This window comes from Enterobacter sp. MG-EB028, from assembly GCF_056673305.1.
Genome location: NZ_CP195079.1, coordinates 1,255,425 through 1,486,110 on the forward strand (window position 1 = coordinate 1,255,425; position 230,686 = coordinate 1,486,110).

Below are 230,686 nucleotides of genomic sequence, written 5' to 3' on the forward strand. Positions count from 1 at the left end.
GCTCGCAGGCAACGTTCCGCCCATCACCGCCAGCGTTAACGCCACGGCATAATCCACCTGCAACGCCGTTTCCTGCCAGCAGTCCGGCACACAGGAGGTAATCTTTTCCCCTGCGATCAACTGTTCAACCAGATACGACGGAAGCTCCGAGTCACAGCACTCACGCAGCCGCTTAAGCGCAGCCAGCAATCGCTTGCAGAGTGTGGCAAACGTCACCGTATCGTCAGTGTCCACCAGCACGCTAACATACGCAGTGCAGGCGTCAGCCAACTCAAAGAGATCAGCAGAATCGGGAAGTTGCAGGTGAAGAAGGTGATGAACAGCACTTTCCTCAGAAAGCGCGTAAGACAGGGAAGGGATAGTTGTCATGTGATTTTCCTTTTTAAACTTACTCCAGACCACCACATAAGTTCCTACGCTCATGGGTGGTAGCGCTGACGGAGGTAGGAATACCGCACATGACAAAGCGGCCAACCTTTCGGTTGCTCCGCCAGCGCGACCGTATTTTAACGGGATGAACGCTGTCGCGACAAAAATAATTGCCGAGTCATGTTAAACGGGTTCCTACGCCCGGTTACGGATGTGCCGCAACGCAGGCACTTTACGACCGCGAAGAAGGGATGAAAAGGGATCCTCCTGGATTACATAAGGTTACTTGCAGGTTTGCGAGGAGTCTTCCAGAAAGCCCTGTCATCAATATCTTTCCAAATGCCACTCCATGCGTTTATGGTGTTACTTCCCCTTCTACTTTATCAGGTTGCACATATGCCGAGCGCCAGCGAGAGCAAAGACTGGGTCAAATTTGCGCAAACGCCAGGGAAAATAGAGCGCATAGAGGCGTATTTCAGCGGACATGGCTATGAGCCACATCGGCATGACACCTACGCGATAGGCAGAACCTTGTCCGGGGTGCAGAGCTTTCACTATCGGGGCAGTCAACAACACAGCCTACCGGGCGGGACGATGGTTCTGCACCCGGACGAAGTGCATGACGGAGAGGCGGGGACGACTGAAGGATTTCAGTATCGGATGCTGTATATCGATCCGGCGTTAGTTCAGAAAATCCTGGGCGGAAAACCGCTGCCGTTTATTCCCGGCGGGATCTCATCCGATCCCCGGCTTTTTGCGGCGACCGAAACCTTGCTAAAAGCACCAGAAGAACCTGTCGATACGCTGGAAGAAGAGGATGCGCTTTACGATCTGGCCAACACGCTGGCCATGGTGGGAGGACAACGCTTTCGTCGATGCGCATTCGATTATCGTCGCGCAGAGCGTGCACGCGAGTATATTCAAACAGAATTCAGCCAGGACATTACGCTCGACACGCTATCCGAGGTCAGCGGCAGGGATCGCTGGAGCCTGAGTCGGGATTTTCGTGCACTTTACGGAACAAGCCCGTATCGCTATGTGACGATGCGGCGTCTTGAATATTGCCGACGTTTGATTGAAAAAGGCCTGTCTCTTGCTGAAGCGGCCGTTGAGGCCGGGTTTTCTGACCAAAGTCATATGACTCGCCAGTTTATCAAAACGCTGGGGATCTCACCGGGACGCTGGCAGAAAATCATCCAAAACAGCCGCACCTGAGCTGCACAATCATTCAAGACCGGCGCAACGGCCTTACTCTATCCTGGACACTTCTCAACCATAGGGAGTGTCACCATGTATCAACCCATTAATCTGGAAAATAAATTTTCCCTCTTCGACGCGCACTGGCAGCCGAAGGTCATCGCTCAGATGAATGACTACCAGTTTAAGGTTGTGAAAATAGAGGGAGATTTTATATGGCACGCGCATCCTGAAACCGACGAAGCATTTATCGTGGTTGAGGGTGTATTACGTATTGATTTTCGTGACGGGCATGTGCTCGTTAATCCGGGGGAATTGTACGTTGTGCCAAAAGGCGTTGAACATAAGACGTCTGCTGAAACGACGGTAAAAATGATGATGATAGAACCTTGCGGGGTTCTGAATACGGGACACGAAGGCGGGGATCGCACCGCAGAGAACGATGTCTGGATTTGAGGACGAAGGATGACTTGCCGGGTGGCGGCTGCGCCTTACCCGGCCAACAAACCCTCAAAACCCCTATAAGCCGCTATGATTCCTCGCTCATCATCGTCAAAAACCGCCTCACCGTCCGCGAGCGTTCAAAACGCCGCCAGCACAGCGCGATATCGGTATAAAGCGCCGGTGAGCTTAACGCATGATAGGTCACATTCGGCGGTGAAATGGCCGCCATGGATTTCGGCACAAGCGCAAACCCGCCGCCGGCGGAGACCATGCTCAGGGACGACGAAAGCTGTGACGATTGCAGCGCGTGCTGCACGTCAATTCCGGCCCGCTCGCAGCAGCCGTGCACCCGGTCATACAGGCCCGGCGCGACCTCCTGCGGGAACAGCACCACCGGCGTACCCCGAAGCTGCTCTAACGCCAGCGAACCGCAAGCCGCCAGCGGATGGTCGCGATGCAGCGCCACCACCATCGGCTCCCGGTCGAGGATTTTAATTTCAAACATCTTACTGCTCTCGCACGGCAGGCGTACGAAGGCAATATCCAGTTCACCCTCCGCCAGCATCGTCGTCAGCGACGACATATTGGCCTCCACCTGGTGAACCTGCACCGCCATGTTCTGCACCTGAAACTGGCGAATCAGCGCGAAAATTTTTGGGTGAAAGGCATCTGAACTGGTGATCCCAATCGACAGATTGCCGTTCAGCCCGCGCGCGATGCCGCGGGCCTTTTCCAGCGCGGCATCGCTCAGCGCCAGGATCTTGCAGGCATCCTCATAGAACGCTTCTCCCGCCTCGGTCAGCTCCACGCCCCGCGTCAGGCGTCTGAACAGCGGCGTGCCGACTTCCTCTTCAAGCCGTTTGATCTGCTGACTCAGAGGAGGCTGTGAAATACCCAGCGCTTCGGCCGCCCGGGTGAAGTGTCGCTCGCGTGCAACCGCGACAAAATACCGCAGATAACGAAGTTCCATATCTAAAACGTCTCAAACCAGCATGGTTTCTATATTGGAACTCTCTGCTGAATCGGGTCAACATTTATTTAACCTTTCTAAATAAAGTTGAAGAGGACGAGCACGATGACGCATTCATCTGCCTGCGACTGTGAGGCCAGCCTGTGCGAGACCCTGCGCGGGTTCTCAGCCCAGCATCCTGACAGCGTGATCTACCAGACATCGCTAATGAGCGCCCTGCTAAGCGGCGTGTACGAAGGGGAGACGACGATCGCCGACCTGCTGGCACACGGTGATTTTGGTCTCGGCACCTTTAACGAGCTGGACGGTGAAATGATTGCCTTCAGCAGCCAGGTCTACCAGCTGCGCGCCGACGGCAGCGCCCGGGCCGCGAAGCCGGAGCAGAAAACGCCGTTTGCGGTAATGACCTGGTTCCAGCCGCAGTACCGCAAAACCTTCGATGCGCCGGTCAGCCGTCAGCAGATCCACGACGTGATTGACCAGCAGATCCCCTCCGACAACCTGTTCTGCGCGCTGCGCATTGACGGCAATTTCCGCCACGCCCACACCCGCACCGTACCGCGCCAGAAGCCGCCGTACCGGGCGATGACCGACGTGCTGGATGACCAGCCGGTGTTCCGCTTTAACCAGCGTGAAGGGGTGCTGGTCGGGTTCCGCACCCCGCAGCATATGCAGGGCATTAACGTGGCGGGGTATCACGAACACTTCATTACCGACGACCGTCAGGGCGGGGGCCATCTGCTGGACTACCAGCTGGAGAGCGGCGTGCTCACCTTCGGCGAAATACACAAGCTGATGATTGATCTGCCCGCCGACAGCGCGTTCTTACAGGCCAACCTTCACCCCAGCAATCTTGATGCAGCGATCCGTTCCGTCGAAAACTAACAGGAGAACTACCGTGAACAGTGAGAAACAGTCACGTCAGTGGGCGCACGGCGCCGATATGGTTGTCGGCCAGCTGGAAGCGCAGGGCGTGAAGCAGGTGTTCGGGATCCCGGGTGCGAAAATCGACAAGGTATTTGATTCCCTGCTGGACTCCTCCATTGAGATCATCCCGGTGCGTCATGAGGCCAACGCGGCGTTTATGGCGGCGGCGGTCGGGCGGCTGACCGGCAAGGCCGGGGTGGCACTGGTCACCTCCGGGCCGGGCTGCTCTAACCTGATCACCGGCATCGCCACCGCCAACAGCGAGGGCGACCCGGTGGTGGCGCTGGGCGGGGCGGTGAAGCGGGCGGATAAAGCCAAGCTGGTGCACCAGAGCATGGACACCGTCGCCATGTTCAGCCCGGTCACCAAATACGCCGTGGAGGTCAGTTCACCGGACGCCATTGCCGAAGTGGTATCGAACGCGTTTCGCGCCGCCGAGCACGGCAGGCCGGGGGGCGCGTTCGTCAGCCTGCCGCAGGATATTGTCGACCAGCCCGCGACGGGCGCGATTTTACCCGCCAGCGGTCCGGCGCTGATGGGCCCGGCACCGGAATCAGCCATTAACGACGTGGCGAAGCTTATCGAAAACGCCAAAAACCCGGTCATCTTACTCGGCCTGATGGCCAGCCAGCCCGCCAACAGCGCCGCACTGCGCAAGCTGCTGGAGAAAAGCCGCATTCCTGTCACCAGCACCTATCAGGCCGCCGGGGCGGTAAACCAGGAGCACTTCACCCGCTTTGCCGGACGCGTCGGTCTGTTCAATAACCAGGCGGGCGACCGGCTGCTCCATCTGGCGGATCTGATTATCTGCGTAGGCTACAGCCCGGTGGAGTACGAGCCGTCCATGTGGAACAGCGGCGACGCGACGCTGGTGCACATCGATGTCCTGCCCGCCTATGAAGAGCGTAACTACGTGCCGGATCTGGAGCTGGTGGGGGATATCGCCGAAACGCTGAACCTGCTCGCAAACCGGATCGACCATAAGCTGGAGCTGAGCCAGCGTGCGTCAGAAATTCTGGTCGATCGCCAGCATCAGCGGGATCTGCTCGATCGCCGCGGCGCCTCGCTCAACCAGTTTGCCCTGCACCCGCTGCGCATCGTGCGTGCCATGCAGGACATCGTGAATAACGACGTGACGCTTACCGTGGATATGGGCAGCTTCCACATCTGGATCGCCCGCTACCTCTACAGCTTCCGGGCGCGTCAGGTGATGATCTCCAACGGTCAGCAGACCATGGGCGTCGCCCTGCCGTGGGCCATTGGCGCATGGCTGGTGAACCCGGGCCGCAAGGTTGTGTCGGTCTCCGGTGACGGCGGTTTTTTACAGTCGAGCATGGAGCTGGAAACCGCAGTGCGCCTCAACGCCAACGTGCTGCACATCATCTGGGTGGATAACGGCTACAACATGGTGGCCATTCAGGAAGAAAAAAAATACCAGCGCCTTTCCGGCGTAGAGTTCGGCCCTGTCGATTTCAAAGCGTATGCCGACGCCTTCGGCGCGAAGGGCTTTGCCGTGGAGAGCGCTGAGGCGCTGGAACCCACGCTGCGTGCGGCAATGGATGTGGACGGCCCTGCCGTGGTGGCCATTCCCGTCGACTACAGCGATAACCCGCTGCTGATGGGCCAGCTCCATCTCAGCCAGATTTTGTGACTCAATATAAGGACAGAGAAATGCAAAAAGTTGCTCTCGTAACAGGCTCAGGCCAGGGGATTGGTAAAGCGATCGCGCTTCGCCTGGTGAAGGATGGCTTTGCCGTCGCCATCGCCGACTATAACGTTGAGACGGCAAAAGCCGTCGCCGATGAAATCACCCGCAACGGCGGCAAGGCCGTCGCCGTGAAGGTCGATGTCTCTGACCGCGAGCAGGTATTTGCGGCGGTGGAGAAAGCCCGCACCGCACTGGGCGGCTTCCACGTCATCGTCAACAATGCCGGGATTGCGCCATCCACCCCCATCGAATCCATCACGCCGGAGATTGTCGACAAGGTCTACAACATCAACGTGAAAGGGGTGATCTGGGGCATTCAGGCTGCCATCGACGCGTTTCGCAAAGAGGGGCACGGCGGCAAAATCATCAACGCCTGCTCCCAGGCGGGCCACACCGGCAACCCTGAACTGGCGGTGTACAGCTCAAGCAAGTTCGCGGTGCGCGGCCTGACTCAGACCGCAGCGCGAGACCTTGCGCCGCTGGGCATCACCGTTAACGCTTACTGCCCGGGCATCGTTAAAACGCCGATGTGGGCGGAAATCGACCGTCAGGTCTCCGAGGCGGCGGGTAAACCGCTAGGCTACGGGACTGAAACCTTTGCCAAACGCATTACGCTTGGCCGTCTGTCCGAGCCGGAAGACGTCGCCGCCTGCGTCTCATACCTGGCCGGGCCGGATTCCGACTACATGACCGGCCAGTCGCTGTTGATTGATGGTGGGATGGTGTTCAACTAAAAACGTAATACTAATAAGCTCTGACATGAGTTTTCCCCTGCCTCCGTGCAGGGGCTTTTTTTTGTCTCCTCAGCCATTGTGCATTACACTGCGCGCTGCAAAACTTTAGTCTTGAGATCTGACAGGCGGTAACAGCGATGAACGGTACAATCACAACGTGGTTTAAAGATAAAGGCTTCGGATTTATCAAAGATGAAAACGGCGACAACCGCTATTTTCATGTGATTAAGGTCGCCAACCCCGATCTGATTAAGAAAGATGCCGCGGTAACCTTCGAGCCGACCACCAACAACAAAGGCCTCTCCGCCTACGCGGTGAAGGTGATTCCTGAGAGCAAGTACCTCTACATTGCGGGCGAGCGCGTGAAGCTCACCTCGATCAAATCCTTCGTGGTGTTCAGCGAAGAAGAGCCGGTTGAGACTAAAATCGACAAAGAGAATGCGGTGCTGTCGGTGGGGCTGCTGATGAACAGCATCAAGCCGAAATCCGACAAGAAGCCGGGCGAAATGCGCACGGTGAAGAAGCTGGCGATCACCACCTTCCAGAACACAACGATGATCTTTACCGAAGATGAGATCGACATCGACGCTACGGTGAAGCTGCTGAAGTGATTTTATGCCGGGTAGCGGCGACGCGTTACCCGGCCTGCACGTTCTCCCTTTCCGACCGCTTTTTAACCTGCTATAACAAACTCCTTACCTTTCAGGGAGTCACCGCCGTGCCCGAAATCAATCAACATGGTCAAACCGTTAACGATATCGTCCCGGACTGGAAATGCGCCCGCGTCTTAACCCGCACCCCGCTCACCGGTCATTATTGCCGCCTGGAGCCGCTGGACGCCGATCGCCATTCGGCTGATTTATACGAAGCTTACGCGCTGGGTGATGACAGCGACTGGACGTGGCTTGCAAGCACCCAGCCAGAAAGCGTGGAAGCCACCGCGCACTGGGTGCTCGGCAAGGTGATGGATGACGATCTGGTCCCGTTTGCGGTAATCGATTTACGCACTGAAAAAGCGGTAGGGCTGGTGAGCTACATGGCGATTGAGCGGTTTCAGGGCTCGGTGGAAATCGGCCACGTCACCTGGTCGCGCAGGATGAAAGGCACCCGCATCGGAACCGAAGTGGTCTGGCTGCTGCTGAAAAATGCCTTCGAGCACAAGTACCGTCGGCTGGAGTGGAAATGTGATTCGATGAACACCGCCTCACGCCGCGCGGCGGAGCGGCTGGGGTTTGTCTGGGAAGGACGCCTGCGCCAGAAGCTGGTGCGTAAGGGGCGCAACCGCGACAGCGATATGCTTTCGATTATTGACGGCGAATGGCCGCAAAGGGATGCGGAGCTGCGCGCCTGGCTGGCGGCTGAGAATTTTGACGCCCAGGGGCGGCAGATTAAGCGGCTGGAGGCGTTTCGTTTATAAGCTTTTTATGTAGGGTACAGCGCAAAGATGCAGTTAATCCGCGGAAATCGCGATTTCAATCAGGTTGGTTTTTCCTGACTGCAGTCCGCGGGTTACCGCTTCGGCGATGTCTGCGGCATCGGTTATCCGACAACAGCGAATGCCCATGGCGGTGCCCAGCGACTGAAAATCGATGTGCGGGTTAACCAAATCCATCCCGATAAAGCGCCCCAGCTGCGTCGAGCTGTAGCCCGGCTGGCCCTTCATAAAGTTTTTAAGAACGTTGTACTCCCGGTTGTTCATCACGATAAAGGTGACCGGCAGGTTTTCGTGTGCCGCCGTCCAGAGCGCCTGCGGTGAATACAGCGAGGCGCCGTCGCCCATCAGGCACACTACCGGCTCGCGGCCCAGCCCCAGCGAGTGGCCCACCGCCGCAGGCATACCCCAGCCCAGACCGCCGCCGCGCATGAAATAGTAGCGCTGGTGCTGCGGGTCGGAGATAAAACGCCGGACATGTCTGGCTGTGGCAATCGCTTCATCAACAATGGTGACGCCCGGCGGAACGGCTTTGATGACTTCATAGGCCGCCACCATCGGCGAAATAGCCGGGCGCAGCCGCTCGGCAGCCAGACGTTCTTCCTGCAGTTGCCACTCTTTTTCACGTTCAGCGCGTGCCGTTTTGAGCAGCCGCTGATGCGTCAATTTGCCTGCCACCAGGCGCTGCGCAAGCAGAGGTAAGAGCGCCTTCAGGGAGAGTTTGATATCCCCCATCACCGACAGGCGTGTAGCGTAGGTGCGGCCCAGCTCGTTCATGTCGGCGGAGAGCTGGTAGACCGCGCATGAGCCCGGAATCGCGTCTCCTTCGCTGTATAATATGGTGATCAGGCTTCTACCCCCGATGATAAACACCGCGTCGTAGGCGTTAACGATGCTGGCAATTTCACTGGCGGTGGTAGGCATATTGCCGCGCCAGAGGGCATGCTGCGTGGGAAAGGGCAAATTCAACGGCCACGATGAGCCGTAAACGTGTGCACCTAGCGCTTCTGCAAGCTGGACAATCTCCGGCGTTGAGCCGCTGGAGTGAACTTCATCCCCCGCCACAATCATGATCCTGCCGGGCGTAACCTGGCTCAGCTCCGCCGCCAGTTCGTCCAGCGAGCCCGCCACGGTGTGGTAGTTCACTTTGGAGGCCGTTTGTATCCCGGCGTCGCTCAGCTCTTCCATCACGTTCATTGGCAGAGAGAGCAATACGGGACCGGCGGGGGGATAGCTGGCAGCATGGAACGCGCGACGCACAAGAACCGGGAGCTGGTCGGCGCTGGTGACCTCCTGCGCCCATTTCACCACCGGCGATCCAATGGAGACTATGTCATCGTACAGGAGCGGGTCGCGCACGTAGTGCCGCGTGTCCTGCTGCCCGACGGTGACAACCAGCGGCGTTTTCATGATCCGCGAGTTGATTAAATTTCCCATTCCGTGCCCGAGACCGCTGGCGGTGTGCAAATTGATAAAACCGGTCTTGCCGGAGGCTTTCGCGTAGCCGTCAGCAATGGCGACCACGCTGCTCTCCTGGAGCGCCAGAATATAATGAATATTTTCATGCCGGAGCAGGGCGTCAATCAGCGGGAGTTCCGTCGTGCCGGGGTTGCCAAATATATATTCCACGCCTTCACTCTCAAGAACCTCAAGGAGAATATCGGCACCTGTTCGCATATTTAAATCTGATAAGGACGTTAATGACTTAATCATAATGACACCTCATTCAGCGTTATTTAAGTCATGCTAAAATTCTTCCTGCGTTGGCCGGACGACAATTTCATTTACATCAACATCATCAGGCTGCTCGATAGCAAATAATACGGCCCGCGCAATGGCATCTGCCGGAATAGCTTGCTTATAAAATTCATGCAGGAATTTTTTACTCTCTTCGTCAGAACTGCCGAACTGCAGTTCGCTCTCGACCGCACCGGGGGAAATAAGCGTAGTGCGGACCGTTTTACCCACCTCCTGACGCAAGCCTTCGCTCAGCGCGCGGACGGCGAATTTCGTGGCGCTGTAGACCACGCCGCCGGGCGCAAGCACCTTAATACCGGCCACAGACGCAACGTTAATAAAATGCCCGCCACCCTGGCGCTGGAACACCGGTAACGCCGCCGCAATGCCGTATAAAACGCCTTTAAGATTGGTATCGATCATCCGATCCCACTCGTCGGTCTTGCGCTCGCTGATGGGGGCGATAGCCATAAAGCCCGCATTGTTGATCAGCACATCGACGCGTTGGTATGCGGCAACGGCAGCGTCAATCGCGTGCTGGACCTCCTCCTGACGGGTCACGTCCGCCTTCACGGCAATCGCCCGGCCGCCCTGCTGGATGATGCGATCCACCAGGGCGTTAACTCTGTCCAGGCGACGCGCCACCAGTACCAGCGAAAAGGGCTTATTCGCTAAATACAGGGCAATAGCCTGACCGATACCGCTGCTGGCGCCGGTGATAACAACAACTTGGTTTGCACTATTATTCATGATCTTATCTCGCGGTTGAGTGATGCAAAAATAAAGGCAGGGGAGAATTAAAGAATAATGACGTTTTCTTTAATTTCAGGTTTAAATATATTGTATATTTCGAATGGAAAGACATTCGATTAAACTTAGTTGAATTGCGGGAGCAGTGTCAACAGACTTTTAAATAAACAAATTAATTGCAGGGTAATATTTATTTCTTATAGGTATCGAAAAATATTATCGTAATGAAGGGATGTATTGAAAACCCTCTCGTTTTACGGAGAGGGCAGAATATTAAACGTTCTGTAATGCCTGACGAACCGGCGCGCCGTTCGCCACGTAATACGCCGCCGTGCTCTTCGCCAGCGGCTCGCGCCCGCGAATGGCATCCGCAATTTTCTCGCCGATCATAATCGTGGTGGCGTTCAGGTTGCCGGTAATAATCTGCGGCATAATCGACGCATCCACCACGCGTAGCCCTTCCAGCCCGTGAACGCGGCCTTCGCCGTCGACCACCGCCATCTCGTCGTAGCCCATCTTGCAGGTGCCGCACGGGTGGAACGCGGTTTCCGCGTGGTTACGCACGAACTCGTCCAGCTGCTCGTCGGTCTGGCACTCGACGCCCGGGCTGATTTCGCGGCCGCGGTACTTGTCCAGCGCGGGCTGGTGCATGATCTCGCGGGTGATGCGGATCGCGTCGCGGAACTCCTGCCAGTCCTGCTCGTGGGACATATAGTTGAACAGGATCGCAGGATGCTGGTGCGGATCGCGGGATTTAATCCGCACGTGCCCGCGGCTCGGCGAGCGCATCGATCCGACGTGGCACTGGAAGCCGTGCTCTTTTACCGCGTTCGAGCCGTTGTAGTTAATCGCTACCGGCAGGAAGTGGTACTGAATGTTCGGCCATTCGAACTCCTCGCGGCTGCGGATAAACCCGCCCGCTTCGAAGTGGTTGCTCGCCCCTACGCCGGTGCCGCCAAACAGCCATTCGGCGCCAATCTTCGGCTGGTTCCACCACTGCAGGGCAGGGTAGAGGGAGACCGGCTCTTTGCACTCGTACTGAAGGTACATCTCCAGGTGATCCTGGAGATTTTCGCCCACGCCGGGCAGGTCGTGCACCAGCGGAATATCAAACTGCTTCAGCAGGTCCGCGCTGCCCACGCCGGAGCGCTGGAGGATCTGCGGGGAAGCAATGGCCCCTGCGCACAGCAGCACCTCTTTGATCGCCGTCGCGTTGGACGGAATAGTGCTTTCACCCTCCAGCCACTCGACGCCCACGGCGCGCTTGCCGTCGAACAGAATGCGATCGGTCGTGGCGTGGGTGCGGATGGTCAGGTTCGGGCGCTGTTTTGCCTGGTCCAGATAGCCGCGTGCGGTGCTGGCGCGTCGGCCCTGCGGCGTGACCGTGCGGTCCATCGGGCCGAAGCCTTCCTGCTGGTAGCCGTTGAGATCCTCGGTGCGCGGATAGCCCGCCTGCACGCCAGCCTCCACCATCGCCTCAAACAGCGGGTTCACGCCCGGCTTCGAGGTGGTAACGCTCACCGGACCGTCGCCGCCGTGGTAGTCATTCGGGCCCACGTCGCGCGTCTCTGCCTTGCGGTAGTAGGGCAGGCAGTTGAGGTAGCTCCAGTGCTCCAGGCCCGGCTCTTTCGCCCAGTGGTCGAGATCCATCGCGTTACCGCGGATGTAGCACATGCCGTTGATCAGCGACGAGCCGCCCAGCCCTTTACCGCGTCCGCACTCCATGCGGCGGTTGTTCATGTACGGCTCTGGCTCGGTTTCGTACGCCCAGTTGTAGCGCTTGCCCTGCAAAGGGAACGCCAGCGCGGCGGGCATCTGGGTGCGGAAGTCAAAGCGGTAATCCGGCCCGCCCGCCTCAAGCAGCAGGACGGTGGTGTTCGGATCTTCAGTCAGTCGCGTTGCCAGGACGTTGCCGGCAGAGCCGGCCCCGATAATGATGTAGTCAAATTGCAAATAAACCTCCCGGTTAAAATATGGACTGGAATTTACCCATCTCAACCTGGATGGACTTCACCTGGGTGTAGCTCTGCAGCGTCATCACACCGTTCTCGCGGCCAATGCCGGAGTGTTTGTAGCCGCCGACCGGCATCTCTGCGGCGGATTCACCCCAGGTGTTGATCCAGCAGATGCCCGCTTCGAGCTGATGAATAGCGCTGTGGGCGCGGTTCAGGTCGGCAGTGACGATGCCCGCCGCCAGCCCGTAGTCGGTGTCGTTGGCGCGGCGAATGGCTTCTTCATCGGTTTCATAGGTGAGGATGGACATCACCGGGCCGAAGATCTCTTCGCGCACGATGGTCATCTCGTCGGTGCAGTCGGTGAACACGGTCGGGGCGACCCACGCGCCGTTGTCAAAGCCGTCGCCCTTCAGCACGTCGCCGCCGCACAGCACGTGGGCGCCTTCCTCTTTGCCTTTGGCGATGTAGCGCATCACGCTGTCGCGGTGCGGGAAGCTGACCATCGGGCCGAAGTTGGTACGTTCATCGAACAGATCGCCTGCGCGGATGCGGCCCACGCGCTCAACGATTTTCTGCTCAAACGTTGCTTTAAACTTCGCGGGCACGAACACGCGGGTGCCGTTGGTGCACACCTGGCCGGAGCTGAAAAAGTTCGCCATCATGGCGATGTCTGCCGCGAGATCCAGATCCGCATCGTCAAAAATAATCAGCGGGGATTTGCCGCCCAGCTCCATCGTCACCTCTTTCAGGGACGAGGCCGCCGAGTTGGCCATCACCTTTTTGCCGCTGGCGACGCCGCCGGTGAAGGAGACTTTCGCGATGCCAGGATGCTCGGTCAGGTACTGGCCGGTTTCCGCGCCCACGCCCGGCAGGACGTTAAACACGCCGTCCGGCAGGCCCGCTTCGGTGTAGATCTCCGCAAGCTTCAGGGCGGTGAGCGGCGTCACTTCGCTTGGCTTGAAGATCATCGCGTTGCCTGCCGCCAGCGCCGGGGCCGATTTCCACAGGGCGATCTGGATCGGGTAGTTCCACGCGCCGATGCCCGCCACCACGCCCAGCGGCTCGCGGCGGGTGTAGACGAACGAGGTGTCGCGCAGCGGGATCTGGCTGCCTTCCAGCGCCGGGATCAGCCCAGCGTAGTACTCCAGCACATCCGCGCCGGTGACGATATCGACGGTTGAGGTTTCGGAATACGCTTTACCGGTGTCGAGGGTTTCCAGTTTCGCCAGATCGTCGTTGCGTTCGCGCAGGATGTCGACGGCGCGTCGCAGAATGCGCGAGCGCTCCATGGCGGTCATTGCCGCCCAGATTTTTTGCCCGCGTTTTGCGCTTTCCACGGCGCGGTCGACATCTTCTCGCCCGGCGGCCTGTACGCTCGCCAGAACTTCACCGTTGACCGGGTTGATGGTCTCGAAGGTGCGACCGCTGGTGGCGGATGTATAACCACCATTGATATAAAGCTGCTGTTCTGCCATTCGGGACATAAATTCTCCTCGGTTATTCGGTCGGTAAATGCTGGCTGATAAAGTGGCTGGTGAGCGACTGCGCCAGGGTTTTGTCCAGCGGCTTGCCGCTCAGCGCGGCGCGCAGCCACAGCCCGTCGATCAGCGCCGCGAGCCCGTAGCCCGCCTCTTCAGCCTGTTCACGCGGCAGCTCGCGGCGGAACTCGTACACCAGGTTTGAGAGCAGGCGGCGGCTGCTGACCTGCTGCAGGCGATAGAGCATCGGCTGGTGCATGCTGCTTGCCCAGAAGGCCAGCCAGGCCTTCATCGCCGCGCCGCTGACCTGGGTTTCATCGAAGTTGCCGCTGACAATCGCCTGCAGGCGCTGCTCCGCGCTGCCGCCCGGCAGGGCGTGTAAACGGCTCAATACCGCGTCGCGCAGCTGGCCGGTAATGTCGCGCATGGTCGCTTCCAGCAGGCCGTTTTTGTCTTTGAAATAGTGACTGATGATCCCCGTGGACACGCCCGCCCGACGGGCGATTTGCGCGATGGTCGCATCGTGCATGCCCACTTCATTAATTGCTTCCAGCGTGGCGTCGATAAGCTGCCTGCGCCGGATCGGCTGCATCCCCACTTTGGGCATTTTTGCCACTCCATTCATCAGCGTTGGTTATATATTAAAGCGGTTTTTGATTGGACGTTCAATATAAAATGTGTCTTAATTGTTGCGGATTTGGATTTTAATAGTTACAAAAACAGTGAGGATACTGGATGACAGACCTTTCACAGGACAGAGAAAAAGACAAAATCAACCCGGTCGTTTTTTATACTTCCGCCGGGCTGATTTTGTTGTTTTCCCTGACGACGATCTTCTTTCGCGATTTTTCTGCCGAGTGGATTGGGCGCACCCTGAACTGGGTGTCGAAGACCTTCGGCTGGTACTACCTGCTGGCGGCGACGCTCTACATTGTTTTCGTGGTTTGCATTGCCTGTTCGCGCTTTGGGTCAGTGAAGCTCGGGCCAGAGCAGTCCAAGCCCGAGTTCAGCCTGCTGAGCTGGGCCGCGATGCTGTTTGCCGCGGGCATCGGCATCGACCTGATGTTCTTCTCCGTGGCGGAACCGGTCACGCAGTATATGCAACCGCCGGAAGGGGCAGGGCAGACGATGGAGGCCGCGCGCCAGGCCATGGTCTGGACGCTGTTCCACTACGGCCTGACGGGCTGGTCGATGTATGCCCTGATGGGCATGGCGCTCGGATACTTTAGCTATCGTTATAATTTGCCCCTTACCATCCGCTCCGCGCTGTATCCGATTTTCGGTAAAAAAATTAACGGCCCGATTGGCCACAGCGTTGATATCGCGGCGGTGATCGGCACCATCTTTGGTATCGCCACCACGCTCGGGATTGGCGTGGTGCAGCTCAACTACGGGCTGAGCGTGCTGTTTGACATCCCGGACTCGATGGCGGCCAAAGCGGCGCTGATTGCGCTCTCCGTTATTATCGCCACCATTTCGGTGACCTCAGGCGTCGATAAGGGCATCCGCGTGCTCTCCGAGCTGAACGTGGCGCTGGCGCTGGGGCTTATCCTGTTCGTGCTGTTTATGGGCGACACCTCGTTCCTGCTCAATGCCTTAGTGCTTAACGTGGGCGACTACGTAAACCGCTTTATGGGCATGACGCTGAACAGCTTCGCCTTCGACCGTCCGGTGGAGTGGATGAACAACTGGACGCTGTTCTTCTGGGCGTGGTGGGTGGCGTGGTCGCCGTTTGTTGGCCTGTTCCTGGCGCGTATTTCGCGCGGGCGCACCATCCGCCAGTTCGTGATGGGCACGCTGATTATTCCGTTCACCTTTACCCTGCTGTGGCTGTCGATTTTCGGCAACAGCGCGCTGCACGAGATCATCCACGGCAACGCGACCTTCGCACAGGAAGCGATGGCGCACCCGGAGCGCGGCTTCTACAGCCTGCTGGCGCAGTACCCGGCGTTTACCTTTAGCGCCTCCGTGGCGACCATCACCGGCTTGCTGTTCTACGTCACCTCAGCGGATTCCGGCGCGCTGGTGCTGGGCAACTTCACCTCGAAGCTCAAGGACATCAACAGCGATGCGCCGAACTGGCTGCGCATCTTCTGGTCCGTCGCCATCGGCCTGCTGACGCTCGGCATGCTGATGACCAACGGCATTTCGGCGCTGCAGAACACCACGGTGATCATGGGCCTGCCGTTCAGCTTCGTCATCTTCTTCGTGATGGCCGGGCTGTATAAATCGCTCAAGGTGGAAGACTACCGCCGCGTCAGCGCGAGCCGCGACACCGCGCCGCGTCCGATGGGTGCGCAGGACAGGCTGAGCTGGAAGAAACGCCTGTCGCGCCTGATGAACTACCCTGGCACGCGCTACACCAAACAGATGATGGAGACGGTCTGCTTCCCCGCTATGGAAGAGGTGGCACAGGAGCTGAAGCTGCGTGGTGCTTACGTGGAGCTGAAAAACCTGCCGCCGGAGGAGGGCGAGACCCTGGGGCACCTGGATCTGCTGGTGCACATGGGCGACGAGCAGAACTTTGTCTATCAGATCTGGCCGCAGCAGTACTCGGTCCCCGGTTTTACCTACCGGGCGCGCAGCGGGAAATCGACCTACTACCGGCTGGAGACCTTCCTGCTGGAGGGGAGCCAGGGGAATGATTTGATGGATTACAGCAAGGAGCAGGTGATAACGGATATTCTGGACCAGTATGAACGGCACCTGAACTTTATCCATCTGCACAGGGAAGCGCCGGGGAATAGCGTGATGTTCCCGGATGTTTAAACGGATTCTTAAAATACCTTTAAGCTGTATATAAATACAGTTATTTGGCGCAGTATTACTCAAGGAAGAGTAACCATGCAGCAAGAGCCTGGTGCTGAAGCATTCGGGCTTTTGCTGCGTTTAGGGAAGGAACTATGGATGAGTCATGCGATAGAGTTTATCGAAACATCACTCTTTACCCGACAGATTAAAAGCATTGCTACGGATGATGAATTAAAGGATCTGCAAAAGGAACTCATTGCCTGGCCTGATAAAGGCGATCTTATCATGGCCTATCCAAAATGCATAAAGGACAGCCTGACAGAAGCAGAGAAAGTAGAACTTAAAAAGCTGACTTCTGTTCTGAAAAATACGGCTTCCAATGCCGTAAATGAAAGGTGTACTATGTACCCCAATCAGGCAGGTGGAGGCTGATAATGAGTATCTTTGATGAATTAAAATCTTCGCTTGAAGAGGCCGTTGAGATCCATAGCGGAAGGAAAGCCGCTTCCAGAGTAACCCGCTATGAAGTTGCAGATGTGCGCGCAATCAGAGAGCAGCTCAATATCACGCAAAGTGAGATGGCGAAGGCGCTTGGCACTAGCGTCGATACGATAAAAAGCTGGGAGTCCAAACGCCGTAACCCAACCGGACTTGCGGCGAAGGTACTTAATGTGATTCAGGCGAATCCTGCGTTTTATAAGGCACTTGCCGGGCAGTAAGCAACCCTTTATGCCGGGTGGCGCTGCGCTTACCCGGCCTACAAAACCACTTTTCCGCAGGCCTGATAAGCGAAGCGCCATCAGGCTTTGAATGTGGATTGGGACTGTAGGGCAATATTTTCTTCATGTAAAATTTTCATCTTATTTTTCTTTTTGCGCGGGTTTCATCCATGCATCGCCATAAAGAATATTGCCTTTCGCATAATTCCACTGAATACCCCGGAATCTAAGTCCAACCACTTCATGCATATTCGGCGCTGAGCTGCCCGGGTAATAGACATGCGTGAAGTCTAGGGATGAGATCACCACGCTATCAAGCGTAATGGTGTAGATCTCTCTTTCTGCTCCCGCTTCAACAATTTCATAATATTTGATAATGGCTTTTTGCAGGCGTCTGCCCTCGCAGGCGGCAACGGCAAGATAAGGACTCACTTTATCTAATTGCTTATGCAGAGTAACCGGGCCATGCTGCCGTGTTCCGGTCATATTTCCGGTATGACTGTCCACTGCCTGCTTTATGCCGTAACTGCTGTTCATGATTTCAATAGCACCTTCCCGGCCTGGCATCAAACAATCGCCCTGAATGAGCATTCCATTCTCATCATAGAGAAATAAGTAAGCGGGTAATGACATTATAATCCTCCCAGATTAGTTAGTTGCCCGTCGTTATCGATAAAAAACTCATGTTCATAATCTGCGCCATTCAGGCCATAGTTGATTACGTAGGTGTATCCATATTTCCAATTGATATCTATGCAATTATCAGGGTAGTTAAGATTCAATTGTTTCCTTCCGGAACCAGTGACGATGGTTATATCGCTACCTTCACTAGAGTAAATTGTATAATAATTAAGTTTGTCTTTTTTATTTACGCTAAAACAGAGATAATCTCCATTAATATACGTGGCTCTGGGATATGGTGCACGTTTGCCTCCCGGACAGCCCGTCAGTAAAATGCATAAACTAAGTAAGGTAATTATTTTTTTCATCCAGGAAAACCTCTCAAAATTGTTTGGTATTTCTGAAGAAGATAATAAATAGTCTCATTCCGGTTAAAATCACGATATTCAAATAAATGCTCATTGTTTGTTAAACCATGGTATTTCAATAACCAATAGTCACTTACTATTGATGCCTGTTGCTCTAAACCATAATGCAATAGATCTGCTTTATCTAAGCTGTATGAATAATCAGCAATGCCAGAAAATAATCCCCTGGTTCTGACAAACATACCTTTTTGCGTCTGCCAGACGTGCATCATTTCATGCATGAATCGATGCTGTTTTCGGAGGCTTTTCTCTAACGAAAAATCCGGCGAATACGTTTCCTCTCTGTACCACATTTCCCCGTTGGGACTCATCGCCACATCAACCGGTTGCAAATTAAAAGGAAGATAACTTTCCCTGTGCACCCAAACCCGATGATAGCGAATGCTGTAACCGTAAAGCGTCTTCGCCAGAGCGATTTCACCAACAGTGAGCTGTCGGACCCCTCCCGGATTAATCGGGGTTCCCGATGTGGGATGAATTCTTTCATTAACCGGCATGTCAATTCCACTTATTTAATATGGGTATTGACCATAAATCATACTCTTGACCGTGAGAGAAAAAAGAACGCACTTTTCCTAAAACTTCTCCTGCTCGCCCTTCATTGACATAACTTTAATGATAACTATTTTCATTAAAATATAGCCTATGCTATACCTTATAGCACGGGCTAATTTTGCTTTGAATTTAAACACCTCTGGAGACTTCTGCAATGCACCCACTGCAAGGATTGAAGCGTCTGTTGCTCGGCGCGCTGCTCATGACTGCGACCACTACCGGCGCGCTGGCGGTTGAAAAGTTTCAGGTCATCACCACCTTTACCGTTATCGCCGATATGGCGAAAAATGTGGCGGGTGAGGCCGCAGACGTGACGTCCATTACCAAGCCGGGCGCTGAAATCCACGAGTATCAGCCCACCCCGGGCGATATCAAACGCGCGCAGAAGGCGCAGTTGATCCTGGCGAACGGCATGAATCTGGAACTGTGGTTCCAGCGTTTTTATCAGCACCTGAACGGCGTGCCGGAGGTGATTGTCACCAAAGGTATTACCCCGATGGGGATTGGCGAAGGGCCGTATAACGGCAAGCCCAACCCGCACGCGTGGATGTCGCCGGACAACGCCCTGATTTACGTTGATAACATCCGCGACGCGCTGGTGAAGTACGATCCGGCCAACGCGCAGACGTACCAGCGCAACGCCGAAGCCTACAAGCAGAAGATCACCGCCACTCTCGAACCGCTGCGTAAGCAGGTCGCGGAGATCCCGGAAGACAAACGCTGGATGGTAACCAGCGAAGGGGCATTCTCTTATCTGGCGCGGGATCTGGGCATGAAAGAGCTCTACCTGTGGCCGATCAACGCCGATCAGCAGGGCACGCCCCAGCAGGTGCGCAAGGTGATCGACCTGGTGAAAAAACATCACATCCCTGCGGTGTTCAGCGAAAGCACGGTCTCGGATAAGCCCGCCCGTCAGGTGGCGCGTGAAACCGGCGCCCATTACGGCGGCGTGCTGTACGTTGACTCCCTGAGCGCGGAAAACGGCCCGGTGCCGACCTATATCGATCTGCTGAACGTCACCACCCGCACGCTGGTGCAGGGCATCCGTGACGGCATGAAGGAGTAACCATGCACAAGGGGATTGTTGTCACAGACGTGACCGTGACCTACCGCAACGGCCACACGGCGCTGCGCGATGCGTCGTTCAGCGTGCCGGGCGGATCGATTGCCGCGCTGGTGGGGGTGAACGGTTCAGGCAAGTCCACGCTGTTTAAGGCGGTGATGGGCTTTGTGCGGGCGGCGAGCGGCACTATCACCATTCTGGGGCTGCCGCCTCACCGGGCGCTGCGTCAGAATCTGGTCGCCTACGTGCCGCAGTCGGAAGAGGTTGACTGGTCGTTTCCGGTGCTGGTTGAAGACGTGGTGATGATGGGCCGCTACGGCCATATGGGTTTCCTGCGCCGACCTAAGGCGCGTGACAGGCAAATAGTGACCGACGCCCTGAAGCGCGTGGATATGCTCGAGCTGCGCCATCGGCAGATTGGCGAGCTCTCCGGCGGGCAGAAGAAGCGCGTGTTTCTGGCGCGGGCGATTGCCCAGCAGGGCGAGGTGATCCTGCTCGACGAGCCGTTTACCGGCGTGGACGTCAAAACCGAAGCCAGGATCATCACCCTGCTGCGGGAGCTGCGCGACGAGGGCAAAACCATGCTTGTCTCGACCCACAATTTAGGTTCAGTCACAGAGTTTTGCGATTACACGGTGATGGTCAAGGGCACCGTGCTGGCGAGCGGCCCGACGGACACCACCTTCACCGCCGAGAACCTTGAGCGCGCCTTCAGCGGCGTGCTGCGCCACGTGGTGCTCAGCGGCTCGGAAGATCGCATTATTACCGACGACGAACGGCCGTTTGTGACCCACCGACAGGAGGCCAAATGAACGCGCTTCTCGAACCCTTCGGCTACGAGTACATGCTCAACGCGATGTGGGTCTCGGCGATGGTGGGCGGGCTGTGCGCGTTTCTCTCCTGCTATCTGATGCTCAAAGGCTGGTCGCTGATCGGCGATGCGCTCTCGCACTCCATCGTGCCGGGCGTGGCGGGAGCGTACATGCTCGGGCTGCCGTTCTCGCTGGGGGCGTTCCTGTCGGGCGGGCTGGCGGCGGGGAGCATGCTGTTTCTCAACCAGCGTAGCCGCCTGAAAGAGGACGCCATCATCGGGCTGATCTTCTCCTCCTTTTTCGGGCTCGGGCTGTTTATGGTCTCGCTCAACCCGACCTCGGTGAATATTCAGACCATCGTGCTCGGCAATATTCTCGCCATCGCCCCGGAAGATATCGTCCAGCTGGCGATTATCGGCGCGGTGTCGATGGTTATCCTGCTGTTCAAATGGAAAGATCTGATGGTGACCTTTTTTGATGAGAACCACGCCCGCGCCATCGGCCTGCGTCCTGAACGTCTGAAGATCCTCTTCTTTACCCTGCTGGCGGTCTCCACCGTGGCGGCGCTGCAAACCGTCGGGGCGTTTCTGGTGATCTGTCTGGTGGTCACCCCCGGCGCGACCGCGTGGCTGCTCACCGACCGCTTCCCGCGCCTGCTGATGATTGCCGTCGCCATTGGCAGCATCACCAGCTTCCTCGGCGCGTGGGCCAGCTATTATCTGGACGGCGCCACCGGCGGCATTATTGTCGTCGCCCAGACGCTGCTGTTCCTGCTGGCGTTCGTCTTTGCGCCGAAGCACGGTCTGCTCGCCAGCCGCCGTCGCGCGCGGGAGGCACACCCATGATGGCAATCCTCCTTGAACCTTTCCAGTTTGCGTTTATGACTAACGCGCTGCTGATTTCACTCCTGGTGGCCGTGCCCTGCGCGCTGCTGTCCGTTTTCCTGGTGCTGAAAGGCTGGGCGCTGATGGGCGACGCCATGAGCCACGCGGTGTTTCCCGGCGTCGTGCTGGCCTGGATAATGGGCCTGCCGCTGGCGCTGGGTGCGTTCGTGGCCGGTCTGTTCTGCGCGGTTGCCACCGGCTACCTGAAGGACAACAGCCGCATCAAGCAGGATACGGTCATGGGGATCGTCTTTTCCGGCATGTTCGGCGCTGGCCTAATCCTCTATATCGCCGTCAAGCCAGAGGTGCATCTCGACCACATTTTGTTCGGCGATATGCTGGGCATTAACGGGATGGACATTCTGCAAAGCGGGATCGTGGCGGGGCTGATCGCGCTGGTGATTGGCCTGAAGTGGCGGGACTTTCTGCTGTTCTGCTTTGACTATCAGCAGGCTCAGGCGAGCGGCCTGCGCACCCGCTGGCTCCACTATGGTTTACTGTGCATGGTGTCGCTGACCATCGTGGCGACGCTGAAGGCGGTGGGGATTATTCTGTCGATTTCACTGCTGATCGCGCCCGGCGCGGTAGCGGTGCTCATCACCCGGCGCTTCCACATGGCGCTGCTGGTGGCGGTCGCCGTTTCAGCCATCGTGTCGGTTAGCGGCGTGTATGCCTCGTTTTATCTCGACAGCGCGCCTGCACCGACCATTGTGGTGCTGTTCGCGGCGGTGTTTATCGTGACGTTTGGGGTTACCAGCGTGAAGGCCCGTCGGCAGGAGAGCGTGACAGCAGGGCGATAGCTTGCTCGCCCTGCTGCTGCCAGTGCAGGGTGAAGGTGGCGCCTTCGTTAAAGCCTGCCAGTTGACGGGTCAAGGCCAGCGTAAGCGTCTTATCGTCGAGCATGGTGACGCGGGCGCTGTCAAATCCCATCCAGGCCTGAACCCGCGGAAAGAGGGCCTTGAACAGGCTCTCTTTGGCGCTGAACGCCAGCGTCAGGGCGAGGGCAAACGGGTATCCCGAGTGGGAAAGCACGCGCTCTTCCCGGGCATCAATGACGCCGTCTTTAATTTCTCTGGCTTCATTTTCGGGCAGGATGGTTTCGCAGTCGATGCCGATAAGCGCGAGTCTGTCGCGAACCACCACCGCCATGGCCTGCGTGCCGCTGTGGGTGATGCTGCCGGAAACGCCCTCCGGCCAGAGCGGTTCCCCGCTGGGGCCGATCGCGGGAATGGTGCGATCGTTCAATGCGTGCGCGGCAGCGATGCGTCCGGCGAGATGGTCGGCCTTGCGCTTGCGTCCTGCGTCAGCGAGCTGTGCGTGATGGGGGAGCCAGAGGAGATCGGCGTCGGTGAAGGTGGCGGGGTCGAAGGTAATGCGGTGGAGGGTGTGGCCGGCGAGAGAATAAGTGCTGTGGGTGGTGTGCATGGTTTTCCCCTCACCCTGACCCTCTCCCCGGAGGGGAGAGGGAAGGATTGACTTCAGTGCCTTAAAAACGCGTATTCACGCTCATGTACCAGGTGCGACCCGGTTCATTATACGTATACGCACCCGCACCGTACATATACGCACCGGTGGTGGCATTTCCGGTCGTCTGGGCATTACCCGCGCGCCACTGACGCTTGTCGAAGACGTTGTCCACGCCGCCGGTCAGGCTGACGTTTTTGGTCATGTCCCAGGTCGCGCTCAGGCCAACGATGCTGTACGGGCTGATTTCGTCTTTCTCAGACCCGGTAACCGGCTGGCCTTTGTAGTTGTACTTCTTCGGCTGCTGCTTGCCGTACCAGGTAAAGGTCGACTGGAGCGAGACGTCCTGATGCACCTGCCAGCTCAGGGTTGAGTTCAGGGTGTACTCCGGAATGATCGACAAACGGTCGCCGGTCTCCTTGTTCTTGCTCTGCAGCATCCAGGTGATGTTGTTGGTCCAGTTAATCGTGTCGCTGACCGGCACGTTCAGGGAGCCTTCCAGACCTTCCACCACCGCCTTCGGCACGTTTTCCCACTGGTAGATGTCCGTCTGCACTTTACCGGACGAGGTGTGACCGATTGGCGCGTAGCCCGCTTCAATCTTGTCGCGGTAGTCGTTGCGGAACCAGGTCACACCCGCCAGCCAGCCGTCGCGTTTCCACTCCAGGCCAATCTCTTTGTTGATGCTGGTTTCGGCTTTCAGGTCGTCGTTGCCCATCATGTAGCAGCCCACGCCGTCAGAGCTTGCGTAGCAGCCCTGGCCTTTGCTGTAGAGCAGGTAGTTCGGGTTGGTCTGGTACAGGCTCGGCGCTTTGTAGGCGCGCGCGATCCCCATCTTCAGCGTGAAGTCATCCCCCAGAGCCTGCGACAGGTTAAGTGACGGGCTCCAGTTGTTGCCGACGATGGTGTGATGGTCGAAGCGCAGGGCAGGGGTCAGCATGGTGCTGTCGGTCAGCTCCATGTTGTTTTCGGCGAAAAGGGAGAAAATCTCCGCCGAGGTGTACGGGCTGCGGTCGTTGCTCATGCCCGGAATGGTGCCGCCCTGCAGGGTTTGCGAGAAGGAGGTGGAGTCCTTCATGCGCTGCTGGTTCCACTCGGTACCCAGAGTCAGGTTCTGGTTGACGAGGAAATCGATCGGCAGGTTGATTTCGCTGTGCAGCATCACGTCGGCCAGGTCGGTGTCGGTGAATTTATCGCTGTTGAACAGGCCTTCCGTACCGCCCGCCAGCCCTTCGCCCAGGCGGGAGTTGCGGGTGTGTTCGTACTGCGCCCAGTTGCTGGTGGTAATGCCGTTGTCCCAGCCGCCGTTCCAGGTCACCGCGAAGTTCTGGCGATAAATACGGTTAGTCTCTTTGCCGTAGTTTTTCTTCACCAGCGCGCTGTCGTTGTTGGTGTTCTGCGTATCGCCCGCGTAGAGGTTGTTCTGGCGGCTGTAGCCCGCCTCAAACTCCAGAGACTGCATCGGCGCGAAGTCCCAGCGCACCACGCCGTTGATGTCTTTGTTCTCCACGCCTTCACGTCCCGCAGGGAGGGTGTTGGCGTAAGCGCCGGTACGCTCAGACTGGTGGCCCTGGTTGATGTCCCACGCGTCGGCCTGGGTCTTATCCAGGTTACCGAACATGCGGAAGCTGAAGTCACCGCCCAGCGGGCCGCTGAGGCTGAAGTTGGTGCGTTTGGTGGAACCCTCGTCCTTGTGTTCAGGCGCGTTCAGGTAGGTGTTCCAGGAGCCGTGCCACTGGTCGTCGAATTTTTTGGTGATGATGTTCACCACGCCGCCTGCCGCGCCGTTACCGTAGCGTGCGGCGGCCGGGCCTCGAATGACCTCAATGCGCTCGATCATCTCCGGCGGCACCCAGCCGGTATCGCCGCGCGTATCGCGCTCGCCGCGCCAGCCCAGACGGATGGAGTTACGGCTGGTGACCGGCTTGCCGTCGATCATGATAAGGGTGTTTTCCGGGCCCATGCCGCGAATGTCAATCTGGCGGTTGTTCCCACGCTGGCCGCTGGTGGAGTTCCCGGTGAGGTTAACGCCCGGCATGGTGCGGATGATTTCCGCCACGTCGCGCGCGGGCGGGTTTTTGCGGATCTCGTCGGCGGTGATGGTAGAAACCCCGGGCGCCTGCAGGTTCTGCTCGGCGGCGGTGATCACCATGGTGTCTTCGTGCTGCGCGGAGGCGGTGTTGTCGTCTGCCATGGCGGGCAGCGCGACACCATAAATCCCTAAATTGACCAGCAAGGCCAGAGAGTGAATCTTCTTATTCATTGTACGTCCCGCTTTTATGGTTATTTAATGAACGCGCTTCCCACAGCGCGGGCATTACGCTATTGCAAATGCAAATAGTTATCAATAATATTATCAATAAAATTTGTCCTGAAACAAAAAAGTCTGTTAAACATGGGGTTATAAGGGTGACGGCGTTAACAACCGGAAGTGAAGCGTGGTGGCAGTCCAAAAACGGGCCGGAATGGAAGCCTGAACAAGGGAAATATCGCGTCAACTTCTGGTGGCGTGACCCGGCAGGAACGCAGAAAACGTCGACAATCAAACGCGTTTGGCTCTACGTTACCGGCGTAACCGACCATCATCAGAATGCCCGCCCGCAATCTCTTGAACGCGTTCCGGATACCGACGTCTGGCAGTGGCAGGGCGAGTTCAGCCCGGAATGGCGCGGCAGCTACTGTTTTATCCCCTCCGTAAATGAAAACGATTTTGCCGATACCGTGTTTGAAGGCCAGCAGCCGGACCGCATGGCGCTGCGCGAAGGCTGGCGCAGGCTGCTGCCGCACGCGGTTTCCGACCCGCTGAATCCGCAGAGCTGGCGCGGCGGGCGCGGTCATGCCGTCTCGGCGCTGGAGATGCCGGAAGCGCCCGTTCAGCCCGGCTGGAATCAGCCCAAAACGCCCTTCAAGGCGCCGATCTGCATTGAATGGGAAAGCGCGCGCCTGAAAAACCGCCGTCGCGTCTGGATTTTCACCACCGGGGATGACGGCCCGGAACGTCCGCTGGCGGTGCTGCTCGACGGGCAGTTCTGGGCCGAAAGCATGCCCGTCTGGCCCGCGCTGGCGTCACTTACCACCGAGCGCAAACTGCCGCCTGCGGTCTACGTATTAATTGATGCGATCGACATGGAACATCGCAGCCGCGAATTGCCCTGTAATCCCGATTTCTGGCTGGCGGTGCAGGAAGAACTTCTCCCTCATGTAAAACAGCTCGCGCCCTTCAGCGACCGCGCTGACCGTACCGTGGTCGCGGGCCAGAGCTTTGGCGGCCTCTCTTCGCTTTATGCTGGCCTCAACTGGCCGCAGCGCTTTGGCTGCATCCTCAGCCAGTCCGGATCCTACTGGTGGCCGCACCGCGGCGGGCAGCAGGACGGGCTGCTCATCGAACAGCTTAAAGCGGGTGAAAAAAACGCACGCGGGCTGCGCATCGTCCTTGAGGCCGGGCGCAACGAGCCGCTTATCTTCCGCGCGAACCAGGCGATTTACGCCGAACTCCGCGCGCAGCAGGTTTACTGGCGTCAGGTTGACGGCGGACACGACGCGCTTTGCTGGCGCGGTGGGCTGACGCAGGGGCTAATGACCCTCTGGCAGCCGCTTATTCAATAACGGAGTCTGTATGGAATTCAGCAATCCTTTCGATAATCCGCAGGGACAGTTCGCCATTTTGCAAAATGACCAGGGCCAGTACAGCCTGTGGCCGCAGCAGTGCGAACTGCCCGCAGGCTGGCGCGTGGTGTGCGAGGCACAGTCTCAGGAGGCGTGCCAGCAGTGGCTGGCCGAACGCTGGCGCACGCTTGAACCGTCCCATTTTGCGGAGGGGAGCGCATGAACCGTCTACCTCTCGTCGCCGCCCAGCCGGGTATCTGGATGGCGGAACAGCTTTCCTCCCTGCCAAACGCCTGGAGCGTGGCGCACTACACCGAGCTGAAAGGCGATATCGACGCGCCGTTGCTGGCTAAAGCCATCGCTGAAGGCATGATGCAGGCCGATACCCTGCGCATGCGCTTTGCCGAAGATAACGGCGATGTATGGCAGTGGGTGGATGACACCGTCATTTTGCCGGAGCCACCTGTCGTTCGCGTTGATTCTCACGACGCCGCCGTGGCGCTGATGGAGGCCGATCTCAATCAAAACCTGCGCGTCGAGAGCGGCCAGCCGCTGGCGTTTCACCAGCTGATTCAGGTGGGTGAAAGCCACTGGTACTGGTATCAGCGCTATCACCATCTGGTGGTGGATGGCTTCAGCTTCCCGGCCATTACCCGGCAGATCGCCGCGATTTACGCCGCGTGGAAGAAGGGTGACCCGACGCCCGCATCCCCGTTTACGCCGTTTGCCGAAGTGGTGGAGGAGTACCAGCGCTACCGTCAAAGCGAGGCGTATCAGCGCGACGGCGCCTTCTGGGCAGAGCAGCGCAGGCAGCTTCCTTCTCCGGTCTCGCTCTCTTCCGCGCCGCTGCCGGGACGCGCCGCCACCACCGATATCCTGCGCCTGAAAATTGCAACGGACGCTCGCGCCTTTAGCCAGCTTGCGCAGGCGGCAGGTCAGGCGCAGCGCACCGATCTGGCCCTTGCGCTGGTGGCGCTGTGGCTGGGCCGCCTGACCGGGCGGCTGGATTACGCCGCCGGGTTTATCTTTATGCGCCGCATGGGCTCCGCCGCGCTGACCGCGACCGGACCGGTGCTCAACGTCCTGCCGCTGGCGGTGAATATTAACCCGCAGGAGAGCCTGCCCGCGCTGGCGCTGCGCCTGGCGAACCAGCTGAAAAAAATGCGCCGCCATCAGCGCTACGACGCCGAGCAGATCGTGCGCGACGGCGGGCGCGCCGCAGGCGACGAAGCGTTATTTGGCCCGGTGCTGAACGTCAAGGTATTCGATTATCAGCTGGATATCGACGGCGTGGAGGCCATCACCCACACGCTGGCAACCGGCCCGGTGAACGATCTGGAGCTGGCGCTGTTCCCGGACGAGCAGGGTGGCCTGAGTATTGAGATCCTCGCCAATAAACAGCGTTACGATGAAGTGACGCTCACCCGCCACGTCGCGCGTCTGAACGCGATGCTGCTGCAGTTTGCGGCCAACCCGGACCTGCGCTGTGGCGAAGTGGAAACCGTTTCAGAGCAGGAATATCAGCAGCTGGCTCGCATCAACGATACCGGGCTGGCGCTGCCGTCCACCACGCTGGCGGATCTGGTGGCGGAGCAGGCGAGCAAAACGCCGGACGCCCCCGCGCTGGCGGACGCGCATATTGAGCTTAGCTATCGTGAGATGCGCGAGCAGGTGATCGCGCTGGCAAACCTGCTGCGCGCGCGCGGCGTGAAGCCGGGCGACAGCGTGGCGGTGGCACTCCCGCGCTCGGTGTTCCTGACCCTGGCGCTGCACGGCATCGTTGAGGCCGGTGCCGCGTGGCTGCCGCTCGACACCGGCTACCCGGACGACCGCCTGCGGATGATGCTGGAAGATGCCAAACCTTCGTTGCTCATTACTACCGACGAACAGCGTTCGCGCTTTAGCGATCTGCCGATTACGGCATTTAGTTACAACACACTGTTACCGGCTGCGGAGGTGGAACCGCTGCGCCTGGCCAGGCCGGAGCAGACGGCGTACATCATCTTTACCTCCGGCTCGACGGGGCGCCCGAAAGGGGTCATGGTCGGCCATACCGCCATCGTTAACCGCCTGAAGTGGATGCAGGATCACTACCCGCTGGACGCGACGGACGTGGTGGCGCAGAAAACGCCGTGCAGCTTTGACGTATCGGTGTGGGAGTTCTGGTGGCCGTTTATCGCCGGGGCGAAGCTGGTGATGGCAGAGCCGGACGCGCACCGCGATCCGCAGGCGATGCAGGGCTTCTTCGCGCAGTACGGCGTGACCACCACCCACTTCGTGCCGTCGATGCTGGCGGCCTTTGTCGCCTCGCTGACGCCGGAAAACGCTGCGTGCTGCAAAACCCTTAAGCAGGTGTTCTGCAGCGGCGAAGCGCTGCCGACCGAGCTGTGCCGCGAGTGGGAGCAGTTAACCCATGCGCCGCTGCATAACCTCTATGGCCCAACGGAAGCGGCGGTGGACGTCAGCTGGTATCCGGCTTATGGTCCCGAGCTGGCGGCGGTGGAGGGCAACAGCGTGCCGATCGGCTTCCCGGTGTGGAACACGGGGCTGCGCATTCTGGACGCGATGATGCGCCCGGTGCCGTTTGGCGTGGCGGGGGATCTGTATCTCACCGGCATTCAGCTGGCACAGGGGTATCTGGGCCGTCCGGACCTCACCGCCAGCCGCTTTATTGCCGACCCGTTCGCTCCCGGCGAGCGGATGTATCGTACCGGTGACGTCGCCCGCTGGCTGGACAACGGGGCGGTGGAATATCTCGGCCGCAGCGACGATCAGTTAAAAATCCGCGGCCAGCGCATCGAGCTGGGCGAAATCGACCGGGCGATGCTCGCGCTGCCGGACGTGGCCCAGGCCGTCGCCCACGCCTGCGTGTTCAACCAGGCGGCGGCGACGGGAGGCGATGCCCGCCAGCTGGTGGGGTATGTGGTCTCCGAATCCGGTTTACCGCTGGACCGCGACGCGCTGCTGGAATCGCTCAAAGCCCAATTGCCGCCGCATATGGTGCCGGTGGTGCTGCTGCAAATCAGCACGCTGCCGCTCAGCGCCAACGGCAAGCTCGACCGCAAGGCGCTGCCGCTGCCGGAGCTGACCAGCAAAACCTCCGGCCGCGCGCCGGAGACGGAAACCGAAACCGCCGTCGCGCAGGCGTTCTCCGCCCTGCTGGGCTGTGAGGTCAACGATATCGAAGCCGACTTCTTTACCCTCGGCGGACACTCGCTGCTGGCGATGCGCCTGACGGCGCAGCTTAGCCGCGTGTTCGAGCGCAAGGTGACGCCGGGGCAGATTATGGTCGCCTCGACGGTGAGCAAGCTTAGCGCGCTGCTGGATTCACAGATGAGCGACGAGCAGGCGCAGCGTCTGGGCTATGAAACCCTTCTGCCGCTGCGCGAAGGCAGCGGCCCGACGCTGTTCTGCTTCCATCCTGCGTCCGGCTTTGCCTGGCAGTTTAGCGTGCTGGCGCGCTACCTCAGCCCGCGCTGGTCAATTACCGGCATTCAGTCTCCTCGACCAGAGGGGCCGATGCAGCAGTGTGCGGATCTGGATGGGGTGATTGAGCATCACCTGAATACGTTGCGTAAGCAGCAGCCACAGGGGCCATATTATCTGTTCGGCTATTCTCTCGGCGGCACGCTGGCGCAGGGCATTGCCGCCCGTCTGCGCGAGCTGGGTGAAGAGGTGGCCTTCCTCGGCCTGCTGGACACCTGGCCGCCGGAAACCCAGAACTGGGCGGAGAAAGAGGCCAACGGCCTCGACCCGGAGGTGTTGGCGGAAATTGAGCGCGAGCGCCAGGCGTTTATCGCCGCGCAGCAGGGGCAGGGCTCCAGCGAGCTGTTTAACGCTATCGAAGGCAACTACGCCGACGCGGTACGGCTGCTCACCTCGGCGCACAGCGCGCGGTTTGACGGCAAAGCGACGCTTTTTGTCGCCGAGCGGACGCGAACGATGAATCCGCAGGTCGCGTGGGCGCCGTGGGTGAGCGAACTGGAGGTGTACAGCCAGGACTGCACCCACGTGGATATCATTTCACCGAAGGCGTTTGAGAAAATTGGGCCAGTGTTGAAGGATATATTGGGGTAACGTCAAAAGCGCCGGGTGGCGGCTACGCCTTACCCGGCCTACGGGAGCCGAGTGTAGGCCGGGTAAGGCGTAGCCGCCACCCGGCAATTACCGCCGACCTAACGGCACCACCAGCGGCGTGCCCGCTACCGGATCGTCAATAATCATGCAGCGCATGCCGTAGATCCTCTCGATCAGATCCGGCGTCACAATCTCTTTCGGCGCGCCCTGCGCCACAATCTCACCGTCTCGCAGGGCAATCAGATGCGTGGCGTAGCGGCACGCCTGGTTTAAGTCGTGCAGCACCGCCGCCAGGGTATACCCCTGAGTGCGGTTCAGCTCGCTCAGTAGCTCCAGCAGGTCAATCTGATGGCTGATGTCGAGCCAGGTCGTCGGCTCGTCCAGCAACATGATGGAGGTCTCCTGCGCCAGCACCATCGCGATCCACGCGCGCTGACGCTGCCCGCCGGAGAGTGTGTCCACGCTTTGCCGGGCGAGATCGGTAATTCCCGTCGCCTGCATCGCGCGGTTCACCGCCTCGTCGTCCTCTTTGCGCCAGCGGGTAAACAGCGGCTGGTGCGGATAGCGCCCGCGCGAGACCAGCTCCTGCACCGTGATGTCTCCCGGCGTGGTGGCGTTTTGCGCCAGCAGCCCGATGCGCCTGGCCACCTCTTTGCTGGCGAAGCGCTGGATCTGCTCCCCGTCGAGGAACACGCTGCCCTCAGCCGGCGTCATCAGGCGGCTCAGCGTGCGCAGCAGGGTCGATTTACCGCAGCCGTTCGGCCCGATAATCGCGGTAAAGTGGCCGTCCGGAATGGCAACGGATAAGTCACGGGCAATGATTTTTTTGCCGTAGCCGAGGGTGAGGTTTTCGCCGCGCAAGCGGGTGGTTGAATCTGTCATTTCTTGCGTGACTCCTGAACGAGCAAGACGATGAGGTAAATCCCGCCGAGGCTGACGGTCACTACGCCCACCGGCAGTTGATAAGGCATAAACAGCCGCTGGGCGCAGAGATCGGCGGCCAGCAGCAGCAGCGCACCGCACAGCGCCGCCTGGGTTAAGCCCCAGCGCGCCGTCCCGCTAAGGCGGCGGGCGATGTGTGGTGCCACGAGGGCGATAAACGAGATCGGCCCGGCAATCGCGGTGGAGGCGGCGGTCAGCAGTACGGCGACCAGCATCAGCATCAGGCGCGAGCGCTCGACGCCCACGCCCAGCGCGCAGGCGCTGTCGTCGCCCATCTCCAGCAGACGCATACGCCGCACCAGCAGCAGCGCGCCGATAAACATCAGCACAATCAGCGGCGCGGCGGGCCAGGTTTTGCCCCACGTCAGGCCGTTGAGGGAGCCGGCGTACCACAGCCCGGCGGAGAGCGCGGTTTCCAGCGAGGCCTGCAGTAAAAGCCAGGTGTTAAAGGCCATCAGCATGGCGCGGATGCCGATCCCGATGACGATCAGGCGGAAGGTGTCGATGCCGTTGCGCCAGGCCAGCGCCCAGATCAGTAAGGACGTCAGAATGCCGCCCGCCATCGCCGTAAAGGTAATCGCCGTCAGGTGCTGACCAAACAGCACCATCGCCACCAGCACGCCGCTCCAGGCCCCGGTATTGAGGCCCATCACGTCCGGGCTGCCGAGCGGGTTGCGCATCAGCGACTGGAATATCGCACCGCTCACGCCGAGCGCCGCGCCGACCAGAATCGCCATCGCCACGCGCGGCAGTCGCCACTCCGTCACCACCATGGTGATATTGCGCGGCGCGCTGCCGAGCAGGGCGTTAACCACCTGAGTAAAGTCGAGCGACACCGCGCCGCTGCGCAGGCTCCAGACCGCCAGCAGCAGAATGGCGAGAAGCAGCAGCGAGACACTGGTCAGTAAACGGCGGGACGGGGCCATCATGCGCCACCTCCGCGTTTACGACGAACCAGGAAGATCAGCACCGGCGCGCCGATAAAGGCGCTGACCACCGAGACGCGCAGCTCGCCGGGCACCAGCAGGCGGCCCAGCACGTCGGCAAACAGCAGCAGGGCAGGGGTCGCCAGCAGCGTCACCGGCAGCGACCAGCGGTGATCCGCCCCTACCAGCCAGCGCGCCATGTGCGGCATCATCAGACCGATAAAGGCGATCGGGCCGACCACGGCGGTCGCGCTGCCGCAGAGTACGGTGATGGCGAGCAGACCAATCAGCTGCGTGCGCGCCACCCGATTGCCGAGGGCGGTGGCGGTGTCGCTGCCGAGGCTCAGGCTGTTGAGCGATCGGCTCAAAAACAGCGTCACGGCGGCAGCGATAGCGACCGGGATCGCCACCACTTTCAGCGTGTCGAGGGTGCGGATATCCAGCGAGCCAGCCTGCCAGAAGCGCAGCTGGTCGTAGACGTCCGGGTTGAGCAGGGCGATGCCGTTGGACAAGCCTTCCAGCACCGCCGCGAGCGCCACGCCCGCAAGCGTCAGGCGTACCGGACTCAGCTGCCCGCCGCCCTGGCTCCCGGTAAAGGCGACGACCAGCGAGGCGGCCAGCGCGCCGCAGAAGGCCATCACCAGCTGTTCGGTGGGCGACGTCAACCCGAACAGCGCCGCGCCGAGCACGATGGCAAAGCTGGCGCCGGAGTTGACGCCGAGAATGCCGGGGTCCGCCAGCGGGTTGCGGGTAAGGGTTTGCATCAGGGCACCGGCAAGGCCAAGCGCGCCACCCGCCAGCAGCCCGGCAAGCGTGCGTGGCAGTCGGGCGTCGAGCACGATAATGCAGTCTGCGCTCTGGCAGGTGCCGGTAAGCGCATCAACGATAACGGACGCGGGCAGCGGCTTCGCGCCGATCAGCAGGCTGAGTGCAACCGCAAGGCTCAGGAGCAGCAGTAAAACGGGCGCGGCAGCGGCGCGCACCGCAGAAGAGGAAAACGACATAGCAACATCCATGATTTGATAATGATAGTGATTATCGTTATCTATCTTATTTGGCTATGTTAGCATGTGCGCCCATTGAATGGGTAGAAATAGACTCAAGGCTTTGTCATGAATCAAAAATCCTGGCTGCTCAACCTCAGCCTGCTGAAAACGCACCCGGCGTATCGCGCCGTGTTTATCGCTCGCTTTATCTCCATTTTGTCCCTCGGGCTGCTCGGCGTGGCCGTGCCGGTCCAGATCCAGACCATGACGCACTCCAGCTGGCTGGTGGGGTTATCCGTCACCTTAACCGGCGGGGCGATGTTCATCGGCCTGATGGTCGGCGGCGTGCTGGCGGACCGCTACGAGCGTAAAAAGCTGATCCTGCTGGCGCGCGGCACCTGCGGCGTGGGCTTTATCGGGCTGTGTCTGAACGCCATGCTGCCGGAGCCGTCGCTGATCGCCATTTACGCGCTGGGGCTGTGGGACGGTTTCTTCGCCTCGCTGGGCGTGACGGCGCTGCTGGCGGCAACGCCCGCGCTGGTCGGGCGCGAGAATCTGATGCAGGCGGGAGCGATTACCATGCTCACCGTGCGCCTCGGCTCGGTGATTTCACCAATGGTGGGCGGCCTGCTGCTGGCGACTGGCAACGTGGCGTGGAACTACGGGCTGGCGGCGGCGGGGACCTTTATCACCACGCTAACGCTGCTGCGCCTGCCGCTGCTGCCACCTCCGCCGCAGCCGCGCGAGCATCCTCTGAAATCGCTGATGGCCGCGATTCGTTTCCTGTTCAGCAACCCGCTGATTGGCGGCATTGCGCTGCTCGGCGGCCTGCTGACGATGGCGAGCGCCGTGCGCGTGCTCTACCCGGCGCTGGCGGGCGAGTGGCAGATGAGCGCCTCGGAGATTGGCGTGCTGTACGCCGCCATTCCGCTCGGCGCGGCGTGCGGGGCGCTGACCAGCGGCAACCTGGCGCAGAGCGCGCGTCCGGGGCTGATTATGCTGCTTGCCACGCTGGCCTCGTTTATCGCCATCGGCTTCTTTAGCCTGATGCCGGTGTGGGCGCTGGGCGTACTGTGCCTGGTGATTTTCGGCTGGCTGAGCGCCATCAGCTCATTGCTTCAGTACACCCTGATCCAGACCCAGACGCCGGAAGGCATGCTCGGGCGCATTAATGGCCTGTGGACGGCGCAGAACGTCACGGGCGATGCGATTGGCGCGGCGATCCTCGGTGGGCTGGGGGCGATGATGACCCCGGTGGCTTCGGCGAGCAGCAGCGGGTTTGTATTGGCAATTATTGGTGTGATTTTATTAATGACGTTGGCAGAATTGCGCCGATTCAGGCAGGAGAGTGCTCCGGTGTGATTTGCCGGGTGGCGGCTGCGCCTTACCCGGCCTACATTTTGCACCCGTAGGCCCGGTAAGCGAAGCGCCACCGGGCGCAGCCGTTACCCAAAGAGTGCTTCTAAACGCTGTAATACCAACATCGCGCTGTAATAATCCAGGCGGAACGTCTCGGTTCCCAATGCCCAAACCCGTTTGTTTTTCACCGAAGGTAGATGCGCCAGCAGCGGGTTGGCGTAAATCGCATCCACGTCTTTCTGGTCGCCGGCAAACACAAACAGCCCTTCGCCGTTCAGCCCAGTCGCCAGGTTTTCCCCACCCAGCTGAATAATGTCGTGGCGTTTGCCCTGGCTTTTTGACGTGTGCAGCCCGGCGGGCAGAGCGGCCAGCGTAAAGCCCAGCTGGTGCAGCAGCTTGCCCTGCGCCGATTCCGCGGTCCACAGGTTGGCGCTGTGCGCGGCGGCGGTGTAGACGATGGCGTTCACCGGCTGCGGCGGCAGCTTCATCTGCTGTTTCACCTGCGCGAGCTGTTTATCAAACTCGGCAATGCGCCCGGCTGCCTGTTTTTCCTGTCCGGTGATGCTGCCCAGCTGGGTCAGTAGCGCCTGCCAGCTCTTGTCGTCGTAGTTAATGATAAGCGTCGGGGCGATGGCGGAGAGCTGATCGTACAGCGCCAGCGCGGAATCCCCGCCGGTGGCGCCGATCAAAATCAGGTCCGGCATTTGCGCCGCTACCGCTTCGGCGCTCGGCTCGCCGATGTACAGCCGCGCAACCTTACGCTGTTTCGCAATATCGCCCCACTGGCGCAGAAAACCTTGTGCATCCGCCACGCGGTTGTTCGGCGTGGTTGCGCCGCTGGCGATGACCGGCGCGTCAATTGCCAGCAGGGAGCCGGTTAAGGTCACGCTGGTGGAGACAATGCGCGTCGGTTTGCGCTCCAGCGTATGCACGCCGCGGCTGTCGGTCACCTGGCGCGGCCAGTCTGCGGCGGTGGCTGAGGTTAGTCCTAAAACAAAAAGTCCTGTCAAAAAGAGGGCATTGCGGCAAACGGCAGGGAATTTCACTGAGCGGCATCCTGTTTTTGTTGAAGATAATGCTTCTCATTTTCATGGTTGTGAGGGAGGGATGCAAGCGTTTGTCGCACAAGTCTTTACCCGACGGTTGACAGCGGGGCGATGTGGGATTAGGTTAGCCGGCGAAAATATAAATGATAATCATTATTGCTTCTTTTATCATTTTGAGGAGGATGATATGGACACGTCCCTGGCTGAGGAAGTTCAGCACGCCGCGACCACGCTGCAATCAGACAGCTTTTTCTTTATGTCGCCTTATCGCAGTTTTACTACCTCAGGCTGTTTTGCCCGCTTCTCTGAATCTGCCGTCGGCGGCGACGATCCGGCGGGGCACTTCCAGCAGAAATTAGCCCAGGCTTTCCGGAATGCAAAAGCCAGCGGCATCGCCCATCCCGTCATGGTAGGGGCCATCCCGTTCGATACCCGCAAGCCGTCGTCGCTGTTTATTCCGCAACGCTGGGAGACGTTTTCCCGTCCTGCGCGTCAGCAGTCCGCGCGCTATTTCTCCGGCGCGCAGGCGCTGAAGGTGGAACAGCGCACCGAGATCCCCGCTCAGCCCGTTTTTGAAGAGATGGTCGCCCGCGCCGCGACGCTGACCGCCACGCCGCAGGTGAACAAGGTGGTGCTGTCGCGCCTGATTGATATTGCCACCGACAAACATATGGACAGCGGCGCGCTGATGGAGCGTCTGATCGCCCAGAACCCGGCTAGCTTTAACTTCCACGTGCCGCTGGAAGACGGCGGCGTGCTGCTCGGCGCCAGCCCGGAACTGCTGCTGCGCAAAGAGGGCAGGCACTTTAGCTCTCTGCCGCTGGCTGGCTCCGCGCGCCGTCAGCCGGACGACGTGCTGGATCGCGAAGCGGGCAATAAGCTGCTGGCCTCCGAAAAGGACCGTCACGAGCACGATCTGGTCACCCAGGCGATGAAGGCCATTCTGGCTCCGCGCAGCCACCATCTCAGCATGCCTGATTCTCCTCAGTTGATTACCACGCCGACGCTGTGGCATCTGGCGACGCCGGTTGAAGGCGACGCGCGCGAGAACGAGAACGCCCTGACCCTGGCCTGCCTGCTGCACCCGACCCCGGCGCTGAGCGGTTTCCCGCATCAGGCGGCGAAAGAACTGATCGCCGAGCTGGAGCCGTTCGACCGCGAGCTTTTCGGCGGCATCGTCGGCTGGTGCGACAGCGAAGGCAACGGCGAGTGGGTGGTGACCATCCGCTGCGCGCGTCTGCATAAAAACACCGTTCGCCTGTTTGCCGGTGCGGGCATTGTCCCCGCCTCCTCGCCGGTGGGCGAGTGGCGCGAAACCGGCGTGAAGCTCTCCACCATGCTCAACGTGTTTGGCCTGCACTAAGGAACACTCATGACCATTCCCTTTACCCGCTGGCCTGAGGAATTCGCCCGGCGCTACCGCGAAAAAGGCTACTGGCTGGATCTGCCGCTGACCCACATCCTGACGGACCATGCGGACAGCGATGCCGTGGCGATTATCGACGGCGATCGGCGCATCACCTACCGCGCGTTTCATCAGGCGGTGAACAATCTGGCGTCCGCCCTTCAGGCGCAGGGGCTGCACCGCGGCGAGACCGCGCTGGTGCAGCTCGGCAACGTGGCCGAGTTCTACATCACCTTCTTCGCGCTGCTGCAGATCGGCGTCGCGCCGGTGAACGCGCTCTTTAGCCATCAGCGCAGCGAGCTGAACGCCTATGCCGTGCAGATCAAACCCGCCGTGCTGATCGCCGATCGTGACCATGCCCTGTTCGCGGGCGATGATTTTCTTAATACCTTCGTGGATGAACACCGCTCGGTTCGCGCCGTGCTGCTGCGCGGCGATAAGGGCGCACATGCTCTGGAAGCGGCGACTGCGCGTCCGGCGGACAACTTCATTCCGAACCCGACGCCCGCCGACGAAGTAGCGTTTTTCCAGCTCTCCGGCGGCAGCACCGGCACGCCGAAGCTGATCCCGCGCACGCACAACGATTACGACTACAGCATCCGCCGCAGCAACGAGATCTGCGGTATCACCGCCGAAACGCGTTACCTGAACGCGCTGCCCGCGGCGCATAACTATGCCATGAGCTCGCCGGGATCGCTGGGCGTCTTCACTGCAGGCGGCTGCGTGGTGCTGGCGAACGATCCGAGCGCCACGCTCTGCTTCCCGCTGATTGAACAGCATCAGATTAACGTCACCTCGCTGGTGCCGCCTGCTGTCAGCCTCTGGCTTCAGGCGATTGCCGACGGGGCGGGCAACGCGCAGCTTAAATCACTGAAGCTGCTGCAGGTGGGCGGCGCGCGCCTGTCCGCCACGCTTGCGGCGCGTATTCCGGCGGGAATCGGCTGCCAGCTTCAGCAGGTGTTCGGCATGGCCGAAGGGCTGGTGAACTACACCGCGCTCGACGACGCGCCGGAGCGCATCATCAACACTCAGGGCCGCCCGATGTGCCCGGACGATGAAGTGTGGGTGGCGGACGAGGACGGCAACCCGCTGCCGCGCGGTGAGGTCGGGCGTTTGATGACGCGCGGACCGTATACCTTCCGCGGCTATTTCAACAGCCCGGAACACAACGCCAGCGCCTTCGACGCCGACGGCTTTTACTGCTCCGGCGATCTGATCGCCATTGACGAGCAGGGCTACATCACCGTACAGGGGCGTGAGAAGGATCAGATCAACCGCGGCGGCGAGAAGATCGCCGCCGAAGAGATCGAAAACCTGCTGCTGCGCCACAAAGCGGTGATCCACGCCGCGTTGGTGAGCATGGAGGACAGCCTGCTGGGCGAAAAAAGCTGCGCGTATCTGGTGGTGAAACAGCCCCTGCGCGCGGTCGAGGTGCGTCGTTTCCTGCGCGAGCAGGGCGTTGCCGAATTTAAGCTGCCGGACCGCGTGGAGAGCGTGGATGCGCTTCCGTTAACGCCGGTCGGCAAAGTCGATAAGAAACAGCTGCGCCTGTGGCTTGCTGAACGGGCACAGGGCTAAGGAACAGAGTATGGCCATTCCAAAATTAACCGCTTACGCGCTGCCGACTGCCGCAGAGCTGCCGACCAACAAGGTGAACTGGAGCTTTGAGCCGGAACGCGCCGCGCTGCTAATCCACGATATGCAGGAGTATTTCCTGAACTTCTGGGGCGAAAACAGCGCGATGATGCAGCAGGTGGTGGCGAACATCGCCAGACTGCGCGCCTGGTGCAAAGCGCACAACATTCCGGTGTACTACACCGCCCAGCCGAAAGAGCAGAGCGACGAAGATCGCGCCCTGCTGAACGACATGTGGGGGCCGGGCCTGACCCGCTCGCCGGAGCAGCAACGCATCGTCGCTGAGCTGACCCCGGACGAAGCGGACACGGTACTGGTGAAGTGGCGCTACAGCGCGTTCCACCGCTCGCCGCTGGAGCAGATGCTAAAAGAGACGGGCCGCAACCAGCTGCTGATTACCGGCGTTTACGCCCATATCGGCTGTATGACCACCGCCACCGATGCCTTTATGCGCGACATCAAGCCGTTCTTCATTGCCGACGCGCTGGCGGATTTTACCCGCGACGAGCACCTGATGTCGCTCAACTACGTGGCAGGACGCTCGGGCCGCGTGGTGATGACCGACGAGCTGCTGCCGTCCGTTCCGGCCTCGAAAGCCGCGCTGCGCGAGCTGATCCTGCCTTTACTGGACGAGTCCGACGAGCCGATGGATGACGAAAACCTGATCGACTACGGTCTGGACTCGGTGCGCATGATGGCGCTGGCCGCCCGCTGGCGCAAAGTGCACGGCGATATCGATTTCGTGATGCTGGCAAAAAATCCAACAATCGACGCCTGGTGGGCGCTGCTCTCCCGCGAGGTGAAGTAATGCGTTTTGATTTTACCGGCAAAACCGTCTGGGTAACGGGCGCGGGGAAGGGGATTGGCTACGCGACGGCGCTGGCGTTTGCTGAGGCGGGCGCAGAGGTGACCGGGTTCGACCTGGCCTTCCCGCAGGGCGATTACCCCTTCGCCACCGAGACGCTGGACGTGGCGGATTTTGCTCAGGTCAGCGATACGTGTGGCCGTTTGCTTAATACCCTCGAACGTCTGGACGTGCTGGTCAACGCGGCGGGCATTCTGCGTATGGGGGCGACGGACCAGCTCTCGCAGGAGGACTGGCAGCAGACCTTTGCGGTCAACGTTGGCGGCGCGTTCAACCTGTTCCAGCAGACGATGGGCCAGTTCCGTCGTCAGCAGGGCGGGGCGATTGTCACTGTGGCATCCGACGCGGCACACGCGCCGCGCATCGGCATGAGCGCCTACGGTGCCTCGAAAGCGGCGCTGAAAAGCCTGGCCCTGACCGTCGGGCTGGAGCTGGCGGGCAGCGGCGTGCGCTGTAACCTGGTGTCGCCGGGCTCAACGGACACCGACATGCAGCGCACCCTGTGGAAAAGCGACGATGCGGAGCAGCAGCGTATTCGTGGCTTTGGCGAGCAGTTCAAGCTCGGTATTCCGCTGGGCAAGATTGCCCGTCCGCAGGAGATTGCCAGCACGGTGCTGTTCCTGGCATCCGATGCCGCCAGCCATATCACCCTGCAGGATATTGTGGTGGACGGCGGCTCCACGCTGGGGGCCTGATGATCTGGAAACGTCATTTATCGCCTGAAGAACTGAACGCCACCAGCGTGAACACCCTTGTGGCACATCTGGGCATCGTTTATACCCGCCTCGGGGACGACACGCTGGAAGCGGAGATGCCGGTGGATGCGCGCACCCATCAGCCGTTTGGCCTGCTGCACGGCGGGGCGTCGGCGGCGCTGGCGGAAACGCTGGGCTCAATGGCCGGTTTTCTGATGACCCGCGACGGGCAGAGCGTGGTGGGCACGGAGCTGAACGCCACGCACCATCGCGCCGTCTCTCACGGTAAGGTGCGCGGGGTGTGCCAGCCGCTGCATCTGGGGCGTTCGAGTCAGAGCTGGGAGATCGTGGTATTCGACGAACAGGGGCGGCGGTGCTGCACCTGTCGGTTGAGTACGATGGTGCTGGGGTAGGCCATTCGGCTGAAAGTGATCGGCTTAACACTGTGGTGTAAATCTCTGGTTTGACCACGCATTATTGCGTTTCAAAGTTGTTAAATTTTATCCGTTGTTCTAGAAACAAAATGTAACATCTCACTGTTTCACAACAACGGATAACAGCTATGAACAACTCAGGGAAATACCTTACATGGGCGGTGCTCTCCGTTGTGGGAGCCTTTGCCCTGGGCTATATCGCCCTCAACCGGGGGGAACAGATCAATGCGCTCTGGATCGTCGTCGCCTCCGTCTGCATTTATCTGATCGCGTACCGTTTTTATGGCCGCTATATCGCCAATACCGTGCTGGCGGTTGACGGCACGCGCATGACGCCTGCCGTGCGCCACAATGACGGTCTGGACTATGTGCCGACCGACAAAAAAGTGCTGTTCGGTCACCATTTTGCGGCGATTGCCGGGGCGGGTCCGCTGGTGGGGCCGGTGCTGGCGGCGCAGATGGGCTACCTGCCGGGGATGATCTGGATCCTCGCGGGCGTGGTGCTGGCGGGGGCGGTGCAGGACTTTATGGTGCTGTTCGTCTCCACCCGCCGCGACGGCCGTTCGCTGGGCGAGCTGGTGAAAGAGGAGATGGGGGCAACCGCCGGGGTGATTGCCCTCGTGGCGACCTTTATGATCATGGTGATCATCCTCGCGGTGCTGGCGATGATCGTTGTGAAAGCGCTGACCCACAGCCCGTGGGGGACCTACACGGTTGCCTTCACCATTCCGCTGGCGCTGTTTATGGGGATCTACATACGCTACCTGCGCCCGGGCCGCATCGGTGAAGTGTCGGTGATTGGCCTGGTGTTCCTGGTGTTTGCGATTATCTCCGGCGGCTGGGTGGCGGAAAGCCCGACCTGGGCGCCGTTCTTCGACTTTACCGGCGTACAGCTGACCTGGATGCTGGTGGGCTACGGATTTGTAGCGGCGGTGCTGCCGGTGTGGCTGCTGCTGGCCCCGCGTGACTACCTCTCTACCTTCCTGAAAATCGGCACCATCGTCGGGCTGGCGATTGGCATTCTGATTATGCGTCCGACCCTGACCATGCCGGCGCTGACCAAATTTATCGACGGTACCGGTCCGGTCTGGACCGGCAACCTGTTCCCGTTCCTGTTTATCACCATCGCCTGCGGCGCGGTGTCGGGCTTCCACGCGCTGATTGCCTCCGGGACCACGCCGAAGATGCTGGCGAATGAAAATCAGGCCTGCCTGATTGGCTACGGCGGCATGCTGATGGAGTCCTTTGTGGCGATTATGGCGCTGGTTTCCGCCTGCATTATTGACCCGGGCGTGTACTTCGCGATGAACAGCCCGATGGCGGTGCTGGCCCCGGCCGGAACCGCTGACGTGGTGGCCTCTGCCGCGCAGGTGGTGAGTGGCTGGGGCTTTGCGATTACTCCGGAAACGTTGACGCACATTGCTGATGAGGTGGGCGAACAGTCGATCATCTCCCGTGCGGGCGGAGCGCCTACGCTTGCGGTGGGCATGGCCTACATCCTCCACGGCGCGCTGGGCGGGCTGATGGACGTATCGTTCTGGTATCACTTCGCCATACTTTTTGAGGCGCTGTTTATCCTGACGGCGGTGGATGCGGGAACCCGTGCGGCGCGCTTTATGCTGCAGGACCTGCTGGGGGTGATCTCCCCGAACCTGAAGCGTACCGACTCGCTCCCGGCTAACCTGCTGGCGACAGCGCTGTGTGTGCTGGCGTGGGGCTACTTCCTGCACCAGGGCGTGGTGGATCCGCTGGGCGGGATTAACACCCTGTGGCCGCTGTTCGGTATCGCCAACCAGATGCTGGCAGGCATGGCGCTGATGCTCTGCGCGGTGGTGCTGTTCAAGATGAAGCGCCAGCGTTACGCCTGGGTGGCGCTGGTGCCCACCGCGTGGCTGCTGATTTGTACCCTGACGGCGGGCTGGCAGAAAGCCTTCAGCCCGGACAACAAGGTGGGCTTCCTGGCGATCGCCAACAAGTTCCAGGCGATGATCGACAGCGGTAAGATCCCGGCGCAGTACACTGAGTCCCAGTTGTCGCAACTGGTGTTTAACAACCGTCTGGATGCCGGGCTGACCATCTTCTTTATGGTGGTGGTCGTGGTGCTGGCGTTGTATTCTCTCAAGACCGCGCTGGCGGCGTTGAAAAACGATAAGCCAACAGCGAAAGAGACGCCGTACGAGCCAATGCCTGAAAACCTGGAAGAGATTGTCACCCAGGCGAAAGGGGCGCATTAATTTAACCAAATATACCCCTCACCCTAACCCTCTCCCCAAAGGGGAGAGGGGACTTTTAATACCCTCTCCCCTTTGGGGAGAGGGCCGGGGTGAGGGGAACATGCGAGAAACGACCTATGTTCGACACCCTTTCCAAAGCAGGTAAGTACCTGGGCCAGGCCGCCAAAATGATGATTGGTGTGCCGGATTACGACAACTACGTCGAGCATATGCGCGTCAACCATCCGGACCAGACGCCCATGACCTACGAAGAATTTTTCCGCGACCGTCAGGATGCCCGCTACGGCGGCAAGGGCGGGGCGAAGTGCTGTTAACCCTCTTTAGGTAAATAGAGGCTGATTTGCTCCTGTTTACAGCCGTAGATGGCCGCCAGCTTTTCACGGGTGCGCTTTTGCGGTCTGGAGTCCAGCGCTTCCAGCTGTGACACGGCAGACTGGCTGATGCCGAGTTTCTCAGCCACCTCCTGCTGGGACATGCCGCGCAGGATACGCCACGCGGCCTGCAGGCTGACGTTCTGCCAGGTCATGATGCTGCACACTTCTCCGGGCAATTCCACGTCATCATAGCAATCGTGTTCGACTTCAATATCCTCCAAATCGTCGTCGGTTTCGTCGTCAATCTCTGCCATCTGTAAGCACATACGAAAGTATTCGTCATAGGGCATGACCACGAACTGTGTTTTCCCATTATTGTCCTTAATCAGCTGAACAGCCATAGGGAGCTCTTTCCTCATGCAGGTAAGTGGTTGATGTTCTGCGTTTAACGTCCACAACATAACAATCGTTATCCGGATCGTCCCGCAGCGTAATAAGGATGCGGTAATCGCCTACGCGTAACCGGTAATGATTTTCTAAAACCGATATTTTTATGATATCGGGGCGGGGAGCCGAGCGGTCATCCAGTTCAGCCAGTTTTGTTTCAATGCGTTGTCGAAAGCGACTATCAATTCGGGACAACGACTTCTTTGCTACCTTTGACCACACAATCTTCATCCGTACCTCCACTGTACGCCCACACAAAATATAAGGAAATAATAAGACTATTAGATAAATTCTGAATTTCTAATGGGCTACTGTAGAGCGGAGAAAAAACGGGAGAAAGCGGCAAAACGCGAACCGTCGAGAGCGCTCGGGAAGGCCTCTGCCGGGCGACAGAGGCTTGCAGAAAATATGCGATCAGGCGTTCAAACCGCCGTCTACGTCCAGACCGGTACCGGAGATCTGACCAGCAGCCGGGCTGGCAAGGAAGGTGACCGCCGCCGCGACGTCTTCCGGCTGACCGTAATGACCCAACGCAATAAGCTGACGCTGAGCGTCAGCCTGTTCCCCGTCTTCCGGGTTCATATCGCTGTTGGTGGGGCCGGGGTGCACGAGGTTAACGGTAATGCCGCGCGGTCCTAAATCACGGGCCAGTCCGCGGGTGAGGGAGTTAAGGGCAGATTTGGTCATCGAGTAAACGGCAATGCCCGGCTGCGCCACGCGGTTTGCCAGACAGCTGCCGATGTTGATGATGCGCCCGCCGTCGGACATGTGCACCAGTGCTTCCTGAATGGCGATCACCACGCCGCGGATGTTGACGTTGATAAGGGCGTCAATGTCCGCCAGCGTCATGGACTCCAGCGGGCCGCCGCGCGCGATCCCGGCGTTGTTGACCAGAATATCCAGCCCGCCAAGGGAACGCGCCGCATGGGTGACGGCATCCTGAATCGCCTGTGCGCTGGCGCTGTCCGCCTGCACGGCTTCGCTGTGTCGTCCCAGCGCCTTAATCTCATCGGCGACCGCCTGGGCTTTATCGGCCGATTTTTCATACGTAATAATCACATCCGCACCGGCGCGCGCCAGCGACAGTGCAATTGCCCGGCCCAGCCCGCGGCTGGCGCCGGTAACCAGCGCCTTTTTACCTGTTAAATCGATCTGCATGATGACCTCGTTACGAAAGTGGTAAGAATCATCATTAGGTATAGCCTGTCGGCGAGATTAACGGCTGAAGGATTCCACTTTCTCAAACGCGGCGCGCAGAACGTCAGGCGTTAACGCAACCGGCAGATAGTGAATCGACTCCACCGGGCGCAGGGTGTGGGCAATGACCTTATCCAGCGCTTCCCGGTTATTGATGTCGACGTCCAGCTCGCGAAGCGTGGTCGGCAGGTTAAAGCGCTTGTACGCCGTCACCAGCTGCGCCAGCACGTCGTCCTGGCCGAGCAGGGCGCTCTGCACCAGAATACCGTAGGCTACCTTGGTGCCGTGCAGGTATTTTTCCGTCTGCGGCAGCACGGTTAAGCCGTTGTGTACCGCATGCGCTGCCGCCACGCGCGTATAGCGTTCGCCCAGTCCGCCGACCATCCCGCCACCGGCGATAATCGCATCCACCACGTCCCGGAACGCCTGCGTCTGTTCGCCGCGCTGCTGGTCGGCCAGCGCTTGCTCACTGTGTTCCAGCAGCACGTCGCGGATCGCCAGCGCGCCGTTGATGCCCAGCCGCACGGTTAGCGGCAGATTTTCAGGCTGCGGGGCAAGCACTACCGCCTCATACCACTTCGCCAGCGTATCGCCGACGCCTGCCAGCAGATATTCCGCCGGGGCGTTAAGGACGATCTGCGGCTCCACCAGCACCAGGAAGTTGGCGTCGTCGAAGATCTCAAAATGCAGCGCCTGACCGGCATCGTTGTACCAGACGGAGAGCGGGGTCCACGCCGCGCAGGTGGCGGCAATGGTAGGGATGCCCACAAACGGCACCCCTAAGCGGCGCGCCACGGCCTTGACGGTATCCAGTACCGCGCCGCCGCCGATGCCAATCACCACGCTGGCGTCGCTGCCGGACTCGTTCACCAGATGGGTGACGTCGCGCTCGCTGCAGTGGCCTTTAAACAGCAGGTGTTTCGCCCCCGGCGCGTTAAAGCTCTCCGGCAGGAACGGGCGCGCACCTTCGATAGCACGCTCGCCGTAGATCCACACCGCGCGGGAAAGCTGTTCCGGGGTAAAGAAGTTATCCAGCTGCGCAAGGCTTCCGGGATGAGAGAAGTAGTTCGCCGGGCCGGGCACGACGCGGATATCGGTGTTGCTCATGGTGTTGTCCTTTTTAGCAAGCGCTAACCCGATGTTATGTCTGGACATCCGGATGGCTAATAATATTTCGCTTTAAGTTATGCCTTTTCCGTCGTTGTCAGTCAACCGGAGCTGTGAAAAATTCGATAAATCAGAAGAGTAATGAAGGATTTACGCGGATGGTTTCCAGTCGCCTTGAAATGCGCGGTATCAGCCTGGCCTTTTCCGGCTTTGAGGCTCTGTCGCGCGTCGACTTTACGCTGAGCGGCGGGTCGGTACATGCGCTGACCGGTGCCAACGGCGCGGGGAAATCGACCCTGATGGCGGTGCTGTGCGGCACGCACGACCACTATGAGGGCGAGATCAGCATCAACAATCAGCCAGTGAGCATCCGTGAACCGCTTGATGCCAAACGGCTGGGGATCCACCTCGTACAGCAGGAGGTGGATGTGGCGCTGATCCCGGGGTTAAGCATTGCTGAAAACATTATGCTCGACCAACTGGCGCTGCCGGGGCATCGCTTCAACTGGCGCGGCGTCCGCCAGCAGGCGAGGCAGGCGCTGGCGCAGCTTGACGTTACGCTGGACGTGCGCCGTTCCATCGACAGCTGTTCGCTGGCCGAAAAGCAGCAGATTTTGCTGGCGCGCGCCTTGTCTCATCACTGCCGTTTTTTGATTCTTGATGAACCCACCGCGCCGCTGGACGCGCACGAGAGCGAGCGTCTGTTTACGGTGGTGAGACGTTTAAAGCAGCAGGGCATCGGCGTGGTGTTTATCTCCCACCGCATTCACGAGCTGAAGGCCATCTGCGACACCTTAACGGTGCTGCGCGACGGCAGGCTGATCGAATCCGGCCCGATGGCGGAGCTCAGCGGCGAAGCGATCGTCGAGAAGATGCTCGGCCACGTGCTGAGCGATATCTATCCGCCCGCGCGGCCCCCGCACGGCGAAGAGACGCTGCTGCGGGTGGAGGGACTGCGCGACGACGCGCTGCTGAAAGATATCTCCCTGCACCTGCGCAAAGGCGAAATCCTCGGGATTGCCGGGCTGGCGGGGGCGGGGAAAACCGAACTTTGCAAGGCGCTGTTTGGCGCCACCAAAAGCCGCGTGGCGCGCGGTGAGCTGAATCATCAATCCTGGCAGCCGCGCGATCCGGCCGACTCCGTGCTGCGAGGTCTGGCGCTGGTGCCGGAGGAGCGGCGCAAAGAGGGCATTTTTATCGACGAGCCGGTGAGCATGAACCTTGCCGTGAGCGCCGATAACAGCTTTTCGCGCTGGAGCCTGTTTGGCCATCGTCAGGCGTGGCGCTGGGCTGAAGAGGTGATTGCCCGCGTCGGCGTGCGCGCGCGCGGGCCGGGGCAGGTGCTGCGCCGCTTATCCGGCGGCAACCAGCAGAAGGTCGCCATCGGTAAATGGCTGCGCAATGACGCCAGCGTGCTGATATTCGACGAGCCTACCAAGGGCGTGGACGTGAAGGCCAAAACCGACCTGTTCCAGCTGATTGACGGCCTGGCGCGCGAGGGCAAAGGGGTGATTTACGCCTCGGGCGAATTTGCTGAACTGGTGGGATTGTGCGACCGCATCTGCGTGCTGTGGGACGGGCGTATCGTGGCGGAAATCGCCGGGGCGGAGGCCCGCGAAGAGACACTACTTTATTATTCAACCGGAGGAACGGCGTCGTGAGCAAGGCCCTTTCAGTAACGGCGGCGGCGTCTGGCCGTCAGCAACTTTTTGATTTTCTCTACAGGTGGGGCATGCTGTTAACCGTCGTCGCGCTGGTGGCCGTCTTTGGCCTGGCGTCGGACAGCTTCCTCGATCCGAACAACATCATCAACATTCTGCGCTCGATTGCCATCGTGACGGTGATTGCCGTTGGCGTGTCAATTTCGTTGACCGTTGGCGGGTTCGATCTCTCCGTGGGCTCCACCGCGTCGCTGGCGAACGCGCTGGTGATTTCCCTTTTCGTCTGGCACGGCTTTGGTACCACCGAGTCGATTCTGATCACTCTCGCGCTCTGCACGCTGGTGGGGCTGTTTAACGCCTTTCTGATCGTCATCCTGCGTATTCCGGACATGCTCGCGACGCTTGCCAGCCTGTTCGTCATTCAGGGCGTGGCGATGACCTACAGCTACGGCGGGTCGATTACCGAGAACATGGTGCTGCCGAGCGGCGATATGGCGGAAGGGACCATTCCGGCGGCGTTTAGCCTGCTGGGGCAGGTGCCGACCATTGTGATCGTCATGCTGGTGGTGACCGTGCTGGCGCAGCTTGGCCTTTCGTTGACCACTCACGGACGCCGGATGTACGCCATCGGCGGCAACCCGGAAGCGGCGCGCCTCTCGGGCATTCGCACCACGCGCTACAAGGTGGCGGCCTACGTGATTGCCTCGCTGCTGGCGGGGCTGGGCGGCATTCTGCTGGCCTCCCGCATTGGATCGTCGCAGGTGAATGCGGGCGGCGGATACCTGATGGATGCGGTGGCGGCGGCGTGGATTGGCTTCTCGCTGGCAGGCTCCGGCAAGCCGAACGCCCTGGGAACCCTGGTCGGGGCGGTCATTCTCGGCGTGCTGTCGAACGGGCTGGTGATGCTCTCAGTGCCGTATTATGCCATGGACATTATAAAAGGGCTGGTGCTCGCGGTGGCACTGGCGATTACCTACATACAAAAACGCTGACAACACAACGGGATAAAAAATGAAAAAGATTGCACTCTCTTTGGTGGCACTTGGATTGCTCACTGCTCTGCCGGGCTTCGCGGCCACGCCCGCGCCGCTTCCGGCGGCCATTGCCAACCATGACGGCCCCATTCGCATCGCGGTGATCCGCAACCTGGGCTCGGATGACAACACCACGCAGTTTGTTGCCGGGGCGATTCAGGAAGGGAAAAAGCTCGGCTTTAAGGTCAGCACCTTTTTAAGCAACGGCGATGACGCCAAATTCCAGGACTTCGTTAACCAGGCGATCAGCCAGAAATATGACGGGATTATTCTCTCTCAGGGGCGCGATCCGTACTCCACCGCGCTGGTGAAGAAAGCGGTGGATGCCGGTATCAAAGTTGCCGTCTTTGATACCGCCGTTAACGGCGAGATCCCGGGCGTGACCGTCACCCAGCAGGACGACGCCTCCCTGACGAACCTCTCTTTCGGCCAGCTGGCGAAAGATTTCAACGGCAAGGCGAATATCGTCAAGCTGTGGGTCGCGGGCTTCCCGCCGATGGAGCGCCGTCAGGCAGCCTATAAAGCGCTGCAAAAGCAGTACCCGGATATTAAAGAGCTGGAGTCCATCGGCGCCGTCTCCTCTGATGTGCAGGGCGATACCGCCAACAAGGTGGGTGCGATCCTGGCGAAATACCCGAAGGGCAAAATCGACGCCATCTGGGGCACCTGGGACGCTTTTAGCCAGGGCGCGTATAAGGCGCTGAAAGAAAATGGACGCACCGAGATCAAGCTCTACAGCATCGACATCTCCAACCAGGATCTGCAGCTGATGCGCGAACCGGGCAGCCCGTGGGCAGTGAGCGTGGCGGTGGATCCGAAGCTGATTGGCGCGACTAACGTGCGCCTGATCGCCAATAAGATTGCAGGAGAAGCGACGCCAGCAACTTACGATTTCAAAGCGGCGGCCATTCCGCAGGCGCTGCTGACCGCCCAGCCAGGGGCGGTGAACGTGGCGTCTCTGGGGAAAATCATTCCGGGCTGGGGCCAGACGGAAGATTTCATCGCGCCGTGGTTTGCGACGCTGGAAGCGAAAAATAAATGAGCATGCTTCCTACGCCAGAATACAGCCGCAATATGCGGCTGATTGGCCATAGCGACCAGGGCGGCCGCCCGGACGGCGTGCAGCTGATGGTGCATCGCGGCTTCGCCTATATCGGCCATATGGTGTCGCAGGGCTTTTCGATTGTTGACGTGCGCGACCCGAAAAACCCGAAAGCGGCGGGCTATGTGCCCGCGCCGCCCGGCACCTGGAACGTGCACCTGCAGGCGCATGACGACCTGCTGCTGGTGATTAACGCCCGGGATCTGTTTGCCGATGCCCGCTTTGCCGACGAGAAGGTCTACTACACCCGCCAGGTGGGGGAGACCGTCAGCGACGTGCAGGACAAAGGCTGGAGCGCCGGGCTTCGAGTGTTTGATATCTCCACACCCGACAGGCCGCACGAAATCGGCTTTCTGTCGCTGAGCGGCATCGGCATTCACCGCATCTGGTACGTTGGCGGGCGCTGGGCCTACGTGTCGGCGCTGATCGACGGCTTTACCGACTACATCTTCCTGACCATCGACCTGGCGGACCCGCGAAAGCCCGAGGTGGCGGGGCGCTGGTGGCTGCCGGGGATGAACCAGTCCGCAGGCGAACAGCCGAACTGGCCTGAAGGGAAACGCTACGCACTGCACCACGCGATTATCGCGGGGGATACCGCCTACGGCAGCTGGCGCGACGGCGGCCTGACGCTGCTGGACGTGAAGGACCGCACCCGGCCGAAGTTGATTAGCCACCGCAACTGGAGCCCGCCGTTTGGCGGGGGAACTCACACCGCGCTGCCGCTGCCGGACCGCGATCTGCTGGTAGTACTGGACGAAGCGGTGCTGGATAACCAGCAGGACGGCGAGAAGCTCATCTGGCTGTTTGATATCCGAGAGCCGTCGAACCCGGTAAGCATCTCGACCTTCCCGCAGCCGGATGAAACCGACTACGTGGCGAAAGGGGCGCACTTTGGCCCGCACAATCTGCACGAGAACCGGCCGGGGAGCTTTGTCAGCTCGACGCTGATTTTTGCGACGTATCAGAACGCGGGCGTGCGCGCATATGACATTTCCAACCCGTATCGCCCGGTGGAAACCGGGGCGCTGGTGCCCGCCGCGCCGGAGAGAATGATGGACACGCGGCCGAATCGCCCGCAGGTGATCCAGTCGTGCGACGTGTTTGTGGACGCGCAGGGAATTATCTACAGCACGGATTATAACGGCGGGCTGTCGGTGATTGAGTATCTGGGGTGAGTGCGGTTGTTGCCCCTCACCCTGACCCTCTCCCACAGGGAGAGGGAATAAGCAGAAGGAATACAATTCAATACCTGCATTTTCAATGGGTTACGAGGAAATCGAACGAAAGATAAACGTTAATGATCTGGTTTCGAAATATATTCCGGGTTTCAGCGACTCACCTAGCGATGCAATTAAAGGTAAAAATGCCCTTCGCATAACTGATATTCTTCATCATACTGCCGGGTTTCCTGCTGACCCACAATATCCTAATCAAAAAGTAGCCGGGGATTTATTTTCTCAGGATAAAGCCACTACGCTGGAAATGATTAAGAAAACCCCGCTTGAATACCAGCCAGGTACAAAGCATATCTACAGTGATGTTGATTACATGATCCTCGGGTTTATTATTGAATCTGTAACATCAATGCCGCTCGATAGGTATGTTGAAAATAACATATACAAACCGCTCGGATTAACGCATACAGTGTTTAATCCACTGGTGAAAGGATTTACGCCTAAACAAATCGCCGCTACTGAACTGAACGGCAATACCCGCGATGGGGTTGTCAACTTCCCTAAAATACGTACCAGTACGATATGGGGCCAGGTTCATGATGAAAAAGCCTGGTACTCGATGGGTGGCGTATCGGGCCATGCGGGGTTATTCTCTACACAAGCGATATTGCTGTTCTGATGCAAGTTATGCTGAATGGGGGGGCGTATGGGAACGTCAGGCTGTTTGACAGAGCTACAGTTGAGCAGTTCACACAAAGCTCGTCAGAAGATGTTACGTTCGGCCTGGGCTGGCGCGTCAATGCTACTGCCTCGATGACGCCAACGTTCGGTGTGTTGGCAAGTCCTCTGACATACGGCCATACAGGATGGACAGGTACACTGACAGCTATAGATCCGGTTAACAATATGGCTATCGTTATACTCGGTAACAGGCCGCATTCACAAGTAGCGAATCCAGCCGTCAATCCTAATGTATTTGTCAGTGGCTTGCTACCAGCGGCGACATATGGATGGATAGTTGATCAAATATACGGTGCATTAAAATAAAGATATAAATATAAAAAGGGACTCGTTAAAGTCCCTTTTTTTATCAAATGAATGCTTCAGAACACATTGCGATAGCCATTGCTGATATAGAAATAACCCAAAGTGCCGCTTCGATTTTGAACCCAAAAGTTAGCTCTCTAGGTAAATGGCGTATAAAATTATATGCTTCAATACTCATATCATGATTAGTTACCCGGTTGTAGGGAAATATCAGGCTTCCCATTATAAATCCAATTTTTGCATGATAAGCACTCGGTGTACCTATTAAACTGGCATTTTTAGACATTCTTGCTGTTAGCGGTAATTGACCAAATTGCTGTTCATATAATTTAACTATTTCAGTATAATTATCTTTGTTGATTACATATGAAATAAATAACAAAAATAAAAAACTCAATAGAAAAACCACTATTGAAGTTATTTCTATAATTTCCAGGTTTTCAATAAAAAAGCTTTTCATACATCATCAACCCAGATTCTTCATTGAATGAATCGGGAGTTGGAATTGATTTATCTTTTAGTTTATCAATTCCTTTATTAACTCCTTGACCTAGTTTTTCACCCATGGATTCACCCACCTTTTCAGCTTGTTTCCCGGCTATTATGCCAGTTCCAATGCCGGTTACAAGGCATAAGCCAGCTCCGATCGCACCCACTTCTGCCGTTGCCAAACCTAAAACCCACATACAAGCTCCCCTGGCAGCTACCCCAGCGGCACCTCCCGCTGTTATACCCGATGCTTGTTTAAGCGTGAATTTACTATATTCATTTATTGTTGCTTTTCTACATTCATTTTCTCTCCCCGTCGCACAAGCCTCATAAATATTGGATGTGTATGATGCAAAATCCAATCCTATTCCAACGTATCCTACGTTTTTCATTATTTTTATTAATTTTGCAGAGTTTTCAATATATGTAGCATATCCTTCAATATTATTAACTCCTGTTCTATCCCATTTATGCATTATAGAGCTTGTGGATAATCCTAAAGATTTTTTTATATCATTGTATTCTTCTAAATCAAGGCTGGATTTGCTGAATTTGGTTAATATTAGTTCTAACTTATTAAACAAGATTTTCCTTCTCCCGAAAAACTCTTACCCTGAAATAATCCCGTTGTTACGGTTGTATGCATCTTTATAAAGATTTTCTATTTCTTTTAATATTCTATTGATTTCTTCATAGTAGCCTTTACCTACTTCACTGATCGCACCTAAGCTATCACCTGCATTTCCTAAATACTTACTATAAAGCTGATACGAAAAGGCATCTACTGCCCCTTTGTTATCATGCAATAATTTAGCTTCCTTCAATGTAAGCGGTTCTAATGCTTTATCTATCCTGTCACGCGCTTTTTGCAGTGTTTCAATTTGTTGCTTATCTTGCTTTTCGGGATCAACAACAATCAAAATCGAGCCTGGTTGTTTCTGTACATCTGGATTTAATTTGTGATAAAGCTCACGTGTCCCTGCTGGCGGATTTATAAAAAACCATGGTTCATATGACGCAGGTCTGGCCCCGAAGGGTAGTACACAAAATCCCGCATCAACAGGCGCACGTGGAGAGTTTACTTTTTCTTTGAACTGTGGCGTTACTTCTACTTTTGCTAGTGATACTTCTCTATTCTGAGCCACGCTTGTATGAGCATTATTTATTTGTGGTTTTGGCGTTGACGCTACTTTGCGCTCACTTTCAAAGTCATAGCTTGATTCGTACCTGGAATTTATAAATCTGCATTTGCATGGACAAGTTCCTCTGCTATGTAATGTTCCTGCCGCACTAACACCATGTATCATGTAATTAGGTATACCGCCAGCAATATGATATATCTTATTATCTTTTCCACAGATATATTTGTCACCGTTACGTGCCGTTGCTTTGTTGTAAAATGAGTGATTCTCACTGCCTGAAATTATTCTCCCCCCACAGCTTGTTTTATCACCTACTACCAAAAAATAGCCTGTAGCCATAATTCCCTCACTTGTATTACTTAATTTCAGTTAAATTATTTGGATTGGTATTAAACCATTCGTTGTTCCATGTTGTGATATACTTGCACTCGTCAATATCAACTACATCGCACTCAATTAGATTCATGGTTTCATATGCAATCACAGCTTGCTGCATTAAACATTCATTGTCAGACGAAATATTGTTCTTACAATAGCTTTCATAATATCCTACTCTATTTCTCCACATTTCTTGGAATTTTTCAGTCACTTGTTTTGGGATTTTTAGTGTTGCATACTTATCCTCAGTACATATTATTTTGGTGTTAAATGTAATTGGGATTGTTGCCTGTAGTATGTGACGCTTTGAAAATAAAACATTAATATCTTTGTTGGTCCAAAAGCCAGAATTGAGCAACACATGATATTGATCGGTATTTTGCACAGCTTGATTATGAGTCATCATTTCTTGTATGTTTAATTCGTTTAATGAATATACTGACCATTTTTCATTAAATTTTCTCTCAATAAACACACTATAAATTGCAGCTTCCATTCGTGACAGAAATACTGATATTCCCTTTATTTCTTCATTGTAACTACGCCACAGTGGTTCCAGCCATTTTATTCCTTTATCAGTATTGGAATCATATAAATCGGTCACTCGTGCTAAGACCCATAATTGATGGTCGCATATATATTGTTTAAAGTTTTTATTGCTTTGTACAAAATACATTTATGGATTATCTCCTTGGATGAAAGGTATAATAAAAATGTATTTATCATACAATTAATGTGGTTTGCATCACATCAATCAAAAAAAAGCCTGAATTTTTTTTGTAAAAATTCAGGCCGTAAATTACTACTTGAAAATGCATTTATAAGAAGAATGTTTTATAGCATTTTTTGTTTCTCGACAATCATTTCTATATTTTGTAACCCATCCTTTGATAAAAAAATTCCAAGCGCTTTATCCCATTTTAAAGTTGTTTCACGCTTCTCTACGAAATAATCATATTTATCATAATGTTTTTTACTAATGGTTTTATTTACGTGCTGGTTGACTATATCACGCTCATTTTCAGTGAAGTGTAACATTCCTCCAAGTGTTTTGAATGTACGACGAATGTCGCGCATTGTGAACGACTGATCGAAATGTTTTTTTTGTGAATTCGTTCATATGCTTTTTCCATGCATCACTATTAAGCCCTTTAGTGGGCTTTTCCATTTTAGTAACTGGATTCATTTTTATTTATTTATTATACTTTTTTAATTGTTCATCAAAGTTGACATTGGGGGAAAAGAAATCACTGTCAGGATATCTTTCAGCCTGTTTTGCCAGAACTACTTTCGCCTTTTCAGAAAGATATATTACAAATTCTATCCCTGTTTTCGAAAACTCTTTAGCAAGTATGATTTTGTTATTTTCAGGAACATATCTACTTTTCTGTAAATGACACAATTCAAAGGGGCGTTGACCGCATGTATAAAATCCCAACTCTATTAAAGAGTGAACGTCAGGAGGGAGTATGTTTTTTTCGTTATTGAGTAGCGTTAATAGATATCGTAACTCTTTAAAATCTAGATAACGTTCTCCGGGGGTTCCTGCGTCAAAGTTCTGAACGTTACGAACAGGATTATTTGAAATCTGAAACTGCACACCGCTTGAGTTTGAATCACTCATTGGATCATTATCAGCTACAGCGCCGTATTCGTACAGCGCATGTAGCTTCTTTCGGACTTCTTTAGCCCTTGACATATAACCTTGCTTTGTCCAGTGCTGGATACAGCGCGTAATCTGCGCAGATGTAATCTCATTTGCTATTTCATCGCCTGTAAATAGCTTTAATTTGATCACCTGTTCCGAGAGTGCGCCGTACTGACTGATTGTACTGCGATGTCCTGAACGCGATTTAAACGCTATGAATGCTGCAAACAGTTCGCGCAATGTTCCGGTACGCATTTTTTTACCCATCGCGTCAGAACGCTCCTGGTGCGCCATACCTGCCAATTCAGCATAACGTTGCGTTGCCTGTTCGAGCGTGAAACGAGGCCAGTCTCCCAACGTTTTAAACTTGCGCTTGCCCCCGACCTGAAAGCGATAGACGAACGATTTACGGCCTGAAGGAAAAATTTTTATACCTAACCGCCCGGTTCCCCTCGTACCGTCGTCCCGGAAAACATAGTAAGCTGACTCTTTTGCGCGTAGTCCGCCGATCACACTATCATTTAACCGCATTGTTGCTTTCTCCTTTTTGCATAAGCGGTGCATACAATTTGCATAACAGCGGGTGTTGTTGCGGGTGCTGTTACACTGAAATCGTATGCATCCGAATAGGATTGCACAACTGTTAAATAGACTTGTTAATCAGTGAGTTACAACAAGTCTGCGATTAAATTATAGTCAATTATTGTGAATGTTCCTCTCTCTGTGGGAGAGGGGAAAAATCAGCTGTACTGCCGCACTCGTGCTACCAGCTCTTCCGCGCTGTCGATGCGGTCGGCAATGACAATCAGCGCTTTACCGAGCGTTATCGCGTGGCGCAGGCATTCGTGGCGCATGGCTTCATCCTGGATGGTGTCGATATCCGCCACGTGGGAAAGCCCGACGCTGCGGCGAATTAATTCGGTGCCGCAGAACCCGATGGCATCATGCCAGACTTTTTTCAGGAACGCGGAGGCATAGCCCGGCGCGCCGAGCGCGGCGTCGCGGGCTTTCTCGTTTGCCAGTGCCTGGAAGCGTTCCGCGAAGGTGTTCCACAGCTCCTGAATATCGGTCAGGCGCTGCTCGCGCGCGGCGGCAGCATCGCGAATGCCCAGATGCCCCGGCAGGCCGCAGAAGTTCAGCAGCAGGTTGCCGATGGCGGTACCGACGTCAAACCCAATCGGCCCGAAATAGCCAAACTCGGCGTCGATGGCCTTCAGGCTGCCGTCGGCCACAAAAATTGAGCCGCTGTGGATGTCCCCGTGCAGCAGCGCTTCGGCATGCGAGAAGAAGCGGTGCTTCAGGGAGGCTACGGCAACTTTAAGTTGGGCGTCGTCGCGCAGGGCGGCCACGTCGTGTTCCAGCTCGGCCGGGTAGCTGTTGCGCTCGTGGAGCTGGTACGGATCGTTGAAGAACAGATCTTCGGTGATCTCGCACATCTCCGGGTTGATGAACTTCGCCACCTGCGCTTTTTTCTCGTGCGGGTACAGGTAGAAATCGCTGGTGTGGAACAGCGCGTGCGCGAGATATTCGCCCAGTTGCTGCGCCGCCTGCGGGTAGTAAATGTTGTTGATCAGCTCGCCGCGCCAGATGCGATGGCTGGATAGATCTTCCATCACCATTACCGCCAGTTCCGGGTCAAAGTGGTGGATTTTCACGGTGTGCTGCGGGCTGTGCCGGTAGTGCTCGACCAGGGTTTGCGCTTCAAGGCGGGCGCGGTCCAGCGTCAGCGGCCAGGACTCACCAACGCAGCGCACGTAGGGCAGCGCCTGCTTAACGATGATGCGGCTCACGCCCGCGCTGTCGAAAATTTTAAAAACCAGATTGAGGTTGCCGTCGCCTACCTCCTGCGCCTCTACCAGCGATGAAGGATCGTCAAGTCCGCCAAACTGCCTGGCATACTCCACGGCATCCTGAGCGGTAAAGGTACGGTATTGCGACATGGCCTGCTCCTCACGAATTTCCTAATTAAGACATGTAGACGTCTATACATCTGGATTTCATCCTGACACAATGTGCTACAACAACGCAACAGGGAATTAACGACATGCAGACATTACAGACGACCAGCCTGCTGGTGGCGGATAATCAGCTCTTTATTCTCGACCAGCAGGCGCTTCCGCAGGAGAAACGCTGGCTGGATGCTTCGACGGTCGAGGCGCTGGTTGGGCACATTCATGCCCTGCGGGTGCGCGGCGCGCCGCTGATTGGTCTCTCTGCAAGCCTGCTGCTGGCGCTGCTTGCGGAAAACGGTAAAAGCCGCGACGAGCTGGCGGCGGCGCTGGAAACCCTGCGCGCATCCCGCCCGACGGCGGTGAACCTGATGAACAACCTCGACCGCATGAAGCGGGCGCTGTGGCAGGAAGATTTCGTTCCGGCGCTGGTGGCCGAGGCGCTGCGCCTGATTGACGAAGACAAACGGCTTTGCGACGCGATTGCGAAAGCCGGCAGCGCTCTGGTGAAGCCCGGCAGCCGCCTGCTGACCCACTGCAACACCGGCGGGCTGGCAACGGCGGGCGTCGGCACCGCGCTGGGCGTGATTGCTCGCGCGCACCAGGAGGGTAACGTCAGCAGCGTCTGGGTCGATGAAACCCGTCCGCTGCTGCAGGGCGGTAGATTGACAGCGTGGGAGCTCGGCGAGCTGGGTGTGCCGTACCAGCTGATTACCGACTCCATGGCCGCCAGCCTGATGGCGAAAGGGCAGGTAGACGCTGTGTGGGTGGGCGCAGACCGCATTGCCGCCAACGGCGACGTGGCGAACAAGATCGGTACCTATTCTCTGGCGGTGCTGGCGAAGTTCCACGGCATTCCGTTCTACGTGGCCGCGCCGCAAACGACCCTCGACCCGGACTGCCCGAACGGTGACGCGATCCCGATTGAGCAGCGCGCCGCCAGCGAGGTGACGGGCGTCGCGGGGAGCTTTGGCGCGGTGCAGTGGGCGCCGGAAGACGCGCAGGTCTACAACCCGGCGTTTGACGTTACGCCAGCCTCGCTGATTAGCGGCTGGGTGCTGGATACGGGCGTGGTCACGCCGGAAGAGGTGGCAAACGGGAAATTTGCCTGAGTCCGGCTATCCTTTAAGGGGCTCCCTTAAGAGGACAATATCGTGACGCTCGATCCTGAAACAGACTTAAAACTGGAGCGCGTGGTGGACGCGCCGCGCGACCTGCTGTGGCTCTGCTGGACCACGCCGGAACACATCAAAAACTTCTTCATTCCTGCTCCCCATAAGGTGACCGAATGCGACCTTGACCTGCGGGTGGGCGGGCGGTTCAACACCGTGTTTGAAGTGGACGGGCAGCGAATGGATAACCGGGGCGTATTTCTTGAAATCGACCCGGGTAAAAAGCTGGTCTTTACCGACGGCTATACTGAAGGCTGGAAGCCGGCTGAAAAGCCATTTATGACGGCGATCCTGCTGCTGGAGGATGTGGGCGAGGGCAAAACCCGCTACACGGCGATTGCGCGCCACCCGACGAAGGAAATTCGTGAGCAGCATGAACAGATGGGCTTCCACGAAGGGTGGGGGATTGTGCTGGATCAGCTGGTGGGATATGTGAAGGGACTGGAGCGTTGAAGCTCGAGCGGCCTGATGCCCTCACCCCGACCCTCTCCCACAGGGAGAGGGAGCAAACACTAAAAATGGCAACTTCGGTTGTAATGCCAGTCAGTTAAGCAACTGACTGGCTTTTTTCGGGGCTGTGGGGTATCTCCAGGGCCTTTCCTTTACCACCCTCGGGAAGGCCCTTTCCCTTCTTGTCGGCAACTTTACCAGTTGCGCCATGCTTTCAAGATCACGCATCAGCTCCGGGATACGCCCTGGTGAAGCGCCCTGCAGCGTCATCAGCATTCTCATGACCATGCCGCATGATTCTGAGAAGCTCAGCTGATTCGGCCAGTATCCTTTCAGATGGCCCGCCATTTTAATCATCTGATATCGCACCAGATTATACGCCAGTAACACGCCCCATAACTCCTGCTCCACAAGCTCCGGCTTTTTACTTCTCAGCGTCAGCCTGCTCAGTTGCATCGTTTGTTTTATCTCCCTGTACCCCAGCTCTATTTCCCAGCGATGGCTGTACAGGTCTGCCATTTCTCCTCCGGGATAGCGCATGGCGTCCGTCATCGACGTCAGCAGATGGCTGACTTTCCCTTTGCGCGTCACGGTCAGCAGGCGGGCTGTCATCTCATCTCCCAGACCCGGCCATTTTTTTCGTGCCTGTGGGCTGGTTTTCAGCTTCACCAGATAGTCGCCTTTACCCAGCTTTCTGACCTCTTCATACTGTGCTCCCTTTCTGAGAGGGAGCATCCAGTGACGGTGTTCTCCCGCCTGGCTCCACGCATTCAGCAACCCCAGCGAGTAGTAGCCTTTATCCATTAACGTCAGGGTGTTATCGCCGGTCTGCTCTATCAGTTGCTCCGCGAGCTCATTTTCACTGTTTTTCATCGTGCCGAAGGCCGCTGCCGTCAGCAGATGGCTGGTCAGCTCCATCTGGCAGACCATTTTTACCTGCGGATAGAGTGCCGGGTTTCCGCCATGCGTCTGGCGGGGAAAGGCGCTGTCGTTTTCCGGCGTGTCCGGTGTTCGCCAGAACACACCATCGATGGCCAGCAGGGTCAGGCCGCACCAGTGCGGATGCGGCGTGGCGTTATGCCAGAGCTGCGCTGTTTGCGTGAACACGCGGCGGACGGCTTCGCTTCCCAGCCGCTGACGGGCCTGGATCACGGCGCTGGGGGCAACGAACGGACGATTGCCGGGTAACATGATATCCAGCCGGTTAACTATCTGATGAAGCGGCTCCTTGCGCTCAAGGGCCATACCGACAATGCACCAGACCATCATTTCCAGAGGAAGGCGCCGTTTGCGTAACGTGACGGTGCCGGATTTTTCAAGGCAGCGGGAAATCAGTTCCGGGTCAAGACAGTCGCCCAGAGAAGTCAGAGGGTTACGCAGAGAATCGTAACGGGATACCAGATCAAGAGCCTGTCCAATGTGCATAAAAAAATCCGGAAACGGGTGAGCATTTCCGGATTCTTACACAGCCACTGGATCGGTCAACCGATCCTTAACTGATCGGCATTACAGCTATAGCTGCCGTTTTGCTTTTACCTATGCCAGCCTTGGATACGCATCCGCGATTGCATCACCCGTAAACTGGGCAACCCAGCCTTCCGGGTTATCGAAAATACGGATGGCGGTAAAGTTCGGCTCTGAGCCCATATCAAACCAGTGCGGCGTGCCCGCGGGCACGGAAATCAGGTCGTTTTTCTCGCACAGCACCTGATACACCTCATCGCCAATGTGCAGGCAGAACAGCCCCGCGCCTTCCACGAAGAAGCGCACTTCGTCCTCGCCGTGGGTGTGTTCGTTCAGGAACTTCGCGCGCAGCGCCTCTTTCTGCGGATTGTCGGCGCGCAGGCTGATTACGTCCCAGCTCTGATAGCCTTTCTCCGCCACCAGCTTGTCGATGGCATGCTGATACGCCTCGATCACGGCCTCGGGCGCGGGATCCTGCCCTAAATCACGATTCGCGTCCCAGCGTTCAAAACGTACGCCTTTAGCGTTGAGCTGCTGGGCGATCTCGGCGGCGTCGGTACTGTGCCACTGGTGTTGACTGGCGTCTTTGTCGGAATAAATGGTCAATGCGCTCATGAAGGGATCTGCTCCGGATTAATCTCGTCAAACTGGTGGACCTGATGGTGATGGCTTGCGCCGTCATCATCGCCGCGAATCAGCTGCAGGGTGCGAAAACCTGCCTGTTCAGCCGCGTCCAGCTCCTGATGGATATCAGACAGGAACAAGATCTGCGACGGGGCGATGCCCGTTTGCGCCGCAATGTTTTGATAAGACTGCACCTCGCGCTTGGCACCGATGTGTGTATCAAAATAGCCGCTGAACAGATGAGTAATATCACCTTCGTCGCTGTAGCCAAATAACAGTTTCTGCGCGGCGACGGAGCCAGAGGAATATACATAGAGATCAATCCCCTGCGCTTTCCACTTTTCCAGCGCGGGCAGCACGTCCGGGTAGAGGTGGCCGGTAAAGTCGCCGTTCACGTAGCCGTCGTGCCAGACGATCCCCTGCAGCGCTTTCAGCGCCGTCGATTTGCGGTCTTCATCCATAAAGGCAAAAAGGGCCTCGATAAGCTCGCTGACGCTGGCGTGCGGGTTACCGATTTCATCACGCAGGTTGTCCAGAATGGATTTGACCGGCTCGGCGTACTGCTGCGCGGTCACGAAGGCCGCCAGCCGCTCACGCGCGTAGGGGAACAAAACATCATGGACAAAACGGATATCGCTGGTGGTCCCTTCAATATCCGTCACAATCGCGCGAATCATACTCTCTCCAGTTGTCGTAAACGCATTTCGCATTCAAATAAGAATTCTAGTCCTTCCAGATGACGCCGGGCTTCGGCCACGTCGCGTCCCCAGCAGGTTAAGCCATGGCCGCGCAGAAGAAAACCATAATTAAGCGGGCGTTTCTGTGCGTAATGGGCGATTCGCGAGGCGAGGGCGTCAATATCCTGGTCGTTATCAAAGACCGGGATAGCCACCGTATCCAGATGCGTGGTCTGCCCGGAGAGGGACTTTTGCATCTCGAAACCGCTGATGTTCAGCTCGGTATCTTTGACCAGACGCGACAGCACCGTGGCGTTAACGGTATGAACGTGCAGAACGGCGTTGGCCTGCGGGAACAGGCGATAGATGAGAGTGTGCAGTCCGGTTTCCGCCGACGGTTTTCGACCGGACGGCGCGCGGTTGGTGGCGATTTCAACCTGCAAAAAATCTTCCGTCGTCAGGCTGCCTTTGTCCTTGCCGGATTCGCTGAGCCAGCACAGATGTTCGTTCTGACGCACCGACATATTGCCGCCGGTGGCGGGGGCCCAGCCTTTGGCGCCGATCCAGCGGCAGGCGTCGACCAGATGCGTGAGTTGCAGGTTGTCTGTCATTTCCTTTTACCCTCTCGGTCAGGAATATTCATATGGTTTATACCCGTCATACTTCAAGTTGCAGGTGCGTTGGCTGCACTCACTCACCCCAGTCACGTACTTTTGTACGCTCCCGGGGATTCATTCCCTTGCCGCCTTCCTGCAACTCGAATTATTTAGGGTATAGACGTCTAAGCGTCTTGATTGCCAAAGACTAACATCGTGTTATAGTGGCAGCAACATAAGTATTACAAGCAGGCACAACAAAATGAGCAATAACGCATTGATCCCGAAGAGTAAACTTCCCGGTCTCGGTACCACCATCTTTACGCAGATGAGCGCCCTGGCGCAGCAGCACAACGCCATTAACCTCTCGCAAGGGTTCCCGGATTTTGACGGGCCAGGCTATTTGCAGGAGCGCCTGGCGTACCACGTTGCGCAGGGGGCGAACCAGTATGCGCCGATGACCGGCGTGCAGGCGCTGCGGGAGGCCATTGCGGATAAAACGGCGGAGTTGTACGGCCATAAGCCCGATGCGAACAGCGAGATCACGGTGACGGCAGGGGCGACCGAAGCGCTGTATGCGGCCATTACCGCGCTGGTGCGTGCGGGCGATGAGGTGATTTGCTTTGACCCGAGCTATGACAGCTATGCGCCTGCGGTTGAACTTTCCGGCGGCGTGGTGAAACGCGTGGCGCTGCAGCCGCCGCATTTCCGTCCGGACTGGCAGGCGTTCACGGCGCTGCTGAGTGACAAAACCCGTCTGGTTATTCTGAATACGCCGCACAACCCGTCGGCGACGGTGTGGCAAAAGGCCGATTTTGCCGCGCTGTGGCAGGCCATCGCCGAACGTGAAATCTATGTCCTGAGCGACGAGGTGTATGAGCACATCTGTTTCGCGAAAGAAGGGCACGCCAGCGTGCTGGCTCATCCGCAGCTTCGTGAACGCGCCGTAGCCGTCTCGTCATTCGGTAAAACTTATCATATGACCGGCTGGAAGGTGGGGTACTGCGTGGCACCCGCCGCCATCAGCGCTGAGCTGCGCAAGGTGCACCAGTACCTGACGTTTGCCGTTAATACTCCGGCTCAGCTGGCACTGGCGGATATGCTGCGCGCTGAACCACAGCACTATCGCGACCTGCCGGATTTTTACCGTGCACGCCGGGATCTGTTTGTGACGGCGCTGGGCCAAAGCCGCCTGGAAATTTTGCCGTCTGAAGGAACCTACTTCCTGCTGGCCGATTACAGCGCCATTTCCGATTTGGACGACGTCAGTTTCTGCCAGTGGCTGACGAAAGAGGTCGGCGTGGCCGCCATTCCGCTGTCGGTGTTCTGCGCCGATCCCTTCCCGCACAAGCTGATCCGTCTCTGCTTTGCGAAGCAGGAATCGACGCTGCTGGCCGCGGCGGAGCGTCTGAACACGCTCTGATTATTTCACCGTCCAGGCTTCTGAGTAACGGCGGTCTGCAAACAGCTCCAGCAGGCCGTTGATTTGCTTGAGGCGCAAGACTTCATCGCTGTCCATTCCCAGCTCCTTGCTTATTTTCTCGTCATTCCAGCCAAGCTGCACCAGTTCGCGAACGATCTCCGACATTGCGTTAATCTGGTGTCGACCCCGCGCCCGGTTGTGCCGAATGGTTGCGGCCATACGGTTATGTTTATCCTGTCGGTCCTGGCGTAGGCAGGTGACGGGGAGGTATCCCTTAAGCTGGTGCTTCAATGCCGCCCGGTTTTTGCCAATTTCATGCCGATGAAATCCATCCACAATTTCGTAATGTTGCGGTTCGCTTTCGGTCACAACAATTGGCTGGGTGAATCCATCAAGTTCCAGGGATTTGCTGAGCAACCGTTTTTCCGGCGGGTCCACATTATTGGGATTGTAATTGTTGGCGGTAATAGCGTCCTGTTTGATCCACAGTACGCAGTCGACAGGCTGATCGTAAAACGGGCTATTTTTGTGTAGTGCCTGGCGAAAGGCATTAATGGCGTTTATTCGATCCTCTTCGGGAAGAGACTGAAGATATGTTTCGATATCGTTGATTATTCTTTGTCGCATAAAATGCCCCACTCCTTGCGTTTAGCCTTCACCCTGTCGCTGTAGCGCTGATAATGTTTGGGTTTATTTGGGCTGAATGACAGTGCTCTGCACCAGTAGTCGTTATTCAGTAAAACCTTACAAATACGGCGCCACGAGGGAATGTCTTTGGCGCCGATATCGCCTTCCTGGGTATCGGGGATATCCTCCATGCCTCTCTTCTGATACCAGTGCAGATAAACGGCGATTTTATTGCGGTAATGCTCAGCCGTATTTTGCGGCATGCTGTTGATAAGCAGCATGGCGTATTCGCGCCAGCAGAGATGGTCCGGTTTGAGTATTTTGCGGTGACCGTAAAAATGGTTGTCATGCCCTGCGTAAATTCCTCCGCTGCGTACGCCGCTGACGCGCTCGCACATCATTGCCCAGCGTTCGGGTTCTACAACGTGGTAGAGCCATAACCCCTGACGCTGTTCCGGGCCAAAGGGTTCGCAGATGCGCATGTAGCGTGGCGGCACGCCGGCCTGAAACATCAGGTCATAGAGTGGGTTATAGCAACTCCCCGATTTGGCGAACCAGGTCCAGATATCGGCGGTTTTCCAGTCGTAGAGAGGGTAGATATACCAGGCATGCCCCCCCGGCGCGATGGTCGTCCAGGGTTTATCGTCGGCAAACCGCTGCTTTCGTGCTGAAGCGATAGCCAGAAAGCGGTTGTAGGATTCATCGGCACGAATACCAATCAGTACGGCCGCCGGGCGGTTGCGTGAATACCAGTCGGAGAAACTGCGAACAAAGACTTCAAACGTCATGCCTGGCTGGTAGAAAGGAAAAAAGGCGGGATCGGTTACTGCATCTTCAGGAGGCTGGCGAACCCACCGGGTGCCCGGTTCCCAGCATTGCCACTCTGGCTGAAATTGCGACAGGGAATTTTGCGTTGTCAGGGGGAGGGCCACCCACCAGAAATGGTCAATGACATCGCTGTACAATTCGCGCATATGTTCAACGTGGGCGATGGTATAAGAAAATTGCGCTTCCCAGTCGATAAACAGCACATCTATTTTTGTTTTCATCTGTCGCGCCCGAAGGGCAACCAGATGCAGCATGACGGTGGAGTCTTTACCGCCAGAAAAAGAGACACAGGTTCTGGGTAAATTCTCGAGAGTCCATTTTATTCGTTCCTGAGTCGCACTAAGAACATCCTGGTGCAGGGGGTACTTATAAATTGACATGTGCATTCTCATCCTGAGTAATTAATGCCGGGCTTAAGTGTCAATACTAAGGTGAGAATTATATCAGTCAAATAATAAATAAATGTATAAAGTTAATGCCGATTGTTTCTATAACGAGGGTGTATGTTTCAGTAATATCGTGGCTCGGCATTCTCAGCGAGAACCACGATAGTTATTCATGGGAACGTTATTTCTTCAATAAAACCCGCGAATGCTGAGCTATTCAGTGCGGAACGATTATACATCATGTAAATATCAATGCTGGGGAATTGAATATCAGTTTCTACTTTGCGCAGGTTGAGTGCCTGGCCATATTGCTCAAAGGCCGGGGTTGGCGCTAATCCGATGAGGTCCGATGAACTGATCATCGACAACAGAGAAATAAAGGAATCACTACGATAGACAACATTCCTTTCGGTTAAAATGTTTTCGGCTTTTTCCTGATAGTCTTTGACGCTGTTCTCATCGCTCAGGTAGGCGGTAAAACCTTCATTGAGGACCTCTTCACGGGTCGGATTTCCGCTCAGGCGGGGATGGCCCTCACGACAAACAAGGACAAAGGGAAGCTGGTAATACAGCGTGCTGGCGACAGAACGGCTGTTAGAGGAGGCAAAAGAAAATACCAGGTCAGCCTTGCGGTAGGCTAAGAGATCTTCAGCAGAGTCAGGCGCAAGAAAAACATCATGTAATTCAATGGAGTAATTGTACTTATCCATCAGCAGCTTCATAGGGGCAAGCATCGTTTTGGTGCTCATAAACTGCGGGCAGTAAATGATAAAGTTCTTCTTTAACCCGCTGCTGTGCATGATATTGATGGTCTGCTCAAGCTGGTTCAGGTTTTGCTCAAGATGATGGTGCAGATTGACCCCGACCGTAGTCGGCGTGATCCCCTTACCTGAACGAATAAACAGCGGATCGTTGAGCTGCCCGCGCAAACGCTGCAGTGACTGGCTTACCGCGGAAGGGGTGATATAGAGCGTCTCAGCGGCTTTACTGATACTCAGATGTTGATAAATGCACTCAAAAATGACCAACAGGTTGAGGTCGAATTTTTTAAGATCGTAGAGGTTTGCCATTTTTCGTCCTGATGATGTCGTGTTTGCTGTGGTTATCACATCACTGATAACTATAGTTTGAAGTTAACCATTTACAATCCTTTCGGTTAACTCTCTTAATTTTAAATTAAACTCACCTTAATATATCACGACATCAGATTATTAAAATAGCGCTTCAAAGATGATTAAGATAATTTTATCTTTGAAAGTGGGGTGAAGAGCTTAAATGACAATTGTCATTTATATATCGAGGTATTTTTATCATAAAAATAAATTTATAACGCCCCGAAATGATGTTCGATACTGCCTATCACAGCCATAGGCAGAAATGCTTCTGTTATGGATTGCTCAATCTCTGCACGGGTGGTGTAATCAAACCGCTGTTACCGCCTTGATATTAAGGGTTGTAGAGCGCAACGCAACGCCAGCTTCGGCTGGCACTGAATGTACCTGCGGGGAATTCAGGTATCAGGGCCGCCCGTCGAGGCGGCCTTTTTACTTTTGGCGTTTCCTTTAAAAGGTTCACCTTACTGTCTTGTTGATGTTGTTAGGTTTGGCTGATTGATTTGATAAAGCATACGCATTAGCCCCGATGAACAAAGTTGGTTACCTTACATCTCAACGAAAACACGGAGGAAGTACAGATGTCTTTGATTAATACCAAAATTAAACCTTTCAAAAACCAGGCGTTCAAAAACGGTGAATTCATTGAAGTCACCGAGAAAGATACCGAAGGCCGCTGGAGCGTGTTCTTCTTCTATCCTGCTGACTTCACCTTTGTTTGCCCGACCGAACTGGGTGACGTGGCAGACCACTACGAAGAACTGCAGAAGCTGGGCGTCGACGTTTACTCTGTCTCTACCGATACCCACTTCACCCACAAAGCGTGGCACAGCAGCTCTGAAACCATCGCGAAAATTAAATACGCGATGATCGGCGACCCGACTGGCGCCCTGACCCGTAACTTCGACAACATGCGTGAAGATGAAGGCCTGGCCGACCGTGCAACCTTCGTGGTTGACCCGCAGGGCATTATTCAGGCTATCGAAGTTACCGCTGAAGGTATCGGCCGTGATGCTTCTGACCTGCTGCGTAAAGTGAAAGCGGCTCAGTACGTGGCTTCTCACCCAGGTGAAGTGTGCCCGGCGAAATGGAAAGAAGGCGAAGCGACCCTGGCGCCATCCCTGGACCTGGTCGGCAAGATCTAAATTTCCGTCGTCTTTCACGCCATAGCTGCGTTGGCGTCGCCTACTCACCCCGGTCACTTACTTCAGTAAGCTCCCGGGGATTCTCAGGCTAGCCGCCTTGCTCTGACGCGAAATACTTTGGAAGTTGTTTCAGTTATGGGCGCTCCCGCGCCCATTTCATTCCAGCACCATGATGCAAGTTGCATTCAGGCCGCCCCTATAAGGCAGCTTGCATGATGACGTCTTAAGAGAGGGAAGAACCATGCTCGACACTACGATGAAAACCCAGCTCAAGGCTTACCTTGAGAAACTGACCAAACCTGTTGAGCTGATTGCCACGCTGGACGACAGCGCGAAATCGGCAGAGATCAAGGAACTGCTGGCAGAGATCGCTGAACTGTCACCGAAGGTGACCTTTAAAGAAGATAATACGCTTGCCGTCCGTAAGCCTTCTTTCCTGATCGCTAACCCAGGCTCTGACCAGGGGCCGCGCTTTGCCGGCTCTCCGCTGGGACATGAATTTACCTCGCTGGTGCTGGCGCTGCTGTGGACCGGCGGTCATCCGTCTAAAGAAGCGCAGGCGCTGCTAGAGCAGATCCGCGATATCGACGGTGATTTTGAGTTTGAAACCTATTACTCGCTCTCCTGCCACAACTGCCCGGACGTTGTGCAGGCGCTGAACCTGATGTCGGTTCTGAACCCTCGCATCAAACACACGGCGATTGACGGCGGTACGTTCCAGAACGAAATCACCGAGCGCAACGTAATGGGCGTTCCGGCGGTGTATCTGAACGGTCAGGAATTTGGGCAGGGGCGTATGACCCTGACCGAAATTGTTGCCAAAGTGGATACCGGCGCGGAAAAACGCGCGGCGGAAGCGCTGAACCAGCGCGATGCGTACGACGTACTGATTGTCGGCTCCGGCCCGGCGGGTGCGGCGGCGGCGGTGTACTCTGCGCGTAAAGGGATCCGTACCGGCCTGATGGGCGAACGCTTTGGCGGCCAGGTGCTGGATACCGTAGACATCGAAAACTACATTTCCGTGCCGAAAACCGAAGGCCAGAAGCTGGCGGGGGCGCTTAAAGCGCACGTCAGCGACTACGACGTGGACGTGATCGACAGCCAGAGCGCCAGCAAGCTGGTTCCGGCAGCGGTTGAGGGTGGATTACATCAGATTGAAACCGCGTCCGGCGCGGTGCTGAAAGCGCGCAGCGTGATCGTTGCCACCGGCGCGAAATGGCGCAACATGAACGTGCCGGGTGAAGATCAGTATCGCACCAAAGGCGTGACCTACTGCCCACACTGCGACGGCCCGCTGTTCAAAGGTAAACGCGTGGCGGTAATCGGCGGCGGTAACTCCGGCGTGGAAGCGGCTATCGACCTGGCGGGGATCGTTGAGCACGTGACGCTGCTGGAGTTCGCGCCAGAGATGAAGGCCGACCAGGTTCTGCAGGATAAAGTTCGCAGCCTGAAAAACGTTGATATCGTCCTGAACGCGCAAACCACGGAAGTGAAGGGCGACGGCAGCAAAGTGACCGGGCTGGAATACCGTGACCGCGTAAGCGGCGACGTTCATAGCGTTCAGCTTTCGGGTATCTTCGTACAAATTGGCCTGCTGCCAAACACCACCTGGCTTGAAGGCGCGATTGAGCGCAACCGCATGGGCGAGATCATCATCGATGCGAAATGCGAGACCAGCGTGAAGGGCGTGTTTGCCGCAGGCGACTGCACCACCGTGCCGTACAAGCAGATCATCATCGCCACTGGCGAAGGTGCGAAAGCGTCCCTGAGCGCGTTTGACTATCTGATCCGCACCAAAACCGCATAATAAAAGAAAGCAAGACGATACCTGCAGTAGCCACCTCATCATGGGGTGGCTTTTTTTTTAGGTTTTTTTTACCCTCAATTATCCTCGTTATTGACTACTTCATGCGTTAATTACCTGCTTCGATCAAAGAAATTAATAAGTCTGCTGATAATATCTCGTCGTTTTCCCGTCGATAAATATTTATATTTAACATGAATGATAAAGATATATTCACCTCTTCAATATATGAGGCGTTAACCTCTTTTGAAATAAAGGGGCTAACGTTTCGCGATTTTTTTAACGCGGCGGATACAACATCGCGATGCGCCTCGTTACACCTTTTATTTCCGGAGAGTCGAGCCTGGCAGCAGGATGAGGCGTTAGAGGTTGAGTATGACTTCAACGCTCTGTTTGTCGGCCCTGCGACGCTGCTGGCACCGCCTTATGCCTCGGTGTATCTGGATGAGGAACCGCTGCTGATGGGGGCCACTACGCTGAGCGTGCGCGAATTCCTGCAAAGCATGGGGCTGTTCGTGACGGAGGAGAATAGCGTTCCCGACGATCACATCAGCTATGAAATGGAGCTGGCGGTGATGCTCTCTGCGCATGCCAGACATTCGCCGCAATATCACGATGCACTTACCCGCTTTATACGCGGCCATCTCGAATTATGGCTCCCTGCATTTATCACAAAAATAAATGATTGTGCAAAAACATCCGCAATGAAATGTCTCGCGTCGCAACTGACTAATTGGTTTGATGAATTAAAAACGAGAGTAATATTATGAGTATTGATAAAGGGCAGCTAAACCGACGCTCCTTTTTAAAAGGACTGATTGCGCTGGGTACCGTCGCCGCATTACCCGGCGGATTATTATCATCCCGATGTGCCATGGCACAGCCTCCCATTCCATTTAACCCGAAAACCTACAAAATTTTCCGTAACGCTTGCCCGCGTAACTGCTACGACACCTGCAGCTTAAAAACCTGGGTCAAAGATGACGTTATCACCTTTGTCGACGGGGCGAGCGAGTCCACGTTTACGCACGGCGCGCCGTGTGTGAAAGGGCTGACCTACCCACGCCGGGTCTACTCCCCGGATCGTATTAAATACCCGATGATTCAGGATGGTCGCGGCAGCGGTAAATGGCGTCGCATCTCCTGGGATGAAGCCATGCAGCGCATTGCCAGCAAAATGCTGGAGATTAAAAAGAAAGACGGCTCTATGCTCGGCCTGGCGCTGTCGAAATACTCCGGCAACCTGGGCGTGATGAGCTATGCCGTGGAAGGAATGATGTCTTCTCTCGGTTACACCACGCGGTTTGCCGGCACGCCATGCTGGCCGGCAGGGATCGATGCTCAGCACTACGACATGGGCGACATGTGGTGTAACGACCCGGAAGATCTGGTTAAAGCAAAATACATCATTATCTGGGGCGCAAACCCGGCGTGGTGCTCCATGCACACCATGAAGTACATCTATCAGGCGCGTGAGAAAGGAGCGAAAGTGGTGGTCATTGATCCGCTGTTCTCGCAAACCGCCGCGAAAGCCGATCTGTATCTGCGCGTGCGTCCAGGCTCAGACGGTGCGCTGGCGCTGGGGATGGGGCGCCATCTGCTGGATATAGGCCGCGTCGACCATGAGTTTGTGAATAACTTCGCGCACGGTTTCCCGGAGTTCGAGCAGTATCTGCGCAGCAATATCACCGTTGAGTGGGCGTCTGAAATCTGTGGCCTGTCGGCAGACGTAATTCGCCAGCTGGCGGAAGAGTTCACCGCGGTAAAACCTGCCACCGTCTGGATCGGCTACGGGATGCAGCGCCACGTCAACGGCGGGGCAAACGTGCGCGCCATTGACGCCTTCGTTGCCATGACCGGCAACATCGGTGTGGAAGGCGGCGGTGCCCGCTACGGCCATCTGCAGACCTGGGGCTACAACTACCATGCGATGACGCAGAAGCCACCGGTCGGGTCTGTTGGCATGGTGGGCGAAAGCGGCCCGGTAGGCGAGTTCGTCAGCGACAGTGGCGAGAAGAGCCACTACTCCGACCGCGCGCTGAACCTGAACCAGACCGCGCAGAGCATTCTTGATGCCAACGATCCGCCCATTCGTATGCTCTGGGTGGCGTGTAAGAACCCGTTTGCCCAGGACTTTGACCGCAACAAAATGGAAAAAGCCTTCAGCAAGCTGGAGATGGTGGTCTGCGTCGATCAGTTCTTCAACGAGACGGTGCAGCATGCCGATATCGTGCTGCCGGTGACCACGACCTTTGAGCACTGGAACCTGTCGTCGTCTTACTGGCATTACTGGCTGTCGGTGAATGAACCGGCCATTAAGCCGATGTACGAATGCAAGAGCGATCTGGATATTGCCGTGCTGCTCTCGCGTACCATCAACAAAATGGAGCCGGGCTCCTGTACCTTCCCGCAGGACATTGACCAGAAAAAATGGCTCGATCTGGAGTTCAATGAGGGCATGGCGAAACAGTTCGGCATCCGCTCCTGGGACGATCTGCTGGATGGGCCGGTGAAAGCCAAAATGGTCAGCTCTGCCGCCTGGCACGACCGCAAGTTTAAAACGCCATCGGGCAAGTATGAGTTCCTCTCTGAGCTGTGTGAAAAGAACGGCCATAAAGCGCTGCCGGAGTATATGCCAGCCGCAGAGGGCAAGCTGCCGTTCCATCTCTTCACCCCGCACTTGCAGTACGGCCTCCACTCTCAGTTCGTCAACCTCGACTGGATGCAGGTCTTCTGGCCGGAGCCGTTTGTCTATATCCATCCTGCCGCTGCGCAGAAGAAGGGCATTCGCGAGCTGGCAAAAGTCCGCGTGTTTAACGACGTGGGCGAAGTGGAGCTGCGGGCGAAGATCACCACCAACGTGCCGGAAGATTTCCTGGTGATGTATGAGTCCTGGTTTAACAAGCTTAAGTACAACGTGCAGAACGTCGTGAAAGATACGCCAGCCGATATGGGCAAAATGGCAACCGGTGCGCCTGGCGCGGCGATCCACAGCCAGTTTGTCGACATTGCCCTTATCGCGAATGAAGGAGCAGACGCATGAGACGCGCATTTTTAGTAAACAGTGATAAATGTATTGGCTGCCGCGGATGCGCCATGGCCTGCAAGAGTTTTAACCAGCTTGAGCCGGATCGTTTCTGGCGCTATGTCTATCCGCTGGATAAAGAAATTTATCCGCATGAGGAGCGTGCGTTTTTCTCGCTGGCCTGTAACCACTGTGAAAACCCGGCCTGTCTGGCGGCGTGTCCGGTGGAAGCCTACACCAAACGTGATGACGGCGTGGTGGTGCATAACCCTGAACGCTGCATCGGCTGTAAAAACTGCATCCGTAACTGCCCGTACGGCGCCCCGCGCTTCAATGAGGAGACGCAAAAGGCTGAGAAGTGCAGCATGTGCTATGAACGTCTGGATATCGGAATGACCCCGGCCTGCGTTAACGCGTGCCCGGTCGGTGCGCTGACGATTATCGATCTGGATGCCGATCCGCTGCCGAACAATGCCGTGCAGTATCCGCCTGGCTTCCCGAAGATGCCTCAGCTTAATCCGGGTACGCGCTTCATTCTGGCCCGTCAGCCAAAACAGCCGGGGGATAAATAATGGAAAAGTATGAATTACCGCTCGTTATCTTTACCGTGCTGAGCCAGATGTCCGTCGGGATGACGCTGCTCCTGACCTGGCGCACGCTGCGTGGCGAAGTCATTGGCAACCGGATGCACTGGCTTATTACCGGGCTGATTCTGGGCGTGGCCTCCGTCGCCGCGGTGCTGCATCTGGCGCACCCGGAACACGCTTACAATGCGCTCATTAACCTGAAGCATGCCTGGCTGAGCCGCGAAATTCTGGGCGCGACCCTCTACGGCGCCATGATTGGGCTGGCCTTCCTGAGTAAGGGGAACAAAGGCGCGGCGTTGCTGGCGTCCCTGTTCGGGATCCTGCTGGTGGTGGTGCAGGGGATGACCTACGCGGCACCGGCGATGCAGGCTATTGCCAACGGCATCACCATGATGCTGTTCTTTGCGACGGTCTGGGTGATGGGCTGTGCCGCAACGCCGCTGCTCGGGCTGAAAGCATCAAACGCCGCGCTGCGCCAGGGGATTATCGCTCTGATGGCGTTGCTGATTGCCGCGCCAGTGATGTGGCTCAGCGGTGGCACTATCATGAAGATGACCGCTCACGCCTGGCTAAGCTCGCCGCTCTATCTGGGCAGCCTGCTGTGCTGCGTCGTGGGAGGCGTGTTGTCGATGAAGCGCCAGCCGATGCAGAAAGCGGTGTTTGCGCTCCTGCTGGTTGGCGTGGTGCTCAGCCGTCTGACCTTCTTCGGCGATACCGTCAGCACCATCGTCAATATTGGTCACCTGTACTGATAAACAAAACCCCGCGAAAGCGGGGTTTTTTGTTGGTATTTACCGGACCACCATCACCGGAATGTGGGTATGGCGGATCACGCTGGAGGCGTTCGACCCCAGCAGGTGAGTGGTAATGGAAGGATTACGTGAACCGATCACCACCACGTCTGCATCCAGCTCCGCGGCCAGCTCATTGACGGCATCGCGCACGCTACCGAACCGGACGTGGGTTTTGATGCGGGAAGGGTCGATGCTGAAATGCCCGACCATGGTCTGCAGGCGCGTCTCGGCTTCGCGCTGTAAATGCTCCTCAAAGCGACGCACGTCGGCGGCAAAGCGGTGCAGACTCAGGCTGGCAGAGCCAGGTAAGACATGTAAAAGATGAATAATTCCGTCCTGCTGCGCGAGAAATTCCGCGTGGCGCACAGCCTTGTCGCTCAGTTCCATTTCGAAAACATCAACCGGCATAATGATTGTCTTATACATAACCGTTTCTCCTTGTTTATAAACGCTGGATACATTCAACCACAAAATATGAATGGTTTCTGTAAGCGCTTCGGCACTTTTCCTCTCTCGCCAGGATAAATCTCAAAAGGCGCGTATTTCCCGGCAGACATTCAGAGGTAGCTACCCTTTATAAACTTACCTGAAACCTTCCGGAGGTTGCATGAAAGCACTCACGTATCACGGTCCGCACCATGTTCGCGTCGAGAATGTCCCCGATCCCATCATTGAACAGCCCGACGATATCATCCTGCGCGTCACGGCCACGGCGATTTGCGGCTCCGACCTGCATCTCTATCGCGGAAAGATCCCAAAGGTGCAGCACGGCGACATTTTTGGACATGAATTTATGGGCGAGATCGTCGAGTGCGGTCGGGAGGTGAAGGATCTGCAAAAAGGCGATCGCGTGGTGATCCCCTTTGTCATCGCCTGTGGTGACTGCTTCTTTTGCCGTCTGCAGCAGTACGCGGCCTGTGAGAATACCAATGCCGGGCAGGGCGCCGCGCTGAACAAAAAGCAAATTCCCGCGCCGGCAGCGCTGTTTGGCTATAGCCATCTCTACGGCGGCGTGCCGGGAGGACAGGCGGAATATGTGCGTGTGCCGAAAGGCAACGTCGGACCGTTTAAGGTGCCGCAGCTGCTCTCCGATGATAAGGCCCTCTTCCTGTCTGATATTTTACCCACCGCCTGGCAGGCGGCAAAAAATGCGCAAGTTGAAAAAGGCTCCAGCGTCGCCATTTTTGGTGCCGGTCCGGTGGGGTTATTGACTATAGCCTGCGCGCGGCTGCTAGGGGCTGAGCAGATCTTTGTTATCGACCATCACCCCTACAGGCTGCGGTTTGCCGAGGCGCGTTACGGCGCCATCCCCATCAACTTCGATGATAATAACGACGCGGCGGAAAAGATCATTGAGCAAACCGCCGGGCAGCGGGGCGTCGATGCCGTCATTGATGCCGTCGGGTTCGAAGCCAAAGGCAGCACAACGGAGACGATCCTCAGCAACCTTAAAATCGAGGGCAGCAGCGGCAAAGCGCTGCGCCAGTGTATCGCTGCCGTCCGGCGCGGCGGGGTAGTCAGCGTACCCGGCGTGTATGCCGGGTTTATTCATGGCTTCCTGTTTGGGGATGCCTTCGATAAGGGGCTGACGTTTAAGATGGGCCAGACGCACGTCCACGCCTGGCTGGGAGAGCTGTTACCGCTGATCGAAAAAGGGCTGCTGACGCCGGAAGAGATTGTGACCCATTATCTCCCCCTGGCGGATGCGGAGCGTGCCTATAAGATTTTTGAAAAACGGGAGGAGGAGTGCCGGAAGGTGATTCTGGTGCCCGGCGCAGAAACGCCTGAGGCCGCCGAGCAAAAAGTGAAGGGCCTGGTGAATGCGTTCCCGGGCGGCGTCGTGTGAGGTCACTCGCCAGTGGCGTTCAGGATACTGTCCCGGGTTGTAGCACAATCGGGTGAAGATGTTCGGAAAGAGGATGCAGGCGCATCCTCTGTGCAACGCGGGTCGCGTTTGTTCAGAATGACATTAACGCAGGTAATCGCCCGCAGCTTCTGGCTGGTAGAGCAGCTCCAGCACTTCCAGATGGGTGGAGGCACCGCCCGGCAATTCCCAGTGGATAGTATCGCCCGTGCGCAGCCCCAGCAGCGCGGCTCCCACTGGAGCAAGAACCGAAAGCTGCGCGCTGCTGTCGGTCATCTGAGCCGGGTAAACCAGCGTGCGGGTCAGCTCTTCACCGGTGGTGAGGTTGCGGAATTTCACCTGGCTGTTCATGGTGACCACGTCATGCGGCATGGACTCTGGCGTGCACATCTGCGCGCGGTCGAGCTCCTCATTCAGGGCGTCGGCCACCGGAAGTGAGGCGAATTCTGCTTTTTCCAGCAGTCTGTCGATACGTTCTGCGTCGAGCTCGTTGATGATAATTGTAGGTCTGGACATTTTTTACTCCATGTCGTTAATGCTGCGTCTAACGCAGAAACCAATCCAAAAGAAAACCCTCGCCGTCTGGCAGCGAGGGTTTTACTCTCCCGATGATACTGGCTGAACGGGCAAGTTTGAAGTGATGAAAGTCACATTCATGGGCCATATGAATTTTTGCTGAAATTTATTCAGTCTTCATTCCTGACGGATTGCGTTACGCTGTGTGTCCTGAACCAGGGCGTTGCCCGCCAACGAGAGAGAACTATGTACTTCTACCAACCGTCTCAGGGTCACGGCCTGCCGCACGATCCGCTGAACGCCATTATTGGTCCACGTCCGATCGGCTGGATCTCCTCATGCGATAAGGCCGGGCAGCAGAACCTCGCGCCGTATAGCTTCTTTAACTGCTTTAACTATCGCCCACCGATCATCGGCTTTTCCAGCAACGGCTGGAAAGACAGCGTGCGTAATATTGCTGAAACAAAGGAGTTTGTCTGGAACCTGGCGACGCGCGATCTCGCTGAAGCGATGAATCTAACCTCCGCCACGCTTCCTCACGACCGGGATGAATTCGCCTTTTCGGGATTAACGCCTGCCGCAAGCCAGCTGGTGAGCGCTCCCCGTGTGGCGGAAAGCCCGGTCAATTTTGAGTGCCGCCTGTCTCAGTGCATTCAGCTTACCGGCGCCGACGGTACGCCGGTGGATACCTGGCTGGTGCTGGGAGAAGTGGTCGGGATCCATATTGCCGAAACGCTGCTGGAAGAGGGGATATACCAGACGGCGAAAGCGCAGCCCATCCTGCGAGCGGGTGGGCCGACGGCTTACTATGGTATCAGTGACGAACACCGGTTCGACATGGTGCGCCCGACGGTGGGTCAGTAACCGGCTTTATCAATGACAAATTGTTTTCCGCAGTTGCCTGGATGCGGCTGCGGGGCAAAGGATGCCGCAGAAAGCGGGGCGTTAATGGTGTCTGCTTTCAGCGAAATCTGCATCTCGGTCAGATACGCAGGATTACCGTTGCAGGTCAGCTTGAAGGCTTTGATATTTTCCTTGCCCCAGGTTTTGGCAACGGCGCTGTCAAAATCACTGCGGCTGACGGTTTTACCGTAATTTTCCGCAAGGAAATGACCGACGGCGCTGTTTTTCATTTCCTGATTCATTCTCACCATGGTGCCGAAATAGGCGTCGGGATCAAAACCAAAGCAGACGCCATGTTTGGCATATTCGTACCGTTCCAGACAGGAGTTTCCACCCGCGCCCGGCATGACCTCGTTCAGCTTAGCCGCGCCGGAGAGCGACAACCCTGTTTCGGCGGCAGCACACTTGCGGCTGGCCTTCGCTTCCGGCATGTTCGGGATGGGACGCGTGGCGCAGCCAAATCGCATCCAACGACGTTCATCCACGCCGCGTGCAGCTATCGATTTTGGCAGGCCTGGCCATAATCCGTGAACGGTCAGAAAATCGGTTTTATTATCGCGCTCTTTTTGCAGACGACACTCATCCGGTTCATTGCGGTTACGCTCGACCATGCTTTGACAAAACCCCGTTTGCCAGGACAAAGCCAGCACATAGCGATCGAAATCGCCGTACTGCGTGGCCTTGAGGGGTTCGGCCTGTGCTGAGAAGAGACTGAGTGCAAGCGCTGCTGCGCCAGACGGGATAACGATATCCTTCCTGAACATGTGATTTCCTGATTGGTTGTGCGCAATTCATTTTTGTGGGTTATTAAAGCACAAAAAGCGCCCGCAGGCGCTTTTTGGCAATCAGGAATTTCACTTAGGCGGCGCCGGGAACCAGCACTTCGGTAGCAATAATGACGATGACCAGGCCAACCAGCACCGGTACTGACGTGCGTTTCACCACTTCAAACGGCGAGATTTTTGCCATCCCGGCAACCGCAACCACCACGCCTGAGACAGGCGAGATGGTACGACCCAGGTTTGAGGCCTGGAGCATGGGAATGGAAAGATAAGCCGGATTGATACCGGACGAGTGAGCCAGCTTAGGGATCATCTCAACGAAGGCGTAAAATGGCGCGTTACCCGAACCCGTGGTCATTGCCGCCAGCATGGTCAGCACCACCAGGACCAGCATCAGGATAATACTGGCTGAGCCAAACGAGGTGGCGATGGAGATCAGGCTCTGGATAAAGCCAATCGTGCTCAGGCCCTGGGCAAAGACGCCCGCCGCAACCAACAGCATCACCACGCCCGCGAAGGCATCCGCCATACCGCGGTATGCCACCTCAAGGCCGGAGAAGACTTTTTGCGTGTTGAAACCGCGTATGAACTCCAGCACAGCAGCCAGCAGCATGCAGATAACCAGAATAGTAATAATGTGCAGCTGTGGGCCCCATTTTCCGTCAAAAATGAGCACGCCGATAATCGGCGTGAACGGCAGAATGGCATAAAACGCAGGCGCGGTGGTGGTGATTTCGCTTACATCCATCATTTCATGGCTGATGTTCTCTTTCTTATCGAGATAGCGCTGCCAGAAGAAATGCGCGATACCCATTCCCACAATGGCGACAATCGAGATTGGCAGCGTGGTCTTAAAGGCGAAGTCGATAAGCGACATTTCGGCTGCTTTCGCCGCCAGCACCACGTCACCTGACGTAGGGGAGAGAATAATGGCCGCCGGGGAAGCGCAAATTGCCGCCGCCGCCCCGCGGCTGATGCCCACGTTCACCATCACCGGGAACAGCGTGGCCATTAACAGTACGCCAAGCCCGGTTGCCGATGAAACGGCCAGTGACATCAGGCAGGCGAGGAAATAGGCGGCAACCATCAGCAGATACGGCGAGTTAATGTACTGCAGGGGTTTCGAGGCAAGCTTCACAACCATGTCGTTCGCGCCGATATGGGTCATATAGGCTGCAAAACCGCACAGCATCATGATCATCATACCCAGATCGCCACCGCGGCTCATGAGCAGTATTTTAATATATTCAACAATATCTGTGGCGGTGTAACCCGTGCTGGCTGCGCTGGCAGGTAAAACCTGATGACCCATTACTGCGCTGATAATCAGCAGCGTTAACCCACCAACAAATAAAACGCCTGTGGCTGAGTATCCTTTGATGATGTAACGCGCTACACCCACAATGACGACGACCCCAATTAGGAGCTCGATAAACGTAAGCATGATTTCCCCTGTATCTTTATGCCCTGAGATATAAAAAATTAATATAAAAAGAAGGATGAAAATGTGCCGAATTAATGGCCTGTCCTTGCTGATTAAAATCAATAAACAGACGACTAACGAACAGCATAACAGCGTTTTTGCCGTGGCTCAGGCATTTATGTCATAAGGATCTTGACCGTCAAAGATAGCGTAACATGTCTATCTAATGATAACAAAATGTTAAGATTTTGTATGGTCTGGCCCGTTAATCCTGGGGACGGTTAACGGACAGTAGGCATACATAGTATGGGTTTATTCAGCGTGTGCAGAACTCCGCTTTAAGAATATTCCCGAAAAGGGGCCTGATATTTAAGAGTAGCGCTGATGCTGTTAAGGCTTGGTTCAATTATTTTATGGTAAACTTTGCCTCGAATATCAAGAATGGTAATTGCATTGTGAGTGTACGTAATACTTTTTTCTCTATTTTATTGTTTATTATTGGCCAGTTAACGTTTTCTTCTGTTGCACAGGCAGAGGACAACGCGACGGATAAAGGCTGGTTCTCTACTTTTACGGATAATGTATCGCAGACCTGGTCAGCACCTGAACATTATGATCTCTATGTTCCGGCAATAACGTGGCACGCGCGCTTTGCTTACGACAAGGAGAAAACGGATAAATACAACGAGCGTCCCTGGGGCGCGGGTTTTGGGCAATCGCGCTGGGATGAAAAAGGAAACTGGCATGGCATCTATCTGATGGCCTTCAAAGACTCCTTTAACAAGTGGGAACCGATTGGTGGCTACGGCTGGGAAAAAACCTGGCGTCCGTTAGCGGATGAGAACTTCCACGTTGGTCTGGGCTATACCGCCGGGGTGACCGCGCGCGACAACTGGAAGTATATTCCGATCCCTGTGTTGCTGCCTCTGGCCTCTGTTGGCTATGGCCCTGCAACGTTCCAGATGACCTACATTCCGGGGACATACAACAACGGTAACGTTTACTTCGCCTGGATGCGTTTTCAGTTTTAACTGACATAACGTTACATGGTGGTGAAAAAACGCGCAGTCGTTGATTCATAAGCGATAAAAATCTGCCAGTGAAAATTAACGCGACTTTAGTCACTTTTTGTCAAAGATCCGCTGGACAAAAGGTCCCACAATTGATGTACTGGTAACCGACACAGCATTTGTGTCGTTTTTTAATGTAAAGGTAATTTTGATGTCTAAGATTAAAGGTAACGTTAAGTGGTTTAATGAGTCCAAAGGATTCGGTTTCATTACTCCTGAAGATGGCAGCAAAGACGTGTTCGTACACTTCTCTGCAATCCAGTCTAATGGTTTCAAAACTCTGGCTGAAGGTCAGCGTGTAGAGTTCGAAATCACTAACGGTGCCAAAGGCCCTTCTGCTGCTAACGTAATCGCTCTGTAATTCAGACGCGTCAGCAAGAATTTCAAAACCCGCTCATTGAGCGGGTTTTTTTCGTTATGAATCAGCCAAGCAGGTACATTTTCAGGAAGCTGGCCACGATCAGTACGCTCAACAACACCATGCCTGCGCTCATCAGACTCTGTTTCATTCTGTCACCCTCGTTCAGTATTGCCTCCAGAGTGACAGAGAAAAATTAAGCCAACATTAACGCTCCGGCAGTTAATGCGTGCTGACAGAGGAAAATAACCAAAATGCGATCCCGGTCATCGCGAAGGATCCGATCATGTTGATGGCGATATTCACCAGCGCCCAGCCGATACGACCTTCCTGAAAGAGAAAAACCGTTTCCGCAGAAAAGGTTGAAAAGGTGGTCAAACCGCCGCAGAAGCCGGTGGTAATCAAGACTTTCCACATGGGATCGATGTGCGTCATCCGGTTAAACCAGGCCAGGCCCATACCAATGATAAAAGCACCAATCAGGTTGGCGGCCAGCGTCCCCATTGGAATCGCCTGATGCAGCGGATTAAAACGCATACTCAGGAACCACCTCGCAACGCTCCCTGTGCCTCCACCAATAAAAACAGCTAAAAGGAGTTGTAACACGCTAAATACCTGCTATTTGATGTGTAAGAGTAGCGAGTTTAACGCTGTTTATGATGAGGGGACAAATATGTATGTTGCGGTAGGGCAGTTTGCAGTCACGCCTGACTGGCGGGTTAACGCAGTGCAGTGCGTTAACCTGATGATGCAGGCCCGACGGAAAGGGGCGTCGCTGCTGGTACTTCCTGAGGCGCTATTGGCAAGGGATGATAATGACCCTGATTTGTCCGTGAAGTCCGCGCAATCCCTTGACGGCGAATTTTTACAGCAGCTGCTTGCCCAGAGCGTGGGCAGTAAGATGACCACCATCTTAACCGTGCACGTTCCCTCAACGCCGGGTCGCGCAGTAAATACGCTCGTGGTTATCCGTGACGGTGCAATTGTTGCGCGCTATGCCAAGCTTCATCTCTATGATGCGTTCAGCATTCAGGAATCGCGACGCGTTGATCCGGGAGATGTTGTCCCACCGCTCATTGATATCGACGGGTTTAAGGTGGGGTTGATGACCTGTTATGACCTGCGTTTCCCGGAGCTGGCCCTGCATCTGGCGTTGCAAGGGGCGGACGTGCTGGTATTGCCTGCCGCATGGGTTAAGGGGCCGCTAAAAGAGCAGCACTGGGCAACGCTGCTTGCGGCACGTGCGCTGGACACGACCTGCTATGTCGTTGCCTCCGGAGAGTGCGGCAATAAAAACATTGGACAGAGCAGGGTGGTTGATCCGCTGGGCGTCACGATTGCCGCCGCAGCGGAAGCGCCCGTTCTGCTGATGGCGGAGATAATTTTAGAAAGAATTGCGCTTGCGCGTCAGCAATTACCTGTTCTTCGCAACCGACGCTTTGCGCCACCGCAATTATTGTGATGTTTTTTTCAACAATGCTTGATTCACCTTGTTACAGATTGCTATTGTGTGCACGCGCCAAATGACCGTTAATACAATCGGGTTTTGGCGCTGAATGCAGCCTGTTTTATGTAAAGAAGGTATCTATGGGTGAGATTAGTATTACCAAACTGCTGGTGGTTGCCGCACTGGTCGTCCTGCTGTTTGGTACCAAGAAGTTACGCACGCTGGGTGGTGACCTGGGGGCTGCCATCAAAGGCTTCAAGAAAGCGATGAACGACGATGACGCAGCCGCGAAGAAAAGCGCTGAGGACATCCCGGCAGAGAAGCTTTCCCACAAAGAGTAACGGCAGTGCCTGAGGGCTTGCGAAAAAAAACCGGCTCATGAGGCCGGTTTTTTTGCATTACTGTAAATGAATATTACGGTGTTATTTGACTTCTTCACCCTTCGCCTGCATGTCCGCGTGGTAAGAAGAACGAACAAACGGACCGCACGCTGCGTGGGTAAAGCCCATCGCCAGCGCTTCGGCTTTCATCTCGTCAAACTCATCCGGGCTGACGTAGCGCTGAACCGGCAGGTGGTGACGGCTTGGCTGCAGATACTGACCGAGCGTCAACATGGTCACACCGTGGCGGCGCAGATCGCGCATAACGTCGATGATTTCGTCATTGGTTTCGCCAAGGCCGACCATCAGACCTGACTTGGTTGGAATATGCGGATGCGCTTCTTTAAAGCGCTCCAGCAGCTTCAGAGACCAGTTATAGTCTGCGCCTGGACGCACCTGACGATAAAGACGCGGAACGTTCTCCAGGTTGTGGTTAAACACATCTGGCGGCGTTGCGGTCAGGATGTCCAGCGCGCGATCCATACGGCCGCGGAAGTCGGGAACCAGCGTCTCGATTTTGATATTTGGGCTTTTTTCGCGAATGGCAGTAATGCAGTCGGCGAAGTGCTGAGCACCCCCATCACGCAGATCGTCACGGTCAACGGACGTGATAACCACATAACGCAGCGCCATGTCGGCGATGGTTTGCGCCAGTTTTTGCGGTTCGTTGGCATCGGGGGCCACCGGGCGGCCATGAGCTACGTCGCAGAATGGGCAGCGGCGGGTACAGATGGCACCCAGAATCATAAACGTCGCGGTGCCGTGATTGAAACATTCAGCAAGGTTCGGGCAAGAGGCTTCTTCACAAACTGAGTGAAGGCCGTTCTTACGCATCGCCGCTTTGATCCCCTGGATACGCGAAGAGTCGGCCGGAAGTTTGATTTTCATCCATTCCGGTTTTCTTAACAGCGCCTCGCGCTCTGTAGCCACGTTTTTAACCGGGATAAGGGCCATTTTATCGGCATCGCGGTATTTAACACCGCGTTCCATCACAATGGGTTTACTCATAGCGTGCGTGTTCCAGTTGCGAATATCGAAGGAAAGCGTTTCAATTCAAGGGAATGTTGTATTTATCAACTATTTTTGAACGAACGACAGGCAGTATATCATTGAAAGGGGCTTTAAAGCAGCCTGTCAGGTCGCCAATTTGTAAAATAGTTGTTGTTTTGTGCGTTTTGCCCTGCAAGCGGCAGGAACGTGTACTGGCACGCTTTGTCAGAAGGCCTGACGGATAATGCGGATGACGTTTTCCAGCACCGGATCGCGCAAGCTGAGTTTGTTGTAATGCAGTGAAATCTCGATAGATTCTGCATTGAGCTGGCTGAGCGGGATGCTCTCCAGCGGCCAGCATTTCCGCAGCAGGTTATACAGGCGTGAAGGCATGATGCACAGCATATCGCTGCTGCCGATCAGGGATGCGGTGGTGAACATATTGTAACTGCTGAAGCTGATCTGACGTTCCGGGAAAATTTCATCAATACGCTGACGCAGGGCATGGTTTGACTGTCCTTCGGTCATGAAAGACGAGTGGTCGTAGTTGCGCAGGTTCTCAATGGTTAACGGCTCGCTGAGAGCGGGGTGCTGCTTGCGGCAAACCAGCACCAGGTTATCCGCGTAAAGCACATTTTGCCCCAGCGCCCGGGCACTAAAGCTGCCGCTTTCAATAACCAGATCCGTCTGGAACTGAGCAAGCTGAACGTCAGGTTCGTTGAGAGGCACATTGCGAAGCAGAAGCTGTGGCGCATGCTCTTTTACAGCCTGGAAGATCGCAGGCATCACCAGCACGCCGACAGAAGGAGAACAGCCGATGGTAATGGTTCTCTGTTTGTCATAGCTTCCGGTTAAATCCAACGCACCCAGAATCGACTCCAGCCCCTGGCTAATGTATTCGTGGAGATGTGTTGCATAGGCCGTCGGCGTGACGCCCTGACCCTTACGGATAAATAAGGGATCGGGAAATATAGCCCGTAACTTTTGAATTGACTGGCTTATTGCAGACGGCGTGAGATTAAGAATTTTCGCAGCGTTAACGATCCCCTTATGGACATATACTGCCTCAAAAATAGTCAGTAAATTGAGGTCAATATTACGTAAAGTCCGAAAAATTTGCGGCTTGTCTTCGCCACCAGGGTCATTCAGGCGTTTGGCTGGTAAATTATTATACTCCACGCTTTCACTCCGTATACATTCACAACATGAATGATAGTTGAATTTATTTATTATGCTTGTAGAGATTCGTAAAGTGTTGGTTTTGTTCCACTTGTTTATCAAAAACAAACAGTTGTGTGATTATCACTCAAGTTACTTAGCCTGTGTATGCCGTGCTGTCCGGAGGCTAAATAATATGTAACGGCAATATTCGGGCGCTTCGAAAATATAGAATCTGCGGTTTATTGTAAAGCGTAAAAGCGGTAAATAAACAGTGGCCCGTCAAATTATCGGGCCGCCTGGAAGATATATTAAGCAGGGATATATTCGTGTGGGGGATTGTTAAGTAGTGCTAACATGTTCTTCAGAAGCACGGGGCGTATATTCCCCGGCGTAGCGGTGTCGACCCACTGGCGCATTTGCGTCATTTCCATGCCGGCGTAGCCGCAGGGGTTTATGCGCTGGAAAGGCGTAAGATCCATATTAATATTCAATGCCAGGCCGTGGAAGGAACAGCCTTTACGAATACGTAGCCCCAGAGAGCAGATCTTCATTTCGCCAACGTAGACGCCCGGCGCATCGGCACGCGGATGCGCGTCAATACCATATTCCGCCAGCGTGTTGACGACGGTTTGCTCCAGCAAAGTGACCAGCTCACGCACGCCAAGCTTTCTGCGCTTCAGATTAAGCAGGACGTACATGACCTGCTGACCCGGGCCGTGGTAAGTCACCTGTCCGCCACGATCGCTCTGGATCACCGGGATATCGCCCGTCATTAATAAGTGTTCCGCTTTTCCCGCCTGGCCCTGCGTAAATACCGGCAGATGTTCGACCAGCCAAATCTCATCAGGGGTAGCGTCATCGCGTGAATCGGTGAACTCGTGCATAGCCTGGGAGACAGGCTCATAAGGTTGCAGCCCGAGATGACGGACCAGAATTTTATCCTGATACAAAACGCGTCTCCGAAGACGAGGAACAAAAGATGAGGGGGGAGTATATCACAGCGGGGGAGAGGGGTTACCCGGTAAACCGGGTAACCGCAAAGGGACTACAGCACCATACGAACAATTTCGATATTGCCGAGCTCTTCGTACAGCGTCTCAACCTGCTCGATATGTGTAGCAGTGATGGTAATAGAAACCGAGTGGTAGTTGCCCTTGCTGCTTGGTTTTACTGACGGAGAGTAGTCACCCGGCGCATGGCGCTGTACCACTTCAACCACCTGATCAACCAGCTCAGGTTTCGCCAGACCCATTACTTTGTAGGTAAATGGGGTAGGGAATTCAAGCAGTTCGTTAAGTTTGGTTTTCATGTCAGCTCCGGCGTAACGTCAAAAAGAATAACTCCCACGTCAGGTGGGAGTTATCAGGATACTTAGTATATGGGGATCAAAATCACACTTTCAAGTGTTCGATTTTTAGCCAAACCAGTGATGGAACATCAATTTAATGTAATCAATGATTTTGCCGAAGAAATTGCCTTCAGGAATTTCTTCCAATACCACGAGTGGGCGCTGGTCGATTGTTTTACCGTCCAGCTGGAAATTGATGGTACCCACCACCTGGTTTTTCTGCAGCGGGGCATGCAGTTCGGTGGTGTTGAGCACATAGCTTGCTTTCAGATCCTTCATACGACCGCGTGGAATGGTCAGATACAGGTCTTTATCCACGCCCAGGGAAGCACGGTCGTTATCGCCGAACCAGACGGGTTCAGAAGCAAACTCTTTGCCGGCCTTCAGTGGGTTCACGGTTTCGAAGAAGCGGAAGCCCCAGGTCAGCAGCTTCTTGCTTTCGGTTTCGCGACCTTTGAAGGTGCGACCCCCCATCACGGCTGAGATCAGACGCATCTGGCCTTCAGTGGCAGAAGCCACCAGGTTGTAGCCGGCTTTGTCGGTGTGGCCGGTTTTGATGCCATCAACGTTCAGGCTGTTATCCCACAGCAGGCCGTTACGGTTGGTTTGACGAATACCGTTGAAGGTGAACTCTTTCTCTTTGTAAATAGAGTACTCGTTCGGCACATCACGGATCAGCGCCTGACCAATCAGCGCCATATCACGCGCGGAGCTGTACTGACCGTCTGCATCGAGACCGTGTACGGTCTGGAAATGGCTGTTCTTCAGGCCCAGCGCGGTAACGTAGCTGTTCATCAGACCGACGAAAGCATCCTGGCTACCGGCGGCGAAATCGGCCATGGCCACACAGGCATCGTTGCCGGACTGCAGGTTAATACCACGAATTAACTGAGAAACCGGAACCTGCATTCCTGGTTTCAGGAACATCAGCGAGGAACCTTTGAAAACCGGGTTCCCGGTAGCCCACGCATCGTTACCGATGGTGACCAGATCCGTCTCTTTGAACTTACCGGCTTTCATTGCCTGACCGATAACATAGCTGGTCATCATTTTGGTCAGGCTGGCCGGGTCACGGCGGGCATCGGCATTCTGTTCTGCCAGCACTTTGCCAGAGTTGTAATCGATCAGGATGTAGGATTCCGCGTCGATTTGCGGAACGCCAGGGATCATGGTCTTGATATTCAGGTCATCAGCATGAGCTGCAGAGAGTGCAGCCGCGCAAAGGGCCGTGGTCAGCGCCATGCGCTGCACAAAACGAGCAGAAAAAGTGGTCTTCATGGTCAGAACTACGACATCCGTGATGGAATTAAAAAAAGTGCCTTACTATAGCAAATGCTATTCAGGCAGGCATCCGACTTTAAGCATGAGTTTGTGAATGTGTTTTACACAAACTGACATTTCGGATACCGCCGATTAATTACTTCGTAACAGCGATAAAGGACTGCAGCTGTGCCTCACTCTGCAAACGCTGCTGCAGGGACGCCGCCTGCGACTTGCTGGAGAACGGCCCCATCTGAATACGCCAGACCGCGCCGTTTTGCTCGACGCGTCCTGGTACGCCAAACTGCTGGCTGAGACGCTGCTGATACTGCTGGGCACGGGCCCGATCGCTCACAGCCCCCACCTGAACGACAAAGCCGCCGCTGGCTGCTGCGGGAGCGGCAACGGCTGCGCTCTGGGTCGTGACCGGAGCCGTTACGGGGGCAGGCTGCTGCACGACGGGGGCGGCAACCGGCGCGGGAGTCGGCTCACTGCCCTCCAGCACGCCCGAGGCTAAGTTCGTTGGTGCGCCAAGGAAGCCGCTGCTTTTTACCGGTGCGCCAGTGGAATCATCGCTTTGCAGGGTGTCATTGCTGATCGGGCGTATTTCTCCCGCCGGCTGAGAAGGCTCTGCTGGCGAGGAGACGCTTCCCATGCCGCCGTCCAGATTTGGGCGGTCAGGGAGGGCATAGGTCTGTTTCGCCACCGTGGTACACGCGGTTCCCGGCCCGGAGAGCGAACCATCCTGCGCCACGACAATCGGGTCAATGCGAACTTTGGTGTTGTTCGAGGTGTTCAGGCGATCGGCTGACGCGCGCGACAGGGAAATTACCCGGTCGTTACCGTACGGGCCGCGGTCGTTAATACGCACGACGATCATTCGGCCGTTCGCCAGGTTGGTGATACGGGCGTAGCTTGGGATCGGTAGCGTCGGGTGCGCCGCAGTCAGCTGCATTGGATCAAATGTTTCACCCGATGCCGTCAGGTTACTGCCCGGCTCAGCATCATAAATGGCGGCAAAGCCAGCCTGGCTAAAGCGGGACGGATCCTGCACGATTTTGTAGCTTTTGCCGTCGCGTTCGTAATCCTGATTCGCGCTGGCATTCAGCGGTTCATAAACGGGATCGGCACCGCTGATTTCAACGATTGGGCCATTACACACCGCAGGCTGCGGCGGCGCGACGGTTGCCTGTTGCTGACCATCATCACTTGTGCAGGCCGCAAGTAAACTTGCCGCAATGCAGATCCCCAGCCACTGCTTACGCATTCCGATCCCCTTATTTTTATACGCTTTTTGACAACATTTTTCTGTGGGTGTGGATCGACATCACGATACCAAACCCGGCCATCAACACGATCAGTGCCGAGCCCCCGTAACTCACCAGCGGCAGCGGTACGCCTACGACCGGCAGAATACCACTCACCATACCAATATTTACGAAGACATAAACGAATAAAATCAGCATCAATCCACCTGCCATGACGCGGCCAAAGGTGGTTTGCGCGCGTGCCGCAATCCACAATCCTCGCATGATGAGCAGCACGTAAAGCGCCAGCAGGATCAGGATGCCAACCAGTCCCAGCTCTTCCGCCAGTACCGCAAAGATAAAGTCGGTGTGGCGTTCCGGTAAAAACTCCAGCTGTGACTGGGTACCGTGCAGCCAGCCTTTACCGCGCAGGCCACCGGAGCCAATCGCAATCTTGGACTGAATAATATGATAGCCCGCACCGAGCGGATCGGTTTCCGGATCGAGAAGCATCATGACGCGCTGGCGCTGGTAGTCATGCATCAGGAAGAACCACAGGATAGGGATAAACGCGGCCACCAGCACCACCGCGATACCAATCAGGCGCCAGCTTAAGCCCGACAGGAACAGGACAAACAGGCCGGAGAGGGCGATAAGGATTGAGGTACCGAGGTCAGGCTGCGCCGCAACCAGCAGCGTCGGCAGGAATATCAGCACCAGGGCGATAGCGGTATTTTTCAGTGACGGCGGACAGACGTCACGGTTGATAAAGCGCGCTACCATCAGCGGGACCGCGATTTTGGCAATCTCCGAGGGCTGGAAACGGACAATGCCCAGATCCAGCCAGCGCTGTGCCCCTTTTGAGATGGCACCGAACGCATCTACCGCCACCAGCAAAATAATGCAGAAGATGTAGAGATAGGGTGCCCAGCCTTCATAGACGCGCGGCGGGATCTGCGCCATCACTACCATGATGACCAGACCCATCGCGATCTGGCCGATCTTGCGTTCCATCATGCCGATGTCCTGGCCGCTGGCGCTCCAGATAACCAGGGCGCTGTAAACCAGCAGGGCCAGCAGGATCAGCAGCATGGCTGGGTCGATGTGAATTTTATCCCACAGCGATTTTTTATTTGGATTATCCGTCATGATTATTGGTCCTCCGCCGCAGCGGCGGCCGGGTTTTCAGCCGGCAGTTCGGTGTTGTTATCACCCAGCATAATGTGGTCCAGGATCTGGCGCATGATGGTCCCTACCGCCGGGCCAGCGCCGCCGTTCTCCAGAATCATCGCCACCGCTACTTGCGGGTTATCATAAGGGGCAAACGCCGTCATCAGCTTATGGTCACGCAGACGTTCGGCAATGCGGTGTGCGTTATAGGTTTCATTGGCTTTCAGGCCAAAGACCTGTGCCGTACCGGATTTCGCGGCTACTTTATATGGCGTACCCGCGAAATACTTGTGCGCGGTTCCGTTTGGACGGTTTGCCACACCGTACATACCGTCTTTCGCTATTTCCCAGAAGCCGGAATGGATGTCACCCACCGGCGCTTCATGGGGCTGCACCCACGGCACTTTTTTGCCGTCTTCAACGGTACTTTGCAGCAGGTGCGGGACCTTAACCACGCCGTCGTTGATGAGGATCATCATCGCTTTGTTCATCTGAAGCGGTGTAGCCGTCCAGTAGCCCTGGCCGATACCCACCGGTATGGTATCACCCTGATACCACGGCTTCTTAAAACGCTTCAGCTTCCACTCGCGGGTGGGCATGTTGCCGGACCGTTCCTCTGCCAGATCCACGCCGGTGTAGTGTCCGTAGCCGAATTTGCTCATCCACTCAGACAGGCGGTCAATGCCCATGTCATACGCCACCTGATAGAAGAAAGTATCCGCAGATTCTTCCAGCGATTTAGTGACGTTCAGATGGCCGTGACCCCATTTTTTCCAGTCGCGATAGCGTTTTTCAGAGCCGGGGAGCTGCCACCAGCCCGGGTCAAACAGGCTGGTATTGCGGTTGATAACGCCCGCACTCAGCGCTGAGACTGCCACGTAAGGTTTAACCGTTGATGCCGGCGGGTAAACGCCTTGCGTAGCGCGGTTCACCAGCGGGGTGTTAGGGTCATTCAGCAGGCCGGAGTAGTCTTTACTGGATATGCCGTCAACAAAGAGGTTCGGGTCATAGCTTGGCATAGAAACCATGGCCAGAATGCCGCCGGTGCGCGGGTCTGTGACCACCACGGCCGCACGGCTGCCTGCCAGCAGGGTTTCAATATACTGTTGCAGTTTGAGATCTAGCGTCAGATAGACGTCGTGCCCCGCCTGAGGCGGTACTTCTTTAAGCTGGCGGATGACGCGGCCACGGTTGTTAACCTCAACTTCTTCATAGCCGGTCTGCCCGTGCAGGACATCTTCGTAGTAGCGTTCAATCCCCAGCTTGCCGATATCATGCGTCGCGGCGTAGTTCGCCAGCTTGCCGTCTTTATCAAGACGCTCGACGTCTTTATCGTTAATCTTGGAAACGTAGCCAATCACATGCGTCAGCGCGGAGCCGTAAGGATAGTAGCGACGCTTGTAACCCTTCACTTCCACTCCGGGGAAGCGGTACTGGTTCACCGCAAAACGGGCGACCTGGACTTCCGTCAGATTGGTTTTCACCGGAATGGAGGTGAAACGGTGCGAGCGGGCGCGCTCCTTTTTGAAGGCCGCGATATCATCATCGTTAAGATCGACAACGCTTCTTAGCGCCTCCAGCGTATTCTGCACGTTATCAACCTTCTCCGGCATCATCTCGACTTGATAGATGGTGCGGTTTAACGCCAGCGGGGTGCCGTTACGGTCGTAGATAATGCCGCGGCTGGGCGCGATAGGCACCAGCTTAATGCGGTTTTCGTTTGAACGCGTCTGGTAATCGGTAAAGCGGACAATTTGCAGATTATAAAGGTTAGCGATCAGCACGCCGGTAAGCAGCAAAATCCCCAAAAAGGCGACCAGCGCCCGGCGCACAAACAGCGCGGACTCAGCCGTATAGTCGCGAAAAGAATTCTGTAGTTTCATCCGCTGCTTAATCTACCCTGGTCAGTCATTACTCGCGGTGATAGGGGTGGTTGGTAGTAATGCTCCACGCGCGATACAAGCTTTCCGCCACCAGGACCCGAACGAGCGGGTGGGGCAGCGTCAGCGCAGAGAGAGACCAACTTTGTTCTGCTGCCGCTTTGCAGGCGGGGGATAACCCTTCAGGCCCGCCAATCAACAGACTGACGTCGCGGCCATCCTGCTTCCAGCGCTCCAGTTCATGCGCCAGCTGCGGCGTATCCCAGGGTTTACCTGGAATATCGAGAGTGACGATGCGGTTCTTGCCTGCGGCAGCCAGCATCAGTTCACCCTCTTTGTCGAGAATACGTTTGATATCCGCGTTCTTGCCGCGCTTCCCGGCGGGGATCTCCACCAGTTCGAACGGCATGTCTTTTGGAAAACGACGCAGATATTCAGTAAAACCGGTTTGTACCCAGTCCGGCATTTTGGTGCCGACGGCGACCAGCTGCAACTTCACGCATTAACCCCAGAGTTTTTCCAGCTCATACAGGCGACGGCTCTCTTCCTGCATGACGTGGACAATTACATCGCCGAGGTCAACAACCACCCAGTCAGCGGTTGCTTCACCTTCAACGCCAAGCGGTAACAGTCCTGCTGCACGCGATTCCTGAACCACATGGTCGGCAATCGAAACAACATGACGCGTAGAGGTCCCGGTGCAGATAATCATGCAGTCGGTAATACTGGATTTACCCTTAACGTCGATAGCGATGATGTCCTGACCTTTCAGGTCATCAATTTTGTCGATAACAAAATCCTGGAGTGCTTTACCCTGCAAGTTTTCCCCCTGGGTGAATGAGATTGTACAACTATGAATTCGTGGCCAGACAGTATACCTGAACTGACGCCCCTGTCGGGACAAATGTCGCCGTCCGGGTTTTTGAAGGCGGGTATCATCCCACCCTCCGCCTGAGATTGCATCGCCATTTTTGTAAAACAATTTCTGTAAAGCAACGTTCGGCGGGAAAGTCTGGCAGCGGAGGATAACAGTATGGCTTAACCTGTCAAGGCAGGATAATCAATATGCTGCTTTTTATGCCTTCCGGCTATTTATCTGCGGTTTTCTGATACAACCCGTGCGTATGAATATACGCCAGCACCGGGGCTGGCAGCAGATCGTCACAGGCTAAACCCTGCTGTAAACGTTCGCGAATAAGGGTGGCTGAGATGTCAAACCACGGCGTCTCCGCCAGATAAATCTTTCCGGCGGGCTGGTTGTGAAGATCTTCAACGTTATCGGTGAGATGGTGTTCAAGCCACTGCTGATATTGCGCTTCTCGCATGGTCAGCGGGTAGCCCGGACGGCGGCAGACGAGCAGGTGGCTGTTCTCCAGAATGGTTTCATACTTGTGCCACGTGGGAAAGTTGAGCAGGGAGTCCTGACCGATAATAAAGGCGAGCGGCTGGTTCGGCCCTTGCTCAGCTCGCCACTCCTGCAGCGTTTCCGACGTCCACGAGGGGGTGTCACGACGCAATTCCCGTTCGTCCAGCCTGAAGAGCGGCTTATCCGCGATAGCCAGAGCGAGCATCTCTTTTCGCTGCTCGCTGGTTGCTTCAGGCTGGGGGCGGTGCGGAGGGACATTATTGGGCATGATGGTAACGCGCTGCAGGCCGATCAGATTCGCCAGAATTTCTACCGGCTTCAGATGCCCGTAGTGTACCGGGTCAAAGGTGCCGCCATACAGGGCCTGTAAAGAGTGCATACTATCCATCAATAAATACGTCAGCCAGCGCCTTGTGGCAGAGCAGCAGGGAAAGGCTTTCCAGCTCTGCCCACACCGACTGGCCGTAATCTTGTTTTAGGGTGAGCTCGGCGCGCATCAGAAGCTGCACTGCCTGGCGAAGCTGTTCATGACTCAGGCGGTTGATGGCCTCGGTGGTCATTGCCCGCCGGTTTTGCCACACCCGGTGTTTATCAAACAGGGAGCGCAACGGCGTATGGGCCGACTGGCGCTTGAGCGTTATCAGCAGCAACAGTTCGCGCTGCAGCGTGCGCAGCAGAATGACGGGTTCACTGCCCTCCAGGCGCAGCTGCTGAAGAATATGCAGGGCGCGTTTGCTTTTCGCCGAGAGCAGCGCATCCACCCAGTGGAACGGCGTAAAGTGCGCTGCGTCGTTCACGGCCTGCTCAACGCGCGGTAAGGTCAGCTTGCCGTCCGGCCAGAGCAGGGAAAGCCTGTCCAGCGCCTGTGCCAGAGCCAGCAGGTTGCCTTCATAGCAGTAGCAGAGCAGCTGGTTCGCCGCATCGTCCAGCTGAAGGTTGTTCTGCTTTGCTCTCGCCGCCACCCATTTAGGCAGGTGCGCCTGCTCAGGCGTCTGGCAGGTGACCAGTACCGCGTGGGTCGCGAGCTGGGTGAACCACGGCGCATTTTCCTGCGCTTTGGTAAGCTTGCTGCCGCGCACAATTAACAGCAGATCGCTGTGCAACAGGCTCACCAGGGTGGCGAGTTGCTCATTGATGGCCGCGTTAGGGCCGTTCTCCGGCAGCAGGATCTGGATTGTCTGGCGCGATGCAAAAAGGCTCATCGCCTGACAGAGTGAGAAGAGGGCGTTCCAGTCGGTGGTGTTATCCACCTGAACGGTATGGTGTTCATCAAAGCCCTGAGCCGCGGCCGCATGCCGCACGGCATCCAGGCTTTCCTGAAGTAGCAACGGATCGTTTCCGAGCAGCAGATACGCCGCGCGCAGCCCTTCATTGAGCTGCGCGCGGAGTTGTTCAGGATACAGCCTGATCATCATTTACCCAGAGAGGTAGAAACAGGAGGCGTGCTGGCATCCGGTTTTTCAATAATGTCAGAACCTTCCCGGTTAGACGCTGCAATACCTGGCAGTTTGCGGATCAGCTGTTCCGCCGCCTTGTCATACATTTCGTTGATAATAATCTGCTCTTCGGCATCTTTCGCCAGCGCGGTTTGCGGGTTATCAAAGAACGAACGATACACTTTCGTGCTGATCGGATAGATGTCTTTACCAGGGATCAGTACAGCCGCGTTGACCGTCAACACCATCTGATACTCAGCGGTACGACCATCCTGGAAAATAGAGGCGGTGTCTTTAGACAGTCCCCCTCCGACAACACGCAGGGACGGTACATCCTGACGAAGCGTACCTTTCTCGATAAGCTCAACGTCATTCAGGCGCAGCTGATTACGGATAGCCCGGCTGAGCGGGCCATTCGGATCTGATGAGTCGAAAATCATCGTTTTCATTTCAGGTGGCACCGCCGTGGTGTTGCGCAGGTGCCAGCCACAGCCAGCGGTGACAAGCACCGCCAGAGATAAGAGTATTGTTGCCAGTTGTCGCACGTTTCCTCCCGCGCTTAGCCAACGACCAGATTGAGCAGTTTACCCGGTACGTAGATCGCTTTACGTAAGGTAACGCCCTCAAGATATTTCGCAACCAGAGGTTCCTGGCCCGCGCGCTCGCGAACCTGATCTTCAGTTGCATCAACCGCCACGGTAATTTTACCACGGACTTTGCCGTTGACCTGGACCACCACCAGCGTGGTGTTTTCCACCATCGCTGCCTCGTCAGCCACCGGCCACGGCGCGTTGTCGATATCGCCTTCACCTTTCAGCTCCTGCCACAGGGTGAAGCTGACGTGCGGCGTGAACGGGTTCAGCATGCGAACGACGGCCAGCAGCGCTTCACGCATGATGGCACGATCCTGCTCGCCGTCCTGCGGGGCTTTCGCCAGCTTGTTCATCAGTTCCATAATAGCCGCAATTGCGGTATTGAAGGTCTGACGACGACCGATATCATCGGTCACTTTCGCGATCGTTTTATGAACATCACGACGCAGCGCCTGCTGATCTTCGCTCAGCGCAGCGGCGTTCAGTGCCGGGGCATCACCCTGTGCGGTGTGTTCGTACACCAGTTTCCAGACGCGTTTCAGGAAGCGGTTCGCGCCTTCCACGCCGGATTCCTGCCACTCCAGCGTCATATCAGCCGGAGAGGCAAACATCATGAACAGACGCACGGTATCCGCGCCGTAACGCTCAACCATCACCTGCGGGTCGATACCGTTGTTCTTAGACTTGGACATCTTGCTCATGCCGGTATAAACCAGTTCATGGCCTTCAGCGTCTGTCGCCTTAACGATACGGCCCTTCTCGTCGCGTTCAACGATTGCATCAACCGGAGAAACCCAGTTGCGCTCGCCGTTCGCGCCAACGTAGTAGAAGGCGTCTGCCAGCACCATGCCCTGGCACAGCAGTTGTTTAGCGGGCTCGTCAGAGTTCACCATGCCGGCATCGCGCATCAGCTTGTGGAAGAAGCGGAAATAGAGCAGGTGCATGATGGCGTGTTCGATGCCGCCAATGTAGATGTCTACCGGCAGCCAGTAGTTGGCGGCGTCAGAATCCAGCATACCTTCTTTGTACTGCGGGCAGGTATAGCGCGCGTAGTACCATGACGACTCCATAAAGGTGTCAAAGGTGTCGGTTTCACGCAGCGCAGGCTGGCCGTTGACGGTGGTTTTTGCCCACTCAGGATCGGCTTTGATCGGGCTGGTGATGCCGTCCATAACCACGTCTTCCGGCAGGATCACCGGCAGCTGATCTTCCGGCGTTGGCATCACGGTGCCATCTTCCAGGGTCACCATTGGAATCGGCGCACCCCAGTAGCGCTGACGGGAGACGCCCCAGTCGCGCAGACGGAAGTTCACTTTACGCTCGCCCACGCCCAGTGAGGCCAGCTTGTCGGCGATGGCGTTGAAGCCCTCTTCGAAGCTCAGACCGCTGAATTCGCCGGAGTTGAACAGGGTGCCTTTTTCGGTCAGCGCTTGCTCGGTCAGGTCGGGTTCAGAACCATCGGCAGCCAGAATAACGGCTTTAATCGGCAGGTTGTATTTGGTGGCAAATTCGTAGTCGCGCTGATCGTGACCCGGAACGGCCATTACCGCACCGGTACCGTACTCCATCAGCACGAAGTTTGCCGCCCAGACCGGGATCGCTTCGCCAGTAAGCGGGTGCTTAGCATAGAAGCCCGTCGCAACGCCTTTTTTCTCCATCGTCGCCATGTCGGCTTCGGCCACTTTCGTGTTGCGGCACTCGTCGATGAAGGTAGCCAGTTCCGGATTGTTCTCTGCCGCTTTCTGCGCCAGCGGGTGACCTGCGGCCACGGCCAGGTAGGTCGCGCCCATGAAGGTGTCCGGACGGGTGGTGTAGACGGTCAGGGTCTGATCGTAGTTCTCAACGTTGAAGGTAATTTCCACGCCTTCAGAACGGCCGATCCAGTTGCGCTGCATGGTCTTAACGGTGTCAGGCCAGTGGTCCAGCGTATCCAGATCGTTCAGCAGCTCATCAGCGTAAGCGGTGATTTTGATAAACCACTGCGGGATCTCTTTACGCTCAACTTTGGTGTCGCAGCGCCAGCAGCAGCCGTCAATAACCTGCTCGTTCGCCAGAACGGTTTGGTCATTCGGGCACCAGTTAACGGCAGACGTTTTCTTGTATACCAGGCCTTTTTTGTACAGCTCGGTGAAGAACTTCTGCTCCCAGCGGTAGTATTCCGGGGTACAGGTCGCCAGCTCGCGGCTCCAGTCATAACCGAAGCCCAGCATTTTGAGCTGGTTTTTCATGTACGCGATGTTGTCATACGTCCATGGTGCCGGAGCGGTATTGTTTTTAACCGCTGCGCCTTCTGCAGGCAGGCCGAACGCATCCCAGCCGATTGGCTGCAGAACGTTTTTTCCCAGCATGCGCTGGTAACGAGCGATCACATCACCGATGGTGTAGTTACGCACGTGGCCCATGTGTAGTCGACCAGAAGGATAGGGAAGCATCGACAGGCAGTAATACTTCTCTTTGCTCTCGTCTTCGGTTACTTCAAAGGTGCGCTTCTCGTCCCAGTGTTGCTGGACTTTTGATTCTATCTCTTCCGGGCGGTATTGCTCTTGCATGGCAGCCAGTGGTCCTGTGTTCAATACAGCTACAAAAATGTAGCCAATGGATGTGGTAATTCAGATCCGCATAGCATAGCCCAAACGCCCGCGTCAAAACAGCCTTTCGCGCAATTGCACTTTGCAGGAATTTACCGGGTCTGTGCTTCACCTGACAAAGCGGCGGTGAAATAAGGTCTATTATTAGAAATAGTTACTTACCCGGGAGGCAAAATGATGAACAAGGTTGCTCAATTTTACCGCGAACTGGTGGCGACACTGACGGAACGGCTGCGTAACGGTGAGCGCGATATTGACGCGCTGGTCGAACAGGCGCGTGCCCGGGTGACGCAAACGGGTGAGTTAACGCGAACCGAAGTGGAAGAGGTGACGCGCGCCGTGCGCCGCGATCTTGAGGAGTTTGCGCGTAGCTACGAAGAGAGCCAGGAAGAGGTCACGGACAGCGTCTTTATGCGGGTGATCAAAGAGAGCCTGTGGCAGGAGCTGGCGGATATTACCGATAAAACCCAACTGGAGTGGCGCGAAGTATTCCAGGATTTAAACCATCACGGCGTGTACCAGAGCGGTGAAGTCGTGGGGCTGGGGAATCTGGTGTGTGAGAAGTGCCATCACCATATTGCGGTGTATACGCCGGATGTGTTGCCGCTGTGTCCGAAGTGTGGGTACGATCAGTTCCAGCGTCGCCCTTTTGAGCCTTAGATAAAAGCGCAGGTTTGTTCCCTCTCCCGGTGGGAGAGGGCCAGGGTGAGGGCATCAGGCCGCAAAAGGTAAAAGCAAAACGGCAACCTGTTGCCGTTTTTAGTGTTTGCTCCCTCTCCCCGTGGGAGAGGGTTGGGGTGAGGGCATCAGGCCGCACTATAGTAAGCCAGTCTCTCCGCCAGCAAATCCACAAACGCCCCCCGGTCGATATCCACCATCAGGGTTGTATTCGGTTTATTCCCCGTCAGCGAATAGTAATCCACCACCGTCATCCCCTGGGTGTATTTCCCCTGCGTCTCGACGCCAACCCATCTGTGCACAGTGGTAAACATCTCAGGCTTCAGTAGCCAGGCAATGGTACACGGGTCGTGCAGCGGCGCGCCGTGGAAACCCCACTTTTCGGCTTTGTGATACTCCATAAAGAAGTCGAGCAGTTCGGCCACGGTTGTCGCGACCGTATTACCCACGGAGCGGAAACGCTCAATATCGTCCGCCATAATCTGCGCGCGGTGGGTAACGTCCAGCCCAGCCATCACAATCGGTAGGCCGGACTGGAAGACAATCTCAGCAGCTTCCGGGTCGACAAAGATGTTGAACTCCGCAGCCGGCGTCCAGTTCCCCAGCCCCATCGCGCCGCCCATAATCACAATACGGGCGATTTTACCGTGCAGTTCCGGGTGGCTGTTTAGCAGCAGCGCAACGTTGGTTTGCGGTCCGGTGGCTACCAGCGTCACGGGATCCGCGCTTTCGCGCAGCACCTTCGCCATCAGCTCCACGGCGGTGCAGTTTTGCGGCGCAAAGCCCGGCTCCGGCAGTACCGGACCGTCCAGGCCGCTTTCCCCATGAACGTTGTCGGCAATGATCAGCTCGCGCATCAGCGGCTTCACGGCCCCGCCGGCGACAGGAATATCGGTGCGTTTGAGCAGCGTCAGCATGCGCAGCACGTTGCGCAGGGTTTTATCAGGCGTTTGGTTTCCAGCGGACGAGGTGACCGCTTTTACATCGAGTTCAGGGGAGGCAAGTGCAAGGACGAGCGCGATCGCGTCATCATGACCCGGATCGCAATCGAGAATAATTGGCTGTGCCATAGCGTTCTCCATACGTAGCGTTATTTTGTGACAAGGTTAACGCTGCAATGTGACGCCGACGAGAGGAACTGAGTGAAAGCGTGAAGCAGTGCGCAATCCGCAGATTGCGCACCGAGAAGATTAGTGCAGGATTTTCGCGAGGAAATCTTTGGCGCGTTCGGATTTCGGGTTGGCGAAGAACTCTTCTTTCGGTGAGTCTTCGACAATTTTCCCTTCGTCCATAAAGATCACGCGGTTGGCCACTTTACGGGCGAAGCCCATTTCGTGCGTCACCACCATCATGGTCATCCCTTCGTGCGCAAGCTCGACCATCACGTCCAGCACTTCGTTGATCATTTCAGGATCGAGCGCCGACGTGGGCTCATCGAACAGCATGGCCACCGGATCCATACACAGCGCGCGCGCGATCGCCACACGCTGCTGCTGGCCGCCGGAAAGCTGCGCCGGGAACTTATCGGCATGCGCAGAAAGCCCCACACGCTCCAGGAGCTTCAGCCCTTTCTCTCGCGACGCTTTTTTATCACGCTTAAGCACTTTTACCTGCGCCAGCGTCAGGTTCTCAATAATGGAGAGGTGAGGGAACAGCTCAAAATGCTGGAACACCATGCCAACGTGAGAGCGAAGCTGGGCGAGGTTGGTTTTCTTATCGTTCACTTTGGTGCCGTTCACAACAATTTCGCCCTGCTGCACAGGCTCCAGACCATTAACCGTTTTGATCAGCGTGGACTTACCGGAACCGGACGGCCCGCACACCACCACCACGTCGCCTTTTTTGACTTCGGTGGAGCAGTCGGTCAGCACCTGAAAGTGCCCATACCATTTAGAAACATTTTTCAGGGAAATCATTATACCGTCCTTTTCTTCAGCCAGCTGACCAACAGCGACGCGCTTAAACTAATCACAAAATAGACCGCACCCGCGAAGAGCACCATCTCGACCTGCGTACCATCACGTTCACCGATGGTCGACGCGGTACGGAAAAAGTCCGCCAGGCTCAGAACATAAACCAGAGAGGTATCCTGGAACAGCACGATACCCTGGGTCAGCAGGAGCGGAACCATGGCGCGAAACGCCTGCGGCAGAATGATGAGCTGCATGGACTGCCAGTGCGTCATTCCCAGTGCCAGCGCGGCGCTGGACTGCCCGCGGGAGATACTCTGGATACCCGCGCGGATAATCTCTGAATAATAAGCGGCCTCAAACATTGAGAACGCCACCATAGCGGAGATCAGGCGGATATCAGTTTTCGGCGACAGCCCCAGCACGTTCTGTAAGAAGCCGGGGACGATCAGATAAAACCACAGCAGCACCATCACCAGCGGAATAGAGCGGAACACGTTAACGTAGGCGGTCGCAAACCAGGCGAGCGGCTTAAAGCTCGACAGTCGCATGACGGCCAGCAGGGTGCCCCAGACGATACCCACGATGATGGCGATCGCGGTGATCTTTAAGGTAATTACCAGACCATCGAGCAGGTAGGGCATGGATGGAACAATAGAACTCCAGTCAAATTCGTACATTATTTGCCCCCCAGATTGCCCGGCAGGCGTACTTTGCGTTCAACCAGGTTCATCACCAGCATGATGAAAGCGTTAATCAGAACATAGGCGAGCGTGATCGCGGTGAAGGATTCCCACGCGTGAGCGGAGTAATCCAGCAGCTTGCCCGCCTGTGCAGCCATATCCACCAGGCCGATGGTTGAGGCGATGGCCGAGTTTTTCACCAGGTTCATCATCTCAGAGGTCATCGGTGGAACGATAACGCGGTAGGCGTTAGGCAGCAGCACATAGCGGTAGGTTTGTGGCAGGGTCAGGCCCATGGCCAGGCCCGCATTTTTTTGTCCGCGCGGCAATGACTGAATGGCGGCACGCACCTGCTCGCAAACGCGCGCAGCGGTAAACAGCCCCAGACACATCATGGAGGAGACAAAGAACTGCACATTCGGATCCAGTTCCGACTTGAACCACATGCCAATATTTTCCGGCAGCAGTTCCGGGATGACCAGATACCAGGTGAAGAACTGCACGATGAGCGGAACGTTACGGAACAGTTCCACATACAGTGTGCCAATGGTTGAAAGGAAACGGTTAGGGACGGTGCGCAGAATACCGAACAGCGAACCGACAAGAAACGCGATGATCCACGCCGTTATCGATAATGCCACGGTAACCTGAAAGCCGCTCCACAGCCAGCCAAGATAGGTGGTGTTGCCGAACGGGGCTTGTTGCAGGAATATGCCCCAGTTCCAGTCTATTGACATAATAAACTCCAGAAAAAAGAGGGTAGCAGCGCTACCCTCGAAGATTGGTGAGAAGCTCATTTTTCGCGCTGAGTGGGGAACGACCACTCAACGTATAGTCTGTCCATGCTTCCCGACAATCGAGAGGGCAGGAGATCCCGCCCCTGTTGTTCTAATTAGTTAAGAGCCTTGTCATTTGGAGATTTGAACAGCGCTTTCATGTCGTCAGAGAGTTCAAAATTCATGTTCAGGTTTTTTGGTGGAATCGGGTTCTTGAACCACTTGTCGAACCATTTTTCCGCTTCGCCGGAGGTCTGAACCTGAGCGATGGTGTCATCGATCAGCTTTTTGAACTGCGGATCGTCTTTACGCAGCATACAGCCGTAGGCTTCTTTGGACTGCGCGGTACCGACGATATCCCAGTTGTCTGGTTTCTTCGCCTTCGCACGTTCGCCCGCCAGCAGGGCGTCATCCATCATAAACGCGACGGCACGGCCGCTTTCCAGGGTACGGAAAGAGTCGCCATGGTCTTTCGCGCTGATGATGCGCATGTCCATTTTCTTCTCGTCGTTCAGCTTGTGCAGCAGGACTTCAGAAGTGGTACCGGAGGTCACAACGACCGCTTTGCCTTTCAGGTCAGCAAAATCTTTGATCGCTCCGCCTTTTTTGGTCAGCAGACGGGTACCCACGACAAAGATGGTGTCAGAGAAGGCCGCCTGCTTCTGGCGTTCGAGGTTGTTGGTGGTAGAGCCACACTCGAAGTCAAAGGTGCCGTTTTGCAGCAGTGGAATACGGTTCTGTGAAGTGATTGGGATCAGCTTCACCTGCAGATCAGGTTTGTTCAGCTTTTTCTTCACAGCTTCAACGATGGCGTTGGAGTAATCCTGTGAATAGCCCACGACTTTTTGCGTGTTGTCGTAGTAAGAGAACGGGACGGAAGATTCACGGTGGCCGACCACGATGACGCCGTTTTTGGCAATCTTGTCGAGAGTGCTGCCTGCTGCCGGAGCGTCTTCAGCGTGAACCACGCCTGCGGACATTCCCATAACCAGCATTGCTGTGGCCAGTTTACGTAATTGCATACCCAACTCCTTTCTTATCAGCGCCAGTGACGCATTGATACCCATTGTGATGTTGTTATATCTCGCGCGATGCGAGTGCAGTGTTATGCAAGCTTGTTAACATTTAGTCTGGCTTAATGTAAAGATTTTGCTGCGTTATTGTTTATTTTTGCGAAGCGCGCCGCACCATTCAGAGGCAATAATCTCCCGTTGCACCGTTTCGGTGCTACCGATGATCTACGCTGGTGCGACAAGGTTACACGTTAAGCCAAACTGCGTTTGCGTGAATAAATAAAGCAATAGGCGTGCCAGATTTGAATTCCACCCTCACCCTGGAAGGGAGAGGGGAAAAGGCGGAGCTGGATAGTGAAAATGTGCAGAGAACAGTTCCCTCTCCCCTATGGGGAGAGGGCCAGGGTGAGGGGTGAGATTACTTACGACGCTGACGCAGGCTCATCAGCACGGCGCCAAAGCCGAACAGCGCGGTCAAAATCCACAGCGGCCAGTTGCCGGTGCGGGCGTACGGCGTAAGTCCCGTGGTTGGCGTGACGTTAGTGGTCAGCACCTCACGGGTAAACTGCGGGATCATGGCCTGGATTTCACCCTGCGGACCAATCACGGCGGTGATGCCGTTGTTGGTGCTGCGCAGCAGCGGACGCGCCAGCTCCAGGGAACGCATGCGCGCCATCTGGAAGTGCTGCCACGGGCCGATAGATTTACCAAACCAGGCATCGTTGGAGATGGTCAGCAGATAGTCGGTATCCGGACGGAAGTTATCCCGCACCTGCTCGCCGAGGATGATTTCGTAGCAGATGGCCGCCGTAAGAGCCAGACCGTGCGCATGCAGCTGGGGCTGAACGTACGGGCCGCGGCTGAAGGAGGACATCGGCAGGTCAAAGAACGGTGCCAGCGGGCGCAAAATCGACTCCAGCGGGACAAATTCACCAAACGGCACCAGGTGGTTCTTGTTGTACCGGTCAGTAGAGTGATAGCTGTACTCGCTATCTTTCCCAAGCGTAATGATAGTGTTGTAGGTGTCGTAGCGGTTCTGCTGATTCAGCCGCGCATCGACAATGCCGGTAATCAGCGTGCTGCCGCGCGCTACCAGCAGGTCGTTCATCATGTTCAGGAACGGCTGCTGGTTGATTTCCAGATCGGGAATGGCAGACTCTGGCCAGATAATCAGCTGCGATTTACCCATCACCTCTTCGGTGGCGTTGGCGTAGATCTTCAGGGTGTTCAGCAGCTCTTTTTCGTCCCACTTCATGGACTGCGGGATATTCCCCTGCACCATGGAAACCTGCATGGTGCGCTCAGGCTCAGGCGTGAACCACTGGATATAGCGCAGCGGGAAGGGCAGGGCGAACAGCACCAGCGCCACAGCCAGCGGTTTCCAGCAGCGCTGGACCAGCGCCAGGACCAGCAGGCCGCTCACCACCATCAGCAGGAAGTTAATGGCTTCAACGCCCATTACCGGCGCCAGACCTTTCAGCGGGCCGTCAATTTGGCTGTAGCCGAACTGTAGCCACGGGAAACCGGTCAGCACCCAGCCACGCAGGAACTCGGTAATCTGCCAGACTACCGGCGCGGCAATGGCGACGCGCAGCCAGGTGGTTTTAGGCCACAGGCGAGAAAGGATACCGGCGAACAGACCGGTGTACAGCGAGAGATAAGCAGCGAGCAGTACGACCAGGAAGACGTTAACCGGGCCCGGCATCCCGCCAAACTGGGCGATACTGACGTAGACCCAGTTAATGCCGGAACCAAACAGCCCCAGCCCCCAGAAGTAGCCAATGGCGGCGGCCTGTACCGGACGACGGTTCAGGGTCAGGCCCTGAAGTCCCATCAGGGAGAGAATGGCCGCGGGCCAGATATCGTAAGGAGAAAAAGCCAGCGTACCGCTGGCTCCGAGCAACAGCGCCAGCAGCAAACGGACGCGCTGGCGTTCAAGCAATGGGGCAAATGCCATTTACATTAATCTTCCAGTTTTGGCACCGGTGAATCGTCCGGCGTTCTGACGTGAACCTGTATAATACGTCGGCTGTCGGCCATTGCTACTTTGAACTGGTAACCGTCGATGTCAACGGTCTCACCGCGCGCCGGAAGATGGCCAAAGGCCTGCATCACCAGTCCGCCAATGGTATCGACCTCTTCATCGCTGAAGTGGGTACCGAAGGCGTCGTTAAAGTCTTCAATCGAGGCCAGCGCGCGCACGGTCCAGGTGTGGCGGCTGAGCTGACGGAAGTCGATATCCTCTTCTTCGTCGTACTCGTCTTCGATTTCACCCACGATCAGCTCAAGAATATCCTCGATCGTGACAAGACCTGAGACGCCGCCGAATTCATCAATAACAATCGCCATGTGGTAACGCTGAGAGCGAAACTCTTTCAGCATCCGATCCACACGTTTACTTTCCGGCACAACCACGGCCTGGCGTAACACTTTTTCCATGCTGAAGGCTTCGGCATCGCTGCGCATAAACGGCAGCAGATCTTTCGCCATCAAAATCCCTTCGATGTGATCTTTATCTTCGCTGATGACCGGGAAACGCGAGTGGGCGGATTCGATGATCACATCGAGGCACTCGTCCAGGGGCTGGTTACGTTTCAGGGTGATCATCTGCGAGCGGGGGATCATGATGTCGCGGACGCGCTGGTCAGCGATGTCCATAACCCCTTCGAGCATTTCGCGCGTATCTTCGTCGATAAGGTCGTTCTGCCCGGAATCACGAATCAGCTCCAGCAGTTCATCACGGTTTTTCGGCTCGCCGTGGAAAAGCTGGTTCAGAATGAGGGAGAAAAATCCCTTTTTACTGGTTGTCGTGTCGCTACTGTGTGAATTGTCGTCGCTCATGGCGTTTGTTAAGGGTTCTCTTATTAGTTCAACGTTAACCACCGCGCTATGTCCCTGCGCGGCGGCATGGTAGTCAGTAACTGACTATTCTTTCTCGGCAATGTACGGATCCTCATAGCCCAGAGCAAGCATTATCTCTGTCTCAAGGGACTCCATCTCTTCCGCTTCGTCATCTTCAATATGATCGTAGCCCAACAGGTGCAGGCTGCCGTGTACCACCATATGCGCCCAGTGGGCTTCCAGCGGTTTCTGCTGCTCTTTGGCTTCCTGTTCCACTACCTGACGGCAGATGATCAAATCACCAAGCAGTGGCATCTCGATGCCCGGCGGCGCTTCGAACGGGAAAGAGAGCACGTTGGTCGGCTTATCTTTCCCGCGATAGGTCAGGTTAAGCTCGTGGCTTTCCGCTTCATCCACCAGGCGAATCGTGACTTCTGATTCTTCCTGAAACTGAGGAATAACGGCATCCAGCCATTTCTGAAACTGTGCCTCTTCTGGCATGCCAGAATTGTCTTCACAGGCCAGCTGTAAATCGAGGATCACCTGACTCATTTCTGTTCTTGCTCCTGCGCTTCGCGCTTACGTTCCGCGGCCTGTTCGGCCCTGCGTTTTTGATCCGCCTCTTCCCAGGCTTCATAGGCGTTAACGATGCGCGCGACCACCGGGTGGCGTACCACGTCTTCACTGTGGAAGAAGTTAAAGCTGATTTCGTCTACCTCTGACAGCACCTCAATGGCGTGGCGCAGGCCGGACTTGGTGCTGCGAGGCAGGTCGATCTGGGTGACGTCACCGGTAATGACCGCTTTCGAGTTAAAACCAATACGCGTCAGGAACATCTTCATCTGTTCGATGGTGGTGTTCTGGCTTTCATCAAGAATGATGAACGCATCGTTCAGCGTACGACCGCGCATGTAGGCGAGCGGAGCCACTTCGATAACGTTACGCTCAATCAGCTTCTCAACCTTCTCAAAGCCGAGCATTTCGAACAGCGCGTCATACAGCGGGCGCAGGTACGGGTCGACCTTCTGGCTCAGATCGCCAGGCAGGAAGCCCAGTTTTTCACCCGCTTCCACGGCAGGGCGGGTCAGCAGGATGCGACGGATCTCCTGGCGTTCCAGTGCATCGACCGCCGCGGCAACCGCCAGATAGGTTTTACCCGTACCCGCCGGACCCACGCCGAAGGTGATGTCATGGTCAAGAATATTAGCGATGTACTGCGCCTGGTTTGGCGTGCGCGGCTTGATGACGCCACGCTTGGTCTTAATGTTGATCGCCTTGCCGTAGTCCGGCACGCTTTCTGCGCTTTGCTCAAGCACTCGCGCCTCTTTAATGGCGAGGTGAATTTGTTCCGGTTCGATGTCCTGAATCTCGCCGCGCATTGGGGCGGTATCGACATACAGGCTGCGCAGAATATCCGCAGCCGCGTTGACGCAGATAGGGCGTCCGGTGAGTTTGAAATGGTTATCGCGACGATTGATTTCGATACCCAGACGTCGTTCCAGTTGTTTGATGTTGTCATCAAACGGCCCGCACAGGCTCAGCAGGCGAGCGTTGTCTGCGGGCTCAAGGCTAATTTCACGCGTATCTATGTTCAAACTGTTCCTCTTTGATTGGTTAACTGACCCGCTGCCACACGGCGCAATAAAACGGTCATTACCGAAATTATTCACGCCACAGAATAAAGGCGCAAGCGTTGCGGAAGATATTGGGGGCGATGAGAGGAAATACAAGGCCTGCCAAAGCGGCAGGCCTGAAGGATTATGGCTGGTAAATCCCAACGCCAGAATCGTTTTCTTTGCGGGTACGCGAGATCACGGATTCCGGTGACTCTGCGATACGCAGGCCCATTTCGTCCTCGGTGCGTACCACCTTCGCGCGCAGCGAGTTGGTCAGCACCTCGACAATCTCGACGTCCACGAATTTACCGATCATATCCGGGGTGCCTTCAAAGTTCACCACGCGGTTGTTTTCGGTACGACCGGACAGCTCCATAATGCTCTTGCGGGAGGTGCCTTCCACCAGAATGCGCTGGACGGTGCCGAGCATACGGCGGCTCCAGGCGTTTGCCTGCTGGTTGATGCGCTCCTGCAGAATATACAGACGCTGCTTTTTCTCTTCTTCCGGCACATCGTCAACCATGTCGGCCGCGGGTGTTCCAGGACGCGCTGAGAAGATGAAGCTGTAGCTGACGTCAAAGTTTACTTCACCGATGAGCTTCATGGTGCGCTCGAAGTCATCAGCGGTTTCGCCAGGGAAGCCAACGATGAAGTCGGAGCTGATCTGGATATCCGGACGCGCTTCACGCAGCTTGCGGATGGTGGATTTGTACTCCAGCACCGTATGCGGGCGGCCCATCAGGTTCAGAACGCGGTCAGAGCCGCACTGAATCGGCAGGTGCAGGAAGCTCACCAGCTCTGGCGTATCGCGATATACGTCAATGATGTCGTCGGTAAACTCCATCGGATGGCTGGTGGTAAAGCGAATTCGGTCGATACCGTCAATCGCGGCCACCAGGCGCAGCAGTTCGGCAAAGCTGCCGATGGTGCCGTCGTAGTTTTCCCCACGCCAGGCGTTAACGTTCTGGCCCAGCAGGTTCACTTCACGGACGCCCTGCGCGGCAAGCTGCGCGATTTCAAACAGAATGTCATCTGCCGGGCGGCTGACCTCTTCACCACGGGTGTAAGGCACCACGCAGTAGGTACAGTATTTGTTGCAGCCTTCCATGATGGAGACAAAAGCGGTCGGGCCATCGGCGCGCGGCTCTGGCAGGCGGTCGAATTTTTCGATCTCCGGGAAGCTGACGTCAACAACCGGGCTGCGGTTACCGCGAACCTGATTGATCATCTCAGGCAGGCGGTGCAGGGTCTGAGGGCCAAAGACGATATCCACATACGGGGCTCTCTGGCGGATCAGCTTACCTTCCTGCGACGCGACGCAGCCACCCACGCCGATGATCAGGTCCGGATTTTTCCGTTTCAGAAGCTTCCAGCGGCCTAACACATGAAAGACTTTTTCCTGTGCTTTTTCACGAATTGAACAGGTGTTCAGCAGCAGCACATCGGCTTCTTTCGCATTTTCAGTCAGCTGGTATCCGTGGGTGGTATCCAGCAGATCGGCCATCTTGGATGAATCGTATTCGTTCATCTGACAGCCCCAGGTTTTTATATGGAGTTTTTTAGTCATCGACTTGCTCAGCTCAGGATTGCAAGCCGCGTATTGTAATGCTTTGGTGGGGTTGTGACCAGTGTGACGGTTATGTGTCTCATGACCGCAAAAATCCGGTAAACTTAAGGGATTCTCCAAGAAGGAAAAATGACCATGACACTCCAACACACCGAAGTTGCCGTTGTCGGCGGCGGTATGGTCGGCGGCGCGCTGGCGCTGGGGCTGGCGCAGCAGGGATTTGAGGTAACGGTAATTGAGCAGTCGGCACCGCCGGCATTCGATCCCGCCAGCAAACCGGACGTGCGCATTTCCGCCATCAGCGCGTCGTCCGTCGATCTGCTGCGCGGCCTGAGCGTCTGGGAGGCGGTGCTGGCGATGCGTGCGCATCCTTACAGCCGCCTTGAAACCTGGGAGTGGGAAAATGCTCACGTGTCGTTTGACGCCGCTGAGCTGAAGTTGCCGCGCCTGGGCTATATGGTGGAAAACAACGTGCTCCAGCTGGCGCTCTGGCAGGCGCTGGAGGCACATCCGAAGGTGACGCTGCGTATGCCTGCGTCACTTAAGGCACTGCATCCTCACGAGAGTGGCTATCTACTGATCCTCGACAGCGGCGATGAGCTGGCAGTGAAGCTGGTCGTCGGGGCCGATGGCGCTAACTCGCAGGTCAGGGAGATGGCGGGCATCGGCGTTCATGCCTGGCAGTACCAGCAGTCCTGTATGCTGATTACCGTTCAGTGCGAAAATGCGCCGGGCGAAAGCACCTGGCAGCACTTTACTCCGAACGGTCCGCACGCGTTTTTACCGCTGTATGATAACTGGGCGTCGCTGGTCTGGTACGACAAGCCGGCGCGCATTCGCCAGCTGCAGGGGCTGTCGATGGAGCAGCTGCAGCGCGAGATCTTGCTTCACTTCCCGAGCCGTTTGGGCAACGTGACGCCGGTCGCCGCAGGGGCATTTCCGCTCACGCGGCGCCACGCGTTACAGTATGCCCGTGAAGGGCTGGCGCTGGTGGGCGATGCGGCACACACCATTCACCCGCTGGCGGGGCAGGGAGTCAACCTTGGATACCGTGACGTCGACGCCTTGCTGGATGTTTTAAGCAATGCGCGCGGTCATGCGGAGGCATGGGCCAGCCATCAGGTACTCAAGCGCTACCAGACGCGCCGTATGGCGGATAACTTCATCATGCAGTCGGGGATGGATCTGTTCTATGCCGGGTTCAGCAATGACGTAGCTCCGGTGCGCATTCTGCGTAACATCGGATTGATGGCAGCAGAGCGTGCCGGTGGTCTGAAGCGTCAGGCGCTGAAATACGCCTTAGGACTCTAATCATTATTCCCTCTCCCAGTGGGAGAGGGCCAGGGTGAGGGCATCAGGCCGCACAATTCTGAGCAACAAAAACAAAAAAGCCCGCAGAGCGGGCTTATTTGTTTTGAGTGGCTGGGGTGCAGGGATTCGAACCCCGGAATGCTGGTATCAGAAACCAGAGCCTTACCGCTTGGCGACACCCCAATTGCGTTAAACATACGGCTTAACGACTTTTTAAATTGGCTGGGGTACGAGGATTCGAACCTCGGAATGCCGGAATCAGAATCCGGTGCCTTACCGCTTGGCGATACCCCAACAATTTTTTATTACCGAAACAAATCGATAATCTTAATTTGGTGGCTACGACGGGATTCGAACCTGTGACCCCATCATTATGAGTGATGTGCTCTAACCAACTGAGCTACGTAGCCAGTACTGCAGTCTTCGATGGCTGGGGTACCTGGATTCGAACCAGGGAATGCCGGTATCAAAAACCGGTGCCTTACCGCTTGGCGATACCCCAATACCGCGGAGAACCGCAAAATCGAAGAAATATGGCTGGGGTACCTGGATTCGAACCAGGGAATGCCGGTATCAAAAACCGGTGCCTTACCGCTTGGCGATACCCCATCCGTGCAACGCTTACCCGGGAATGGTGCGGGAGGCGAGACTTGAACTCGCACACCTTGCGGCGCCAGAACCTAAATCTGGTGCGTCTACCAATTTCGCCACTCCCGCAAAAAGATGGTGGCTACGACGGGATTCGAACCTGTGACCCCATCATTATGAGTGATGTGCTCTAACCAACTGAGCTACGTAGCCATCTTTTTTTCGCGTTACCTTATCGGCGTTGCGGGGCGCATTATGCGTATAGACCCTTGCAGCGTCAACACCTTTTTCAACGAAAATAGCCGGAATGTGACTGTTTGGTTAGGTTGCGAACAGCGTGGCCGAATATTCGGCAATTATTGGTTATTAATCGGTTTTCGGTGGTGAAATGTGAGGCAAAAAAAACAGGCCCCTGAGGGCCTGTTTGAAATCGTTGTGATTATTTATAGGCGGACTGGTGAACGCCAACCGCGCGTCCTGATGGATCGTTCATCGCCTTAAAAGATTCATCCCATTCAATGGCTTTTGCGGATGAACAGGCCACGGACGGACCGCCAGGAACACATTCGGCAGCGCTCGGAACCGGGAACAGCTCTTCAAAGATCTCACGGTACAGGTACGCCTCTTTCGAGCCCGGCGTGTTGTACGGGAAGCGGAAGCTTGCGGTTTCCAGTTGCTGGTCAGAAATCTGTTTTGCCGCCACCTCTTTCAGGGTGTCGATCCAGCTGTAGCCAACGCCATCAGAGAACTGCTCTTTCTGACGCCAGGCCACGCTCGCCGGCAGGTAGGATTCAAAGCATTCACGCAGAATATGTTTTTCCATCTTGCCGTTGCCGCACATCTTGTCCTCTGGGTTGATGCGCATCGCCACGTCGAGGAATTTTTTATCCAGGAACGGCACGCGCGCTTCCACACCCCAGGCCGACATCGCTTTGTTGGCTCGCGCACAGTCGAACATGTGCAGCGCCTGCAGCTTACGCACGGTCTCTTCATGCAGCTCTTTGGCGTTTGGCGCTTTGTGGAAGTACAGATAGCCGCCAAACACTTCATCAGAACCTTCACCGGAGAGCACCATCTTGATGCCCATCGCTTTGATCTTACGCGACATCAGGTACATCGGCGTGGAGGCGCGAATAGTGGTCACGTCATAGGTCTCAATGTGATAGATCACATCGCGGATTGCATCCAGACCTTCCTGCACGGTGAAGTGAATTTCATGGTGCACGGTGCCGAGATGGTTTGCCACTTCCTGCGCGGCTTTCAGGTCGGGTGCCCCTTCCAGACCCACCGCGAAGGAGTGCAGCTGCGGCCACCAGGCTTCGGAGCGCTCCTGATCTTCCACGCGACGAGCAGCGAATTTCTTGGTAATCGCGGAGATCACGGAGGAGTCCAGACCGCCGGAAAGCAGTACGCCGTAAGGCACGTCTGACATCAGGTGGCTTTTCACGGAATCTTCCAGCGCCTGACGCAGCTCGGCTTTATCCGTCACGTTGTCTTTAACCGCGTCATAATCGAACCAGTCGCGCTGATAGTACGGACGGATTTCACCGTCTTTACTCCAAAGATAGCTGCCAGCCGGGAACTCTTTAATAGTGCGGCAAACCGGAACCAGGGCTTTCATTTCGGACGCGACATAGAAGTTGCCGTGTTCATCGTGGCCCATGTACAGCGGGATAATACCGATGTGGTCGCGGCCAATCAGCCAGGCGTCTTTTTCGCTGTCGTACAGGGCGAAGGCAAACATGCCCTGCAGATCGTCGAGAAACTCGGGACCTTTCTCCTGATACAGCGCCAGGATCACTTCACAGTCAGACCCTGTCTGGAACGCGTAGCGGTCGCCGTACTCGGCGCGCAGCGCCTGATGGTTATAGATTTCACCGTTGACAGCCAGCGCGTGCGTTTTTTTCTCGTTATACAGCGGCTGTGCACCGGCGTTGACGTCAACAATAGACAGACGTTCGTGAGCCAGAATCGCTTTATCGCTGGCGTATACGCCTGACCAGTCCGGTCCGCGATGGCGCATCAGGCGGGACAGTTCGAGTGCCTTTTTACGCAGTTCGCCCGCGTCAGTTTTAATATCCAGTACGCCAAAAATTGAACACATAACCTTCTCCGTTAACCCTGTTGCATTGTGATGTTGCTTGCTTATGAAAATGCCGCAAAGGGGGAAGGGGCGCAAGGGTTTTACGGGCTAAAACGGAAATAGTGCAATAGTGATTGTGGAATAGTGAAAAAAGAGTACGTCACTCATCCTTTTATTGATGATTATGCAATAAAACACGCTTTTTGTTAGATAGGGTTTTGTTTGTATGGCTGAAAATGAAAAACCACGCCCTGAGGCGTGGTTCAGTATCAGATAATGTCGATTTCGTCGACGGAGGGGTAAATCCAGCTTGGCCTGAACGGCATTGAGTCAATGTCATCAATCTGCGAGACGCCGGAAAGCACTAAGATAGTTTCCAGACCCGCCTGGAAACCGGCCAGGATATCGGTGCGCAGATTGTCGCCGACGATGACCGTTTCTTCAGAGTGGGCCTGCATTTTGTTCAGCGCGGCACGAATGATCCACGGGCTCGGTTTTCCGACCACAAACGGCTGACGACCGGAGATTTTTTCGATACCGGCGCACAGCGCGCCGCAGGCAGGATAAAAACCACGCCCGTGCGTGTCCGGGTTGGTGGCGATAAAGCGTGCGCCGCTGGCGACAAAGTAGGCAGCTTTATGCATCATCTCCCAGTTAAAGGAGCGTGTTTCGCCGACAATCACAAAGTCCGGGTTCACATCGGTAATGGTAAAGCCTGCTTTATACAGTTCGTGGATCAGCGCGCCTTCACCCACTACGTAAGCTTTTTTCCCTTCCTGACGCTTCAGAAAATCCGCCGTGGCCATTGCCGAGGTATAAAACACGCTGTCCGGCACGTCGACGCCTGCGGTGGCAAAACGGTTCGCCAGATCCTGACCGGTTTGGGAAGGGTAGTTCGTGAGCAGAACCAGTGGCATTCCTTTGTCGATGATGCGGTGCAGAAACTCCGCAGCACCCGGCACGGCAACGTTGTCGTGCATCAGCACGCCGTCGATATCACAAATTACATTCTTAATGGTCATGGACATTCCGACATCAAAAAAAGAAGGCGTTACTATAAGGTCCGATCAGGATTCCAGCAAATGCTGGAGCAGGATCCCGTTGAGCATGGCGCGCTTGACCAGCGCAAATGCGCCAATCGCCGAGCGATGGTCAAGCTTCGAACGAACCACCGGAAGATTCTGGCGGAATGCTTTCAGCGCCTGGGTGTTAATACAGCCTTCGATGGCGGGCAGCAGCACCTTTTCCGCTTCAACAATCTCTCCGGCGATCACCACTTTCTGTGGGTTAAACAGGTTAATGGCGATAGCGATGGTTTTCCCCAGATGGCGACCTACCTGCTCGATCACCTCACAGGCCAGGGCGTCGCCTTTATTGGCGGCTTTGCAGATGGTGCCTATCTTGCAATCGTCCAGCGTGACGCGGCTTTGATAACCCTGCTCAAGCAGGTGGCGAACGCGCTGCTCGATGGCCGTGTTGGCGGCGATGGTTTCAAGGCAGCCGAAGTTGCCACAGTGGCAGCGTTCGCCGAGCGGCTCAACCTGAATGTGGCCGATCTCGCCAACGTTACCGTTGCGACCAATAAATATACGTCCATTGGAGATAATGCCAGCGCCCGTACCGCGGTGTACGCGCACCAGAATAGAGTCTTCGCAGTCCTGACTCGCACCAAAGTAGTGCTCAGCCAGCGCTAAAGATCGAATATCATGGCCGACAAAGCAGGTCACCTTAAAGCGTTTTTCCAGCGCGTCGACCAGCGCCCAGTTCTCAACCTGAATATGCGGCATGTAACGGATCACACCGCTTTCCGGGTCGACGAGGCCCGGCAAAATGACGGAGATGGCGATGAGTTCGCGGATCTTGCGCTGACAGCTTTCAATAAAGTGCGCGATGGTATTCAGCAGCGCGTGTTCCAGCGTCTCCTGTGTGCGTTCGGGCAGCGGGTAGTGTTCTTCGGCAATGGCTTTGCTGCTCAGATCGTAGAGCGTGAGCGTGGTGTCATGACGACCAAGCCGGACGCCAATGGCCTGAAAGTTGCGGGTTTCGGTAATAATGGAGATGGCGCGGCGGCCCCCGGTGGAGGCCTGCTGATCGACTTCTTTGATCAAACCGCGCTCAATGAGCTGGCGGGTGATTTTTGTCACGCTGGCGGGAGCAAGCTGGCTTTGTTCGGCTATCTGGATCCGCGAGATTGGACCATGTTGGTCAATCAGGCGATAAACCGCCGCACTGTTAAGTTGTTTAACGAGATCGACATTACCGATTTGAGCTTGTCCGCCTGGTGTCATACTTTTACTTACTCAGTGACGACCTCGTTACCATTAACGATGGTCTTAATAATTTTATAATCGTGTGTGAATGCCGTCAGGTTTGCAACCATACCTGGTGCAATTCCGCCAAGCTGTTTATCCACGCCGATGGCGCGAGCCGGATAAAGAGTGGCCATACGCAGGACTTCATCAAGCGCAATCCCGCAATGCTCAACCAGATTACGTACCCCTTCAATCATGGTCAAAGAGGAGCCACTCAGCGTACCGTTTTCATCCACACACAGTCCGTTGCGGTAGTATATTGTTTTACCGGCAAAAATGAACTGCTCAATATTTGCACCTGCTGGCGCAGTGGCATCGGTGACCAGGCAGAGCTTGTCACCTTTCAGCCGCTTGGCATTGCGAATGTTGGTGTAATCAACGTGCATACCATCAGCGATAATGCCGCAGTAGACGTCCGGTTCGTCGAGAATCGCTCCGACCAGACCCGGTTCACGGCCGGTAATATACGGCATGGCGTTGTAAAGGTGCGTGGCAAAGGTAATACCCGCACGGAAGCCCGCTTTGGCTTCTTTCAGCGTGGCGTTTGAGTGGCCTGCGGAAACCACAATCCCGGCGGCAGCCAGTTTGCTGATGACCTCAGTGCCGGTCATTTCAGGCGCCAGCGTCACTTTAGCGATTACATCAGCGTTGGCACACATGTAGTCGACCAGTTCAGCATCAGGCTTGCGCACGTAATCCGGATTATGCGTGCCTTTCTTCACTATATTCAGCCATGGTCCTTCCAGGTGCAGACCCAGCGCCTGATTCGGGTGTTTCGCCAGGTATTCGCGCATCACGCGGATACCCTGTTTCATCAGGTCATCACTGCTGGTGATGAGCGTCGGCAGATAGCTGGTGCAGCCTGATTTCTCGTTAGCTTTCTGCATGATTTCCAGCGTTTCAACCGTCACCGCCTCGGCGGTGTCGTTGAATTGCACGCCGCCGCAGCCGTTCAGCTGTACGTCGATGAAACCGGGGGAGATTACTGCTCCATTGAGTGAGCGCTGTTCAATCTCCGGCGGCAGCTCTGCCAGCGGACAAACACGTTCAATCAGGCCATTGGCGATAACAATCGCATGGTCATCCAGAATTTCATGGCCGGTATAAATCCGACCGTGGGTTAAAGCGTACATAACGACCCCCGGTTAAAAAAAGCGGCCGCCTCTTGTGGAAGAGGCGGTTATTCAATTACAGACCTTTGATGTTCTCTGCTTCTAACTCGTTGAAGTATTTCAGCGTTTTCACTTTCAGCTCCATCGTTGACGGTTCGTCGCAGACGATGACTGATTTAGGATGCAGCTGCAGGCAGCTGATGGTCCACATGTGGTTAACGTTGCCTTCAACGGCAGCCTGGAGCGCCTGCGCTTTCACGCCGCCCAGCACCAGAATCATCACCTCTTCGGCATCCAGCAGGGTGCCTACGCCAACGGTCAGGGCGTATTTTGGAACCTGGTTCACGTCACCGTCAAAGAAGCGGGAGTTTGCCACGCGGGTGTCATGGGTCAGCGTTTTAATGCGGGTACGGGAAGCCAGAGAAGAGGCTGGTTCGTTGAACGCGATATGCCCATCGTTGCCCACGCCACCCATAAACAGGTGGATTTTACCGTAAGAACGGATTTTTTCTTCGTACTGACGGCATTCTGCGTCAATATCAGGCGCATTTCCATTCAGCAGGTTAATATTTTCAGCTGGGATATCAACGTGATCAAAGAAATTGCGGTGCATGAAGCTATGGTAGCTTTCAGGATGTTCTTTTGGCAGGCCAACATATTCGTCCATGTTGAAGGTTACAACATGTTTAAAGCTAACCTGGCCCGCTTTGTGCATTTCAACCAGCGCTTTGTACGCGGTCAGTGGAGTACCACCGGTTGGAAGGCCAAGAACGAACGGACGATCGGCAGTAGGCTTGAAGGCATTAATACGGTTAACGATATGGCGAGCGGCCCATTTACCGACTTGTTCAGCAGTTGCCAGGGGAATCAGTCTCATTGTTCACCTCAAGAGTTAAAGTAGAAGAGTGGGCGGATGGTAATCGGAACCTGATGCTTAAGCGTAACCTGGAACCTTTCAGGCCGGATCAATCCGTCTTGATTTTTTGAATGATAAAATAAGTTTTGGCTGTTAGCCAGTGAAAGGGAGGGGGGATTACGATATTTGGTGACAAAAATCACAAAAAATGGGTGTTTAATTTGCGATACGAATTAATTTTTCACACACTCACAATGCCAGTGAATCATCAACTGTATTAATCGTTGTCGACACAATAAAAACATAGTTACTGCACGAGCCCGATAACGGGCCTCGTAGGGGGAATAGGATGAATATTTTAGGTTTTTTCCAGCGCCTCGGTAGGGCTTTGCAGCTCCCTATCGCCGTGCTACCGGTTGCAGCATTACTGTTGCGATTCGGGCAACCCGATCTTCTTAATGTGCCGTTCATTGCTCAGGCAGGCGGCGCTATTTTTGATAACCTGGCGCTGATATTCGCCATCGGCGTCGCGTCCAGTTGGTCAAAAGACAGTGCAGGGGCTGCGGCTCTGGCAGGCGCAGTCGGTTATTTCATCCTGACGAAAGCGATGGTAACCATTAACCCTGAAATCAATATGGGCGTGCTGGCGGGTATCATTACCGGTCTGGTTGGCGGCGCCGTGTATAACCGCTGGGCAAATATTAAGCTTCCTGATTTCCTGAGTTTCTTCGGTGGAAAACGTTTCGTTCCGATCGCGACGGGCTTCTTCTGCCTGGTTCTGGCAGCGATCTTTGGCTACGTTTGGCCGCCGGTGCAGCATGCCATTCATGCGGGCGGCGAGTGGATCGTTTCTGCGGGTGCGATGGGCGCAGGTATCTTCGGTTTCATTAACCGTCTGCTGATCCCTACAGGCCTGCATCAGGTGCTGAATACCATCGCATGGTTCCAGATTGGTGAGTTTACCAATGCGGCGGGCACCGTTTTCCACGGCGACATCAACCGCTTCTACGCGGGTGACGGCACCGCGGGCATGTTTATGTCCGGTTTCTTCCCAATTATGATGTTTGGTCTGCCTGGTGCTGCGCTTGCTATGTACCTGGCCGCGCCAAAAGCGCGTCGTCCGATGGTTGGCGGCATGCTGCTGTCTGTTGCGATTACCGCTTTCCTGACCGGTGTTACCGAGCCACTGGAATTCCTGTTCATGTTCCTGGCTCCGCTGCTGTACCTCATGCACGCAATCCTGACCGGTATCAGCCTGTTCGTTGCCACCCTTCTGGGTATCCATGCGGGCTTCTCCTTCTCCGCAGGCGCCATTGACTACGTGTTGATGTACAACCTGCCGGCGGCAAGCAGCAACGTCTGGATGCTGGTGGTGATGGGCCTGATCTTCTTCGTTATCTACTTCGTTCTGTTCAGCGCGGTGATTCGTATGTTTAACCTGAAAACGCCGGGCCGCGAAGATACGAAAGAAGATGTTGTTACCAGTGAAGCAAACAGCAATACCGAAGAAGGTTTAACCCAGCTGGCGACCAGCTACATTGCCGCAGTCGGCGGTACCGACAACCTGAAAGCGATTGACGCCTGTATTACTCGTCTGCGTCTGACCGTGGGTGATTCCGCGCGCGTGAGCGATGCGATGTGTAAACGCCTGGGCGCGTCTGGTGTGGTGAAACTGAATAAGCAAACCATCCAGGTTATCGTGGGTGCGAAAGCTGAATCTATCGGCGATGAAATGAAAAAAGTGGTCGCCCGTGGGCCGGTTGCTGCCGCCTCAACGGATAGCGCTCCAGTAGCTGAAGCGCCGGTTGCAAAACCGCAGGCCGTGCCAAATGCGGTGACTATCGCTGCGCTGGTGTCCCCGGTCACCGGTGACGTGGTTGCGCTTGAGCAGGTGCCTGACGAAGCGTTCGCCAGCAAAGCGGTTGGTGACGGCGTGGCGGTGAAACCAACGGACAAAACCGTTGTGTCTCCGGCGGCCGGTACCATCGTGAAAATCTTCAACACCAACCACGCGTTCTGCCTCGAAACCGAAAAAGGCGCGGAGATCGTTGTCCATATGGGTATCGATACCGTTGCGCTGAACGGTCAGGGCTTTACTCGCCTGGTAGAAGAGGGCGCTGAAGTGGTGGCGGGTCAGCCGATTCTGGAAATGGATTTGGACTTCCTGAACGCCAACGCGCGCTCCATGATTAGCCCGGTCGTTTGCAGCAACATTGATGACTTCAGCGGCCTGGTCATTCAGGCGAAAGGTCAGGTTGTTGCAGGCCAAACACCGCTGTATGAGATTAAAGGCAAGTAATCGCTCCTGAGTAGAGTCATGCCTTAAGCGGCGGGGGATATCCTCCGCCGCTTTTTTTTGCAGCAAATGCCCCCATTATTTTCATCTGATACGTATTTTCCGTAACTAAGGGTTGTCACTACGTCCGGCTTATAAGATCATACGCCGTTATACGTTGTTTACGCTTTGAGGAATCCACGATGAGTGAGGCAGAAGCCCGCCCGAGTAACTTTATTCGTCAGATCATCGATGAAGATCTGGCCAGTGGTAAGCACACCACGGTACATACGCGTTTCCCGCCGGAGCCGAACGGCTACCTGCACATTGGTCACGCGAAATCGATCTGCCTGAACTTTGGCATTGCGCAAGATTACCAGGGGCAGTGCAACCTGCGTTTCGATGACACCAACCCAGTAAAAGAAGACATCGAATACGTTGAGTCCATTAAAAACGATGTGCAATGGCTGGGCTTCAACTGGTCTGGCGATATCTGCTACTCCTCTGACTATTTTGATCAGCTGTATGCCTACGCGGTGGAGCTGATCAATAAAGGTCTGGCATACGTCGACGAACTGTCTGCTGACGAAATCCGCGAGTATCGCGGTACGCTGACTGCGCCAGGTAAAAACAGCCCGTTCCGCGATCGCAGCGTGGAAGAGAACCTGGCGCTGTTTGAAAAAATGCGTGCCGGTGGCTTCGAAGAAGGCAAAGCGTGCCTGCGCGCCAAAATCGACATGGCGTCTCCGTTCATCGTGATGCGCGACCCGGTGCTGTACCGCATTAAATTTGCGGAACACCACCAGACCGGCAACAAGTGGTGCATCTACCCGATGTACGACTTCACCCACTGCATTAGCGATGCGCTGGAAGGCATTACGCACTCCCTGTGTACGCTGGAGTTCCAGGACAACCGTCGTCTGTACGACTGGGTGCTGGATAACATCACCATTCCTGTGCATCCGCGTCAGTACGAGTTCTCTCGTCTGAATCTGGAATACACCGTGATGTCCAAGCGTAAGCTGAACCTGCTGGTAACAGACAAGCACGTTGAGGGTTGGGACGATCCGCGTATGCCAACCATCTCTGGTCTGCGCCGTCGTGGTTACACTGCCGCCTCTATTCGTGAGTTCTGCAAACGTATTGGCGTGACCAAGCAGGACAACACCATCGAAATGGCGTCTCTGGAATCCTGCATTCGTGAAGATCTCAACGAAAACGCCCCGCGCGCGATGGCCGTTATCGATCCGGTGAAACTGGTTATCGAAAACTACCCGCAGGGTGGAAGCGAGCTGGTCTCCATGCCTAACCATCCGAACAAACCGGAAATGGGAAGCCGCGACGTGCCGTTCAGCGGTGAAATCTGGATCGATCGTGCTGACTTCCGTGAAGAAGCCAATAAGCAGTACAAACGTCTGGTGCTGGGTAAAGAAGTGCGTCTGCGTAATGCCTACGTCATCAAAGCCGAGCGCGTAGAGAAAGATGCAGAAGGCAACATCACCACCATCTTCTGTTCGTACGATGCAGAGACGCTGAGCAAAGATCCGGCAGATGGCCGCAAGGTGAAAGGCGTGATTCACTGGGTGAGCGCTTCCCACGCGCTGCCGGTAGAAATTCGTCTGTACGATCGTCTGTTTAGCGTGCCTAACCCGGGTGCAGCTGAAGACTTCCTGGCGACTATCAACCCGGAATCTTTGGTGATCAAACAGGGTTACGCGGAGCCGTCGCTGAAAGAGGCTGAAGCGGGCAAAGCATTCCAGTTTGAACGTGAAGGTTACTTCTGCCTGGACAGCCGTTACAGCACGGCAGAAAAGCCGGTATTTAACCGTACCGTAGGTCTGCGTGATACCTGGACGAAGATCGGCGAATAAAAACGCTGCACTGGTCAATGAGAAACAAACGCCGCTTATAGCGGCGTTTTTTTATTTAATGATCATATCGTTAAAGTAGACCCGTAATTAGGCCAACTAAAATTTTTGGTCAACGTGGTGCTACTTATTTTTCTAAAAAAAGTTTGTCTTTTTGATAAAACAGAGAATAAAGACAAATACGTGTTTTTTTACGATCTAATACGTTGAAATTACCTGCTTTAGCCCCGCCATACCTCGCATCCGACTAAATGTTACAAAGCACTACCAATTATGTGCACTTCGTCATAATCCTGACTTTTGCCCACTGAAAAGCATTGATAATTCGCGTCGCGAAAAATAACCTAAAGACGGTAGTTAATTCGAGGGTATTTATAACTACCCCTGACCATTTGGTCTTTTATATTTTCGCCGTTTAAGGCGTTTTAATTCGTCAAAGAGGAATAATCTATGCGTACGTTCAGTGGCAAACGTAATGCGCTGGCGCTGGCTATTGCCGGTGTGACAGCAATGTCGGGCCTGGTGGTGACACCAGAGGCGAAAGCAGCAGGTTTCATCGAAGATTCTACCCTCACTGGCGGTATTTATTACTGGCAGCGTGAACGTGACCGTAAAGATGTCACAGAAGATAAATACAAAACCAACCTCTCTCACTCCACCTGGAACGCCAACCTGGACTTCCAGTCAGGCTATGCCGCTGATATGTTCGGTCTGGATATTGCTGCATTTACCGCAATCGAAATGGCGGAAAACGGCGACAGCGGCCACCCGAACGAAATTGCCTTCTCCTCCAGCAATAAAGCCTATGACGAAGACTGGTCCGGAGATAAAAGCGGTATCAGCCTTTATAAGGCTGCAGCGAAATTTAAATACGGCCCGGTCTGGGCGCGCGGGGGGTATATTCAGCCAACCGGCCAGACGCTGTTAGCGCCGCACTGGAGCTTTATGCCTGGTACCTATCAGGGTGCAGAAGCCGGGGCTAACTTTGACTACGGTGACGCAGGTGCGTTGAGCTTCTCCTATATGTGGACCAACGAGTACAAAGCACCGTGGCACATCGAAATGGATAAGTTCTACCAGAACGATAAGAAAACTAAAGTCGATTACCTCCACTCGCTGGGCGCGAAGTACGACTTTAAAAACGATCTGGTTCTGGAAGCTGCATTTGGTCAGGCGGAAGGCTATATCGATCAGTATTTTGCTAAAGCCAGCTACAAATTTGATATCGCCGGTAGCCCGCTGAGCACCAGCTACCAGTTCTACGGTACGCGCGATAAGGTCAGCGATGGCAGCGTAAATGACATTTATAACGGCACCGCGTGGCTTCAGGCGCTGACTTTCGGCTACAAAGTCGGTCAGGTTGATTTGCGTCTGGAAGGGACATGGGTGAAGGCGGAAGGGCAGCAGGGCTACTTCCTGCAGCGTATGACCCCGACCTATGCATCATCCAATGGTCGTCTGGATATCTGGTGGGATAACCGCTCCGACTTCAACGCCGACGGCGAGAAAGCGGTCTTCTTCGGCGCCATGTATGACCTGAAAAACTGGAACCTGCCTGGCTGGGCGGTGGGTGCTTCTTACGCATACGCCTGGGACGCAAAACCAGCAGACATGGCGACGCCGGATGCCTACTACGATCCAAACTATCGCCTGAAAGAGTCCTCCTACAGCCTGGATGCTATCTATACCCTGCAGGATGGCCGCGCGAAAGGCACGATGTTCAAGCTGCATTTCACCCAGTATGACAACCACTCCGATATTCCAAGCTATGCGGGCGGTTACGGCAACATCTTCCAGGATGAACGTGACGTCAAATTCATGGTTATCGCCCCATTCACCATCTTCTGATGAGCACACCGGCGGGCTGAGTCCCGCCGGTCTGGAGACTGCACATGATGAAAAAAATCGTAATCGTCGCGTTGCTGGCATCAGGGCTGGTGGCGTGCGTTCAGACTCAGGCGCCGAAAGAGGATTCCCGTCTGAAGGAGGCGTATAGCGCCTGTATTAATACTGCCGAAGGATCGCCAGAGAAAATCGAAGCCTGTCAGAGCGTGCTGAATGTGTTGAAGAAAGAGAAAGCGCATGAGCAGTTCGCGACGCAGGAGAACGTTCGGGTGATGGATTATCAGGCCTGTATTCAGGCGCGTAAAACCGGTAACGATCAGGAAGTGGCGAAGCGTTGCGATAAGATCTGGAACGAGATACGCAATAACAATAAATAAGTTGCTTTACGCCCGGTGGCACTTTGCTTACCGGGCTTTTTTGACGCAAAAAAAAGCCAACCTCGCGGCTGGCTCAGAGTATGAACGCTAACTTATTTTGTGTCGTGAGCGTGTTCATTCTCGCGGCAATCCCCTTCAGCGCAGTGACCGTATAGGTACAGGCTGTGGTTGGTCAGGCGAATGCCGTGACGAGCTGCGATTTCACGCTGACGCGCTTCGATGGAATCATCGCTAAATTCAATGACCTTGCCGCAATCGAGGCAGATCAGGTGATCGTGGTGATGCTGCTGGGTCAGTTCGAATACAGATTTACCGCCTTCGAAATTATGACGGGTAACAATGCCCGCGTCATCAAACTGGTTCAGCACGCGATAAACGGTGGCCAGCCCAATCTCTTCACCCATGTCGATAAGACGTTTATAAAGGTCTTCCGCACTGACATGGTGATTGTCTGGACCCTGAAGCACTTCGAGGATTTTTAATCGAGGAAGCGTTACTTTCAGGCCAGCCTTCTTTAATGCGGTATTGTTGTCAGTCATGCGGAATCTGTCCTGTTGCTAAACGATTCACTTCTGAAGGAAGTGACAGAAAATGCACCTGGGTTAATGCGTCTCATTATAGAACTGCCATGCCTAAATGAAAACTGCAAGTCTCAGGCAAAGTATGCTTATAAAAACGTGGTATCACCAACAAACTTGCTCAATGAAAACCACATTTTGCCAGGGAGACATTGTACAGGTCTGGGCGAAAAAGTTAAAAGTTTGTAGCAATTAATTTAATCGGTTTTACCTGGAAAACGGGCGCAACCTGCGTTGCGCCGTAGAAAAAATCAGGCGTTGAGAATATCGTCCAGGTGGAGTTCTTCACGGATCTGCTTAACCCACTTCTCTACACGCTCTGCCGTAAGCTCAGGCTGACGGTCTTCGTCAATGGCCAGACCGACAAAATGATCGTCATCGGCCAGGCCTTTAGAGGCTTCGAAGTGGTAACCGGCAGTCGGCCAGTGACCAACAATAACCGCGCCATTCGGCTCAATGATGTCGCGAATCGTCCCCAGCGCGTCACAGAAGTACTCGGCATAGTCTTCCTGATCGCCACAGCCAAACAGTGCGACCAGCTTCCCGTTGAAGTCCACCTCTTCCAGCGTCGGGAAGAAATCGTCCCAGTCGCACTGGGCTTCACCGTAGTACCAGGTTGGAATACCCAGCAGCAGAATGTCATAGCCCTCGAGATCTTCTTTGCTGCTCTTGGCGATGTCATGCACATCAGCAACGTCTTTACCGAGCTGTTTCTGAATGTTTTTTGCGATATTTTCGGTATTGCCGGTATCACTGCCGAAGAAAATGCCGATGATTGCCATGAGTAAAATAACCTCTTGAAACTTAATGGTATGGTGGCGCAATTCGGCCACGGATAAGGGCAATAATAGCAGAACTGGCAACCCTGCGGAAACCGCTATCGCGCAGGACTGCACTCTGTGCTACATGAAAAGGGCGATAAAGGGGTTTTTCAGACTTATGCCTGGCTGCGAAGCGTCTCAAGCTGAGCGATGAGCATCTCTTCAATAAGCTCGCTGCGGCTGATATTACGCGCCTCGGCCAGCTCGTTAAGCGCATCGACAGCGTCAGCGTTGAGCTTCAGTTCGACACGCTTAAGCCCACGATTTTTATCGCGTTTAAGCTGATTGCGTTTATTGATACGCAGCTGTTCATCGCGCGAAAGCGGATTCGTTTTCGGTCGTCCCGGTCGACGCTCATTCGCGAACAGATCTAGTGTCGTACGGTCCGTTTGTTCTTTGGCCATGATTCTGAGACTTCGGGGGAAACACGCCGCCCTGCTAAAGCCCGGGCGATAAGCGCGCCATCATACATCACCAAAAACGGCACGCCAACGACTGGAAGCCTGTCATCTTCCAGTCGCTCTCTTTTTAATCAATTTGCAGTATCAGCGAGATAGCGGCGGATAGCGCGCAGTACAGCGTCAGGTTTTTCGGCGTGAACCCAGTGCCCGGCCCCGGCAATCACGTGGGCGCGCGCCTGCGGGAACTGTGCCAGCAGCGTGTCGCGGTAAGCGTCGGTAATATAAGGAGAGTGGCCGCCGCGAATAAAGAGAGCAGGGTGCGGCCAGGTGGGGACGGTTTCCCAGCCCACGATGTTGTTGTACTGGTCCCACAGCACCGGCACGTTAAAACGCCATTGCCCGTCAACAAACGACTTCAAAAGGAACTGCACCACGCCTTCTTCATCAAGATGTTCACGCATAACCGTTGCCGCCTGCTGACGTGTGGAAACGCCAGCTGCAGTTACAGCATTAATTGCTGCGAAAATCTCATCATGACGTCGAACGTCGTAGTCCACAGGGGCAACATCAATGACCACAAGCCCGGAAATGCGCTCTGGCGCCAGCGCGGTGAGTGCCATAACCGCTTTACCGCCCATTGAATGCCCTATGAGGGTCACCTTCTGCAGATTGTGCGCATCAAGCGTATCCAGCAGATCCTTCGCCATTGCCGCATAGGTCATTTCGTCTGAGCGGCCGGAAAGCCCGTGATTGCGCATATCAACCTGTAGAATATCGTGATCGGTGACCAAATCGCGGGCCAGCACGCCCAGGTTATCCAGGCTGCCAAAAAGTCCATGAACCAGCACGATGGGGGAATTATTGTTCGGCGATTGTGCAGTTTGCGCTCGGGTATTCAATTTCATGGCAAAGTTCTTTTTTTACGTATGTCAGGTTAGGGTATCATGTTGACCATTCTGCCGCCCGGCTGCAAGGTTCCAGTTTAATCTGACTTTTGCCGCCAACCTGGTTTGACGCTATCCGCTGTTGGGATTTGACCTTATAATCCCAATGACTTGTATTCAGATAAGATATCGCACTGGATTAAGATGAAAACAATCGAAGTTGATGACGAACTCTATCAGTATATTGCCAGCCAGACGCGGCATATCGGGGAGAGCGCGTCCGACATTTTACGGCGCATGCTTAAAATTTCCGCCGCTTCACAGCCTGCCACCCCAGTTACCAAAGATGTCGTGTCTCAGCCGAGCGTTGCTGCACAGGCAAAACCTGCCGTGACGCCGGTAAAAGATAAAGTGCGCGCGATGCGCGAGCTGCTGCTCTCCGACGAATATGCGGAGCAGAAAAAGGCGGTCAACCGTTTTATGCTGGTGCTGTCTACACTTTACGCCCTGGATAACAAAGCGTTTGCTGAAGCGACCGAGTCGCTGCACGGCCGTACCCGCGTCTATTTCGCGGGCGACGAGCAGACGCTGCTGCAAAATGGCAATCAAACCAAACCTAAACATGTCCCTGGCACCCCGTACTGGGTGATCACCAATACCAATACGGGCCGCAAGTGCAGCATGATTGAACACATCATGCAGTCCATGCAGTTCCCGGCGGAATTGATTGAAAAGGTTTGCGGTACAATTTAACCCTTGCATCATAAGGACCCGGTAATGGCAAATCACAGCCGTGCAGGCCAACCTGCACAACAAAGCGATTTGATTAACGTCGCTCAGCTGACCGCGCAGTATTACGTGCTGAAACCGGTCGTGGGCAACGCAGAACACGCAGTGAAGTTTGGTACATCTGGTCACCGCGGCAGCGCGGCGCGCCACAGCTTTAACGAACCGCATATTCTGGCCATTGCTCAGGCCATTGCGGAAGAGCGCGCCAAAAACGGCGTTACCGGTCCGTGCTACGTGGGCAAAGATACCCATGCGCTGTCTGAACCGGCGTTCATTTCCGTGCTGGAAGTGCTGGCGGCAAACGGCGTTGACGTGATTGTGCAGGAGAACAATGGCTTCACCCCAACGCCGGCGGTATCAAACGCAATCCTTGTGCACAACAAAAAAGGTGGCGCACTGGCAGACGGGATCGTTATCACGCCATCCCACAACCCGCCGGAAGACGGTGGTATCAAATACAACCCACCTAACGGCGGCCCGGCTGACACCAACGTCACCAAAGTGGTGGAAGATCGTGCAAACGCGCTGCTGGCCGACGGCCTGAAAGGCGTTAAACGTATTTCTCTTGATGAAGCGATGGCCTCCGGCCACGTGAAAGAGCAGGATCTGGTTCAGCCGTTCGTGGAAGGGCTGGCGGATATCGTCGATATGGCGGCGATTCAGAAAGCCGGCCTGAAGCTGGGCGTGGATCCGCTGGGCGGCTCCGGTATTGAGTACTGGAAGCGCATCGCCGAGCACTACAAGCTGGATCTGACCATCGTGAACGATCACGTTGATCAGACCTTCCGCTTCATGCACCTGGACAAAGACGGCGCGATCCGTATGGACTGCTCCTCCGAGTGCGCGATGGCGGGCCTGCTGGCGCTGCGCGACAAGTTCGATCTGGCATTTGCTAACGACCCGGATTATGACCGTCACGGCATCGTCACCCCTGCCGGGCTGATGAACCCGAACCACTACCTGGCTGTTGCGATCAACTACTTGTTCCAGCACCGCCCGCAGTGGGGCAAAGAGGTGGCTGTCGGTAAAACGCTGGTCTCTTCTGCGATGATCGACCGCGTGGTGGACGCGCTGGGCCGCAAGCTGGTGGAAGTGCCGGTGGGCTTCAAGTGGTTCGTTGACGGTCTGCACGACGGCAGCTTTGGCTTCGGCGGCGAAGAGAGCGCGGGCGCGTCCTTCCTGCGCTTCGACGGCACCCCGTGGTCAACCGATAAAGACGGCATCATCATGTGCCTGCTGGCTGCGGAAATCACCGCGGTTACCGGTAAAAACCCGCAGGAACACTACAACGAGCTGGCGGCACGCTTTGGTGCGCCAAGCTATAACCGTATCCAGGCTGGCGCGACCTCTGCGCAGAAAGCTGCATTGTCCAAACTCTCCCCAGAGATGGTCAGCGCAAGTACCCTGGCAGGCGATCCGATCACTGCCCGTCTGACGGCGGCACCGGGTAACGGTGCGTCTATCGGTGGACTGAAAGTGATGACCGAAAATGGCTGGTTCGCCGCGCGTCCGTCCGGTACGGAAGATGCGTACAAAATCTATTGCGAAAGCTTCCTCGGCGCTGAGCACCGCCAGCAGATTGAGAAAGAAGCGGTAGAGATTGTCAGCGAAGTGCTGAAAAACGCGTAAGTGCGGTTCTGGTGCGGGCTGATGCCCTCACCCCGGCCCTCTCCCAAAGGGAGAGGGAGAAAACAATAAAGACGGCAGCCCTTGGGCTGCCGTTTTGCTTTTACCTAACTGTGCTTATTCTTCAATTCAAATCTCGGTGACACCAGACCGTACAGCGTCCAGCCCATAAAGGTCACCATCGCGCCATACAGCATCGCTTCCTGGCCGGATGAGTAGAGCGCATAGAAGCTGTAGATTGCCCCAATCAGCGCCACAATATTCGCCGCACGCGCTTTGCGTGGATCAACTTTCGCCACCTTCTGAATGATCGCCAGCGCCGCCATCGACAGAATATACGGAATGATATTCGTCACCACCGCCAGGTTGACCAGCACGTTAAACTGGCTGTTCAGGGACGGGCTAATGGTCATCAGCGACAATCCGCTCTGGAAGATGACAATTGCCAGCATACCCTGCACCGGCGCGTCGGCTTTGGTCACGCGGGAGAAGATTTTTGGGAAGTAACCTTCATCAGCCGAGGATTTAAACACCTGCGCGATGGTGAACTGCCAGCCGAGTAGCGAGCCGCAGCAGGACATCACCATCAGACCCATGATCACTTTCCCGACTTCCGGGGTGAACATCTGGGCAAAGGCCAGCCCGAACGGCGCCGTGGAGTTAGCCAGATCCATGTTTGGCACAATCCCGGCAATGACGTTAGTCGAGACGATATAGATCACCGCCGCGCCCAGCGTTCCGCCGAGGACCGCAATCGGCACGTTCTTCTCCGGGTTCTCTACCACTTCTGCGTTCGCACAGGCGGATTCCAGACCCAGGAAGGCCCAGAGCGTCATGGCGATAGACGAGCCCACTGCCGTAAAGAACGGCACGTGGTGCGGATTCCAGGAGTTGGCGTAGAGCGTTGGGCTGAACCAGAACCAGCCGATGATGCACAGGCCGACAACCGGGATAATCACGCCCCAGACGGTGATGCTGGAGAGCTGACCGGTAATGCGCGCGCCACCAAAATTGGCCACGGTGCAGATCCACAGAACCCCGATGGTCGCCAGCCCAATTTGTACCGGGCTGAGCGTCACGCCAAACAACTCCGTGCCGTAGCCGACGGCGGAAATGGCAATCGCCACGTTGGCGATCAGCAGCGATACGCCGTAGGTGTAGTTCGCCATAAAGTTGCCGGACTTACCAAAGGCGTACTCAGCATAGCCGCCCATGCCACCTGACTTGCGGCTGAACATCCCACACTTGGCGAACGCCCACGCCAGCGCCATCGATCCTACGGCGGTAACAAGCCAGGAGATAATCGAAATCGTCCCCACTTCGGCGAGCTTGGTGGGCAGCATAATAATCCCGGAACCCATCATGTTGACCATGGTAAGGATAGTCAGCTGCACCACGCCCATCTTATTGGACTTACTCATAATTTCTCTCCTTTCAGCAGCGCGGGCTGAGCGGCGGATTGTTTGATGACGTAGCAGCGAACCTGTTTGCGACCGTCACACTCCTCGACATACACGCCCTGCAACTCCGGCGCGAAGCCCGGCAGCAGGTTGATGCCTTCTTCCAGTGCGGCAAAGTAGCGCAGCACGGAACCGCCCCAGACTTCCCCTGGAACCACGCACAGCACCCCCGGTGGGTAAGGGAGCGCACCTTCAGCGGCGATGCGGCCTTCCGCGTCGCGCAGGGAGACCAGCTCGACCTCGCCGCGCAGGTAGGCGTAGTTCGCGTCCTGCGGGTTCATCATCACGCGTGGGAAGTGAGACTTGCGGAACATCTCTTTTTGCAGCTGCTTCACGTTGTGGCGGGCGTACAGGTCATGCATTTCCTGGCAGATCTGGCGCAGGGTGTAATCCGCGTAACGTTCCGGATGTTGTTTGTAGAGAGAAGGCAATACCTCTTTCAGCGGAACATCGCTCTCGAGCAGTTTTTCGAAGCGCACCAGCTGTGCCACAAGCTGCTGCAGCTTGCCCATATCTTCCGCCGGCGTGAGCAGGAACAGGATCGAGTTGAGATCGCATTTTTCCGGCACGATGCCGTTTTCGCGAAGGAAGTTGGCAAGGATAGTGGCGGGCACGCCGAAGTCGTCATACTCCCCGGTGCGGGCGTTAATGCCCGGCGTGGTCAGCAGGAGCTTGCACGGGTCGATAAAATACTGGTGCTCAGCGTAGCCTTCAAAAGCGTGCCAGTTTTCACCCGGCACGAAGTGGAAGAAGCGTAGATCGGTTGCAATCTCCGCCGTGTCCCAGCTTTCCCACGGACGGCCATCCACTGTCTCCGGCACGAACGGGCGCAGATACCGGCAGTTCTCCAGGATCAGCTTGCGCGCTTCGATACCGTTAACCACGCAGTCCATCCACATGTTGCGGCCGCTCTGGCCTTCATGCATGCGGGCGTTGATGTCCAGCGCAGCGAACAGCGGATAAAATGGGCTGGTGGAGGCGTGCATCATGAAGGCATTATTCAGCCGCTTATGTGGGACATAGCGCTGTTGCCCTTTGATATGGCTGTCTTTCTTATGGATTTGCGAGGTCTGCGAGAAGCCAGCCTGTTGTTTATGCACGGACTGGGTGACCAGGATCCCCGGATCGTTTTCGTTCAGCTCCAGCAGCAGCGGCGAGCAGTCGGCCATCATCGGAATAAACTGCTCGTAACCCACCCAGGCCGAGTCAAACAGGATGTAATCACACAGGTGCCCAATCTTATCCACCACCTGACGGGCGTTATAGATGGTGCCGTCGTAGGTACCCAGCTGGATAACCGCCAGACGGAACGGACGTTCGTCGCGCGCGCGGCCCGGCGCCACCTCTGCTACCAGCTCGCGCAGATAGCTTTCTTCGAAGCAGTGGGCGTCAATGCCGCCAATGAAGCCGTACGGGTTGCGCGCCGTTTCCAGATAGACCGGCGTTGCGCCAGCCTGGAGGAGTGCACCGTGATGGTTAGATTTGTGGTTATTACGGTCGAATAGCACCAGGTCGCCCGGGGTGAGCAGAGCGTTAAGCACCACTTTGTTGGATGACGAGGTACCGTTCAGCACGAAGTAGGTCTTATCGGCATTAAAGACTTTTGCCGCATGCTGCTGGGCGATGCACGGCGCGCCTTCGTGGATCAGCAGATCGCCCATCGCCACGTCGGCGTTGCACAGATCGGCGCGGAAAAGCGTCTCACCAAAGAAATCGACAAACTGATTGCCGGCAGGATGGCGGCGAAAGAACTGGCCACCCTGATGCCCCGGGCAGTCAAACGCGCTGTTGCCCTGTTTTACATAGTCGACAAGGGCGCGGAAAAACGGCGGGCGCAGCTGGGTTTCATACTTCTGGGCGGCCGCTTCCAGCTGGCGTCCATAAAAGTCGTTGCTGGTGTCTGAGAACTCAAATACGCCATGAATGCGAGATAAATAGTCTGCCGGGATGAACTCTTCTTTGTGCGTTGCGACAAATACGGGAATGCCAAAACCGGTGGCTTCTATTTCGTCCAGAATACCGCTGGCAATATCCGTAACCGTCAGAACAATGGCGGCAACATCAATATAATCAGAGGCGCGGACATCCACCAGTTCACGCTGGGTAGTAAAGCAATCCGGACATGCACGGCTGGCTGCGATTTTTAAACTTTTCATCTTTCTCTCTTTATTTTAGGTAATAAGCGTCCTTCGATTTCTTGCAAGAAAGAAATCGATAATTTTTCCGGAAAAAAAGCAAAGGGTGGCCGCTGATTAAAATCAGTGAATTGCTTTTTTGATGATTGAAATTCAGTCCGCCCGGTGCGGATGATTCTGAATCAGGATGAATGAGCGCACGAGATCACAGGCAATAGCCTGTAAAATAAGGTGTTTAAGGATAGCCTGTAAGCGAGTGCGCCAGAAGTCGAAGGACTACCGGGCATTAAAGAGATGAAAGTCAAAGCAGTTTCGGTGGGCAAACATCATGATATGTGTTGTCCGCCTTATATGGGGCATTAAGCGATTGTTGTTTTCCATGTTTCATTTTCCTTTCAGTAATTGAAAGCATGGTCATTTTATCCAGAAAAAGCCGATTAACCGTGAGGTAGATCACCGTTAACCGATCAAATCAGAAATAAATATTCGTTTAAAATGAATATCGCAGATCAAAATTCTGATTTGTTGATGATGTGTTAATGGGTTGTTCTGTTAATGTTTTAAATGAGCGAAAATAACCCGCAAAAATAACGCATGGGTTATTTGTGAAATATTTTCTGAGGGATTTCGTTTTATTTAAAAATAAAGTGAATAGTTATTCAAAGCATAAATCGATAACCGATACCGGTTTCAGTTAATAGATGGCGAGGGCGAGCGGGGTCGACTTCGAGTTTCTGACGAAGATGTCCCATATATATGCGTAGATAATGACTATGTTCTACAGCATTGGGTCCCCACACCTGACTTAACAGCTGGCGCTGGGTGAGTACCTTGCCGTGGTTGTTGAGCAGTACGGCGAGCAGGCGAAATTCTATTGGCGTGAGGTGAATTTCCTCATCGCCGCGCACAATGCGCCGCGCGGCCAGGTCAACCCGGATATCCCCAAACGTGTAGGTTGGGTCAGCGGGCGTGGTTGCGCTGTGGCGGCGCAGCGCCACGCGCAGGCGAGCCTGTAGCTCGCCGATACCAAAAGGTTTAATCAGATAATCGTCCGCCCCGGCATCCAGCGCCACGATTTTATCCGTCTCTTCTGTACGGGCCGAGAGCACGAGGATCGGCATCTGGCTCCACTGACGCACTTCCCGGATAAAATCAATGCCGTCACCGTCCGGCAGGCCAAGATCGAGGATCACCAGGTCCGGCTTGCGGGTGGCGGCTTCAATTAAACCCCGCTGAAGCGTACCCGCATCATGAACGCGCAGACCATCGCCTTCCAGCGCAGCGCGCAGAAACCGGCTAATGGCGATCTCATCTTCAACAATCAGAACGTTGATCACAAATCCTCTGGTAATTCATTAAGTTCTGGCGGGGTTTCCAGAGGAAGTGTAACACAAAAACGCGCGCCGCCTTCCGGACGATTCTCCGCGGAGATGGTCCCGCCATGGACGTCAATAATTGCCTGGCAAATCGCCAGCCCCAGCCCCACGCCCGGAATGGCCGACTCCTTATTGCCGCGCGCGAATTTTTCAAAAATAGCCATCTCCTGCCCGGCAGGAATGCCCGGTCCGGTATCCCAGACGTCAAGATGAAGCGTTCCATCGTCCACCGTAGCATCCACGCCAATCCGGGCGCTGGCACCCGCATATTTGCCGGCATTTTCCAGCAGGTTGATCAGCACCCGCTCAAAGAGCGGGCCATCAACGTGAATTAACGTCAGTGGCTCGGGCATGTTCAGCGCAATATGCCGCCCGCCTAAGCCAGGTTCGAGCATTTTCAGCGCGCTGCCCACCACTTCTTCGAGCGTGAGCCACTCTTTTTTGAGGTTAAAACCGCCTGACTGGATACGCGCCATATCGAGCAAGTTATTCACCAGGCGCGTGGTATTCAGCACATGCTGGCGGATTTCGCTGGCCTGAAGGGCGTGTTTGGAGCCTTCCGCTGCCAGGTCCAGCGTCAGAATTTCTGACTGGCCAAACAGGACGGTAAGTGGCGTACGCAGATCGTGAGACAGCGCCGCCAGCAGCGAGTTACGAATGCTTTCCCGCTCGCTCGCCAGCCGGGCCTGTTCTTCGCTGGCGGTGAGCGCCAGCCGTTCCAGCGCGCTGGCAACCAGCAGGGTAAAGGTCTCCAGCAGTCGCTGCTGTTCGGGGATCATCAGCTGGCGCAGGTTGGAGGGCTCAACAATCACCAGCCCCTGATTTTTATCGGCACTGCGCAGCGGCAGAATTTGATAGGGCACGCCGGGCAGGGTGTCAGTCCCTGCGCCCGCGGGTAGCCCTTTATCAAAGCTCCAGCGCGCGATGGCTTCATCCCAGGGCGTCATGCCTGAGGCCGACGTCAGCGGGCGCAGCTTACCGTGTTCGTCAGGGAGTAAAATCAGGTTGCTGGCATGAAACGTCGAGCGAATAAACTGCTCGCTGGTCTGCACAATATCCAGCGGCGTACGGCCCACCGCCAGCGATTTAGACATCTCATACAGATGGCGCGTGCGCTGTTCGCGATAGCGGGCGATACGCGCCTGGTAGCGCACGCCGGCCGTCAGGTTCCCGATCACCAGCCCGACGGTGAGCATCACGCCGAAGGTGAGGATGTATTGCACGTCTGAAACCGCGAGCGTCCCGCGAGGATCAATAAAGAATAGATCGAAGCTGATGACGTTGATCACCGTCGCCAGTACCGACGGCCAGCGTCCGTAAAAGAGCGCCACCACCACTACGCCAAGCAGGTAGATCATCACCAGGTTGGCCGCGTCGAAGGCAATCAGCCATTTGCTGGCAATAATAGTGATCAGGGCGCAGAGCACAACGGCGACAAAACAGCCGCGAAGCTGAATGCGCCATTTATCGCTGAAGGCTCGGCTGTCCGGGGCGCGGCTGGGTAACGGCGTGGGCTTGTCATCCAGCGCCACGATCACCAGGTCCAGATCCGGCGCGCGGCGGGCCAGCTTGTCGGCAAAGGATTCGCGGCTAAACCAGCGGCGATGCTGGCGGCGGCCAATGACAATTTTCCCCAGATTATGCTCTCGCGCGTAGCGCAGTATGGCTTTATCTTCCTGTGGATCGGAGAGCGTTGCGGTTTCAGCGCCCAGCTCCTGCGCCAGGCGCAGCGAACTCAGGATCGCGCGGCGCTGGTTTTCGGGCAGAGCGTGCAACTGCGGCGTTTCGACATACACTGCATGCCAGACGCTGCCAAATTTGGCTGCCAGGCGCGCAGCGGTGCGGACCAGCTTTTCATTGCCGCTGCCGTGCCCCACGCACAGCAGGATGGCATCCCGCGTATGCCAGACGCGCTCCTGGCCCTGCAGGTCGCGCCAGGCGCGCATCTGATCGTCGACGCGATCGGCAGTACGACGCAGAGCCAGCTCGCGCAGGGCAATCAGGTTACCTTTTCGGAAAAAATGTTCGATGGCGCGCTCGGCCTGGCCGGCGATGTAGACTTTGCCTTCATGCAGGCGCTGGCGTAAATCATCGGGGGGCAGGTCGACCAGCACCACCTCGTCCGCGGAATCAAAGAAGGGATCCGGCACCGTCTCTCGCACCTGAATGCCGGTCACGCCGCTGACCACGTCGTTCAGGCTTTCCAGATGCTGAACGTTAACCGTCGTGAAAACATCGATGCCGGCTTCAAGTAGCTCTTCAACATCCTGCCAGCGTTTTGGGTGGCGTGAGCCTGGCGCATTGCTGTGCGCCAGTTCGTCCATCAGGATAAGGGCGGGACGGCGGGCGAGGGCGGCATCAATATCAAACTCAGTGACTAACCGACCACGATGGCTGATGCGGCGGGGCGGCTGGGTAGCCAGCCCCTTCAGCAGCGACGCCGTCTCTTTACGTCCGTGGGTTTCAACCACGCCGATCAGAATATCGAGCCCCTGCGCCCGAAGCCGCTGGGCTTCCGTCAGCATGGCGAAGGTTTTCCCGACGCCCGCGCAGGCGCCAAAGAAAATTTTCAGTTTGCCGCGATGGGCTTCAGCCGTCTGTTCAAGCAGCCTGTCCGGATCCGGGCGCATGGGCTCGTCGGTCATTTAGTTTTTCCTTAGCGCGTCCAGCGCCAGATTCAGCTCAACAATATTCACCACGGGCATGCCGATGAAGCTGACCAGCGGTTTTTGCGTGTGCTCAGCAACCAGCTTGCTCACCTGTTCGATGGTCAACTGACGGGCGGCGGCGACGCGCGGGATTTGCCAGGCCACTGCTGCCGGGGTCAGGCTGTAGTCCAGCCCGCTGGCCGAGGCGGTTACCAGCTCGACGGGCACCTCACGGCTGGCCTGAGGATTGGCAGCGCGCAGGGCTGCCACGCGCTCAGCAACGGCTTTATCCAGCTCAGGGTTGCTGCCCGCCAGGTTACTGCCGCCGGATGCCATCGGATTATACGGGCTTTCGGCAGTGGCGGAAGGGCGACCCTGGAAGTAACGAGCATCCGTAAAGTTCTGACCAATCAGGCGCGAACCGCGATTTTCACCGTTTTGCATAATCAGCGAGCCGTTGGCCTGATCCTTAAACCACCACTGGCCCAGCGCGGTAGTTACCAGCGGGTACAGCCCGCCGGTAATGAGAGACAGCAGAATAAACAGAAGTATAGCGGGGCGTAACATTGTCATTTGATTCACCTTTTAAACCAGCCCGAACAGGGTCAACAGCAGGTCGATAGCCTTGATACCGATGAAAGGCACCACCAGCCCGCCCAGACCGTAAATCCACAGGTTGCGGCGCAGCATGGCGGCTGCCGTAAGTGGCTTATAGCTCACGCCCTTCAGCGCCAGCGGGATCAGGAAGACAATAATCAGGGCGTTAAAGATCACGGCGCTCAGAATGGCCGATGCCGGGGAGTGCAGGTGCATCACGTTCAGCGCGTTTAATTGCGGATAGGTCGCGGCAAACGCGGCCGGAATGATGGCGAAGTATTTTGCCACATCGTTAGCGATACTGAACGTGGTCAGCGAACCGCGCGTCATCAGCATCTGCTTGCCAATGTGCACCACCTCAATCAGCTTGGTCGGGTTTGAGTCGAGGTCGACCATGTTCCCCGCCTCTTTTGCCGCCTGGGTACCGGAGTTCATCGCCACCGCCACGTCGGCCTGCGCCAGGGCAGGGGCGTCGTTGGTACCGTCACCGGTCATGGCGACCAGACGGCCTTCCGCCTGATACTGACGGATCAGCGCGAGCTTCGCTTCCGGCGTGGCCTCGGAAAGGAAATCATCCACGCCCGCTTCGGCGGCAATCGCCGCGGCGGTAAGACGGTTATCCCCGGTGATCATCACCGTTTTGATGCCCATTTTACGCAGCTGGGCAAAGCGCTCCTTGATGCCGCCTTTGACGATATCCTTCAGGGCAATCACCCCCAGCACGTTCGAGCCTTCTGCCACCACCAGCGGCGTGGCCCCCTGACGGGCCACGCTTTCGACCAGGCTGTCCACTTCTGGCGGGAAGTGGCCATTGTTTGCCTCAATGTGGCGACGAATGGCGTCAACGGAGCCTTTACGGATCATCCGGTCCTGAATGTTAATACCGCTCATGCGGGTTTGCGCCGTGAAGGGCACGAAGGTGGCATGCAGGCTCTGAACGTCGCGCTGGCGAAGGTTAAAACGCTGCTTGGCGAGGATCACGATACTGCGACCTTCAGGGGTTTCATCGGCAAGCGAGGAGAGCTGCGCGGCGTCCGCCAGCGTTTTTTCATCCACGCCCGGAGCGGGTAAGAATTCGGACGCCTGGCGGTTACCGAGGGTAATGGTCCCGGTTTTATCCAGCAGCAAGACATCCACGTCACCGGCTGCTTCAACCGCACGCCCGCTGGTGGCGATGACGTTTGCACCGAGCATGCGGCTCATGCCGGCCACGCCGATGGCCGACAGCAGGCCGCCGATGGTGGTGGGGATCAGGCAGACCAGCAGCGCCACCAGCACCGTGATGGTGACCGCGGTGCCGCCGTAAGCGGAGAACGGCCACAGCGTCGCGGTTGCCAGCAGGAAGACGATTGTCAGGGCCACCAGCAGGATGGTCAGGGCGATTTCGTTAGGTGTTTTACGGCGCTGGGCGCCTTCCACCATGGCGATCATCCTGTCGAGGAAAGTTTCGCCCGGGTTGACGCTGCACTGGATCACCAGCCAGTCGGAAAGAATGCGCGTCCCGCCCGTCACGGAGGCAAAATCGCCGCCGGATTCACGGATCACCGGCGCGGACTCTCCGGTAATGGCGCTTTCGTCTACCGATGCGCCACCCTCAATGACTTCACCGTCGCAGGGGATGATGTCTCCGGCTTCCACCAGCACCACATCGCCTTTGCGCAGTTCATCCGCCGGAACGTGGTCCATCTGCGCGCCGTATTTCGGCTCACGCAGCTTGCGCGCAAACGCCGTTTTTTTCACCCCTTTCAGGCTGTTGGCCTGCGCTTTACTCCGGCCTTCCGCCAGCGCTTCCGCAAAGTTGGCAAACAGCACGGTAAACCACAGCCACAGGCTGATGGCGCCGGTAAACATCGCGTTTCCCGGCATGTGGCCCGTCCCCATGGCAATCGCCAGGGCGGTGGTCAGGACGCTTCCCGCCCAGACAATAAACATCACCGGGTTGTGCCACTGCACGCGCGGGCTCAGCTTTTTGACCGCATCCATAAGCGCCTGACGAACTAACGTCGGTTCGAGCAGGGCCAGTTGTTTACGACTCATGACAAATACTCCGCAAAATCAGCGTAAAGAGAGAGTTTCCGCGACCGGGCCTAACGCGAGGGCGGGGATAAAGGTCAGGGCGCCGACCAGCAACACGGTGCCCGTCAGCAGGCCGATAAACAGCGCGCCGTGGGTCGGTAATGTCCCGGTGGTGGTCGGTTGAATTTTCTTATTCACCAGCGATCCGGCAATCGCCATGACCGGCACAATGACCCCGAAGCGACCCACGAACATGCAGAACGCCAGCAGGCAGTTCCAGAACGGTGAGTTGGCGCTTAAGCCCGCAAAGGCGCTGCCGTTGTTGTTGGCGGCAGAGGAGACTGCATAAAGCACTTCACTAAAGCCGTGAATGCCGGGGTTAAAGATGCCGCTGCGTCCGGCCTCGGTCATCAGCGCCAGCGCGGTGCCGAGCAGCACAAGCGCCGGGGTGACCAGAATCGCCAGCGCGGTTAACTTCATCTCGCGAACGTCGATTTTTTTACCGAGGTATTCCGGGGTGCGGCCAATCATCAGACCGGCAATAAATACCGCCAGCAGTACGAACAGCAGCATGCCGTAAAGACCTGAACCCACGCCGCCAAACACCACCTCGCCAATCTGCATCAGCCACATCGGGATCATGCCGCCAAGCGCGGTGAAAGAGTCGTGCATGGCGTTCACCGCCCCGCACGAGGCCGCCGTAGTGACCACCGCATACAGGCTGCTGGCGAGAATGCCGAAGCGGCTCTCTTTCCCTTCCATATTGATATTGCTATTCGCCCCAAGCTGCATGAAATGGCTGTTACCGTTCCATTCCGCCCACATCACCAGCGCCACGCAGACCACGAAGATCAGCGACATGGTCCAGAGCAGGGTGCGGCCCTGACGGCGATCGTTGACCACGTCACCAAAGGCAAAGCAGAGCGCAGCGGGGATCAGGAAGATCGCCAGCATCTGCACAAAATTGGTCAGGGCGGTAGGGTTTTCAAACGGATGCGACGAGTTGGCGTTGAAGAAGCCGCCCCCGTTCGTCCCGAGCATCTTGATGGCTTCCTGTGACGCCACTGGCCCCATCGGCAGGAGCTGTTTTGCGCCTTCAAGCGAGGTATAAGGCGTGTAAGGCAGCAGGTTTTGCAGGCTGCCCTGCTGAATAAAGAACAGCGCGATAAGCAGCGCAATCGGCAGCAGGATCCACAGCGTAATGCGCGTTAAATCCACCCAGGCGTTACCCAGAGTACTGATTTTTTGACGCGCAAACGCACGCGTCAGCGCGAAAATTACCGCGATACCACTGGCGGCAGAGAGGAAGTTCTGCACGGTTAACCCAGCCATCTGGCTGAAATAGCTGAGCGTGGTTTCACCGGCATAGGACTGCCAGTTGGTGTTGGTAACGAAACTGACTGCCGTATTCAGCGCCAGGTGCCAGGACAGGCCCGGCAACTGTTGCGGATTCAGCGGCAGGATGCCCTGAAGCATCAGCATGGCAAAAAGTGCAATCAGCCCGACAATATTCAGCAGCAGAATGGCGATCAGATATTCACGCCAGCTCATCTCCCGATCGTCGATTCCCAGTACGCGCCAGATCCCTTTCTCAACGCTTCCCGTGCCGGGCAGGGGGACGTTGTTGATAAGCCGTGCCAGTCCCGTTCCCAGCGGCCTTGCCAGAACGAACAATACCACTAAGAAACTGGCAATAAGCAAAAACGCCTGAGCAGTCATCAGAATGCCTCCGCGTTAATCAGGGCATAGACCAGATAACCCAATAACAGGAACACCAGCACGATGCCGGCAATAAGACCTGCACTCACAATCCACCTCCGGGTGACTTTTGTTGTTGTGCTAACGGTAGGATTTACGGCGCAAAGATTTCGCAAAAATGCGGAGGGCGGATGTAAAAAAAGTATAAAAATGCCAAAGGCCACAAATTAACTATTGATAAGTAAACTGTTAACTTTTTTGTAACTTAATTACGGCGGAAGTGTAAATATTCACTAAATGGATAAAAATAAGTGGTCGGATGAGTAGTAAAATTACACGCAAAGCGATATTATTTTAGCCAGGTCACAGATTTCACATTTTCCGGAGAAGATTTCCGGCCAACTACAGGGGAGAAAAATATGGATCTTTATAAAGAGTATCCGGCTCATATCGTGTTCATGCGTCGCACTTTCGCCGTAGTGGCTGGCGTGCTGGCCCTGCCGGTGATGCTGTTCTGGAAAGATCGTGCGCGTTTTTACAGTTATCTGCACCGCGTCTGGGCGAAAACCAGCGAAAAGCCGGTGTGGATGGATCAGGCCGAGAAAGCGACCTGCGATTTCTACTGAAACGACGCTGACGCGTAGCTATAAAAAAAACCGCCAATAGCAATATGGCGGTTTTTTTGTCCCTCGGGATTCGCGGTCCGTTGGGTGGTCTTGCAGCCCCTACCCGGGATTCTTATCATACCCTCCTGTAATCAGATGGCAACCCCTCGAAACCTTTATAAATTCCTAATTTTATTCGAGTATCTTACCTTTATAGCGGATGTTAATTATGATGCTGCGTCCCTTTCCGCCATCTCGCAAATGGGCATCGGTCCTGGGAAAGGTGTATTTACAGCCGTAAAGCAGCCCGCCTACCCGGGCTTGTGTCCACCGACTTATCACCGGTGGTGAACGGTGGAGCGGTTAGCTGCAGGGACCGCATAATGAAACGCTATTTTTGCATCGCGTTCATTGTCGCCAGCGTACTCGTTGTAAAGAGCGATGAACCGAATGTGTTTGTCGCTTTAACTACGATAGCGCAGGACAAGTAGCGTTAAGGCCGCCTCGAGCGGCCTTTTTTATTTCATCCCGTCTACACTTCATGGCAAAGTAGTTCAATGCATGCTTTTTCCTTTTACGGCATGCCCTTATGGACATAATGGATATTCGCCTGGAGTTTTATGCCCACCCATCTGGTTTGGTTTCGCGCGGATTTGCGCGTACATGACAACATCGCACTCGCGGCGGCCTGTCGCGCCAAAGACGCTAACGTATTGGCTCTGTTTATGGCTACGCCCGAGCAGTGGCGGCAGCACGATATGGCTCCGCGGCAGGCGGCTTACCTCAAATCCCATCTGAACGAACTGCAACGCGCGCTTGCCGAAAAAGGCATTCCGCTGATCTACAAAGAGGTCAGCGATTTTACCGCGCAGCTTCATATGCTGCAGGAGATATGCCAGCAGAACGGAGTTACACATCTTTTTTATAACTACCAGTACGAACTGAACGAACAGCAGCGGGACCGCCAGCTGGAGAAAATGCTCGAAGAGGTGGTTTGTGAGGGATTTGATGACAGCGTGATGCTGGCACCGGGCAGCGTGATGACTGGCGGTCACGAAATGTATAAAGTGTTTACGCCGTTTAAAAATGCTTTTGTTAAACGCCTGAAAGAGGCGCTGCCGGAGTGCGTACCTGCGCCCGCCGTCAGAGGGGAAGTTATAACCAATCAGCCTGAATTAACGTTTAACTATCCCCAACAGGCATTTGATGAACTACTGTTTCCTGCCAATGAGAAGGCCGCTATTGCGAAGCTGCGCCAGTTTTGCAAACAGGGTGCTGGAGAGTACGACGCGCGCAGGGATTTCCCGGCAATTGAAGGAACAAGCCGTTTATCGGCAAGCCTGGCGCTGGGCGTGCTCTCTCCTCGCCAGTGTTTACATCGTCTTCTGGCCGAACAGCCGCAGGCGCTGGACGGAGGGGCGGGCTCGGTGTGGCTGAACGAACTTATCTGGCGTGAATTCTATCGCCATCTGATGACGTATCATCCCGATCTCTGTAAGCATCGTCCGTTCATTCCCTGGACCGATAACGTCAAATGGCAGCACGATGAGGCACTTTTACAGGCCTGGAAAAAAGGGGAGACGGGCTTTCCGATTGTTGATGCCGCCATGCGCCAGCTAAATGAAACCGGATGGATGCACAACCGTCTGCGAATGATTACCGCCAGCTTCCTGGTGAAAGATCTGCTTATCGACTGGCGCGTCGGGGAGCGCTATTTTATTTCTCAGCTGATTGACGGTGACCTGGCGGCGAATAACGGCGGCTGGCAGTGGGCGGCCTCTACCGGCACCGATGCGGCTCCCTATTTCAGGATTTTTAATCCGACTACCCAGGGGCAAAAATTTGATGCTAACGGCGACTTTATTCGCCGCTGGTTGCCCGCGCTCAGGAACGTTCCTGCAAAAGCGATCCACGACCCGTGGGCATGGGCGGATAAACAGGGCGTAAAGCTCGATTATCCCCGCCCGATCGTTGACCATAAACAGGCGCGCGTCGCCACGCTGGCGGCGTACGAGGCCGCACGAAAAGTTTGAGAGAATGATGATGAAAAACAGTGAACTGGAACGCCTGATTAACGAAAAGCTTAATACCGCCTCCTTCAGCGACTACGGCCCGAATGGCCTGCAGGTGGAAGGGCGCGAAACGGTGCAGAAAATCATCACCGGCGTGACGGCAAGCCAGGCGCTGCTGGATGAGGCGGTGCGTCAGGACGCCGATGCGGTGATTGTCCATCACGGCTACTTCTGGAAAAACGAATCGCCGATTATTCGCGGCATGAAGCGCAATCGCCTCAAAACGCTGCTGGCGAATGACATCAACCTGTACGGTTACCATCTGCCGCTGGATGCACATCCGGAACTGGGGAATAACGTCCAGCTGGCGCAGCTGTTGGGGATTACCGTAATGGGCGAAATCGAGCCGCTGGTGCCGTGGGGTGAACTGTCGATGCCGGTACCGGGCCTGGAGCTGGCTTCCTGGATCGAGGCGCGCCTGGGGCGTCGTCCGCTGTGGTGCGGCGATACCGGGCCGGATAAGGTGAAGCGTGTGGCCTGGTGTACCGGCGGCGGTCAGGGCTTTATCGACAGCGCCGCGCGCTTTGGTGTCGATGCGTTTATTACCGGCGAAGTCTCCGAGCAGACGGTTCACTCCGCCCGCGAACAGGGGCTTCATTTTTACGCGGCTGGTCACCATGCAACCGAACGCGGCGGTATTCGCGCCCTCAGCGAGTGGCTGACGGAAAATACCGATCTTGATGTGACTTTTATTGATATTCCTAATCCGGCCTGATGAGAGGTAGTTAAGTGCAGCGAGCGCGTTGTTATCTTCTGGGTGAAACCGCAGTCGTTCTGGAGCTTGAACCGCCGGTTACGCTCGCCACGCAGAAGCGTATCTGGCGACTGGCACAGCGTCTGCCGGACATGTCGGGCGTCGTTGAGGCCATTCCGGGTATGAATAATATCACGGTGGTGTTGCGTAACCCGCACACGGGGGCGCTGGATGCGATTGAGCGCCTGCAGCGCTGGTGGGAGGAGAGCGAAGCGCTGGAGCCTGAATCGAGGACGATTGAGATCCCGGTTGTTTATGGCGGTAAGGGTGGCCCCGATCTGCGCGTAGTAGCCGAACACTGTGGGCTCACGGAAAAGCAGGTTGTTGAACTGCACAGCTCGGTGGAGTACGTCGTCTGGTTTCTGGGTTTTCAGCCGGGCTTTCCGTATCTGGGCGGACTATCTCCCCGGCTGCATACCCCGCGTCGGGCCGAACCGCGCCTGAGCGTTCCCGCGGGAACGGTGGCGATTGGCGGTGAACAAACCGGAATTTATCCGCTTATCTCACCGGGTGGCTGGCAGCTTATCGGGCACACCTCCATGCCGCTATTTGAACCGGGGCAGGATGCGCCGATCCTCCTGCAACCGGGTGATACCCTGCGCTTTATCCCGCAGAAGGAGGGGGTATGTTAACGCTTATTCGCGCGGGGCTTTACACCTCCGTTCAGGATGCCGGGCGCTTTGGCATGCGCCAGTCCGGCGTGAGCTACTGCGGCGCGCTTGACCGCCCATCTCTGGAGATTGCCAACTTGCTGGTCGGCAACCCGGGCAGTACGGCGGCGCTAGAAATTACTCTGGGTCAGTGTGTGATTGAGTTTGGTCAGGAGACCTGGTTCGCCTTAACCGGCGCGGGCTGCGACGCGACGCTGGACGGCAAAGCGGTGTGGACCGGCTGGCGTCTGCGGGCGAAGGCCGGGCAGCGCTTGACGCTCAAACGTCCGCTCCACGGTGTGCGCAGCTATCTTGCGGTGGCGGGGGGCATTGACGTGCCGGAGGTATTGGGGTCATCCAGTACCGATCAAAAAGCGGGCATCGGCGGACATGAAGGGCGCCTGCTGCGCGACGGGGATCGCCTGGCGATTAAGCCGTCAGCGCGCCATTTTTCCACCACGCAGGGCGTAAAACAGCTGCTGTGGGGGAACGTGATCCGCGCCTTGCCGGGACCGGAATATCAGGAGTTTGATGAGGCCTCGAAAGAGTCGTTCTGGCGCGCGCCGTGGAAGATCAGCCCGCAGAGTAACCGCATGGGCTACCGTCTGCAGGGGCAGCCGCTGACCCGCACGACGGACCGGGAGCTGCTTTCCCACGGCTTGCTGCCGGGCGTGATTCAGGTGCCAGGCAACGGGCAGCCCATCGTGCTGATGAACGATGCGCAAACCACCGGCGGTTACCCGCGCATTGCCTGTATTATCGACGCGGATCGCTACCATCTGGCGCAAATTCCTCTCGGCCAGCCGATTCATTTCGTGCAGTGTTCGCTGGAGGAGGCGCTGAAAGCGCGGCAGGATCAGCAGCGTTATCTCGAACAGCTGGCGTGGAGGCTTGATGGTAAAGATTGATTTAAACGCCGATCTGGGGGAGGGCAGCAGCGCCGATGCGGAACTGATGACCCTGGTCTCCTCGGTCAATATCGCCTGCGGCTTTCATGCGGGGGATGCGCAAACCATGCTGGAGAGCGTGCGTAATGCCATTAAAAACGGCGTGGCGATTGGCGCTCACCCGAGCTTCCCTGACCGGGAGAACTTTGGCCGCACGGCGATGGATCTGCCCCCTGAGACGATCTACGCGCAAATGCTCTACCAGATCGGTGCGCTGGAGGCGATGGTGCGCGCTGAGCACGGCGTGCTGCGCCACGTGAAGCCGCACGGTATGCTCTACAATCAGGCGGCGAAAGATGCTGCTCTGGCGGACGCCATTGCCCGCGCGGTGCGGGACTGCAATCCGCAGCTGATTTTGGTGGGCCTGGCGGGCAGCGAGCTTATTCGCGCCGGAGAGCGCCTGGGGCTGACGACGCGGCAGGAAGTCTTTGCCGATCGGGGATACATGCCGGACGGCAGCCTGGTTCCGCGCACGCAGGCCGGTGCGCTGATTACTGATGAAGGCAAAGCGCTGGCGCAGACGCTGGAGATGGTGCGCGCCGGGCGGGTTACCGCCGTGGATGGAACTTCGGCAATTGTTCAGGCCGATACGGTGTGTTTACACGGCGACGGTGAGCATGCACTCCAGTTCGCGCGCCGCCTGCGGGCAGCGTTCTCTGAAGAGGGCATCCTCGTCAGCGCCGAATAATGACGATAAGGATACAAAAATGCCAGAAGGTCCGGAGATCCGCCGCGCGGCGGATAGCCTGGAGGCGGCGATAAAGGGCAAACCCCTGACCGATGTCTGGTTTGCTTTTCCTCAGCTAAAACCGTTTGAATCAGAGCTGGTGGGGCAGACGGTGACCCACATTGAAACGCGCGGCAAAGCGTTGCTCACGCATTTTTCCCATAACCTGACGTTATATAGCCATAACCAGCTTTACGGCGTCTGGCGCGTGGTGGAGTCGGGTGAACAGCCGCAAACCACCCGCGTGCTGCGCGTCAGGCTGCAAACGGCGGATAAGGCGATCCTGCTGTACAGCGCGTCAGATATCGAAATGTTAACGCCGGAGCAGCTGCTCACGCATCCATTTCTTCAGCGCGTCGGGCCGGACGTGCTGGACATGCGCCTGACGGCTAGCGACGTGAAGGCACGTCTGTTATCACCAAAATTCCGCAACCGTCAGTTTTCCGGGCTGTTGCTCGATCAGGCATTCCTGGCCGGATTAGGTAACTACCTGCGGGTGGAGATCCTCTGGGAAGTGGGGCTGGCGCCGCAGCACAAGGCCTCACAGCTGAGCGATGAACAGCTGGAGGCGCTGTCGCAGGCGCTGCTGGATATTCCGCGGCTGTCTTACAACACGCGCGGCGTGGTGGATGAGAACAAGCATCACGGGGCGCTGTTCCGGTTCAAGGTGTTTCATCGGGCGGGTAAGAAGTGCGAGCGGTGCGGCGGGATAATTGAGAAGACCACGCTCTCTTCACGACCGTTTTACTGGTGTCCTCGGTGCCAGACGTAAAAAAGCCGGGTGGCGGCAACGCCTTACCCGGCCTACATTTCGCACTTATAGGCCCGGCAAGCGAAGCGCCGCCGGGCGTGTTTATTAGCGCTTAATATCAGACTTAAAATCACGCTGCTCGTAGCCGGTATACAGCTGACGAGGACGAGCAATTTTCATGCCTTCGCTGTGCATTTCGTTCCAGTGCGCAATCCAGCCCACGGTACGCGCCATGGCGAAGATCACGGTGAACATGGAAGACGGAATGCCCATCGCTTTCAGAATAATGCCAGAGTAGAAATCGACGTTCGGGTAGAGTTTCTTCTCGATGAAGTACGGGTCGTTCAGCGCGATGTGTTCCAGCTCCATCGCCACTTCCAGCAGATCATCTTTGGTACCCAGCTCTTTCAGCACTTCGTGGCAGGTCTCACGCATGACGGTGGCGCGCGGGTCGTAGTTTTTGTAAACACGGTGACCGAAGCCCATCAGGCGGAAGGAGTCATTCTTGTCTTTCGCACGACGCACGAACTCAGGAATATGCTCAACGGTGCTGATCTCTTCCAGCATCTTCAGAGCCGCTTCGTTCGCGCCGCCGTGCGCCGGTCCCCACAGGGAGGCGATGCCCGCAGCGATACAGGCGAACGGGTTCGCGCCTGAAGAGCCTGCGGTACGGACGGTAGAGGTAGAGGCGTTCTGTTCGTGGTCAGCGTGCAGGATCAGAATACGGTCCATTGCGCGTTCCAGCACCGGGTTCACTTCGTACTCTTCGCACGGCGTTGAGAACATCATGCGCAGGAAGTTACCAGCGTAGGAGAGGTCGTTACGTGGGTACACAAACGGCTGGCCGATGGAGTATTTGTAACACATCGCCGCCATGGTAGGCATTTTGGACAGCAGACGGAACGCCGCGATATCACGGTGACGCGGGTTATTCACGTCAAGAGAATCGTGATAGAACGCCGCCAGCGCACCGGTAATACCGCACATCACCGCCATCGGGTGAGAGTCACGACGGAACGCATGGAACAGACGGGTAATCTGCTCATGGATCATGGTGTGACGGGTTACGGTGGTTTTGAATTCATCGTATTGCGCCTGCGTCGGCTTTTCGCCGTTCAGCAGGATGTAGCACACTTCCAGGTAGTTGGATTCGGTGGCTAACTGATCGATGGGGAAGCCGCGATGGAGCAGGATACCTTCGTCACCGTCAATGTAGGTGATTTTGGATTCGCAAGATGCGGTAGAGGTAAATCCAGGGTCAAAGGTAAATACTCCTTTGGAACCCAGCGTACGGATATCAATAACATCCTGACCGAGCGTGCCTTTTAGCACATCCAGTTCAATAGCATCATCACCATTTAGGGTGAGTTTTGCCTTTGTATCAGCCATTTACGGTCTCCTTAGCGCCTTATGCTTAAGACTGCTTTTACCGGATTTGCATTCAGCTGTTAATCACCGTTACCAGATTGTTATTTGGCTTACCGCTCAGCTCACGAGGAGTAACCAGGGTACAGAGCTATGGCGCCTTGCAGGTAAACGAATGAAATATCAGTGAAACAACAGCAAATCAGCGTTTTTGCAGTCCGAATTATTCAAACCTGTATATCACTAATAACTGTCCTGATAACTTCGGTCAATACCATCACACTGTTACATAACTATTTGTCAGGTGAAAGAGAGACCTCATAACTTTTGCGCATTATATGCCTTTTCTGATGACGTTTGTAACAATATTGTTTAACATTTGTCAAATCAGATGATTAAAAATTAAAAATATGTTGTTATCGTGACCCTGATCACTGTTCCAGAGAAAACCCAACAAACTGTATGTAGGTTAATTGTAATGATTTTGTGAACGGCCTATACTGCCGCCAGGTCTCCGGAACACCCTGCAATCCCGAGCCACCCAGCGTTGTAACGTGTCGTTTTAGCATCTGGAAGCAATGTTTTGCATGACGCGCAGTTATAGAAAAGGAACGCTGCTTGACCCGCATCGCAGTCCGGAGGAAGGAAACAATAAGAACAGCATGTGGGCGTTATTCATGATAAGAAATGTGAAAAAACAAAGACCTGTCAATCTGGATCTGAAAACGATCCGGTTCCCCGTAACAGCAATAGCGTCCATTCTGCACCGTGTTTCTGGTGTGATTACGTTTGTGGCGGTCGGTATTTTGCTGTGGTTACTGGGCACCAGCCTCTCTTCCCCTGAAGGATTCCTCCAGGCTTCGGCCATCATGAACAGCTTCTTCGTGAAATTCATCATGTGGGGCATTCTGACCGCGCTGGCATACCACGTCGTCGTGGGTGTTCGCCATATGCTGATGGACTTTGGTTATCTCGAAGAGACCTTCGAAGCCGGGAAACGCTCCGCAAACATTTCATTTGTGATTACTGTCGTGCTTTCACTTCTCGCAGGAGTTCTCGTATGGTAAGCAACGCCTCCGCATTAGGACGCAACGGCGTACATGACTTCATTCTGGTCCGTGCTACCGCTATCGTTCTCACCCTTTACATCATCTATATGATCGGTTTCTTCGCGACCAGCGGCACGCTGACGTGGGAAATCTGGAGTGGGTTCTTCGGATCCGCCTTCACCAAAGTGTTCACCCTGCTGGCCCTGTTCTCCATCCTTATTCATGCCTGGATTGGCATGTGGCAGGTGTTGACCGATTACGTAAAACCGTTAGGCGTTCGCCTCCCGCTGCAGCTGGCCATTGTTGTTGCACTGGTGGTTTACGTTATTTATGGATTCGTTGTGGTGTGGGGTGTGTAATGAAACTGCCAGTCAGAGAATTTGATGCTGTTGTAATTGGTGCCGGTGGCGCAGGTATGCGTGCCGCACTGCAAATTTCCCAGAGCGGCCAGACCTGTGCGCTGCTCTCTAAAGTGTTCCCGACCCGTTCCCACACTGTGTCTGCGCAGGGCGGTATCACCGTTGCGCTGGGTAACTCCCACGAAGATAACTGGGAATGGCACATGTACGATACGGTTAAAGGTTCCGACTATATCGGCGACCAGGATGCCATCGAATATATGTGTAAAACCGGCCCGGAAGCGATTCTGGAGCTGGATCACATGGGGCTGCCGTTCTCCCGTCTGGAAAATGGCACCATCTATCAGCGTCCGTTTGGCGGCCAGTCGAAAAACTTCGGCGGCGAGCAGGCGGCACGTACCGCGGCGGCGGCTGACCGTACCGGCCACGCGCTGCTGCACACCCTGTATCAGCAGAACCTGAAAAACCACACCACCATCTTCTCCGAGTGGTACGCGCTGGATCTGGTGAAAAACGCCGATGGCGCGATCGTGGGCTGTACCGCGCTGTGCATCGAAACCGGTGAAGTGGTTTACTTCAAAGCCCGCGCTACCGTGCTGGCGACCGGCGGCGCAGGCCGTATTTACCAGTCCACCACCAACGCCCACATCAACACCGGTGACGGTGTCGGTATGGCTATCCGCGCGGGCGTGCCGGTGCAAGATATGGAGATGTGGCAGTTCCACCCAACCGGTATCGCCGGTGCGGGCGTGCTGGTAACAGAAGGCTGCCGTGGTGAAGGTGGCTACCTGCTGAACAAACACGGCGAGCGCTTCATGGAGCGTTATGCCCCGAATGCGAAAGACCTGGCGGGTCGTGACGTGGTGGCGCGTTCCATCATGATCGAAATCCGTGAAGGCCGCGGTTGTGACGGCCCATGGGGTCCACACGCGAAGCTGAAGCTCGACCATCTGGGTAAAGAGGTGCTGGAATCCCGTCTGCCGGGCATCCTGGAACTGTCCCGCACCTTCGCCCACGTCGACCCGGTGAAAGAGCCGATTCCGGTTATCCCAACCTGCCACTACATGATGGGCGGTATTCCGACCAAAGTGACCGGTCAGGCGCTTACCGTGAATGAGCAGGGCGAAGACGTGGTTATCCCTGGTCTGTTCGCCGTAGGCGAAATTGCCTGCGTGTCCGTACACGGCGCAAACCGTCTGGGCGGCAACTCGCTGCTGGACCTGGTAGTGTTTGGTCGTGCGGTGGGTCTGCATCTGCAGGAATCCATTGCCGAGCAGGGCGCGCTGCGTGACGCAACTGACGACGAAATCGATGCCTCTCTTGAGCGCCTCAACCGCTGGAACGGTAACCGTAACGGCGAAGATCCGGTTGAAATCCGTAAAGCGCTGCAGGAGTGCATGCAGCACAACTTCTCGGTATTCCGCGAAGGCGACGCGATGGCCAAAGGTCTTGAGCAGCTGAAAGCGATCCGCGAGCGTCTGAAAAATGCCCGTCTGGACGACACCTCCAGCGAGTTCAACACCCAGCGCGTCGAGTGCCTGGAGCTGGATAACCTGATGGAAACCGCGTTCGCGACGGCGATGTCGGCAAACTTCCGTACCGAAAGCCGTGGCGCGCATAGCCGCTTCGACTTCCCGGAGCGTGATGACGAAAACTGGCTGTGCCATTCCCTGTATCTGCCAGAGTCGGAAACCATGACGCGTCGTAGCGTCAATATGGAACCGAAACTGCGTCCGGCGTTCCCGCCGAAGATTCGTACTTACTAATGCGGAGACAGGATAATGAAACTCGAATTCTCAGTTTATCGTTATAACCCGGATGTTGATGATGCTCCGCGCATGCAGGATTACACCCTGGAAGCGGAAGAAGGCCGTGACATGATGCTGCTGGATGCGTTAATCCAGCTGAAAGAAAAAGATCCAACGCTGTCGTTCCGCCGCTCCTGCCGTGAAGGGGTTTGTGGCTCTGACGGGGTGAACATGAACGGCAAAAATGGCCTGGCCTGCATCACGCCAATTTCAGCGTTGCAGCGTCCTGGTCAGAAAATTGTTATCCGTCCTCTGCCAGGCCTGCCGGTCGTGCGTGATTTGGTGGTAGACATGGGGCAATTCTATGCACAATATGAGAAGATTAAGCCTTACTTATTGAATAATGGGCAAAATCCACCCGCTCGCGAGCACTTACAGTCTCCTGAGCAGCGTGAAAAACTCGATGGGTTGTACGAGTGTATTCTTTGTGCATGTTGTTCAACGTCCTGCCCGTCGTTCTGGTGGAACCCGGACAAGTTTATCGGCCCGGCCGGTCTGCTGGCTGCCTATCGCTTCCTGATCGATAGCCGCGACACCGAAACCGATAGCCGTCTGGAAGGACTGAGTGACGCTTTCAGCGTATTCCGCTGCCATAGCATCATGAACTGCGTCAGTGTGTGTCCGAAGGGGCTGAACCCGACGCGCGCCATCGGCCATATTAAGTCGATGCTGCTGCAGCGCAGTGCGTAAGTAGTGAGAGGGGAGCGCTGTTCCCCTCACCCTAACCCTCTCCCTAAGGGAGAGGGAATAGATTGCAGGAAATCTTTAAAAACTGCCGACGACCTTCCCCCTCTCCCCACGGGAGAGGGTCGGGGTGAGGGGAAACCCTTAAGACAGTTTCTAAAGGTTCCTTCGCGGGCCAAATGAAAAGAGCTCGCAGGTGAACCCCGGCACGTACACGTGGTGTGCGTGGTAGTTTCTACGGCGAAAGTAAGCATAAAAATGCTTAAGGGATCACGATGCAGAACGGCGCAATGAAAGCCTGGCTGGACTCTTCTTACCTCTCTGGTGCGAACCAGAGCTGGATAGAACAGCTCTATGAAGACTTCTTAACCGATCCTGACTCAGTGGACGCAAACTGGCGTTCCATGTTCCAGCAGTTGCCTGGTACAGGGGTCAAACCGGATCAATTCCATTCCAAAACACGTGATTATTTCCGTCGTCTGGCGAAGGATGCCTCACGTTACTCTTCTGCGATTTCCGACCCTGACACCAATGCGAAGCAGGTTAAAGTCCTGCAGCTTATCAACGCTTATCGCTTCCGCGGTCACCAGCATGCGAATCTCGATCCGCTGGGACTGTGGAAGCAAGACCGTGTGGCCGATCTCGATCCGGCGTATCACGATCTGACCGAGGCCGATTTCCAGGAAAGCTTTAACGTAGGTTCCTTTGCCATCGGCAAAGACACGATGAAGCTGGGCGATCTGATTGACGCGCTCAAGCAAACCTACTGCGGCTCCATCGGCGCGGAATATATGCACATTACCTCTACCGAAGAGAAACGCTGGATCCAGCAGCGCATCGAATCCGTAGCGGGCCACGCGACCTTCTCGGCTGACGAGAAAAAACGCTTCCTGAGTGAACTGACCGCAGCGGAAGGGCTTGAGCGCTATCTGGGTGCGAAGTTCCCGGGCGCAAAACGCTTCTCGCTGGAAGGCGGAGACGCGCTGGTGCCGATGCTGAAAGAGCTGATTCGCCACGCAGGCAAGAGCGGCACCCGTGAAGTGGTGCTCGGCATGGCGCACCGCGGTCGTCTGAACGTGCTGGTCAACGTGCTGGGTAAAAAACCGCAGGACCTGTTCGACGAATTCGCGGGCAAACATAAAGAACACCTCGGCACCGGCGACGTGAAGTACCATATGGGCTTCTCGTCGGATATCGAAACCGAAGGCGGTCTGGTTCATCTGGCGCTGGCGTTTAACCCGTCGCACCTGGAAATCGTCAGCCCGGTGGTTATCGGTTCCGTACGCGCGCGTCTGGATCGTCTGGACGAGCCGAGCAGCAATAAAGTGCTGCCAATCACCATCCACGGCGATGCGGCGGTAACAGGGCAGGGCGTGGTTCAGGAAACCCTGAACATGTCGAAAGCGCGTGGTTACGAAGTGGGCGGTACCGTTCGCATCGTGATCAATAACCAGGTGGGCTTTACTACTTCTAACCCGCTGGATGCGCGTTCTACCCCGTACTGCACCGACATCGGTAAGATGGTACAGGCACCCATCTTCCACGTTAACGCGGATGACCCGGAAGCCGTTGCTTTCGTTACCCGCCTGGCGCTGGACTTCCGTAATACCTTCAAACGCGATGTGTTCATTGACCTCTTCTGCTACCGCCGTCACGGCCACAACGAAGCGGATGAGCCAAGTGCAACCCAGCCGCTGATGTACCAGAAAATCAAAAAACACCCGACCCCGCGCAAAATCTATGCTGACAAGCTGGAAAGCGACAAAGTGGCGACGCTGGAAGATGCGACCGAAATGGTCAACCTCTACCGCGACGCGCTGGACGCGGGTGAATGCGTAGTGAAAGAGCTGCGCCCGATGAACATGCACTCCTTTACCTGGTCTCCGTACCTCAACCACGAGTGGGATGAGAGCTACCCGAACAAGGTGGAGATGAAGCGCCTGCAGGAGCTGGCTAAACGCATCAGCACCGTGCCGGACGCTATCGAGATGCAGTCTCGCGTGGCGAAAATTTACGCTGACCGTCAGTCCATGGCGGCAGGCGAGAAGCTGTTTGACTGGGGCGGCGCGGAAACGCTGGCTTACGCGACGCTGGTTGACGAAGGCATTCCTGTTCGTCTGTCCGGTGAAGATGCGGGTCGCGGCACCTTCTTCCACCGTCATGCGGTGGTTCACAACCAGTCTAACGGTTCAACCTACACCCCGCTGCAGCACGTGCACAACGGTCAGGGCCAGTTCAAGGTCTGGGACTCCGTGCTGTCTGAAGAAGCGGTACTGGCTTTCGAGTACGGTTACGCCACGGCAGAACCGCGCACCCTGACCATCTGGGAAGCGCAGTTCGGTGACTTCGCCAACGGTGCGCAGGTGGTTATCGACCAGTTCATCTCCTCCGGCGAGCAGAAATGGGGCCGTATGTGTGGCCTGGTGATGCTGCTGCCGCACGGTTATGAAGGTCAGGGTCCGGAGCACTCCTCCGCGCGTCTGGAACGTTATCTGCAGCTTTGCGCCGAGCAGAACATGCAGGTCTGCGTGCCGTCCACCCCGGCTCAGGTCTACCACATGCTGCGTCGTCAGGCGCTGCGCGGTATGCGTCGTCCACTGGTGGTGATGTCGCCGAAATCCCTGCTGCGTCATCCGCTGGCGGTGTCCAGCCTGGATGAGCTGGCGAACGGCACCTTCCTGCCGGCCATCGGTGAAATTGACGAGCTGGATCCGCAGGCCGTGAAGCGCGTGGTGATGTGTTCTGGTAAGGTTTATTACGACCTGCTGGAACAGCGCCGTAAGAACGATCAGAAAGATGTCGCCATCGTGCGTATCGAACAGCTTTATCCGTTCCCGCATCAGGCGATGCAGGAAGTGCTGAAACAGTATGCTCACGTACATGATTTTGTCTGGTGCCAGGAAGAGCCGCTCAACCAGGGCGCATGGTACTGCAGCCAGCATCATTTCCGTGAAGTGATTCCATTTGGGTCAGCCCTGCGCTATGCAGGTCGCCCGGCCTCCGCCTCTCCGGCGGTAGGGTATATGTCCGTTCACCAGAAGCAGCAACAAGATCTGGTCAATGACGCGCTGAACGTCGATTAATTAAAGGATACATAATGAGTAGCGTAGATATTCTTGTTCCCGACCTGCCTGAATCCGTAGCAGATGCGACCGTCGCTACCTGGCACAAAAAACCAGGCGATGCCGTTAAGCGCGATGAAGTGCTGGTAGAAATCGAAACTGACAAAGTGGTACTGGAAGTACCGGCTTCGGCGGATGGCGTTCTGGACGCGGTGCTGGAAGATGAAGGTACCACCGTCACCTCTCGTCAGATCCTGGGTCGCCTGCGTGAAGGCAACAGCGCGGGCAAAGAGTCCAGCGCCAAGTCTGAAGAGAAAGCCTCTACGCCGGCTCAGCGCCAGCAGGCTTCTCTGGAAGAACAGTCTAACGATGCCCTCAGCCCGGCGATCCGTCGCCTGCTGGCGGAACACAGCCTTGACCCGGCAGCCATTAAAGGCACCGGTGTGGGCGGTCGTCTGACGCGCGAAGATATCGACAAGCACCTGGCGAAAGCGCCTGCTCAGGCAGAAGCGAAAGCCCCTGCGGCAGCACCAGCAGCACAGCCTGCTCTGGGCGCACGCAGCGAAAAACGCGTGCCAATGACCCGCCTGCGCAAGCGCGTGGCCGAGCGTCTGCTGGAAGCGAAAAACTCCACCGCGATGCTGACCACCTTCAACGAAGTGAACATGAAGCCAATCATGGACCTGCGTAAGCAGTACGGTGACGCCTTTGAAAAACGTCACGGTATCCGTCTGGGCTTTATGTCCTTCTACGTGAAGGCGGTAGTTGAAGCGCTGAAACGCTACCCGGAAGTGAACGCGTCTATCGATGGCGATGACGTGGTTTACCACAACTATTTCGACGTCAGCATGGCGGTTTCTACTCCACGTGGCCTGGTCACCCCGGTTCTGCGTGATGTGGATACCCTGGGTATGGCCGACATTGAGAAAAACATTAAAGAGCTGGCTGTTAAAGGCCGCGACGGCAAGCTGACCGTAGACGACCTGACCGGCGGTAACTTCACCATTACCAACGGCGGCGTATTCGGCTCGCTGATGTCTACCCCGATCATTAACCCGCCGCAGAGCGCGATCCTGGGTATGCACGCCATTAAAGATCGTCCTATGGCGGTAGACGGTAAGGTTGAGATCCTGCCGATGATGTACCTGGCGCTCTCTTACGATCACCGCCTGATCGACGGCCGCGAGTCCGTAGGCTTCCTGGTGGCGATTAAAGAGCTGCTGGAAGATCCAACGCGCCTGCTGCTGGACGTCTAGTTTTGCAGTCTTGCCCGGCGGCGTATGGCTGCCGGGCCAATAAAAGCACGACCTAACGATTACCTGAAGGATGGATAGAACACATGAACTTACATGAATATCAGGCCAAACAGCTGTTTGCCCGGTATGGCTTACCGGCTCCGGTGGGTTATGCCTGTACTACCCCGCGTGAAGCAGAAGAAGCCGCATCTAAAATCGGTTCCGGCCCGTGGGTAGTTAAATGTCAGGTTCACGCTGGTGGCCGTGGTAAAGCGGGCGGTGTGAAGGTTGTTAAGAGCAAAGAAGAGATTCGTGCGTTTGCTGAACATTGGCTCGGCAAGCGTCTGGTGACCTACCAGACAGATGCAAACGGCCAGCCGGTCAACCAGATCCTGGTGGAAGCGGCAACCGATATCGCGAAAGAGCTGTACCTGGGCGCGGTTGTTGACCGTAGCTCCCGTCGCGTGGTGTTCATGGCGTCTACCGAAGGCGGCGTGGAAATCGAAAAAGTGGCGGAAGAAACGCCTCACCTGATCCACAAAGTAGCAATCGATCCTCTGGCGGGCCCAATGCCTTACCAGGGGCGCGAGCTGGCGTTCAAACTGGGCCTGGAAGGCAAGCTGGTTCAGCAGTTCACCAAGATCTTCATGGGCCTGGCGACCATCTTCCTGGAGCGCGACCTGGCGCTGATCGAGATCAACCCGCTGGTGATCACCGCCCAGGGCGATCTGATCTGCCTCGACGGCAAGCTGGGCGCTGACGGCAACGCGCTGTTCCGCCAGCCGGATCTGCGCGAAATGCGCGATCAGTCTCAGGAAGATCCACGTGAAGCGCAGGCGGCACAGTGGGAACTGAACTACGTAGCGCTGGATGGTAACATCGGCTGCATGGTTAACGGTGCGGGCCTGGCAATGGGCACCATGGACATCGTTAAGCTGCACGGCGGTGAGCCAGCAAACTTCCTCGACGTGGGCGGTGGCGCAACCAAAGAGCGCGTAACCGAAGCGTTTAAAATCATTCTCTCCGACGACAACGTGAAGGCTGTTCTGGTGAACATCTTCGGCGGTATCGTCCGTTGCGACCTGATCGCAGACGGTATCATCGGTGCGGTAGAAGAAGTGGGCGTTAACGTTCCGGTAGTTGTGCGTCTGGAAGGTAACAACGCTGAACTCGGCGCGAAAAAACTGGCTGACAGCGGCCTGAATATTATTGCAGCGAAAAGTCTGACGGATGCAGCTCAGCAGGTTGTTGCCGCAGTGGAGGGGAAATAATGTCCGTTTTAATTAATAAAGATACCAAGGTTATCTGCCAGGGCTTCACCGGTAGCCAGGGGACTTTCCACTCCGAACAGGCGATTGCCTATGGTACGCAGATGGTTGGCGGCGTAACGCCAGGTAAAGGCGGTACCACCCACCTGGGCCTGCCGGTGTTCAACACCGTGCGTGAAGCGGTAGAAGCGACGGGCGCAACCGCGACCGTGATCTACGTTCCGGCTCCGTTCTGCAAAGACTCCATTCTGGAAGCGATCGACGCAGGCATTAAACTGATCATCACCATCACCGAAGGCATCCCGACGCTGGATATGCTGACCGTGAAGGTGAAGCTGGACGAAGCTGGCGTGCGCATGATCGGCCCGAACTGCCCTGGCGTTATCACCCCGGGCGAATGCAAAATCGGCATCATGCCGGGCCACATTCACAAACCGGGCAAAGTGGGCATCGTGTCCCGTTCCGGTACCCTGACCTATGAAGCAGTTAAGCAGACCACCGATTACGGCTTCGGCCAGTCCACCTGCGTGGGCATCGGCGGTGACCCGATCCCGGGCTCTAACTTCATCGATATCCTGAAGCTGTTCCAGGAAGATCCGCAGACCGAAGCGATCGTGATGATCGGTGAGATCGGCGGAAGCGCGGAAGAAGAAGCGGCTGCTTACATCAAAGAACACGTGACCAAGCCAGTTGTGGGCTACATCGCGGGTGTGACCGCGCCGAAAGGCAAGCGTATGGGTCACGCAGGCGCGATCATCGCCGGTGGTAAAGGTACGGCTGATGAGAAATTCGCAGCGCTGGAAGCCGCAGGCGTGAAGACCGTTCGCAGCCTGGCGGATATCGGCGAAGCACTGAAATCCATCATTAAGTAAGTCCTCTCTGCTCCCCGAAAGGGGGGCGTTGAAGTATAAAATGTCCGTTTCGACATGGTTGGCCGCTGTAAAGCGGCCTTTTTTATTGCCTGCGTTTGGCGACAAGCGTGAACTTGTAATCGTCGGTATTGAACACGTTGCGGCTGTATTCAAATACCCGTCCGTCCTTCAGAAACCCGCGGGAGACTTTTTCCAGGATCGGCTTCGCCGGATCGAGCGCCAGCGCGGCAATCGCCTCTTCTGACGGCATGATCGGCACCAGCTCCTGCTCGCTGCGATCGATAACCAGCTTCTTGATCTGCTCAACGTAGTGGTATTTCGAATTCTCCATCACTTCCCAGGTGAGGTCGGGGAACATCGCCAGCGGCATCCACGTTTCTTCCAGATTCACCGGTTTTTGTTTGATAAAGCGGACTCGTTTGACGTGCCAGACTTTATCGTCCGGGTTGATCGCCAGCCGTGCCGCGAGCATCTCATCGGCTTTCACCACTTCGAAGACCCTGACGTCGCTGTGCGTATCGACGTTTCGGTCCGCCAGCTTTTCGTAAAATCCGGTGAGCTGGTAAATATCGTAGTTAACCCGCTCCTCTTTTACATACGAGCCGCTGCCCTGAATGCTTTCGACGATCTGCTCATCGGCGAGCAGCTTCAGAGCCTGCCGTACGGTGACACGGCTGACGCTAAAAGCCTCCTGAAGGCTGGACTCCGTCGGGAGTGCGTCCCCGGGTTTTAATTCCCCGGCATTAATTTTCTCGCGGAACGCATCGGCTATCTGCCGGTACATTGGTTTATTGCCCATTTCATCGCGCCTGCTTAATACCTTTTTAGGGCATTATGCATTCAACTAATAATTTGTAAATAATACAACTCAAATACAAATTTGATGGTTAGTGAAAATGATCACATAAATGTATTATTAAGTCTGCCAGAATCCTTCCCAGACAATAACTTTTTATAGGTGAGGATCTTTATGAACCTGACGACTCTGACCGATCCGCGTGCTGTCTGCGTTCAGGCGCAGTTTACTGGCCGTGATGAGGCAATCCGTCAGCTTGCAGCGCGGCTGGTTACGCTGGGCAAAATAGCGGACGCCGATGCCTTTCTGGCGGAAGTTTTCCAGCGTGAATCGCTTGGCCCGACGGCGCTGGGAGAAGGACTGGCCGTGCCTCACGGTAAATCAGCAGCCGTGAAGGAAGCGGCTTTTGCCGTGGCAACCCTGAGCGAACCGCTGGAGTGGGAAGGCGTTGATGGGCCGGAAAAGGTTGAGCTGATTTTTCTGCTCGCTATTCCGCCTGCACAAGCCGGTTCGACGCATATTCAGGTGCTAACGGAGCTAACGTCTCGCCTGGCGGATGACGATCTCAGGGCACGGGTGATGGCGGCCTCCACGGCGGAAGAAGTTCTTGCTGCGCTGGAAGCTGCTCCTGATGCGGAAGAGGCCGATGTCGCGGTAAATGCCCCGACAATCGTCTGCGTTACCGCCTGTCCGGCTGGAATCGCCCATACCTACATGGCTGCGGAGTATCTGGAAAAAGCGGGACGCAAACTGGGCGTCAACGTAGTGGTCGAAAAGCAGGGGGCGAACGGCATTGAGGGACGCATCACCGCGCAGCAGCTGCAGGAGGCCAAAGCCTGCATCTTTGCGGCGGAGGTGGCGATCAAGGAGAGCGAACGTTTTCAGGGGATCCCCGCCATTTCAGTGCCCGTTGCGGAACCTCTGCGCCATGCTGAAGCACTCATTGAACGCGCGCTGGCACTCCAGCCCTCAACCGATGCACGTCAAGTGCATGGCGATCCCGAAACGAAAAAGAGCGTTAAAACTGAACTCAAGCAGGCGCTTCTTAGCGGTATCTCCTTTGCGGTGCCGCTGATCGTCGCCGGCGGGACGGTGCTGGCCGTGTCGGTACTGCTGGCACAAATTCTGGGCCTGCAGCACCTGTTCGACCAGGAAAACTCGTGGCTGTGGATGTACCGCAAGCTTGGCGGCGGCATGCTCGGCATTCTGATGGTACCCGTTCTGGCGGCCTATACAGCTTACTCGCTGGCGGATAAACCCGCGCTGACGCCGGGCTTTGCGGCCGGGCTTGCAGCCAATATGATCGGTTCCGGTTTTCTGGGCGCTATCGTCGGAGGGCTGATCGCGGGTTACCTGATGCGCTGGGTGAAAAATCACATTCGCCTGAGTAGCCGCTTCAACGGTTTTTTAACCTTTTATCTCTATCCGGTTATTGGCGTACTGGGTGCGGGCAGCCTGATGCTGTTTGTGATCGGTGAGCCGGTGGCCTGGCTTAATACTACGCTCACCGCCTGGCTTAACGGTTTATCCGGTGCGAATGCGCTGCTTCTGGGGGCGATCCTCGGCTTTATGTGCTCATTCGATTTGGGTGGCCCGGTCAACAAAGCCTCTTACGCGTTCTGTCTGGGAGCGATGGCTAACGGGGTATACGGTCCCTATGCGATCTTTGCCTCCGTCAAAATGGTGTCGGCCTTTACCGTGACGGCGTCAACGATGCTGGCGCCGAAGTTTTTTAAACCGTTTGAAATTGAAACCGGTAAATCAACGTGGCTGCTCGGCCTGGCGGGCATTACCGAAGGGGCGATCCCAATGGCGATTGAAGATCCGCTTCGCGTCATTGGCTCATTTGTGCTCGGCTCCATGGTAACAGGCGCGATTGTTGGTGCGATGGGGATCGGGTTATCCACCCCGGGGGCCGGTATTTTCTCTCTCTTTTTACTTCACGATGCCGGGTTGAGCGGTGTGGTTGCGGCGGCGGGCTGGTTTGGCGCGGCGCTGGTGGGTACCGCTATCTCCACCTTTATTCTGCTGCTCTGGCGACGCCAGGCGGTAAAAAAGGGCAAATACGTCATTGAAGACGCCATACCGTAAAAACTCACAAAACAGGAAACGAAGATGAAAGCTGTATCTCGCGTTCATATCACGCCGCATATGCACTGGGACCGTGAGTGGTACTTCACCACTGAAGAGTCACGTATTCTTCTGGTCAATAATATGGAAGAGATCCTGACCCGTCTGGAGCAGGACGATGAATATAAATATTACGTCCTCGATGGCCAGACGGCGGTGCTGGAGGATTATTTTGCCGTCGTGCCCGAAAACCGGGCACGCGTGAAGGCGCTAGTCGAGCGCGGAAAGCTCATTATTGGCCCCTGGTATACCCAGACCGATACCACTATTGTCAGCGGCGAGTCGATTGTCCGCAACCTGATGTACGGTATCCGGGACTGTATGGCGTTCGGCGAGCCGATGAAGATAGGTTATCTGCCGGATTCGTTTGGTATGTCCGGCCAGCTTCCGCATATCTATAACGGATTTGGCATTACCCGCACCATGTTCTGGCGCGGCTGTTCTGAACGACACGGGACCGATAAAACCGAGTTTCTCTGGCAGAGCCAGGACGGCAGCGAAGTTACGGCTCAGGTGCTGCCGCTGGGCTACGCGATTGCTAAGTACTTACCGGAGGACGAAGCCGGGCTGCGAAAACGGCTCGATAGCTATTTCGACGTTCTGGAAAAGGCCTCCGTCACCAAAGAGATTTTGCTGCCCAACGGCCACGATCAAATGCCGCTGCAGCAGAACATTTTTGCGGTGATGGATAAGCTGCGTGAAATCTATCCCCAGCGTCAATTTGTGATGAGCCGTTTTGAGGAGGTGTTTGACCATATCGAGGCGCGCCGCGATGAGCTGGCGACCCTGAAAGGGGAGTTTATCGACGGGAAATATATGCGCGTTCACCGGACAATCGGCTCCACGCGCATGGATATTAAAATCGCCCATGCGCGTATCGAGAACAAAATTGTCAATATTCTCGAACCGCTGGCGACGCTTGCCTGGACGCTGGGCTTCGATTACCACCACGGCCTGCTGGAGAAGATGTGGAAAGAGATCCTCAAAAACCACGCTCACGACAGCATCGGCTGCTGCTGCAGCGACAAGGTGCACCGCGAGATTGTCTCCCGCTTTGAGCTGGCTGAGGACATGGCGGACAACCTGGTGCGTTTCTATATGCGCAAGATTGTCGACAACATGCCGCAAAGCGACGCCGACAAGCTGGTGATGTTCAATCTGATGCCCTGGCCGCGTGAAGAGGTGATGAATACCACGATTCGACTGCGCGCCAGCCAGTTCCGTCTGCGGGATGATAAAGGCAACGAGATCCCGTATTTCATTCGCAGCGCGCGCGAGCTCGACCCTGGTCTCATTGACCGGCAGATTGTCCATTACGGTAATTACGAACCGTTTATGGAGTTTGATATTCAGCTCAGCCAGATACTGCCGTCGATGGGCTACCGTACGCTGTTTATCGAACCAAACATGGCCGGGAAGGTGCTCTCGCCGGTGAAAAACACCGAATCCTTGCTCGAAAACGCCTTCTGGCAGATTGATATAAATAACGACGGTACGCTGCGCCTGCGCGACAAAGAAACCGGGCTGATTTATGACCGCGTGCTGGAAATCGAAGAGAGTTCGGATGATGGCGATGAGTACGACTACTCGCCTTCGCGGGAAGAGTGGAGACTCACTTCTGCACAGGGCGAGCATCAGGTCGAGGTTATACACGAAGGCTGGCAGAGCAGGGCGGTGATTCGCCATCAGATCGCGGTACCATCTAATCTGGCCGAACGCGCGGCGGGTCAGCGAAACGGGTCTCTCGGCGCTGAGTTTGAAATCACGCTTAGCCACCACAGCAGACGTATTGATGTGGCAGTGCGTCTGGATAATCAGGCTGACGACCACCGCGTTCGCGTGCTGATCCCAACGCCGTTTACAACCCAGGGCGTGTTAGCGGATACGCAGTTTGGCACTCTCACTCGTCCGGTGCAGGACGCGGCGATGGAAAACTGGCAGGAGGAGGGGTGGAAAGAAGCGCCGGTTCCGGTCTGGAACTTACTCAACTATGCCGTCCTGCAGGAAAAACGAAACGGGCTTGCGCTGTTCACCGAAGGACTACGCGAGTTTGAAGTAGTAGGCGAGGATAAAAAAGCCTTTGCCCTGACCCTGCTTCGCGGCGTGGGGTTACTCGGCAAAGAAGATTTGCTGTTGCGCCCCGGTAGACCTTCAGGAATCAAAATGCCTGTTCCTGACTCCCAGGTGCGCGGTTCGTTAAGCTGTCGCTTTAGCCTCTTCAGCTTCAGTGGAACGCCGGAAAACGCGGGCGTCGCGCAGCAGGCTAAATCGTGGTTAACACCGGTGCAGTGCTATAACAAAATTCCCTGGGACGCGATGAAGCTCAATCGCTCGTCGTTTACCACGCCGGAAAGTTACAGTCTGCTGGCGCTTTCGCCAACGGGATGCGTGCTCAGTACGCTCAAAAAGGCTGAAGATCGAGACGAGCTCATTCTTCGTCTGTTCAACCCTTCTGAGTCCAGCGCATGTGACGCGACGTTATCCGTGGATCCGACCGTGAAACGGTGCTGCGAAACGGACATGAATGAACGGATAATAGACAATCGTGAAGAAGAGGGCATCGTCGGGGCATTCAGACCGGGACAGTCACGAACCTTCAGCATTCTTCTTGCCTGAAAAACGCTGACACGATCAAAAGGCCGCAGAGTTTGCGGCCTTTTATCATTAAATAGTCATGCTTCGGTGTTAACTTCCGGGATAATAAAAGTAAATCAAATGTAATTTCTAAGGGTTGCAAAAACAGAATGGAAAAATAAACTGGCCCGACTACGCTTATTGCTTGTCTCGCTTCGGCAGGGCGTTTTTCTCTCGCGTTAATTAAAATCACTTCTGTTTATATTTTTTTCGTCTTCGATAACCAATCGCATCCTGGATATGCTGACCGTGAAGGTGAAGCTGGATGAAGCAGGCGTGCACATGATCGGCCCGAACTGCCCAGGCGTTATCACCCCTGGCGAATGCAAAATCGGCATCATGCCGGACCACATTCATCGGCCAATCCACCTGTGTGGGCATCGGCTGTGACCCGATCCCTGGCTCTAACTTCATCGACATCATAAAATATGTCGTTTCGACATGGTTGGCCGCTGAAAAGCGGCCTTTTTTTAGAAGTTGTTTTTATTGATGATGGCGCGAATTAACCCTTTGCCCGGGAAATCGGCGGCGATGATCCCTGTGCGCTCAACATAATTATTGTTCAGATAGTTGCGGGTCAGCGTGTTGGTGCCTTCAAACGCGATCGTACAGATGCGGATAAAACAGCTAACCCGTGGGAAATCAGGGTACTTATATTTCCATCCCGGCGTGGTCAGGCCCGTTGAGAGGCGCGGTGCCGATGTGCCTGCGCTGGAGTGGCCGCTGGCAACAAAATAGGGAAAAGATCCCCCCGCCGCGCTCAGATAGTTAATCGAGATATCACCGTAATTTTGATTATCATTAATAAACTTTTTAACCTTTTCCCATTTACCGTAGAGATCCCAGTTTGAACTTACGGACCAGGCATCCTGCATTTCGATACTATTTAAACGGCGGGATGCAACGGGGGTACTGCCGGTGCTTTCAAAATTGTCCCAAATAATAAAGACTTTTCCGCGAACCTGATTAAGCGTAGGGTCGTGAAGGTAACCATAATCCGACAGGAACGTATTTTGATACGTCGAAATATAGCTATCCATGGTTTCGCTGATGCTTCGGGTGTTATTCGACGGGGAATACTCTTCGCGAAGTCGCATCACCACGGTTTCGCCGCGATGCTGTTGCAGGAAGGCCGTCACCGACTTCATTACGTCATCAAAGTTAAGATTTTGATATTTCACGCCGTGATGAATAGCAAAAGCATCATCGATGTGCCGCACCCGAATATCCAGATAGCGGATCCCCGCGTTAAGCTGCTGAGGAATGGTCATGACCTGGTTGGCGATGGCATCTCCACCGTAGCGTGAGCCTGAATCATGCGTGCCTGGGATACTCAATCGTGAAAGGGTAAGGTTGCCAGGGAGGCGGGCCATCCAGTCGGTCTGGGTATAATCCATAATTGCCGCATCGTGACTATAGGCATCGTCATTATGCGCAAATGCGGTCGTGCTTATTAATAAAGCACCGAGCAGAGGTAGGTATTTCATATGGTAATAACTCTTTGAGTGGGTAAAAATTTAAAAAATAATTATTTCAGTAATGAAATGCTCTCACAAGATAAGCTGGCCTAAATAAATTCTTAATATATGATTTTGTTTTTTTATTAATCGCAGGAAAGCGTGGTTTTGTGGTTAATTTGTGCAAATATATAATTTAAATTAATTGATATAGTGTTATTTTTATTCTCAAGCTGCTAATTACACCGCAATCATTCGAAGGGTAAATAATTCACTCACCTGCCCGGCACGCTTTTTTGCTGCAATTTTTTTTTGAAGCTAATAATAGCATCAGCCCCTTTCTGCCCCATTTCTTGAAGGAAGCAGACGATTCGCAGTAAGGGTAGTGAAACACGGAAAAAATGTTCCTCTTTGGCTGGCTTACAGATCGTGAACAGGGGGGGCCGCGAGGGGAGGGAGATCTGTGCGAGGGGCGACAGGATGGTTTTTTAATGTAGAGGGTGCGATGAGGTGATATTGAGCGCGTAGTTAAGGTAAATCACTTTTAACTAAATTTGCATCATCTTTGATAACCTGCACAACTTTTGTATATACATGTATTTAACATGGATTTCACCAAAATCACCACACTTAAACTTTGTTAACATTACTGGTCTTTTTTGATTTAAATCAATGTTTAATTCTTGGAAAAATGAGTAGAAAAGCGCTAAATTGTTCCCGATCAAAATGGCCGAAATGTGGTGATTTTGCTATAAGTTGATCGTCGTCGAAAAACGTAAATGTGATTCAATAAAAACCTGTTTATTGTAAGGGTTTTGCAGCGTATTATATTTGCGGGATCAATTTGAGTTTTTTATTAACCTATTTGTAACCTATCGTTATCGTTTTTATCCTTCTCCAGGGTAATAACGACGACCAGGATGCGAATAATTTGTATTGGGGCATGCGTGTGGATCTCTCTCTGACGGGGTTCACTCTCGGAGTCTTCATGCGATGAGCAAGGAGTCATAATGTTAGACGTAGTCGAACTGTCGCGCTTACAGTTTGCCTTGACCGCGATGTACCACTTTCTGTTTGTGCCACTGACGCTCGGTATGGCGTTCCTGCTGGCCATCATGGAAACGGTTTACGTCCTCTCCGGCAAACAGATTTATAAAGATATGACCAAGTTCTGGGGCAAGTTGTTTGGTATCAACTTTGCGCTGGGCGTGGCAACCGGTTTGACCATGGAGTTCCAGTTCGGGACTAACTGGTCTTACTATTCCCACTATGTAGGGGATATCTTCGGTGCGCCGCTGGCCATTGAAGGTCTGATGGCCTTCTTCCTCGAATCTACCTTTGTAGGTCTGTTCTTCTTCGGTTGGGACCGTCTGGGTAAAGTCCAGCACATGGCCGTAACCTGGCTGGTGGCATTAGGTTCTAACCTGTCCGCGCTGTGGATCCTGGTGGCGAACGGCTGGATGCAGAACCCGATCGCGTCTGACTTCAACTTCGAAACCATGCGCATGGAGATGGTCAGCTTTGCCGAGCTGGTCCTGAACCCGGTTGCTCAGGTTAAATTCGTTCACACTGTGGCATCTGGCTACGTGTGCGGCGCGATGTTCGTGCTGGGTATCAGCTCCTACTATATGCTGCGCGGTCGTGACTTCGCGTTTGCCAAGCGCTCCTTTGCTATCGCTGCAAGCTTCGGTATGGCTGCAATCCTCTCCGTTATCGTTCTGGGTGATGAATCCGGTTACGAAATGGGTGACGTGCAGAAAACCAAACTGGCCGCTATCGAAGCCGAATGGGAAACCCAGCCGGCGCCTGCTGCCTTTACGCTGTTCGGTATTCCCGATCAGGACGCACAGGAAAACCGCTTCGCCATTCAGATCCCTTACGCGCTGGGTATCATTGCAACCCGTTCTGTCGATAAGCAGGTAACGGGTCTGAAAGAGCTGATGGTTCAGCACGAAGAGCGTATCCGTAACGGTATGAAGGCCTACTCGCTGCTTGAACAGCTGCGTGCCGGTTCTACCGACCAGGCTGTTCGCGACCAGTTTAACAACGTGAAGAAAGATCTGGGTTACGGTCTGCTGTTGAAACGCTATACCCCGAACGTTTCTGATGCGACGGAAGCACAAATTCAGATGGCGACCAAAGACTCGATTCCTCGCGTTGCGCCACTGTACTTCGCATTCCGTATCATGGTGGGCTGCGGCATCATCATGCTGCTGATCATTGCGGCGTCCTTCTGGTCCGTGATTCGCAACCGCATCGGCGAGAAAAAATGGCTGCTGCGTACCGCGCTGTACGGTATTCCACTGCCGTGGATCGCGATTGAGTCCGGCTGGTTTGTAGCAGAATACGGCCGTCAGCCATGGGCGATTGGTGAGGTGCTGCCAACGGCAGTAGCGAACTCCTCCCTGACGGCAGGCGATCTGATCTTCTCCATGCTGCTGATCTGTGGTCTGTACACCCTGTTCCTGGTGGCTGAACTGTTCCTGATGTTCAAGTTCGCGCGCCTTGGCCCAAGCAGCCTGAAAACCGGTCGCTATCACTACGAGCAGTCCACTGTGACTACTCAGCCGGCACGCTAAGACAGGAGTCATCAAATGATCGATTATGAAGTATTGCGTTTTATCTGGTGGCTGCTGGTTGGCGTTCTGCTGATCGGTTTCGCCGTCACGGATGGTTTCGACATGGGGGTGGGGATGCTCACCCGTTTCCTCGGTCGCAATGACACCGAGCGTCGAATCATGATTAACTCTATCGCCCCTCACTGGGACGGTAACCAGGTGTGGCTGATCACCGCAGGCGGCGCGCTGTTTGCTGCCTGGCCGATGGTCTACGCGGCTGCGTTCTCCGGCTTCTACGTGGCGATGATTCTGGTGCTGGCCTCTTTATTCTTCCGTCCGGTCGGTTTCGACTACCGTTCCAAGATTGAAGACACCCGCTGGCGCAACATGTGGGACTGGGGCATCTTCATCGGTAGCTTCGTTCCACCGCTGGTGATTGGCGTGGCGTTCGGTAACCTGCTGCAGGGCGTACCGTTCCACCTCGACGAATACATGCGTCTTTACTACACCGGTAACTTCTTCCAGCTGCTGAATCCATTTGGTCTGCTGGCCGGTGTGGTGAGCGTGGCGATGATCATCACTCAGGGCGCAACCTACCTGCAGATGCGTACCGTCGGTGAACTGCACCTGCGCTCTCGTGCTACTGCTCAGGTTGCGGCACTGGTGACGCTGGTTTGCTTTGCTCTGGCAGGCGTGTGGGTGGTGTACGGTATTGATGGTTACGTGGTGACGTCCGCGATTAACCACTCGGCACCGTCTAACCCGCTGACCAAAGAAGTGGCGCGTCAGGCTGGTGCCTGGCTGGTGAACTTCAACAATACCCCTGCGCTGTGGGCGATCCCGGCTCTGGGTGTACTGCTGCCCCTGCTGACCGTGCTGACGTCTCGTCTGGAGAAAGGTGCTCTGGCGTTCGTGTTCTCTTCACTGACGCTGGCGTGCATCATCCTGACGGCGGGTATTGCCATGTTCCCATTCGTCATGCCGTCCAGCACCATGCTGAATGCTAGCCTGACCATGTGGGATGCAACCTCCAGCCATATGACGCTGAACTTAATGACTTACGTTGCTTGCGTGTTCGTTCCGATTGTTCTGGCTTACACCATCTGGTGTTACTGGAAAATGTTCGGTCGTATCACTAAAGAACATATCGAAAGCAACACCCACTCTATGTACTAAGTAAGGAGCTGAATATGTGGTATTTCGCATGGATTTTAGGGACGCTTCTTGCCTGTGCTTTTGGTGTCATTACTGCCCTGGCGCTTGAGCACGTAGAAGCGACCAAAGCGGGTGAAGAAAAACACTGATGAATATTATCGCGAAACTTTACGCGGTAATGGATAAGCGCCCGTTACGGGCGCTTTCTTTAGTGATGGCATTACTGCTGGCAGGCTGTATCTTCTGGGACCCGTCGCGCTTTGCGGCAAAGACCAGCGAGCTTGAGATCTGGCACGGCTTCCTCATCATGTGGGCGGTGTGTGCCGGGGTCATCCACGGCGTGGGCTTTCGTCCAAAAGCGGTTCACTGGCAGGGCATTTTCTGCCCGCTCATTGCCGATCTGGTCCTTCTCGCCGGATTGATTTTCTTCTTCTTCTGAATAAGAAACGTCCTATAACGTTATGGGCTTACCCGAGCCCATAAAAATTTACTCTCCGTTTACTTTCTCCCATTCCAAACCATCTTTCCCGCGCGTATAGTAGCGAAGTTTAAAAGCATTAACTTTTATTGCATTACCGGGATGTAAAGTGAATACAACGCTGTTTCGATGGCCGGTTCGTGTCTATTACGAAGATACCGATGCCGGTGGTGTGGTTTACCACGCCAGCTACGTTGCTTTTTATGAACGGGCACGCACAGAGATGCTGCGCCATCATCACTTTAGTCAACAGGTGCTGTTGGCTGAGCGAGTTGCCTTCGTGGTACGCAAGATGACGCTTGAGTATTTTGCGCCTGCCAGACTCGACGATATGCTCGAAGTCCAAACTGAAATTACATCAATGCGCGGGACCTCACTGGTATTCACGCAGCGGATAGTCAACGCAGAGAACACCGTACTGAACTCAGCTGAAGTACTGATTGTTTGTGTTGATCCAACCATAATGAAGCCTCGTGCGCTTCCTAAGTCTATTGTCGCGGAGTTTAAGCAGTGACTGACATGAATATCCTTGATTTGTTCCTGAAGGCAAGCCTTCTGGTTAAACTTATCATGTTGATTTTGATTGGTTTTTCAATCGCATCCTGGGCCATCATCATCCAGAGAACGCGTATCCTCAATGCTGCTGGCCGTGAAGCGGAAGCGTTTGAAGATAAGTTCTGGTCGGGTATTGAGCTTTCTCGTCTGTATCAGGAGAGCCAGGGACGCCGTGAAAACCTGACCGGCTCCGAACAAATTTTCTATAGCGGATTCAAAGAGTTTGCTCGTCTGCATCGTGCAAACAATCATGCGCCGGAAGCGGTCGTGGAAGGCGCCTCGCGTGCGATGCGTATCTCTATGAACCGTGAGCTGGAAAATCTTGAAACGCACATTCCTTTCCTCGGCACTGTCGGCTCCATCAGCCCGTATATCGGTCTGTTTGGTACCGTGTGGGGGATCATGCACGCCTTTATCGCGCTTGGCGCGGTGAAGCAGGCGACGTTGCAGATGGTTGCACCGGGTATCGCTGAAGCACTGATTGCGACCGCTATCGGTCTGTTTGCGGCTATCCCGGCGGTTATGGCTTACAACCGTCTGAACCAGCGCGTGAACAAACTGGAACTGAACTACGACAACTTTATGGAAGAGTTCACCGCGATTCTGCACCGTCAGGCGTTTACCAGCACCGAGAGCAACAAGGGGTAAACCATGGCCAGATCGCGTGGACGAGGTCGTCGCGAGCTCAAGTCCGAAATCAATATCGTTCCACTGCTGGACGTCCTGTTGGTACTGCTGCTGATCTTCATGGCAACAGCGCCAATCATTACCCAGAGCGTGGAGGTGGATCTTCCGGATGCGACAGAATCACAGGCGGTGAGCACCAATGACGATCCTCCGGTCATCATTGAAGTTTCCGGCGTAGGGCAGTACAGCGTGGTGGTAGAAAAAGATCGCATGGATCAGCTTCCACCCGAGCAGGTGATTGCTGAGGCGCAGCGTCGCCTCGAGTCAAATCCGAAAACGGTCTTCTTAATCGGTGGCGCGAAAGACGTACCCTACGATGAAATTATTAAAGCGCTGAACTTGCTACATAGTGCGGGTGTTAAGTCAGTTGGCTTAATGACTCAACCTATTTGATCATCCGCGTAGTTTTTGGGAACCGATAGTGTCAAAGGCAACCGAACAGAACGACAAGCTTAAGCGAGCGATAATCGTCTCCGCAGTGCTGCACGTTATTCTTTTTGCAGCGCTGATCTGGAGTTCGTTCGACGAGCATATTGATGCATCAGCAGGCGGCGGTGGAGGATCTTCCATTGACGCCGTAATGGTGGATCCCGGTGCGGTAGTGCAGAACTATAATCGCGAACAACAGCAGAAGGCGAGTGCCAAACGGGCTGAAGAGCAGCGTGAAAAACAGGCGCAACAGCAGGCGGAAGAGCTGCGTGAAAAGCAGGCCGCCGAGCAGGAGCGTTTGAAGCAGCTTGAGAAAGAACGTTTGCAGGCGCAGGAAGCAGCGAAAGCGCAGGCGGAACAGCAGAAGCAAGCCGAAGAGGCCGCGAAGAAAGCGCAGGAACAGCAAAAGCAGGCGGAAGAGGCGGCTGCCAAAGCCGCAGCAGATGCTAAAGCGCAGGCTGATGCCCAGGCGAAATTAGCGGCAGAAGCGGCGAAGAAAGCGGCTGCGGATGCTCAGAAAAAAGCTGAAGCGGAAGCGGCGAAGAAAGCCGCTGCGGATGCTCAGAAAAAAGCCGAAGCGGAAGCTGCGAAGAAAGCCGCAGCTGATGCTCAGAAGAAAGCTGAAGCCGAAGCCGCGAAAAAAGCCGCTCAGGAAGCAGAGAAGAAAGCGGCTGCCGAGGCTGCGAAGAAAGCTGCTGCTGCCGAAAAGGCTGCTGCAGAAAAAGCTGCCGCCGCGGAAAAAGCCGCTGCAGATAAAAAAGCTGCAGCTGAGAAGGCCGCTGCCGATAAGAAAGCTGCTGCTGAAAAAGCGGCTGCGAAAAAGGCTGCTGCCGCTGAAAAAGCCGCTGCTGCCGCAGGGGTTGACGATCTGCTGGGGGATTTAAGCTCCGGTAAGAATGCACCGAAAACGGGCGGTGGGGCGAAAGGAAACAACGCAGCGCCGACCGGAAGTGGTAACACTAAGAGTAACGGTGCGACAGGGGCCGAAATCAACGGCTATGCCGCGCAGATTAAATCGGCGATTGAAAGCCGGTTCTATGACGCGTCTTCCTATACCGGTAAAACGTGTACGCTGCGTATAAAACTGGCTCCGGACGGCATGCTGCTTGACATTAAGTCTGAAGGTGGCGACCCGGCTTTATGTACTGCGGCTCTGGCTGCAGCGCGTCAGGCGAAGATGCCTAAACCGCCTTCGCAGGCAGTCTACGAAGTCTTCAAAAATGCACCGCTGGACTTCAAACCTTAAGTTACATTTTCCCCGTGCAAACGGGGAAAAATAGACCAGGTTTAGTCACAGGGTTCTGGTAGTTTTGTCTATTTGAGTTTGTTAACATTCTGCTAAATTATCGTGGGTAAGGTTACCCGGATAAGGGAGATATGATGAAGCAGGCATTACGTGTAGCATTTGGTTTTTTAATGCTGTGGGCAGCAGTCCTGCACGCAGAAGTACGTATCGAGATCACCCAGGGGGTGGACTCGGCACGCCCAATCGGTGTTGTTCCGTTCCAGTGGGCCGGTCCTGGCGCTGCACCTGAAGATGCTGGCGGCATCGTGGCGGCTGACCTGCGTAACAGCGGTAAATTCAACCCGTTAGATCGTTCTCGTCTGCCTCAGCAGCCGGGTAGTGCGCAGGAAGTACAGCCTGCTGCATGGTCTGCGCTGGGTATTGATGCGGTGGTTGTGGGTCAGGTTACCCCTAACCCGGACGGCTCATACAACGTGGCCTGGCAGCTGGTGGATACCGGCGGTGCACCGGGTACCGTTCTGGCACAGAACTCTTACAAGGTCACGAAACAGTACCTGCGCTACGCGGCACACGCGGCCAGCGATGCGGTATTCGAAAAACTGACCGGCATTAAAGGTGCGTTCCGTACCCGTATTGCTTATGTGGTGCAGACCAATGGTGGTCAGTTCCCGTACGAGCTGCGCGTCTCTGACTACGACGGTTACAACCAGTTCCTGGTAAAACGCTCTTCACAGCCGCTGATGTCTCCAGCCTGGTCTCCGGACGGGTCTAAACTGGCGTATGTTACCTTTGAGAGCGGTCGTTCTGCGCTGGTTATCCAGACGCTGGCTAACGGTGCGGTTCGTCAGGTTGCGTCGTTCCCACGTCACAACGGTGCGCCTTCCTTCTCTCCGGATGGGTCTAAACTGGCGTTTGCGCTGTCTAAAACCGGTAGCCTTAACCTGTACGTGATGGACATTGGCTCCGGCCAGATCCGTCAGGTGACCGATGGTCGCAGCAACAACACCGAACCATCATGGTTCCCGGACAGTCAAAACCTGGCGTTTACCTCTGACCAGGCCGGCCGTCCACAAATCTATAAAGTGAACATCAACGGCGGCGCTCCGCAGCGTATTACCTGGGAAGGTTCTCAGAACCAGAACGCAGACGTGAGCAGCGACGGTAAATTCATGGTAATGGTCAGCTCCAATGGTGGGCAGCAGCACATTGCCAAACAAGATCTGGTAGCGGGTGGCGTTCAAGTTCTGTCGTCAACGTTCCTGGATGAAACGCCAAGTCTGGCACCTAACGGCACTATGGTAATCTACAGCTCTTCTCAGGGGATGGGATCTGTGCTGAATCTGGTTTCTACAGATGGGCGTTTCAAAGCGCGTATTCCGGCTACTGATGGACAGGTAAAATCACCTGCCTGGTCGCCGTATCTGTAAATAATAATTAATTGATTACTAAAGGAATCATAGAAATGCAACTGAACAAAGTGCTGAAGGGGCTGATGATCGCTCTGCCTGTAATGGCAATCGCAGCGTGTTCTTCTAACAAGAACGCCAGCAATGACCAGAGCGGCGAAGGCATGATGGGTGCCGGTACCGGTATGGACGCGAACGGCAATGGCAACATGTCTTCTGAAGAGCAAGCGCGTCTTCAGATGCAGCAGCTGCAGCAGAACAACATCGTTTACTTCGATCTGGATAAATACGACATCCGTTCTGACTTCGCTGCGATGCTGGATGCTCACGCTAACTTCCTGCGTAGCAACCCATCTTACAAAGTCACCGTAGAAGGTCACGCGGACGAACGTGGTACTCCAGAGTACAACATCTCCCTGGGTGAACGTCGTGCTAACGCCGTTAAGATGTACCTGCAGGGTAAAGGCGTTTCTGCTGACCAGATCTCCATCGTTTCTTACGGTAAAGAAAAACCTGCAGTACTGGGTCACGACGAAGCGGCTTACTCCAAAAACCGTCGTGCCGTACTGGTTTACTAAGAGAATTGCATGAGCAGTAACTTCAGACATCATCTGTTGAGTCTGTCGTTACTGGTTGGAATAGCGGCCCCCTGGGCCGCTTTTGCTCAGGCACCAATCAGTAGTGTCGGCTCAGGCTCGGTAGAAGACCGGGTCACTCAGCTCGAGCGCATTTCTAACGCTCACAGTCAGCTTTTAACCCAACTCCAGCAGCAACTTTCCGATAACCAAAATGATATTGACTCTCTCCGCGGTCAGATTCAGGAAAGCCAGTATCAGCTTAACCAGGTTGTGGAACGTCAGAAGCAAATCTTGTTGCAGATAGATAGCCTGAGCAGCGGTGGTGCAGCAGCACAGCCAGCGGCAGGCGATCAGAGCGGTGCAGCGACCTCCGCACCCGCACCGTCTGCTGATGCTTCAGCCTCAACAGGGGCGCCTGTACAGAGCGGTGACGCAAATACGGATTACAATGCGGCCATTGCCCTGGTGCAGGATCAGTCTCGTCAGGACGACGCGATTGCTGCGTTTCAGAACTTTGTTAAGAAATACCCTGATTCAACCTACCAGCCAAATGCCAATTACTGGCTCGGTCAGCTGAATTACAACAAGGGTAAAAAGGACGATGCGGCGTTTTATTTTGCCTCAGTGGTGAAAAATTACCCGAAATCGCCGAAAGCGCCAGACGCGATGTATAAAGTTGGCGTGATCATGCAGGACAAAGGCGACACGGCGAAAGCCAAAGCGGTTTATCAGCAGGTGGTCGCAAAATTCCCTGGCACCGAAGGTGCTAAGCAGGCGCAAAAACGCCTGAATTCGATGGGATGATTATCGCATGACCAGAAATCGCGTTATTTCTGGTCGTGCAGCATGATTCGTAAGCAGTTAAGTGATCTTCATCGAAATTTTTGTTGCGCAGAATTCTTAAATCAGTAATATATGCCGCCGTTGCCACGGGATATCAAACAACGTGAAAACAGCGTAAAAGTGGGTCGTTAGCTCAGTTGGTAGAGCAGTTGACTTTTAATCAATTGGTCGCAGGTTCGAATCCTGCACGACCCACCACTTAACGCATTACCGGCAGTACAGAGTGGGTGATTAGCTCAGTTGGTAGAGCATCTCCTTTACACGGAGGGGGTCGGCGGTTCGAGCCCGTCATCACCCACCACTCGGGTCGTTAGCTCAGTTGGTAGAGCAGTTGACTTTTAATCAATTGGTCGCAGGTTCGAATCCTGCACGACCCACCAATTTTATTGGTTCCGAGTGATAATTCAGGCAACACCCAAATGGGTCGTTAGCTCAGTTGGTAGAGCAGTTGACTTTTAATCAATTGGTCGCAGGTTCGAATCCTGCACGACCCACCAGCCTGAATAAATTTGAAGTACATCCCGCAAGGGGTCGTTAGCTCAGTTGGTAGAGCAGTTGACTTTTAATCAATTGGTCGCAGGTTCGAATCCTGCACGACCCACCAGTGTAGAAAGGCGCCCTAAAGGCGCCTTTTTGCTATCTGCGCTACAACAAATGCTCTGCCCATCTATTCCCAGTGACTTTTCACTCCGGATTCGCTATCTTGTTTAGTATATAAAACACAATTGCCGCGCGTTTTGCTTTGTCATGCAAAAGAAAGGCAATATTGTTAAGCCAGTAAAACGAGAAGCCATAATGAGTGTGATGTTCGATCCTGAAGCCGCCATCTATCCGTTTCCGCCAAAGCCTGTTCCGCTGAGCCAGGATGAAAAACAATTCTATCGCGAGAAGATCAAACGGCTTCTCAAAGAGCGCGATGCGGTGATGGTGGCCCATTACTACACCGACCCGGAAATTCAGCAGCTGGCGGAAGAGACCGGGGGTTGTATTTCTGATTCACTGGAGATGGCTCGCTTCGGGGCAAAACATCCCGCTTCCACGCTGCTGGTTGCAGGCGTGCGTTTTATGGGCGAAACGGCAAAGATCCTGAGCCCGGAAAAAACCATTCTGATGCCGACGCTTAACGCGGAGTGTTCACTCGATCTCGGCTGCCCGATTGATGAGTTCACCGCATTCTGCGATGCCCATCCTGACCGAACCGTGGTGGTTTACGCCAACACCTCCGCGGCGGTAAAAGCGCGCGCAGACTGGGTGGTCACGTCGAGCATCGCCGTTGAGCTTATTGAGCATCTGGACAGCCTGGGTGAGAAAATTATCTGGGCCCCTGACCGCCATCTTGGAAAGTATGTCCAGAAGCAGACGGGCGCTGACGTTCTCTGCTGGCAAGGTGCGTGTATCGTTCACGACGAATTCAAAACCCAGGCGCTGGCGCGCATGAAGGCGCTTTATCCTGATGCCGCCATTCTTGTTCACCCAGAATCACCGCAGTCGATTGTTGATATGGCCGATGCCGTTGGCTCAACCAGCCAGCTTATCAACGCGGCCAGGACGCTGCCGCACAAGCAGCTCATTGTGGCGACCGATCGCGGTATTTTCTATAAGATGCAGCAGGCCGTGCCGGAGAAAGAGCTCCTGGAAGCGCCAACGGCGGGGGAGGGCGCGACGTGCCGCAGCTGCGCGCATTGCCCGTGGATGGCGATGAACGGCCTGAAAGCTATTGCCGAAGGGCTCGAGACGGGCGGTGCGGCGCATGAAATCCACGTCGATGCCGCCCTGCGTGAAGGTGCGTTAATTCCGCTTAACCGCATGCTGGATTTTGCGGCTACACTACGTACTTAATTTAAAAACGCCCTGGGGAAAAGATGGATTTTTTTAGCACGCAGAACATTCTGGTTCATATACCGATTGGTGCAGGTGGCTATGACCTGTCATGGATTGAAGCCGTAGGCACGCTGGCGGGTTTGCTGTGTATCTGGCTGGCAAGCCTTGAGAAGATCGGTAACTACGCGTTCGGCCTGATTAACGTCACGCTGTTTGCGATTATCTTCTTCCAGATCCAGCTGTATGCCAGTCTGCTTTTGCAGTTGTTTTTCTTCGCCGCCAATATTTACGGCTGGTACGCCTGGTCCCGGCAAAACAGCCAGCAGGAGGCTGAGCTGCAGATCCGCTGGCTGCCCCTGCCAAAAGCCATCGCCTGGTTCGTTGCCTGCGTGGTTGCCATTGGTTTAATGACCGTCTATATCAACCCGGTGTTTGCGTTCCTGACCCGCGTTGCCGTTTCGGTCATGTCCGCTATTGGCCTGAACGTGACGATGCCGGAGCTCCAGCCGGATGCCTTCCCGTTCTGGGACTCTTGCATGATGGTGCTGTCGATTGCGGCGATGGTCCTGATGACGCGCAAATACGTTGAGAACTGGCTGCTGTGGGTCATCATCAACGTCATCAGCGTGGTAATTTTTGCTCTGCAGGGCGTCTATGCGATGTCGCTGGAGTATCTGCTGCTGACCTTCATTGCCCTGAACGGTAGCCGAATGTGGATTAACAGCGCGCGTGAGCGAGGCTCTCACGCGCTTTCCCGCTAATGGTGGTGATGATGTGAATGGTCGGGCTGCGCCTCGTTAAGGTGGCAGTCCGGCCCGTTACAGGGCTGATACTCCATCTGGATGGTGGCGTGGCCAATCTCGTAGTGATGTTCAAGAAAATGCTGGATGCGTTCAAGCAGCGCGTCGTGGTCATGAGGCGGGATCACCTGGGCGTGCAGCGTCATGACCGGTTTCTCCCCCACCAGCCAAACGTGCACGTGATGCACGTTGCGTACTTCCGGAACTGAGCGGCGCAGGTTACGTTTCAGCTCGTCAATGTCTATGGATGTCGGTGCACCTTCAAGAAGTTCATTGACGCTCTCCTTCAGCAGCCGCCAGGCGCTTCGCAAGACCAGACACGACACCAGCACGGAGAGAATCGGGTCGACGGGCGTCCAGCCGGTATTGAGGATCACCAGCGCGGCGACAATCGCTCCGACCGAGCCGAGTAAATCTCCCAGAACGTGCAGGGCCGCAGCGCGCACGTTGAGGTTCTTTTCCCCGCTGCCGCGGTGCAAAATCCAGAACGCGAGGATATTCGCCAATAGTCCCGCCACGGCAATGACCATCATCGTTGTCCCGGCGATCGGCTGAGGGTGCCTGAAGCGCTGTACGGCCTCCCAGACGATAAGAAGGGTGATCGCCACCAGCGCGATGGCATTAACAAACGCGGCGAGGGTCGTCAGCCTCAGCCAGCCGAAGGTATGGCGTGCGTTGGGCGGGCGGCGAGCAAACTGCACCGCCAGCAGGGCGAAAAGCAGCGCGGCGGCATCGGTCAGCATATGTCCGGCATCAGCCAGCAGCGCCAGAGAGCCGGAAACCAGGCCGCCAATGACCTCAATAACCATAAACGTGGCCGTGACGCCAAAGGCCAGCATGAGTCGTTTTGCGTTGTCATTTCCGGGAGAAGATGCGTGTGAGTGGGTGTGCGCCATGTCTGCTTTCCTGATTCGTTATTATTTTAGTGTAGCGTTTTTAACAGGTTACTCCAAAAAGAAAGGAGAGCCAGGGCTCTCCTTTCGCATTTAAAGCATCAAGAATTACTGGGTTGTGCCATCAGTTTTGGTATTGGCGTCGTTACCCACTTTGTCGTTCGGATCGGGACATTTGCCGTCCTTACACATCGAGTTCTTATGAACCTCATCCGAGCTCATATTGTCATGATTCATGGTGTCGGAAGCACCACCGTTCGGATGCAGCATGGTGCCGCCGGTATTGGTGTTCCCGGTATTGATCTGGCTGTTATCGACATTGTTCGGGGCGATATTCTGTTTCGCATCAGGCGCAACCTGGCCTGCTGCTGCTGCCGCATTGGCATCACCGTTGCTGTCTGAAGTACCCGTTTCTGCGGCCAGGGCGCTGCCGCTGGCAAGGGTGAGTGTGGCAGTCAGGAAGAGGGTTGTCAGTTTTGTCATTTTCATCATGGTGCTCCTGTTCTTGTCGTTACGCTGGATAACATTCTCCAACAGTGCATCTTTTTAGAGGCGAAAGATTCCGCCTTACGGACTTACGTCAGTATGGAATCGCGTTTAAGCGTGTAAAAATGGTTGTTACAGTTAAAAAGCTTAGGTTAGATCTCATTTTTCGCTATTTTGTGGCGATTTTTAGGCGAATTCCAGGAATTATCTGCGTGAAGTGTAAAACCGTGTTTACACTTCCTGGTCGACAAGATAGATTGAAAGGATTGCTTTCATTACTAAAGATATGGCAGAGCTGGAAAGAAGATGAATTATCAGAACGACGATTTACGCATTAAAGAGATCAATGAGTTATTACCTCCTGTAGCGCTCCTTGAGAAATTCCCCGCCACTGAAAATGCCGCAAACACGGTTTCTCATGCTCGTAAAGCGATCCACAAGATCCTGAAAGGTAATGACGATCGTCTTCTGGTGGTGATTGGCCCGTGCTCCATTCACGATCCTGCCGCTGCGAAAGAGTATGCGGCCCGTCTGCTCGCCCTGCGTGAAGAGCTGAAGGACGAGCTTGAAATCGTGATGCGCGTCTATTTTGAAAAACCGCGCACGACAGTGGGCTGGAAAGGGCTGATTAACGATCCGCACATGGATAACAGCTTCCAGATCAACGACGGCCTGCGCATTGCGCGCAAGCTGCTGCTGGAGATCAACGACAGCGGCCTGCCAGCTGCCGGCGAGTTCCTGGATATGATCACGCCACAATACCTGGCAGATCTGATGAGCTGGGGCGCGATTGGTGCCCGCACCACTGAATCTCAGGTCCACCGCGAGCTGGCTTCCGGTCTCTCTTGCCCGGTGGGTTTCAAAAACGGCACTGACGGTACCATTAAGGTGGCTATCGACGCCATCAACGCAGCGGGGGCACCGCACTGCTTCCTGTCTGTGACCAAATGGGGTCACTCTGCCATCGTTAACACCAGCGGTAACGGCGACTGCCATATCATTCTGCGCGGTGGCAAAGAGCCAAACTACAGTGCAAAACATGTGGCAGAGGTGAAGGCCGGGCTGGAAAAAGCCGGGCTGCCGGCGCAGGTGATGATCGACTTCAGCCACGCCAACTCCAGCAAGCAGTTCAAAAAGCAGATGGAAGTGGGGGCAGATGTCTGCCAGCAGATCGCCAACGGTGAGAAGGCGGTAATTGGGGTGATGATTGAAAGCCATCTGGTTGAAGGTAACCAGAATCTGGAAGGTAGCGAGCCGCTGGTGTATGGCAAAAGCGTGACTGATGCCTGCATCGGCTGGGAAGATACCGATGCCATCCTGCGTCAGCTGGCGAATGCGGTAAAAGCGCGTCGCGGCTGAATTCTCAGGCACAAATAAAAAAGCGCGGAAGGCTCCGCGCTTTTTTTACGTCCGGCGAAAATTATTTCGCTTTACCCTGATTCGCGACAGCCGCTGCTTTCGCTGCGATTTCGTCCGCGTTACCCAGGTAGTAGTGTTTGATTGGCTTGAAGTTTTCGTCGAACTCATACACCAGCGGTACGCCAGTTGGGATGTTCAGTTCGAGGATCTCGTCTTCACCCATGTTGTCCAGGTATTTCACCAGCGCGCGCAGGGAGTTACCGTGAGCGGCAATGATCACGCGCTCGCCGCTTTTCAGACGTGGCAGAATGGTTTCGTTCCAGTAAGGCACAACGCGGTCGATGGTCAGCGCCAGGCTCTCGGTGGTTGGCAGCTCAGCGTCGGTCAGTTTCGCGTAACGCGGGTCGTGGCCCGGGTAGCGCTCGTCATCTTTGGTCAGCTCTGGTGGGGTGACCGCGAAGCCGCGACGCCACTGTTTAACCTGCTCGTCACCGTATTTCTCAGCGGTTTCCGCTTTGTTCAGGCCCTGCAGCGCACCGTAGTGACGCTCGTTCAGTTTCCAGGATTTCTCAACCGGCAGCCAGGCCTGGTCCAGTTCGTCCAGCACGTTCCACAGGGTATGGATGGCACGTTTCAGCACAGAGGTGTAAGCAAAATCAAAGCTGAAGCCTTCTTCCTTCAGCAGTTTACCTGCTGCTTTTGCTTCGCTTACGCCTTTCTCAGACAGATCAACGTCGTACCAACCGGTAAAGCGGTTTTCGTTGTTCCACTGGCTTTCGCCGTGACGCACCAGAACCAGCTTAGTAATAGCCATCTCTTACTCCTCAAGCATTTTTAGAATGATAACAATTCTCATTATATTGCCGTGGCGGTGCCACCAGCAACGCTTAACCCTAACCATAGCGAAAATAGTCTCTGAGTGTAAGATGCTTGTGAATCCAGGGTTATGATTTTGTCTGCGATCGGCGCTATTTTCAGCAAGACGCGCAGAAAAAAGCCCTCCGATGGGAGGGCTGGAAATCAATGCGGAATGAAATGATACTCTGTGACGCTCACGTACTCTTCGCCCGGGCGCAGCACGCAGTCCGGCTGCGGCCATTCAGGATGATTGGGGCTGTCCGGCAGGAATTCGCTCTCCAGCGCCAGCCCTTGCCAGTCGCTGTACTCATCGTGTTCGCGCGCCGTCGTGCCGCCAAGATAGTTGCCTGAGTAGAACTGCAGGGCAGGGGCGGTGGTATACACCATCATCTGCAGCTTCTCATCCGCAGACCAGACCTGCGCGGCAGGCTGTTTTACATCACCTTTGGCGTGCAGCAGGAACGCGTGATCGTAGCCTTTCACCTTGCGCTGATCGTCATCGCTCAGGAAATCCTGGGCGATAACTTTAGCGCTGCGGAAATCAAAGCTGGTCCCGCTCACGTCTTTAAGGCCCTGATACGGAATGCCCATCTCGTCAACCGGCAGATAAGCGTCAGCCAGGATCTGCAGCTTGTGGTTACGCACGTCGCACTGGTTGCCGTCCAGATTGAAGTAGGCATGGTTAGTCAGGTTGACCGGACACGGCTTATCGACCGTCGCACGGTATTCAATGGCGATTCGGTTGTCGTCGGTCAGCGTGAAGCGCGCGGATGCGATAAGATTCCCCGGGAAGCCCTGATCGCCATCAAGCGAATCCAGTGAGAACAGCACTTCCCCGTCGTTTTGACGAACAATCTTCCAGCGGCGTTTGTCAAAGCCGTCCGGCCCGCCGTGCAGCTGGTTCTCACCCTGGCTTGGAAGCAGGGCGTACTGGACGCCGTCGAGCTCAAAGCGGCTCTTCGCGATACGGTTGGCATAGCGCCCTACGGACGCGCCCAGATAGGCGGATTGATTGACATACTGCTCAGGCGAGGCGCAGCCGAGCAGGGTTTCGCGCACGCTGCCGTCCGGCATTGGTACGCGGGCTGATAGCAGGGTCGCACCCCAGTCCATAAGCGTAACCACCATCCCCGCGCTGTTGCGCAGGGTTAACAGGCGATACGGCAGACCATCCGGTGCGAGGGTAGGTGTTTCGTTTAGCACTGTCCGGCTCCTTGTGATGCTTTACATACATAGAACGTTTCTTTGATGCCCGTTTGCGCTTCGTACTGCTTCGCCACGGCGTCCTGGACGGCAGGGACCAGCTCTTCCGGAACCAGCGCAACGATGCAGCCGCCAAAACCGCCGCCCGTCATACGTACGCCGCCTTTGTCGCCAATGACCGCTTTCACAATGTCCACCAGGGTGTCGATCTGCGGCACGGTGATTTCAAAATCATCGCGCATGGAGGCGTGAGATTCTGCCATCAGTTCACCCATGCGTTTCAGGTCACCTTTCGCCAGTGCGGACGCGGCTTCAACGGTACGGGCGTTCTCCGTCAGCACGTGACGTACGCGCCTGGCGACAACCGGATCCAGTTCGTGCGCCACTTTGTTAAATTCATTGAGCGTCACGTCGCGCAGGGCAGGCTGCTGGAAGAAGCGCGCACCGGTTTCGCACTGTTCGCGGCGGGTGTTGTATTCGCTGCCCACCAGCGTGCGTTTAAAGTTGCTGTTGATAATCACGACGGCCGCGCCTTTTGGCAGCGGAACGGCTTTGGTGCCCAGCGAGCGGCAGTCGATCAGCAGCGCGTGCTCTTTTTTGCCCAGCGCAGAGATCAGCTGGTCCATAATGCCGCAGTTGCAGCCCACGAACTGGTTTTCCGCTTCCTGGCCGTTCAGCGCAATTTGCGCGCCGTCCAGCGGCAGATGATACAGCTGCTGGAAGACGGTTCCCACGGCCACTTCGAGCGAGGCCGACGAACTTAAGCCCGCACCCTGAGGCACGTTGCCGCTGATGACTAAATCGGCACCGCCGAAGTGCTTGTTGCGCTTCTGCAGATGCTTCACCACGCCGCGTACGTAGTTAGACCACTGCTGGCTGTCGTGCGTCACAATCGGGGCATCGAGGGAAAACTCGTCCGTCTCATTACCGTAATCTGCCGCAATGACGCGGACTTTGCGGTCGTCGCGCTTCGCACAGCTGATGACCGTCTGGTAATCGATGGCGCACGGCAGCACGAAGCCGTCGTTATAGTCGGTGTGTTCACCGATCAGGTTAACGCGGCCGGGCGCCTGGATAACGTGGGTGGCAGGGTAGCCAAATTTCTCAGCAAACAGGGATTGTGTTTTATCTTTCAGACTCATTTTTTAGACTCCTGATTCGCGATAGTGGACGTCGCTAACGGCGCGCAGGCGTTCTGCCGCCTGTTCCGCCGTCAGGTCACGCTGGGTTTCCGCCAGCATTTCATAGCCCACCATAAATTTACGCACCGTCGCAGAGCGCAGCAGCGGCGGGTAGAAATGGGCGTGCAACTGCCAGTGCTGATTCTCTTCCCCGTTAAACGGTGCGCCGTGCCAGCCCATGGAGTACGGGAAGGAGCACTGGAACAGGTTGTCGTAACGGCTTGTCAGTTTTTTCAGCGCCAGCGCCAGGTCGTCGCGCTGCGCGTCGCTGAGATCGGTAATGCGCTGAACGTGCGCTTTCGGCAGCAGCAGCGTTTCAAACGGCCAGGCGGCCCAGTAGGGCACGACGGCCAGCCAGTGCTCGGTTTCCACCACGGTACGGCTGCCGTCGGCCAGCTCACGCTGAGTGTAGTCCACCAGCATGGGTGAGCCGTTTTCTGCGAAATAGGCTTTCTGCAGACGATCTTCACGCTCGGCTTCGTTGGGCAGGAAGCTGTTCGCCCAGATCTGGCCGTGTGGATGCGGGTTAGAGCAGCCCATCGCCGCGCCTTTGTTTTCGAACACCTGCACCCACGGATAGCTCTGCCCCAGCTCAGCGGTTTGCGCCTGCCAGGTGCTGACCACCTCTTTCAGCGCGTCCACGCTCAGCTCTGGCAGCGTTTTGCTGTGATCGGGCGAGAAGCAGATCACGCGGCTGGTACCGCGCGCGCTTTCGCAGCGCATCAGCGGGTCGTGGCTTGCGGGGGCGTCCGGCGTGTCGGTCATCAGGGCGGCAAAATCGTTGGTGAAGACGAAGGTGCCCTTGTAGTCCGGGTTTTTATCTCCGGTGACGCGCGTATTGCCCGGACACAGGAAGCAGTCCGGGTCATGCTGTGGCAGCGTCTGTTTTGCAGGCGTCTCCTGCGCCCCCTGCCAGGGGCGCTTGGCGCGATGCGGGGAAACCAAAATCCATTGCCCGCTTAACGGGTTAAAACGACGATGCGGATGATCGACGGGATTAAACGAAGTCATGACGGATCCTTAGTCCGGATAGCCTTGCGGGTGGCGTGACTGCCAGTGCCAGGTATCCTGTGCCATTTCATCAAGCGTGCGGGTGACACGCCAGTTAAGCTCTTTATCGGCTTTGGTGGCATCGGCCCAGTAAGCAGGCAGGTCGCCATCACGACGCGGAGCGAAGTGGTAGTTCACCGGCTTACCGCAGGCTTTGCTGAAGGCGTTAACCACGTCCAGCACGCTGCTGCCGACCCCGGCGCCGAGGTTATAAATATGCACGCCCGGTTTGTCAGCCAGCTGCTGCATGGCTGCAACGTGGCCGTCTGCCAGATCCATCACGTGGATATAGTCGCGCACGCCGGTGCCGTCTTCGGTGGGGTAGTCATTACCAAAAATGGCCAGCGACTCGCGACGGCCTACCGCCACCTGGGCGATGTACGGCATTAAGTTGTTCGGAATACCCTGCGGATCTTCACCCATATCGCCGGACGGATGGGCACCGACCGGGTTGAAGTAGCGCAGCAGCGCGATGCTCCACTCCGGCTGCGCTTTTTGCAGGTCGGTCAGGATCTGCTCCACCATCAGCTTGCTTTTGCCGTACGGGCTTTGCGGCGTACCGGTCGGGAAGCTTTCCACGTAAGGGATTTTGGGCTGATCGCCGTAGACGGTGGCGGAGGAGCTAAAGATAAAGTTTTTGACGTTCGCCGCGCGCATGGCGGAGATCAGACGCAGGGTACCGTTGACGTTGTTGTCGTAATACTCAAGCGGTTTCGCAACCGATTCACCAACTGCTTTCAGGCCCGCGAAGTGGATCACCGCTTCGATGGCGTGGTCGTGAAGGATCTCGGTCATCAGCGCTTCGTTGCGGATGTCGCCTTCCACGAAAGTTGGCTGTTTACCGCCAAGACGTTCAATTACCGGCAGCACGCTGCGCTTACTATTGCACAGGTTGTCGAGGATGATCACATCGTGACCATTTTGCAGCAGCTGCACACAGGTATGACTTCCGATGTAACCGCTACCACCTGTTACCAGAACTCGCATAATTCGCTCCATTGGGCTTATGGTATGTAATAACCATAGCATAACAGAGACGCGAAAAGTGTGACATGGGATAAAATAGTGGAATCGTTTACACTCGTTTTTACACTCGCTTTTTCGATGAGTCAGAGCATTCTAGATCAAAGAGATAGCGATGTATTGATGCAAGTTATCTGAAAAGAGGAGGGCGGTGCCCTCCACGGTTAATCGACGCTGCTGAGAAGGTAGCGATAACCCTCGCCGTCCGCGACAAACTCCAGGCGGTGGGTAATGCAGGAAGGGGCATCTTCGGCATGGTGTGAAACGAACAGCAGCTGCGTTTCACCTTCGCTAATCAGCACGTCTACAAAGCGGCGGATCAGCTGTCGGTTGAGCGGATCCAGCCCCTGCAGCGGTTCGTCGAGGATCAGAAGCGTAGGGTGTTTTACCAGCGCGCGAACGATCAGTGCCAGGCGCTGCTGCCCCCACGACAGGCTATGAAACGGCGCGTCAGCGACCCGGCTGTCCATGCCCAGAATATCCAGCCACTGCTGGGCCAGCTTGCGCTGTTTGTCCGACACCGCCTGATAAATGCCGATGGAATCAAAATAGCCGGAAAGGATCACGTTGCGTACCGTGGTACTAACCCGGTAATCAAGATGCAGGCTGCTGCTGACGTAGCCGATGTGCTTTTTGATATCCCAGATGGTTTCGCCGCTGCCGCGACGCCGCCCGAAAAGCGTCAGATCGTTGCTATAGCCCTGCGGGTGATCGCCGACGATCAAGCTCAGCAACGTTGATTTTCCCGCGCCGTTAGGGCCGACAATCTGCCAGTGCTCGCCAGGATTGACCGTCCAGCTGAGGTGGTTAAGGATCGGACGGTCATCATAGGAAACCACCCCGTCGCGCAGAACGATAAGCGGCTGCCGGGGATCGAGACCGTGGCGCGCTGCCGGCGCGTCGGGCTCCGGCAGCGCAATACCCGCCAGCTTTTCGCTGTGCGCAAGCTGGGCAATGAGCGCCTGCTTGAGCAGCGCAGATTTTTCCCCGGTTTCGATCAGGCTGCAGTCTGCCAGCACGCCCGCGTTCTGCACGAAATCAGGAATTTCATCAAAGCGGTTCAGCACCAAAACGATCGTATAGCCTTCCTGATTCAGAGAGCCCAGGAGGGCGGCAAGCTGGGCGCGGGAGTGAACATCCAGCCCGTCAAAGGGCTCATCCAGAATCAGCAGCTCCGGCTGGCCCATGAGCGCCTGACACAGAAGCGTTTTCCGCGTCTCGCCGGTAGAGAGGTATTTAAACCGCCGGTTCAGCAGAGCGGAGATGCCAAATTGTTCCGCCAGATGCTGGCAGCGAGCGGGATCTTTCACCTCATCCTGAATAATCTCCGCCGCCGTGCGACCGGTGTCTTCTTCACCAGGACTGAGTAAATCGGTGTTATTGCGCTGCCACTCGTCGCTTACCAGCTTTTGCAGCTGTTCAAAGGACAGGCGCGTCACGCGTTTGAAATTGCTCTGGAATTCGCCTTTGAGAAGGGGAAGCTCTCCGGCCAGCGCCCGGGCCAGCGCGGATTTACCGCTGCCGTTGGTGCCGACAAACGCCCAGCTTTCACCCGCGCGTATTGTCAGATCGGCAATCTTCAGCGTTCGGGTATCGCTAAGACGAAACGTACCTTGCGAAATATGCAATGATGACATGATGTATCCCATTTTTTGCAGCAACTGCTGTCAGGGATACGCACTGTCGGCACGATTGTCAATGCACTCAGCACAATGTGGCGATAATCACCCGGTCTGCGTTGAAATATGCGGTGACGATAGCACCTTCTTCTAAACCGTCCGCCTCGCTGAGCGGGACCGTCGCGCAAAGGGTTTGTCCGTCTGCCAGGGGCATCAGCACCTCGCACTGCTCTTTGCCGCGTTCGATATGGCTGATGGCGCCGCGCAGCTGGTTATCTGCGGCCTTTGCCTTGTCCGGGTCACGCGTGATGTTGACCCAGGGCGCTTTCAGCAACACCAGCACCTCTTTACCTTCGTCCAGATTGAGGCGCTCTGCGCTCTGCGCCGTTATCGCCGCTTTCAGACGGGTGACGCCATCGGCAAGCAGGATCTCAATATGCTGCTGTACCTGGAGATTATCGCGCGCCGTCACCGTACCAAACCACTGGTTGCGGGCGCTGGTCTGTAACGAGAAGCGGGAAATGGCGGCCAGCAAGCTGTCCAGCGGAACGTTATCGTCGTCACTCAATACATCGAACGCTTTTTGCTGGATTTGTCCCAGGAGATCGTAGAGCTGAATCAGACGCTGGCCGTAACGTGTGACGACAGCCCCGCCACCGCCTTTGCCCCCTGTGGCTCTGTCCACCAGCGGTTGTTCGCTCAGGGTGTTCATTTCATTGATGGCATCCCAGGCGCTTTTATAGCTAATCCCGGCATTCCTGGCTCCCTGGCTAATTGAGCCGGTCTGTTCTATCTGTTTAAGCAGGGCAATACGCCGGGGGTCGGCGAAAAGCTTTTGCTGAAGTCGGAGAGTAAGAAGAATTTCGGCCTGCATAACAGTGTCCTGGCAAAAAGAATATTGTGACCCAAATGGTGCAGGGCGCAAAGGGCACCGCACAAAAGGGGATGTTTTTCTTACTTTTCAGGGTAGAATAGCCCATTCACAAAATCTGGAGAAAACCATGTTAGAGTTGTTGAAAAGTCTGGTATTCGCCGTGATCATGGTACCAGTAGTGATGGCCATCATCCTCGGTGCCATCTACGGCCTGGGTGAAGTGTTCAACGTCTTTTCGAATATCGGTCACAGAGACCGTGCGAAAAAGCAGCATTAATTTCCCACAAAACGCCCGGCTTGCCCGGGCGTTTTGCTCTCAAGATTTTTTCATTTTCGCCGATATTATTAAGATATCCGTCCGCCTTACCCCTTGAGCGGTACGATTTACCGCTGGGATCTCCCTGAAGATATCGTTATATTAATTTGTATATAACGCTACTCACAGGAGTTACAGATGGCACGTTCATGGGTACGCCTTTTCGCAGGGGCAACGCTGACGCTTTCACTTACCGGACACGCGCTGGCGGACGAGGGTAAAATCACGATCTTTGCGGCGGCGTCACTGACCAACGCGCTGCAGGATATCGCGGCGGCGTATAAAAAAGAGAAAAACGTCGAGGTGGTCTCCTCTTTTGCCTCTTCTTCGACGCTGGCGCGCCAGATAGAAGCGGGCGCACCGGCGGATCTGTTCATCTCGGCTGACCAGAAGTGGATGGATTACGCGGCGGAGAAGAGAGCGATTGATGCAACAACCCGCGAAACGCTGCTGGGGAATAGCCTGGTTGTCGTGGCACCAAAAGCCAGCGCGCAGGCGGACATCACCATCAATAAAGAGACCAACTGGATAAATCTGCTGAACGGTGGGCGTCTGGCAGTGGGCGATCCGGAGCACGTTCCGGCCGGGATCTATGCCAAAGAAGCGCTGCAAACGCTGGGGGCATGGGAGGCATTGTCGCCGAAGCTGGCCCCGGCGGAAGACGTGCGCGGCGCGCTGGCGCTGGTGGAACGCAACGAAGCTCCGCTGGGCATTGTGTATGGCTCCGATGCCGTTGCCAGCAAAGGCGTGAAGGTGGTGGCAACATTCCCGGAAGATTCCCACAAGAAAGTGGAATATCCTGTCGCGATTGTTGATGGACATAAAAATGCGACCGTAACGGCCTTCCGCGATTATCTGAAGGGGCCGGAGGCGTCCGCAATCTTTAAACGTTATGGATTTACGACTCACTGATGATACTGACCGATCCTGAATGGCAGGCTGTTTTGCTGAGCCTTAAAGTCTCTTCCCTGGCGGTTGCGCTGAGTTTGCCCTTTGGGATCTTCTTTGCCTGGTTACTGGTTCGCTGTCGGTTTCCCGGCAAAGCGCTACTCGACAGTGTACTTCATCTCCCCCTGGTTTTACCGCCTGTGGTGGTCGGTTACCTGCTGCTGATTTCGATGGGGCGACGCGGTTTTATCGGCGAAAGGCTCTACGACTGGTTCGGACTCACATTCGCTTTTAGCTGGCGCGGTGCGGTGCTGGCGGCGGCGGTGATGTCATTCCCGCTGATGGTGAGGGCAATCCGCCTCGCGCTGGAAGGCGTGGACATGAAGCTCGAACAGGCGGCCCGCACGCTGGGCGCCGGACGCTGGCGCGTCTTTTTCACCATCACGCTCCCGCTTACGCTGCCGGGCATTATTGTCGGGACGGTGCTGGCCTTCGCCCGCTCGCTGGGCGAGTTCGGCGCGACCATCACGTTTGTGTCGAACATTCCCGGTGAGACGCGAACCATTCCGTCGGCCATGTACACCCTGATTCAGACGCCGGGGGGGGAGAGTGCCGCAGCGCGGCTGTGCATCATCTCAATCGTACTAGCCCTGGTTTCGCTGCTGGTTTCTGAATGGCTGGCCCGGCTGAGCCGCGAGCGGATGGGGAAATAACGATGCTGGAACTGAATTTCACCCAGACGCTGGGAAACCATACCCTGACGCTTAACGAGACGCTGCCTGCAAGCGGCATCACCGCCGTCTTCGGCGTGTCGGGGGCGGGAAAAACGTCTCTGATTAACGCCATCAGCGGCCTGACGCGCCCGCAGTCAGGACGTATTGTCCTGAATAACCGCGTCCTGAATGACGTGGAGAACAAAGTTTACCTCTCACCGGACAAGCGCCGCATCGGCTACGTTTTCCAGGACGCGCGCTTGTTCCCGCACTACAGCGTGCGCGGCAACCTGCGCTACGGCATGGCGAAAAGCATGGCCGGGCAGTTTGACAAGCTGGTCACGCTTTTAGGCATTGAGCCTCTGCTCGACAGGCTGCCGTCCTCACTCTCCGGCGGAGAAAAACAGCGGGTGGCCATTGGCCGCGCGTTGCTGACCGCCCCCGAACTGCTGCTGCTCGACGAGCCGCTGGCCTCGCTCGATATACCGCGCAAGCGCGAACTTCTGCCTTATCTGCAGCGACTGACGCGTGAAATTAATATTCCGATGCTCTACGTCAGCCATTCGCTGGATGAGATCCTTCATCTGGCCGACAAAGTGCTCGTGCTGGAAGAGGGCAGCGTGAAGGCCTTCGGCAACCTGGAAGAGGTGTGGGGCAGCAGCGTAATGCACCCCTGGTTACCGAGAGAGCAGCAGAGCAGCATCCTGAAGGTCAGCGTTCTGGAACATCATCCGCACTACGCGATGACCGCGCTGGCGCTGGGTGACCAGCATCTGTGGGTCAATAAGATCGATAAACCGTTACAGTCCGCGCTGCGAATTCGCATCCAGGCGTCGGACGTCTCGCTGGTGCTGCAGCCGCCGCTGCAAACCAGTATTCGCAATATTCTGCGCGCCAAAGTGGCGGAGTGTTTTGATGATAACGGGCAGGTGGAGGTGAAGCTTGAAGTCGGCAGCAGGACGCTCTGGGCGCGCATCAGCCCGTGGGCCAGGGATGAGTTAGCAATCAAGCCCGGCCTGTGGCTTTACGCGCAAATTAAGAGCGTCTCAATCACCGCTTGATTACAGCAGGTGGGTATAAATGTACTGCGCGATGCTGTCGGTGGTATTGTCGCCAATCACCACGTTGGCGCGCGCTTTCACCGCGTCGTCGGCATTGCCCATCGCCACGCCCGTACCGGCGGCTTCCAGCATGCTGATGTCGTTGTAGTTATCGCCGAAGGCGATCACGTCCTGCATCGACCCGCCTTTTGATTCCACATACTGCGTCAGGCGCTTGCCTTTGCTGTTACCCTTGCGGGCAATATCCACCTGATCGTGCCAGGACCATTCGCACTCCAGCCCCAGCGTTTCCTCGACGTGCTTCGCGAAGGTATTCAGTTTGGTGGTGTCTTCATCCGTCAGGGCGAATTTCCAGATAGCCTCAACATCCCGGGCCGCCTGGCGCAGGGAGGAAACCTGGGTAAAGACCGGGCGCTGCGCTTCAGGCAGGGACAATGCCCAGTTGCTGGTGCGCACCACGTGGCCGGTAGGGCGCTCGTACACCATCGCGTTATCTACGTACATGAGACCGTGTACGTCATGCTCATCCAGCAGATCAATCAGTTGCAGCGCCTGCGGAACCGGCAGCGGGTCGGCGGCTAAAACCTTTTTTGCCTGATAATCATACAAGTGTGTTATGCTTATACAAACAAAAATTAGAAGGTCGCCCATGAAAAAAGTCTTTGTGTATCACCGTGTTAGCTCCGATCAGCAGCTCGACGGGTCAGGCATCGCACGCCAAGCAGAACTATTAGAAGGCTACTTAGAGCGAACTGGCATTTGTGCGGAAATGGACGATCCAGCCCCAGTAGTACTATCGGATCAAGGTGTCTCAGCCTTTAAGGGTTTAAACATCTCAGAGGGTGAGTTAGGGGCATGGATGGAACAAGTACGTAATGGTATGTGGGATAGTTCTATTTTGGTAGTGGAATCTATAGACCGCTTTAGTCGTCAGAACCCGTTTGATGTGATGGGTTACATCAATGCTCTGATGGCACATAACGTAGCTATTCATGATGTAATGGCTAACATAGTTATCAGCCGTAGTAATTCTAAAGATCTACCTTTTGTAATGATGAATGCTCAACGGGCATATGATGAATCTAAGTATAAAAGTGATCGTATTCGTAAAGGCTGGGCGAAGAAACGCGAACAAGCATTTAACAAAGGTACTATTGTAACTAATAAACGTCCTCAATGGATCGAAGTAGAAAACGATAAGTATGTAGTTAATGAGAAAGCGGCAGTAGTTAAAGAGATTTTTGCTCTTTATCAAACTGGCATGGGATGTCCAACTATTGCCAAACAACTTCAAAGGAAAGAAGGTGAGCAATATAAATTTAATCGTCCGTGGACTGGTGAACTTGTCCATAAGATTCTTACTAATCGCCGTGTAACAGGTAAGATTTTCATTTCAGAAATCATCCGTAACCATGATGATATTGAAAATCCAGTAACTCAGAAAAAGTACGATATGGATGTGTACCCTGTAGTGATTAATGAAGAAGAATTTGAATTAGTACAGGAATTGCTAAAGTCTCGTCGTCCTAATGCTGGACGTGTTACCGTGAAGAAAGATGGACAGGAAGAAGTACTGATTAAAAGTAATTTGTTTAGTGGTATCGCTCGTTGTACTGAATGCGGCGGGCCAATGTATCATAATGTGGTTCGTGCTAAACGTACACCAAAGAAAGGTGATCCCAAAATTGAGGAATACAGATACATCCGTTGCCTCAATGAACGTGATGGACTTTGTGAAAACAAAGCTATGACCTATGAAACGGTAGAACGATTTGTAGTAGAACATTTGTTAGGGATGGATCTTAGTACTGTAATGAAGGAACAGGAATTTAATCCTGAAATAGAAGTGTTGCGTATCCAGATTGATCAAGTTAAAGATCAAATCACTAACTATGAAAATGGTATTGAACGCCGTAAAAGTGCTGGTAAACCTATATCTTTTGATATGCGTGAAGAACTCGATGATGCTAAATCAGAGTTAGAGAGATTGTTAGCACGACAGGCTTCATTAGCTACAGTACAAGTAGATGTGCCAGTATTACAGGAAGTTAACGTTACTGAATTGTATGATGTGAATAACGTAGATATACGCACACGTTATGAGAGTGAACTAAACAAGATTGTTTCTAATATTCGTCTAAAGCGTAATGGTACATCTTACACTATTGATATTAACTACAAGCAGAATGAGCTAAAAAGACATGTGCTTTTTGTTGAGAATAAGAAGAAAGAACAAACGTTAATCAGTGAGGTGATCATTGAAGATGTAGATGGTGCTAAGTTCTATTATACCCCTTCATTCATGATCATGCTTAAAGATGGTGAAATCCGTTTTCAGCAGACTAACGAAGATCTTTCAATCATTGATTACTCGCTATTGCTGAACTATATAGATGCTGTAGATCGGAATGATGCGGTAGGTGTTTGGATGCGTAATCAATTCAATTTTCTGACTTCTAACTAATCTCCGCATTTGAGGGTGTTTTTCTCCTGTATCTACTAAATACTACAAATAGTCAGATACAGGAGGAAACATAAATGACTAACTTTCTAATTGAGATAATCGCTACACTAATCTACATGTTCGTACTATTCCCAATGTTCTTAATACTCAATCTCTTCTTTATGATTCTTGTAGTACTTCTAATACCAGTGAAGATCCCAATGGTTAAAATGAAAATTGAGAGATTTTTGGAACGCCGCTGATTTCCAGGGTATAATATAGGGTGTCAAGGCGAAACTTGGGACAAACCAAATTAATGTGATATAATATAGCTATAGACATTCAAGTGGGATTATTCAACATCCCTTGAAATAATTAATAAATAACATGTAGCTGATCAAGTCGAAACGATCACCTATTGCGAAGTATACCTTTGTACGGGTTAAGGTACTAGATAGTTGTATACATATAAATTCCTCATTAAAAACTCCTGTAATTAAAGAATCCCCATTCGTGGGGATCTTTTATGGTTTTAATTTTGATGAATTTGTTAAACATATAAAAGGAAAAAACATGAAAGAAAAGAAATCGGTAAGCGTTGGTGTACGCCTCAATGAAACACAAGCGGCACACATTCAAAAACTAGTGGATGATGGTAAAGCTAAATCTATTAGCAGTGCTATTCAGTACTTGATCAATATGTCAATGATTACGGGGGAATAAGATAACTAGTATAAAGGTTGTCTACTAACCTTACGATAAGTAGACGCGATTACAGGAAGTAACGCGAATAACAATAAGGAAATTCATATGAGCTATACAAAACAACTTACTTTGGAATCTGGGGAATACATCAGTGATTATATAAAAGATTTTGATTTCAATGGCGGTATCATTGGTCTAAATTCTTCAGTAGGTACTGGTAAAACTACTGGTTTTATCAATATGCCAAATGTTGATATCACAGTACCATTCATCGCAATCAAACAAAGTGAGATTGATAAAGGTGCTGGAAATATCGATACATGGCAAGCACGAGTAATCAAGGTAAACAGCACATTTGATAAGTCATACTTTAGTACACGTACCCTAGTGGTTGATGAAGCACACGGTTTATACATGGATTATAACTATAAGGCTCCAGCAATAAGGGATCTAATTAGTATATTCAAATACTATCATTCCGTGATCCTAATGTCTGGAACGTTTCAGCCTGAATACATATCAAGTATCAATTTAGACCGCTTCTATAATGTCTACAAGCCACAACTAGCAATGAAGGTACTAGATACCTATATCTATGATAGAAACGGTCTAGCGGCGTTTGAAGAGTTTATACACGCACGTAAAGACAATGGACGCAAGAAACTAGTTCTAATCAATGATAAAGCAGTATGTAATCAACTTTCAGAACGCTATGGTGATGATGCTCTAGTAGTCAATGCTGATGAAAAAGCAAATGATGATGTACTTGAACTTTATCGTACTCGTAAGATGGGTAATCAATGGTCTGTAATCTTTGGTACTAACTCAATCCGTGAAGGTCTTAGTATTGAAGATGTTCAAGATGAAGTAGATGTATTCATTTATGGACATACTGATCCAGATGTTATTGAACAGTTTTCAAACCGTTTCCGTAATGTAGGGTATGTGAAGCATGTTCATTACTTCATCCCAAACACAGAAGTACGTGAATTGGCTGATTTTGATATCATTGGATATACTGCTAGTGCTCAAAGATTCGCAGATGTAATTAATACTTTCTATAAGTCTGAAGATAACACAGAACAGTATAAAGAATATTTGCGTAGTGCCTACCATGAAGAAGTAAAAGGTAGTCATTTGAAATATGATAAAGAATCAGATTCATTCATTGTAAACTTGATTTCTATTGATGCTGAATACTATTCACATAGAGAGAAGCAAGCTGTACTAGATCCTGTACTATTTGCTGAACGTATGATGAGTTATGATTTCAATGTCAATCCACGTATGTTGGTATCAGGTGATTCTGGAGTTGCTGAAGTACTCAAAGAGGGTAAGCGAGCAATGAAGGAACAACAACAAGATGAACGTAATAAACGCATTGCTTCGATTACAGAAAGTTTCCGTACTGGTAAGTTTGAGTATGCTGGTGATGAAGAATATGATTATGTAGTTGAAAGTATCAATACCCTACTAAAGAAAGGATTGAAGCGTGAACAAATAGAACTTGTAGTAAATGGAATGGTTGAAGATAAAGAATTCATTAGAAAACGTGTTTGGCCTGATTTCAACTATGTAGATCATCATACGAACATTAGAAACCAAATGCTACGTTACATCGCTACAGATTGTCCTGATGATACTTTGAATGTACTCGATATGGCGATACTTTCAGGGATAGCTATCAAAACTACTCTAACTGAATTCTTTCAAGGTGATGAAACCGAAATGAGAAAGAATAAAGAATGGAGAAAAGTTCTAGAATGGCGTGGTGGTCAACTAGTAGCTAAAGATGGTTGTGAAGCACGCATAATCAATCGTTTTATTACTCTTGGAAAAAGGAAAGAACAACGAATCAGTAAAGACACAAACGCAGTATTCAAGGCGTACTTAGATTGGAAAGGTACGGATCGCTATCAGGTCTATCCAGTGAAGTATACAAACCTAACTGGATTTGAGATTGAACAGCCAGCACCTAGTGAATCATTCAATGCCAGCACTGACAAGACGGCAAACGCGATCCGCGAACGCCTCCTAAGCCTACGTATGGCGGCCTGATGGGCTTTGTACGCAGAAAAAACAATAATTATTCTATATAATAGTGATCTTTTTCTGCGTACATTTTTCTTCCCTTCATGTACTTCTAAAGCAAAACGACATAGGACAAGCAAACTAACTAACAAACCAACGGCAATAAAAAAGGCAGTCCGAAGACCGCCCAATGTTTTTACGAACTATTTATTGCCTCTTCAATGAGGATATACCATGAATGAACAATTCATATATATGACACTAGCCCGTAATATTCACACTGGCCTTTATCTAATCAAACTTGGATTCACTACTAATCCAGAAAGAAGACTAAGTGAACTAAGAAACCGTAATTCACATTTTGAGTACTCAGAAATGATGTTATTCAAACACAAGAAAAAACTAATCCACTATGAAATGGATGAAAAGCTAATTCATGCTAAAAATAGGTATTACTGTACTAACATAAGTAAAAGTTCACTACCAGAAGGCAACAGTGAACACTATGAGTCAGTAATAACTAATGAACTATATGAACAACTAGTAGATATGGGTTACAAGTTGATCAACGAACCAGAACCAGTAAAAGAAAAAGCTATGTTTGAGTGGGCGTGATAGTAACAAAAGAACCAGGAAAACAGGACATAATAGGCATTCTGACATGAAGCGTAAATACAGTTATAACCAACTACTAAGGAATAGTTATGGAAAACACAAATATACGCACTTGGAAAATCCTTGATGAAAACCAAGATACTATTAGATTAGTTGAAATCAAATTCTTTGATGAAGAAGCCAACATTAGAAAGATAGCACTGTTTACTGAAACAGGGATTCTATTTGAATGGACTCCAAACATGTACAGAATCAAAGCTATCGATGATTCATACGATATAACCAATCAAAAAGTATTTGGATTACGCATAATGGGCGATGCTCCAGAAGGGCGTATTAATGATGCCAAAACATGCTACAGATTCAGTGAACAAATCGAACTCACTAACTTAGATGATGATGATCGACTTGATTATCATCTTCTATTTGGACGCTATTAATCACTATATGTCATAAATATATTAAACACTTGAGGATATTACTATGACATTTAGAACTGAATTCACACATTACGAAGATGATACTATCTACTTTCTTTATGTTACTAACAACATAAGAATCGAAACGGATGGTACTTCAAATCTTGAGATACAACGCCGTTCATCCTTCCATACTGAACCTTTAGATACTAATAGGTACTTAACTATAGAAAATGATGAAGCGGCTATGTTCCAGGAAGAACTGATAAACCCAGACTTAGAGGACATTATAAAAGCAGTAAAACTCTTTACATGGCTTATGGATGAACTGTGGGAATCATAGACAACAACACTAAAAACATAAGGCTGTACTGTGTCCTGGATGGGGTAGAGTGCTACTTACAACTAAGATCTGACTACTCAAGCGTAACCCTTGGCACAGGTGAAGTACTTACCTTATCCTTTGTACCTATCAGTACGCAAAAACGGAAACTAATCGTAGAACATACACACGACATTTAATTTTGTAACTTAAACTAAATTTTATTGACAGTGCTTTTGTTATCCGGGAGTCTTTTTAGTACTAACAAAACGAACAGGAAGACTACTTGATGAGCACAGAAACTAACAGCAATGGTATTGTTTATGATTTAACAAACACCTCATTCAAATCTCTTATTGAACGTGTCTCAGCACTTAACTTTAAGTTTGAAGACAGCAAAAAAGATATCTTAGAAAAACTCTTCAAAAAAGAGTCAGAGAAAGAAGCAGAAGAATTCATTAATCAATTGCTTCGTATGGCAACTAATCTTACTAACATCGCAAATGCCTATAAGAAAGAAATAGACACTAAAAAAAGTGCTGATATTGCTGCTTCTATTGATCAACTTGATGCTGATACCCGCCAAGTTTTGATTAATCAACTAGTAGAAAAAGGTTTTATCCCAAAACCTGTAGTAGTAGAAATTGAAAGGACGGGAAGAGCTAAAGATAATAGACAAAAATCAAGTCGTACAATGACCACAACAATAATTGTTATTGGTGGTACTGAGTATGAAGTAAAAACTGACGCAAAAACATTCATTGGAAGATCATTCATAGGAATGGATGAAAACGAAGTGAAGTCAGTTTTTAAAGCAAATGGTATTTCTGAGGATAGTATTAATATTAAGGGTAAAACAGATAAACCTAAATTCATCGCTAAATATGAAAAAAATTGATTGTTGATATAAATTGTTAGCCACCTAAAAGGTGGCCTTTTTTATTGTGGGAAAGTAAATGTTTTTCTGATTTCTATTTTTAAATTTGAGTGATCTAATAAAATTTGACTTTTCAACTCTTCTAATTTTGATATTAATAGGTCAGGGTAAGTATCACCAGTGGTTTTTCTAAAAATCAAAATACCGAAAGCCTGGTTATAATATCCTGAAAGTCTACCAAATGAGTTACCTACCTCTTGAGGAAATGTTATGTTCCATCTACTTAAAGTAGTTAACTTATTGTCTAAATCGAAAGCAGTGTAAATATTTTTTGTGATTTGAGCGATAAGACTATCAAACTTTTCATCAGCAGATTTCATAGTAAGAATATCGAAATGAATACGTTGGATATTGAGCACTTGCTGATCATACTCAGCCATAAGTGTTGTTACAATACCAAATCCAGCATCGTTTTGTTTTTGATTTATCCATTTAGGTGCTTCTCTATATGCTCGATAAGCAATATAAGTAGTTAGTACTGAAGAAGCGGTGCTGAACCAATCACTAACAGATCCCCACTCAAAACCCTCTACATCCAAAAAAAGAACCTTGATAAAGACTAAAGAAGCAACAAGAAACAGAAAAATATTGATACCTAATAAGACTGAATTGGTTTTCTTTAAATTCATTTTGTATTAGACCTACTGCTTAGAGTAACTATACTACTTTACCATTGTATCAACAATCTTGTACACTATTCTCTCACGCCCCCCACGGTGGGTAGGTTTGTTAAAGGTGTGGGTGTGGCGTGAAACTAACCTCAAGTTATCTCAACCTTCTCTTATGGTAGTGAGAAATCAACCCATGAAAGAAAAGCAGCGATAATTTCAGTCAATAAATAATTTACTGTAGTGCTTCATAATATTATTATGCGATGATCTTACAGTTTTGTATTTCTCACTAATTTGTTTATCGTATTCGAAACTGTTTTGTAATCTAAAACGCGATTCATCAGGACCAATTGCTAAAGCCTCACCAATTTTATAGGACAATGCTAAATGAGAATCTATAATTTGAATGAATTCGTTATTGTCTATTGCTTTTAATCCCCATAGTTCCATCCTTTCCAAAGCTGTACGTAAATTTATTGTGTTCTTTCTATAACTTATTTCTCTTTCGGAAATAGTATTCCATCTCTTTCTGAACTTTTCAGCATCGCCTTGTTCATCTGGATTAGTATTGATTAAGTGTTTAGTATCACTGAATAAGTAAAATGCTTCCTGTTGTAATCGACAGAACTGCTCAATAAGTTCATCGGCAAACTTAAATTTCCTTTCATTAAGCTTCGGAGAAAGCCAGTCCTTAGCATTGCTTGCCGCGTAAACAGCTACAATAGCCATAACGCCATTACACACCGCACTAAACCAATCTGAAATGCTACCTAATTCCATTATATCTCCCTATAAAACATTTTGCATTAAAAATGCTATAGATAGTATACTATTGTGAAAACAATTACGCATTTATATCTTCTTTAATTTTTAAAACCGCAATCTGATTAAATATGTACGCTTCATTCCCTTAATGAAGCGTACAAAATATAGTAATATCATTCGTAGATGAATTGTAATACTGATTTTAACTTATGCTCGCATGTTGGATTCAGATTTACATCTCCATCTAAATAAGCCTTAATCCTTTTCCAAGCATTAAAGGGTTTACCTCCTTCTGATGGAGCGTTTCCATCAATAACAGGATCCCATAGAAGATGTTCAAATGTATCATCTACACGATGTACATTATCATCACCAACGATTTCGCTTATTTTTATATTCGCTCGGTAAGCGTTAATTGCTGATAAATTTTCAATTTCCTCTTCCGTCATACCTTTCCTGTCAGTATCGTGAACAACCTTATAAGGTATATTGAGTTTTGAGAGTATTCTTGCGATTGCTGGAATTGTCCATTTGCCGCCTGCGGAGACGATAGTTGTATCTTTAATAAGATTTTTATCTATATTTAACTTATCACATAGTTCAGAAGCAAATCTAAGTATCGCGACTTCCGTATCACCTTCAACAACTACTACACGTTTTGCGAAAAATGCTTCACAGACGGTTGGGTGAAAATCTAATGCGGCTCTGAGCATTTCCCTTTCGTTATATTCGGCATCAATGTGGAATATAGAATCATCTATTTCATGGACAGTTCTTTTCCCTTCATGGTTGTCTTTTATTAACTTCAATGAAGAAGGGTTTTCAGCTATATCGATTAAAAATGGTGAGTGTGTGCTAACAATAACTTGGCAAGCAGAGACAGATGATTTCTCTCTAAGTTTATCTCTAAGTAATCTCATTAAATGAGGATGAATATATAGTTCTGGTTCTTCGTAAAGAATTAGTGTTGAACGTTGTGATTCTGTTACTTCGAAAAGAGCATTTGACTCGAGCAAGGCATAAGCCAATGCTCTTTGAACACCACTTCCTTGATATTCAAGTTGAGTTTCTAATTTATCTTCTATAACTAATGTCGCAGCTTTCATCAAAGCAGCATTGATATCTATTTCTGTTAAGCTCAACTTTACCTTAGATTTTAAATCCATGACTTGATTAAGTGATTCAGTTATGGATTCCATTAGCTCTTGAAGTCCTTCAATCAGTTCACCATCTAATTCACCTTTCATTTTCTTGTGTAGTTGGTCGAGAGATGCGGTGTATTGTGTGAAAGAAGAATCGGCTTGAAGAACAGGGTAAACTCTATTAGAAAATAGGAATCCAAAAGGTGTCCCTTTTTGAGATTTTAGATCATCTTCAATTTTGAAACATGCTGGAATATATAAAACATGTGGTAAGGCTTGCTGTAGGCTATTTTTAAAATTGATTCCTTCTGAAGTCCAACATAGTTCTGATGTAACTTTTTCTGGATGTCGTTGTTTAATCAATCCAACTACATCATTTTGCATTTCTTTATATGCTTTGCTGTTATTACAATCAAGCTCACGGATTATATCGAATAGCCATGGGATGTTTCTGGCGGCGGTTATAGATGTTGTGAACTCATCTATTGACTCTTTGCTGTAGTAAGCTTCATAACTCGGAGCACCCATACATTCATTATCGTGATCCCATTTGGTTCTTACTCTAATGTTTAATTCACCGTTGTGAATTAAGTTAGATATAGCTGGTTTAGATCTTTCGGCATCCTGTATATCTGAAAAGGTTCCAGTTATGATCATTTCATCATTACTGGCTATACGAAATGGCCAATCTTCGGATGTAGGATTTGTTGTATCAACGAGGATTTTAATTGCTTTGAGTATTGTTGATTTCCCGATGTTATTTGAACCAATTAATGTAGTGAAGTTCTCGAGATTAATAGATGCAGAAGAAATTCCTCTGAAGTTTTGTATATCTATACGAACAAGTTTCATAGAATAACCATATCAAGTAAAGGGTTCTTACAATTAACATAACTTAAAATGTTATGCACTAAAAATTACTGAAAATGTGATGTGCGTTGATTGTTAAAATTATTACTTGGCTAATAATTAATTTTGGTAAGCATTCAAAATATATCCTCAATCTTTCAGTTATTAGGTTTTGTGATGCGTTAACTTTTAGTGGTAGGTGTGAGATTTAGACTCTGAATGAAAAGTTAATCATAAATAGATTGTCAGGGATGGCTGAAAAATTCGTTTTATTTTAACAAGTCGATAAGGTACTCCCTGGGCATTTGAAAGACCGCGTAGATTTCGACGCACTTTGTTTTAAATATATGTGAAAAAATACTAAAGAGGCGAAACGATAAACAAAATGAGTAAGAACATTAGCATGAATCAGCTTGCGAAGCAGTACGGGTATAACGAAAGCACAGTTCGCGAATGGAAAGCACAGGGTATGCCAATTGGTGAAGGTACTGAAGAAGCTGATACACGAGCATGGATAGTACAGAATGTAATTCTACCATTACGTAATACCGATACACGCGAACAAATAGATCAAGAACGCCTACGTAAACTAAAAGCAGAAGCGGCATTATCTGAACTTGAATTACAGGTGAAACATGGAACGGTAGTTAGTACTGAATATCTTGAACAAGTACTAACTGAATACCTATTTCAAGTTAAAACAGCAATGAGGGCAATCCCAAGTAAAACATACTTAGAGTTATTCGCACAGACAGACGCGAAAGATTTAAGAGATATATTAAAACAACATATTGATAGTACCTTATTCCAGCTAGGAAGCATGGAATTTGATCTACCCACGGATGAAGAAATATTAGATGGAAACAAACAAGAAGAAATTAACGAAAGTACTGATGAAAGTACTGCCGACGATACAGCCACCGAAGATACAGAAAACGAGTGAATGGATTAGTAATGGTGTAGTTAAATTTGTTGACGGGCCAAATATGGGGCTTGATTGGGTTCCATTCTCCTTTCAACGTGAGTGTATGGATATCGCTCAACATAGAAGTACAAAGAAGATCGTTCTACAGTCATGTAGTCAGCTTTTAAAAACCACAGTTTTACAATCAATAGCATTTAACCTAATGGCAAATGATCCATGTAATTTTGCCTTTGGTAGTTCTTCAGAATCAGAAGTAAAGAAATTCAAGGATGGTAAATTTCTACCAGCAATTGAAACTAGTGAAGAACTAAAGCCACTAGTAACAGATAAGAATGATAAGAACGCCGCGAATAACGCGAAACAAACACAAATGGTAAACGGTACTTTCGTTTATTGGTTAAACCTTAATACACCAGGGAACCTACGTGGTATTACTTGCCGTGTAGTTCTACTTGATGAAGTTTCAAACGTAGGTATTACAGAAGAAGGTTCACCAATCAAACTAGCAGAAGCACGTACTAGTACTTTCGGTGATGATGCCTTAGTAGTTATTTCAAGTACACCACTATATAAAGATGATCTAATTAACTCAGAATATAACCTTTCTGATAAACGCCGTTGGTTTGTTACTCACACTTGCGGTCATGAATATACTTTTGAATGGGAACAAGTGGGTTTTGATTTCAAGCAACTTGAAAATGGTAGAGCGATACCAGACAGTACAACTACACGTTTAATTTGTCCTCATTGTCAGGAAGAGATAGACGAACACACACGCCACCAAATGATAGATAACGGTCGATGGGTCGCTACTAGTACAGATGGTGATCCGGGTGTCATTGGCTATCAAATATCACGCATGTACTCACCGCTTAATACTATTTCAGAAATGGTTAGTAAGTATGCCGATGCTCTTTATAATTTCAATCTTCAAACATTCTATAATAATGAATTGGGATTACCCTATGAAGATGAATATGCGAAAGAACTAGATATACTTCGATTGGAATCATTACGTGAAGATGAATTTAATCTACATAAAATACCTGAAAGTACTTTAGGCATAACTATAGCAGTAGACCAACAATTAGACCGCTTGGAAGCTACCGTATTGGGCTTTGATGAAAAGAACATTTACGTGCTTTCTCATGACTTCTTCTATGGTCATGACTGTACGAAGATTGAATCACAAGCATGGAAAGAACTAGATACTTTCTGTCGTCAAGATTACCGTAGTGTAGATGGTCGCATAGTACCAACACTAGCCGTATTCGTGGATTCATCGAATGGTAACGCTACAGATACGGTTAAGAAGTTTACCGCACGTTGGGCTAAGTATCATCCTATTAAGGGTTCTAGCAGTACCACAAGTGATTTATTCAAACAGAGTACACAAGCAGGTTATAGGCTACAGATACTAAACGTTCATGAGCAAAAGAATAATATACGTAAACTTCTAAATTTGATGCTCAGTACTGAAGCAGAGAACGCACAAATTCAATTACGCTTTTCCAGTACTCTACCATCAGATTACTTTGAACAATTATCCTCTGAAGAACTAAAACCTGCTGGTGGTAAGTTAGTATGGCGACTAAAGAAAGGGCAGAAGAGAAACGAGGCTCTAGATTGTCTGGTCTATGGAATGATCGCAATCGTATATTCCCAATCACAATTAGGTACGCAACCGTTTAGAAAACTACGCGAACATAAAGCCAAATCATTACCACAAAAGATAAATAAACCAGAAGAATCACAATCTACCCAAAGTACCAGACGTTCTAGGCGTACTGGTGTGGGTTCAAACTGGTTTGGAAAAACGTAAAATGATAAGGATATCCAATGGCAATTTTACCAGAAAAGATTTATATGGTGTCAAACCCATATGAATACAGTGTAACAATTCCTGCTAAAACACTTCTCGTTATTTCATATGTCAGTACCGGTAATTCAATTACATTAGATAACAGTCAAAGTGATAGTGATGAAGTATTTGCTATCACCTTTGAAACTAGCGTTGCTTCAGAAAAACTTTTCTGTACAGCTATGACTAATGGAATTGCCAGTACTTTCCAATGTGAAGTAATCGATCCTACTAAACATACTGAAGAATACGCACGTATTCGAAAGATGATTGATGAGATTGAAGCAGTAATTGAAGCGAAAATACAAGGTGGTGCGAATTACAGCATTACAATTAATAACAAAACTCTAGTTAGTGAGTCATTAGCAAACTTAGAATCTATTCGTGCTCGTTATATTGAACGTGCTAATTCTCTATGGGCTAAAATGAATGGTCAATCTACATCTGGTTCAAGTAAGCCATTTAAGAGTATGACGGTATTTCGTGATCCTAACTATCCTAACAGATGGGGAACACGTTAATGTTTTGGAAGAAAAAACAACCCGAACAACCAAAGCCAGTACAGAAAACAAATGAAGTACGTGAACATGTTGGTAAAACCTTACAGCGTGATTTAAACCAGATTCGTACAACTAGTAATGGTGTGAATGCTTTTGGCTTCGGTGTCGGTACTAACTCAGTAAGTATTAATAATATCATTAAATGGCATCTATCAGAATGGCGTAACCAATCACGTGACGCAACATTAGTAAACCCTATCGCACGTAAGTACATGATGCTTTCTGTAGATGGTGTTGTAGGCAGTAATGGTATCTATGTAAAACCATCTGTAGATATTGATGTAGACGAAGAAACCAAACATACCATTAACCAACAACTAGAAAAACTATTTGATCGTTGGGCTTATGATGCTAGTAAATTCTCTATTGATGGTTCAATGACATTTGACCTATTCGCACAAGTACTTGAAAAGCATCGTTGCCGTGATGGGGAAGCGTTTGTACGTATTCATAATTTCAACCGTTCAATTAAACTTGAAATTATTGATTCTGCTAGATTGACTCAATTGAATAACGCAGTGTTAGTAGATGGATATATTAGTAATGGAATTGAATATAATAAGTACCGTCAACCTGTAAACTACTATTTCGCTAAATATAATCCAGTAACATATACATATGATGCTACTAGTTATGAAGTTGTACCAGCAAGTGAAATCCTACATTACTTTGTTATGGATGATGCCACACAGGAACGTGGTATACCGGATCTAATTGCCAGTACAAAAGTATTAGCAGACCTAAAGAACTTCCAAGAAGCGGCACTTTTGGCAAAGCGTATCTCAGCTAGTGTTACAACTTTCATTACTAATAATGGAAGTAACAATGAATTAGCACTAACTGAAGGTGAACAAGATACAGCGATTTATAACGAGTACTTAGAACCAGGTGCTATCTTTGAATTAAATGCTAATCAAGATGTTAAATCGGTAGATCCTCGTAATGGTGTTGACGGCATAGCAGAATTCACAGATGTACTATTTGATAATATTTCAATGGGCTTAAACGTCACTAAGCAATCTCTAATGGGAAGTACTGCTGACGCGTCATTTAGTGCTGCGAAACTTGCCGAACGTCTACAAGCTACAACTTTCAGTACAAGAACTAATGTACTCATAAATAAAGTACTCAAGCCAATTTATACAGCTTGGTTAAAGAATGAAATGCTAAATAATAGTAAGTTGAAATTAAGTTTTTCTGATTTCGATGATCTTGTATGTGCTCGTTATATCCCTACTAAACCTATTTCACTTGATCCATTGAAGGATATTCAATGTGAAGTAGCTGCTATTGATGCTGGTTTGAAATCCCGTACACAGGTAATTAGTGAAATGGGCGGTGATCCACGTGTTGTACTTCAAGAAATAGAGAATGAGAAAAATATGAACAAGGAAGTTCTAGATGAAAATCAAAAACCAGACGAGGGAATTAACCCTACCAACGGCGATTAATTCTGATGATCGTACCGTTGAAGTTGCTTTTTGTTCTGAAACTCCTGTAGCACGTGAAATAGAAGGGAAGTTATATAACGAAGTACTTCTATGTAATCCAGAAAATGTAGACCTATCGCGTTTGAACAATTCAGGGGCAGTACTTTTCAATCATGACCGAGATCATTTGATTGGAAAGGTACTAGCGGCACGTATTGATTCAGACAAAGTAGGTCGTGCTGTATTACAGATTTCCAATGCTTCAGAAAAAGAATGGGAACAAATCAATGAAGGCGTATTAACACATATTAGTTTTGGTTACACAGTTAATGATTACCGTATTGAAGGAAACATTATCTATGTAACTAATTTCACCCCATATGAAATATCACTGGTAACTGTACCTGCTGATTGTTCGGCTGGTGTTGGTCGCTCATTGATAAATAACAATGATGACAACCAGAAGGATATGATCATGGAAGATGAAAACGAAATTGAAAGTACTGAACCTGAAATCAAAGATGAATCAGAAGTAGAAATTACCGAAATTGAATCTGAAGAAGAAATTACTGAACAAGAAGAGGTTGAAGAATCTGAAGAAGTACGTATGAGTGATGATGAACTACTAGCACTAATTGCTAGTCGTCCAGACTTGCTTGAACAAATGATAAATACAAGCGACGTTGAAGAACAACGCGAAGAAGTACAAGAAAGTACTGATGATTCTGAAGTAGAAGATTCTACCGATGAAGTAGAACGTAAACGTGAATTGGAATCAATCGGCGTAGTTCTAAATATTGATGTGTCTGAAGCAATTGAAAAAGGAATTTCAGTTGAGGACTTCAAACGCACACTAAATACAAAAAAAAATCCTAATCATGATAAGGAAATCAAAATGGAAAAATCCGTATTAAATGGCCTAATTCGTTCACTAAGTGAAGGTAATTTCGCTGGCAAAACTGAAATCCCTGCTGGTGATTTCGTCCGTACTTCTACTACTGTTGGCGGTGCTGCTCTAGTTAAAGAAGTATACGCAGATTCTTATATTGATGTGCTACGTGCTCAGTCAGTATTTGCTACTCTACCTGTACAAGTATTCGCAAATCTTGAAGGTGAAGGTAATCTAGTTCTACCTAAACTATCTGCTGATTTCACTGATAACTTCGGTTATGTTACTGAAGGTGCTCCATCACCATCTTATAACGCCGCTTTTGAGAAAATTACTCTCAAGCCAGAAATCTTCACTGGTTCCGTTGAACTTACTCGTACTCTAATTAAATCCGCTTCTACTGCTGAACAGTACATTCAAGATGCGATGGTAAAGGGTGCTGCTCTAAAACTAGAACGTCTAATTCTTGCTGATGTTGTTGCGTCTGCTCCAGAAGTAACCCTAACTGCTGCTCTAACCAAGACCGATGTTATTAATGCTCTAGCTACTCTAGCTGCTGCTAATGTCCGTGTTGAAAACGTAGTTGCGATTGTACACCCTACTACCGCTGCTGTATTGCGTACCACACTAGATGGTTCTAACACCGCTGCTAAGTACTTGCTACAAGGCTATATGGGTGACGGTATTCTAGCTGATTCAGTACGTATTGTTGAATCTACTCAAGTTGCCGCTGGTGCTGTTGTCTTTGGTGATTGGTCAAACATCATCATGGCACAATGGGGTGCTGTAACTATGGATCGTGACGATACAACCCAACGTAATTCTATGGGTATTGTTCTACGTACTTTCAGCTTCCAGGCTCATGCTCTAGCACACGATGAAGCATTCCTAGTGCTTAACCTAGCATAATATAGGAATGAAATATGAGAGCATTTTTTAGTAACTCACAATTAGAGTATCTATTAAATGCTTTTGGTGAAAAGCTCGTCATTGTTCAAGATGGTGTATCAATAACGATTACCGCAATTTTTGAACAAGACGAGCTTTTTTTCGATGATAGTCAAACTACCGTAACATACTTTAGTGCTAAGTCAGGAATTAAACTAAATAGCACCTTCACAATTGATAATACCGAATACCTAGTAAATAGAATAGATGATGATACAAGCGGTATCTCTAACTATCACTATATTCGCAAGATCGATTTAGAAGAGGAAATATAATATGTTTACGGCAGACTATACAATAAGAAAGTATTTGATTAATAAATTAGCAGTAATTGTTAATCTACAATATCCATCAAAAGCAACGGTAGATAATTCAACAATAGTTTACATTGGCGATTCTTCAGTACAACGTACACAGATAGCCAAAGCAAATCAAATTGTAAACAATCAAATCGTACCATCAACTATTAGAAATTTATGTGAATTTCGTGTTGAGTTTGTAGCTGTCGGACAATCATATAAAGGTGCTTCGGATGAAATAGAAAAGATTCTTGAAGCTCTTTATACATCTGGTTTCTTTGATGAACTAAACCAGCAACTTCCAATGCCATTATTCAATATCCGAATTGAAGATAGTCTAATGACTTCACAAGCCGAAGCCACGGAAACCGCATATGTTCACACGCAAACACTATCTTTTAGCTATGGGGAATAATTATGGCTCAAACATTTTTAGGGAATCTAACCACAGTATGGATTAATAACGATACAACCAACGTTGATCCAAATGCCCGTACTTTTGTTCAAGTAGCAAACCTTTCAGGATTTCCAAGTTTTAGTGAATCAACATCTATTTCGACTGTAGAAACATATGATAGTAATTACACCTCTAAAGTAGCGGGTGATAGTTCATATGGTGATATGACTATTGAAGTTAACTATGTTCCAGGTGAAAACGCCGTACTTGATTCTGTTGTTGATTCTCAGCAGTTAGTACAAGTAAAAGTTGAAATGCTTGATGAGGGTTCAAACGATACAACCGTAAACTATGTGCTTTATAACGGGTACTTATCCAGCGTATCAGATACGTCAGATATGGATCAGGTTGTTACCCGCTCATACGTATTCACACCAGAAAACCAGATATCAGCAGGTATTCTTGATGAATCTGTAGTTGAACTTTATCGTGGTGATTGGGGTGTTGGTTCTAACGGTAACGAGTTCCCAAGCTATCAAGGCCGTGATGGTAACTCATTCGTTAAGATTGCAGCAGCCAACGCACCAACAGGTGTTGATATGTTGGGTATCACTAACCTTGATGGTTCTAACGGTACTCAATTAGTAATGAACAAAACTGGTACGCCAGTACTCAATATTCGTAACTTCTCAACAGCAAGTAACGGGGCATGGTACAAGGTCTACACCAGTGCCGATAAACCAACGTTAACAGAACTTGGTGCGGCAGCCGCTACAGATCTCAGTAACTACGTACCAATTACACGTACTGTCAATGGTAAAGCACTTACAGCTAACATTACTTTGGTAGCAGCAGATATTAGTGATGTTTACTCTAAGACCTACATTGATTCAAACGTAGTTCCGAAAGTATTCCAGTTAAACGGACACGCACTATCAGGAACGGCGTTGAACTTAGTAGCCGCAGATATTCTTGATGTGTATTCACAGACTCAGGTTAATAATACCTTTGTAGCTAAAACGGTTACTGTTAACGGATTGCCATTAAGTACTAATATCACATTAACGGCAGCACAACTAACTGATATGGCATCATTAGCATTTAGTAATAGTACATATGTGCCTAAGACGTTCTTAATCAATAACAAGCCATTATCTGGTACTAACATTCAATTGGTAGCAGCAGATATTAGTGATGTATATTCGCGTACTGAAAGTAACGGATTGTTTGCGTTACGCATCACGACGATTAACGGTTATGCTCTAAACAGTAACGTAACGTTGAACTATAACGATGTTGGAACATATTCAAAAGCACAGATTGATGCTAAAGATGCCGCACTACAAGCAAACATTGATACCAAAGTTACTATCACTCAAGACCTTCTTACAATAAATAACGTAGAAGATACTTTAGAACTTGATATGTCTGATGGTAAGCGTGTTTTCAAAGCAACACTAACCGCAGCAGTAACACAGCTAAGTGTAATCAATGCCAGTGGAAGCAACTTAAATAGCCAAACTATTACTATGTGTTTAACACAGGGAACAGGGGCAAATAAAATTTCATGGCCTTCTAATGTTATTTGGTCTTATGGTCGTGAACCAGTATTAACCTTTACTCAGAATTCAATTGATGTAATTCAATTCTTAACTGTCGATGGGGGGAGTACGTGGTACGGCTCCTTACTAATGGCGGATCTTAAAGAATGATAAGAAAACAAAATATAAGCAATGCCCAACAGATGATTGAAGGGCATTGGAAATTTTTAGAACGAAATACGGGTTTAGTTAATGATAATAAAACTGATCACTATGTACTAAACCCACAAAACGTATTAGCAAACAACAGGCACTTTATAGCGGAAACAGGATGGGAAGCACAACCGGACGGTGACGCAACCACAGAAGGACAATCCTTAGCAATTCTTGGTGCTATCTATGCGTATCAGGCAACCAAAGAACCGTACTACCTACAACGTGCTAAAGACTTTTTTAACGCCTATCACATGGCATTCTTCCGTGGTGTTGCGTTCCCCGATCCACCTAACGGTTCATTGCGTTGTAACTGGATCTGTAATGGTAAGGCTCCTGTACTGGCACATTACCCATTAGATCCAGAGTATCCAACTCACGGCGGGTTTAAGGGCGTTTTGTTCAACTGGACAAACGGACAAACACAGATACCTCATGGTTCACCTAACTACGGTGAATACCTCGATGCTGTATGGTTTGCCTTTCCCGAAAGAGCGGGGCTTGGTTGGAATCAGGTAAACGCAACAGCCTACGCATGGTTAGCTAATGAAGATTCCATAGATTGGGATACTAAAGCACCTACGTATGAAGTTGATTGGATAGTTGACCGCACAGGCCGCAAGGTAGATAGCAATGGTGATGTACTGGCAGAAGGACTAACAAGCCAGATTGGTACAGTCCAGCTCAAGGACACGTCTATAAACGGTAATTACCGATTCAACTACGCCACAAAGAACCCTGTATCAGAGGGTGGTTATCTGATGGGGCGTAATGAACGTTGGCACAACAGGCCAGTAAACGTACCCATTGATAACTACGGTTCACTTGATTTCGCTGATAACGCATCAGATGCTGAATTGTGGTTCTGTCAGGCGGCAAAGCTACTATGGGATATCACAGGCGAGCGTATCTATTACTTAGCATGGCAGAACTCACTACTTACATGTATTGGATATTCTGATATTGATAAATTTGATATGTTCTTTCGTAAAAGTACACTTGCTATAACGCCGTTTACTGATGGTATTTCATATGATTATTTCTATCCAAGTAATCAAGTAGCATCATATTCACGTGATTCAGATGGCTATATAGTCATTAATCAAAGTGCCTCAGCACAAACAACACTTGAACAACAATCTATATGGTTCAAATTTAATAATAGTTCAACTTTCCATGTTGAATATAGTGGTGTTGATACTACTGGCAAACCATTAAGCCTTGCTGTAGCAATGACAGTGAATAAAACTAAAACAGAAGATGGTGCTATTAGATACCGTTGTGGTTTACCCATTACTAATACTGATAATAGTATTATATCAATGGATATACCGATGAACCATTTTACCAGAATTGCTAAACCAGACGGTGGACAGTACTTAACAGCAGATATGCGTATGATTTCCGATTATGGGGATAATACAGTAACTACCTTACAATATGTTTCCGGTATTGCTGGAACATACTATGACAACGTGATTTCTACTACTATGGATTCTGACGGTAGTTCTACAGTTGGTTTCTGGATCTTTGATGATGAAACACAGGATTTAAACAGCTTCACATACAGAACATATGCTGATGATTTTAATATCCGTATTGTTGATGATCTTGGTTGGCGTTGGTGGGCTATGCTACCAGCAAGCAACGGGGCATGGGTAACACAAACGTTTAATGTACTGGATTTTAAATTGAGTTCTTATCAACCGGATCATGGAGAAGGTGATGAACAACCAGGACAACCAACATTAACAGGACGTACAGAGTTTACACTATTACTTGATACCGATCCGGTTGATGGTGGCTCAGGGCGTATTGACTGGTATTGTGTTAACGATTTACCAGCACTTTATAACGATGGTGGTACAGGTGATTATTCAGTATTAGTAAGTTTAACATTCAATGATAGTACTGGTAATGGATATACAGCCCGTTTAGGTGATTGTGTAATTCGTAATTACATGCTTGATAGCCTTTCATATACACCAGGACTAATACCATTCAGTAACATCACAGATCCATATGCTCAATTGTATTCCGGTTGGCGTGGATTACCATATCCTGGTTATCAATTGCCTGCTATATGGTGTTTCAAAGGTACTACAATTGATCAAACCAGACTAAATAATAGTATTAAGTTCTTATGTGATGCTCAGGACTGGTTTACTAATAAATTCCATCCTACTTTACCTGGCCCTTGTGCTCAGGCTTATGTATGGAACCGTCAGGACGCTTTAGCATATGCCCCTGATGGTAAACCGGATCAATTCATTATGCAGCACTGGTATGAAGAAGCATGGTCAGGTTATGAACCTCGTGCGTTCTTTGCAGGATGTGATGTAGTTCACGAGCTATATCAACGTGGTGATTATGCTATTCCACAGAACATTATTACGTACTGTAAGAACTGGATGAATTACTTAAAGTGGTTCATGAAAAATAATGATGGTCACGCACCAACACGATTTAAAGATACAGGTGAAGTTATCTATGATGGCTTTACAGGTCATATGTCTGGTTTGTGGCTTGCTGGTGCTTCAATGATGGCAATAGCAGGTTATCCAGATCACGAATTACTTGATTTACTATTCGCGGAAATTCAACAGAACTATAACGTAGTTTCAGCTAATCACGTAATGAATGGTGGCTGGTCATCAGCTATCAGAAGTGGAACACCTACTACACCACAGAACAACTCTATGTTCTTTGGATTCTATACAGGTGAACTACTAAGAGGTTTAGCACTTTACATGAAGTACTACAACCAACATATATAAATAAACAGAAGGGGTATCAAGGAATGATGCCCCAAATATATAAAGGAATATTAAATATGGCTTTTAATTCTATTTTTGTAGGCAATAATGTAAAAGTTGAAATCGCTAATGCTCCAGCGGGTGGCGGTCAGGCAACTACCTTTACTGTTGTTGAAGAAGTTGGTGCTTTTCCATCAGCGGCAGGTGCGGAATCTAACGTTGTTAGTGTGAACACGTTCGGTCAACAGTACGCTAAGAAATTGCTTGGTTCTCGTTCAGTACCGGATCTAACTCTAACTGTTAACTGGAAACCAGGTGCGACAGGTCAAGAAATGCTTGCGGCAGCCGCAGCAGCACAAACCCTAATCCAGGTTAAAGTAACTTATTATCAAAATATTGATGATCAAGATGGTGCGGCTTATTACAGCATCGTAAACGGTTATGTAAGTTCTGATGTAGTTAACGGTGATTTTGATGGTGTAGTAACTCGTGATTTCGTTGTTTCCGTTACTGGTGCTCCAATTGCGGTTGGTGAAGTAACTGGTGCGTAAGTACTAAATACTACAAACCAACTAACAAGGATAAAGCGAAATGGATTTTACTAATCTTATGAATGCTATTGGTGTGAAGTTAACACCAGTAGTACTAACACCAGAATGTACTGTATACATCAAACTACCAACTATTACCCAACACGCAGAAGTTTCAGATCCATATAAAGCGATCTTCTATTGTGTGGTTGATGAAAGTGGTAAACAGATTTTTGATTCACCTGAACAAGTTGAACAGAATGTTGATTTAACAGTACAACTAAAACTAAATGCCGAGATCGGTAATGTGTTTGCCAAATCCTTTAATGTTGAGGATGTAGAGGCAAAGTAAGACGCGATCCGATTCTCAGACTATCACTATCTTTATTGTATAACAGCGGGTGTAGTGTGGATGATCTCTACACTATGCCCGTTTTGCTTTTCTTCTACCTATTAGTTTTCAAAGAATCGGTTGATCCTGATTCATCACAAATTGAACAAATCAGGCATACAGAAATACTACAGGCAATATGGTTAAGTACTGGCAATATCAAGAAAGAAGATATACCGAAATTTAGTATCTATGAACTCGATTCATTGAACATTATTTCAAATAAAACCTTAGCTGAACAACAAGCAGAGAGGGAGAAGAAGATCGCAGAACAACAAAAAGCAAACATGCTTAATTGGATGGGAGTAAAGCCACATGGCAAACAATAATAAACAATCAATGATATTTGAAATCACAGGTGATGAATCTGGATTACAAAAATCATTAAAAAACGCAGCAAATGATATAGGTGATTTTGGGGATCGTGCTGGCGGTGTGTTCGGTAGTTTCAACACCGGACTATCAACCACGGCTAAAGCTATGTCTGGTTTCGCTGGTGCGGTAGGGGTGGCAGGTATCGCCATTGCCGCCACATTAGCCAACGTTCAAGCTCAATCAGAAAAAGCGTTTGAAGTCTTTCAGGCAGCATCACTATCACAAACGGGCATAGTACAGATCCAACAGGCGGCTAATATGTTTGCGGGTGTTGGTCTGACTATGGATCAAGTAGCCGATCAGATGAAAGATGCTAAGGATAAGTTAGGCGATGCTATCACGAATAACGCTGGTTCTATGCTTACTGATGTAATTCAACCATTGAAGTTGAATATGTTTGAGTTACAGAAAGCAGCAGAAAACGGTGAAGATATTATTGCTAAGATTTACTATCAAGCTAAGCAAATGGGCTTTAGTCAGGCTCAGATTGTACAGATGATGGAAACCGTAGCTAACGATGCTACTAAACGCATGACTGTATATAGAGAATTCAGTACTGAACAAGAGTACCAAAATAGCCTTGCTAATGAAACTATACAGTTAACAGCAGAGCAATCACGACAATTTGAAGAATATAGAACGGCAACTAATAATCTATCAAGGGCGTGGGATGCGTGGCGAAATTCAACACTTGCTCCTGTTGCTAAAAGCCTTGCTGATATTCTTGATCTAATGACTAAGATACTCAACAGTAAGCCAGTGGCAGCAGCCGCAGCCGCTACGAGTAAGCAGGGTATACAGGCCGTACAGGAATACCAAAAACAGTACCAACAGCAGATACAAAAAAACTCTTCTATCTATGGTGCTCAGATGGTAGAAGATCAGCAGAAGCAACAAGAAGCTAATAACAAAACCTTTGAGAATCTTTTAGCTAATCTTGATGCCGCACATAATCTACTTGATAAACAGAAAGAAGAATATAATAAAGGCTCTGATAGAAGTGTTATTGATACAGCGTTGAAACCTTATCTTTCAGCTAAGCAGAAGACACAAGCACAGATTGATACACTTGATGCTACTCACAAACAACTACGAGCAACTATTAAAGATTCTTTAGTACGTGCTTATAAGGGTGATGAAGCGGCAATGAATGCCGATTTAGCTAAACTTGATGAAGGTTATAAAGCTAACCGTGAGAAGTTAGTGAAAAGCCTAACAGCCGATGAAGATAAAGCACGTGAAGATAAAGCTAAGAAAGATGAAGCAGCAGCCAAGAAAGCACAAGCCGCACAAGATAAACTTAATGAACAAACTAAAAGAGCAAAAGCACTATTAGAACAAACCCTATCACAGATCGGTACTAACGAAGCTCAGATACGTATTACTCGTTTTAACTATGAACAAGATGAAATTGAAAAGCGTATCAGTACAGCAGGTAAATTAGCAGGTAAGAGTGAAACTGAAATTACAGCAATGTTAGATCAGCAATATAAAAGCCGTGCGACTAAGTACAAAACTATGGTTGATGAAATGCTTGCTGAAACAGATCGTTTAAAACAAGCACAAAACATTGCCGCAATTGCCAGTGATCCGAATGCCACACCAGAGGCTAAAGCCAAAGCAGCAGCAGCGGGTAAGACGTGGACAGGTGGCACAGCAGGTCAGGGATTAGGGTATACAAACCCATTAGACTTCTCACCAGATCCAACGAAAGTACAGCAAGTAAACACTGAACAGCAAGAGAACCAGGATGGGGCTAAAGCTCTATACGATGCCAAAGTAATTGGCTTCCAGGAGTACCAGGATCAGCTAACAGCGATTCAGGCCAACGCCGATATGAAACGTGGTCGATTAACCGCAGACGCACTAACCAGTACTTTAGGTATGTGGCAAGCGGGGGCAGGTGATGTAGGAACTATCATGGCTGGGGTTTTCGGTGAATCATCAGCAGCGGCTAAGGCAGCTTTTGCCGTAAGTAAAGGTATTGCAATTGCTCAGGCAGTGATCAACATCCAGCAGGGCATATCCGAAGCTATCAAACTTGGGTGGCCTATGGGGATCGCAGCAGGTCTACAGGTAGCAGCTCAGGGTGCGTCCATTGTCCGTACTATCAAAGGTACAGCTATCCAGGGGCAAGCCCATGATGGTTGGGATTCACTACCAAGTACTGGTACATACAATCTTGAAAAAGGTGAACGTGTAGTAGGTAAATCACTAAACCAGGATTTAACAAAATACTTGAGTAATCAGGATGGTAGTAAATCAGGTGATATTAAGATTGACGCACCGTTAATTATTAATAGTAATGGTCAAATCTCAGATTCAGATTTCCAAAAGATGTGTGATAAACACGCTGATACTATTGTTCAGGCAACACGTAAATCTCAGAAGAATAACGTATAAATATCATATAGCCCACATGGATTGTGGGCTAACTATTAAAGGAATAATAATATGTTAAATAACACTCTTATTAATGAGTTCATGTTAACGGACAATATACCCCAATACCAAAACCAGACATGGACAGGTGAAACTATTACACGTGTTGTTGGTTCGCAGTACTTTACCCTTAGTTTCAAAGTTACCTTGAACAAGATGAACCGTGCTGAACTCGCTAACTTCTACGCTTTATATGGTCAGGGCAAACCGTTCTCTATGCCTCTTGGATGGTGGAGTACATACAACGGTACTCAAACATCACAAGTACAGGCAACAGCAGCAAGGGCAGCGGGGGCAACATCCATTGCCGTTAATGCTAATACACTTGAAGTTGGTACGTTAGTTCAATTCAACGGACACAAGAAACTATACCGAATCATAGCCAACACTGGCAACGTGATTACTATCTTCCCTGGATTAATCAAAAACATCCAACTTGGGGAAGTAATGAAATATGACAATATTCAAGGTTCATTTATTCTTACACCACAGAACGCAGCATATCAGATGCCAAGTACAAACATTATGGAAGTGACAATAAATGCAACCGAAAACATTCGAGGTTAATTTATGTCTATTCCAAGTAATGTACTAACTAATGCGGATCTTGTCGCGTACTGGAACCTTACACGAGGCGATAACAAAACCGTACTAACAGAAAAAGAACTATATCAATGTGGTGTTATGGTAAAGCTAATAGATGTACTTCCACCTACAGGAAGTAACATATATCTAACTGATGCCATTGCCGATCAAAACTATAATGGGATTAACTATAAGTCTGTACCTGATTTCCTTGATTCATCATTTGCTAACTATGTAGAAAAGAACCAAATCAACAATAACGGTACTTCTTTGAAAGTAAGTAATGTAAGCCAGGATTATCTATCTATGGCGTTACGTGGATTGTGGAATGATGCCAAAGTTAATATCTGGATGGGAATTGTTAACCCAGCTACAGGGGGTATTCTATATGCCTATCGTATGTTTAGTGGTTACATTGATTACTTTAGTTCAGACTTTAACAACACAGCAGGTAATACCACAAATGAAACAACAGTAAATCTAAATTCATTGTGGAAGAAGTTAGACCAAACACAACGCCTGTTATCCAGTACATCAGTACACCAATCATTACACACTGGTGATAAGTTCTTTGACCTAATCGGAATACTAAATAGTTCAGAACAATTCTGGAAGAGTAGCAAGAAATAATGAAAAACGGATTTATAACAGAGTACCTAAGTGGTTTAGTTGGTGAACCTTTAGTGTACGGCACTAATGATTGTCATATCATGGTGCTAACAGTAATTGATATGATCACAGGTAGTAATTACCGTGATGAAATCTACCAGAAATACACAACACCAACAGCAGGTAGAAAATACGCAAAAGCAAACTGTAGTTATTCTACTCTACATCTATTGTGTAAAGAAAAAGGCGAATTAGTAACTGAACCACTTGATGGGGATATCATCATTTCGTCAGGTCACAGTACAGTTTATTGGCGTGGGAAAGTAGTAATTTTATCAGAAGATAAATCTAACTATATCGTTTCTCAATATATCCCAAATGAAAAAGACAAAATATACAGATTTAAAGGGGAATAACTATGGCAGTAGCAGCAGTTGCCGTAGCTATTATCGCAGGGGCATCAGCGGCAGCAGCAGCATACGCAGCAGGTTTAGCTTTAGCAGCAGTAGTAGCTATAGGTATTGGTACAGCAGCACTATCTTACATTAGTTCATCACAGATGATGAATGTAGGCCAAATGGGGGTAACGTATCCGAGTACGGGTAGTAACAATGCCCGATCAACATCACCAAGTACTGGCATACCGATTTCATACGGTGGTTCTAACCGCAACGCAACAGAGGTAGCCTATAACAAGTTAGGCTCTATCGTCGTATGGCAGAACGTCTATAAAGGTACTTCAAACCAGTTATGTACGGTTCACGCGATCAGTATCGGTGAAATCGGGCAAGTACCAGGGGAACAATCACAAGGCGTAATCAAGCAGATCTATTTTGATAATGCTCCGGTACTCATGGATGGTGCGTACATCACCACAGAAGGGATCGTACCTACCTCAATGATGATTGAGAAGTACCGCAAATACTTACAGATTGAGGTACGTTTCGGTAAGCCGTCCTACGGTGGTTCTATGACGCTTGCCCGTCAATATGGCGGTAGTCAATGGACTGACAACATGCGTGGTGATGGTCTTGTACAGATCTGTACCGTAATCAAGAAAACCAACGATTCATTGATTGATGGGATTCTAACGAACCAGAACTATACATTATCGGTAGAAATGCGTGGACGTATGATCTATGACTTAACTGATAATGTACGTAAACCAAGTTCAAACCCACCAAGCCAACTATATGACTTTATCACTAATACAGAATTTGGTTTTGGGCTTGATCCTAATGATATTGATATTACCAGTTTCCGTAATATGGCAAACTATTGTGCTCAGAATCATTTCTATTCCAATGGTAATATTCAATATGATAAATCCTTTAAGGAAAACATTGAAAATATTCTACAAACATTTGGTGGTGTACTTTATGAATCAAACGGTAAGTACTATCTAACCGTTGATGCTCCAGATATTCCAAGTGTACATTTTGATGAAACAAATATTATTGGCAGTGTGAATATCACAACGGGTTCTAAGTCTGACTATTTTAATACAATGGACAGTACCTATACAAACCCAGGTAATGACTATTCACAAGATATTATCCGTTATCCAAGTGATGCCATTAGTAACGCATCCATTGCTAAAGATGGTTATATTATCAAGAAGGATTTAAACTATCTTTGGGTACAGGATAAAAATCAGCTTGCTATTCTTAGTAACATTGAATTGCTAAAATCTAAGTACATTACGAACACGATTACTTTCAATACCTATGTAACAGATATGAAAGTATATGATGTGTTTACAATTGATTTTAAAGAAGCTGGATTTAGTAATAAAAAGTACAGATGTATTCAACGTACTGTACCAATGACCGTAGATAAAGCAGGCATTATCCAGATCACCGCGATTTCATATGATGATGGTATATATCAAGGAAAAGATCCGGGACAATTCCCACAAGATGGATTGACCAATCTACCTAACCCAGCATACGTAGAACCGCCAAGTAACCTACAGGCTCAACGTTTAGGGGCAACGGCATCAGGTAACACCGTTCTATTAACATGGGATCTTAGTCAGGATACAACTGTACGTGGTTATAAGATTCGTTATAAACGCAGTGATTCCAGTGTTTGGATCAGCATTGGTAACGTAGGGCAGTACTCTACAAGTTTTGAGATATTAAATCTTCTATATGGTGTACAGTACGATTTTGCTATTGAGGCGTATAACACATTAGGTTATTCATCGGAATTAGTAGCTATCTATAATCAAACACCACAAGTTATATTCGCATTACCGAAGATTACTAACCTTGATATGGTGAATGATGATGTAGGTTTAAACCAGACTTATGCTCAAGATTTTATTTTACGTTGGGATGATCAGGCTAACATAGCCGTAAATGGGAAAACATTTGCTGATTTCTTCAAACATTATGAAATCCGTGTGTATGACCGATACAGGAACTACATCACATCGTACTACACCACTACAAGCAACTGGACGTACTCATGTTCAATGAATACCAGTGATGGCCTTAGCCGTTACCGTGTGTTTGGGATTATCGCTCATGGTTGGGGTACTGGTATCTATAGTGAAGAAGTTCAGATTGAAGTTAGTAACCCACAACACCCACAGTTGTTAGGTGTAAATTTGAAGAGTGGTTATGATTCTGTGTTCATTGACTGGACAGAATCAAACGTACCGGATTATGCGGGTATAGTTCTACAGATCGCACTTGATGAGGGTTTTAGCTCAGGGTCGAAGTACTTCAGCAGTGCTAACCGCTATTCAGCATCGTTTGGTATTGAAGATGGTTCATGGTTCGCACGTGTAGCAGCCTATGACGTGTTCGGACAGGATGAATTGGTATGGTCGCCTACTATCGGTTTTAACCAGAACACGAAGGTTCCATACAGCAAATTGAACGAAGATGTGATTGATGGCCTACTTAACAGTGATACGGCTACTGGCATTGTTGAGAAACAGATCGTAGATGAACTTGGGTCACGCTGGCAGATTCAGGCAACTAACAATGGTAACGTATCAGGAATGGCATTAGCCAATGATGGCAAAACCTCGGTGTTTACCGTAATGGCGGATCGCTTTAGCATCATCAGTACTGACAGTGCCAAACAATCAGACAGGGTTTATCCGTTTGTGGTTCAGGGTGGTAAGACGTATATCAACTCAGCGGTGATAGCATCAGCGAGTATCAATGAGGCTATGATCAATAACCTTTCCGTTTCACGAGCGAAAATTCAGGATGCCGCAATCGACAACACGAAGATTGCCAATGCCGCAATCCGTAGTGCTCATATAATGGACGGCGTGATCGACTCAGCGAAGATTAGCCAACAGATACAATCCAGTAATTGGGATGGTACGAACGGTTGGATGATTAACAAGAACGGTACAGCCAACTTTGGTAACGCTACTATTCGCGGTACTATTTTTGCGAACAGCGGAGTACTCAACAACGTTACTATCAATGAAAACTGTAACATTCTTGGTACTTTGAGTGCCGCACGTATCGTAGGTGACATTTGCCGTCCTCAGTCTACAGGTATAGCATCAGTGCCGTTTATTTTCGGTTCACATACTGTATCAGGTGGTCAGGCCGCTAATGATCCAGTAGCTTACCAACACTATGTAGCGTTGCGTATACGTGGTGAAGATTTCGATCGTATCCTTGATAGTAATATGACTATCACACTTACTTCATTTGAGCGTCAGTACTTCTATATTCGTATGGGTGGTGATGGCATTGGTTTAACAAACTTAGCTTTCGTTGATGCTGGTAACAATGGACATAACACACCATATACTTTCCCAATCAATGGTATCTATGTACCTGCTGTTGGTCGTGGCAAGTGGAATTATATCTATGTTATGTGTACTACATCGCGTTCTGGTTTAGCTTCACTTAATGTACCTTCGTTATTGAATGCGTTTATATATCGAGCGGGGGATCAACCTTTATATAATGCGTAATAAATACTATTACCAAAATATATAATATAGGGAAATTCTTAATGGATATTGGGACACTTCTTGCTCTGGTTATTAGTGGGTTGGGCGTTTTATATTCTATCTTCCGTGACAATACAAAGGATACTACTGATTTATTAAGTCGTGTATCCTACCTTGAAACTACCATTGCGGTACAAGATAGTAACATTACACGTCTAAGCGACGAACAAGACAAGATGAAAGAAACCTTGCGAAACCTTGAAATTCAAATTCACGAATTGGATATCAAACTTGAAAGGATTATTACTATTCTTGAACAATCAAAGCAGTAATTAAAAAGGGATAGTACCGTAATTGATACTATCCCTTTTTTTACTTATTAGTTAGTTGTGCGATCATCGCATTAACTCTATTTGGTGTCTGACGATACCATAAACTATCTTTTGCTTGTTTGATTGCTTCCGTGTAGTTGGCATCACGTAGTGCTTGAATCATCTTTTTAAACTTCATCGTTCCAGATAGGCCAAGTTGAAAAATCATGATGATCATGAAGTCTTGCCAATCTTTAGGAATGGTTAGGTTCAGTTTACTTAGCTGGCTTGTTGCTATGGCTATATCTTTATCAAGTAGTCGAAGTGCTTCAATCTCAGTAATACCGTTAGTGAAGTTTTCATTTGGTAGTACTTTATGCCCGAATCCTACAGTTAAGAATCCTTCTGTATCTTTATAAGGGTAGTACTTGTCATTGCGAAAGTATCCCATACGTGTTTGATATGCTCGTGAACCCTCATATTCTATTAATCGTATTTTTAAATCCATCTTCATAAATACCTTTAGTTAATTTTAAAAAGGTATTTACTAATGGCAGGACGCATTAATAAGAATTGGGAAATGTTCGATAAGGACCAATGGGATATTTCAGACGTAACAGACGGCAACTATACATCTTTTGTTTACATCATAGAGTTTCCAGAAACAGGTGAATTCTATTATGGAAAGAAAATGATTTATCAAAAAGTAAAAAGCATAGATAAACTAAAAGTTACTTCTGTAGAATCTAACTGGAAAAACTACACAGGTAGTAGTAAGACAGTGAATGATATGATTGATGCTGGCATGGATTATACAAAGAAGATTTTGTATTGTGTTAAATCAGACGCAGAAGCAAGCATTATTGAAACGGCGTTGATCTCATACTTTGGTTTACATCCAGACAATCTAAACAAGGCAATTCTATGTAAAGCACGTTTACCAAAGAATAGACGTGATTTATTCAATGTACTACAAGATTTAGTAGCGACGTTAGGGAATAGGTAATATGGCATGGAAGGGTGGCAATAGTCCTAATGATATGAAGCGATTCATAAACAAGAATAGCCCAAAGATAGGACAAGAATTTAAAAAAGAATTAAGTAGCCGTATGCGTATAGTTACACAGCACATTCAAAGAAAAATTGATAATGATGTAGCGGGTGGTGGTGTCGCGTTTACTGGAAAGAGTATGTACTTTAACTTTAGAAAGATAAGTGAGTTCAAGTCAGTTAACCAGATCATCCTACTACCTAATCAAGCATCATATCTAAAGTACGTTCTTGATCCAGCATATAAGAATGTTAGTGAAGGGAAGATCATACCGTATCAGAATGCTAAGTTAACTAAGCAAGGTAACATTACACAACTACGTTCGAGAACCAAGAGTGATAAATACAAAAAGGTGAAGAGTAGGAACGGTAACACGTACTTAATCGACACTACCAAGAAATCCTCTAAACGTAATCCTAAACTGGCACGTGAACAAAGGGTGATTGGTTATTATGGTTCCGTTGGTAGAAAACCATTGTTTGATTTCTATGATGAAACCGAGAAGCAAGTAATAGAACAATTAAGAACATTACGCGGTACGTTTGATTACCGTTGGAGGAAGTAAGATGGATAACTTAGAAAATTTCCCATGTTATGATCATTCTGTACTAACAGATTTTTCTTTTCAGACAATACAACCTGTAAGTGTTACCTTACCATATGATAAAGCACTATCTGGTAGTAAGCTCATAAAAAAGAAAGTAGATAAAACAAAAGGCGATTTAGTCGTATATAGTTTTCATCATCATACAACACCTAAAGTAAATGAAGATGATGTATTGATGATTGAACTATTAAAAGAACAAGTAGAAGTAAAGGTAGTATTATCTTACAACCACATCTTTAAAGGTCATCGCGTAGTTTCTTGTGTTTGCCAAATACAATAAGGACTAATTATGATTGGTGTAATACTAGAACTACTATCAAAGGGTATGGATTTTTTCATTAAGAGAAAAACTATTCAATCAGATGTAGAAAAAACAAATGCCGAAGGGCAGATAGAAACTAACAAAGAAGAGATTGAAAAGGTATCATTCCATTGGCGTAATGCTCTTGGCTTTGTGATCACCTTAATCATTCTCTATAACTGGATCATAGTACCAGTACTTGATGCCTTTGGTATCGTAGTAATTCAAGTACCTTTGGGGCAGCTACTACAAGTACTTCTAATCATGGTTGGTGGCAGCTAGAAAGCCCTTTGTGGGCATTCTAATGATATATTTCTTGATATCCGATGAGTGATGCTGGTAATCTTTTGTAGGCGATGCTGATGATGGTTATCACAATGAATTTCAATAAAATAGTTGATATTGTAGTAAAATTCCTAAGAGTTAATTTGATTTCTATTCTATCATTTTTCTTTGGTATTTTATCTGTACTTTGTTTTATTAAAACTGATAAGTTGTCTGACTCTATTAGTGCGTTAGCAAATGCTATTATGGCACTTGCTGCGATTTTAGGTTTGGTGTTTGCGAGAAAATGGAAACGGGATGCTACTAAAGATAAAGTAATAGATAAATGTGTTAGCATCATGACTAATATTATACCCGATATTAAAAGAATTTATGTTCCCACAGTATATGTTAAAATTACACAAACATTTCTGAATAATATTAAGTCCAGAAAATCAACTGATTTCAAATTAGCTCGTGAATTATGTAACTCATTAAGATCATATAATGTTATTATGGGTAAAGGTAGCGAATCATTGAATTTGCTTAGTGCTGATTTGAAATATGTAAAAACTCTTTCATGGTTAGTCAGGAAAAATATTGAACCAGATCTTGATAACTATAAAAAAATACTATCATCTATAACCTCCAAAGAATTTGAGTTACTTACATACGTTATCGTTATAGTATCCTATTGGAATCTATATGTAGTTGATGGTGACGATAGTAAGGCATATGACAGTTTGACATGGGATATGTCAAATAACGATTTTGTCGATAAAAGTCTGATGCTCTGTTCAGAAATAATTCAGCTCAAAGAAGATTTGAACACTTTAATTGAGAGGATGAAGATAGAAGAGATGTCAATATTTGATGTTTTTGAGCCTAAGTGACATTATAAAAGCCCGTTTGATTAAACGGGCTTTTGTTTTCACCAATCCCATGTGATAGTAGTATCTAATCCTCTTAAGTTCGTGTGTTCAGTACGAGTAGCTTTTAGGACAGTCTCACCTGTTTCTTTAAGGATGATATCATATTCCTCAATTTCAGTTTGTCCCATCGAACCTTTTACTCTTCTACACTTTCGTACATACAGATACTTTTCTTTTGGATACTCACGTTCAAATTGTTCTTCTGTCATGATTTTATCCTTTCGTAATCATTGATAATTATCTAAGACTATACGATTTCTTCACTAACGTTTTCGAAGTACTGATTTACTACATCAGCAATTCCAGTTTCCGTATTGTTACCTATTACTAAATCAGCACACGCTTTCACTTCATCAACAGCGTTACCCATAGCAACACCCAGGCCAGCAGTCTCCAGCATACTTAGATCGTTGAAATTATCACCAAAGGCCATAACCTGGCTCATAGATAAGCCTTGCGATTCTACCCATTGTGCCAAGCGTTTACCCTTACTGTTTCCGGCTTGTGCTATGTCTACTTGATCGTGCCAAGACCATTCACAGGCAAGGCCAAGCTCACGCTCTACGATCTGACCAAAGTTATGTAGTTTTTCAGTATCAGAATCAGTAAGGGCGAATTTCCAGATAGCATCAACATTTTGCGAGGCTTCACTCAGAGAGGGTACTTGTTTGAAGATTGGACGTTGTGACTCAGGAAGAGATTTAGCCCAATTTTCTGTACGGATAATATGCCCCGTTGGTTCTTGGTAGAACATGGCATTATCGGCATACATCAGGCTATGAACATTGTAACTATCAAGTAAGTTTACTAATTGTGTAGCTTGTTCTGGTTGTAATGGGTCTGAGGAAATAACTCTTTTTTCGATGTAATCGTACAATAAAGCACCATTACAACATATAGCTGGTGTATTAAGTTCTAATGCCTGATAAAAAGGATGGATGGCTACAAAGTGCCGTCCGGTAACTATGACAACCTTTGCCCCTGATTTACGGGCATTCTGTAGGGCAGATAGTGAGGCTGGTAAAATAGTTTTTTCTGGCGTCAATAAAGTGCCGTCCAGATCAAGGGCGATTACCTGATAGTCCATGTAGAGATTCACCTGATTTTGGTATGTAGTTTTTCCGATAGTACACCGCTTTGCGGCTACGACGAAACAAGGTGAAGAGTCTTGTTGAGTACTGGAACAGCGTTGGATACTGGCGTATTGCCCTAGATGGGTAAAGATGTTGTAATAAGCGTCACACACTCAAATAAGTGCCATTACAACAAATTGCAGGTGTATCTAGCGCCAGTGCCTGATAAAAAGGGTGAATGGCAACGTGATGTCGACCCGTTACGATAAGGAGTTGATATCCCACTTCCTGCGCGCGTTTAAGCGCTTCAAGGGAGGAGGGGAGCAGGGTTTTCTGAGGGGTAAGTAATGTTCCGTCTAAATCCAGTGCAATCACACGCGAGGTCATTTGTTCTTCCGGGTTAATGTTGAATTTTAGGTCTCAGGGGATGTTACACCGAGAGTAAATCGCTGCATAATTCCTGGCTAAAATTCAGCATTCACCGTTAAAAATAATCACTTTCACGTGCAGTGAGGAAAGGAGTATTCATGAAACAAACCGTTTATACCGCCAGTCCTGAAAGTCAGCAGATCCACGTCTGGCGCTTGAATGCAGAAGGTTCGCTCACGCTGGTTCAGGTTGTTGATGTGCCGGGCCAGGTGCAACCGATGGTCATCAGCCCGGATAAACGTTTCTTGTACGTGGGTGTGCGCCCGGAGTTTCGCGTGCTGGCCTACCGTATCTCTCCTGACGACGGCGCGCTGACCTACACCGCTGAAGCGCCACTGCCGGGCAGCCCAACCCACATCTCGACCGATCGTAAAGGCAACTTCGTTTTCAGCGGCTCCTATAATGCGGGCTGCGTCAGCGTGACGCGACTTGAAGAGGGTATTCCGACGGATACCGTGGATGTGGTGGAAGGGCTGGAAGGCTGTCACTCGGCGAATATCTCTCCGGACAACCGCACGCTGTGGGTGCCTGCGCTGAAGCAGGATCGTATCTGCCTGTTCACCCTGAGCGACGATGGTCACCTGGTGGCGCAGAATCCGGCTGAGGTCACCACCGTTGAGGGCGCAGGTCCTCGCCATATGGTCTTCCACCCGAACCAGCAATATGCCTACGTCGTCAATGAACTGAACAGCTCTGTGGACGTATGGGAACTGAAAGATCCAAACGGTCAGATTGAGTGCGTGCAGACGCTGGATATGATGCCGTCTGACTTCTCCGATACCCGCTGGGCGGCGGATATTCACATCACGCCGGATGGCCGCCACCTTTACGCCTGCGACCGTACCTCCAGCCTGATTACCGTGTTTAGCGTCTCTGAAGACGGCAGCGTGCTGGCGATTGAAGGTTTCCAGCCAACGGAAACCCAGCCGCGCGGCTTTAATATCGATCACAGCGGTAAATACCTGATTGCGGCGGGGCAGAAATCCCACCACATCGCGCTGTATGAAATCAAAGGCGAGCAGGGGCTGCTGGAAGAGAAAGGACGGTACGCCGTCGGCCAGGGGCCAATGTGGGTAGTGGTAAACGCTCACTAAGCCGCTAAAAACAAAAAACCTCGCGAATGCGAGGTTTTTTATGCCCGGTGGTTGCCGGGTGAGCACATCAAAACGTAACCAACACGTCCATCATAATATTGGCTTAAGGTGATGTAAATTCATCATCAACGAAAAAAAGAGATTATGAGACGATGGTGGATATTAATATTCAGTATAAACAGTTACTTATTTGTTTTCTCTTTATAAATTCCTAAACTCCATTTAACTGTTTTTATGTACAGTAATGGTCTGATATCATTCTGTTCGTTGGTTTGATGTGTTGCAGTTCCGCAATTCAGGATCCGTTTCAAGTCCTGGCTGTCGGGTGGTGCCGACAGTGCCTAAACTGCGGAGCACGTCAAAACATAACCAACACACCTCTGGTGACAGGCAGCGGAAAGGTAAATCAGAGGAGAAGTGCTCTATACCAAAGGAGTGGCGTATGAGCGGTGTGGAATGGGCAATTCTGTTCCTGCAACTCATGGTTGCGATTATGCAACTATTGGATGCGTATCTTAAGTTTGGTGCCTGACGTATCCAGTCGCAGTAAAAAGGGGGATTAACATCCCCCTTTTACTCTTATCTTACTGCTTCGGCTCAGCGACCACGTTACTGCCCAGACCGCGGTTGTTGTATTCCCACATGCGGTTGAAGTTCG

General features: G+C 52.9%; 219 protein-coding genes, 12 tRNA genes and 4 pseudogenes (2 of these 235 only partly in view). 126 read left to right on the forward strand and 109 right to left on the reverse strand.

The window, feature by feature from the left end; all coding sequences use genetic code 11:
• Window positions 1–369, reverse strand: partial view of a hypothetical protein gene (locus ACR42C_RS05870; protein WP_320721080.1) — the 5' portion only. Its footprint begins 87 nt before the window's first position; only the first 369 of its 456 coding nucleotides appear in the window; the start codon lies at window positions 367–369; the stop codon falls past the left edge of the window.
• Between the two features lie 396 nt (window positions 370–765).
• On the opposite strand from ACR42C_RS05870, the gene ACR42C_RS05875 reads away from it, so the two are divergent.
• Together ACR42C_RS05875 and ACR42C_RS05880 are read left to right on the forward strand one after the other, a co-directional pair.
• Window positions 766–1,584: an AraC family transcriptional regulator gene (locus ACR42C_RS05875; RefSeq protein WP_320721081.1), complete on the forward strand. Its 819-nt coding sequence runs from the start codon at window positions 766–768 to the stop codon at window positions 1,582–1,584.
• A gap of 75 nt (window positions 1,585–1,659) precedes the next feature.
• Window positions 1,660–2,022, forward strand: coding sequence for a cupin domain-containing protein (locus ACR42C_RS05880; protein ID WP_320721082.1), 363 nt, complete (start codon window positions 1,660–1,662; stop codon window positions 2,020–2,022).
• Between the two features lie 73 nt (window positions 2,023–2,095).
• Here the strand turns inward: ACR42C_RS05880 and ACR42C_RS05885 are convergent, their stop codons facing one another.
• Window positions 2,096–2,980, reverse strand: coding sequence for a LysR family transcriptional regulator (locus ACR42C_RS05885; protein ID WP_116341314.1), 885 nt, complete (start codon window positions 2,978–2,980; stop codon window positions 2,096–2,098).
• Window positions 2,981–3,085: 105 nt separating this feature from the next.
• Here ACR42C_RS05885 and budA point away from each other — a divergent pair, with 105 nt between their 5' ends.
• The 5 genes from budA to ACR42C_RS05910 all read left to right on the forward strand — a co-directional run bounded on the left by budA (window position 3,086) and on the right by ACR42C_RS05910 (window position 7,766).
• A complete protein-coding gene (gene budA, locus ACR42C_RS05890) occupies window positions 3,086–3,865 on the forward strand; it encodes an acetolactate decarboxylase (RefSeq protein WP_116341312.1) in 780 nt (259 codons plus the stop codon).
• Between the two features lie 58 nt (window positions 3,866–3,923).
• Window positions 3,924–5,558: an acetolactate synthase AlsS gene (gene alsS / locus ACR42C_RS05895; RefSeq protein ID WP_226857645.1), complete on the forward strand. Its 1,635-nt coding sequence runs from the start codon at window positions 3,924–3,926 to the stop codon at window positions 5,556–5,558.
• A gap of 20 nt (window positions 5,559–5,578) precedes the next feature.
• Complete coding sequence (locus ACR42C_RS05900) at window positions 5,579–6,349, forward strand: (S)-acetoin forming diacetyl reductase (RefSeq protein WP_316380746.1); 771 nt, start codon at window positions 5,579–5,581, stop codon at window positions 6,347–6,349.
• A 137-nt stretch (window positions 6,350–6,486) separates the two neighbouring features.
• Window positions 6,487–6,960: a cold-shock protein gene (locus ACR42C_RS05905; protein WP_316380745.1), complete on the forward strand. Its 474-nt coding sequence runs from the start codon at window positions 6,487–6,489 to the stop codon at window positions 6,958–6,960.
• Window positions 6,961–7,067: 107 nt separating this feature from the next.
• Window positions 7,068–7,766 carry a GNAT family N-acetyltransferase gene (locus tag ACR42C_RS05910; protein ID WP_316380744.1) on the forward strand — a complete coding sequence of 233 codons (699 nt, stop codon included), beginning with the start codon at window positions 7,068–7,070 and terminating at the stop codon, window positions 7,764–7,766.
• Between the two features lie 33 nt (window positions 7,767–7,799).
• Here the strand turns inward: ACR42C_RS05910 and ACR42C_RS05915 are convergent, their stop codons facing one another.
• From ACR42C_RS05915 to betI, 5 genes are all read right to left on the reverse strand, one after another.
• The gene (locus ACR42C_RS05915; RefSeq protein WP_320721083.1) at window positions 7,800–9,494 is read right to left on the reverse strand and encodes a thiamine pyrophosphate-binding protein; all 1,695 of its coding nucleotides are present in this window, start codon (window positions 9,492–9,494) and stop codon (window positions 7,800–7,802) included.
• 33 nt (window positions 9,495–9,527) lie between these two features.
• Entirely contained in the window at window positions 9,528–10,268 is a 741-nt protein-coding gene (locus tag ACR42C_RS05920; protein WP_163330504.1) for an SDR family oxidoreductase, read from the reverse strand.
• A 273-nt stretch (window positions 10,269–10,541) separates the two neighbouring features.
• Complete coding sequence (gene betA / locus ACR42C_RS05925) at window positions 10,542–12,221, reverse strand: choline dehydrogenase (protein WP_232935908.1); 1,680 nt, start codon at window positions 12,219–12,221, stop codon at window positions 10,542–10,544.
• A 13-nt stretch (window positions 12,222–12,234) separates the two neighbouring features.
• Window positions 12,235–13,707, reverse strand: a complete 1,473-nt coding sequence (gene betB / locus ACR42C_RS05930; protein WP_320721084.1) for a betaine-aldehyde dehydrogenase — start codon at window positions 13,705–13,707, stop codon at window positions 12,235–12,237.
• A 13-nt stretch (window positions 13,708–13,720) separates the two neighbouring features.
• Window positions 13,721–14,308, reverse strand: a complete 588-nt coding sequence (gene betI / locus ACR42C_RS05935) for a transcriptional regulator BetI (protein WP_116341295.1) — start codon at window positions 14,306–14,308, stop codon at window positions 13,721–13,723.
• A 128-nt stretch (window positions 14,309–14,436) separates the two neighbouring features.
• Between betI and betT the strand changes: the two genes are divergently transcribed.
• The 3 genes from betT (at window position 14,437) to nadS (ending at window position 17,171) form a co-directional block, all read left to right on the forward strand.
• The gene (gene betT, locus ACR42C_RS05940) at window positions 14,437–16,470 is read left to right on the forward strand and encodes a choline BCCT transporter BetT (protein WP_029741651.1); all 2,034 of its coding nucleotides are present in this window, start codon (window positions 14,437–14,439) and stop codon (window positions 16,468–16,470) included.
• 138 nt (window positions 16,471–16,608) lie between these two features.
• Complete coding sequence (locus ACR42C_RS05945) at window positions 16,609–16,884, forward strand: addiction module toxin RelE (RefSeq protein WP_316380802.1); 276 nt, start codon at window positions 16,609–16,611, stop codon at window positions 16,882–16,884.
• A 2-nt stretch (window positions 16,885–16,886) separates the two neighbouring features.
• A complete protein-coding gene (nadS, locus tag ACR42C_RS05950; RefSeq protein WP_316380739.1) occupies window positions 16,887–17,171 on the forward strand; it encodes a NadS family protein in 285 nt (94 codons plus the stop codon).
• Window positions 17,172–17,312: 141 nt separating this feature from the next.
• On the opposite strand, the gene ACR42C_RS05955 is transcribed toward nadS, so the two are convergent.
• Genes ACR42C_RS05955 through ACR42C_RS05965 form a run of 3 tightly spaced genes read right to left on the reverse strand, consistent with a single transcriptional unit; the run spans window position 17,313 to window position 18,717 of the window.
• Window positions 17,313–17,804 carry an Hcp family type VI secretion system effector gene (locus tag ACR42C_RS05955; protein ID WP_316380738.1) on the reverse strand — a complete coding sequence of 164 codons (492 nt, stop codon included), beginning with the start codon at window positions 17,802–17,804 and terminating at the stop codon, window positions 17,313–17,315.
• Window positions 17,804–18,160 (reverse strand): putative T6SS immunity periplasmic lipoprotein, encoded by a 357-nt coding sequence (locus ACR42C_RS05960; protein ID WP_316380737.1) that lies wholly within the window; start codon window positions 18,158–18,160, stop codon window positions 17,804–17,806. The genes ACR42C_RS05955 and ACR42C_RS05960 overlap by 1 nt, the downstream gene beginning before the upstream one ends.
• A complete protein-coding gene (locus ACR42C_RS05965; protein ID WP_320721085.1) occupies window positions 18,157–18,717 on the reverse strand; it encodes a type IV secretion protein Rhs in 561 nt (186 codons plus the stop codon). The genes ACR42C_RS05960 and ACR42C_RS05965 overlap by 4 nt, the downstream gene beginning before the upstream one ends.
• 212 nt (window positions 18,718–18,929) lie before the next feature.
• On the opposite strand from ACR42C_RS05965, the gene ACR42C_RS05970 reads away from it, so the two are divergent.
• From ACR42C_RS05970 to ACR42C_RS05985, 4 genes are read left to right on the forward strand one after another with little or no spacing between them, the layout of a single operon-like run.
• Window positions 18,930–19,841, forward strand: coding sequence for a metal ABC transporter substrate-binding protein (locus ACR42C_RS05970; RefSeq protein WP_479984882.1), 912 nt, complete (start codon window positions 18,930–18,932; stop codon window positions 19,839–19,841).
• A gap of 2 nt (window positions 19,842–19,843) precedes the next feature.
• Window positions 19,844–20,650, forward strand: a complete 807-nt coding sequence (gene sitB, locus ACR42C_RS05975) for an iron/manganese ABC transporter ATP-binding protein SitB (protein WP_116341291.1) — start codon at window positions 19,844–19,846, stop codon at window positions 20,648–20,650.
• Window positions 20,647–21,495 carry an iron/manganese ABC transporter permease subunit SitC gene (gene sitC, locus ACR42C_RS05980; protein ID WP_316380734.1) on the forward strand — a complete coding sequence of 283 codons (849 nt, stop codon included), beginning with the start codon at window positions 20,647–20,649 and terminating at the stop codon, window positions 21,493–21,495. Before sitB ends, sitC begins: the two co-directional genes overlap by 4 nt.
• Entirely contained in the window at window positions 21,492–22,334 is an 843-nt protein-coding gene (locus tag ACR42C_RS05985; RefSeq protein ID WP_316380733.1) for a metal ABC transporter permease, read from the forward strand. The genes sitC and ACR42C_RS05985 overlap by 4 nt, the downstream gene beginning before the upstream one ends.
• On the opposite strand, the gene entD is transcribed toward ACR42C_RS05985, so the two are convergent.
• Both entD and ACR42C_RS05995 read right to left on the reverse strand, forming a co-directional pair.
• Entirely contained in the window at window positions 22,285–22,959 is a 675-nt protein-coding gene (gene entD / locus ACR42C_RS05990) for an enterobactin synthase subunit EntD (RefSeq protein ID WP_316380732.1), read from the reverse strand. The genes ACR42C_RS05985 and entD overlap by 50 nt on opposite strands.
• A 61-nt stretch (window positions 22,960–23,020) precedes the next feature.
• A complete protein-coding gene (locus tag ACR42C_RS05995; RefSeq protein ID WP_479984883.1) occupies window positions 23,021–25,261 on the reverse strand; it encodes a TonB-dependent siderophore receptor in 2,241 nt (746 codons plus the stop codon).
• A 146-nt stretch (window positions 25,262–25,407) separates the two neighbouring features.
• Between ACR42C_RS05995 and fes the strand changes: the two genes are divergently transcribed.
• The 3 genes from fes to entF are packed head-to-tail and all read left to right on the forward strand — an operon-like array spanning window position 25,408 to window position 30,681.
• Window positions 25,408–26,604 carry an enterochelin esterase gene (gene fes / locus ACR42C_RS06000; protein ID WP_479984884.1) on the forward strand — a complete coding sequence of 399 codons (1,197 nt, stop codon included), beginning with the start codon at window positions 25,408–25,410 and terminating at the stop codon, window positions 26,602–26,604.
• A 10-nt stretch (window positions 26,605–26,614) separates the two neighbouring features.
• The gene (locus ACR42C_RS06005) at window positions 26,615–26,827 is read left to right on the forward strand and encodes an MbtH family protein (protein ID WP_166710396.1); all 213 of its coding nucleotides are present in this window, start codon (window positions 26,615–26,617) and stop codon (window positions 26,825–26,827) included.
• Window positions 26,824–30,681, forward strand: coding sequence for an enterobactin non-ribosomal peptide synthetase EntF (gene entF, locus ACR42C_RS06010; protein WP_479984885.1), 3,858 nt, complete (start codon window positions 26,824–26,826; stop codon window positions 30,679–30,681). Before ACR42C_RS06005 ends, entF begins: the two co-directional genes overlap by 4 nt.
• An 87-nt stretch (window positions 30,682–30,768) precedes the next feature.
• Here the strand turns inward: entF and fepC are convergent, their stop codons facing one another.
• From fepC to fepD, 3 genes are read right to left on the reverse strand one after another with little or no spacing between them, the layout of a single operon-like run.
• Entirely contained in the window at window positions 30,769–31,563 is a 795-nt protein-coding gene (fepC, locus tag ACR42C_RS06015) for an iron-enterobactin ABC transporter ATP-binding protein (RefSeq protein WP_163330495.1), read from the reverse strand.
• Window positions 31,560–32,549: an iron-enterobactin ABC transporter permease gene (gene fepG, locus ACR42C_RS06020; RefSeq protein ID WP_320721157.1), complete on the reverse strand. Its 990-nt coding sequence runs from the start codon at window positions 32,547–32,549 to the stop codon at window positions 31,560–31,562. Before fepG ends, fepC begins: the two co-directional genes overlap by 4 nt.
• Entirely contained in the window at window positions 32,549–33,553 is a 1,005-nt protein-coding gene (gene fepD, locus ACR42C_RS06025) for a Fe(3+)-siderophore ABC transporter permease (protein ID WP_479984886.1), read from the reverse strand. Before fepD ends, fepG begins: the two co-directional genes overlap by 1 nt.
• A 108-nt stretch (window positions 33,554–33,661) precedes the next feature.
• On the opposite strand from fepD, the gene entS reads away from it, so the two are divergent.
• Window positions 33,662–34,897 (forward strand): enterobactin transporter EntS, encoded by a 1,236-nt coding sequence (entS, locus tag ACR42C_RS06030; protein WP_316380965.1) that lies wholly within the window; start codon window positions 33,662–33,664, stop codon window positions 34,895–34,897.
• 83 nt (window positions 34,898–34,980) lie between these two features.
• On the opposite strand, the gene fepB is transcribed toward entS, so the two are convergent.
• Window positions 34,981–35,940, reverse strand: coding sequence for a Fe2+-enterobactin ABC transporter substrate-binding protein (fepB, locus tag ACR42C_RS06035; protein ID WP_316380964.1), 960 nt, complete (start codon window positions 35,938–35,940; stop codon window positions 34,981–34,983).
• A 187-nt stretch (window positions 35,941–36,127) separates the two neighbouring features.
• On the opposite strand from fepB, the gene entC reads away from it, so the two are divergent.
• The 7 genes from entC to ACR42C_RS06070 all read left to right on the forward strand — a co-directional run bounded on the left by entC (window position 36,128) and on the right by ACR42C_RS06070 (window position 43,522).
• Window positions 36,128–37,303, forward strand: coding sequence for an isochorismate synthase EntC (gene entC, locus ACR42C_RS06040; RefSeq protein ID WP_479984887.1), 1,176 nt, complete (start codon window positions 36,128–36,130; stop codon window positions 37,301–37,303).
• Between the two features lie 9 nt (window positions 37,304–37,312).
• Window positions 37,313–38,923: a (2,3-dihydroxybenzoyl)adenylate synthase EntE gene (entE, locus tag ACR42C_RS06045; protein WP_479984888.1), complete on the forward strand. Its 1,611-nt coding sequence runs from the start codon at window positions 37,313–37,315 to the stop codon at window positions 38,921–38,923.
• Between the two features lie 10 nt (window positions 38,924–38,933).
• A complete protein-coding gene (locus ACR42C_RS06050) occupies window positions 38,934–39,788 on the forward strand; it encodes an isochorismatase (RefSeq protein ID WP_116341264.1) in 855 nt (284 codons plus the stop codon).
• Window positions 39,788–40,540: a 2,3-dihydro-2,3-dihydroxybenzoate dehydrogenase EntA gene (entA, locus tag ACR42C_RS06055; RefSeq protein ID WP_316380960.1), complete on the forward strand. Its 753-nt coding sequence runs from the start codon at window positions 39,788–39,790 to the stop codon at window positions 40,538–40,540. Before ACR42C_RS06050 ends, entA begins: the two co-directional genes overlap by 1 nt.
• Entirely contained in the window at window positions 40,540–40,953 is a 414-nt protein-coding gene (entH, locus tag ACR42C_RS06060; RefSeq protein WP_116341260.1) for a proofreading thioesterase EntH, read from the forward strand. Before entA ends, entH begins: the two co-directional genes overlap by 1 nt.
• A 149-nt stretch (window positions 40,954–41,102) precedes the next feature.
• The gene (cstA, locus tag ACR42C_RS06065; protein WP_163330488.1) at window positions 41,103–43,208 is read left to right on the forward strand and encodes a pyruvate/proton symporter CstA; all 2,106 of its coding nucleotides are present in this window, start codon (window positions 41,103–41,105) and stop codon (window positions 43,206–43,208) included.
• 116 nt (window positions 43,209–43,324) lie between these two features.
• Window positions 43,325–43,522, forward strand: coding sequence for a YbdD/YjiX family protein (locus ACR42C_RS06070; protein WP_006809671.1), 198 nt, complete (start codon window positions 43,325–43,327; stop codon window positions 43,520–43,522).
• On the opposite strand, the gene ACR42C_RS06075 is transcribed toward ACR42C_RS06070, so the two are convergent.
• The 4 genes from ACR42C_RS06075 to ACR42C_RS06090 all read right to left on the reverse strand — a co-directional run bounded on the left by ACR42C_RS06075 (window position 43,519) and on the right by ACR42C_RS06090 (window position 46,273).
• Window positions 43,519–43,923: a helix-turn-helix domain-containing protein gene (locus ACR42C_RS06075; protein ID WP_316380957.1), complete on the reverse strand. Its 405-nt coding sequence runs from the start codon at window positions 43,921–43,923 to the stop codon at window positions 43,519–43,521. The genes ACR42C_RS06070 and ACR42C_RS06075 overlap by 4 nt on opposite strands.
• Window positions 43,904–44,200: a type II toxin-antitoxin system RelE family toxin gene (locus ACR42C_RS06080; RefSeq protein WP_316380956.1), complete on the reverse strand. Its 297-nt coding sequence runs from the start codon at window positions 44,198–44,200 to the stop codon at window positions 43,904–43,906. Before ACR42C_RS06080 ends, ACR42C_RS06075 begins: the two co-directional genes overlap by 20 nt.
• 183 nt (window positions 44,201–44,383) lie before the next feature.
• Window positions 44,384–45,127 carry an SDR family NAD(P)-dependent oxidoreductase gene (locus ACR42C_RS06085; RefSeq protein ID WP_116341252.1) on the reverse strand — a complete coding sequence of 248 codons (744 nt, stop codon included), beginning with the start codon at window positions 45,125–45,127 and terminating at the stop codon, window positions 44,384–44,386.
• 57 nt (window positions 45,128–45,184) lie between these two features.
• Window positions 45,185–46,273, reverse strand: a complete 1,089-nt coding sequence (locus ACR42C_RS06090; protein WP_474483004.1) for an oxidoreductase — start codon at window positions 46,271–46,273, stop codon at window positions 45,185–45,187.
• A gap of 158 nt (window positions 46,274–46,431) precedes the next feature.
• Between ACR42C_RS06090 and ACR42C_RS06095 the strand changes: the two genes are divergently transcribed.
• From ACR42C_RS06095 to pbp4b, 5 genes and pseudogenes are all read left to right on the forward strand, one after another.
• A complete protein-coding gene (locus tag ACR42C_RS06095) occupies window positions 46,432–47,934 on the forward strand; it encodes a sugar ABC transporter ATP-binding protein (RefSeq protein WP_479984889.1) in 1,503 nt (500 codons plus the stop codon).
• Window positions 47,931–48,926, forward strand: coding sequence for an ABC transporter permease (locus ACR42C_RS06100; protein WP_232935925.1), 996 nt, complete (start codon window positions 47,931–47,933; stop codon window positions 48,924–48,926). Before ACR42C_RS06095 ends, ACR42C_RS06100 begins: the two co-directional genes overlap by 4 nt.
• A 19-nt stretch (window positions 48,927–48,945) precedes the next feature.
• Window positions 48,946–50,010 (forward strand): sugar ABC transporter substrate-binding protein, encoded by a 1,065-nt coding sequence (locus ACR42C_RS06105; protein WP_116341243.1) that lies wholly within the window; start codon window positions 48,946–48,948, stop codon window positions 50,008–50,010.
• Window positions 50,007–51,248 carry an LVIVD repeat-containing protein gene (locus ACR42C_RS06110; RefSeq protein WP_316380949.1) on the forward strand — a complete coding sequence of 414 codons (1,242 nt, stop codon included), beginning with the start codon at window positions 50,007–50,009 and terminating at the stop codon, window positions 51,246–51,248. The genes ACR42C_RS06105 and ACR42C_RS06110 overlap by 4 nt, the downstream gene beginning before the upstream one ends.
• A gap of 124 nt (window positions 51,249–51,372) precedes the next feature.
• Window positions 51,373–52,295 (forward strand): annotated as a pseudogene (gene pbp4b / locus ACR42C_RS06115) (penicillin binding protein PBP4B); the annotation flags it as partial.
• A gap of 43 nt (window positions 52,296–52,338) precedes the next feature.
• Here pbp4b and ACR42C_RS06120 read toward each other — a convergent pair.
• The 7 genes from ACR42C_RS06120 to mtnK form a co-directional block, all read right to left on the reverse strand.
• Window positions 52,339–52,755, reverse strand: coding sequence for a hypothetical protein (locus tag ACR42C_RS06120; RefSeq protein ID WP_479984890.1), 417 nt, complete (start codon window positions 52,753–52,755; stop codon window positions 52,339–52,341).
• Window positions 52,736–53,368, reverse strand: coding sequence for a hypothetical protein (locus ACR42C_RS06125; RefSeq protein WP_479984891.1), 633 nt, complete (start codon window positions 53,366–53,368; stop codon window positions 52,736–52,738). Before ACR42C_RS06125 ends, ACR42C_RS06120 begins: the two co-directional genes overlap by 20 nt.
• A gap of 24 nt (window positions 53,369–53,392) precedes the next feature.
• Window positions 53,393–54,265: a PAAR domain-containing protein gene (locus tag ACR42C_RS06130; RefSeq protein ID WP_479984892.1), complete on the reverse strand. Its 873-nt coding sequence runs from the start codon at window positions 54,263–54,265 to the stop codon at window positions 53,393–53,395.
• A gap of 16 nt (window positions 54,266–54,281) precedes the next feature.
• Window positions 54,282–54,980, reverse strand: a complete 699-nt coding sequence (locus ACR42C_RS06135) for a hypothetical protein (RefSeq protein WP_479984893.1) — start codon at window positions 54,978–54,980, stop codon at window positions 54,282–54,284.
• A 158-nt stretch (window positions 54,981–55,138) separates the two neighbouring features.
• Window positions 55,139–55,381: a hypothetical protein gene (locus ACR42C_RS06140; protein WP_479984894.1), complete on the reverse strand. Its 243-nt coding sequence runs from the start codon at window positions 55,379–55,381 to the stop codon at window positions 55,139–55,141.
• Window positions 55,382–55,496: 115 nt separating this feature from the next.
• Window positions 55,497–56,483: an integrase arm-type DNA-binding domain-containing protein gene (locus tag ACR42C_RS06145; protein ID WP_479984895.1), complete on the reverse strand. Its 987-nt coding sequence runs from the start codon at window positions 56,481–56,483 to the stop codon at window positions 55,497–55,499.
• Between the two features lie 209 nt (window positions 56,484–56,692).
• On the reverse strand, window positions 56,693–57,892 hold the full coding sequence (mtnK, locus tag ACR42C_RS06150) for an S-methyl-5-thioribose kinase (RefSeq protein WP_316380940.1): 1,200 nt from the start codon (window positions 57,890–57,892) through the stop codon (window positions 56,693–56,695).
• A gap of 104 nt (window positions 57,893–57,996) precedes the next feature.
• Between mtnK and mtnA the strand changes: the two genes are divergently transcribed.
• Window positions 57,997–59,013, forward strand: coding sequence for an S-methyl-5-thioribose-1-phosphate isomerase (mtnA, locus tag ACR42C_RS06155; protein ID WP_479984896.1), 1,017 nt, complete (start codon window positions 57,997–57,999; stop codon window positions 59,011–59,013).
• A 42-nt stretch (window positions 59,014–59,055) separates the two neighbouring features.
• Window positions 59,056–59,526, forward strand: coding sequence for an SRPBCC family protein (locus ACR42C_RS06160; protein WP_032641748.1), 471 nt, complete (start codon window positions 59,056–59,058; stop codon window positions 59,524–59,526).
• A 90-nt stretch (window positions 59,527–59,616) separates the two neighbouring features.
• On the opposite strand, the gene ACR42C_RS06165 is transcribed toward ACR42C_RS06160, so the two are convergent.
• From ACR42C_RS06165 to ACR42C_RS06180, 4 genes are all read right to left on the reverse strand, one after another.
• Complete coding sequence (locus ACR42C_RS06165; protein WP_479984897.1) at window positions 59,617–60,948, reverse strand: IS4 family transposase; 1,332 nt, start codon at window positions 60,946–60,948, stop codon at window positions 59,617–59,619.
• Window positions 60,949–61,059: 111 nt separating this feature from the next.
• Window positions 61,060–61,602, reverse strand: a complete 543-nt coding sequence (locus ACR42C_RS06170; protein ID WP_479984898.1) for a 1,2-dihydroxy-3-keto-5-methylthiopentene dioxygenase — start codon at window positions 61,600–61,602, stop codon at window positions 61,060–61,062.
• Window positions 61,599–62,288: an acireductone synthase gene (gene mtnC, locus ACR42C_RS06175; RefSeq protein ID WP_320720502.1), complete on the reverse strand. Its 690-nt coding sequence runs from the start codon at window positions 62,286–62,288 to the stop codon at window positions 61,599–61,601. The genes ACR42C_RS06170 and mtnC overlap by 4 nt, the downstream gene beginning before the upstream one ends.
• Window positions 62,285–62,899: a methylthioribulose 1-phosphate dehydratase gene (locus tag ACR42C_RS06180; RefSeq protein ID WP_320720501.1), complete on the reverse strand. Its 615-nt coding sequence runs from the start codon at window positions 62,897–62,899 to the stop codon at window positions 62,285–62,287. Before ACR42C_RS06180 ends, mtnC begins: the two co-directional genes overlap by 4 nt.
• Before the next feature lie 247 nt (window positions 62,900–63,146).
• Here ACR42C_RS06180 and ACR42C_RS06185 point away from each other — a divergent pair, with 247 nt between their 5' ends.
• Complete coding sequence (locus ACR42C_RS06185) at window positions 63,147–64,307, forward strand: pyridoxal phosphate-dependent aminotransferase (protein WP_479984899.1); 1,161 nt, start codon at window positions 63,147–63,149, stop codon at window positions 64,305–64,307.
• Here the strand turns inward: ACR42C_RS06185 and ACR42C_RS06190 are convergent, their stop codons facing one another.
• The 3 genes from ACR42C_RS06190 to citR all read right to left on the reverse strand — a co-directional run bounded on the left by ACR42C_RS06190 (window position 64,308) and on the right by citR (window position 67,218).
• On the reverse strand, window positions 64,308–64,934 hold the full coding sequence (locus tag ACR42C_RS06190; protein ID WP_479984900.1) for an IbrB-like domain-containing protein: 627 nt from the start codon (window positions 64,932–64,934) through the stop codon (window positions 64,308–64,310). It abuts the gene before it with no gap.
• Window positions 64,919–66,142 (reverse strand): phosphoadenosine phosphosulfate reductase, encoded by a 1,224-nt coding sequence (locus ACR42C_RS06195; protein ID WP_316380503.1) that lies wholly within the window; start codon window positions 66,140–66,142, stop codon window positions 64,919–64,921. The genes ACR42C_RS06190 and ACR42C_RS06195 overlap by 16 nt, the downstream gene beginning before the upstream one ends.
• A 176-nt stretch (window positions 66,143–66,318) precedes the next feature.
• Window positions 66,319–67,218 (reverse strand): DNA-binding transcriptional repressor CitR, encoded by a 900-nt coding sequence (gene citR / locus ACR42C_RS06200; RefSeq protein WP_479984901.1) that lies wholly within the window; start codon window positions 67,216–67,218, stop codon window positions 66,319–66,321.
• A gap of 623 nt (window positions 67,219–67,841) precedes the next feature.
• Between citR and ahpC the strand changes: the two genes are divergently transcribed.
• From ahpC to ACR42C_RS06230, 6 genes are all read left to right on the forward strand, one after another.
• The gene (gene ahpC / locus ACR42C_RS06205; RefSeq protein WP_014882974.1) at window positions 67,842–68,405 is read left to right on the forward strand and encodes an alkyl hydroperoxide reductase subunit C; all 564 of its coding nucleotides are present in this window, start codon (window positions 67,842–67,844) and stop codon (window positions 68,403–68,405) included.
• A 241-nt stretch (window positions 68,406–68,646) separates the two neighbouring features.
• A complete protein-coding gene (ahpF, locus tag ACR42C_RS06210) occupies window positions 68,647–70,212 on the forward strand; it encodes an alkyl hydroperoxide reductase subunit F (protein WP_163330479.1) in 1,566 nt (521 codons plus the stop codon).
• A 191-nt stretch (window positions 70,213–70,403) separates the two neighbouring features.
• Complete coding sequence (locus tag ACR42C_RS06215) at window positions 70,404–70,979, forward strand: TorD/DmsD family molecular chaperone (protein WP_479984902.1); 576 nt, start codon at window positions 70,404–70,406, stop codon at window positions 70,977–70,979.
• Window positions 70,976–73,252 carry a molybdopterin-dependent oxidoreductase gene (locus ACR42C_RS06220; protein ID WP_479984903.1) on the forward strand — a complete coding sequence of 759 codons (2,277 nt, stop codon included), beginning with the start codon at window positions 70,976–70,978 and terminating at the stop codon, window positions 73,250–73,252. The genes ACR42C_RS06215 and ACR42C_RS06220 overlap by 4 nt, the downstream gene beginning before the upstream one ends.
• On the forward strand, window positions 73,249–73,806 hold the full coding sequence (locus ACR42C_RS06225; RefSeq protein ID WP_479984904.1) for a 4Fe-4S dicluster domain-containing protein: 558 nt from the start codon (window positions 73,249–73,251) through the stop codon (window positions 73,804–73,806). Before ACR42C_RS06220 ends, ACR42C_RS06225 begins: the two co-directional genes overlap by 4 nt.
• Window positions 73,806–74,573, forward strand: coding sequence for a dimethyl sulfoxide reductase anchor subunit family protein (locus ACR42C_RS06230; RefSeq protein WP_163330476.1), 768 nt, complete (start codon window positions 73,806–73,808; stop codon window positions 74,571–74,573). Before ACR42C_RS06225 ends, ACR42C_RS06230 begins: the two co-directional genes overlap by 1 nt.
• A gap of 39 nt (window positions 74,574–74,612) precedes the next feature.
• Here ACR42C_RS06230 and uspG read toward each other — a convergent pair whose 3' ends face one another.
• The gene (gene uspG, locus ACR42C_RS06235) at window positions 74,613–75,041 is read right to left on the reverse strand and encodes a universal stress protein UspG (protein WP_316380499.1); all 429 of its coding nucleotides are present in this window, start codon (window positions 75,039–75,041) and stop codon (window positions 74,613–74,615) included.
• A 181-nt stretch (window positions 75,042–75,222) separates the two neighbouring features.
• Here uspG and ACR42C_RS06240 point away from each other — a divergent pair, with 181 nt between their 5' ends.
• Window positions 75,223–76,461: a zinc-dependent alcohol dehydrogenase gene (locus tag ACR42C_RS06240; RefSeq protein ID WP_479984905.1), complete on the forward strand. Its 1,239-nt coding sequence runs from the start codon at window positions 75,223–75,225 to the stop codon at window positions 76,459–76,461.
• 123 nt (window positions 76,462–76,584) lie between these two features.
• Here the strand turns inward: ACR42C_RS06240 and rnk are convergent, their stop codons facing one another.
• Window positions 76,585–76,995 carry a nucleoside diphosphate kinase regulator gene (gene rnk, locus ACR42C_RS06245; RefSeq protein ID WP_061098890.1) on the reverse strand — a complete coding sequence of 137 codons (411 nt, stop codon included), beginning with the start codon at window positions 76,993–76,995 and terminating at the stop codon, window positions 76,585–76,587.
• A gap of 246 nt (window positions 76,996–77,241) precedes the next feature.
• Between rnk and ACR42C_RS06250 the strand changes: the two genes are divergently transcribed.
• Window positions 77,242–77,859, forward strand: coding sequence for a flavin reductase family protein (locus ACR42C_RS06250; protein WP_479984906.1), 618 nt, complete (start codon window positions 77,242–77,244; stop codon window positions 77,857–77,859).
• Here the strand turns inward: ACR42C_RS06250 and rna are convergent.
• Together rna and dcuC are read right to left on the reverse strand one after the other, a co-directional pair.
• Window positions 77,853–78,662 (reverse strand): ribonuclease I, encoded by an 810-nt coding sequence (rna, locus tag ACR42C_RS06255; RefSeq protein ID WP_479984907.1) that lies wholly within the window; start codon window positions 78,660–78,662, stop codon window positions 77,853–77,855. The two genes, ACR42C_RS06250 and rna, sit on opposite strands and share 7 nt — an antisense overlap.
• Window positions 78,663–78,756: 94 nt before the next feature.
• Window positions 78,757–80,124 (reverse strand): anaerobic C4-dicarboxylate transporter DcuC, encoded by a 1,368-nt coding sequence (dcuC, locus tag ACR42C_RS06260; protein ID WP_163330473.1) that lies wholly within the window; start codon window positions 80,122–80,124, stop codon window positions 78,757–78,759.
• A gap of 392 nt (window positions 80,125–80,516) precedes the next feature.
• On the opposite strand from dcuC, the gene pagP reads away from it, so the two are divergent.
• Window positions 80,517–81,134 carry a lipid IV(A) palmitoyltransferase PagP gene (pagP, locus tag ACR42C_RS06265; RefSeq protein WP_163330537.1) on the forward strand — a complete coding sequence of 206 codons (618 nt, stop codon included), beginning with the start codon at window positions 80,517–80,519 and terminating at the stop codon, window positions 81,132–81,134.
• A gap of 190 nt (window positions 81,135–81,324) precedes the next feature.
• A complete protein-coding gene (cspE, locus tag ACR42C_RS06270; protein WP_002439184.1) occupies window positions 81,325–81,534 on the forward strand; it encodes a transcription antiterminator/RNA stability regulator CspE in 210 nt (69 codons plus the stop codon).
• Between the two features lie 219 nt (window positions 81,535–81,753).
• On the opposite strand, the gene crcB is transcribed toward cspE, so the two are convergent.
• Window positions 81,754–82,137: a fluoride efflux transporter CrcB gene (gene crcB, locus ACR42C_RS06275; RefSeq protein ID WP_163330472.1), complete on the reverse strand. Its 384-nt coding sequence runs from the start codon at window positions 82,135–82,137 to the stop codon at window positions 81,754–81,756.
• A 67-nt stretch (window positions 82,138–82,204) separates the two neighbouring features.
• Between crcB and ACR42C_RS06280 the strand changes: the two genes are divergently transcribed.
• Together ACR42C_RS06280 and tatE are read left to right on the forward strand one after the other, a co-directional pair.
• On the forward strand, window positions 82,205–82,993 hold the full coding sequence (locus tag ACR42C_RS06280) for a deaminated glutathione amidase (protein ID WP_320720490.1): 789 nt from the start codon (window positions 82,205–82,207) through the stop codon (window positions 82,991–82,993).
• Window positions 82,994–83,118: 125 nt separating this feature from the next.
• Window positions 83,119–83,319 (forward strand): twin-arginine translocase subunit TatE, encoded by a 201-nt coding sequence (gene tatE, locus ACR42C_RS06285; RefSeq protein ID WP_014882988.1) that lies wholly within the window; start codon window positions 83,119–83,121, stop codon window positions 83,317–83,319.
• An 81-nt stretch (window positions 83,320–83,400) separates the two neighbouring features.
• On the opposite strand, the gene lipA is transcribed toward tatE, so the two are convergent.
• From lipA to leuS, 14 genes are all read right to left on the reverse strand, one after another.
• Entirely contained in the window at window positions 83,401–84,366 is a 966-nt protein-coding gene (gene lipA, locus ACR42C_RS06290) for a lipoyl synthase (protein ID WP_028012333.1), read from the reverse strand.
• 207 nt (window positions 84,367–84,573) lie between these two features.
• On the reverse strand, window positions 84,574–85,527 hold the full coding sequence (locus ACR42C_RS06295) for a YbeF family transcriptional regulator (protein ID WP_116341195.1): 954 nt from the start codon (window positions 85,525–85,527) through the stop codon (window positions 84,574–84,576).
• A gap of 290 nt (window positions 85,528–85,817) precedes the next feature.
• Entirely contained in the window at window positions 85,818–86,459 is a 642-nt protein-coding gene (gene lipB / locus ACR42C_RS06300) for a lipoyl(octanoyl) transferase LipB (protein WP_316380497.1), read from the reverse strand.
• A gap of 95 nt (window positions 86,460–86,554) precedes the next feature.
• Window positions 86,555–86,818 carry a DUF493 family protein YbeD gene (gene ybeD, locus ACR42C_RS06305; protein ID WP_003858718.1) on the reverse strand — a complete coding sequence of 88 codons (264 nt, stop codon included), beginning with the start codon at window positions 86,816–86,818 and terminating at the stop codon, window positions 86,555–86,557.
• Between the two features lie 105 nt (window positions 86,819–86,923).
• On the reverse strand, window positions 86,924–88,135 hold the full coding sequence (gene dacA / locus ACR42C_RS06310; RefSeq protein ID WP_116341193.1) for a D-alanyl-D-alanine carboxypeptidase DacA: 1,212 nt from the start codon (window positions 88,133–88,135) through the stop codon (window positions 86,924–86,926).
• A gap of 139 nt (window positions 88,136–88,274) precedes the next feature.
• Window positions 88,275–89,384 (reverse strand): endolytic peptidoglycan transglycosylase RlpA, encoded by a 1,110-nt coding sequence (gene rlpA / locus ACR42C_RS06315; RefSeq protein WP_316380496.1) that lies wholly within the window; start codon window positions 89,382–89,384, stop codon window positions 88,275–88,277.
• Between the two features lie 16 nt (window positions 89,385–89,400).
• On the reverse strand, window positions 89,401–90,513 hold the full coding sequence (mrdB, locus tag ACR42C_RS06320; RefSeq protein ID WP_042715186.1) for a peptidoglycan glycosyltransferase MrdB: 1,113 nt from the start codon (window positions 90,511–90,513) through the stop codon (window positions 89,401–89,403).
• A gap of 2 nt (window positions 90,514–90,515) precedes the next feature.
• Window positions 90,516–92,417, reverse strand: coding sequence for a peptidoglycan DD-transpeptidase MrdA (mrdA, locus tag ACR42C_RS06325; RefSeq protein ID WP_163330468.1), 1,902 nt, complete (start codon window positions 92,415–92,417; stop codon window positions 90,516–90,518).
• A gap of 28 nt (window positions 92,418–92,445) precedes the next feature.
• Window positions 92,446–92,913, reverse strand: coding sequence for a 23S rRNA (pseudouridine(1915)-N(3))-methyltransferase RlmH (gene rlmH / locus ACR42C_RS06330; protein ID WP_003858701.1), 468 nt, complete (start codon window positions 92,911–92,913; stop codon window positions 92,446–92,448).
• 3 nt (window positions 92,914–92,916) lie between these two features.
• Window positions 92,917–93,234 carry a ribosome silencing factor gene (rsfS, locus tag ACR42C_RS06335; RefSeq protein WP_003858696.1) on the reverse strand — a complete coding sequence of 106 codons (318 nt, stop codon included), beginning with the start codon at window positions 93,232–93,234 and terminating at the stop codon, window positions 92,917–92,919.
• A gap of 268 nt (window positions 93,235–93,502) precedes the next feature.
• Complete coding sequence (gene nadD / locus ACR42C_RS06340; RefSeq protein ID WP_316380495.1) at window positions 93,503–94,168, reverse strand: nicotinate-nucleotide adenylyltransferase; 666 nt, start codon at window positions 94,166–94,168, stop codon at window positions 93,503–93,505.
• Complete coding sequence (gene holA / locus ACR42C_RS06345; protein WP_316380511.1) at window positions 94,161–95,192, reverse strand: DNA polymerase III subunit delta; 1,032 nt, start codon at window positions 95,190–95,192, stop codon at window positions 94,161–94,163. The genes nadD and holA overlap by 8 nt, the downstream gene beginning before the upstream one ends.
• Complete coding sequence (gene lptE / locus ACR42C_RS06350) at window positions 95,192–95,761, reverse strand: LPS assembly lipoprotein LptE (protein WP_232935945.1); 570 nt, start codon at window positions 95,759–95,761, stop codon at window positions 95,192–95,194. Before lptE ends, holA begins: the two co-directional genes overlap by 1 nt.
• A 14-nt stretch (window positions 95,762–95,775) precedes the next feature.
• A complete protein-coding gene (gene leuS / locus ACR42C_RS06355; RefSeq protein WP_116341181.1) occupies window positions 95,776–98,358 on the reverse strand; it encodes a leucine--tRNA ligase in 2,583 nt (860 codons plus the stop codon).
• A 216-nt stretch (window positions 98,359–98,574) separates the two neighbouring features.
• Here leuS and ACR42C_RS06360 point away from each other — a divergent pair, with 216 nt between their 5' ends.
• Window positions 98,575–99,057, forward strand: coding sequence for a zinc ribbon-containing protein (locus ACR42C_RS06360; RefSeq protein WP_316380510.1), 483 nt, complete (start codon window positions 98,575–98,577; stop codon window positions 99,055–99,057).
• A gap of 146 nt (window positions 99,058–99,203) precedes the next feature.
• Here ACR42C_RS06360 and rihA read toward each other — a convergent pair whose 3' ends face one another.
• The 10 genes from rihA to miaB form a co-directional block, all read right to left on the reverse strand.
• On the reverse strand, window positions 99,204–100,145 hold the full coding sequence (rihA, locus tag ACR42C_RS06365) for a pyrimidine-specific ribonucleoside hydrolase RihA (RefSeq protein WP_316380494.1): 942 nt from the start codon (window positions 100,143–100,145) through the stop codon (window positions 99,204–99,206).
• 120 nt (window positions 100,146–100,265) lie between these two features.
• On the reverse strand, window positions 100,266–100,991 hold the full coding sequence (locus tag ACR42C_RS06370; RefSeq protein WP_014883001.1) for an amino acid ABC transporter ATP-binding protein: 726 nt from the start codon (window positions 100,989–100,991) through the stop codon (window positions 100,266–100,268).
• Window positions 100,991–101,665, reverse strand: coding sequence for a glutamate/aspartate ABC transporter permease GltK (gene gltK / locus ACR42C_RS06375; protein ID WP_013097580.1), 675 nt, complete (start codon window positions 101,663–101,665; stop codon window positions 100,991–100,993). Before gltK ends, ACR42C_RS06370 begins: the two co-directional genes overlap by 1 nt.
• Complete coding sequence (locus ACR42C_RS06380; RefSeq protein ID WP_028012347.1) at window positions 101,665–102,405, reverse strand: amino acid ABC transporter permease; 741 nt, start codon at window positions 102,403–102,405, stop codon at window positions 101,665–101,667. Before ACR42C_RS06380 ends, gltK begins: the two co-directional genes overlap by 1 nt.
• A 155-nt stretch (window positions 102,406–102,560) precedes the next feature.
• Complete coding sequence (locus tag ACR42C_RS06385) at window positions 102,561–103,466, reverse strand: amino acid ABC transporter substrate-binding protein (protein WP_014831086.1); 906 nt, start codon at window positions 103,464–103,466, stop codon at window positions 102,561–102,563.
• 409 nt (window positions 103,467–103,875) lie between these two features.
• Window positions 103,876–105,414, reverse strand: a complete 1,539-nt coding sequence (lnt, locus tag ACR42C_RS06390) for an apolipoprotein N-acyltransferase (protein WP_316380493.1) — start codon at window positions 105,412–105,414, stop codon at window positions 103,876–103,878.
• Window positions 105,415–105,419: 5 nt separating this feature from the next.
• Window positions 105,420–106,298, reverse strand: a complete 879-nt coding sequence (gene corC / locus ACR42C_RS06395; RefSeq protein WP_221702642.1) for a CNNM family magnesium/cobalt transport protein CorC — start codon at window positions 106,296–106,298, stop codon at window positions 105,420–105,422.
• Between the two features lie 84 nt (window positions 106,299–106,382).
• Window positions 106,383–106,850 carry an rRNA maturation RNase YbeY gene (ybeY, locus tag ACR42C_RS06400; protein WP_003858677.1) on the reverse strand — a complete coding sequence of 156 codons (468 nt, stop codon included), beginning with the start codon at window positions 106,848–106,850 and terminating at the stop codon, window positions 106,383–106,385.
• Entirely contained in the window at window positions 106,847–107,893 is a 1,047-nt protein-coding gene (locus ACR42C_RS06405) for a PhoH family protein (RefSeq protein ID WP_028012349.1), read from the reverse strand. Before ACR42C_RS06405 ends, ybeY begins: the two co-directional genes overlap by 4 nt.
• Window positions 107,894–108,056: 163 nt before the next feature.
• Window positions 108,057–109,481 carry a tRNA (N6-isopentenyl adenosine(37)-C2)-methylthiotransferase MiaB gene (miaB, locus tag ACR42C_RS06410; protein WP_116341175.1) on the reverse strand — a complete coding sequence of 475 codons (1,425 nt, stop codon included), beginning with the start codon at window positions 109,479–109,481 and terminating at the stop codon, window positions 108,057–108,059.
• Window positions 109,482–109,616: 135 nt separating this feature from the next.
• On the opposite strand from miaB, the gene ubiF reads away from it, so the two are divergent.
• Window positions 109,617–110,792: a 3-demethoxyubiquinol 3-hydroxylase gene (ubiF, locus tag ACR42C_RS06415; protein ID WP_316380492.1), complete on the forward strand. Its 1,176-nt coding sequence runs from the start codon at window positions 109,617–109,619 to the stop codon at window positions 110,790–110,792.
• A gap of 108 nt (window positions 110,793–110,900) precedes the next feature.
• Here the strand turns inward: ubiF and ACR42C_RS06420 are convergent.
• From ACR42C_RS06420 to nagB, 12 genes are all read right to left on the reverse strand, one after another.
• Window positions 110,901–110,975 (reverse strand) — tRNA-Gln (locus ACR42C_RS06420).
• Between the two features lie 36 nt (window positions 110,976–111,011).
• Window positions 111,012–111,086 (reverse strand) — tRNA-Gln (locus ACR42C_RS06425).
• A 39-nt stretch (window positions 111,087–111,125) separates the two neighbouring features.
• Window positions 111,126–111,202: transfer RNA gene (locus tag ACR42C_RS06430), tRNA-Met, on the reverse strand.
• A 17-nt stretch (window positions 111,203–111,219) separates the two neighbouring features.
• A tRNA-Gln gene (locus ACR42C_RS06435) sits at window positions 111,220–111,294 on the reverse strand.
• A gap of 32 nt (window positions 111,295–111,326) precedes the next feature.
• Window positions 111,327–111,401, reverse strand: a tRNA-Gln gene (locus tag ACR42C_RS06440).
• Between the two features lie 23 nt (window positions 111,402–111,424).
• Window positions 111,425–111,509: transfer RNA gene (locus ACR42C_RS06445), tRNA-Leu, on the reverse strand.
• Window positions 111,510–111,516: 7 nt separating this feature from the next.
• A tRNA-Met gene (locus ACR42C_RS06450) sits at window positions 111,517–111,593 on the reverse strand.
• A gap of 226 nt (window positions 111,594–111,819) precedes the next feature.
• A complete protein-coding gene (gene asnB / locus ACR42C_RS06455; RefSeq protein ID WP_116343889.1) occupies window positions 111,820–113,484 on the reverse strand; it encodes an asparagine synthase B in 1,665 nt (554 codons plus the stop codon).
• A gap of 248 nt (window positions 113,485–113,732) precedes the next feature.
• Complete coding sequence (nagD, locus tag ACR42C_RS06460) at window positions 113,733–114,485, reverse strand: ribonucleotide monophosphatase NagD (protein ID WP_116343890.1); 753 nt, start codon at window positions 114,483–114,485, stop codon at window positions 113,733–113,735.
• A gap of 45 nt (window positions 114,486–114,530) precedes the next feature.
• The gene (gene nagC, locus ACR42C_RS06465) at window positions 114,531–115,751 is read right to left on the reverse strand and encodes a DNA-binding transcriptional regulator NagC (protein ID WP_028012354.1); all 1,221 of its coding nucleotides are present in this window, start codon (window positions 115,749–115,751) and stop codon (window positions 114,531–114,533) included.
• Window positions 115,752–115,759: 8 nt separating this feature from the next.
• Complete coding sequence (gene nagA / locus ACR42C_RS06470) at window positions 115,760–116,908, reverse strand: N-acetylglucosamine-6-phosphate deacetylase (protein ID WP_028012355.1); 1,149 nt, start codon at window positions 116,906–116,908, stop codon at window positions 115,760–115,762.
• Between the two features lie 55 nt (window positions 116,909–116,963).
• On the reverse strand, window positions 116,964–117,764 hold the full coding sequence (nagB, locus tag ACR42C_RS06475; RefSeq protein ID WP_028012356.1) for a glucosamine-6-phosphate deaminase: 801 nt from the start codon (window positions 117,762–117,764) through the stop codon (window positions 116,964–116,966).
• 328 nt (window positions 117,765–118,092) lie between these two features.
• On the opposite strand from nagB, the gene nagE reads away from it, so the two are divergent.
• From nagE to chiQ, 4 genes are all read left to right on the forward strand, one after another.
• Window positions 118,093–120,042 carry a PTS N-acetyl glucosamine transporter subunit IIABC gene (gene nagE / locus ACR42C_RS06480; RefSeq protein ID WP_116343893.1) on the forward strand — a complete coding sequence of 650 codons (1,950 nt, stop codon included), beginning with the start codon at window positions 118,093–118,095 and terminating at the stop codon, window positions 120,040–120,042.
• 179 nt (window positions 120,043–120,221) lie between these two features.
• Window positions 120,222–121,889, forward strand: a complete 1,668-nt coding sequence (gene glnS, locus ACR42C_RS06485) for a glutamine--tRNA ligase (protein ID WP_479984908.1) — start codon at window positions 120,222–120,224, stop codon at window positions 121,887–121,889.
• A gap of 447 nt (window positions 121,890–122,336) precedes the next feature.
• Window positions 122,337–123,734 (forward strand): chitoporin ChiP, encoded by a 1,398-nt coding sequence (chiP, locus tag ACR42C_RS06490; protein WP_316380489.1) that lies wholly within the window; start codon window positions 122,337–122,339, stop codon window positions 123,732–123,734.
• A gap of 47 nt (window positions 123,735–123,781) precedes the next feature.
• Window positions 123,782–124,108, forward strand: coding sequence for a ChiQ/YbfN family lipoprotein (gene chiQ / locus ACR42C_RS06495; protein ID WP_163330536.1), 327 nt, complete (start codon window positions 123,782–123,784; stop codon window positions 124,106–124,108).
• A 92-nt stretch (window positions 124,109–124,200) separates the two neighbouring features.
• Here chiQ and fur read toward each other — a convergent pair whose 3' ends face one another.
• The 4 genes from fur to ybfF all read right to left on the reverse strand — a co-directional run bounded on the left by fur (window position 124,201) and on the right by ybfF (window position 126,813).
• Window positions 124,201–124,647, reverse strand: a complete 447-nt coding sequence (fur, locus tag ACR42C_RS06500) for a ferric iron uptake transcriptional regulator (RefSeq protein ID WP_028012361.1) — start codon at window positions 124,645–124,647, stop codon at window positions 124,201–124,203.
• Window positions 124,648–124,937: 290 nt separating this feature from the next.
• Window positions 124,938–125,468, reverse strand: coding sequence for a flavodoxin FldA (fldA, locus tag ACR42C_RS06505; RefSeq protein ID WP_008501067.1), 531 nt, complete (start codon window positions 125,466–125,468; stop codon window positions 124,938–124,940).
• Between the two features lie 155 nt (window positions 125,469–125,623).
• Window positions 125,624–125,911: a LexA regulated protein gene (ybfE, locus tag ACR42C_RS06510; protein ID WP_014883017.1), complete on the reverse strand. Its 288-nt coding sequence runs from the start codon at window positions 125,909–125,911 to the stop codon at window positions 125,624–125,626.
• Window positions 125,912–126,039: 128 nt separating this feature from the next.
• A complete protein-coding gene (gene ybfF / locus ACR42C_RS06515; protein WP_320720483.1) occupies window positions 126,040–126,813 on the reverse strand; it encodes an esterase in 774 nt (257 codons plus the stop codon).
• A gap of 183 nt (window positions 126,814–126,996) precedes the next feature.
• On the opposite strand from ybfF, the gene seqA reads away from it, so the two are divergent.
• Entirely contained in the window at window positions 126,997–127,545 is a 549-nt protein-coding gene (gene seqA / locus ACR42C_RS06520) for a replication initiation negative regulator SeqA (RefSeq protein ID WP_163330461.1), read from the forward strand.
• A 24-nt stretch (window positions 127,546–127,569) separates the two neighbouring features.
• On the forward strand, window positions 127,570–129,210 hold the full coding sequence (gene pgm / locus ACR42C_RS06525) for a phosphoglucomutase (alpha-D-glucose-1,6-bisphosphate-dependent) (protein WP_116343897.1): 1,641 nt from the start codon (window positions 127,570–127,572) through the stop codon (window positions 129,208–129,210).
• A 104-nt stretch (window positions 129,211–129,314) separates the two neighbouring features.
• Here the strand turns inward: pgm and potE are convergent, their stop codons facing one another.
• The 9 genes from potE to kdpF all read right to left on the reverse strand — a co-directional run bounded on the left by potE (window position 129,315) and on the right by kdpF (window position 141,247).
• The gene (gene potE, locus ACR42C_RS06530; protein ID WP_116343898.1) at window positions 129,315–130,628 is read right to left on the reverse strand and encodes a putrescine-ornithine antiporter; all 1,314 of its coding nucleotides are present in this window, start codon (window positions 130,626–130,628) and stop codon (window positions 129,315–129,317) included.
• Window positions 130,625–132,823, reverse strand: coding sequence for an ornithine decarboxylase SpeF (speF, locus tag ACR42C_RS06535; protein ID WP_316380487.1), 2,199 nt, complete (start codon window positions 132,821–132,823; stop codon window positions 130,625–130,627). The genes potE and speF overlap by 4 nt, the downstream gene beginning before the upstream one ends.
• A 255-nt stretch (window positions 132,824–133,078) precedes the next feature.
• Window positions 133,079–133,183, reverse strand: coding sequence for a leader peptide SpeFL (speFL, locus tag ACR42C_RS06540; RefSeq protein ID WP_003858645.1), 105 nt, complete (start codon window positions 133,181–133,183; stop codon window positions 133,079–133,081).
• A gap of 278 nt (window positions 133,184–133,461) precedes the next feature.
• On the reverse strand, window positions 133,462–134,139 hold the full coding sequence (kdpE, locus tag ACR42C_RS06545) for a two-component system response regulator KdpE (protein WP_479984909.1): 678 nt from the start codon (window positions 134,137–134,139) through the stop codon (window positions 133,462–133,464).
• On the reverse strand, window positions 134,136–136,823 hold the full coding sequence (gene kdpD, locus ACR42C_RS06550) for a two-component system sensor histidine kinase KdpD (RefSeq protein ID WP_116343901.1): 2,688 nt from the start codon (window positions 136,821–136,823) through the stop codon (window positions 134,136–134,138). The genes kdpE and kdpD overlap by 4 nt, the downstream gene beginning before the upstream one ends.
• Window positions 136,824–137,399 carry a potassium-transporting ATPase subunit KdpC gene (kdpC, locus tag ACR42C_RS06555; RefSeq protein ID WP_316380485.1) on the reverse strand — a complete coding sequence of 192 codons (576 nt, stop codon included), beginning with the start codon at window positions 137,397–137,399 and terminating at the stop codon, window positions 136,824–136,826. It abuts the gene before it with no gap.
• Window positions 137,400–137,411: 12 nt separating this feature from the next.
• A complete protein-coding gene (gene kdpB, locus ACR42C_RS06560; protein ID WP_116343903.1) occupies window positions 137,412–139,460 on the reverse strand; it encodes a potassium-transporting ATPase subunit KdpB in 2,049 nt (682 codons plus the stop codon).
• 18 nt (window positions 139,461–139,478) lie between these two features.
• Window positions 139,479–141,158 carry a potassium-transporting ATPase subunit KdpA gene (gene kdpA, locus ACR42C_RS06565; protein ID WP_320720480.1) on the reverse strand — a complete coding sequence of 560 codons (1,680 nt, stop codon included), beginning with the start codon at window positions 141,156–141,158 and terminating at the stop codon, window positions 139,479–139,481.
• Window positions 141,158–141,247, reverse strand: a complete 90-nt coding sequence (gene kdpF, locus ACR42C_RS06570; protein ID WP_014069365.1) for a K(+)-transporting ATPase subunit F — start codon at window positions 141,245–141,247, stop codon at window positions 141,158–141,160. The genes kdpA and kdpF overlap by 1 nt, the downstream gene beginning before the upstream one ends.
• A 309-nt stretch (window positions 141,248–141,556) precedes the next feature.
• Between kdpF and ACR42C_RS06575 the strand changes: the two genes are divergently transcribed.
• The 7 genes from ACR42C_RS06575 to nei all read left to right on the forward strand — a co-directional run bounded on the left by ACR42C_RS06575 (window position 141,557) and on the right by nei (window position 147,664).
• The gene (locus ACR42C_RS06575; protein ID WP_014069366.1) at window positions 141,557–141,763 is read left to right on the forward strand and encodes a YbfA family protein; all 207 of its coding nucleotides are present in this window, start codon (window positions 141,557–141,559) and stop codon (window positions 141,761–141,763) included.
• Between the two features lie 599 nt (window positions 141,764–142,362).
• Window positions 142,363–143,775 (forward strand): deoxyribodipyrimidine photo-lyase, encoded by a 1,413-nt coding sequence (gene phrB, locus ACR42C_RS06580; protein WP_320720479.1) that lies wholly within the window; start codon window positions 142,363–142,365, stop codon window positions 143,773–143,775.
• 10 nt (window positions 143,776–143,785) lie between these two features.
• On the forward strand, window positions 143,786–144,529 hold the full coding sequence (locus ACR42C_RS06585; protein WP_116343919.1) for a type 2 GTP cyclohydrolase I: 744 nt from the start codon (window positions 143,786–143,788) through the stop codon (window positions 144,527–144,529).
• Window positions 144,530–144,543: 14 nt separating this feature from the next.
• Window positions 144,544–145,200: a 5-oxoprolinase subunit PxpB gene (gene pxpB / locus ACR42C_RS06590; RefSeq protein WP_479984910.1), complete on the forward strand. Its 657-nt coding sequence runs from the start codon at window positions 144,544–144,546 to the stop codon at window positions 145,198–145,200.
• Window positions 145,194–146,126, forward strand: coding sequence for a 5-oxoprolinase subunit PxpC (gene pxpC, locus ACR42C_RS06595; protein WP_116343907.1), 933 nt, complete (start codon window positions 145,194–145,196; stop codon window positions 146,124–146,126). Before pxpB ends, pxpC begins: the two co-directional genes overlap by 7 nt.
• Window positions 146,113–146,853 carry a 5-oxoprolinase subunit PxpA gene (gene pxpA, locus ACR42C_RS06600; RefSeq protein ID WP_232935955.1) on the forward strand — a complete coding sequence of 247 codons (741 nt, stop codon included), beginning with the start codon at window positions 146,113–146,115 and terminating at the stop codon, window positions 146,851–146,853. Before pxpC ends, pxpA begins: the two co-directional genes overlap by 14 nt.
• Before the next feature lie 19 nt (window positions 146,854–146,872).
• Window positions 146,873–147,664, forward strand: a complete 792-nt coding sequence (gene nei, locus ACR42C_RS06605; protein WP_320720478.1) for an endonuclease VIII — start codon at window positions 146,873–146,875, stop codon at window positions 147,662–147,664.
• Window positions 147,665–147,748: 84 nt separating this feature from the next.
• Here the strand turns inward: nei and ACR42C_RS06610 are convergent, their stop codons facing one another.
• A complete protein-coding gene (locus ACR42C_RS06610; protein WP_047347070.1) occupies window positions 147,749–149,032 on the reverse strand; it encodes a citrate synthase in 1,284 nt (427 codons plus the stop codon).
• Window positions 149,033–149,670: 638 nt separating this feature from the next.
• On the opposite strand from ACR42C_RS06610, the gene sdhC reads away from it, so the two are divergent.
• From sdhC to sucD, 8 genes are all read left to right on the forward strand, one after another.
• A complete protein-coding gene (sdhC, locus tag ACR42C_RS06615) occupies window positions 149,671–150,075 on the forward strand; it encodes a succinate dehydrogenase cytochrome b556 subunit (protein WP_020684965.1) in 405 nt (134 codons plus the stop codon).
• Window positions 150,069–150,416: a succinate dehydrogenase membrane anchor subunit gene (gene sdhD, locus ACR42C_RS06620; protein WP_296269967.1), complete on the forward strand. Its 348-nt coding sequence runs from the start codon at window positions 150,069–150,071 to the stop codon at window positions 150,414–150,416. The genes sdhC and sdhD overlap by 7 nt, the downstream gene beginning before the upstream one ends.
• Window positions 150,416–152,182: a succinate dehydrogenase flavoprotein subunit gene (gene sdhA, locus ACR42C_RS06625; protein WP_024908800.1), complete on the forward strand. Its 1,767-nt coding sequence runs from the start codon at window positions 150,416–150,418 to the stop codon at window positions 152,180–152,182. The genes sdhD and sdhA overlap by 1 nt, the downstream gene beginning before the upstream one ends.
• A 15-nt stretch (window positions 152,183–152,197) precedes the next feature.
• Window positions 152,198–152,914, forward strand: a complete 717-nt coding sequence (gene sdhB / locus ACR42C_RS06630) for a succinate dehydrogenase iron-sulfur subunit SdhB (protein WP_008501090.1) — start codon at window positions 152,198–152,200, stop codon at window positions 152,912–152,914.
• Between the two features lie 269 nt (window positions 152,915–153,183).
• Window positions 153,184–155,991 carry a 2-oxoglutarate dehydrogenase E1 component gene (sucA, locus tag ACR42C_RS06635; protein WP_116343910.1) on the forward strand — a complete coding sequence of 936 codons (2,808 nt, stop codon included), beginning with the start codon at window positions 153,184–153,186 and terminating at the stop codon, window positions 155,989–155,991.
• A 14-nt stretch (window positions 155,992–156,005) separates the two neighbouring features.
• Window positions 156,006–157,226, forward strand: coding sequence for a 2-oxoglutarate dehydrogenase complex dihydrolipoyllysine-residue succinyltransferase (odhB, locus tag ACR42C_RS06640; RefSeq protein ID WP_008501093.1), 1,221 nt, complete (start codon window positions 156,006–156,008; stop codon window positions 157,224–157,226).
• Window positions 157,227–157,309: 83 nt separating this feature from the next.
• Window positions 157,310–158,476 (forward strand): ADP-forming succinate--CoA ligase subunit beta, encoded by a 1,167-nt coding sequence (gene sucC, locus ACR42C_RS06645; protein ID WP_420300276.1) that lies wholly within the window; start codon window positions 157,310–157,312, stop codon window positions 158,474–158,476.
• Window positions 158,476–159,345 (forward strand): succinate--CoA ligase subunit alpha, encoded by an 870-nt coding sequence (gene sucD / locus ACR42C_RS06650; protein ID WP_008501094.1) that lies wholly within the window; start codon window positions 158,476–158,478, stop codon window positions 159,343–159,345. Before sucC ends, sucD begins: the two co-directional genes overlap by 1 nt.
• A gap of 82 nt (window positions 159,346–159,427) precedes the next feature.
• Here the strand turns inward: sucD and ACR42C_RS06655 are convergent, their stop codons facing one another.
• Window positions 159,428–160,144: a GntR family transcriptional regulator gene (locus ACR42C_RS06655; protein WP_302218911.1), complete on the reverse strand. Its 717-nt coding sequence runs from the start codon at window positions 160,142–160,144 to the stop codon at window positions 159,428–159,430.
• A gap of 171 nt (window positions 160,145–160,315) precedes the next feature.
• Here ACR42C_RS06655 and mngA point away from each other — a divergent pair, with 171 nt between their 5' ends.
• The 3 genes and pseudogenes from mngA to ACR42C_RS06670 form a co-directional block, all read left to right on the forward strand.
• A complete protein-coding gene (mngA, locus tag ACR42C_RS06660; RefSeq protein WP_166710461.1) occupies window positions 160,316–162,232 on the forward strand; it encodes a PTS 2-O-a-mannosyl-D-glycerate transporter subunit IIABC in 1,917 nt (638 codons plus the stop codon).
• Window positions 162,233–162,256: 24 nt separating this feature from the next.
• On the forward strand, window positions 162,257–164,887 hold the full coding sequence (gene mngB, locus ACR42C_RS06665; RefSeq protein WP_479984911.1) for a mannosylglycerate hydrolase: 2,631 nt from the start codon (window positions 162,257–162,259) through the stop codon (window positions 164,885–164,887).
• Window positions 164,888–165,139: 252 nt separating this feature from the next.
• A pseudogene (locus ACR42C_RS06670) lies at window positions 165,140–165,332 on the forward strand (succinate--CoA ligase subunit alpha); the annotation flags it as partial.
• 43 nt (window positions 165,333–165,375) lie between these two features.
• Here ACR42C_RS06670 and ACR42C_RS06675 read toward each other — a convergent pair.
• Window positions 165,376–166,392 (reverse strand): phosphatidylinositol-specific phospholipase C, encoded by a 1,017-nt coding sequence (locus ACR42C_RS06675; protein ID WP_479984912.1) that lies wholly within the window; start codon window positions 166,390–166,392, stop codon window positions 165,376–165,378.
• 980 nt (window positions 166,393–167,372) lie between these two features.
• Here ACR42C_RS06675 and cydA point away from each other — a divergent pair.
• The 18 genes from cydA (at window position 167,373) to pnuC (ending at window position 178,879) form a co-directional block, all read left to right on the forward strand.
• Window positions 167,373–168,941: a cytochrome ubiquinol oxidase subunit I gene (cydA, locus tag ACR42C_RS06680; protein ID WP_116343914.1), complete on the forward strand. Its 1,569-nt coding sequence runs from the start codon at window positions 167,373–167,375 to the stop codon at window positions 168,939–168,941.
• Between the two features lie 15 nt (window positions 168,942–168,956).
• Window positions 168,957–170,096 carry a cytochrome d ubiquinol oxidase subunit II gene (gene cydB, locus ACR42C_RS06685; protein WP_028012386.1) on the forward strand — a complete coding sequence of 380 codons (1,140 nt, stop codon included), beginning with the start codon at window positions 168,957–168,959 and terminating at the stop codon, window positions 170,094–170,096.
• A gap of 14 nt (window positions 170,097–170,110) precedes the next feature.
• A complete protein-coding gene (gene cydX / locus ACR42C_RS06690) occupies window positions 170,111–170,224 on the forward strand; it encodes a cytochrome bd-I oxidase subunit CydX (RefSeq protein WP_003858598.1) in 114 nt (37 codons plus the stop codon).
• On the forward strand, window positions 170,224–170,514 hold the full coding sequence (gene ybgE, locus ACR42C_RS06695; RefSeq protein ID WP_008501100.1) for a cyd operon protein YbgE: 291 nt from the start codon (window positions 170,224–170,226) through the stop codon (window positions 170,512–170,514). Before cydX ends, ybgE begins: the two co-directional genes overlap by 1 nt.
• Window positions 170,515–170,662: 148 nt before the next feature.
• Window positions 170,663–171,067, forward strand: coding sequence for a tol-pal system-associated acyl-CoA thioesterase (gene ybgC / locus ACR42C_RS06700; RefSeq protein ID WP_003858593.1), 405 nt, complete (start codon window positions 170,663–170,665; stop codon window positions 171,065–171,067).
• Window positions 171,064–171,756, forward strand: coding sequence for a Tol-Pal system protein TolQ (gene tolQ, locus ACR42C_RS06705; RefSeq protein ID WP_008501101.1), 693 nt, complete (start codon window positions 171,064–171,066; stop codon window positions 171,754–171,756). Before ybgC ends, tolQ begins: the two co-directional genes overlap by 4 nt.
• Window positions 171,757–171,759: 3 nt before the next feature.
• Window positions 171,760–172,188 (forward strand): colicin uptake protein TolR, encoded by a 429-nt coding sequence (tolR, locus tag ACR42C_RS06710; protein WP_003858589.1) that lies wholly within the window; start codon window positions 171,760–171,762, stop codon window positions 172,186–172,188.
• A gap of 28 nt (window positions 172,189–172,216) precedes the next feature.
• Window positions 172,217–173,470: a cell envelope integrity protein TolA gene (tolA, locus tag ACR42C_RS06715; RefSeq protein WP_116343915.1), complete on the forward strand. Its 1,254-nt coding sequence runs from the start codon at window positions 172,217–172,219 to the stop codon at window positions 173,468–173,470.
• A gap of 134 nt (window positions 173,471–173,604) precedes the next feature.
• Complete coding sequence (gene tolB, locus ACR42C_RS06720; protein WP_116343916.1) at window positions 173,605–174,897, forward strand: Tol-Pal system beta propeller repeat protein TolB; 1,293 nt, start codon at window positions 173,605–173,607, stop codon at window positions 174,895–174,897.
• 35 nt (window positions 174,898–174,932) lie between these two features.
• A complete protein-coding gene (pal, locus tag ACR42C_RS06725) occupies window positions 174,933–175,454 on the forward strand; it encodes a peptidoglycan-associated lipoprotein Pal (protein WP_003858578.1) in 522 nt (173 codons plus the stop codon).
• Window positions 175,455–175,463: 9 nt separating this feature from the next.
• Window positions 175,464–176,258, forward strand: coding sequence for a cell division protein CpoB (gene cpoB / locus ACR42C_RS06730; protein WP_116343917.1), 795 nt, complete (start codon window positions 175,464–175,466; stop codon window positions 176,256–176,258).
• Between the two features lie 161 nt (window positions 176,259–176,419).
• Window positions 176,420–176,495, forward strand: a tRNA-Lys gene (locus ACR42C_RS06735).
• A 27-nt stretch (window positions 176,496–176,522) separates the two neighbouring features.
• Window positions 176,523–176,598 (forward strand) — tRNA-Val (locus tag ACR42C_RS06740).
• Between the two features lie 3 nt (window positions 176,599–176,601).
• Window positions 176,602–176,677: transfer RNA gene (locus ACR42C_RS06745), tRNA-Lys, on the forward strand.
• 41 nt (window positions 176,678–176,718) lie between these two features.
• Window positions 176,719–176,794: transfer RNA gene (locus ACR42C_RS06750), tRNA-Lys, on the forward strand.
• A gap of 31 nt (window positions 176,795–176,825) precedes the next feature.
• Window positions 176,826–176,901, forward strand: a tRNA-Lys gene (locus tag ACR42C_RS06755).
• Between the two features lie 191 nt (window positions 176,902–177,092).
• Window positions 177,093–178,136 (forward strand): quinolinate synthase NadA, encoded by a 1,044-nt coding sequence (nadA, locus tag ACR42C_RS06760; RefSeq protein WP_232935961.1) that lies wholly within the window; start codon window positions 177,093–177,095, stop codon window positions 178,134–178,136.
• Between the two features lie 23 nt (window positions 178,137–178,159).
• Window positions 178,160–178,879 (forward strand): nicotinamide riboside transporter PnuC, encoded by a 720-nt coding sequence (gene pnuC / locus ACR42C_RS06765; RefSeq protein ID WP_116343341.1) that lies wholly within the window; start codon window positions 178,160–178,162, stop codon window positions 178,877–178,879.
• Here pnuC and zitB read toward each other — a convergent pair.
• Together zitB and ACR42C_RS06775 are read right to left on the reverse strand one after the other, a co-directional pair.
• Window positions 178,876–179,814: a CDF family zinc transporter ZitB gene (zitB, locus tag ACR42C_RS06770; RefSeq protein ID WP_163330750.1), complete on the reverse strand. Its 939-nt coding sequence runs from the start codon at window positions 179,812–179,814 to the stop codon at window positions 178,876–178,878. The two genes, pnuC and zitB, sit on opposite strands and share 4 nt — an antisense overlap.
• Window positions 179,815–179,919: 105 nt before the next feature.
• Window positions 179,920–180,300 carry a protein YbgS gene (locus tag ACR42C_RS06775; RefSeq protein WP_116343343.1) on the reverse strand — a complete coding sequence of 127 codons (381 nt, stop codon included), beginning with the start codon at window positions 180,298–180,300 and terminating at the stop codon, window positions 179,920–179,922.
• A 303-nt stretch (window positions 180,301–180,603) separates the two neighbouring features.
• Between ACR42C_RS06775 and aroG the strand changes: the two genes are divergently transcribed.
• Window positions 180,604–181,656, forward strand: coding sequence for a 3-deoxy-7-phosphoheptulonate synthase AroG (gene aroG / locus ACR42C_RS06780; RefSeq protein ID WP_316380474.1), 1,053 nt, complete (start codon window positions 180,604–180,606; stop codon window positions 181,654–181,656).
• Window positions 181,657–181,717: 61 nt separating this feature from the next.
• On the opposite strand, the gene gpmA is transcribed toward aroG, so the two are convergent.
• The 7 genes from gpmA to modE form a co-directional block, all read right to left on the reverse strand.
• Window positions 181,718–182,470, reverse strand: a complete 753-nt coding sequence (gene gpmA / locus ACR42C_RS06785) for a 2,3-diphosphoglycerate-dependent phosphoglycerate mutase (protein ID WP_008501111.1) — start codon at window positions 182,468–182,470, stop codon at window positions 181,718–181,720.
• A 206-nt stretch (window positions 182,471–182,676) separates the two neighbouring features.
• On the reverse strand, window positions 182,677–183,717 hold the full coding sequence (gene galM, locus ACR42C_RS06790; RefSeq protein ID WP_316380473.1) for a galactose-1-epimerase: 1,041 nt from the start codon (window positions 183,715–183,717) through the stop codon (window positions 182,677–182,679).
• Window positions 183,711–184,859, reverse strand: a complete 1,149-nt coding sequence (gene galK / locus ACR42C_RS06795; protein ID WP_479984913.1) for a galactokinase — start codon at window positions 184,857–184,859, stop codon at window positions 183,711–183,713. Before galK ends, galM begins: the two co-directional genes overlap by 7 nt.
• Window positions 184,860–184,862: 3 nt before the next feature.
• Window positions 184,863–185,909: a galactose-1-phosphate uridylyltransferase gene (gene galT / locus ACR42C_RS06800; protein WP_163330754.1), complete on the reverse strand. Its 1,047-nt coding sequence runs from the start codon at window positions 185,907–185,909 to the stop codon at window positions 184,863–184,865.
• 9 nt (window positions 185,910–185,918) lie between these two features.
• Window positions 185,919–186,935, reverse strand: coding sequence for a UDP-glucose 4-epimerase GalE (gene galE, locus ACR42C_RS06805; protein WP_041910754.1), 1,017 nt, complete (start codon window positions 186,933–186,935; stop codon window positions 185,919–185,921).
• Window positions 186,936–187,135: 200 nt separating this feature from the next.
• The gene (gene modF / locus ACR42C_RS06810; protein ID WP_316380472.1) at window positions 187,136–188,608 is read right to left on the reverse strand and encodes a molybdate ABC transporter ATP-binding protein ModF; all 1,473 of its coding nucleotides are present in this window, start codon (window positions 188,606–188,608) and stop codon (window positions 187,136–187,138) included.
• Window positions 188,609–188,675: 67 nt separating this feature from the next.
• The gene (gene modE / locus ACR42C_RS06815) at window positions 188,676–189,464 is read right to left on the reverse strand and encodes a molybdenum-dependent transcriptional regulator (RefSeq protein WP_316380471.1); all 789 of its coding nucleotides are present in this window, start codon (window positions 189,462–189,464) and stop codon (window positions 188,676–188,678) included.
• A 127-nt stretch (window positions 189,465–189,591) separates the two neighbouring features.
• On the opposite strand from modE, the gene ACR42C_RS06820 reads away from it, so the two are divergent.
• From ACR42C_RS06820 to modC, 4 genes are all read left to right on the forward strand, one after another.
• Window positions 189,592–189,741 carry an AcrZ family multidrug efflux pump-associated protein gene (locus ACR42C_RS06820; protein WP_013097516.1) on the forward strand — a complete coding sequence of 50 codons (150 nt, stop codon included), beginning with the start codon at window positions 189,592–189,594 and terminating at the stop codon, window positions 189,739–189,741.
• Window positions 189,742–189,918: 177 nt separating this feature from the next.
• Window positions 189,919–190,692, forward strand: coding sequence for a molybdate ABC transporter substrate-binding protein (gene modA / locus ACR42C_RS06825; protein WP_316380470.1), 774 nt, complete (start codon window positions 189,919–189,921; stop codon window positions 190,690–190,692).
• Complete coding sequence (gene modB / locus ACR42C_RS06830) at window positions 190,692–191,381, forward strand: molybdate ABC transporter permease subunit (RefSeq protein ID WP_116343351.1); 690 nt, start codon at window positions 190,692–190,694, stop codon at window positions 191,379–191,381. The genes modA and modB overlap by 1 nt, the downstream gene beginning before the upstream one ends.
• A 2-nt stretch (window positions 191,382–191,383) precedes the next feature.
• Window positions 191,384–192,442, forward strand: coding sequence for a molybdenum ABC transporter ATP-binding protein ModC (gene modC, locus ACR42C_RS06835; protein WP_116343352.1), 1,059 nt, complete (start codon window positions 191,384–191,386; stop codon window positions 192,440–192,442).
• Here the strand turns inward: modC and ACR42C_RS06840 are convergent.
• Window positions 192,443–193,060 (reverse strand): annotated as a pseudogene (locus ACR42C_RS06840) (pyridoxal phosphatase); the annotation flags it as partial.
• A 31-nt stretch (window positions 193,061–193,091) separates the two neighbouring features.
• Between ACR42C_RS06840 and ACR42C_RS06845 the strand changes: the two are divergent.
• From ACR42C_RS06845 to ACR42C_RS06875, 7 genes are all read left to right on the forward strand, one after another.
• Window positions 193,092–194,906 carry a recombinase family protein gene (locus tag ACR42C_RS06845; RefSeq protein ID WP_171877445.1) on the forward strand — a complete coding sequence of 605 codons (1,815 nt, stop codon included), beginning with the start codon at window positions 193,092–193,094 and terminating at the stop codon, window positions 194,904–194,906.
• A gap of 552 nt (window positions 194,907–195,458) precedes the next feature.
• Complete coding sequence (locus ACR42C_RS06850) at window positions 195,459–195,608, forward strand: hypothetical protein (protein ID WP_171877446.1); 150 nt, start codon at window positions 195,459–195,461, stop codon at window positions 195,606–195,608.
• An 87-nt stretch (window positions 195,609–195,695) separates the two neighbouring features.
• Window positions 195,696–197,648 (forward strand): hypothetical protein, encoded by a 1,953-nt coding sequence (locus ACR42C_RS06855; protein ID WP_219395064.1) that lies wholly within the window; start codon window positions 195,696–195,698, stop codon window positions 197,646–197,648.
• 207 nt (window positions 197,649–197,855) lie between these two features.
• The gene (locus ACR42C_RS06860) at window positions 197,856–198,236 is read left to right on the forward strand and encodes a GIY-YIG nuclease family protein (protein ID WP_095439906.1); all 381 of its coding nucleotides are present in this window, start codon (window positions 197,856–197,858) and stop codon (window positions 198,234–198,236) included.
• Between the two features lie 89 nt (window positions 198,237–198,325).
• The gene (locus ACR42C_RS06865) at window positions 198,326–198,676 is read left to right on the forward strand and encodes a hypothetical protein (protein ID WP_095439907.1); all 351 of its coding nucleotides are present in this window, start codon (window positions 198,326–198,328) and stop codon (window positions 198,674–198,676) included.
• 43 nt (window positions 198,677–198,719) lie between these two features.
• Window positions 198,720–198,998 carry a hypothetical protein gene (locus ACR42C_RS06870; RefSeq protein ID WP_117270175.1) on the forward strand — a complete coding sequence of 93 codons (279 nt, stop codon included), beginning with the start codon at window positions 198,720–198,722 and terminating at the stop codon, window positions 198,996–198,998.
• A gap of 268 nt (window positions 198,999–199,266) precedes the next feature.
• Window positions 199,267–199,875: a hypothetical protein gene (locus ACR42C_RS06875; RefSeq protein WP_097494978.1), complete on the forward strand. Its 609-nt coding sequence runs from the start codon at window positions 199,267–199,269 to the stop codon at window positions 199,873–199,875.
• Window positions 199,876–199,916: 41 nt separating this feature from the next.
• On the opposite strand, the gene ACR42C_RS06880 is transcribed toward ACR42C_RS06875, so the two are convergent.
• The 3 genes from ACR42C_RS06880 to ACR42C_RS06890 all read right to left on the reverse strand — a co-directional run bounded on the left by ACR42C_RS06880 (window position 199,917) and on the right by ACR42C_RS06890 (window position 203,284).
• Entirely contained in the window at window positions 199,917–200,543 is a 627-nt protein-coding gene (locus ACR42C_RS06880) for a hypothetical protein (RefSeq protein ID WP_097494977.1), read from the reverse strand.
• 198 nt (window positions 200,544–200,741) lie between these two features.
• On the reverse strand, window positions 200,742–201,305 hold the full coding sequence (locus ACR42C_RS06885) for a hypothetical protein (RefSeq protein ID WP_097494976.1): 564 nt from the start codon (window positions 201,303–201,305) through the stop codon (window positions 200,742–200,744).
• Between the two features lie 158 nt (window positions 201,306–201,463).
• Window positions 201,464–203,284 carry an ATP-dependent nuclease gene (locus ACR42C_RS06890; protein WP_097494975.1) on the reverse strand — a complete coding sequence of 607 codons (1,821 nt, stop codon included), beginning with the start codon at window positions 203,282–203,284 and terminating at the stop codon, window positions 201,464–201,466.
• A gap of 400 nt (window positions 203,285–203,684) precedes the next feature.
• Here ACR42C_RS06890 and ACR42C_RS06895 point away from each other — a divergent pair, with 400 nt between their 5' ends.
• The 18 genes from ACR42C_RS06895 to ACR42C_RS06980 are packed head-to-tail and all read left to right on the forward strand — an operon-like array spanning window position 203,685 to window position 224,298.
• On the forward strand, window positions 203,685–204,224 hold the full coding sequence (locus ACR42C_RS06895; RefSeq protein WP_250127769.1) for a terminase small subunit: 540 nt from the start codon (window positions 203,685–203,687) through the stop codon (window positions 204,222–204,224).
• Window positions 204,139–206,028, forward strand: a complete 1,890-nt coding sequence (locus tag ACR42C_RS06900) for a terminase gpA endonuclease subunit (protein ID WP_117270173.1) — start codon at window positions 204,139–204,141, stop codon at window positions 206,026–206,028. The genes ACR42C_RS06895 and ACR42C_RS06900 overlap by 86 nt, the downstream gene beginning before the upstream one ends.
• Window positions 206,029–206,045: 17 nt before the next feature.
• Entirely contained in the window at window positions 206,046–206,588 is a 543-nt protein-coding gene (locus tag ACR42C_RS06905; RefSeq protein ID WP_142900546.1) for a hypothetical protein, read from the forward strand.
• On the forward strand, window positions 206,588–208,078 hold the full coding sequence (locus ACR42C_RS06910) for a phage portal protein (RefSeq protein ID WP_117270172.1): 1,491 nt from the start codon (window positions 206,588–206,590) through the stop codon (window positions 208,076–208,078). Before ACR42C_RS06905 ends, ACR42C_RS06910 begins: the two co-directional genes overlap by 1 nt.
• The gene (locus ACR42C_RS06915; protein ID WP_117270171.1) at window positions 208,029–209,855 is read left to right on the forward strand and encodes a phage major capsid family protein; all 1,827 of its coding nucleotides are present in this window, start codon (window positions 208,029–208,031) and stop codon (window positions 209,853–209,855) included. The genes ACR42C_RS06910 and ACR42C_RS06915 overlap by 50 nt, the downstream gene beginning before the upstream one ends.
• A 14-nt stretch (window positions 209,856–209,869) precedes the next feature.
• Window positions 209,870–210,169, forward strand: coding sequence for a hypothetical protein (locus tag ACR42C_RS06920; RefSeq protein WP_117270170.1), 300 nt, complete (start codon window positions 209,870–209,872; stop codon window positions 210,167–210,169).
• Between the two features lies 1 nt (window position 210,170).
• Complete coding sequence (locus ACR42C_RS06925; protein ID WP_142900545.1) at window positions 210,171–210,608, forward strand: hypothetical protein; 438 nt, start codon at window positions 210,171–210,173, stop codon at window positions 210,606–210,608.
• A gap of 2 nt (window positions 210,609–210,610) precedes the next feature.
• Window positions 210,611–212,302 carry a hypothetical protein gene (locus ACR42C_RS06930; protein ID WP_142900544.1) on the forward strand — a complete coding sequence of 564 codons (1,692 nt, stop codon included), beginning with the start codon at window positions 210,611–210,613 and terminating at the stop codon, window positions 212,300–212,302.
• A complete protein-coding gene (locus ACR42C_RS06935) occupies window positions 212,299–215,121 on the forward strand; it encodes a hypothetical protein (protein ID WP_479984914.1) in 2,823 nt (940 codons plus the stop codon). The genes ACR42C_RS06930 and ACR42C_RS06935 overlap by 4 nt, the downstream gene beginning before the upstream one ends.
• A 56-nt stretch (window positions 215,122–215,177) precedes the next feature.
• Entirely contained in the window at window positions 215,178–215,651 is a 474-nt protein-coding gene (locus ACR42C_RS06940; RefSeq protein WP_032659437.1) for a phage tail protein, read from the forward strand.
• A gap of 40 nt (window positions 215,652–215,691) precedes the next feature.
• Window positions 215,692–215,982: a hypothetical protein gene (locus tag ACR42C_RS06945; protein ID WP_032659434.1), complete on the forward strand. Its 291-nt coding sequence runs from the start codon at window positions 215,692–215,694 to the stop codon at window positions 215,980–215,982.
• 56 nt (window positions 215,983–216,038) lie between these two features.
• Window positions 216,039–216,350: a hypothetical protein gene (locus tag ACR42C_RS06950; RefSeq protein ID WP_141238774.1), complete on the forward strand. Its 312-nt coding sequence runs from the start codon at window positions 216,039–216,041 to the stop codon at window positions 216,348–216,350.
• Window positions 216,337–218,799: a hypothetical protein gene (locus ACR42C_RS06955; RefSeq protein ID WP_142900543.1), complete on the forward strand. Its 2,463-nt coding sequence runs from the start codon at window positions 216,337–216,339 to the stop codon at window positions 218,797–218,799. Before ACR42C_RS06950 ends, ACR42C_RS06955 begins: the two co-directional genes overlap by 14 nt.
• 51 nt (window positions 218,800–218,850) lie before the next feature.
• Window positions 218,851–219,405, forward strand: a complete 555-nt coding sequence (locus ACR42C_RS06960) for a hypothetical protein (protein WP_117270167.1) — start codon at window positions 218,851–218,853, stop codon at window positions 219,403–219,405.
• 3 nt (window positions 219,406–219,408) lie between these two features.
• A complete protein-coding gene (locus ACR42C_RS06965) occupies window positions 219,409–220,053 on the forward strand; it encodes a hypothetical protein (RefSeq protein WP_050597010.1) in 645 nt (214 codons plus the stop codon).
• Window positions 220,053–220,448 carry a DUF6950 family protein gene (locus ACR42C_RS06970; RefSeq protein ID WP_063161161.1) on the forward strand — a complete coding sequence of 132 codons (396 nt, stop codon included), beginning with the start codon at window positions 220,053–220,055 and terminating at the stop codon, window positions 220,446–220,448. Before ACR42C_RS06965 ends, ACR42C_RS06970 begins: the two co-directional genes overlap by 1 nt.
• Before the next feature lie 2 nt (window positions 220,449–220,450).
• Complete coding sequence (locus ACR42C_RS06975; protein ID WP_479984915.1) at window positions 220,451–223,987, forward strand: phage tail tip fiber protein; 3,537 nt, start codon at window positions 220,451–220,453, stop codon at window positions 223,985–223,987.
• A 41-nt stretch (window positions 223,988–224,028) separates the two neighbouring features.
• A complete protein-coding gene (locus ACR42C_RS06980; RefSeq protein WP_039261844.1) occupies window positions 224,029–224,298 on the forward strand; it encodes a hypothetical protein in 270 nt (89 codons plus the stop codon).
• Window positions 224,299–224,338: 40 nt separating this feature from the next.
• On the opposite strand, the gene ACR42C_RS06985 is transcribed toward ACR42C_RS06980, so the two are convergent.
• On the reverse strand, window positions 224,339–224,791 hold the full coding sequence (locus tag ACR42C_RS06985) for a glycoside hydrolase family protein (protein WP_309600569.1): 453 nt from the start codon (window positions 224,789–224,791) through the stop codon (window positions 224,339–224,341).
• A 36-nt stretch (window positions 224,792–224,827) separates the two neighbouring features.
• Here ACR42C_RS06985 and ACR42C_RS06990 point away from each other — a divergent pair, with 36 nt between their 5' ends.
• The 5 genes from ACR42C_RS06990 to ACR42C_RS07010 all read left to right on the forward strand — a co-directional run bounded on the left by ACR42C_RS06990 (window position 224,828) and on the right by ACR42C_RS07010 (window position 227,393).
• Window positions 224,828–225,283 (forward strand): hypothetical protein, encoded by a 456-nt coding sequence (locus ACR42C_RS06990; RefSeq protein WP_479984916.1) that lies wholly within the window; start codon window positions 224,828–224,830, stop codon window positions 225,281–225,283.
• A gap of 1 nt (window position 225,284) precedes the next feature.
• Window positions 225,285–225,893, forward strand: a complete 609-nt coding sequence (locus tag ACR42C_RS06995; protein ID WP_117270164.1) for a hypothetical protein — start codon at window positions 225,285–225,287, stop codon at window positions 225,891–225,893.
• Between the two features lies 1 nt (window position 225,894).
• Window positions 225,895–226,215, forward strand: coding sequence for a hypothetical protein (locus tag ACR42C_RS07000; RefSeq protein ID WP_142900542.1), 321 nt, complete (start codon window positions 225,895–225,897; stop codon window positions 226,213–226,215).
• 9 nt (window positions 226,216–226,224) lie between these two features.
• Entirely contained in the window at window positions 226,225–226,518 is a 294-nt protein-coding gene (locus ACR42C_RS07005; RefSeq protein ID WP_105654428.1) for a hypothetical protein, read from the forward strand.
• A gap of 80 nt (window positions 226,519–226,598) precedes the next feature.
• The gene (locus tag ACR42C_RS07010; RefSeq protein ID WP_219395058.1) at window positions 226,599–227,393 is read left to right on the forward strand and encodes a hypothetical protein; all 795 of its coding nucleotides are present in this window, start codon (window positions 226,599–226,601) and stop codon (window positions 227,391–227,393) included.
• 38 nt (window positions 227,394–227,431) lie between these two features.
• On the opposite strand, the gene ACR42C_RS07015 is transcribed toward ACR42C_RS07010, so the two are convergent.
• The 3 genes and pseudogenes from ACR42C_RS07015 to ACR42C_RS07025 all read right to left on the reverse strand — a co-directional run.
• Window positions 227,432–227,641: a hypothetical protein gene (locus ACR42C_RS07015; RefSeq protein WP_142900540.1), complete on the reverse strand. Its 210-nt coding sequence runs from the start codon at window positions 227,639–227,641 to the stop codon at window positions 227,432–227,434.
• 38 nt (window positions 227,642–227,679) lie between these two features.
• Window positions 227,680–228,519 (reverse strand): pyridoxal phosphatase, encoded by an 840-nt coding sequence (locus ACR42C_RS07020; RefSeq protein WP_171877509.1) that lies wholly within the window; start codon window positions 228,517–228,519, stop codon window positions 227,680–227,682.
• A gap of 160 nt (window positions 228,520–228,679) precedes the next feature.
• Window positions 228,680–228,892, reverse strand: a pseudogene (locus tag ACR42C_RS07025) (HAD-IIB family hydrolase); the annotation flags it as partial.
• A 140-nt stretch (window positions 228,893–229,032) separates the two neighbouring features.
• On the opposite strand from ACR42C_RS07025, the gene pgl reads away from it, so the two are divergent.
• Complete coding sequence (gene pgl, locus ACR42C_RS07030; RefSeq protein ID WP_479984917.1) at window positions 229,033–230,028, forward strand: 6-phosphogluconolactonase; 996 nt, start codon at window positions 229,033–229,035, stop codon at window positions 230,026–230,028.
• 442 nt (window positions 230,029–230,470) lie between these two features.
• Window positions 230,471–230,560, forward strand: coding sequence for a type I toxin-antitoxin system toxin TisB (tisB, locus tag ACR42C_RS07035; protein ID WP_023332440.1), 90 nt, complete (start codon window positions 230,471–230,473; stop codon window positions 230,558–230,560).
• A 52-nt stretch (window positions 230,561–230,612) separates the two neighbouring features.
• Here tisB and ACR42C_RS07040 read toward each other — a convergent pair whose 3' ends face one another.
• On the reverse strand, window positions 230,613–230,686 hold the 3' portion of the coding sequence (locus ACR42C_RS07040; protein ID WP_316380469.1) for a putative acyl-CoA thioester hydrolase. Its footprint extends 1,210 nt past the window's final position; the window shows 74 of its 1,284 coding nt (coding positions 1,211–1,284); the start codon falls outside the window, past its right edge — the gene reads right to left on this strand; its stop codon occupies window positions 230,613–230,615.

Coding starts and splice junctions, on each gene's coding strand:
- sucA (WP_116343910.1), top strand. CDS start 153,184: ATGCAGAACGGCGCAATGAAAGCCTGGCTGGACTCTTCTTACCTCTCT.
- ACR42C_RS06910 (WP_117270172.1), top strand. CDS start 206,588: ATGTTTTGGAAGAAAAAACAACCCGAACAACCAAAGCCAGTACAGAAA.
- ACR42C_RS07010 (WP_219395058.1), top strand. CDS start 226,599: ATGATGGTTATCACAATGAATTTCAATAAAATAGTTGATATTGTAGTA.
- ACR42C_RS06360 (WP_316380510.1), top strand. CDS start 98,575: ATGAACAAGGTTGCTCAATTTTACCGCGAACTGGTGGCGACACTGACG.
- ybeY (WP_003858677.1), bottom strand. CDS start 106,850: ATGAGTCAGGTGATCCTCGATTTACAGCTGGCCTGTGAAGACAATTCT.
- ACR42C_RS06140 (WP_479984894.1), bottom strand. CDS start 55,381: ATGCGCGACATTCGTCGTACATTCAAAACACTTGGAGGAATGTTACAC.
- miaB (WP_116341175.1), bottom strand. CDS start 109,481: ATGACTAAAAAACTCCATATAAAAACCTGGGGCTGTCAGATGAACGAA.
- pnuC (WP_116343341.1), top strand. CDS start 178,160: ATGGATTTTTTTAGCACGCAGAACATTCTGGTTCATATACCGATTGGT.
- ACR42C_RS05965 (WP_320721085.1), bottom strand. CDS start 18,717: ATGCCGGTTAATGAAAGAATTCATCCCACATCGGGAACCCCGATTAAT.
- ACR42C_RS05875 (WP_320721081.1), top strand. CDS start 766: ATGCCGAGCGCCAGCGAGAGCAAAGACTGGGTCAAATTTGCGCAAACG.
- kdpD (WP_116343901.1), bottom strand. CDS start 136,823: ATGACCGACGAGCCCATGCGCCCGGATCCGGACAGGCTGCTTGAACAG.
- entC (WP_479984887.1), top strand. CDS start 36,128: ATGGACACGTCCCTGGCTGAGGAAGTTCAGCACGCCGCGACCACGCTG.
- ACR42C_RS05905 (WP_316380745.1), top strand. CDS start 6,487: ATGAACGGTACAATCACAACGTGGTTTAAAGATAAAGGCTTCGGATTT.
- galE (WP_041910754.1), bottom strand. CDS start 186,935: ATGCGAGTTCTGGTAACAGGTGGTAGCGGTTACATCGGAAGTCATACC.
- entD (WP_316380732.1), bottom strand. CDS start 22,959: ATGCACACCACCCACAGCACTTATTCTCTCGCCGGCCACACCCTCCAC.
- ACR42C_RS06190 (WP_479984900.1), bottom strand. CDS start 64,934: ATGCGACAAAGAATAATCAACGATATCGAAACATATCTTCAGTCTCTT.
- sdhD (WP_296269967.1), top strand. CDS start 150,069: ATGGTAAGCAACGCCTCCGCATTAGGACGCAACGGCGTACATGACTTC.
- ACR42C_RS06170 (WP_479984898.1), bottom strand. CDS start 61,602: ATGAGCGCATTGACCATTTATTCCGACAAAGACGCCAGTCAACACCAG.
- tolB (WP_116343916.1), top strand. CDS start 173,605: ATGAAGCAGGCATTACGTGTAGCATTTGGTTTTTTAATGCTGTGGGCA.
- tolR (WP_003858589.1), top strand. CDS start 171,760: ATGGCCAGATCGCGTGGACGAGGTCGTCGCGAGCTCAAGTCCGAAATC.
- ACR42C_RS06880 (WP_097494977.1), bottom strand. CDS start 200,543: ATGAATTTAAAGAAAACCAATTCAGTCTTATTAGGTATCAATATTTTT.
- ACR42C_RS06005 (WP_166710396.1), top strand. CDS start 26,615: ATGGAATTCAGCAATCCTTTCGATAATCCGCAGGGACAGTTCGCCATT.
- ACR42C_RS05945 (WP_316380802.1), top strand. CDS start 16,609: ATGAGTCATGCGATAGAGTTTATCGAAACATCACTCTTTACCCGACAG.
- mtnA (WP_479984896.1), top strand. CDS start 57,997: ATGCAGACATTACAGACGACCAGCCTGCTGGTGGCGGATAATCAGCTC.
- dcuC (WP_163330473.1), bottom strand. CDS start 80,124: ATGCTTACGTTTATCGAGCTCCTAATTGGGGTCGTCGTCATTGTGGGT.
- cpoB (WP_116343917.1), top strand. CDS start 175,464: ATGAGCAGTAACTTCAGACATCATCTGTTGAGTCTGTCGTTACTGGTT.
- modC (WP_116343352.1), top strand. CDS start 191,384: ATGCTGGAACTGAATTTCACCCAGACGCTGGGAAACCATACCCTGACG.
- ubiF (WP_316380492.1), top strand. CDS start 109,617: ATGACACTCCAACACACCGAAGTTGCCGTTGTCGGCGGCGGTATGGTC.
- ACR42C_RS06585 (WP_116343919.1), top strand. CDS start 143,786: ATGAAAAACAGTGAACTGGAACGCCTGATTAACGAAAAGCTTAATACC.
- holA (WP_316380511.1), bottom strand. CDS start 95,192: ATGATCAGGCTGTATCCTGAACAACTCCGCGCGCAGCTCAATGAAGGG.
- sucD (WP_008501094.1), top strand. CDS start 158,476: ATGTCCGTTTTAATTAATAAAGATACCAAGGTTATCTGCCAGGGCTTC.
- ACR42C_RS06165 (WP_479984897.1), bottom strand. CDS start 60,948: ATGCACATTGGACAGGCTCTTGATCTGGTATCCCGTTACGATTCTCTG.
- fepG (WP_320721157.1), bottom strand. CDS start 32,549: ATGGCCCCGTCCCGCCGTTTACTGACCAGTGTCTCGCTGCTGCTTCTC.
- sitC (WP_316380734.1), top strand. CDS start 20,647: ATGAACGCGCTTCTCGAACCCTTCGGCTACGAGTACATGCTCAACGCG.
- ACR42C_RS05985 (WP_316380733.1), top strand. CDS start 21,492: ATGATGGCAATCCTCCTTGAACCTTTCCAGTTTGCGTTTATGACTAAC.
- nagA (WP_028012355.1), bottom strand. CDS start 116,908: ATGTACGCTTTAACCCACGGTCGGATTTATACCGGCCATGAAATTCTG.
- ybgE (WP_008501100.1), top strand. CDS start 170,224: ATGAATATTATCGCGAAACTTTACGCGGTAATGGATAAGCGCCCGTTA.
- gpmA (WP_008501111.1), bottom strand. CDS start 182,470: ATGGCTATTACTAAGCTGGTTCTGGTGCGTCACGGCGAAAGCCAGTGG.
- ACR42C_RS06820 (WP_013097516.1), top strand. CDS start 189,592: ATGTTAGAGTTGTTGAAAAGTCTGGTATTCGCCGTGATCATGGTACCA.
- nadS (WP_316380739.1), top strand. CDS start 16,887: ATGAGTATCTTTGATGAATTAAAATCTTCGCTTGAAGAGGCCGTTGAG.
- budA (WP_116341312.1), top strand. CDS start 3,086: ATGACGCATTCATCTGCCTGCGACTGTGAGGCCAGCCTGTGCGAGACC.
- tatE (WP_014882988.1), top strand. CDS start 83,119: ATGGGTGAGATTAGTATTACCAAACTGCTGGTGGTTGCCGCACTGGTC.
- modA (WP_316380470.1), top strand. CDS start 189,919: ATGGCACGTTCATGGGTACGCCTTTTCGCAGGGGCAACGCTGACGCTT.
- ACR42C_RS06895 (WP_250127769.1), top strand. CDS start 203,685: ATGAATCAGCTTGCGAAGCAGTACGGGTATAACGAAAGCACAGTTCGC.
- cspE (WP_002439184.1), top strand. CDS start 81,325: ATGTCTAAGATTAAAGGTAACGTTAAGTGGTTTAATGAGTCCAAAGGA.
- ACR42C_RS05900 (WP_316380746.1), top strand. CDS start 5,579: ATGCAAAAAGTTGCTCTCGTAACAGGCTCAGGCCAGGGGATTGGTAAA.
- dacA (WP_116341193.1), bottom strand. CDS start 88,135: ATGAAGACCACTTTTTCTGCTCGTTTTGTGCAGCGCATGGCGCTGACC.
- mngB (WP_479984911.1), top strand. CDS start 162,257: ATGAAAGCTGTATCTCGCGTTCATATCACGCCGCATATGCACTGGGAC.
- ACR42C_RS05960 (WP_316380737.1), bottom strand. CDS start 18,160: ATGAAAAAAATAATTACCTTACTTAGTTTATGCATTTTACTGACGGGC.
- ACR42C_RS06085 (WP_116341252.1), bottom strand. CDS start 45,127: ATGCAGATCGATTTAACAGGTAAAAAGGCGCTGGTTACCGGCGCCAGC.
- galT (WP_163330754.1), bottom strand. CDS start 185,909: ATGACTTCGTTTAATCCCGTCGATCATCCGCATCGTCGTTTTAACCCG.
- aroG (WP_316380474.1), top strand. CDS start 180,604: ATGAATTATCAGAACGACGATTTACGCATTAAAGAGATCAATGAGTTA.
- ACR42C_RS06250 (WP_479984906.1), top strand. CDS start 77,242: ATGTACTTCTACCAACCGTCTCAGGGTCACGGCCTGCCGCACGATCCG.
- ACR42C_RS06845 (WP_171877445.1), top strand. CDS start 193,092: ATGAAAAAAGTCTTTGTGTATCACCGTGTTAGCTCCGATCAGCAGCTC.
- sdhC (WP_020684965.1), top strand. CDS start 149,671: ATGTGGGCGTTATTCATGATAAGAAATGTGAAAAAACAAAGACCTGTC.
- lnt (WP_316380493.1), bottom strand. CDS start 105,414: ATGGCATTTGCCCCATTGCTTGAACGCCAGCGCGTCCGTTTGCTGCTG.
- ACR42C_RS06960 (WP_117270167.1), top strand. CDS start 218,851: ATGTTAAATAACACTCTTATTAATGAGTTCATGTTAACGGACAATATA.
- pxpC (WP_116343907.1), top strand. CDS start 145,194: ATGTTAACGCTTATTCGCGCGGGGCTTTACACCTCCGTTCAGGATGCC.
- alsS (WP_226857645.1), top strand. CDS start 3,924: ATGGTTGTCGGCCAGCTGGAAGCGCAGGGCGTGAAGCAGGTGTTCGGG.
- nagB (WP_028012356.1), bottom strand. CDS start 117,764: ATGAGACTGATTCCCCTGGCAACTGCTGAACAAGTCGGTAAATGGGCC.
- nadA (WP_232935961.1), top strand. CDS start 177,093: ATGAGTGTGATGTTCGATCCTGAAGCCGCCATCTATCCGTTTCCGCCA.
- ACR42C_RS06855 (WP_219395064.1), top strand. CDS start 195,696: ATGAGCTATACAAAACAACTTACTTTGGAATCTGGGGAATACATCAGT.
- ACR42C_RS05995 (WP_479984883.1), bottom strand. CDS start 25,261: ATGAATAAGAAGATTCACTCTCTGGCCTTGCTGGTCAATTTAGGGATT.
- ACR42C_RS06180 (WP_320720501.1), bottom strand. CDS start 62,899: ATGACAGACAACCTGCAACTCACGCATCTGGTCGACGCCTGCCGCTGG.
- leuS (WP_116341181.1), bottom strand. CDS start 98,358: ATGCAAGAGCAATACCGCCCGGAAGAGATAGAATCAAAAGTCCAGCAA.
- ACR42C_RS06120 (WP_479984890.1), bottom strand. CDS start 52,755: ATGAAAAGCTTTTTTATTGAAAACCTGGAAATTATAGAAATAACTTCA.
- kdpC (WP_316380485.1), bottom strand. CDS start 137,399: ATGACAATGTTACGCCCCGCTATACTTCTGTTTATTCTGCTGTCTCTC.
- ACR42C_RS06905 (WP_142900546.1), top strand. CDS start 206,046: ATGGCAATTTTACCAGAAAAGATTTATATGGTGTCAAACCCATATGAA.
- modF (WP_316380472.1), bottom strand. CDS start 188,608: ATGTCATCATTGCATATTTCGCAAGGTACGTTTCGTCTTAGCGATACC.
- ACR42C_RS06105 (WP_116341243.1), top strand. CDS start 48,946: ATGAAAAAGATTGCACTCTCTTTGGTGGCACTTGGATTGCTCACTGCT.
- ACR42C_RS06220 (WP_479984903.1), top strand. CDS start 70,976: ATGAGTATTGATAAAGGGCAGCTAAACCGACGCTCCTTTTTAAAAGGA.
- sucC (WP_420300276.1), top strand. CDS start 157,310: ATGAACTTACATGAATATCAGGCCAAACAGCTGTTTGCCCGGTATGGC.
- ACR42C_RS05880 (WP_320721082.1), top strand. CDS start 1,660: ATGTATCAACCCATTAATCTGGAAAATAAATTTTCCCTCTTCGACGCG.
- lipA (WP_028012333.1), bottom strand. CDS start 84,366: ATGAGTAAACCCATTGTGATGGAACGCGGTGTTAAATACCGCGATGCC.
- seqA (WP_163330461.1), top strand. CDS start 126,997: ATGAAAACAATCGAAGTTGATGACGAACTCTATCAGTATATTGCCAGC.
- rihA (WP_316380494.1), bottom strand. CDS start 100,145: ATGGCACAGCCAATTATTCTCGATTGCGATCCGGGTCATGATGACGCG.
- ACR42C_RS06385 (WP_014831086.1), bottom strand. CDS start 103,466: ATGCAATTACGTAAACTGGCCACAGCAATGCTGGTTATGGGAATGTCC.
- ACR42C_RS05920 (WP_163330504.1), bottom strand. CDS start 10,268: ATGAATAATAGTGCAAACCAAGTTGTTGTTATCACCGGCGCCAGCAGC.
- odhB (WP_008501093.1), top strand. CDS start 156,006: ATGAGTAGCGTAGATATTCTTGTTCCCGACCTGCCTGAATCCGTAGCA.
- ACR42C_RS06185 (WP_479984899.1), top strand. CDS start 63,147: ATGAGCAATAACGCATTGATCCCGAAGAGTAAACTTCCCGGTCTCGGT.
- galK (WP_479984913.1), bottom strand. CDS start 184,859: ATGAGTCTGAAAGATAAAACACAATCCCTGTTTGCTGAGAAATTTGGC.
- nei (WP_320720478.1), top strand. CDS start 146,873: ATGCCAGAAGGTCCGGAGATCCGCCGCGCGGCGGATAGCCTGGAGGCG.
- mngA (WP_166710461.1), top strand. CDS start 160,316: ATGAACCTGACGACTCTGACCGATCCGCGTGCTGTCTGCGTTCAGGCG.
- ACR42C_RS06885 (WP_097494976.1), bottom strand. CDS start 201,305: ATGGAATTAGGTAGCATTTCAGATTGGTTTAGTGCGGTGTGTAATGGC.
- ACR42C_RS06195 (WP_316380503.1), bottom strand. CDS start 66,142: ATGTCAATTTATAAGTACCCCCTGCACCAGGATGTTCTTAGTGCGACT.
- speFL (WP_003858645.1), bottom strand. CDS start 133,183: ATGGAAAACAACAATCGCTTAATGCCCCATATAAGGCGGACAACACAT.
- ACR42C_RS06920 (WP_117270170.1), top strand. CDS start 209,870: ATGAGAGCATTTTTTAGTAACTCACAATTAGAGTATCTATTAAATGCT.
- ACR42C_RS06240 (WP_479984905.1), top strand. CDS start 75,223: ATGAAAGCACTCACGTATCACGGTCCGCACCATGTTCGCGTCGAGAAT.
- pxpA (WP_232935955.1), top strand. CDS start 146,113: ATGGTAAAGATTGATTTAAACGCCGATCTGGGGGAGGGCAGCAGCGCC.
- ACR42C_RS06655 (WP_302218911.1), bottom strand. CDS start 160,144: ATGGGCAATAAACCAATGTACCGGCAGATAGCCGATGCGTTCCGCGAG.
- cstA (WP_163330488.1), top strand. CDS start 41,103: ATGAACAACTCAGGGAAATACCTTACATGGGCGGTGCTCTCCGTTGTG.
- phrB (WP_320720479.1), top strand. CDS start 142,363: ATGCCCACCCATCTGGTTTGGTTTCGCGCGGATTTGCGCGTACATGAC.
- rlpA (WP_316380496.1), bottom strand. CDS start 89,384: ATGCGTAAGCAGTGGCTGGGGATCTGCATTGCGGCAAGTTTACTTGCG.
- mtnK (WP_316380940.1), bottom strand. CDS start 57,892: ATGTCGCAATACCGTACCTTTACCGCTCAGGATGCCGTGGAGTATGCC.
- ACR42C_RS06080 (WP_316380956.1), bottom strand. CDS start 44,200: ATGAAGATTGTGTGGTCAAAGGTAGCAAAGAAGTCGTTGTCCCGAATT.
- nagD (WP_116343890.1), bottom strand. CDS start 114,485: ATGACCATTAAGAATGTAATTTGTGATATCGACGGCGTGCTGATGCAC.
- potE (WP_116343898.1), bottom strand. CDS start 130,628: ATGAGTAAGTCCAATAAGATGGGCGTGGTGCAGCTGACTATCCTTACC.
- fepD (WP_479984886.1), bottom strand. CDS start 33,553: ATGTCGTTTTCCTCTTCTGCGGTGCGCGCCGCTGCCGCGCCCGTTTTA.
- entE (WP_479984888.1), top strand. CDS start 37,313: ATGACCATTCCCTTTACCCGCTGGCCTGAGGAATTCGCCCGGCGCTAC.
- ACR42C_RS06090 (WP_474483004.1), bottom strand. CDS start 46,273: ATGAGCAACACCGATATCCGCGTCGTGCCCGGCCCGGCGAACTACTTC.
- ACR42C_RS06925 (WP_142900545.1), top strand. CDS start 210,171: ATGTTTACGGCAGACTATACAATAAGAAAGTATTTGATTAATAAATTA.
- ahpF (WP_163330479.1), top strand. CDS start 68,647: ATGCTCGACACTACGATGAAAACCCAGCTCAAGGCTTACCTTGAGAAA.
- ACR42C_RS05915 (WP_320721083.1), bottom strand. CDS start 9,494: ATGATTAAGTCATTAACGTCCTTATCAGATTTAAATATGCGAACAGGT.
- ACR42C_RS07015 (WP_142900540.1), bottom strand. CDS start 227,641: ATGACAGAAGAACAATTTGAACGTGAGTATCCAAAAGAAAAGTATCTG.
- pal (WP_003858578.1), top strand. CDS start 174,933: ATGCAACTGAACAAAGTGCTGAAGGGGCTGATGATCGCTCTGCCTGTA.
- ACR42C_RS06935 (WP_479984914.1), top strand. CDS start 212,299: ATGATAAGAAAACAAAATATAAGCAATGCCCAACAGATGATTGAAGGG.
- zitB (WP_163330750.1), bottom strand. CDS start 179,814: ATGGCGCACACCCACTCACACGCATCTTCTCCCGGAAATGACAACGCA.
- betB (WP_320721084.1), bottom strand. CDS start 13,707: ATGTCCCGAATGGCAGAACAGCAGCTTTATATCAATGGTGGTTATACA.
- asnB (WP_116343889.1), bottom strand. CDS start 113,484: ATGTGTTCAATTTTTGGCGTACTGGATATTAAAACTGACGCGGGCGAA.
- entF (WP_479984885.1), top strand. CDS start 26,824: ATGAACCGTCTACCTCTCGTCGCCGCCCAGCCGGGTATCTGGATGGCG.
- ACR42C_RS06070 (WP_006809671.1), top strand. CDS start 43,325: ATGTTCGACACCCTTTCCAAAGCAGGTAAGTACCTGGGCCAGGCCGCC.
- betT (WP_029741651.1), top strand. CDS start 14,437: ATGACAGACCTTTCACAGGACAGAGAAAAAGACAAAATCAACCCGGTC.
- ACR42C_RS06990 (WP_479984916.1), top strand. CDS start 224,828: ATGGCAGGACGCATTAATAAGAATTGGGAAATGTTCGATAAGGACCAA.
- mrdA (WP_163330468.1), bottom strand. CDS start 92,417: ATGAAACTACAGAATTCTTTTCGCGACTATACGGCTGAGTCCGCGCTG.
- modB (WP_116343351.1), top strand. CDS start 190,692: ATGATACTGACCGATCCTGAATGGCAGGCTGTTTTGCTGAGCCTTAAA.
- cydA (WP_116343914.1), top strand. CDS start 167,373: ATGTTAGACGTAGTCGAACTGTCGCGCTTACAGTTTGCCTTGACCGCG.
- chiP (WP_316380489.1), top strand. CDS start 122,337: ATGCGTACGTTCAGTGGCAAACGTAATGCGCTGGCGCTGGCTATTGCC.
- ACR42C_RS07020 (WP_171877509.1), bottom strand. CDS start 228,519: ATGGACTATCAGGTAATCGCCCTTGATCTGGACGGCACTTTATTGACG.
- rnk (WP_061098890.1), bottom strand. CDS start 76,995: ATGTCCAGACCTACAATTATCATCAACGAGCTCGACGCAGAACGTATC.
- ybfE (WP_014883017.1), bottom strand. CDS start 125,911: ATGGCCAAAGAACAAACGGACCGTACGACACTAGATCTGTTCGCGAAT.
- nadD (WP_316380495.1), bottom strand. CDS start 94,168: ATGGATAGTATGCACTCTTTACAGGCCCTGTATGGCGGCACCTTTGAC.
- pagP (WP_163330537.1), top strand. CDS start 80,517: ATGGTAAACTTTGCCTCGAATATCAAGAATGGTAATTGCATTGTGAGT.
- ACR42C_RS06965 (WP_050597010.1), top strand. CDS start 219,409: ATGTCTATTCCAAGTAATGTACTAACTAATGCGGATCTTGTCGCGTAC.
- ACR42C_RS07000 (WP_142900542.1), top strand. CDS start 225,895: ATGGATAACTTAGAAAATTTCCCATGTTATGATCATTCTGTACTAACA.
- modE (WP_316380471.1), bottom strand. CDS start 189,464: ATGCAGGCCGAAATTCTTCTTACTCTCCGACTTCAGCAAAAGCTTTTC.
- ACR42C_RS06145 (WP_479984895.1), bottom strand. CDS start 56,483: ATGCGGTTAAATGATAGTGTGATCGGCGGACTACGCGCAAAAGAGTCA.
- ACR42C_RS06280 (WP_320720490.1), top strand. CDS start 82,205: ATGTATGTTGCGGTAGGGCAGTTTGCAGTCACGCCTGACTGGCGGGTT.
- uspG (WP_316380499.1), bottom strand. CDS start 75,041: ATGTATAAGACAATCATTATGCCGGTTGATGTTTTCGAAATGGAACTG.
- citR (WP_479984901.1), bottom strand. CDS start 67,218: ATGGCAAACCTCTACGATCTTAAAAAATTCGACCTCAACCTGTTGGTC.
- ACR42C_RS06225 (WP_479984904.1), top strand. CDS start 73,249: ATGAGACGCGCATTTTTAGTAAACAGTGATAAATGTATTGGCTGCCGC.
- corC (WP_221702642.1), bottom strand. CDS start 106,298: ATGAGCGACGACAATTCACACAGTAGCGACACGACAACCAGTAAAAAG.
- ACR42C_RS06875 (WP_097494978.1), top strand. CDS start 199,267: ATGAGCACAGAAACTAACAGCAATGGTATTGTTTATGATTTAACAAAC.
- kdpB (WP_116343903.1), bottom strand. CDS start 139,460: ATGAGTCGTAAACAACTGGCCCTGCTCGAACCGACGTTAGTTCGTCAG.
- ACR42C_RS06995 (WP_117270164.1), top strand. CDS start 225,285: ATGGCATGGAAGGGTGGCAATAGTCCTAATGATATGAAGCGATTCATA.
- nagC (WP_028012354.1), bottom strand. CDS start 115,751: ATGACACCAGGCGGACAAGCTCAAATCGGTAATGTCGATCTCGTTAAA.
- mrdB (WP_042715186.1), bottom strand. CDS start 90,513: ATGACGGATAATCCAAATAAAAAATCGCTGTGGGATAAAATTCACATC.
- cydX (WP_003858598.1), top strand. CDS start 170,111: ATGTGGTATTTCGCATGGATTTTAGGGACGCTTCTTGCCTGTGCTTTT.
- sitB (WP_116341291.1), top strand. CDS start 19,844: ATGCACAAGGGGATTGTTGTCACAGACGTGACCGTGACCTACCGCAAC.
- ACR42C_RS07005 (WP_105654428.1), top strand. CDS start 226,225: ATGATTGGTGTAATACTAGAACTACTATCAAAGGGTATGGATTTTTTC.
- entS (WP_316380965.1), top strand. CDS start 33,662: ATGAATCAAAAATCCTGGCTGCTCAACCTCAGCCTGCTGAAAACGCAC.
- kdpA (WP_320720480.1), bottom strand. CDS start 141,158: ATGACTGCTCAGGCGTTTTTGCTTATTGCCAGTTTCTTAGTGGTATTG.
- fldA (WP_008501067.1), bottom strand. CDS start 125,468: ATGGCAATCATCGGCATTTTCTTCGGCAGTGATACCGGCAATACCGAA.
- ACR42C_RS05970 (WP_479984882.1), top strand. CDS start 18,930: ATGCACCCACTGCAAGGATTGAAGCGTCTGTTGCTCGGCGCGCTGCTC.
- rna (WP_479984907.1), bottom strand. CDS start 78,662: ATGTTCAGGAAGGATATCGTTATCCCGTCTGGCGCAGCAGCGCTTGCA.
- sdhA (WP_024908800.1), top strand. CDS start 150,416: ATGAAACTGCCAGTCAGAGAATTTGATGCTGTTGTAATTGGTGCCGGT.
- mtnC (WP_320720502.1), bottom strand. CDS start 62,288: ATGATTCGCGCGATTGTGACGGATATTGAAGGGACCACCAGCGATATC.
- ACR42C_RS05885 (WP_116341314.1), bottom strand. CDS start 2,980: ATGGAACTTCGTTATCTGCGGTATTTTGTCGCGGTTGCACGCGAGCGA.
- ACR42C_RS06380 (WP_028012347.1), bottom strand. CDS start 102,405: ATGTCAATAGACTGGAACTGGGGCATATTCCTGCAACAAGCCCCGTTC.
- ACR42C_RS06930 (WP_142900544.1), top strand. CDS start 210,611: ATGGCTCAAACATTTTTAGGGAATCTAACCACAGTATGGATTAATAAC.
- chiQ (WP_163330536.1), top strand. CDS start 123,782: ATGAAAAAAATCGTAATCGTCGCGTTGCTGGCATCAGGGCTGGTGGCG.
- sdhB (WP_008501090.1), top strand. CDS start 152,198: ATGAAACTCGAATTCTCAGTTTATCGTTATAACCCGGATGTTGATGAT.
- fepC (WP_163330495.1), bottom strand. CDS start 31,563: ATGACAGATTCAACCACCCGCTTGCGCGGCGAAAACCTCACCCTCGGC.
- ACR42C_RS06870 (WP_117270175.1), top strand. CDS start 198,720: ATGACATTTAGAACTGAATTCACACATTACGAAGATGATACTATCTAC.
- ACR42C_RS06940 (WP_032659437.1), top strand. CDS start 215,178: ATGGCTTTTAATTCTATTTTTGTAGGCAATAATGTAAAAGTTGAAATC.
- ACR42C_RS06575 (WP_014069366.1), top strand. CDS start 141,557: ATGGATCTTTATAAAGAGTATCCGGCTCATATCGTGTTCATGCGTCGC.
- entH (WP_116341260.1), top strand. CDS start 40,540: ATGATCTGGAAACGTCATTTATCGCCTGAAGAACTGAACGCCACCAGC.
- betI (WP_116341295.1), bottom strand. CDS start 14,308: ATGCCCAAAGTGGGGATGCAGCCGATCCGGCGCAGGCAGCTTATCGAC.
- nagE (WP_116343893.1), top strand. CDS start 118,093: ATGAATATTTTAGGTTTTTTCCAGCGCCTCGGTAGGGCTTTGCAGCTC.
- ACR42C_RS06915 (WP_117270171.1), top strand. CDS start 208,029: ATGAAAATCAAAAACCAGACGAGGGAATTAACCCTACCAACGGCGATT.
- ACR42C_RS06775 (WP_116343343.1), bottom strand. CDS start 180,300: ATGAAAATGACAAAACTGACAACCCTCTTCCTGACTGCCACACTCACC.
- tisB (WP_023332440.1), top strand. CDS start 230,471: ATGAGCGGTGTGGAATGGGCAATTCTGTTCCTGCAACTCATGGTTGCG.
- ACR42C_RS06675 (WP_479984912.1), bottom strand. CDS start 166,392: ATGAAATACCTACCTCTGCTCGGTGCTTTATTAATAAGCACGACCGCA.
- cydB (WP_028012386.1), top strand. CDS start 168,957: ATGATCGATTATGAAGTATTGCGTTTTATCTGGTGGCTGCTGGTTGGC.
- ACR42C_RS06215 (WP_479984902.1), top strand. CDS start 70,404: ATGAATGATAAAGATATATTCACCTCTTCAATATATGAGGCGTTAACC.
- ACR42C_RS06865 (WP_095439907.1), top strand. CDS start 198,326: ATGGAAAACACAAATATACGCACTTGGAAAATCCTTGATGAAAACCAA.
- ybfF (WP_320720483.1), bottom strand. CDS start 126,813: ATGAAATTGAATACCCGAGCGCAAACTGCACAATCGCCGAACAATAAT.
- ACR42C_RS06075 (WP_316380957.1), bottom strand. CDS start 43,923: ATGGCTGTTCAGCTGATTAAGGACAATAATGGGAAAACACAGTTCGTG.
- ACR42C_RS06130 (WP_479984892.1), bottom strand. CDS start 54,265: ATGGCTACAGGCTATTTTTTGGTAGTAGGTGATAAAACAAGCTGTGGG.
- ACR42C_RS06850 (WP_171877446.1), top strand. CDS start 195,459: ATGAAAGAAAAGAAATCGGTAAGCGTTGGTGTACGCCTCAATGAAACA.
- ACR42C_RS05955 (WP_316380738.1), bottom strand. CDS start 17,804: ATGTCATTACCCGCTTACTTATTTCTCTATGATGAGAATGGAATGCTC.
- pgm (WP_116343897.1), top strand. CDS start 127,570: ATGGCAAATCACAGCCGTGCAGGCCAACCTGCACAACAAAGCGATTTG.
- ACR42C_RS06860 (WP_095439906.1), top strand. CDS start 197,856: ATGAATGAACAATTCATATATATGACACTAGCCCGTAATATTCACACT.
- speF (WP_316380487.1), bottom strand. CDS start 132,823: ATGAAAAGTTTAAAAATCGCAGCCAGCCGTGCATGTCCGGATTGCTTT.
- ACR42C_RS06135 (WP_479984893.1), bottom strand. CDS start 54,980: ATGTATTTTGTACAAAGCAATAAAAACTTTAAACAATATATATGCGAC.
- glnS (WP_479984908.1), top strand. CDS start 120,222: ATGAGTGAGGCAGAAGCCCGCCCGAGTAACTTTATTCGTCAGATCATC.
- ybeD (WP_003858718.1), bottom strand. CDS start 86,818: ATGAAAACCAAACTTAACGAACTGCTTGAATTCCCTACCCCATTTACC.
- fur (WP_028012361.1), bottom strand. CDS start 124,647: ATGACTGACAACAATACCGCATTAAAGAAGGCTGGCCTGAAAGTAACG.
- ACR42C_RS06370 (WP_014883001.1), bottom strand. CDS start 100,991: ATGATTTCCCTGAAAAATGTTTCTAAATGGTATGGGCACTTTCAGGTG.
- gltK (WP_013097580.1), bottom strand. CDS start 101,665: ATGTACGAATTTGACTGGAGTTCTATTGTTCCATCCATGCCCTACCTG.
- ACR42C_RS06955 (WP_142900543.1), top strand. CDS start 216,337: ATGGCAAACAATAATAAACAATCAATGATATTTGAAATCACAGGTGAT.
- ACR42C_RS06610 (WP_047347070.1), bottom strand. CDS start 149,032: ATGGCTGATACAAAGGCAAAACTCACCCTAAATGGTGATGATGCTATT.
- ACR42C_RS06230 (WP_163330476.1), top strand. CDS start 73,806: ATGGAAAAGTATGAATTACCGCTCGTTATCTTTACCGTGCTGAGCCAG.
- pgl (WP_479984917.1), top strand. CDS start 229,033: ATGAAACAAACCGTTTATACCGCCAGTCCTGAAAGTCAGCAGATCCAC.
- ACR42C_RS06050 (WP_116341264.1), top strand. CDS start 38,934: ATGGCCATTCCAAAATTAACCGCTTACGCGCTGCCGACTGCCGCAGAG.
- ahpC (WP_014882974.1), top strand. CDS start 67,842: ATGTCTTTGATTAATACCAAAATTAAACCTTTCAAAAACCAGGCGTTC.
- ACR42C_RS06945 (WP_032659434.1), top strand. CDS start 215,692: ATGGATTTTACTAATCTTATGAATGCTATTGGTGTGAAGTTAACACCA.
- ACR42C_RS06095 (WP_479984889.1), top strand. CDS start 46,432: ATGGTTTCCAGTCGCCTTGAAATGCGCGGTATCAGCCTGGCCTTTTCC.
- ACR42C_RS06975 (WP_479984915.1), top strand. CDS start 220,451: ATGGCAGTAGCAGCAGTTGCCGTAGCTATTATCGCAGGGGCATCAGCG.
- ACR42C_RS06970 (WP_063161161.1), top strand. CDS start 220,053: ATGAAAAACGGATTTATAACAGAGTACCTAAGTGGTTTAGTTGGTGAA.
- ACR42C_RS06890 (WP_097494975.1), bottom strand. CDS start 203,284: ATGAAACTTGTTCGTATAGATATACAAAACTTCAGAGGAATTTCTTCT.
- ACR42C_RS06110 (WP_316380949.1), top strand. CDS start 50,007: ATGAGCATGCTTCCTACGCCAGAATACAGCCGCAATATGCGGCTGATT.
- ACR42C_RS06985 (WP_309600569.1), bottom strand. CDS start 224,791: ATGAAGATGGATTTAAAAATACGATTAATAGAATATGAGGGTTCACGA.
- entA (WP_316380960.1), top strand. CDS start 39,788: ATGCGTTTTGATTTTACCGGCAAAACCGTCTGGGTAACGGGCGCGGGG.
- ACR42C_RS06980 (WP_039261844.1), top strand. CDS start 224,029: ATGGATATTGGGACACTTCTTGCTCTGGTTATTAGTGGGTTGGGCGTT.
- ACR42C_RS06900 (WP_117270173.1), top strand. CDS start 204,139: ATGGAAACAAACAAGAAGAAATTAACGAAAGTACTGATGAAAGTACTG.